The organism is Microbulbifer maximicatervae (SeqCode), from assembly GCF_056232625.1.
In genome coordinates, this window is sequence record NZ_CP174324.1 from 4185344 (window position 1) to 4416029 (window position 230686).

General features: G+C 47.4%; 195 protein-coding genes, 1 other RNA gene and 4 pseudogenes (1 of these 200 only partly in view). 87 read left to right on the forward strand and 113 right to left on the reverse strand.

Translation table 11 applies throughout. The annotated features are described in order from the left end of the window. Window positions 1–313 precede the first annotated feature (313 nt). From ACJJI6_RS18330 to ACJJI6_RS18350, 5 genes are all read left to right on the forward strand, one after another. The gene (locus ACJJI6_RS18330; protein WP_413663646.1) at window positions 314–712 is read left to right on the forward strand and encodes a hypothetical protein; all 399 of its coding nucleotides are present in this window, start codon (window positions 314–316) and stop codon (window positions 710–712) included. 96 nt (window positions 713–808) lie between these two features. Next, window positions 809–1120, forward strand: coding sequence for a putative signal transducing protein (locus ACJJI6_RS18335; RefSeq protein ID WP_475711563.1), 312 nt, complete (start codon window positions 809–811; stop codon window positions 1118–1120). Next, on the forward strand, window positions 1062–1553 hold the full coding sequence (locus ACJJI6_RS18340; RefSeq protein WP_475711565.1) for a VOC family protein: 492 nt from the start codon (window positions 1062–1064) through the stop codon (window positions 1551–1553). The genes ACJJI6_RS18335 and ACJJI6_RS18340 overlap by 59 nt, the downstream gene beginning before the upstream one ends. Window positions 1554–1694: 141 nt before the next feature. Further along, a complete protein-coding gene (locus ACJJI6_RS18345; protein ID WP_413663643.1) occupies window positions 1695–2081 on the forward strand; it encodes a SpoIIAA family protein in 387 nt (128 codons plus the stop codon). Window positions 2082–2170: 89 nt separating this feature from the next. After that, window positions 2171–2929, forward strand: a complete 759-nt coding sequence (locus ACJJI6_RS18350; RefSeq protein WP_475711567.1) for a TerC family protein — start codon at window positions 2171–2173, stop codon at window positions 2927–2929. A 62-nt stretch (window positions 2930–2991) separates the two neighbouring features. Here the strand turns inward: ACJJI6_RS18350 and ACJJI6_RS18355 are convergent, their stop codons facing one another. From ACJJI6_RS18355 to ACJJI6_RS18395, 9 genes are all read right to left on the reverse strand, one after another. Continuing rightward, window positions 2992–3444 carry a phosphate-starvation-inducible PsiE family protein gene (locus tag ACJJI6_RS18355; RefSeq protein WP_475711568.1) on the reverse strand — a complete coding sequence of 151 codons (453 nt, stop codon included), beginning with the start codon at window positions 3442–3444 and terminating at the stop codon, window positions 2992–2994. Window positions 3445–3499: 55 nt separating this feature from the next. Beyond that, on the reverse strand, window positions 3500–4096 hold the full coding sequence (locus tag ACJJI6_RS18360) for a lipase family alpha/beta hydrolase (protein ID WP_444911710.1): 597 nt from the start codon (window positions 4094–4096) through the stop codon (window positions 3500–3502). A 213-nt stretch (window positions 4097–4309) separates the two neighbouring features. Next, a complete protein-coding gene (locus ACJJI6_RS18365; RefSeq protein WP_475711570.1) occupies window positions 4310–5239 on the reverse strand; it encodes an alpha/beta hydrolase in 930 nt (309 codons plus the stop codon). Window positions 5240–5339: 100 nt separating this feature from the next. Next, window positions 5340–6167 carry a DUF5694 domain-containing protein gene (locus tag ACJJI6_RS18370; protein ID WP_475711571.1) on the reverse strand — a complete coding sequence of 276 codons (828 nt, stop codon included), beginning with the start codon at window positions 6165–6167 and terminating at the stop codon, window positions 5340–5342. A gap of 260 nt (window positions 6168–6427) precedes the next feature. After that, complete coding sequence (locus tag ACJJI6_RS18375) at window positions 6428–6889, reverse strand: YccF domain-containing protein (RefSeq protein ID WP_445362705.1); 462 nt, start codon at window positions 6887–6889, stop codon at window positions 6428–6430. A 214-nt stretch (window positions 6890–7103) separates the two neighbouring features. Continuing rightward, window positions 7104–7628, reverse strand: coding sequence for a nuclear transport factor 2 family protein (locus ACJJI6_RS18380; protein WP_475711574.1), 525 nt, complete (start codon window positions 7626–7628; stop codon window positions 7104–7106). 292 nt (window positions 7629–7920) lie between these two features. After that, complete coding sequence (locus ACJJI6_RS18385) at window positions 7921–8151, reverse strand: hexameric tyrosine-coordinated heme protein (protein ID WP_108734816.1); 231 nt, start codon at window positions 8149–8151, stop codon at window positions 7921–7923. 88 nt (window positions 8152–8239) lie between these two features. Continuing rightward, the gene (locus ACJJI6_RS18390) at window positions 8240–8617 is read right to left on the reverse strand and encodes a PH domain-containing protein (RefSeq protein ID WP_475711575.1); all 378 of its coding nucleotides are present in this window, start codon (window positions 8615–8617) and stop codon (window positions 8240–8242) included. 231 nt (window positions 8618–8848) lie between these two features. After that, window positions 8849–9775 carry a LysR family transcriptional regulator gene (locus tag ACJJI6_RS18395; protein ID WP_444926147.1) on the reverse strand — a complete coding sequence of 309 codons (927 nt, stop codon included), beginning with the start codon at window positions 9773–9775 and terminating at the stop codon, window positions 8849–8851. A 160-nt stretch (window positions 9776–9935) separates the two neighbouring features. Between ACJJI6_RS18395 and ACJJI6_RS18400 the strand changes: the two genes are divergently transcribed. From ACJJI6_RS18400 to ACJJI6_RS18410, 3 genes are all read left to right on the forward strand, one after another. Beyond that, the gene (locus ACJJI6_RS18400; protein ID WP_475711577.1) at window positions 9936–11381 is read left to right on the forward strand and encodes an NAD-dependent succinate-semialdehyde dehydrogenase; all 1446 of its coding nucleotides are present in this window, start codon (window positions 9936–9938) and stop codon (window positions 11379–11381) included. 126 nt (window positions 11382–11507) lie between these two features. Continuing rightward, on the forward strand, window positions 11508–12821 hold the full coding sequence (aptA, locus tag ACJJI6_RS18405) for an omega-aminotransferase AptA (RefSeq protein WP_282930904.1): 1314 nt from the start codon (window positions 11508–11510) through the stop codon (window positions 12819–12821). A gap of 395 nt (window positions 12822–13216) precedes the next feature. Continuing rightward, window positions 13217–13801 (forward strand): HdeD family acid-resistance protein, encoded by a 585-nt coding sequence (locus tag ACJJI6_RS18410; protein WP_444926145.1) that lies wholly within the window; start codon window positions 13217–13219, stop codon window positions 13799–13801. A gap of 96 nt (window positions 13802–13897) precedes the next feature. Here the strand turns inward: ACJJI6_RS18410 and ACJJI6_RS18415 are convergent, their stop codons facing one another. Beyond that, window positions 13898–16636: a M1 family metallopeptidase gene (locus tag ACJJI6_RS18415; protein ID WP_475711580.1), complete on the reverse strand. Its 2739-nt coding sequence runs from the start codon at window positions 16634–16636 to the stop codon at window positions 13898–13900. 129 nt (window positions 16637–16765) lie between these two features. After that, window positions 16766–18316: a CocE/NonD family hydrolase gene (locus ACJJI6_RS18420; protein ID WP_475711581.1), complete on the reverse strand. Its 1551-nt coding sequence runs from the start codon at window positions 18314–18316 to the stop codon at window positions 16766–16768. A gap of 326 nt (window positions 18317–18642) precedes the next feature. Between ACJJI6_RS18420 and ACJJI6_RS18425 the strand changes: the two genes are divergently transcribed. Continuing rightward, window positions 18643–20145 (forward strand): hypothetical protein, encoded by a 1503-nt coding sequence (locus tag ACJJI6_RS18425; RefSeq protein WP_444940527.1) that lies wholly within the window; start codon window positions 18643–18645, stop codon window positions 20143–20145. Between the two features lie 227 nt (window positions 20146–20372). After that, on the forward strand, window positions 20373–22580 hold the full coding sequence (locus ACJJI6_RS18430; protein ID WP_475711583.1) for a transporter substrate-binding domain-containing protein: 2208 nt from the start codon (window positions 20373–20375) through the stop codon (window positions 22578–22580). A gap of 77 nt (window positions 22581–22657) precedes the next feature. Here ACJJI6_RS18430 and ACJJI6_RS18435 read toward each other — a convergent pair whose 3' ends face one another. The 4 genes from ACJJI6_RS18435 to ACJJI6_RS18450 form a co-directional block, all read right to left on the reverse strand. Further along, window positions 22658–23719, reverse strand: a complete 1062-nt coding sequence (locus ACJJI6_RS18435) for a Kelch repeat-containing protein (protein ID WP_475711585.1) — start codon at window positions 23717–23719, stop codon at window positions 22658–22660. 26 nt (window positions 23720–23745) lie between these two features. Further along, window positions 23746–24207 (reverse strand): GNAT family N-acetyltransferase, encoded by a 462-nt coding sequence (locus tag ACJJI6_RS18440; RefSeq protein WP_475711586.1) that lies wholly within the window; start codon window positions 24205–24207, stop codon window positions 23746–23748. A gap of 266 nt (window positions 24208–24473) precedes the next feature. Next, complete coding sequence (gene pepN, locus ACJJI6_RS18445) at window positions 24474–27167, reverse strand: aminopeptidase N (protein ID WP_475711588.1); 2694 nt, start codon at window positions 27165–27167, stop codon at window positions 24474–24476. 139 nt (window positions 27168–27306) lie between these two features. Next, complete coding sequence (locus ACJJI6_RS18450) at window positions 27307–27453, reverse strand: hypothetical protein (protein ID WP_475711590.1); 147 nt, start codon at window positions 27451–27453, stop codon at window positions 27307–27309. A 317-nt stretch (window positions 27454–27770) separates the two neighbouring features. On the opposite strand from ACJJI6_RS18450, the gene ACJJI6_RS18455 reads away from it, so the two are divergent. Beyond that, on the forward strand, window positions 27771–28565 hold the full coding sequence (locus ACJJI6_RS18455; RefSeq protein ID WP_475711592.1) for a hypothetical protein: 795 nt from the start codon (window positions 27771–27773) through the stop codon (window positions 28563–28565). Window positions 28566–29061: 496 nt separating this feature from the next. On the opposite strand, the pseudogene ACJJI6_RS18460 reads toward ACJJI6_RS18455, so the two are convergent. Then, window positions 29062–30214 (reverse strand): annotated as a pseudogene (locus ACJJI6_RS18460) (IS30 family transposase). A 397-nt stretch (window positions 30215–30611) separates the two neighbouring features. Beyond that, window positions 30612–30758, reverse strand: coding sequence for a hypothetical protein (locus ACJJI6_RS18465; protein ID WP_475711594.1), 147 nt, complete (start codon window positions 30756–30758; stop codon window positions 30612–30614). Between the two features lie 318 nt (window positions 30759–31076). Between ACJJI6_RS18465 and ACJJI6_RS18470 the strand changes: the two genes are divergently transcribed. Further along, window positions 31077–31634: a hypothetical protein gene (locus ACJJI6_RS18470; protein ID WP_475711596.1), complete on the forward strand. Its 558-nt coding sequence runs from the start codon at window positions 31077–31079 to the stop codon at window positions 31632–31634. Window positions 31635–31755: 121 nt separating this feature from the next. Here ACJJI6_RS18470 and ACJJI6_RS18475 read toward each other — a convergent pair. Both ACJJI6_RS18475 and ACJJI6_RS18480 read right to left on the reverse strand, forming a co-directional pair. Then, window positions 31756–31983, reverse strand: a pseudogene (locus ACJJI6_RS18475) (IS30 family transposase); the annotation flags it as partial. Window positions 31984–32612: 629 nt separating this feature from the next. Then, entirely contained in the window at window positions 32613–32759 is a 147-nt protein-coding gene (locus ACJJI6_RS18480) for a hypothetical protein (RefSeq protein ID WP_475711590.1), read from the reverse strand. A gap of 317 nt (window positions 32760–33076) precedes the next feature. Between ACJJI6_RS18480 and ACJJI6_RS18485 the strand changes: the two genes are divergently transcribed. Beyond that, complete coding sequence (locus tag ACJJI6_RS18485) at window positions 33077–33880, forward strand: hypothetical protein (protein ID WP_475711598.1); 804 nt, start codon at window positions 33077–33079, stop codon at window positions 33878–33880. 295 nt (window positions 33881–34175) lie between these two features. Here ACJJI6_RS18485 and ACJJI6_RS18490 read toward each other — a convergent pair. Together ACJJI6_RS18490 and ACJJI6_RS18495 are read right to left on the reverse strand one after the other, a co-directional pair. After that, window positions 34176–35349 (reverse strand): annotated as a pseudogene (locus ACJJI6_RS18490) (IS30 family transposase). 399 nt (window positions 35350–35748) lie between these two features. Continuing rightward, window positions 35749–35889: a hypothetical protein gene (locus ACJJI6_RS18495; protein ID WP_475711599.1), complete on the reverse strand. Its 141-nt coding sequence runs from the start codon at window positions 35887–35889 to the stop codon at window positions 35749–35751. A gap of 324 nt (window positions 35890–36213) precedes the next feature. On the opposite strand from ACJJI6_RS18495, the gene ACJJI6_RS18500 reads away from it, so the two are divergent. Further along, a complete protein-coding gene (locus tag ACJJI6_RS18500; protein ID WP_475711600.1) occupies window positions 36214–36990 on the forward strand; it encodes a hypothetical protein in 777 nt (258 codons plus the stop codon). A 416-nt stretch (window positions 36991–37406) separates the two neighbouring features. Here ACJJI6_RS18500 and aptA (ACJJI6_RS18505) read toward each other — a convergent pair whose 3' ends face one another. The 5 genes from aptA (ACJJI6_RS18505) to ACJJI6_RS18525 form a co-directional block, all read right to left on the reverse strand. Then, window positions 37407–38747, reverse strand: coding sequence for an omega-aminotransferase AptA (aptA, locus tag ACJJI6_RS18505; RefSeq protein ID WP_475711601.1), 1341 nt, complete (start codon window positions 38745–38747; stop codon window positions 37407–37409). Window positions 38748–38970: 223 nt separating this feature from the next. Then, window positions 38971–39534 (reverse strand): phosphoribosyltransferase, encoded by a 564-nt coding sequence (locus ACJJI6_RS18510; RefSeq protein WP_413663623.1) that lies wholly within the window; start codon window positions 39532–39534, stop codon window positions 38971–38973. A gap of 11 nt (window positions 39535–39545) precedes the next feature. Then, entirely contained in the window at window positions 39546–40907 is a 1362-nt protein-coding gene (locus ACJJI6_RS18515) for an NCS2 family permease (protein WP_444895840.1), read from the reverse strand. Between the two features lies 1 nt (window position 40908). After that, window positions 40909–41694, reverse strand: a complete 786-nt coding sequence (locus ACJJI6_RS18520) for an outer membrane protein OmpK (RefSeq protein ID WP_444907004.1) — start codon at window positions 41692–41694, stop codon at window positions 40909–40911. Window positions 41695–42456: 762 nt separating this feature from the next. Further along, window positions 42457–44064 (reverse strand): ABC-F family ATPase, encoded by a 1608-nt coding sequence (locus ACJJI6_RS18525; protein WP_475711603.1) that lies wholly within the window; start codon window positions 44062–44064, stop codon window positions 42457–42459. Window positions 44065–44566: 502 nt separating this feature from the next. On the opposite strand from ACJJI6_RS18525, the gene ACJJI6_RS18530 reads away from it, so the two are divergent. Continuing rightward, entirely contained in the window at window positions 44567–44983 is a 417-nt protein-coding gene (locus tag ACJJI6_RS18530) for a VOC family protein (RefSeq protein ID WP_282930918.1), read from the forward strand. Between the two features lie 75 nt (window positions 44984–45058). On the opposite strand, the gene ACJJI6_RS18535 is transcribed toward ACJJI6_RS18530, so the two are convergent. The 4 genes from ACJJI6_RS18535 to ACJJI6_RS18550 form a co-directional block, all read right to left on the reverse strand. Further along, on the reverse strand, window positions 45059–45979 hold the full coding sequence (locus ACJJI6_RS18535) for a DMT family transporter (protein WP_475711605.1): 921 nt from the start codon (window positions 45977–45979) through the stop codon (window positions 45059–45061). After that, on the reverse strand, window positions 45976–46566 hold the full coding sequence (locus tag ACJJI6_RS18540) for a cysteine hydrolase family protein (RefSeq protein WP_475711607.1): 591 nt from the start codon (window positions 46564–46566) through the stop codon (window positions 45976–45978). Before ACJJI6_RS18540 ends, ACJJI6_RS18535 begins: the two co-directional genes overlap by 4 nt. Before the next feature lie 87 nt (window positions 46567–46653). After that, complete coding sequence (locus tag ACJJI6_RS18545) at window positions 46654–48180, reverse strand: cryptochrome/photolyase family protein (RefSeq protein WP_475711609.1); 1527 nt, start codon at window positions 48178–48180, stop codon at window positions 46654–46656. 32 nt (window positions 48181–48212) lie between these two features. Continuing rightward, the gene (locus tag ACJJI6_RS18550; RefSeq protein WP_475711610.1) at window positions 48213–49772 is read right to left on the reverse strand and encodes an ABC-F family ATP-binding cassette domain-containing protein; all 1560 of its coding nucleotides are present in this window, start codon (window positions 49770–49772) and stop codon (window positions 48213–48215) included. A gap of 397 nt (window positions 49773–50169) precedes the next feature. On the opposite strand from ACJJI6_RS18550, the gene ACJJI6_RS18555 reads away from it, so the two are divergent. Beyond that, a complete protein-coding gene (locus ACJJI6_RS18555) occupies window positions 50170–50805 on the forward strand; it encodes a glycine-rich domain-containing protein (RefSeq protein ID WP_507021914.1) in 636 nt (211 codons plus the stop codon). Window positions 50806–50844: 39 nt separating this feature from the next. Here the strand turns inward: ACJJI6_RS18555 and ACJJI6_RS18560 are convergent, their stop codons facing one another. The 4 genes from ACJJI6_RS18560 to ACJJI6_RS18575 all read right to left on the reverse strand — a co-directional run bounded on the left by ACJJI6_RS18560 (window position 50845) and on the right by ACJJI6_RS18575 (window position 56724). Further along, entirely contained in the window at window positions 50845–52041 is a 1197-nt protein-coding gene (locus tag ACJJI6_RS18560) for a CaiB/BaiF CoA transferase family protein (RefSeq protein WP_475711614.1), read from the reverse strand. A gap of 53 nt (window positions 52042–52094) precedes the next feature. Next, the gene (locus ACJJI6_RS18565) at window positions 52095–53243 is read right to left on the reverse strand and encodes an acyl-CoA dehydrogenase family protein (RefSeq protein ID WP_413663612.1); all 1149 of its coding nucleotides are present in this window, start codon (window positions 53241–53243) and stop codon (window positions 52095–52097) included. A 105-nt stretch (window positions 53244–53348) separates the two neighbouring features. Then, on the reverse strand, window positions 53349–55505 hold the full coding sequence (locus ACJJI6_RS18570) for a 3-hydroxyacyl-CoA dehydrogenase NAD-binding domain-containing protein (RefSeq protein ID WP_475711616.1): 2157 nt from the start codon (window positions 55503–55505) through the stop codon (window positions 53349–53351). Window positions 55506–55515: 10 nt separating this feature from the next. Beyond that, entirely contained in the window at window positions 55516–56724 is a 1209-nt protein-coding gene (locus ACJJI6_RS18575; protein WP_413663610.1) for an acetyl-CoA C-acetyltransferase, read from the reverse strand. A gap of 385 nt (window positions 56725–57109) precedes the next feature. Between ACJJI6_RS18575 and ACJJI6_RS18580 the strand changes: the two genes are divergently transcribed. Further along, entirely contained in the window at window positions 57110–58354 is a 1245-nt protein-coding gene (locus ACJJI6_RS18580; protein ID WP_475711617.1) for an OmpA family protein, read from the forward strand. A 93-nt stretch (window positions 58355–58447) separates the two neighbouring features. Here the strand turns inward: ACJJI6_RS18580 and ACJJI6_RS18585 are convergent, their stop codons facing one another. After that, window positions 58448–59482, reverse strand: a complete 1035-nt coding sequence (locus ACJJI6_RS18585) for an AraC family transcriptional regulator (RefSeq protein WP_282930930.1) — start codon at window positions 59480–59482, stop codon at window positions 58448–58450. A gap of 364 nt (window positions 59483–59846) precedes the next feature. On the opposite strand from ACJJI6_RS18585, the gene ACJJI6_RS18590 reads away from it, so the two are divergent. Continuing rightward, on the forward strand, window positions 59847–60179 hold the full coding sequence (locus tag ACJJI6_RS18590) for a helix-turn-helix domain-containing protein (protein ID WP_413663608.1): 333 nt from the start codon (window positions 59847–59849) through the stop codon (window positions 60177–60179). 25 nt (window positions 60180–60204) lie between these two features. Here the strand turns inward: ACJJI6_RS18590 and ACJJI6_RS18595 are convergent, their stop codons facing one another. The 3 genes from ACJJI6_RS18595 to rpiA form a co-directional block, all read right to left on the reverse strand. Further along, entirely contained in the window at window positions 60205–60582 is a 378-nt protein-coding gene (locus ACJJI6_RS18595; protein ID WP_282930932.1) for a DUF4168 domain-containing protein, read from the reverse strand. A gap of 313 nt (window positions 60583–60895) precedes the next feature. Beyond that, window positions 60896–61522, reverse strand: a complete 627-nt coding sequence (locus ACJJI6_RS18600; protein ID WP_282930933.1) for a transglycosylase SLT domain-containing protein — start codon at window positions 61520–61522, stop codon at window positions 60896–60898. A gap of 17 nt (window positions 61523–61539) precedes the next feature. Next, the gene (rpiA, locus tag ACJJI6_RS18605) at window positions 61540–62211 is read right to left on the reverse strand and encodes a ribose-5-phosphate isomerase RpiA (protein ID WP_444892233.1); all 672 of its coding nucleotides are present in this window, start codon (window positions 62209–62211) and stop codon (window positions 61540–61542) included. A gap of 207 nt (window positions 62212–62418) precedes the next feature. Here rpiA and ilvA point away from each other — a divergent pair. Then, window positions 62419–63936: pseudogene (ilvA, locus tag ACJJI6_RS18610) on the forward strand (threonine ammonia-lyase, biosynthetic); the annotation flags it as partial. A 244-nt stretch (window positions 63937–64180) separates the two neighbouring features. Then, complete coding sequence (locus ACJJI6_RS18615) at window positions 64181–64318, forward strand: hypothetical protein (RefSeq protein WP_192879435.1); 138 nt, start codon at window positions 64181–64183, stop codon at window positions 64316–64318. Between the two features lie 93 nt (window positions 64319–64411). Here ACJJI6_RS18615 and ACJJI6_RS18620 read toward each other — a convergent pair whose 3' ends face one another. The 4 genes from ACJJI6_RS18620 to ACJJI6_RS18635 all read right to left on the reverse strand — a co-directional run bounded on the left by ACJJI6_RS18620 (window position 64412) and on the right by ACJJI6_RS18635 (window position 65856). Then, a complete protein-coding gene (locus tag ACJJI6_RS18620; protein ID WP_413663606.1) occupies window positions 64412–64990 on the reverse strand; it encodes a 5-formyltetrahydrofolate cyclo-ligase in 579 nt (192 codons plus the stop codon). 28 nt (window positions 64991–65018) lie between these two features. Then, a non-coding RNA gene (gene ssrS / locus ACJJI6_RS18625) (6S RNA) lies at window positions 65019–65199 on the reverse strand. Window positions 65200–65284: 85 nt separating this feature from the next. Then, entirely contained in the window at window positions 65285–65614 is a 330-nt protein-coding gene (locus ACJJI6_RS18630) for a cell division protein ZapA (protein WP_413663605.1), read from the reverse strand. Further along, window positions 65614–65856: a TIGR02449 family protein gene (locus ACJJI6_RS18635; RefSeq protein WP_444918431.1), complete on the reverse strand. Its 243-nt coding sequence runs from the start codon at window positions 65854–65856 to the stop codon at window positions 65614–65616. Before ACJJI6_RS18635 ends, ACJJI6_RS18630 begins: the two co-directional genes overlap by 1 nt. Window positions 65857–66025: 169 nt before the next feature. Here ACJJI6_RS18635 and ACJJI6_RS18640 point away from each other — a divergent pair, with 169 nt between their 5' ends. From ACJJI6_RS18640 to gcvH, 8 genes are all read left to right on the forward strand, one after another. Continuing rightward, window positions 66026–66580, forward strand: coding sequence for a UPF0149 family protein (locus ACJJI6_RS18640; RefSeq protein ID WP_413663604.1), 555 nt, complete (start codon window positions 66026–66028; stop codon window positions 66578–66580). Further along, the gene (gene pepP / locus ACJJI6_RS18645; protein ID WP_475711619.1) at window positions 66580–67932 is read left to right on the forward strand and encodes a Xaa-Pro aminopeptidase; all 1353 of its coding nucleotides are present in this window, start codon (window positions 66580–66582) and stop codon (window positions 67930–67932) included. The genes ACJJI6_RS18640 and pepP overlap by 1 nt, the downstream gene beginning before the upstream one ends. Before the next feature lie 64 nt (window positions 67933–67996). After that, the gene (locus ACJJI6_RS18650) at window positions 67997–69235 is read left to right on the forward strand and encodes an FAD-dependent monooxygenase (protein ID WP_475711620.1); all 1239 of its coding nucleotides are present in this window, start codon (window positions 67997–67999) and stop codon (window positions 69233–69235) included. A 50-nt stretch (window positions 69236–69285) separates the two neighbouring features. After that, entirely contained in the window at window positions 69286–70524 is a 1239-nt protein-coding gene (locus tag ACJJI6_RS18655) for a UbiH/UbiF/VisC/COQ6 family ubiquinone biosynthesis hydroxylase (protein ID WP_282930941.1), read from the forward strand. Between the two features lie 149 nt (window positions 70525–70673). Next, window positions 70674–71615: a rhomboid family intramembrane serine protease gene (locus ACJJI6_RS18660; RefSeq protein ID WP_475711622.1), complete on the forward strand. Its 942-nt coding sequence runs from the start codon at window positions 70674–70676 to the stop codon at window positions 71613–71615. A gap of 5 nt (window positions 71616–71620) precedes the next feature. Further along, window positions 71621–72736: a CNNM domain-containing protein gene (locus tag ACJJI6_RS18665; protein ID WP_444907019.1), complete on the forward strand. Its 1116-nt coding sequence runs from the start codon at window positions 71621–71623 to the stop codon at window positions 72734–72736. Between the two features lie 268 nt (window positions 72737–73004). Further along, window positions 73005–74093, forward strand: coding sequence for a glycine cleavage system aminomethyltransferase GcvT (gene gcvT / locus ACJJI6_RS18670; protein ID WP_475711623.1), 1089 nt, complete (start codon window positions 73005–73007; stop codon window positions 74091–74093). A gap of 66 nt (window positions 74094–74159) precedes the next feature. Then, entirely contained in the window at window positions 74160–74546 is a 387-nt protein-coding gene (gene gcvH / locus ACJJI6_RS18675; RefSeq protein ID WP_444895858.1) for a glycine cleavage system protein GcvH, read from the forward strand. Window positions 74547–74638: 92 nt separating this feature from the next. On the opposite strand, the gene ACJJI6_RS18680 is transcribed toward gcvH, so the two are convergent. The 5 genes from ACJJI6_RS18680 to ACJJI6_RS18700 form a co-directional block, all read right to left on the reverse strand. Beyond that, entirely contained in the window at window positions 74639–74860 is a 222-nt protein-coding gene (locus tag ACJJI6_RS18680; protein ID WP_475711625.1) for a hypothetical protein, read from the reverse strand. A 118-nt stretch (window positions 74861–74978) separates the two neighbouring features. Beyond that, the gene (locus tag ACJJI6_RS18685) at window positions 74979–75434 is read right to left on the reverse strand and encodes a hypothetical protein (RefSeq protein ID WP_475711627.1); all 456 of its coding nucleotides are present in this window, start codon (window positions 75432–75434) and stop codon (window positions 74979–74981) included. Continuing rightward, complete coding sequence (locus ACJJI6_RS18690; protein WP_475711629.1) at window positions 75419–76156, reverse strand: DUF1963 domain-containing protein; 738 nt, start codon at window positions 76154–76156, stop codon at window positions 75419–75421. Before ACJJI6_RS18690 ends, ACJJI6_RS18685 begins: the two co-directional genes overlap by 16 nt. A 60-nt stretch (window positions 76157–76216) precedes the next feature. After that, window positions 76217–77179 (reverse strand): alpha/beta hydrolase, encoded by a 963-nt coding sequence (locus ACJJI6_RS18695; RefSeq protein WP_475711631.1) that lies wholly within the window; start codon window positions 77177–77179, stop codon window positions 76217–76219. A 501-nt stretch (window positions 77180–77680) separates the two neighbouring features. Next, the gene (locus ACJJI6_RS18700; RefSeq protein ID WP_444934375.1) at window positions 77681–77887 is read right to left on the reverse strand and encodes a hypothetical protein; all 207 of its coding nucleotides are present in this window, start codon (window positions 77885–77887) and stop codon (window positions 77681–77683) included. Between the two features lie 1543 nt (window positions 77888–79430). On the opposite strand from ACJJI6_RS18700, the gene csrA reads away from it, so the two are divergent. Then, window positions 79431–79619, forward strand: coding sequence for a carbon storage regulator CsrA (gene csrA / locus ACJJI6_RS18705; protein ID WP_444934374.1), 189 nt, complete (start codon window positions 79431–79433; stop codon window positions 79617–79619). Window positions 79620–79712: 93 nt separating this feature from the next. Here the strand turns inward: csrA and ACJJI6_RS18710 are convergent, their stop codons facing one another. The 28 genes from ACJJI6_RS18710 to ACJJI6_RS18845 all read right to left on the reverse strand — a co-directional run bounded on the left by ACJJI6_RS18710 (window position 79713) and on the right by ACJJI6_RS18845 (window position 100700). Next, window positions 79713–80057 (reverse strand): hypothetical protein, encoded by a 345-nt coding sequence (locus tag ACJJI6_RS18710; protein ID WP_475711634.1) that lies wholly within the window; start codon window positions 80055–80057, stop codon window positions 79713–79715. A 121-nt stretch (window positions 80058–80178) separates the two neighbouring features. After that, window positions 80179–80970 carry an MBL fold metallo-hydrolase gene (locus ACJJI6_RS18715; protein ID WP_475711635.1) on the reverse strand — a complete coding sequence of 264 codons (792 nt, stop codon included), beginning with the start codon at window positions 80968–80970 and terminating at the stop codon, window positions 80179–80181. Between the two features lie 280 nt (window positions 80971–81250). After that, on the reverse strand, window positions 81251–81469 hold the full coding sequence (locus tag ACJJI6_RS18720) for a DUF6500 family protein (RefSeq protein WP_444895864.1): 219 nt from the start codon (window positions 81467–81469) through the stop codon (window positions 81251–81253). A gap of 100 nt (window positions 81470–81569) precedes the next feature. Beyond that, complete coding sequence (locus ACJJI6_RS18725) at window positions 81570–81917, reverse strand: hypothetical protein (protein WP_475711636.1); 348 nt, start codon at window positions 81915–81917, stop codon at window positions 81570–81572. A gap of 73 nt (window positions 81918–81990) precedes the next feature. After that, window positions 81991–82371 (reverse strand): hypothetical protein, encoded by a 381-nt coding sequence (locus ACJJI6_RS18730; RefSeq protein ID WP_444895866.1) that lies wholly within the window; start codon window positions 82369–82371, stop codon window positions 81991–81993. 40 nt (window positions 82372–82411) lie between these two features. Continuing rightward, the gene (locus tag ACJJI6_RS18735) at window positions 82412–83557 is read right to left on the reverse strand and encodes an acyltransferase family protein (RefSeq protein ID WP_475711638.1); all 1146 of its coding nucleotides are present in this window, start codon (window positions 83555–83557) and stop codon (window positions 82412–82414) included. Between the two features lie 588 nt (window positions 83558–84145). Then, window positions 84146–84703 (reverse strand): DUF6707 family protein, encoded by a 558-nt coding sequence (locus tag ACJJI6_RS18740; RefSeq protein ID WP_475711640.1) that lies wholly within the window; start codon window positions 84701–84703, stop codon window positions 84146–84148. 83 nt (window positions 84704–84786) lie between these two features. Beyond that, entirely contained in the window at window positions 84787–85287 is a 501-nt protein-coding gene (locus ACJJI6_RS18745) for a hypothetical protein (protein WP_475711641.1), read from the reverse strand. A gap of 536 nt (window positions 85288–85823) precedes the next feature. After that, complete coding sequence (locus tag ACJJI6_RS18750; protein WP_475711643.1) at window positions 85824–86297, reverse strand: hypothetical protein; 474 nt, start codon at window positions 86295–86297, stop codon at window positions 85824–85826. 128 nt (window positions 86298–86425) lie between these two features. Further along, window positions 86426–86803 (reverse strand): tetratricopeptide repeat protein, encoded by a 378-nt coding sequence (locus ACJJI6_RS18755; RefSeq protein ID WP_475711644.1) that lies wholly within the window; start codon window positions 86801–86803, stop codon window positions 86426–86428. An 87-nt stretch (window positions 86804–86890) separates the two neighbouring features. After that, complete coding sequence (locus ACJJI6_RS18760; protein WP_475711646.1) at window positions 86891–87349, reverse strand: hypothetical protein; 459 nt, start codon at window positions 87347–87349, stop codon at window positions 86891–86893. 74 nt (window positions 87350–87423) lie between these two features. Beyond that, a complete protein-coding gene (locus ACJJI6_RS18765; protein WP_475711648.1) occupies window positions 87424–87723 on the reverse strand; it encodes a hypothetical protein in 300 nt (99 codons plus the stop codon). A 101-nt stretch (window positions 87724–87824) separates the two neighbouring features. Next, entirely contained in the window at window positions 87825–88337 is a 513-nt protein-coding gene (locus ACJJI6_RS18770) for a hypothetical protein (RefSeq protein WP_475711650.1), read from the reverse strand. A 91-nt stretch (window positions 88338–88428) separates the two neighbouring features. Further along, window positions 88429–88647 carry a hypothetical protein gene (locus tag ACJJI6_RS18775; protein ID WP_475711652.1) on the reverse strand — a complete coding sequence of 73 codons (219 nt, stop codon included), beginning with the start codon at window positions 88645–88647 and terminating at the stop codon, window positions 88429–88431. 143 nt (window positions 88648–88790) lie between these two features. Then, entirely contained in the window at window positions 88791–89123 is a 333-nt protein-coding gene (locus ACJJI6_RS18780; protein ID WP_444892119.1) for a hypothetical protein, read from the reverse strand. A gap of 94 nt (window positions 89124–89217) precedes the next feature. Beyond that, window positions 89218–89718, reverse strand: coding sequence for a hypothetical protein (locus ACJJI6_RS18785; RefSeq protein WP_475711654.1), 501 nt, complete (start codon window positions 89716–89718; stop codon window positions 89218–89220). A 101-nt stretch (window positions 89719–89819) separates the two neighbouring features. Then, the gene (locus ACJJI6_RS18790) at window positions 89820–90257 is read right to left on the reverse strand and encodes a hypothetical protein (RefSeq protein ID WP_475711656.1); all 438 of its coding nucleotides are present in this window, start codon (window positions 90255–90257) and stop codon (window positions 89820–89822) included. A 90-nt stretch (window positions 90258–90347) separates the two neighbouring features. Continuing rightward, on the reverse strand, window positions 90348–90710 hold the full coding sequence (locus ACJJI6_RS18795) for a hypothetical protein (RefSeq protein WP_475711657.1): 363 nt from the start codon (window positions 90708–90710) through the stop codon (window positions 90348–90350). Window positions 90711–91155: 445 nt separating this feature from the next. Continuing rightward, the gene (locus ACJJI6_RS18800) at window positions 91156–91527 is read right to left on the reverse strand and encodes a hypothetical protein (RefSeq protein WP_475711659.1); all 372 of its coding nucleotides are present in this window, start codon (window positions 91525–91527) and stop codon (window positions 91156–91158) included. A 509-nt stretch (window positions 91528–92036) separates the two neighbouring features. Beyond that, the gene (locus ACJJI6_RS18805; protein ID WP_475711661.1) at window positions 92037–92363 is read right to left on the reverse strand and encodes a hypothetical protein; all 327 of its coding nucleotides are present in this window, start codon (window positions 92361–92363) and stop codon (window positions 92037–92039) included. Window positions 92364–92427: 64 nt separating this feature from the next. After that, complete coding sequence (locus ACJJI6_RS18810) at window positions 92428–92901, reverse strand: SF0329 family protein (protein WP_445356219.1); 474 nt, start codon at window positions 92899–92901, stop codon at window positions 92428–92430. Between the two features lie 851 nt (window positions 92902–93752). Beyond that, a complete protein-coding gene (locus ACJJI6_RS18815) occupies window positions 93753–94034 on the reverse strand; it encodes a hypothetical protein (protein ID WP_475711662.1) in 282 nt (93 codons plus the stop codon). Between the two features lie 135 nt (window positions 94035–94169). Beyond that, the gene (locus ACJJI6_RS18820) at window positions 94170–94748 is read right to left on the reverse strand and encodes a hypothetical protein (RefSeq protein ID WP_444904429.1); all 579 of its coding nucleotides are present in this window, start codon (window positions 94746–94748) and stop codon (window positions 94170–94172) included. Window positions 94749–94791: 43 nt separating this feature from the next. Further along, window positions 94792–95637, reverse strand: coding sequence for an IS3 family transposase (locus ACJJI6_RS18825; protein ID WP_475713471.1), 846 nt, complete (start codon window positions 95635–95637; stop codon window positions 94792–94794). An 8-nt stretch (window positions 95638–95645) separates the two neighbouring features. Beyond that, on the reverse strand, window positions 95646–95954 hold the full coding sequence (locus tag ACJJI6_RS18830) for a transposase (RefSeq protein ID WP_444926030.1): 309 nt from the start codon (window positions 95952–95954) through the stop codon (window positions 95646–95648). Between the two features lie 118 nt (window positions 95955–96072). Further along, entirely contained in the window at window positions 96073–96468 is a 396-nt protein-coding gene (locus tag ACJJI6_RS18835; RefSeq protein ID WP_475711664.1) for a hypothetical protein, read from the reverse strand. 1364 nt (window positions 96469–97832) lie between these two features. After that, on the reverse strand, window positions 97833–100085 hold the full coding sequence (gene ptsP / locus ACJJI6_RS18840) for a phosphoenolpyruvate--protein phosphotransferase (protein ID WP_444907053.1): 2253 nt from the start codon (window positions 100083–100085) through the stop codon (window positions 97833–97835). Between the two features lie 108 nt (window positions 100086–100193). Beyond that, a complete protein-coding gene (locus ACJJI6_RS18845) occupies window positions 100194–100700 on the reverse strand; it encodes an RNA pyrophosphohydrolase (RefSeq protein ID WP_413665896.1) in 507 nt (168 codons plus the stop codon). 338 nt (window positions 100701–101038) lie between these two features. On the opposite strand from ACJJI6_RS18845, the gene ACJJI6_RS18850 reads away from it, so the two are divergent. Next, a complete protein-coding gene (locus ACJJI6_RS18850; protein ID WP_413665895.1) occupies window positions 101039–101707 on the forward strand; it encodes a histidinol-phosphatase in 669 nt (222 codons plus the stop codon). Between the two features lie 42 nt (window positions 101708–101749). Next, the gene (locus tag ACJJI6_RS18855; RefSeq protein ID WP_413663580.1) at window positions 101750–102934 is read left to right on the forward strand and encodes an imelysin family protein; all 1185 of its coding nucleotides are present in this window, start codon (window positions 101750–101752) and stop codon (window positions 102932–102934) included. A 68-nt stretch (window positions 102935–103002) separates the two neighbouring features. On the opposite strand, the gene mepK is transcribed toward ACJJI6_RS18855, so the two are convergent. The 5 genes from mepK to ACJJI6_RS18880 form a co-directional block, all read right to left on the reverse strand. Continuing rightward, the gene (gene mepK / locus ACJJI6_RS18860) at window positions 103003–103536 is read right to left on the reverse strand and encodes a peptidoglycan L,D-endopeptidase MepK (protein WP_282930973.1); all 534 of its coding nucleotides are present in this window, start codon (window positions 103534–103536) and stop codon (window positions 103003–103005) included. An 863-nt stretch (window positions 103537–104399) separates the two neighbouring features. Further along, window positions 104400–105578 carry a L,D-transpeptidase family protein gene (locus tag ACJJI6_RS18865; protein WP_475711666.1) on the reverse strand — a complete coding sequence of 393 codons (1179 nt, stop codon included), beginning with the start codon at window positions 105576–105578 and terminating at the stop codon, window positions 104400–104402. A gap of 56 nt (window positions 105579–105634) precedes the next feature. Then, window positions 105635–106858: a L,D-transpeptidase family protein gene (locus ACJJI6_RS18870; protein ID WP_475711668.1), complete on the reverse strand. Its 1224-nt coding sequence runs from the start codon at window positions 106856–106858 to the stop codon at window positions 105635–105637. A gap of 187 nt (window positions 106859–107045) precedes the next feature. Continuing rightward, window positions 107046–108998 carry a L,D-transpeptidase family protein gene (locus ACJJI6_RS18875; RefSeq protein WP_444918409.1) on the reverse strand — a complete coding sequence of 651 codons (1953 nt, stop codon included), beginning with the start codon at window positions 108996–108998 and terminating at the stop codon, window positions 107046–107048. A gap of 414 nt (window positions 108999–109412) precedes the next feature. Then, a complete protein-coding gene (locus ACJJI6_RS18880; RefSeq protein ID WP_475711670.1) occupies window positions 109413–110234 on the reverse strand; it encodes an NRDE family protein in 822 nt (273 codons plus the stop codon). 88 nt (window positions 110235–110322) lie between these two features. Here ACJJI6_RS18880 and lgt point away from each other — a divergent pair, with 88 nt between their 5' ends. The 10 genes from lgt to ACJJI6_RS18930 all read left to right on the forward strand — a co-directional run bounded on the left by lgt (window position 110323) and on the right by ACJJI6_RS18930 (window position 118887). Then, window positions 110323–111174, forward strand: a complete 852-nt coding sequence (gene lgt, locus ACJJI6_RS18885) for a prolipoprotein diacylglyceryl transferase (protein ID WP_413665894.1) — start codon at window positions 110323–110325, stop codon at window positions 111172–111174. Window positions 111175–111180: 6 nt separating this feature from the next. After that, window positions 111181–112014 carry a thymidylate synthase gene (locus tag ACJJI6_RS18890; RefSeq protein ID WP_444915340.1) on the forward strand — a complete coding sequence of 278 codons (834 nt, stop codon included), beginning with the start codon at window positions 111181–111183 and terminating at the stop codon, window positions 112012–112014. A 9-nt stretch (window positions 112015–112023) separates the two neighbouring features. Next, a complete protein-coding gene (locus ACJJI6_RS18895) occupies window positions 112024–112533 on the forward strand; it encodes a dihydrofolate reductase (RefSeq protein ID WP_444895886.1) in 510 nt (169 codons plus the stop codon). Window positions 112534–112820: 287 nt separating this feature from the next. After that, window positions 112821–113603, forward strand: coding sequence for a DUF3450 domain-containing protein (locus tag ACJJI6_RS18900; RefSeq protein WP_444895887.1), 783 nt, complete (start codon window positions 112821–112823; stop codon window positions 113601–113603). Beyond that, a complete protein-coding gene (locus ACJJI6_RS18905) occupies window positions 113600–114970 on the forward strand; it encodes a MotA/TolQ/ExbB proton channel family protein (protein WP_475711672.1) in 1371 nt (456 codons plus the stop codon). Before ACJJI6_RS18900 ends, ACJJI6_RS18905 begins: the two co-directional genes overlap by 4 nt. A gap of 14 nt (window positions 114971–114984) precedes the next feature. Continuing rightward, a complete protein-coding gene (locus ACJJI6_RS18910; protein ID WP_108734755.1) occupies window positions 114985–115512 on the forward strand; it encodes a MotA/TolQ/ExbB proton channel family protein in 528 nt (175 codons plus the stop codon). A gap of 112 nt (window positions 115513–115624) precedes the next feature. After that, complete coding sequence (locus ACJJI6_RS18915; protein WP_108734754.1) at window positions 115625–116026, forward strand: ExbD/TolR family protein; 402 nt, start codon at window positions 115625–115627, stop codon at window positions 116024–116026. Between the two features lie 5 nt (window positions 116027–116031). Continuing rightward, window positions 116032–116649: an energy transducer TonB gene (locus tag ACJJI6_RS18920; protein WP_475711674.1), complete on the forward strand. Its 618-nt coding sequence runs from the start codon at window positions 116032–116034 to the stop codon at window positions 116647–116649. A gap of 15 nt (window positions 116650–116664) precedes the next feature. Continuing rightward, window positions 116665–118017: a tetratricopeptide repeat protein gene (locus ACJJI6_RS18925; protein ID WP_475711676.1), complete on the forward strand. Its 1353-nt coding sequence runs from the start codon at window positions 116665–116667 to the stop codon at window positions 118015–118017. A 225-nt stretch (window positions 118018–118242) separates the two neighbouring features. Beyond that, window positions 118243–118887 (forward strand): TonB family protein, encoded by a 645-nt coding sequence (locus ACJJI6_RS18930; RefSeq protein ID WP_475711678.1) that lies wholly within the window; start codon window positions 118243–118245, stop codon window positions 118885–118887. 42 nt (window positions 118888–118929) lie between these two features. Here the strand turns inward: ACJJI6_RS18930 and ilvD are convergent, their stop codons facing one another. The 6 genes from ilvD to ACJJI6_RS18960 form a co-directional block, all read right to left on the reverse strand. Then, complete coding sequence (ilvD, locus tag ACJJI6_RS18935) at window positions 118930–120762, reverse strand: dihydroxy-acid dehydratase (RefSeq protein WP_475711680.1); 1833 nt, start codon at window positions 120760–120762, stop codon at window positions 118930–118932. A gap of 127 nt (window positions 120763–120889) precedes the next feature. Continuing rightward, window positions 120890–122212 (reverse strand): amino-acid N-acetyltransferase, encoded by a 1323-nt coding sequence (gene argA, locus ACJJI6_RS18940; protein WP_475711682.1) that lies wholly within the window; start codon window positions 122210–122212, stop codon window positions 120890–120892. A gap of 59 nt (window positions 122213–122271) precedes the next feature. Continuing rightward, complete coding sequence (argE, locus tag ACJJI6_RS18945) at window positions 122272–123435, reverse strand: acetylornithine deacetylase (protein WP_444918401.1); 1164 nt, start codon at window positions 123433–123435, stop codon at window positions 122272–122274. Then, window positions 123413–124291: a carboxylate/amino acid/amine transporter gene (locus ACJJI6_RS18950; protein ID WP_475711683.1), complete on the reverse strand. Its 879-nt coding sequence runs from the start codon at window positions 124289–124291 to the stop codon at window positions 123413–123415. The genes argE and ACJJI6_RS18950 overlap by 23 nt, the downstream gene beginning before the upstream one ends. 182 nt (window positions 124292–124473) lie before the next feature. After that, window positions 124474–125748: an inorganic phosphate transporter gene (locus tag ACJJI6_RS18955; RefSeq protein ID WP_282930993.1), complete on the reverse strand. Its 1275-nt coding sequence runs from the start codon at window positions 125746–125748 to the stop codon at window positions 124474–124476. A 10-nt stretch (window positions 125749–125758) separates the two neighbouring features. Further along, window positions 125759–126436: a TIGR00153 family protein gene (locus ACJJI6_RS18960; RefSeq protein WP_413663563.1), complete on the reverse strand. Its 678-nt coding sequence runs from the start codon at window positions 126434–126436 to the stop codon at window positions 125759–125761. Between the two features lie 146 nt (window positions 126437–126582). On the opposite strand from ACJJI6_RS18960, the gene tfpB reads away from it, so the two are divergent. The 3 genes from tfpB (at window position 126583) to ACJJI6_RS18975 (ending at window position 132384) form a co-directional block, all read left to right on the forward strand. Further along, window positions 126583–128358 carry a type IV pilus assembly ATPase TfpB gene (gene tfpB, locus ACJJI6_RS18965; protein ID WP_475711685.1) on the forward strand — a complete coding sequence of 592 codons (1776 nt, stop codon included), beginning with the start codon at window positions 126583–126585 and terminating at the stop codon, window positions 128356–128358. 169 nt (window positions 128359–128527) lie between these two features. Then, window positions 128528–131371: a bifunctional [glutamate--ammonia ligase]-adenylyl-L-tyrosine phosphorylase/[glutamate--ammonia-ligase] adenylyltransferase gene (gene glnE, locus ACJJI6_RS18970; protein WP_475711687.1), complete on the forward strand. Its 2844-nt coding sequence runs from the start codon at window positions 128528–128530 to the stop codon at window positions 131369–131371. Window positions 131372–131430: 59 nt separating this feature from the next. After that, a complete protein-coding gene (locus tag ACJJI6_RS18975; RefSeq protein WP_444895899.1) occupies window positions 131431–132384 on the forward strand; it encodes a branched-chain amino acid transaminase in 954 nt (317 codons plus the stop codon). Between the two features lie 211 nt (window positions 132385–132595). Here the strand turns inward: ACJJI6_RS18975 and ACJJI6_RS18980 are convergent, their stop codons facing one another. Both ACJJI6_RS18980 and ACJJI6_RS18985 read right to left on the reverse strand, forming a co-directional pair. Further along, window positions 132596–132928 carry a hypothetical protein gene (locus tag ACJJI6_RS18980; RefSeq protein WP_475711688.1) on the reverse strand — a complete coding sequence of 111 codons (333 nt, stop codon included), beginning with the start codon at window positions 132926–132928 and terminating at the stop codon, window positions 132596–132598. A gap of 46 nt (window positions 132929–132974) precedes the next feature. After that, window positions 132975–134252 (reverse strand): O-antigen ligase family protein, encoded by a 1278-nt coding sequence (locus ACJJI6_RS18985; protein WP_475711690.1) that lies wholly within the window; start codon window positions 134250–134252, stop codon window positions 132975–132977. 224 nt (window positions 134253–134476) lie between these two features. On the opposite strand from ACJJI6_RS18985, the gene ACJJI6_RS18990 reads away from it, so the two are divergent. Next, complete coding sequence (locus tag ACJJI6_RS18990) at window positions 134477–135367, forward strand: ELM1/GtrOC1 family putative glycosyltransferase (RefSeq protein WP_475711691.1); 891 nt, start codon at window positions 134477–134479, stop codon at window positions 135365–135367. Here the strand turns inward: ACJJI6_RS18990 and ACJJI6_RS18995 are convergent. After that, window positions 135364–136029 carry a YrbL family protein gene (locus ACJJI6_RS18995; protein WP_475711693.1) on the reverse strand — a complete coding sequence of 222 codons (666 nt, stop codon included), beginning with the start codon at window positions 136027–136029 and terminating at the stop codon, window positions 135364–135366. The genes ACJJI6_RS18990 and ACJJI6_RS18995 overlap by 4 nt on opposite strands. Next, window positions 136022–137152 (reverse strand): glycosyltransferase family 4 protein, encoded by a 1131-nt coding sequence (locus ACJJI6_RS19000; protein ID WP_475711694.1) that lies wholly within the window; start codon window positions 137150–137152, stop codon window positions 136022–136024. Before ACJJI6_RS19000 ends, ACJJI6_RS18995 begins: the two co-directional genes overlap by 8 nt. A gap of 238 nt (window positions 137153–137390) precedes the next feature. Between ACJJI6_RS19000 and ACJJI6_RS19005 the strand changes: the two genes are divergently transcribed. Next, window positions 137391–138311: a glycosyltransferase family 2 protein gene (locus ACJJI6_RS19005; protein ID WP_475711696.1), complete on the forward strand. Its 921-nt coding sequence runs from the start codon at window positions 137391–137393 to the stop codon at window positions 138309–138311. A 103-nt stretch (window positions 138312–138414) separates the two neighbouring features. Further along, window positions 138415–139740 (forward strand): lipid IV(A) 3-deoxy-D-manno-octulosonic acid transferase, encoded by a 1326-nt coding sequence (waaA, locus tag ACJJI6_RS19010; RefSeq protein ID WP_475711698.1) that lies wholly within the window; start codon window positions 138415–138417, stop codon window positions 139738–139740. Between the two features lie 14 nt (window positions 139741–139754). Here waaA and ACJJI6_RS19015 read toward each other — a convergent pair whose 3' ends face one another. Further along, the gene (locus ACJJI6_RS19015; protein WP_475711700.1) at window positions 139755–141278 is read right to left on the reverse strand and encodes a TolC family outer membrane protein; all 1524 of its coding nucleotides are present in this window, start codon (window positions 141276–141278) and stop codon (window positions 139755–139757) included. A 350-nt stretch (window positions 141279–141628) separates the two neighbouring features. Between ACJJI6_RS19015 and ACJJI6_RS19020 the strand changes: the two genes are divergently transcribed. From ACJJI6_RS19020 to ACJJI6_RS19035, 4 genes are all read left to right on the forward strand, one after another. Next, entirely contained in the window at window positions 141629–142270 is a 642-nt protein-coding gene (locus tag ACJJI6_RS19020) for a paraquat-inducible protein A (protein ID WP_475711702.1), read from the forward strand. Between the two features lie 148 nt (window positions 142271–142418). Next, entirely contained in the window at window positions 142419–142955 is a 537-nt protein-coding gene (locus ACJJI6_RS19025) for a paraquat-inducible protein A (protein ID WP_413663550.1), read from the forward strand. After that, on the forward strand, window positions 142948–145332 hold the full coding sequence (locus tag ACJJI6_RS19030; protein ID WP_444918388.1) for a PqiB family protein: 2385 nt from the start codon (window positions 142948–142950) through the stop codon (window positions 145330–145332). The genes ACJJI6_RS19025 and ACJJI6_RS19030 overlap by 8 nt, the downstream gene beginning before the upstream one ends. 22 nt (window positions 145333–145354) lie before the next feature. Then, entirely contained in the window at window positions 145355–145906 is a 552-nt protein-coding gene (locus ACJJI6_RS19035) for a DUF4136 domain-containing protein (RefSeq protein ID WP_413663548.1), read from the forward strand. Between the two features lie 69 nt (window positions 145907–145975). Here the strand turns inward: ACJJI6_RS19035 and ACJJI6_RS19040 are convergent, their stop codons facing one another. Together ACJJI6_RS19040 and ACJJI6_RS19045 are read right to left on the reverse strand one after the other, a co-directional pair. Next, window positions 145976–147028, reverse strand: a complete 1053-nt coding sequence (locus ACJJI6_RS19040; protein WP_475711704.1) for a glycosyltransferase — start codon at window positions 147026–147028, stop codon at window positions 145976–145978. 37 nt (window positions 147029–147065) lie between these two features. Then, window positions 147066–148106 (reverse strand): glycosyltransferase family protein, encoded by a 1041-nt coding sequence (locus tag ACJJI6_RS19045; RefSeq protein WP_475711705.1) that lies wholly within the window; start codon window positions 148104–148106, stop codon window positions 147066–147068. A gap of 146 nt (window positions 148107–148252) precedes the next feature. Here ACJJI6_RS19045 and ACJJI6_RS19050 point away from each other — a divergent pair, with 146 nt between their 5' ends. From ACJJI6_RS19050 to asnB, 14 genes are all read left to right on the forward strand, one after another. Further along, on the forward strand, window positions 148253–148915 hold the full coding sequence (locus tag ACJJI6_RS19050; RefSeq protein ID WP_475711707.1) for an NUDIX domain-containing protein: 663 nt from the start codon (window positions 148253–148255) through the stop codon (window positions 148913–148915). An 87-nt stretch (window positions 148916–149002) separates the two neighbouring features. Continuing rightward, window positions 149003–149524: a DUF1249 domain-containing protein gene (locus ACJJI6_RS19055; RefSeq protein ID WP_413663544.1), complete on the forward strand. Its 522-nt coding sequence runs from the start codon at window positions 149003–149005 to the stop codon at window positions 149522–149524. A 41-nt stretch (window positions 149525–149565) separates the two neighbouring features. Continuing rightward, the gene (cpdA, locus tag ACJJI6_RS19060) at window positions 149566–150390 is read left to right on the forward strand and encodes a 3',5'-cyclic-AMP phosphodiesterase (RefSeq protein WP_444892187.1); all 825 of its coding nucleotides are present in this window, start codon (window positions 149566–149568) and stop codon (window positions 150388–150390) included. Window positions 150391–150734: 344 nt separating this feature from the next. Then, window positions 150735–151409 (forward strand): hypothetical protein, encoded by a 675-nt coding sequence (locus ACJJI6_RS19065; RefSeq protein ID WP_475711709.1) that lies wholly within the window; start codon window positions 150735–150737, stop codon window positions 151407–151409. 102 nt (window positions 151410–151511) lie between these two features. Beyond that, window positions 151512–152105, forward strand: a complete 594-nt coding sequence (locus ACJJI6_RS19070) for a YqiA/YcfP family alpha/beta fold hydrolase (RefSeq protein ID WP_475711711.1) — start codon at window positions 151512–151514, stop codon at window positions 152103–152105. Window positions 152106–152117: 12 nt separating this feature from the next. Next, window positions 152118–154004, forward strand: a complete 1887-nt coding sequence (gene parE, locus ACJJI6_RS19075; RefSeq protein WP_475711713.1) for a DNA topoisomerase IV subunit B — start codon at window positions 152118–152120, stop codon at window positions 154002–154004. Window positions 154005–154500: 496 nt separating this feature from the next. Further along, window positions 154501–154995, forward strand: a complete 495-nt coding sequence (locus ACJJI6_RS19080; protein WP_475711714.1) for a hypothetical protein — start codon at window positions 154501–154503, stop codon at window positions 154993–154995. A 364-nt stretch (window positions 154996–155359) separates the two neighbouring features. Continuing rightward, window positions 155360–156250 carry a WYL domain-containing protein gene (locus tag ACJJI6_RS19085; protein ID WP_475711716.1) on the forward strand — a complete coding sequence of 297 codons (891 nt, stop codon included), beginning with the start codon at window positions 155360–155362 and terminating at the stop codon, window positions 156248–156250. An 87-nt stretch (window positions 156251–156337) separates the two neighbouring features. Further along, complete coding sequence (locus ACJJI6_RS19090) at window positions 156338–158818, forward strand: type I restriction-modification system subunit M (RefSeq protein ID WP_475711718.1); 2481 nt, start codon at window positions 156338–156340, stop codon at window positions 158816–158818. Between the two features lie 9 nt (window positions 158819–158827). After that, window positions 158828–160201, forward strand: a complete 1374-nt coding sequence (locus ACJJI6_RS19095) for a restriction endonuclease subunit S (RefSeq protein ID WP_475713472.1) — start codon at window positions 158828–158830, stop codon at window positions 160199–160201. A gap of 4 nt (window positions 160202–160205) precedes the next feature. Continuing rightward, a complete protein-coding gene (locus tag ACJJI6_RS19100; protein WP_475711720.1) occupies window positions 160206–161405 on the forward strand; it encodes a DUF4268 domain-containing protein in 1200 nt (399 codons plus the stop codon). Window positions 161406–161583: 178 nt separating this feature from the next. Then, entirely contained in the window at window positions 161584–164652 is a 3069-nt protein-coding gene (locus ACJJI6_RS19105; protein ID WP_475711722.1) for a type I restriction endonuclease subunit R, read from the forward strand. Between the two features lie 1710 nt (window positions 164653–166362). Next, window positions 166363–168018, forward strand: coding sequence for a histidine kinase (locus ACJJI6_RS19110; RefSeq protein ID WP_475711724.1), 1656 nt, complete (start codon window positions 166363–166365; stop codon window positions 168016–168018). Window positions 168019–168454: 436 nt separating this feature from the next. Next, complete coding sequence (gene asnB, locus ACJJI6_RS19115; RefSeq protein ID WP_475711726.1) at window positions 168455–170389, forward strand: asparagine synthase (glutamine-hydrolyzing); 1935 nt, start codon at window positions 168455–168457, stop codon at window positions 170387–170389. Between the two features lie 149 nt (window positions 170390–170538). On the opposite strand, the gene ACJJI6_RS19120 is transcribed toward asnB, so the two are convergent. Further along, a complete protein-coding gene (locus ACJJI6_RS19120; protein ID WP_475711728.1) occupies window positions 170539–171330 on the reverse strand; it encodes an SDR family NAD(P)-dependent oxidoreductase in 792 nt (263 codons plus the stop codon). A gap of 111 nt (window positions 171331–171441) precedes the next feature. On the opposite strand from ACJJI6_RS19120, the gene ACJJI6_RS19125 reads away from it, so the two are divergent. Then, entirely contained in the window at window positions 171442–171798 is a 357-nt protein-coding gene (locus tag ACJJI6_RS19125) for a winged helix-turn-helix transcriptional regulator (RefSeq protein WP_444907094.1), read from the forward strand. A gap of 60 nt (window positions 171799–171858) precedes the next feature. Beyond that, complete coding sequence (locus ACJJI6_RS19130) at window positions 171859–172572, forward strand: NUDIX hydrolase (protein ID WP_445359070.1); 714 nt, start codon at window positions 171859–171861, stop codon at window positions 172570–172572. A gap of 20 nt (window positions 172573–172592) precedes the next feature. Here ACJJI6_RS19130 and ACJJI6_RS19135 read toward each other — a convergent pair whose 3' ends face one another. Together ACJJI6_RS19135 and ACJJI6_RS19140 are read right to left on the reverse strand one after the other, a co-directional pair. Beyond that, on the reverse strand, window positions 172593–173285 hold the full coding sequence (locus ACJJI6_RS19135; RefSeq protein WP_475711730.1) for an ADP-ribosylglycohydrolase family protein: 693 nt from the start codon (window positions 173283–173285) through the stop codon (window positions 172593–172595). Beyond that, window positions 173266–173994, reverse strand: a complete 729-nt coding sequence (locus tag ACJJI6_RS19140; protein WP_475711732.1) for an adenylyltransferase/cytidyltransferase family protein — start codon at window positions 173992–173994, stop codon at window positions 173266–173268. Before ACJJI6_RS19140 ends, ACJJI6_RS19135 begins: the two co-directional genes overlap by 20 nt. Before the next feature lie 193 nt (window positions 173995–174187). On the opposite strand from ACJJI6_RS19140, the gene ACJJI6_RS19145 reads away from it, so the two are divergent. Next, on the forward strand, window positions 174188–174583 hold the full coding sequence (locus ACJJI6_RS19145) for a hypothetical protein (protein ID WP_108734714.1): 396 nt from the start codon (window positions 174188–174190) through the stop codon (window positions 174581–174583). Window positions 174584–174640: 57 nt separating this feature from the next. Here the strand turns inward: ACJJI6_RS19145 and ACJJI6_RS19150 are convergent, their stop codons facing one another. Beyond that, the gene (locus ACJJI6_RS19150; protein WP_444934325.1) at window positions 174641–175555 is read right to left on the reverse strand and encodes a LysR family transcriptional regulator; all 915 of its coding nucleotides are present in this window, start codon (window positions 175553–175555) and stop codon (window positions 174641–174643) included. A gap of 117 nt (window positions 175556–175672) precedes the next feature. Here ACJJI6_RS19150 and ACJJI6_RS19155 point away from each other — a divergent pair, with 117 nt between their 5' ends. Both ACJJI6_RS19155 and ACJJI6_RS19160 read left to right on the forward strand, forming a co-directional pair. Beyond that, on the forward strand, window positions 175673–176395 hold the full coding sequence (locus tag ACJJI6_RS19155; protein WP_444934324.1) for an SDR family oxidoreductase: 723 nt from the start codon (window positions 175673–175675) through the stop codon (window positions 176393–176395). Window positions 176396–176526: 131 nt separating this feature from the next. Next, window positions 176527–177057, forward strand: coding sequence for a hypothetical protein (locus tag ACJJI6_RS19160; protein WP_444895923.1), 531 nt, complete (start codon window positions 176527–176529; stop codon window positions 177055–177057). Window positions 177058–177124: 67 nt separating this feature from the next. Here ACJJI6_RS19160 and mmsB read toward each other — a convergent pair whose 3' ends face one another. After that, window positions 177125–178018 (reverse strand): 3-hydroxyisobutyrate dehydrogenase, encoded by an 894-nt coding sequence (mmsB, locus tag ACJJI6_RS19165; RefSeq protein ID WP_444937112.1) that lies wholly within the window; start codon window positions 178016–178018, stop codon window positions 177125–177127. Window positions 178019–178036: 18 nt separating this feature from the next. After that, the gene (locus ACJJI6_RS19170) at window positions 178037–179548 is read right to left on the reverse strand and encodes a CoA-acylating methylmalonate-semialdehyde dehydrogenase (protein ID WP_444915376.1); all 1512 of its coding nucleotides are present in this window, start codon (window positions 179546–179548) and stop codon (window positions 178037–178039) included. Between the two features lie 326 nt (window positions 179549–179874). On the opposite strand from ACJJI6_RS19170, the gene ACJJI6_RS19175 reads away from it, so the two are divergent. From ACJJI6_RS19175 to ACJJI6_RS19185, 3 genes are all read left to right on the forward strand, one after another. Beyond that, complete coding sequence (locus ACJJI6_RS19175) at window positions 179875–180918, forward strand: hypothetical protein (protein WP_475711734.1); 1044 nt, start codon at window positions 179875–179877, stop codon at window positions 180916–180918. Between the two features lie 127 nt (window positions 180919–181045). Continuing rightward, complete coding sequence (locus tag ACJJI6_RS19180) at window positions 181046–181333, forward strand: DUF7661 family protein (protein WP_475711735.1); 288 nt, start codon at window positions 181046–181048, stop codon at window positions 181331–181333. 704 nt (window positions 181334–182037) lie between these two features. Then, a complete protein-coding gene (locus ACJJI6_RS19185; RefSeq protein ID WP_475711737.1) occupies window positions 182038–182484 on the forward strand; it encodes a hypothetical protein in 447 nt (148 codons plus the stop codon). 1657 nt (window positions 182485–184141) lie between these two features. Here ACJJI6_RS19185 and ACJJI6_RS19190 read toward each other — a convergent pair. After that, window positions 184142–184744: a GNAT family N-acetyltransferase gene (locus ACJJI6_RS19190; RefSeq protein WP_475711739.1), complete on the reverse strand. Its 603-nt coding sequence runs from the start codon at window positions 184742–184744 to the stop codon at window positions 184142–184144. A gap of 461 nt (window positions 184745–185205) precedes the next feature. Between ACJJI6_RS19190 and ACJJI6_RS19195 the strand changes: the two genes are divergently transcribed. Then, window positions 185206–186681, forward strand: coding sequence for a DEAD/DEAH box helicase (locus tag ACJJI6_RS19195; protein WP_475713473.1), 1476 nt, complete (start codon window positions 185206–185208; stop codon window positions 186679–186681). 126 nt (window positions 186682–186807) lie between these two features. Here ACJJI6_RS19195 and ACJJI6_RS19200 read toward each other — a convergent pair whose 3' ends face one another. Further along, window positions 186808–188109 (reverse strand): M20 family metallopeptidase, encoded by a 1302-nt coding sequence (locus ACJJI6_RS19200; RefSeq protein WP_475711740.1) that lies wholly within the window; start codon window positions 188107–188109, stop codon window positions 186808–186810. Between the two features lie 853 nt (window positions 188110–188962). On the opposite strand from ACJJI6_RS19200, the gene ACJJI6_RS19205 reads away from it, so the two are divergent. Genes ACJJI6_RS19205 through ACJJI6_RS19215 form a run of 3 tightly spaced genes read left to right on the forward strand, consistent with a single transcriptional unit; the run spans window position 188963 to window position 193312 of the window. Next, on the forward strand, window positions 188963–191320 hold the full coding sequence (locus ACJJI6_RS19205) for an efflux RND transporter permease subunit (protein ID WP_475711742.1): 2358 nt from the start codon (window positions 188963–188965) through the stop codon (window positions 191318–191320). After that, a complete protein-coding gene (locus ACJJI6_RS19210; RefSeq protein ID WP_413663521.1) occupies window positions 191301–192116 on the forward strand; it encodes an outer membrane lipoprotein-sorting protein in 816 nt (271 codons plus the stop codon). The genes ACJJI6_RS19205 and ACJJI6_RS19210 overlap by 20 nt, the downstream gene beginning before the upstream one ends. A gap of 11 nt (window positions 192117–192127) precedes the next feature. Continuing rightward, window positions 192128–193312, forward strand: coding sequence for a hypothetical protein (locus ACJJI6_RS19215; RefSeq protein WP_413663520.1), 1185 nt, complete (start codon window positions 192128–192130; stop codon window positions 193310–193312). Between the two features lie 69 nt (window positions 193313–193381). Here the strand turns inward: ACJJI6_RS19215 and ACJJI6_RS19220 are convergent, their stop codons facing one another. After that, window positions 193382–193975, reverse strand: coding sequence for a TetR/AcrR family transcriptional regulator (locus ACJJI6_RS19220; protein WP_444903287.1), 594 nt, complete (start codon window positions 193973–193975; stop codon window positions 193382–193384). Window positions 193976–194327: 352 nt separating this feature from the next. On the opposite strand from ACJJI6_RS19220, the gene ACJJI6_RS19225 reads away from it, so the two are divergent. The 6 genes from ACJJI6_RS19225 (at window position 194328) to ACJJI6_RS19250 (ending at window position 201444) form a co-directional block, all read left to right on the forward strand. Next, a complete protein-coding gene (locus ACJJI6_RS19225; protein WP_413663518.1) occupies window positions 194328–194624 on the forward strand; it encodes a hypothetical protein in 297 nt (98 codons plus the stop codon). 60 nt (window positions 194625–194684) lie between these two features. After that, on the forward strand, window positions 194685–194996 hold the full coding sequence (locus ACJJI6_RS19230; protein ID WP_444911629.1) for a cupin domain-containing protein: 312 nt from the start codon (window positions 194685–194687) through the stop codon (window positions 194994–194996). Between the two features lie 329 nt (window positions 194997–195325). Then, on the forward strand, window positions 195326–195634 hold the full coding sequence (locus ACJJI6_RS19235) for a DUF1272 domain-containing protein (protein ID WP_282931050.1): 309 nt from the start codon (window positions 195326–195328) through the stop codon (window positions 195632–195634). 191 nt (window positions 195635–195825) lie between these two features. After that, window positions 195826–196788: a glucokinase gene (gene glk, locus ACJJI6_RS19240; RefSeq protein WP_475711744.1), complete on the forward strand. Its 963-nt coding sequence runs from the start codon at window positions 195826–195828 to the stop codon at window positions 196786–196788. A 170-nt stretch (window positions 196789–196958) separates the two neighbouring features. Next, a complete protein-coding gene (locus ACJJI6_RS19245; RefSeq protein ID WP_475711745.1) occupies window positions 196959–199799 on the forward strand; it encodes a TonB-dependent receptor in 2841 nt (946 codons plus the stop codon). A 133-nt stretch (window positions 199800–199932) separates the two neighbouring features. After that, on the forward strand, window positions 199933–201444 hold the full coding sequence (locus ACJJI6_RS19250; RefSeq protein ID WP_475711747.1) for a tryptophan halogenase family protein: 1512 nt from the start codon (window positions 199933–199935) through the stop codon (window positions 201442–201444). 90 nt (window positions 201445–201534) lie between these two features. Here ACJJI6_RS19250 and ACJJI6_RS19255 read toward each other — a convergent pair whose 3' ends face one another. From ACJJI6_RS19255 to ACJJI6_RS19275, 5 genes are all read right to left on the reverse strand, one after another. Beyond that, window positions 201535–201834 (reverse strand): hypothetical protein, encoded by a 300-nt coding sequence (locus ACJJI6_RS19255; RefSeq protein ID WP_444895935.1) that lies wholly within the window; start codon window positions 201832–201834, stop codon window positions 201535–201537. Window positions 201835–201865: 31 nt separating this feature from the next. Then, the gene (locus tag ACJJI6_RS19260) at window positions 201866–203782 is read right to left on the reverse strand and encodes a VCBS domain-containing protein (RefSeq protein WP_475711749.1); all 1917 of its coding nucleotides are present in this window, start codon (window positions 203780–203782) and stop codon (window positions 201866–201868) included. 425 nt (window positions 203783–204207) lie between these two features. Then, window positions 204208–206379, reverse strand: coding sequence for a tetratricopeptide repeat protein (locus tag ACJJI6_RS19265; RefSeq protein ID WP_475711751.1), 2172 nt, complete (start codon window positions 206377–206379; stop codon window positions 204208–204210). Window positions 206380–206382: 3 nt separating this feature from the next. Then, window positions 206383–208380: a DUF3857 domain-containing transglutaminase family protein gene (locus tag ACJJI6_RS19270; RefSeq protein WP_475711753.1), complete on the reverse strand. Its 1998-nt coding sequence runs from the start codon at window positions 208378–208380 to the stop codon at window positions 206383–206385. A gap of 398 nt (window positions 208381–208778) precedes the next feature. Next, complete coding sequence (locus tag ACJJI6_RS19275) at window positions 208779–209627, reverse strand: DUF3014 domain-containing protein (RefSeq protein ID WP_475711755.1); 849 nt, start codon at window positions 209625–209627, stop codon at window positions 208779–208781. A gap of 271 nt (window positions 209628–209898) precedes the next feature. Here ACJJI6_RS19275 and ACJJI6_RS19280 point away from each other — a divergent pair, with 271 nt between their 5' ends. Then, window positions 209899–211545, forward strand: a complete 1647-nt coding sequence (locus ACJJI6_RS19280; protein ID WP_475711757.1) for an alpha-amylase family glycosyl hydrolase — start codon at window positions 209899–209901, stop codon at window positions 211543–211545. A gap of 67 nt (window positions 211546–211612) precedes the next feature. Here the strand turns inward: ACJJI6_RS19280 and ACJJI6_RS19285 are convergent, their stop codons facing one another. Then, window positions 211613–212464, reverse strand: coding sequence for a universal stress protein (locus ACJJI6_RS19285; RefSeq protein WP_413663505.1), 852 nt, complete (start codon window positions 212462–212464; stop codon window positions 211613–211615). A 593-nt stretch (window positions 212465–213057) separates the two neighbouring features. On the opposite strand from ACJJI6_RS19285, the gene ACJJI6_RS19290 reads away from it, so the two are divergent. The 3 genes from ACJJI6_RS19290 to ACJJI6_RS19300 all read left to right on the forward strand — a co-directional run bounded on the left by ACJJI6_RS19290 (window position 213058) and on the right by ACJJI6_RS19300 (window position 219794). Beyond that, complete coding sequence (locus tag ACJJI6_RS19290) at window positions 213058–213828, forward strand: hypothetical protein (protein ID WP_475711759.1); 771 nt, start codon at window positions 213058–213060, stop codon at window positions 213826–213828. A gap of 35 nt (window positions 213829–213863) precedes the next feature. After that, window positions 213864–214964, forward strand: coding sequence for a hypothetical protein (locus ACJJI6_RS19295; RefSeq protein ID WP_475711761.1), 1101 nt, complete (start codon window positions 213864–213866; stop codon window positions 214962–214964). A gap of 2277 nt (window positions 214965–217241) precedes the next feature. After that, on the forward strand, window positions 217242–219794 hold the full coding sequence (locus ACJJI6_RS19300; protein ID WP_475711763.1) for an alpha amylase C-terminal domain-containing protein: 2553 nt from the start codon (window positions 217242–217244) through the stop codon (window positions 219792–219794). Window positions 219795–219880: 86 nt separating this feature from the next. On the opposite strand, the gene ACJJI6_RS19305 is transcribed toward ACJJI6_RS19300, so the two are convergent. From ACJJI6_RS19305 to ACJJI6_RS19325, 5 genes are all read right to left on the reverse strand, one after another. Next, entirely contained in the window at window positions 219881–222985 is a 3105-nt protein-coding gene (locus tag ACJJI6_RS19305; protein WP_475711765.1) for an FG-GAP repeat domain-containing protein, read from the reverse strand. 744 nt (window positions 222986–223729) lie between these two features. Next, window positions 223730–226843: a PQQ-binding-like beta-propeller repeat protein gene (locus tag ACJJI6_RS19310; protein WP_475711767.1), complete on the reverse strand. Its 3114-nt coding sequence runs from the start codon at window positions 226841–226843 to the stop codon at window positions 223730–223732. A 467-nt stretch (window positions 226844–227310) separates the two neighbouring features. Continuing rightward, window positions 227311–227949 (reverse strand): hypothetical protein, encoded by a 639-nt coding sequence (locus ACJJI6_RS19315; protein WP_475711769.1) that lies wholly within the window; start codon window positions 227947–227949, stop codon window positions 227311–227313. A gap of 215 nt (window positions 227950–228164) precedes the next feature. After that, complete coding sequence (locus tag ACJJI6_RS19320; RefSeq protein WP_444895944.1) at window positions 228165–230078, reverse strand: alpha-amylase family glycosyl hydrolase; 1914 nt, start codon at window positions 230076–230078, stop codon at window positions 228165–228167. Between the two features lie 51 nt (window positions 230079–230129). After that, window positions 230130–230686: the final stretch of a TIM-barrel domain-containing protein gene (locus ACJJI6_RS19325; RefSeq protein WP_475711771.1), read on the reverse strand. It continues 1885 nt past the right edge of the window; the window shows 557 of its 2442 coding nt (coding positions 1886–2442); its start codon lies beyond the right edge, outside the window — the gene reads right to left on this strand; its stop codon occupies window positions 230130–230132.

Consider the following 230686-nt stretch of genomic DNA (forward strand, 5'->3'; position numbering starts at 1 on the left):
GCAGAGTGTTTAGCTCTTTTGCACCATAGCAACTCGCCTAAGTGAGTGGATAAGTAGGGTTGATATACCGCTTGTCCACTAATTCGTAAACTAAACACAAATAGGCCGATAAATTGGGCAGACTGCAAGATTTGCCGCCTCCGCCTCCGCCTCCGCCTCCGCCTTAGCTGACTGATAGGTGCTTCGAGAATTATCTGGCGTGAATTATCTAGTCAGCTATACCTAACTTATTGCCCTGAGAAAAGCTTGGGGCGACATTTTCAGGATATGAGTATTCCAGTTCACGAGTTTTATAGCGTGTAGGGGTGCTGATTTGAACAAAACTACCGTTCTATTTGTGGCTTTAAGTGCCATTGGTGCGACCTATGCCCATGCTGAAAAAGCGCCAATTTTTGGCGAAATAGCAGGGCTTGTTAGCGCAGAAAAAATTTATACGAGTATGTCTCACAATAACAATCTCAAGCAGAGGCAAAGAGAGTGGATCAGGCTATTTGTCAATCGTGGTGATCAAGTCAGAAAAGGGCAGAAAATTGCTGAGCATCGCAATAGAAAAGGAAAAGTTGTCCTTGAATATATTGCCAATCGCTCAGGCAGAATTCTATTGAACAGCCGTTCAGCAGTTGACTCTGTAGAGTCTATTCTGGAGATCATTACGGTTGGAGAAGAGAAATACTGTGAATATGAAAATTGTGGTTTGATCGGTGTGCGCTGAGAATTTTCAGGAATTGCCTGCTTGGCAGAAGCAGGGTTTGTTTGCAGATTAATAGCTGTGTAATCTGGGGATTCCTGATATTTGTGCGGCCCAATTATGAAACTTATTTATACCCATGAAAACCGTTTGTTGGTTGAGTTGGCAAAGAGTCGACTTGAAGTTGCGGGAATAAAAACACAATTAAAAAACGAATATGCCCAGGGGGCTACTGGTGAATTAGCCCCCAACCAGGTTTGGCCAGAATTATGGTTAGAGCGTGACCGCGATTTGGAGCGGGCCCGACAGGTCCTGGCTGAGGCTGAGGTGGGTTCGAATAGCTGGTTCTGCCAGGCATGTGGGGAAGATAACGGTGCAGCTTTTGATTACTGCTGGCAATGTGGAGAACCCAAGCCAGCAGGAGCTGACTAAAGCGGAGTTTTGTGGGTCGCATATCACAATGCAAGTACTTCTCAACATTGATGTCGATGACTTAAACCGGGCGATCAATTTTTATCGAGATGCATTTGGCCTCTACGAAGGTCGCCGCCTGGGAACGGATATGATTGAGATGCTCGGTGGCACTGTGCCTATATTTCTACAGCAAAGGGATTCGGGGATCTGGCCGATAAACAGTAAAAAAAATATAGGTAGCTATGATCGGCACTGGACGCCGGTAAATATGGATATTGTTGTAGAGGATTTGCTTCTGGCAATAGAGCAGGTGGTCGATGCTGGTGGACAGATACAGGGTGAAATCCAGCAAACAAAATGGGGAGTTAAGTCTTCATTAACTGATCCCTTTGGAAATGAGTTCTGTCTGGTACAGTTTGATGGCAGTGGTTCTGATACTATCAGCTTGTAAGAGGGTAGCTATTCAAATACTTAAACCTATCACCTTTCAATTAATATGATCTTTTTACCTTAACTCATGAATTCATGGCTTTTTCGATGATTAAAGTATGGATTATGTAGTGATAATTGGTAAAAGATTTACAGGTGTCTTATGACTGTTACGTCCCATGGTGTGTCTATCGGTTTGGAACAGAAATCCGATTATATTTTCCTTACTGTGAAGGCCCGTGGTAAGTTGACCCATGATGATTACGAAACCATGGTACCAATGTTGACCGCAGCAATAGAAAAAGTTGAGCACCCAAAGATAAACGTATTTATGGATGCTCGAGAATTGGAGGGGTGGGAGCCTCGGGCGGCTTGGGATGATTTTAAGTTGGGTATTGAATACGGCCGGGAGTTTAACCGGGTTGCCGTACTTTCAGATAAACGCTGGCTAAAAGTCGCCGGAAAAGTAGGTAGCTGGTTTATTGGTGGTGAATATCGAACATTTGAATCAGAAACTGAGGCGAAAGCTTGGCTGGAGGAAGATACCTAGATTTTGAAGTGATAAAGCCAGAATAGAAAAATAAAGTATTTGTCCATTAAAGGCTTATTAAATAATAAATTATATAAGGATTAGACCGTATGTTTGAGTGGATAGCCAGCCCTGAGGCCTGGATAGCATTGGCCACGTTGGCGGCGCTGGAGATAGTGCTGGGCATCGATAATATTATCTTTATCTCCATTTTGGTTGGACGGTTGCCTCCAAAACAGAGAGAGCCCGCGCGCTTTATTGGTCTTACCCTGGCAATGGTGACCCGGTTGGCTCTGCTTTTCTCTATTGTATGGATTATGGGCTTGGTCGAGCCACTATTTAGCATCTATGACATGGAAATTTCAGGGCGCGATATTATTTTGGTTGGCGGAGGACTGTTCCTAATCGCTAAAGCTACCCATGAAATTCACAATAGTCTCGAGGGTGAAGAGGAGAGTGCATCCTCGCTCGGCAGTGCGGGATTTTGGATGGTGCTACTACAAATTGCACTATTGGATATTGTCTTTTCCTTGGATTCTGTAATTACCGCTGTCGGATTGGTCGACGAGATCTCAATCATGGCAATAGCGATTATTCTGGCGGTAATCGTTATGTTGGTAGCGGCTAAACCAATCGGGGATTTTGTTGATCGTCATCCTACCGTGAAAATGCTGGCACTATCCTTCTTAATTATGGTGGGCTTAACTCTGGTGGTTGAAGGGTTTGATGTCCATGTACCTAAGGGATATATCTACTTTGCCATGGCGTTTTCAATGGCTGTGGAGTTCCTCAATTTGCGTATGCGCAGCAAGAAAGTCCGTAAGACTCCACCGGTAAGGTTACATCACGCTCTACGTGAAGATAGTTAATATAGTGAGAGGGTGGAGGTGTTCCTCCACCCCGGATTACTGTCTGGTTTGCAATAGTACCCTTAGTTACTATTTTTAAGCTTCAATATTAAGTAAGTAAGGCCCAGCGCGAGAGTGGCAGTAGATAATCCCAAAAGTTCGCCAGCATTGACCTTATCCAGATCTAAAATAATAAATTTTCTGGATAAAGCCAAAATAGCAATAAGTACGACAACTTTGGTTTGAATAATACTCTGTTGACGTGTAACTACATATTGAAGTGTATGGCTAAATTCCAGTGCAATCAGTAAAGTAATAATCTCGCCAAATATTGTTTGAAATACTTTGTGGTCCAGAGGGTCCTGCATGCCCACCAGTAACATATTGTATACAGAATATCCCAATCGACTGATCGCGACTATTACGATTACAACAATAATAAAAGTCAAAATTAAGGCAATCAGGCTTTCAAATTTTCGATAGTAGCTGTGAATTGCCTTATCTGTAATCGAAGTTTTTTCTTCTGGGCTGTCCATGCCTTACTTCTCGTTAAACTCATAAAATTAAAGCTAGTTTCTGTCAGTGAGCTTCTTAATCCAATCCTGATTTAATTTCCTGTTTTAGTAATGAAATTACCTTGCTACTTAGCGGCATCATTCGATGTAGTATCACTGGAACTTCGTAGGATGTTCCCAAGCCCAGGATAGCACTACTATGGGGCATAATGGTTATGTCATAGGGTGTCCAGATTGAAGCCGGCTCGGTAACCTCCAATTTTTGAATGCCCAAGTTCAACGCGCGTAAAAAATCACTGCCGATCCGCAATTGTTTCCCACCTTTGTAAGGAAGAAAGTTTGCCCAGTAACTACCATGGTGGGGAGAGGAAATTGATATAAATTTATGCACCCGCTCCAAACCATTAAGGGCTTGTAAATAATACCGAGCGATTATCCCTCCCATGCTGAATCCCACCAGGGTACAGGTAGTTTCTTTATCTACGATATGCTCCAATTTTGCGAGAAGCTGGGACGAAAGGTGTTCCATACCATGCCAGCCGGAGTTATAGCGTAGGTGGATATAGTGTACGTCATAATTTTCGGCAGCTAATTCGTGCTGCATTCTAAGTAAGGAGGTTCCTCGATCAAAAATTCCAGGTATTAAAAGAACAGTTCGGCTTTTACGTTTCATTCTTGTCGCAGGAGATGTGATGCGTTAGGAAAAGCTTCAATCGCAATAGTTATTTGTCTGCCAAAAACTATTGGGAGATTGATAGAGAAGTGTAGTTGCAGAACTATTGTTGGATGCCACATAGTAGCAAAGTAGTCTTAAGGGATAAGTTGGAATGCCGGCAACTATGTCTTTTATTTATATAGACGCCGGCATCTGAAATAAAAAAGTAATTCAAGCGTCTGTTTGAGGGTTTCCAAATAGAAATATTAATATTTTATCGAGTCTAGAATTCCATGATTTCTCATCATGGGCATGACCCTCAAATACTTGGGTTTGCCAATTTGAAGAGGAATACCCCTTCTGGCGCATAATTTTATCCACAGCCCGTTGCAGAGGCGGGTAATAAGCATCCAGGGTTTCTGTACCATGGTCAAAATAAAACCGGTGACTTCCAGGCTTAGGTAAATTTGCCTCTAGATAGTCGCGAATAGCCTCAGCTATCGGTAGTTTGTCGTTAGGGTTAACCCCTGGCCAATGGGTGGATATAGCTGCAGCCGTAGAGAACACTTCGGGGTACTCTGTAACCGCATAGAGTGATATCAATCCCCCCATACTCGCGCCGGCAATAAAGGTGTCGCTGGGATCACTACTCACAGCGTAATGACTATCAGTATAGGGTTTAACCTTGGTCACCAAAAATTGTAAGTAAAGATCTCCACGCAATTCGGCTTGGTTAAATGGATGTTGGACCTGTGAAGCTTCTTTAGGCAAAAAACTCCGAGCTTTCTGGGGGAAGTAGTCACCGTGGCGAAGTGTCTCAATGTTATCGATAGCGACAACTATGAAGGGACGTACCTTCTTTTCTGCTATTAACCGAGAGGCGACTTCATCCATGCCCCACTCCTGACCATTCCAGGTGGTTTTACTGTCGAACAGCATCTGTCCATCGTGCATATAAAGGACGGCATAGGGTTTCTGTGTAGGATATTGATCAGGCAGCCATACATGAATTGGGCGCTCAGCAAGTCCTTCCAGTGTCAGGGAGGGCAGTGTTTCAAGCTTTCCTGCCGATACTTGTACTTCTTTAGGGGGGGCTTCAGCTGTACACGGTGGTATTAGACTGAAAAGAATACCGAATAATAAGGTCTTATAGATATCCATAGCGCCCTGCCTTTGGGGTGTAGATAAAGTTCTACTCTATCTATAAAACCAGTGGCAGGGCTCCTCCCCCTAAGGGGCTGACTTTGGTGTTGAGCCTTCTTTAGAAATAACTGCGGACATCCCAGGTTTCACGTTTATCATCTAATTCGAGCATCGGTCTCATTATAGAGCTATGCCCCTGTCCACCTAGAACGAAAACTTTGGTACCTGGTTGGGCGACGGCTTGGATATTGGCATACATACGGAAGTTTCGTGACCACCATTTGGAGGATAGATCGGCCCCTATAAAGTTATCACCTTGGCCAACGTCATTGAGCATTATATAGGAACCTACGTTCATTTTATCCTCAGCGGGGTCATTGTGCTTGTCCAGAATTTCCTCCAATGACAGTGAGGCATGCATCTCATTAAATCGAATGCCCCAAGCCTTCAAAAATTCATCAGTTATTTTTTTTCGCTCGGGCGAATTACTTTCTAGATAGGATAAAAGTTCGCCATAGGGGAGATCTTGGCTAGCATCATAGCAGATGACTTTAGGCAGGCCGGCCTTCTTGGCTACTCTGAATCCCAGCTGTTCGCTTTCTCCTCTATTTAGCTTGTGCTCACCCTTGACATATTTGGCAAAGCGCTGATTAATTTTACTTTCGTCATTGGTGTGGCATTCCAGAAGAACATGTGTTGGCGAGTCGGCGGCAATCCGTGAGGATAGGTCCTCCAAATACCTTTGACTTTCTTCGGTATAAACATCAATAACTTGTGTTTTCACCACATCTTTACTGGGTTTGCTGAAGTGGCTAAAGTGAAAGCTACCAAAAAGCATAACTTGTGCGGGTTCTGTACTTTCTACTGACTCTGCATAGGCACTTAGACCAACAAGTCCCAAAGAAAGCATAATTGAGCCAGTGATTTGTCTTGTTAGGTTTTTCATTTAATATCCTTATTTTATTATTTAGCTTCTATAGTTTGGCTAAGTACTACACGAAATGAATAAGTTTGAATTTGACAGCGATAAAACAGCTTAAAATTTAATGCTTTAAATTGGTAATGCCTGCTTATAATAAGATAAATAAAGTGATTTTTCTGATCTGAAAAATTTTTTATTAATTTATTGCGGTGGGACTTAAGAACTCAGGGCTATTTTAGTAATAGCCCCAAGTTGGTACGGTATCATTGTTAATGTATGTTTACTTAAGTACCACTTCTTAATCTGGTCACTTCAACATCTGCATTACGCATTTTAGCTGATTGGGCTACTTCCTTGCTGACAATAGTCTTTCCTATCGGAGAGAGTGAAATTGCCGCAAGCTTAAGGTGCTGCAAACCAAAAGGTATACCAATAATGGTAATAAAACAGGCAATAGCATGCAGAAGGTGGCCAATAGCAAGCCAGATACCAGCCAATAGGAACCAGATAATATTTCCGACTAAACCAAAGCCGCTTGTCCCAATATCACCGCGCAGGGTGAGTTCTTCTCGGGAAATTGCCTCCTTGCCGAAAGGGAAAAAGGAAAATTTGCCGATTACAAAGCAGGCTCTTCCCCAGGGAATACCAATAATACTGATAAAGGCAATCAGCGAGCAAAACCACCAGCAGAGTCCCATAAAGACACCGCCAAGGATAAACCAGAGGAAATTTCCAAGTGTTCGCATAACTACCCCTACCAATTCGGTAAAATTTATTAGTGAAAACGGTAATCTACTGATGTTACCGCAAATCCTAATTGCTATATCATTTATTTAAATTACAGTAGTTAGACGCAAATGCCCACGCTTTGGATTCAGTTATGGCTATTTTCGTCGACCCGCTTGTGACTAGATGGTCAGGTTGGTTCGCGGCTTGGATTTTACCCGTTGGGTATAAAGTTTACGGTATCAGCTCATTTGCCGGAGCATTACTATTTAGCAAACGATGACATTGACTACTTCCTGTTATCGGTAGACCTGACTGCAATATACCCAATTGATCCAAGACAGTCGCTTGGTCCCAGTAAATATGCTCAGAGCTGATTTTTCTATTGGAGAAGCTAATAATTCCCACATGGGGGACTGATAGCTTCTTCCCTGTTGCTTCGATACCAGGTGCGAACCAATCCATACGAATAGAATGGGTAAAGTGAAGAATAAACTCATCCACTAAGCTGTCTTTGCCCACGGTGCGGGAAAGAAGCTGTAAATTTATATCCGCTGGCATTTGAGGAATAAATATATCCCTATAAAATTTTCGTAAGGGTTCTTTTCCCGTTGCGCCGGTATTAACCGGTACATGAATTAATACGGGATTTTCTGTCATGGTAGCAATTGCGGTGTCGGCATCTTTTAGATCGAATTCGGCCTCGGTATGGGTTTCCCAAAGTTGAATTAAGTACTTTTCATCGTCATTGTATTCCATCTCATTCACCTTCCCATTTGAGGCGCAATATTACTGATCGTTGAATTAATCTATCTTGTGCCAAAGACAGTATCGCAATGTTTATAAATATCAATAAGGTCGAGAGCGTCAACAGTGAATATGACGATCTTGCAGCTACCTATAGTGATGGCTAATTTTTAGTACAGAATCAGAGTGTTTGTAGTACTAAAAGACCATAAATTATTGAGGAGGAGATGAAGGGAAGTTGTTTGAATGTTTGCAGATCTAGAATGCGTTACCCGTTCTACAAAGATAACGCATTCTTAACCCTTTAGCCGCGCCAGTAATTATTGGCTGCTGCAACGGTTTGGAAGTTAATGGCAACAACCTGAGAGGAGGCGATCAGGCTGTCTGCATTTTCCTCATAGGCGGACCTCAGCTTACCCCGTACTTCATCTGAAGGCTGGGTGTATTTTACTCCCATCCTGGATAGTTTCATTGCAAGTTCAAAGCCTTGTTGTGCATTTTCAGTAATTAGGCTTTCTAACCAGATTTGCGACATGGACATCCCTCTCTACTATCGGGTTGATTAATAAAGTTGTGGGGGCTGCTGAACCCCAGTTATTTTGTATATTTACTAAGGGTTGATATCAGTCCAATATGTATTGGCTAATATATTTGTTGAACTGAATAAGATCGAAAGAACCTCTTATTTCGAACCTTACCTTACCGATCTCGCTTAAATAAACTTCTATTTCACAGTCCAGATCAAAAGTGCCAGCGGTCTCAACAGAGAATGCCTGGATCTTGCTGAAAGGCAAAGAGGTGTAGTCTACTTTTGAGCCGGTGATACCCTGAACATTGGCGGCAATAATGCGTTTGTTGGTGAAAACTACCTGATCGCGAATAGTTTTAAAACTTGCAAAAATAAACTCCCCCTCGATCAGGAACTTATTAAAGTCATCTCTGGATTCAGAGATATCTATAGGCTTGAGTTTAAATACTGGTGAGTTTTTAAAATCTATCACGGGTTATCCCTGTAATTCTATTGGAGGAGGAGATTACCACTGTGGCGTATTAAGTTACAGATGATTTACTTTTTGGTTGTATTTTTATGTTTAAATTTATTTAATTATTATGACAACTTCCACAATAGAGGATCGATCATAAGTAATTGGTAATTTTTGAAATGCTTATCTCTCTATTCACTGGATTCTTGACTCGATTATTTCAGTATCACTAGGGATAAACAGCAGTGGCTATATCTGTCTATTGATTTGCAAGGCTTCCAAAAAAAGCTGCACAGCGGGATGAGTTGTTGCACTTTTTTTGAAGGTGACAGCATTTTGTATTTGGTAGTGAAACTTCTCCGGTAGCAGGGGGAGCAGGGTTCCTTCCCCGACATATCTGCGGGCCAGGTATTCCGGTAGGAAACCCACAAAGCACCCAGAAAGTATCATCGCCAACCTGGCCGCCATATGGTTGGCTGTGGATCGCTTGGGAAACAATCGATACAGGTGCGCTGCACCAGAGAGAACAGTATGACTGGGTGCAGCTAACTCCTGCTGGGTGAGTAGCTCCTCATCAATAGCTGACACCTGGGCACAGGGGTGGCTGTTACTGCAATAGAGTATCGACTGGTGATAGAACAGGGGTTGGTATTCCAGCCCTGGCCGACGTGAGTGCAAGGGATTGATACCGATATCGGCGCGGCCTGCGAGGATTTCCAACTCGAGTTCCTGAGGGGCGGCCAGTTGTACTTCCAGGTGTAGTTGTGGGGCCTTCTCACGCAGTTGGGCGATGGTTCCGGGCAAGTTCAATTGCGGTATTTCCAATACATCGTCGGGCATTACCAGGCGCAGGGTACCGGTGAGTTGGGATTGGATTGCATTGACCTGGCTTTTGAAGGTATCCAGGTGTCCATCGAGCTCCAAAATAGCCCGATACAAGGCCTCCCCCTCCGGGGTCAGTTTGAAGTCGGCCCTGCCTCGGGAGCGCAAGCACAATTGCATACCCAGCCGTGTCTCCAGGTCGGAGATATGCACACTGATCGTGGAGCGGCTGATATTCAGGGTGACTTCGGCAGGGGTGATGCCTCCGGCGTGCACAACCTCGCGGAAGACGCGCAGCAGGCGCAAATCCATATCGCTGAGACGGCCTCCCAGGGCGTTTTTGGTTTTGCTCATAGCTGCACTTCCAGGTTGTTTCCGGCGCTGCGGGCTGCGGATTTGATTAAAGTTTGATAAATATAAACTTTAGTTGGAAAAATACTACTATTCTCCTCAGTCAGCTGCGGCCAGAATCGCCGCATACTACTAATAACATCTATTTACTAGGAATTTCCCTGTGAAACTTGCAAATTCGGACCTGTTGAAATTTCAGAACTATATAGCGGGCGAATGGCGTGACGCTGCCGCCACTGTAGATGTATGTGACCCGGCAAATGGTGAGTTGCTGGGCCGTGTGGCCGACGGTACCGCAGAGGATGCCGAGGCGGCGGTGGCGGCGGCCAGTGAAGCCTTCCCCGCTTGGAGCCGCCGTACAGCCGGTGAGAGAGCTGCGGTTCTCAAGCGCTGGTACCAGCTGATCGTGGATAACAGCGATGACCTGGCAATGATCCTTAGCCTGGAGCAGGGCAAGCCGGTAGCGGAAGCGAAAGGTGAGATTATCTACGGGGCTTCCTTTATTGAGTGGTTCGCGGAAGAGTGCCGTCGGGCCTATGGCCAGACGATCCCGACTCACAACCCGGCCATGCGCCTGAATACCATCCGCCAGCCGGTGGGTGTGGTGTCCTGTATTACTCCCTGGAACTTCCCCAACGCCATGATTACCCGCAAGGCGGGTCCGGCACTGGCGGCGGGCTGTACTGTGGTGATCAAACCGGCCCTGGAGACGCCACTTTCTGCGTTGGCACTGTGCCAGTTAGCGGAAGAAGCGGGCCTGCCCAAGGGGACTATCAATGTAGTTACCGGCAGTGATTCTCCGGGAATTGGCAAGGTTCTGACCCAAGATCCCCGTGTGGCCAAATTCACCTTCACCGGCTCCACTGCTGTGGGCAAGCTGTTGATGTCCCAGTGCGCCAGCACCGTGAAAAAAATGTCTATGGAGCTCGGCGGCAACGCGCCGTTTATCGTATTTGACGATGCGGATATGGATACCGCAGTCAGCGCCTGTATGGCGACCAAATTCCGCAATGCGGGCCAGGTGTGCGTGGCCACCAACCGTATTTACGTGCACGAATCCGTGCACGATGAGTTTGTGGAAAAGCTGCGCGAGCAGGTTGCCGCCCTGAAGATCGGCCACGCTACCGAGGAAGGGGTCAATATGGGCCCGATGATCTTCCGCAGGGCTGTGGACCGGGTTCAGGGGCTGGTACAGGACGCGGTTGAGGCCGGAGCAAAAATTGAAATTGGCGGTGAGCAGCTGGCCAATGGCGATAACTTTTTTGCGCCGACCATCCTCACTGGAGTTACCGATACCATGCGTATCGCTCAGGAGGAAATTTTTGGCCCTCTGGCGGCGATACAGAAGTTTTCCGATGAGGAAGATGTGGTTCGCCGTGCCAATGAAACGCCCTACGGCTTGGCGGCTTACGTGATGAGTGAAAACATTCGCCGTGCCAATCGTGTGGTAGAGGCGCTCGACTACGGCATGATTGCCTGTAACACCGGGGTTTTCTCCACCACTGTGGCACCTTTCGGTGGTGTTAAAGAGTCCGGTATTGGCCGCGAGGGCGGTGTCGAGGGTATGGCCGAATTTTACGAGACCAAATATTGCTGCTTCGGGGCCTGAGTCCCGGTCTGAACACAACTGGCCTGCGCTTGTCCTAGGTGACAAGCGCCCGAACAGATTTTCGGGAGCCTGTGGCTCCCCTACTTAAGAGTTTGAAACTTCAGGGAACTTGCGGAGATTAATACTATGTCTGAGATGCAAACCGATGCTTTCTGGATGCCGTTTACCCCCAACCGCACCTTTAAGTCTGCACCGAGAATTGTAGAGCACGCCGAGGGGATTTATCTCACGGAGAAAGGCGGTCGCCAGGTTATTGATGCGACTGCGGGTTTGTGGTGCAGCAATGCGGGTCACTGCCGTTCTGAAATTGCAGAGGCAATTTACCAACAGGCAAAAACACTCGACTACAGCTCTATTTTTAATTTTGGTCACGAGTTGGGTTTTGAGTATTCCGAGCGTCTGGTAAAGCACACTCCCGATGGCCTGGACCATGTGTTCTTCGGTAATTCCGGTTCCGAGGCAGTTGAGAGCGCCCTGAAAATTGCCCTGCAATACCAGCGTGTACGCGGCAAGGGCACTCGCACTATGTTTATCGGCCGTGAGAAGGGTTATCACGGAGTAAACTTCGGCGGTATTTCTGTGGGCGGTATTCCTCCCAACTACCAGGGTTTTGGCCAGCCGGTGAAAGCCAACCATATGCGTCACACCCTGGATATCGAACGCAATGCATTCAGTCGTGGCCTGCCGGAGCATGGTATTGAGTTGGCTGAAGACCTGGAGAGACTGGTAGCTTTCCACGGTGCCGACCAGATTGCCGCTGTGATTGTTGAGCCGTTTGCCGGTGCCGGCGGTGTGGTACTGCCTCCCAAAGGCTACCTGCAACGCCTGCGGGAAATTTGTGATAAGCACGACCTGCTGCTGATTTTTGATGAAGTCATCTCCGGCTGGGGCCGTACCGGTTCTGCATTTGCCTCCACGGAGTTCGGCGTAACCCCGGATATGATCACCTCCGCGAAGGGGATTACCAATGCCACAGTGCCCTTGAGTGCGGTATTTGTCAGCGACGAAATTTATAAAACCGTGATGAATGCGGCTCCCGATGGTGCAGTGGAATTCTTCCACGGTTATACCTACTCAGCACATCCGGTTGCCTGTGCTGCGGGTATGGCGACTCTGGATATTTACGAGCGCGAAGGCCTGTTGACCCGCGCTGCCGGTGAAATTGGCCAGCACTGGGAAAATGCTTTGCACAGCCTGGCTGACCTGGACAATGTGATCGATGTGCGCAATTACGGTTTGGTCGGCGCTATTGAGTTGCGCGCGCCGCAGGATCTGAAAGGGAAATACGGAGCCAAAGTCTCTGGTATGGCCTGGGAAGCTGGAGTGATGGCCCGAGGTATTGGCGATGCCCTGTGTATGTCCCCACCGCTAATTATCGAGAAGCACGAGATCGATGCTGTCGTGGATAAACTGCGTGGTGTGATCGGCGCTCTGGCCTGATTATGCTATTGCGGCAGCCCGAACGGGCTGCCGTTCTCTCCAAATTACTCTTGTGTCAGAAGGAAAGAATATACTTCTCTCGAGACGCTCCGTGTATACATCCCTGTAAACTCATAATCGGCATCCATGCCTCATACGGTCCCGAGTGCAGTCTTGCCTTATTAGTTTTCTCCCTTCCTCTCCTTTCATGACCCGCAGGGCAGTTTGCGTAACTTCCCTATTGTCGTTTAGAGCTACACTGAAAATAGTGGTCTGCGGCGCGGTCACAGTCTTTGCAGAGTCGACTGCCTGGCCGCGCTCGTAGGCTGCCTTTAAAAACCGCCGGGGAAAAATTCAATTCCCTGATGGTAAGGGACTCTTCAATATGGAAAGTTACTCAACCTGGGGACTTTTCTATGTCCGCTGACACTCCTCCCCTGGCGACCGGACCTATTTTGCAGGTGTTGTCTGCAAACTGGTGGCTACTCCTGCTGCGCGGTATTGTCGCGGTGATTTTTGGCGTGCTGACTTTTGTCTGGCCGGGATTGTCCCTGTTGACCCTGGTGTTGCTTTTTGGGGTTTACGCTTTCCTGGATGGTATTTTTTCCCTGGTTGCGGCGGTGATGGGGCGGCATAAGTCCACTCCACTGTGGTGGTTGATTGTCTCGGGGCTGATCAGTTTAGCTGCGGGAATTGTGACTTTTATTTTCCCGCAGGTTACCGCATTAGTGTTGGTGATTTTTATCGGTGCCTGGGCCCTGGTGCGGGGTATCTTCGAAATTGTCGGTGCTGTTCGCCTGCGCAAGGAAATTGATAATGAGTGGCTGTTGATCGCTATTGGTGTTCTCTCGGTGATTTTCGGAATTGCGATTTTAGTCAGCCCCGGGGCTGGTGCTCTGGCGTTGCTCTGGGTAATCGGTGCCTATGCGATTATTTTGGGACTGCCATTGATCTGGTTATCTTTCCGACTGCGCAAACACAATAAATCCGCTTCTTCATAACCGTTCAACTCAAATACGCTCAGTAATAAAAAAGGCCGGTATTACTTAGTAATACCGGCCTTTTCGAATTGCTATTTAAATAACAGCTTCTGTTTTTTATTGTTTAGCAGCGAGATTGACTGCCTTCGGCAATGCCCCCATTAACGCTTTGCCTTTTTTCTCCAGTGCCATACACAGCTGGATTCGCTCCTCGGCTTGCGCGAGGCTGCGCTGGTATCCGGGGGCTAAATCACCTTGCTGGGCAAAGAGTTGTTGCAGTTCGCCCAGGTGCTGTTTATCGCAGAAGGCAGCGGCAAGTGATGGGGTGCGGCGGCGGATCTGGGCCGGAATCTTATCTACTACCTTGTCAAAGTTCTGTTGCAGCCACTCCCAGTGCTGTTCCTGAACCCTGGGCTGGGCCAGGGCGTAATGGATCAGGCCAAATGATTCTCTCGGCCCCATTTCGTCGCTGAGTGCTAATGCTTGAATGGTTTCCACTTGCTTGGGATTGTTGCTGGTACCGATGGCATTGGCACTGGCATTTTCAAAGCGGGGATCATCCAGCTCGGCGCGGACTTTGATCAGGTGTGCGAGGAAATCCTCCCCCGCATCCTGTATTGCCACACTCAGGGCTGCCTGGTATAGGTCAGAGCTTAACGCCTTCGCATCCCGTTCCTGTTTAAAGCCGGTAAAGGCGGTTGCCATTTCCTGTAACTGCTTGCGCGAGTCAGGATCTTCTGCAACTTGTGCCATAAAGGTTAGCAGGTCGCTGTGCAGCATCTGCTGGTCGCTATCACTGCTATTGGCGCTGCGATTTAGTATCGGCAGGTACAGGTTCTGGGCAAAATTCAGGAATGCAGAGCGCTGGGATTCACCCAGGTAATTATCTCGGTACTTCTGCAGGTAGCGCAGTGGCATGGTGATCACCTGGCGCTTGTCCGCCACTGCGGATTTGCGCACTACTTCCAGCAGTGGTGCCGCAGTGAGATTGCCGGCCTCGAAAGCTGAGAAGGCGCTGTCGATAATGGACAGCTGCTCAGTGGCAGAGAACTGGGCAAATTGTTTAATCAGTGCCTGCCACTGCGCCTTGGGAAGGTTCCAGCGGTAGTAGCCGCTGCCCTGAGCATTGGGCATTACCCAGTTTGGGCAGGCACCGCCGGTAATCTCCAGGGTTTCCCTTGGCTCAGTCAGGATCTGGCACTGCTGCACGCCGCTATCGGTGCTGAAGCAGAAGGGGATGCTCCATTTATCGCTGGCGTCGGCGATAGGGGAGCCGAGTGGCTTGTAACGGCTCTGCTGAACCACTAGCGAGGCCTTACCATCGCTAGTGCAGTCCATGGAGATATCCAGTTGTGGAACTCCTTTTTGCTCGACAAAACTGCGGAAAGTCTCGGTCAGTTCCGGAGTGTTGGTTTCCTGGCCGATCACTTTGTAGAAGGGCGGTGAGTCGGCCACGCTGTCGGAGAAGGTCTCCAGGTAACGCCCCAATGCCGGGCGGAAGTTTTCCGCTCCGAAATAGGTGTCCACCATGTGGATAACGCCCAGGCTCTTCGAGTAAGTGATCGAATCGTAGGCGTTGCGAATATTGTTGTTGTCCGCGATGGGCTCACGAATGGCGCGGGTACTAGCCAGAGAGTCCAGCTGCATGGCGCCGATCGCATAAGTCGCTGCGTTGAGGTCGTGCCCCTCTTCAGGTTCCATAATGGTGAGGGCCAGCGCCTCCCCCCAGGTAGCGAAACCTTCCTTCAGCCACAGGTCGTCCCACCAGGGGGGGGTGACCTGATTGCCAAACCACATATGGGCAATTTCGTGCGCATGAACTTCTACGAGAGCCAGGCGGGTGCCGGGAGCGGGGTTGTCGCCCACCAGGATACGCTGTTCGCGATAAGTAATTGCCGCAGACAACTCAGTAGCGCCACTGGGCCATTGGGGTGCGGCAATAATGTCCAGCTTCTTGAATGGGTAGGGGCGTTGCAGCTGGGTCTCGAAGGTCTCCACCATTTTGGGGGTGATATCGAGGATGTAGTTCATATCCTCACCGCGACCTTTACGGGCGAAGCCGCGCAGGGGTATGGGGTCTTTGCGGTACTTGCTCGGCGGTATGGCTGGGCGCTCAACTTGGTCAAAGGGGCCCACTGACAGGGACAGTAAATAGGTTGACATCGGTGGTGTGGTGGCGAAAGTGACTTTCTCCATGCCGTCACCTGCCGCTTCGCGCTTCAGCTCGGGCCCATTGCTAATCGCTGCGTAGCCTTCGGGTATTGTCAGGCTGACGGTAAAGGGCGCTTTCAGGCCTGGCTCGTCGAAACCGGGTAAATACTTGCGGGCCTGGATCGATTCGGATTTTGCCAGGGCATAGGCATCGCCCTGTTCCTCGACCTTAAAAAGCCCGGCTAGGTTGCGATCAAATGCAGCACTGTAGTCGATATGCAGTTTGAAAGTGCCCGCATCGATCTTCTCCGCAAACTCTACTGCGGCAACACCACTGTCCAGTACTTCCCGGTATTCGGCCGGAATCTGGCGGCCGTCATCGAGCTGTGCGTAGACTTCGCGCACATCCAGGTTTTTGCCATGCAGCCAAATATGTCGGGCACCTTCCGCTAACTGGATATCGATATCCACCTTGCCCGTGAAGGTGTCTTTGCGCGGGTCCAACACCAGCTCCAGCTGGTAATCCAAGGGGGTAGTGCCCTCGGGCAGGCGCCCTTCGGGAGCCTTATCAAAATCGAGGCCTTTAGCCTCGACTTCCTGGGCAGTATTGGTTTTTGCTGGTTCCGATGCTTTTTCTGCGGGGTTACAACCTGCTACTGAGAGCAGGGCCGCAGTTAGCAGGGCGAGCGGGATGTTCTTTTTCATGGTAGGGGGAGCACTCAGCCAAAAGGCTGATTGTACCGCTTTGGAGAAAAATTACGCGATGCAAATAGTTGGGCTGAGGGGAAGGTGGAAGGAAACCCGGCAGTGAACGCCGGGTTTCTGTGGGGAGACCTACAGGTGCGGTACGGTCAGGCTAGAGACCTTGCTGCTGCTGTAGGGCACTGTGATGGTGTAATTGGTATTTTCCGGCTTCTGGTAGATATAACCCTGAGTATCGATGGCCAATACTACACGGTGGCCAACCGGGACATCGTAGCTGGTGGTGAAAAAGTCCACTTCGAACTTTTGTTTTTGCCCAGACTTGTCTGAATGCAGGGTAATGGGGGCGTGAGTTATCAGACGCCCCAATCCCAACGGACCCACATCGTAGAGGTGCACGTTGAGTTGCACTTCTTTTTTGCTGGGTTCCACCCACATTTCGAGTTTGGGTTCGCCGCGAATCTTCAGGGTTTCCCACTGAATCGGTGATTTGTACTCGATGGCGTAGTAGCCGTTGATAGCGATCATGGGCGCGTAAACGGGGATACCGAAGCCTTCCAGTGCATCGGAAACCAGCGGGATACCGGTGCCTGCAAAGGTATCTGAGCCGCCGTGGAATTCATTACTCCAGCTCCAACCGTCGTACTTGTCGCTCTCCATTTTTGCATTGTTAAACATGGTAAAGCGCGGCTGCAGGTACCAGGTGGTGCTCTCGTCCGTTACCGGGTAGTCCTCGAACTGCTCCAGCTCATTGCTGATGCGCACAGTCATATCCACCTTGGGTTCGGTGTCGATCCCGTTGTTTTCGCCCTTTAGGTAGTGGTCGAACCAGCGGAAACTGGTGGACCAGATATGGCCGTTGTTACCGGTAAGAGTTTCGGTAATCGCGTGGGTGCCGGGGTTTAGCATGAGTTTCTTGGGCCCTTCGAGCAGGGAATAGAAATCGGTCATGCTATTCGGCTTAAACAGGTAGTCGGCGAAATTGTTTGAGAGCAACACCGCTGTGCCGTTTTGATTGATTTCGTCCACGTAACTCATTGCGGAGCGCTCAGCACCGAAATTAATTACCTGTTCCATATTTTCGCCGTCGCGCAGGTTGCTCCATACCTGCTCGAGTTCGGCCTCTTTCTGGAAGGCCGTAGTAACAAGCAGCGTGCCCCATACCAGGTTGACGGTTTCATTGGGGTACAAAGCTTCTACTACATCTGCCCAACCGGATAGCGCAGCTACTGCATCGACGCGAGGGTGCTTAGCGGCACTCAGTAGTGAAATTCCACCGCCGTAGGAAATTCCGGCCATACCCAGCTTGCCCACCGGGTAATTGGTTTCCAGCCAGTCGATCAGGACTCCCACATCGTTAAGGCTGTTATCCCCTGCGACGTCAACAAGTCCTCCCGAGTGCCCAAATCCCCGGGTGGAGTAGCTGAGCACCAGGTAGCCGTTTTCTGCCAGCTCTTTGGCCTGGAAGTGGTACTGGTGCTTCTCCAGCCCCCAGCTGTTGGTAAAGATAACGGTGGGGTAACCGTCTGCTGGTGCGGGCGTCTCCGGGATAAATAAGTTCGCATCCAGGACCGTACCGTCAAAAGAAGTAATATCCACGTCGGCGATATATTCCGGTGCCGACCAGGCATGAGCAGACATTAGGGCGCCGCCAAGCAGCGCCAGTAGTGGCTTGGTATTCATTAGTTTTCTCTCATCTGATGAAATCATTATTATTTTTTTGACCAGGATTCCCTCCTTGGTCGACCCCGTACTATAGGAGTTCATCCTAGTTTTGTACGTAAACAGGGCTAAATTTGAGACGTTTGTCTCGCTTCATGTCGCAATCTGCTGCAGAAAACTGTTTGTGAACAGCTATCTATTTTGTGTCTTTCCGGTCACACAAAAACAGGCGAAAAGCCGTTTTGTGATCAAATTGATCTTTTTTTGATCAGTGAAAACCGGTACTGTGTCGTCTTCGCTAATCAGCTAGGGAGGGCTTCAGCAACAATGACTCGGTGGCCCGAACTATGGTTTCTCGTTCAGTTGTTCTATTAGTACTTTGTTTCGGATTTATCGCTTCAGCCTACGCCGCGCCGCGTGGTTTGGGGGAGGTGACCTGGTACGAAGTCGACAGTGATAATTTTCGCGTGATTACCGATGGTGATCCCAACGCAGTCAAAAGTCTGGTAGCAGACCTGGAGCGCTATCGCGCAGTGGCCTTGGAGTTACTCGATGCAGATCCAAAAAGTGAGCGATTAACTATTTATGCGGCCGCAGACCGGGACACCTATGCAAACCTGGTGGGTGTTGAGCTGGCGGATATGACCAACGGTTTGTTCGATACCTCTGCGGAGGGTAACTATGCCCTGGTAAACCTGGATGGTCGCAGCGTTGAGAGGCAGCTCAAAGCGCGCGAATTCCTGTTCCACGAATACACCCATTTTCTGAGCTATAACGGCAACACTACCCACTACCCCTATTGGTATAGCGAAGGGTTTGCTGAATTTATGGCAACCATGTCATTCCCGGAAAAAGGCACCTACGAAATTGGCTCCATTCCCAGCGAACGGGCCATGACCCTGATGTATACCGGGCTTATGCCGCTGGAAGACCTGTTGCGCGCGACGGTGTACAACACCGATGCGGACGAAAAGGCGGATGTCTATGCCGGAGGTTGGATTCTGTCTCACTGGCTGATGATGAAAAGCGGCAAGCAGGATAATTTCGATAATTTCGTCAAAGCCTATAACGATGGTGCCGACCCAGTACTTGCCCTGGAAGAAGCGCTGGGGATGTCGGTGAAAGAAATCGAAAAGGCCTATGTAGCCACTTATAAGGCGGATAGCTTTGAACATTTTAGTGGCGCTATCCCCGCGGACTTTAAAGAGGCCAGCCCTACGATTAAACGCCTCAGCAAAAGAGAGTCGGTGAGCATCCTGGCTGGATTTATCGCCCAGTCTGGTTACAACCTGCTGGCCTTGGATGAGTTGATTGAGTATGCCTACAGCACGGGTATTTACAGTACTGAGTTGGCTGCGATTAAAGCGAGTGCCGATCTGCGATTGGGTAATTTCCCCCAGGCTAGCCATCTTTTAGCCAGTGTCCCCACTAAGGACCGAGGCCAGCTCTGGTACTTGAGTGCCCATGCCTGGTTAACGGTTAATCAGCAGGCGGTAGCGCCCGGTAGTAAGCGGGATCTTCGCAGCTTGAAAATGGCGCGGGAGGAGTTCGACTTCCTGGTGAAGGAAGAACCGAAAAATGCATCTCACTGGTTTGGCCTGGCGATGGCTATGGAGATGCTGGATTACCCCCGAGAGGAATATCTGGAAAAGCTGGAGCAGGCTTACAAGCGTGCCCCCCGTGAGCTGCATATTGCCCAGTGGCTGGCAGAAGAGCTCTACCAAAAGAAAGATGCGGAGTATTTTGCCCGAGTGGCGAAGCCGCTGATGTTCGAGCTCCCAGACGAGGAGCAGAACAAAGAAATAAAAATGAGGTTGGCAGAGCTGAAGGGCAAACCCAAGTCATCATAGCAACCATAAGAGCGCTCACTGAATAAAAAAGGCTTGTCACTCTGTGTAAGAGACATCCGACATTCGCCAACGTATATTTGCCCGGCAATTGACTTTGCCGGGCTTTTTTTTAGGGGATAATTTCCCAGCAAACTGGTACGATTTCTGTAACAGCGGCAATTCCATATTGTAAAGCAGAGCGTGCGCGTTAAGGGTGATGCTTCTCATAGAATAAGAAAGGGTGCACTGTGAGCAGAAAACGGTTTCTCGTTATATTTCCGCTATTTGTCTTAATATTGCTGCTTGCCGCATGCGAGAGTAATAGAGATCCTGTTGTAGAAAATTCAAAGGTTTTAACGGAATCTCCCCAACAACCGATACCAACGCCGCAGAATAAACAGCCCGCAAAGCCACAATTTGAAAATTATGTAGAGCAGGGAGATTTGCCAGCCCTGTTAGAGCGAGGTGTATTACGCCTGTTGGCCCCAAGGGGCCCCCAGGAGAGCGCCTTACCACGAGAAGGACTACCTGCAACAGAGTGGCGAAAACTTGCGGAAAATTTTGCTCGTAGCCGGGGGTTAAAGCCTCAGTGGGTTTACGTAGATAACTTTTCCGATTTAATTCCGGCGGTTATTGATGGACGTGGGGATGTAATCGCCACCAATTTTTCCCGCACCGAAGAACGCAAATTATCACTGGGTTTTACCCGCCCATTACAATATGTTGATGAGTTGCTAATTACTCATAAAGAGTTCGAGGTGGAAGAGGCTGTGCCCTTGCAAGTCGTGCTGCGGCGAGGCAGTGCATTTGCTGAAACCCTGGAGCAGCGAGCCGATAGGGAAAATTACAGGATCACTTACCTCGATAAGCCGGTTGCAGCCAGCGAGCTTATCGCGGCTGTAGCAGCCGGCGAATACCCCGCGACAATTATTGATAGTAATTTGGCCGATGTATTTCTAACTGATTACCCGCAACTCACAGCCACCACAGAACTCGATTCCCGCAGGCCTATCGCCTGGGCTGTACGTAAAGATGCTATCGCTTTGAGACGTGAGTTGAATGAGTTCTTTACCGCTGAATTGGTATTGGCCAGTCAGAACCGAGAGCAGCCACTGAGAGATTGGCAGGCAATAAAGGAGAGCGGAACTTTAAGGGTGCTTACTCGCAATCACCCCGCTTCCTACTTTATCTGGCGCGGTGAGTTGATGGGGTTTGATTACGATCTGCTAAGGAAGTTTGCCCGTGACCATAAATTACGCCTGAGCATGGTTGTGCCCGATAAAGATCAGGATTTGGTCGAAGCATTGAATGATGGAATGGGGGACATGATTGCTGCATCCCTTACCGTTACCGAGGCCCGCCGCCAGCAGGGATTGGCATTTTCCAAGCCTTATATGACAGTTACGGAACAGGTAGTAGCCGCAAAATCAAATGTGCTTGATAAAGAGCTACTCCTTCCCGAGAACCTGCTTTCTGGGCAAACAGTAGTGGTTAATCCCACCACGAGCTATCACGAGAGTCTGGTCAAAATAATGGAAAAGCAGCACGGGCAAGATATGGTGCCGCTACAGATCCATCGTCTAAAAAGCGCTACCAGTGAGTTTCTTATTGATGCAGTAGCCAGGGGTATTTTTCCCTATACCGTAGTTGACTCACACTTGGCCGCCATTGAAAGCACTTACCGGGATGACTTTACTGTAGTGGGGGAGTTGCCAGGGGAGCGAGATATCGCCTGGGCCGTTCGAACTGGCCAGCCGGTATTACTGGAACAACTGAATAACTTTCTGAACAAGCACAATCGGGACCTGTTCTTTAACGTTACTTACAATAAATATTTCAAGGAGCAAAAGCGTATCCTCCGACATCAAGGGCAGCGCCTGCGCAGCACTGATGAACTATCGCCCTTTGATCCCATAGTAAAGAAATATACTGAGGCTACCGATCGGGATTGGCGTATGGTGGTTGCGCAGATGTACCAGGAGAGTCAATTTAACCCCCAAGCGCGCTCCTTTGCCGGTGCTCAGGGCTTGATGCAGGTATTACCTCGGACTGCACGACAGATGGGAGTTAACAATTTGTATGATCCTGAAAACGGTATCCACGCAGGTGTATCTTATCTGGGGTGGTTGGATAAACGTTTTCCTGAAAATATACCCCTAGAGCAGAAAATCTATTTTACCCTGGCTGCATATAATGCGGGTCACGGCCATGTCAGGGATGCCAGGGCGTTAGCCCGACGACTGAAGTGGGACCCTAACCAGTGGTTTGGCCATGTTGAAGAGGCCATGTTGCTGTTGTCCCAGCCTGAATACTATCGCGATAGTCGTTTTGGTTACGTGCGCGGCAGGGAGCCAGTTAACTATGTGCGTGAGATACGGGATAGATATATTGGATATTTAGGAGTTGAGCGCCATCAGAGTTATACAGATATTGATGGCAGCATTGCTCCCGATTAATTAATGCATCCCATCAGTGGGCCTCTGCAAGCCAGAGGCATTGTGGGTTTGCTCAAGGGCACATTATTGACTGCCCCTTAGCTCCAGTGCAGCTGTATTGCGGAGGCGAGAGTTTCTTGCGGTCCAACTTTAGAGGCTCCACCAATCAAGTAGAGGCTTTCTCCTAGGGCTACTGCTCCGTGACCGTGCCGCGCCTGTGGCAAATGACCCTGATTGTTCCAATCATCTGTGACTGGATCGTAAATCCAAATATTGTTAAATGCTGTACCAGTCTTCCAGTTGCCATTGGGGCCAAATGCCTCACCGCCGGTAACTATTAATTTATTATTTAATGGGGTTACTGTGAGTCCGGCAGCAGCCTGGGGTAGGGGGCGGATCTTTTCCCATTTATCCAGGCTGGGGTCATAAACTTCGGCATAAGTTAGATTCCTGGCCTTGCTACCATTGTCGCTAACCTGGCGGCCACCAACAACATAAACTCTGTTATTTAAAGTTGCCCCACCTGCGGAGGTTCGCTTGATACTGGCTGGCGCTACTTGCTCCCAATGATCCCCTCTTGTAAGCACATAATGAGAATTGGTATCTCTATTTTTAGACTGTTCGTCGGGGGCCCTACCGCCAATGACATGGATGTTCTCCCCAATGTTGGTGTAAATAGATTCAGCCAAGGGCCGGGGGAGAGGGCTGGTTTCTATCCAATGCTTATATTCGCCGGAAAGTTTATAAACGGTATTTCGGGCTTGCCAAGCGCTATCTGAATCGCCAAAAAAACCACCGATGCCATATAGACTGTTGGAGTTACTGGCCATACCGAGGTGATGTCTTACCTCAGGTAAATTGGGCCCATGCCTCCAGTTTTGTTCCCTTGGAGAAAAGATATGTGTTTGTTTAGTTGGAGAGAGACCGAAGAAAACTGCCGCATCCGATGGGATAAATCCCCCTGCTACATAGATCTCACCAGAAAAGACTGCGGGGTAAATCTCCTGTAAAGGTATTTCCAGGCTGGGAAGACTTGATATAGATAGACTGGAATTAGCTTCTTTAGCGGTTAGATTGACTCCACCGAAAGTAAGGGAAGCTAAGCTGGAATATTTAATAAAGGATCTTCTGGATAGCGCCATGGTAACAAACACTCTCATACTGACTGATAAGGGATACCTATTGACTATAATTTTTTACCTAAAAATAGGCTAAAAGGGTCATTTTTATAGTGACTGAAAGGGGCGCAATCGTCAAATCCATAACGGCGATAGAGAGCGATTGCGGGAGCAAAAGCTTCAGCGCGACCTGTCTCCAGCTTTATCTCTTTATATTTACGTTGCTTTGCCTCCTCCAATATTCTTTCTATCAAGGCGCGGGCAACGCCTTTGCGCAGGAATAGAGAATGAGTTTTCATGGATTTTATTTCGCCCAAATCAGGGTTGATCTCTTTTAGGGCACCACAGCCGGCCAAAACTCCATCAATTCTCGCTCCCCAAAAGGTAATCATGGGGTCATTTAACTCATCAGGATTTAGTGCGTGAACGCTCCCAGGTGGGGAATGTCGGTACATTTCCCGTAGATGAGCTTCAAGAAGATTGTTAATGGAACCGTCGGACAGGTCGTCTAATTGTACTGATATATACATCTTTATTTGATTGTCTTTCTTTTTAAAACAATGGTTTAAATAGGAACGCCCGTTAAACTTTTAGGCTTTGAAATGTCACTGTAGCAAGACTTTTAGAGAAGGATAAGTATAAGTTGGCTGGTGCAATAGATATGCTTTATTAGGGGGCATTGAGAAAAAATATGCACCGTTTTATTACGTATAATACCCGGCCAAAAGCCTGGTAAGGGAAACTAAGGGCTGGATATTGCCCTTAGTTCAACATTAATAGCTAGTTTAAAGAGGATTTAAAGTAATCGCTTCCCGATATTGATACAGCGTTCTCCGAAGTAGCGATGATTTTTTAGTGCCTTTACCAATATGGGCTTAAGTTGTGGTTTTTCTTTTAGTGACTTAGTAATCTCATTTACATTTTCTCTAGAACACATTAGCGGTAGGGCGTAAGCATAAGCAGTAAGCAATTCCTGAGATTCATCCTCATTGACCTGAGCCAGTGAATCAAAAATGGGTTGACCGTGAATGTTAAATAGCTCTATTTGCTCTGGTGCGAAAAGGGACTCTGTAATTTTTCGAATTTCGCTTAACTTGAATTTTTCTCGATTAGATATAAGGTTATCTACCCACTTTGATTTGTTTTCGGGTTGGGGGCGAATAACCTCAGCAGATAGTGCGTTGAGTTTAGATCTGTCGGAGTTATCTTTTGCCAATTCTCTTGTGATTGCCTGCTCATAATCTGAGAACAGATAACGATTCTGCAACTTGATAAGCTTCCAGCGCATATCAGGATCGAGTTCCAGTCCTTTAATGGCAAACTCCCCCATTAACAGGTCTCTAGCATGACTTAATGCTGGAGTGGAGTGGGCGATATTGGTAAAAATACCAAACCAGACTTTTTGTTGATCACTACCTTCAGCCGCCTCTAGTAGTTGCCCCCAGACGAAGCTCTCAACAGTCTGAGTAAGTTCGTTACGGCGCTTTGTACTTAGGGGGATTTGAGTCAGAAAATCGTAAGTGAATTCAATATATCTGGCATTCAAACGAATAATATTGATGTCCTTTTCGTCGGCGCCATTATTCACTATAAAACTAATATACTCATCCAGAGGCAGTTTTGCGTCATAGGTGCTATCAAATAGACTTTGCCAGAACATTAGTCGTGCAAACGGTTCTTCAATATCATTGATATGCTGAGCCATATTCTTGATGGTAACTTCATCCAGATTTACCTTCACATAGGCCCAATCTTCTTCATTGGGGTATAGCCCCTCTGGGCAGGGTAGCCCCACGGCTTCTTTTACTTCGGTTCTGGCACCACCATAAAGCACTGGAAGGGTTGCAACCCGTTTCATACTTCCAGCTTTCATTTGGTAAACCCCCAGCTGTGTGCGCTGTTCCCTTAATATCGGATATTCCTCTGGTGCTGTTTGCTGAATTACCAGATGATTGATTTGGTCATCATCGCACTGGAAGCTGGCTTCAATTGTGTTGAGGCCGGCCTGGTAAAGCCACTGTTGCTGCCAGGAATTAAGATCTTTATCCGCAGCTTTGCCCAGGTGGTTGATGAAGTCATTGAGGGTTGAATTGTCATAAGACAAAGCCTTTAAGTAATTACTGACGCCTTTGCGAAATTCTTCTTTGCCCAAATAGTAGGGCAATTGCTTGAGTACTGAGCCGCCTTTGCCATAAGTAATTCCATCAAAATTGGCAAAGGCTTCGTCAGTATTGTTAACTGGAAGTTGGATAGCGTGGGTAGTGGGGCGTTGATCAGTGTGGTAAGCCCATTGCTTGGCGCCTAAATAATAGTTCTCCCAGGCTGTAGTGAATTCGCTATTTTCAGCTAGAGCCAGATTGGCCATGTAAGTGGCAAAGCTCTCATTGAGCCAGAGGTCATCCCACCAATTCATGGTGACCAAATTACCAAACCATTGATGGGCCAGCTCATGGGCAATAACATTGGCGAGGCGCATCCGCTGGGCCTGGGTCTTTTTTCCTCGGGATATGTAAGAATCGTTAAATGTTACAGCCCCAACATTTTCCATAGCGCCGGCGTTAAAATCAGGAACTAGTATTTGATCATATTTTTTAAATGGATAATCAATTTCAAAGTAGGGCTGAAAGAATTCAAAGGATTGTTTGGTGAAGGTAAACCAGTCTTCCGTTTTTACGTAATTTGCCAGGCTCTGTCTTGCCATTAAGCGAAGGGGAATATCTCCTGCCTTGTCTTCCCAGATGTGGTAAGGACCTGCATGTAAAGAGAATATGTAAGATGAAAATTTCTTGGTTTGAGGGAAAAACCAGTGGTTCGATTTTCTTTTCTCTTCTACTCTCTCCTCTCTTTCCGCGCTAACTACTACCCAGTCTTTTGGAGCCTTTACATCCAGGGTGTAACGCGCTTTCAAATTGGGTTGGTCAAAATGTGGGAATAGGCGATTGGCATCATAAGGTTCAAAGTCCGTATATAAATAGACCTTTTCGTCTTTGGGGTCTTTAAAGCGATGTAATCCTGAGCCATTGTTAGAGTACGGGTGTTGATAATTCACCGTAATCGTGTGGGATATTTCTGGTAGATTTTGATAATCAATAGAAATAAAGTAGTTGTTGTACTCAAATGGAACAGATCTTCCATCGACCTGGATTGAATCAACCGCACCACCGGAAAAATCGATAGTGAGCGGCTGTTCAAGTATTTTTCTAAAATTGATATCTGCGTGCACAATTCCGGAGAAGTTCTTAGCTTGACTATCCAGATTGATGCTCAGCCGATAGTCCACTTCAGCAATTTGCTGACGACGAATGTCAGCATAAGATTCTGAAAGTCCTGGGGCTGTGGTTCTAATAGGAGATGAAATTTTCTTTGCTGGTGAGCTTATTTCTTGCTTAGTAGTTCTTTGCTCACAGGAACTTAATAAAATACCACATAGGATCGCTATAACCACTTTGTACTTTAGTAATACATTTGTAAGGCGAATATATTTGTTCATGGCGCTATTTTTAATATAGAGTTATTGAATTACTATTTGCGATTTACTTTGTATCATTAAAGATAGCTAGGCGGCGATATAAATTTTCCGTATCAGTAGGGGGAATCTTTTATACAGAGTGAGAAGGAATAGGTTCTGGCTACTGGCCGTTTGCGACCTCAGTAATTGATTCCGCTAATGCGTTGATAATTCCGTCAATCTCCTCTGCCTGTGCTATAAATGGGACGCCGATTTGCACTGTGTCGCCGCCGTAGCGAATATAAAAGCCTTTTTCCCACATCTTCATAGCAATTAAGTAAGGCCTGAGTAATGGCTCATCCGGAGCTGATTCGATTGTCAGGCCTGCAGGAGTCTACAATTACGAATATCTTCTATTAACGGTAATCCGTTGAGGTGAAGGATGCGATCTACCAGGATATGGGCAAGCTCCGCAGATCTCTTAAATAGTTTTTCTGTAAGCCAAAACCTAAAAAAATAAGTTCAAATTTAAAAGAATGAGCAGGTAGATGGCGGTAAACTATTCCAACCTAATTGGGTGACTTGCCGTAAGAGTGACGCTTTTGTTGGGCCTGGTAGTATATAAATAATATAAGGAATAACATAATGGGATTTTTAATTTGTGGCTCAAGAGCGGCAACGGCTCCTGTAGCAGGGGGGGCACAGGAGAAGGCGCCAAGTACGGGAAAGGTAAGCAGCTTTGCAAAAAAAATAGGTCTTATCAAGGAGTTAGATCCCTTTCTGCGCGCAAGATCTGAACTTAAAGGTGCAGATGCAGAATGTAAAAAGATACAAGGACAGTATAATGATCTTAAAAGCAAGTTGGAAAATTTAGAATGTAGGCATGATTTAAGCTCAAATATACTTAACAATTTAGAAGCTAAACGTGATAATGCAAAAAATCGCTTCCAAACCGAGCGAGCCAATAATGGGTATGTGAAAAATTATAACGCATTCGATAAGGCAGAAAGCCGCTTTCATAAACACCAGGAATTGCACAAGAGCTTAAGTCAGCATAAAGAAAATTTAAAGAAACAATTTGGAAGCGCTGAGGCGAAGCTAGACTCTGCAAAAGAAAAATTTGAAGAAAAGTATGAAGTCGTAAAGCAAGAAGCAATAAATTTACACTATATTGAGTTGGGTCTTGATCGAGAAATAGACAATAGGTTTAACGAAGACCTTATAAAATATTACTCAAAAAGAACAGATGGTAGCATTGATTCTATAAAGAATACTGTGGAAAATTTAACAGAAATACGTCCTGATATTGATGTTACTCCGCTCAATAATGCATATCATGCTTTGCTTCCTCTCAAGGAAAGGTGTGTGACAGTAGAGCAACATGCAGAACTGGCAAAACGTGCGGAAGGGGCGGTTAGAGAAGCTAATCGTCTATATTAGCATTGCTCTAATTTTTTTGAACACTTCGTTAAGATGGTAAAACTACCAAGCGAGGTGAAGAATGACAAAGGTACACGTTGGCATTTCAAGCCGGAGTTCAAGAAAGACACGGTAGCCCTAGTCTCCGGGCAAGGGTATTCGATTCCTAAGACAGCTGAAGCTGTTGGAACCACGACCAATAATCTACGACGTTCAGGCAGTAGAAAAACTAATTTATGTCTTTGCTTTCTTAGATATGATCAAATATTAACCATAAATGGTGATTCTACGTGAATTCTGATCTAGCTTTCACTGATTAGTAGGCTATTTTTCACGTAGAAGCACAGTACGAAAAGAGGGCTGAGTTTTTCTACCCCCTCGTTGGATAAAGAATCTGAAGCAGGAAGAAAGTGATGTGAGGCTGGGTCCTGATGGGTGAGCTGAATTAGACCGCCTGCGACATGAGGTAAACCAGTTGCGTATGGAGAACGAGATCCTAAAAAAGGCCAGTGTAGGTTCAACTTGTCAAGGCAACACCCTGTTTAATAACCTGCTTTGGTGTCGCAAAGTTCAGAGTTTTTCTTAGCCTGCTATTAAGCTGCGTTAGCAACTTAATTGAGTTTCCTCTGAGTATGCTGTGCCAAGCATGTCTTTTTTGGAAAGTACTGACGGATTAAGCTGTTGGTATTTTCATTCGTTCCCCTTTGCCAGGGGCTCTGAGGATCGTAGAAGAAGACAGGAACACCTGTCTTTTCTGTAAATTCAGCGTGCTTCGCCAGCTCCATTCCTCGGTCCCACGTCAGTGACTGGCGAAGCTCTTTTGGCAATTTTTTAAACCTAGCAACAAGCGCCTGGTTCACAGAAGTCGCATCTTTCCCTTTTAATTTAAGAATGATCGTATACCGCGATTTTCGATCCACAAGCGTGGCGATATGAGTGTTGTTTGAACCAGACACTAAGTCACCCTCCCAATGACCTAAAACACATCGTTCTTGTATCTCCTGAGGATGCTCCCTTATCGATGTACCGTTGACGATGTTGATAGTACCGCGCTCGCTTTTACGTGAATGTTGTTTGCTGTGACGAAGACTGTGAGATCGACGCAAATGCTTTACTAGCTTATGATGAAATGCTGAGCGCACACGGAAGTACAGTGTTGTATAGATAGTCTCTGCTGATATCTTCATTGATTCATAAGCCTGTTATCTCTTCCGTAACCAACCCGATATTTTCTCTGGTGACCAGTTCAACGCTAATTTTTCCAAAACAAGCTTCTTTAGCCTCGGGTTTTGCTCTAGCAAATACGGCTTGGGGTGCCTTGCCATCCGTTTTGCACGGTTGTTTGCATCTACTGCTTTATAGTATCGTCGCCCCCGGTTTCTCTGAATCTCACGCGAGATTGTGGATGGATTTTGTTTCAAGGAGCGAGCGATTGCTCGAATACTTTGTTTTGCAGAAAGACCTGCACGTATTTCCTCGCGTTCGGCTAATGTAAGGTGTTGAGGAGATGGTTTTCTGGGTATTGGTTTAATTCCGCCAATATCTCTCAAAACAGTAAAAATGGTTCCAGGCTTAGAATCTATGGCATTGGCAATTTCACCAAAGCCAATGCCATTTTTCCAAGCGTCGAAAATCCACTCTTTTTGTTCTGCTGTAAATATGCGCTTCATTCAATAATCCCCCGATAGGCCATATTCCTACAGGGGTGTTGCACTGATCAATTGAACCCAAGATATATAGTCACTAGAGTTTTTCTATAAATCACTCGCCCCGTCATTTGGTATGGCGACTTATAACATAGGGGGCTTCAAAACCCTGTGTCAACCAAGTGGTTTTATCGGTTGGTGTGTATCTTTGGGCCGTCCGGAAAGTAGATCGCAAGCTGGATAGCTTCAAGTGGATTTTGATATATTGGGGCAAATAAGTTCCAGTTAGCTATTCTTGCTGGAAAAAATTACAAGCTTTGAATGGCCTATGTAGTAGCTATTGCATAGGACGTAGCGCTATAAATTCTTATTACACAGCACGGGGATCTGGTGCTTGTTAATAATAAAAGGCGAGGATTACCTACTGGCCGTTTGCGACCTCAGTAATGGATTCCGCTAATGCGTTGATAATTCCGTCAATCTCCTCTGCCTGTGCTATAAATGGGATGCCGATTTGCAGTGTGTCGCCGCCGTAGCGAATATAAAAGCCTTTTTCCCACATCTTCATAGCAATTAAGTAAGGCCTGGGTAATGGCTCATCCGGAGCTGATTCGATTGTCAGGCCTGCAGCGAGTCTACAATTACGAATATCTTCTATTAAGGGTAATCCGTTGAGGTGAAGGATGCGATCTACCAGGATATGGGCAAGCTCCGCAGATCACTCAAATAGTTTTTCTTTAAGCCAAAACCTAAAAAATTATGTCCAAATTTAAAAGAATGAGCAGGTAGATGGCGGTAAACTATTCCAACCTAATTGAGTGGCTTACCGTAATTGTGGCTCTTTTTTTGAGTTTGGTAGTATATAAATAATATAAGGAATAACATAATGGGATTTTTAATTTGTAGCTCAAGGGCGGCAACGGCTCCTGTAGCAGGGGGGGCACAGGAGAAGGCGCCAAGTACGGGAAAGGTAAGCAGCTTTGCAAAAAAAATAGCTTGCTTCAAGAAGTTATTCCCGTCTTTTCGCAAAAAAGGTAACAGTGAAGTTAACAAAATTAGATCCGATGTGAAAAAAGCAGAGAAGGAGCTCAAGCAGAATTTTCTGAATGCACTTAAGCTCCAAAACCTCAAAGATGAAACTAAACAAGCATTGAGGACTCTTAATGCTAAAGTAACTGAGTTCAATAGTATGCCAGCTACTAGTCAGAATCTCCAAGAGCGTAAAAATGCTGAGAAGGAAATGAATGAAGCAAGAGCAAAGTATGATAAGAAATATAATAATGAGTTGCAGCTAGAACTTAAGCTACAACAAGAAGTTAAGCCAAAAAAACAAGAAGATGAGCTAAAAAAGCAAGAAGCTCAGATAAAAAAAACAGGGGAAGCAGATAATTTAAAAATTTTTGGATTAAATAGAGTCATGGAATTAGCGGGTTCGCTTCCCTAGATTGCCAACATAAGTGACACACGCCTGCCCGCTAGAAACCCTAGTGGGCTCAAATAATTTAGAATCTTTCTTGGGCGAGTGTTTATTCGTAATACTGAATCGTTAATACGGTTTTTGGATATCATGCCAATTTTATACCTTTCGGGAAGAAATACCTTAGTAGACCATTCGTATTTTCGTTCCATACAGGCTCCCAAAAGTGATAAGGCTTTGCAAAATATATTTTGCTCCCCAGTTGCTGTACAATCGATTGATGAGCAGCAAACTCACCTCCGGTATCGAAGGTTATCGTTTTACATATTGCCTGATACGGCTTCAGCATCTGCTTGATCGCCCGATGATCTTCCCCTTGTTGGGCCCCCTGCGAGTGAGCAGCAACTTAGGGACTCGCTCAACTAAAGTCACAAGATAGCTATCCTGCCGTAAACCGTGCCGCCACTCCCAGTGGCCGAGCTTTGCTCCCCGTACGCTCAGTAAACTTTGCCTTTCGTGTAAGCCGCAAGCTGAGTTATCCAGCGATAAATAATAGAACAACTGACCTTTTTTATCACACTTCTCAAGCTTCATCCGGCCAGCAACTTGTTCGGGGCTAGCTTTTTTTAGCTGATGGTCGATTTGCACTTTCATGGCGAAATCAGACCTGGTGTACTTTCGCTTTCGCCAGGTGTGTCGGTTATTGTGGGAGTCTAGGAGGCGACGAACTAAATTAGGGGGCTTCAAAACCCTGTGTCAGCCAAGTGGTTTTATCGGTTGGTGTGTATCTCTGGGCCGTCCGGAAAGTAGATCGCAAGCTGGATAGCTTCAAGTGGATGTTGATATATCGGGGCAAAAAAGTTCCAGTCAGCTATTCTTGCTGGAGATAATTTCCAGGCTTTGAATGGCCTATGTAGTAGCTATTGCATAGGACGTAGCGCTATTAAATCCTTATTACACAGCATGGGGATCTGGTGCTTGTTAATAATAAAAGACGAGGATTGCCTACTGGCCGTTTGCGACCTCAGTAATGGATTCCGCTAATGCGTTGATAATTCCGTCAATCTCCTCTGCCTGTGCTATAAATGGGACGCCGATTTGCACTGTGTCGCCGCCGTAGCGAATATAAAAGCCTTTTTCCCACATCTTCATAGCAATTAAGTAAGGCCTGAGTAATGGCTCATCCGGAGCTGATTCGATTGTCAGGCCTGCAGGAGTCTACAATTACGAATATCTTCTATTAACGGTAATCCGTTGAGGTGAAGGATGCGATCTACCAGGATATGGGCAAGCTCCGCAGATCTCTTAAATAGTTTTTCTGTAAGCCAAAACCTAAAAAAATAAGTTCAAATTTAAAAGAATGAGCAGGTAGATGGCGGTAAACTATTCCAACCTAATTGGGTGACTTGCCGTAAGAGTGACGCTTTTGTTGGGCCTGGTAGTATATAAATAATATAAGGAATAACATAATGGGATTTTTAATTTGTGGCTCAAGAGCGGCAACGGCTCCTGTAGCAGGGGGGGCACAGGAGAAGGCGCCAAGTACGGGAAAGGTAAGCAGCTTTGCAAAAAAAATAGGTCTTATCAAGGAGTTAGATCCCTTTCTGCGCGCAAGATCTGAACTTAAAGGTGCAGATGCAGAATGTAAAAAGATACAAGGACAGTATAATGATCTTAAAAGCAAGTTGGAAAATTTAGAATGTAGGCATGATTTAAGCTCAAATATACTTAACAATTTAGAAGCTAAACGTGATAATGCAAAAAATCGCTTCCAAACCGAGCGAGCCAATAATGGGTATGTGAAAAATTATAACGCATTCGATAAGGCAGAAAGCCGCTTTCATAAACACCAGGAATTGCACAAGAGCTTAAGTCAGCATAAAGAAAATTTAAAGAAACAATTTGGAAGCGCTGAGGCGAAGCTAGACTCTGCAAAAGAAAAATTTGAAGAAAAGTATGAAGTCGTAAAGCAAGAAGCAATAAATTTACACTATATTGAGTTGGGTCTTGATCGAGAAATAGACAATAGGTTTAACGAAGAACTTATAAAATATTACTCGAAAATAACAGATGATAGCATTGATTCTATAAAGAATACTGTGGATAATTTAACAGAAATACGTCCTGATTTTGATGTTACTCTGCTCAATAATGCATGTCTTAGGTTGCTTGCTCTCAAGGGAGGGTGTGTGACAGTAAAGCAACATGCAAAACTGGCAAAACGTGCGGAAGGGGCGGTTAGAGACGCTAATCGTCAATTAGCATTGCTCTAATCTTTTTGAACACTTCGTTAAGATGGTAAAACTACCAAGCGAGGTGAAGAATGACAAAGGTACACGTTGGCATTTCAAGCCGGAGTTCAAGAAAGACACGGTAGCCCTAGTCTCCGGGCAAGGGTATTCGATTCCTAAGACAGCTGAAGCTGTTAGAACCACGACCAATAATCTACGACGCTGGATAAAGAATCTGAAGCAGGAAGAAAGTGATGTGAGGCTGGGTCCTGATGGGTGAGCTGAATTAGACCGCCTGCGACATGAGGTAAACCAGTTGCGTATGGAGAAAGAGATCCTAAAAAAGGCCAGTGTAGGTTCTACTTGTCAAGGCAACACCCTGTTTAATAACCTGCTTTGGTGTCGCAAAGTTCAGAGTTTTTCTTAGCCTGCTATTAAGCTGCGTTAGCAACTTAATTGAGTGTCCTCTGAGTATGCTGTGCCAAGCATGTCTTTTTTGGAAAGTACTGACGGATTAAGCTGTTGGTATTTTCATTCGTTCCCCTTTGCCAGGGGCTCTGAGGGTCGTAGAAGAAGACTGGAACACCTGTCTTTTCTGTAAATTCAGCGTGCTTCGCCAGCTCCATTCCTCGGTCCCACGTCAGTGACTGGCGAAGCTCTTTTGGCAATTTTTTAAACCTAGCAACAAGCGCCTGGTTCACAGAAGTCGCATCTTTCCCTTTTAATTTAAGAATGATCGTATACCGCGATTTTCGATCCACAAGCGTGGCGATATGAGTGTTGTTTGAACCAGACACTAAGTCACCCTCCCAATGACCTAAAACACATCGTTCTTGTATCTCCTGAGGATGCTCCCTTATCGATGTACCGTTGACGATGTTGATAGTACCGCGCTCGCTTTTACGTGAATGTTGTTTGCTGTGACGAAGACTGTGAGATCGACGCAAATGCTTTACTAGCTTATGATGAAATGCTGAGCGCACACGGAAGTACAGTGTTGTATAGATAGTCTCTGCTGATATCTTCATTGATTCATAAGCCTGTTATCTCTTCCGTAACCAACCCGATATTTTCTCTGGTGACCAGTTCAACGCTAATTTTTCCAAAACAAGCTTCCTTAGCCTCGGGTTTTGCTCTAGCAAATACGGCTTGGGGTGCCTTGCCATCCGTTTTGCACGGTTGTTTGCATCTACTGCTTTATAGTATCGTCGCCCCCGGTTTCTCTGAATCTCACGCGAGATTGTGGATGGATTTTGTTTCAAGGAGCGAGCGATTGCTCGAATACTTTGTTTTGCAGAAAGACCTGCACGTATTTCCTCGCGTTCGGCTAATGTAAGGTGTTGAGGAGATGGTTTTCTGGGTATTGGTTTAATTCCGCCAATATCTCTCAAAACAGTAAAAATGGTTCCAGGCTTAGAATCTATGGCATTGGCAATTTCACCAAAGCCAATGCCCTTTTTCCAAGCGTCGAAAATCCACTCTTTTTGTTCTGCTGTAAATATGCGCTTCATTCAATAATCCCCCGATAGGCCATATTCCTACAGGGGTGTTGCACTGATCAATTGAACCCAAGATATATAGTCACTAGAGTTTTTCTATAAATCACTCGCCCCGTCATTTGGTATGGCGACCTATAACATAGGGGGCTTCAAAACCCAGTGTCAGCCAAGTGGTTTTATCGGTTGATGTGTATCTTTGGGCCGTCCGGAAAGTAGATCGCAAGCTGGATAGCTTCAAGTGGATGTTGATATATCGGAGTAAAAAAGTTCCAGTCAGCTATTCTTGCTGGAGAAAATTTCTAGGCTTTGAATGGCCTATGTAGTAGCTATTGCATAGGACGTAGCGCTATTAAATCCTTATTACACAGCACGGGGATCTAGTGCTTGTCAATAATAAAAGGCGGGGATTACCTACTGGCCGTTTGCGACCTCAGTAATTGATTCTGCTAATGCGTTGATAATTCCATCAATCTCCTCTGCCTGTGCTATAAATGGGACGCCGATTTGCAGTGTGTCGCCGCCGTAGCGAATATAAAAGCCTTTTTCCCACATCTTTATAGCAATTAAGTAAGACCTGAGTAATGGCTCATCCGGAGCTGATTCGATTGTCAGGCCTGCAGCGAGTCTACAATTACGAATATCTTCTATTAAGGGTAATCCGTTGAGGTGAAGGATGCGATCTACCAGGATGTGGAAAAGCTCTGCAGATCGATCAAATAGTTTTTCTTTAAGCCAAAACCTAAAAAAACAAGTTCAAATTTAAAAGAATGAGCAGGTAGATGGCGGTAAACTATTCCAACCTAATTGAGTGACTTGCCGTAAGAGCGGCTCTTTTGTTAAGCCTGGTAGTATATATATCATATAAGGAATAATATAATGGGATTTTTAATTTGTGGCTCAAGGGCGGCAACCTCTTCTGTAGCACTGGGGGGGGCACAGGAGAAGGCCCCGAGTACTGGAAAGTTAAGCAGTCTTGCAAAAAAAATAGGTCTGATCAGGAATTCAGATACGCTTTTTCGCGTAGAAGCTAAATGTATAAAGATAGAAAATAAAGTAAGTAATATTGACCGGCATGTAGAAAAATTTACACAGCTTGTTAATTCAGCTTCAAATAAGTATGATTCTTTAATTGGAAATTATTCAAAAGCAGCGCGGGAGTTCAAAGCCACTGCAGCAGGTAGAGGGTATTACAAAAAATCCTATAATAAATTGGAAAAAATAGAAAAAAATATTAATAAGCAAGCTCTTTATAAGGAGAGGCTGGAAAAGAATCTAGCAAATCTAAAAGGTGAACGGGAAACCAATAATAAGGAGTTTGAATCTACAAACAAAATATTAAACGACTTAAGGATTCTGGATGAATCTATATCAAATAAATTGATAAATCTAGAAAAAAATTTTAACCGTTCACATCAAAATTCGAATGCTTCCTTAGGTTCGATTAAGCAGAAAATTGACGACGTGAAAGAAAAATTTAAATCATCTAAAATGCTGGATGTGAAAAAAGGGGCAAAGGAGAAGCTCGAAAAAATAGAGCAACAGGTTAAAGGCATAGAGGATGATTTCGCGGTGGCGGTTAACGCTCATGTTAAGAAGCTGCTAGAAAAAAATCAAGATAAGATTCTCGCCCTAGGAGATAGGAGATTGAGATAGGAGATTGAGATAGGAGATTGAGATAGGAGATTGGGCTAAGCCTAAACCTCTGTCTATGAAATCCTTTTTATAAACCGATCTCACCACCACGGGGTAAGGCGACTAATAAAATAAGGGGTTTAAAAACCCAGTGTCAACTAAGTGGTTTTCTCTATTAGTATACATCTCCAGGCGGTCCGGAAAGTGGATCGCCAGCGGGGTAGCGTCAGGTACCAATTTTGAAGCGGGCGTGTCCAATGTTTAGCGGCTTGCAGTATATTGGTATATAGAGGTTTCAGTCAGATATTTATATTGGCAAACAATCTCCAGGCGCTGAATTGCTTATGCCGATGCGGCTGTATAAAAAGTAGCTGCATAAATCCTTATTACACAGCACGGGGATCTGGTGCTTGTTAATAATAAAAGGCGAGGATTACCTACTGGCCGTTTGCGGCCTCAGTAATTGATTCTGCTAATGCGTTGATAACTCCGTCAATCTCCTCTGCCTGTGCTATAAATGGGACGCCAATTTGCACTGTGTCGCCGCCGTAGCGAATATAAAAGCCTTTTTCCCACATCTTCATAGCAATTAAGTAAGGCCTGAGTAATGGTTCATCCGGAGCTGATTCGATTGTCAGGCCTGCGGCGAGTCCACAATTACGAATATCTTCTATTAACGGTAATCCATTGAGTTGATGGATATGGTCTTCCAGGATATGGGCAAGCTCCGCAGATCTCTCAAATAAATTTTCTTTCTTTAAAATATCCAGTGTAGCCAATGCCGCTGCGCAGGCTAGTGGGTGCCCAGAGTAGGTATAGCCGTGGGGAAGCTCCAGTTGGTATTGAGGTCCTCCATTTTCCATGAATATCTCGTAGATATCTTGACGCACAGCCACAGCGCCCATGGGAACAGCGCCATTTGTAAGCTGTTTGGCTGTATTGAGCATATCCGGGGTCACTCCAAAAAACTCTGCTCCGGTGGCTTTCCCCATGCGTCCGAAAGCGGTAATGACTTCATCAAATATCAACAATATGTCGTATTGAGTACATATTTCCCTAAGGCGATGGAGATAGCCTTTTGGTGGGGGCAATACTCCCGCAGACCCCGCTACGGGCTCGACAATAACAGCGGCAATGTTTTCAGAACCGTGCAGTTTGATAAGTTCCAGCAACTCGTCTGCCAGGAAACTTCCCTGTTCAGGCTGTCCTTTAGCAAAGCGGTTGTGGGGTAAAAGGGTGTGGCGAAGGTGGTCAGAATCTATAGATGAGCCAAAGATTGCTCGATTAGCACTAATACCGCCCACACTAAGACCGCCAAAGTTAACTCCGTGATAGCCTTTCACGCGTCCGATGAATTTTGTTTTCCCTGGAGCACCCATCTTCTGCCAGTAGGCTCTAGCTATTTTAAGAGAGGTTTCTGCGGATTCAGAGCCGGAGTTTGTAAAGAAAATACGATTGAGCCCCACGGGCATCATCTGGCTGACACGCTCCGCTAGTTGGAAGGCTCCCGGGTGGCCATATTGGAAAGCGGGGGCATAATCCAGAAGGGCTGCTTGCCGGGTAATGGAGTCAATTATCTCCGGGCGGTTGTGTCCAGCACCACAGGTCCATAAGCCAGAGAGACTATCGAATATGGGGCGGCCATCAGCACTACGGTAATAGCAGCCGCTGGCTGAGGTAATAATACGGGGATCTCTTTTGAATTGGCGATTCCCGGTAAAAGGCATCCAGTAAGCATCGAGTTGCGATTTACTAAGTCCCGCTGATTTGTCGTTCATTTTTATTTTCCGACATTTGGCCTTATCGCATTAATTTTGGACCAACTTTTCTACTTTATAAATTGATTCTCACTAACTTTAGTTTCATAAGTGGGATTTATTAATAGAGTATTGAAGTATTGCCTGTGGCAGGAGTTGAGCGGCGGGGGGGGTGCCGGAATGGCCTAAGGGAGATGAGAGGAGAAAGAGAATCGGGGGCATTAGCCCCCGGTAATATTGCTGATTAAACAGCAGTGGCGATTCTGTCCACATAGGGGGCGAGTTCTGGTTTGTTCTCCAGAATCTCCTGCCGGGACAGACCGTCGATCTCGTGGGGGAATACCAACCACTCTTCGGTCTTGTGGATAAAGTAATCCGGCTCGCGCTTGGCTTTGTTGTTCTTCGGCTTGTAGTAAGGAGTCGCGATACGAATCTCCGGCGTGTTCTTCTTACAGGCTGCGCGCAGGTCTTCGATAGTTTGCTCAATACTCAGGCCAGAGTCGTGCACATCGTCCACGATCAACAGGGAGTCGTGGGACTCCAGGCGCTTGATCAGGTAGTTCAGGCCATGCACGCGCACTTTCTTGTCGCGCTCACCGATACCGAGATAGGAGGAAGTGCGGATAGCGATATGGTCTGCATCCACTCCCATCACGTGCAGCAGCTCTTGTACAGCGATGCCCACAGGAGCGCCACCGCGCCAAACACCGACAATATAGTTTGGGCGAAAGCCGTCCTTATAGATTTGCTCGGCGAGAGCATAAGAGTCTATCAGGAGCTGCTGTGCGCTAATAAAGTGCTTTTTCATCAATGTACCCCTCAGAAAAAGGCAAACTTGGCAACAAAGAGTGCCGCTAACACGTAGACACTGATGCTGACGTCTTTGCTACGTCCGCTCAGCGTTTTAATAACTGCGTAGGAAATAAAGCCCAGGGCGATTCCGTGCGCGATCGAGAACGACAAAGGCATCATCACTGCGGCGATTACTGCCGGTGCGGCCTCGGTAATGTCATCCCAATCAATAGATGACATACCGGAAGTCATCAGGACGCCAACATACAGCAGAGCACCTGCGGTTGCATAGGCCGGAATCATACCGATTAGGGGCGAGAAGAAGGTCGCCAACAGGAATAGCCCGGCGCAAACCACAGCGGTCAGGCCTGTGCGACCACCGGCGGTAATTCCCGCAGTACTCTCTACATAACAGGTAGTAGTGGAGGAGCCCAACACAGAACCAACGACAGATGCGGAGCTGTCGGCCATCAGGGCCTTGCCCATTCCAGGCAACTTGCCATCTTTATCTAGCAGTTTGGCGCGATCAGAAACGCTTAACAGGGTTCCTGCGGTGTCGAACAGGTCGACAAACAGGAAGGCAAAGATCACGCTGATCATGCCTACTTCGAAAGCGCCAGCGATATCCAGCTCCAGGTAAGTCGGTGCCAGGCTGGGAGGCGCGGATATCAGACCGGTGAACTCTACCTTACCAATTGCCAGGGCGATGACGGTTACCGCAAGGATACCGATCATCACTGAGCCCAGCATACGGCGGTAGGACAGGGCCACAATAATAAAGAAGCCCAGTGCTGCCAGAATCGCCTCAATTGACTTGAGGTCGCCCAGGGTTACCAGCGTTGCGGGGCTGGCCACAACGATACCGGCACTCTTCAGGGCAATGATCGCCAGGAACAGGCCGATGCCCGCTGCCAGGGATTGTCGCAGGGAGAGGGGGATACTATCGATAATCCACTCTCGCAGTTTGAAGATACTGAGCAGCAGGAAGATTACCCCTGATATAAACACCGCCCCCAGGGCTACTTGCCAGCTGTAGCCCATTTCACCGACGACAACGTAGGCGAAGAAGGCATTGAGGCCCATACCTGGCGCCAATGCGATGGGGTAGTTGGCGTAGAGCCCCATAATTAGGCAGCCAATAGCGGCTGCAAGACAGGTCGCCATAAACACAGCGCCTTTATCCATACCCGCTGCAGCCAGGATATTGGGGTTCACAAAGATGATGTAGGCCATCGTCAGGAATGTGGTAACGCCGGCAATCACTTCCCGGCGAACATTCGTCTGGCGCTCTGAGAGCTTGAACAACTTCTCCAGGAATGAGGCATTGCCTCCCACCTGCGGGATGTCGGACCCTGGGGTCGCCGATGTTTGGATATCAGTGGGTTTCATATCAGAAGTGGTACTTTACTAGCAGGTTAACGTTGCGCTCGTTGGAATCGACACCATAAGTGCCATCTTTGATTCCGAACTTGTCGTTCCAGTGTACGTACTCAATACCCGCGTACAGGGTCTTGGGTTCACCCCAGGTGGCGCCGGCATCCCATTTCAGCTGGGAGGTAAAGTTAGTGCTCGGATGTGAATCTTCAGAAGCACTGGTCCAATCGATAAATCCGTCGTAGACAAAGCTGGCATCACCCAGGGTAAAAGGCATGGCCCAAACCAGGGTCAGCTGCTCGTTGCTGGCCTTGTCATCGTTATCGCGGTGGTAAACATTCGCCTGTACAAAGGAGAAACCGGGCACCGCGAGATCAAAGCCCACACCCGTCAGGTAATTGGTGAAGTGGGGGCCGGTTGCTGCCAAGTGGTCCGGATCATCCATATTGCCCAGCTCAACTGCTGTGGCGATCAGTACATCGGTAACCGGTCCGAAAGCCAGTTCACTGCCGCTGAGCTTGCCTAAGCTCAGGCGGGGAGAAATCTCACTATACAGTTCTTTGGAGCCATCTTCCGAGTCCAGGTAGTCGGCAAAAATAAAGAGGTCACCCCAGCTGTGGCCACTGGCGTGCTCAAAAGTTACTACGGATCTCTCAGAGTCATCCGTGTTCTTGCTGTAGTTGACTTTGTAATCGTGGCCGTAAAGAAGGCTCAGGCTGTTGTCACTCCAGGTCATCTCAGCTTGGGCAGCTACGCACAACAGGCTAGAGGCCAGCAGTAGCAGGGGCTTGGTTGGTTTCATTCTATTACCTCTGTTACAGCGACAGGCGAATTTCGCACTGGCGGCCGATGAGAAAATCGGCAGTTGGTTAAAAAATAGTCGCGGAATGTACCAGAACTTAACCCCTGTTTTCCAGTGTTTTTTCTCGGCATTTACGCTTTTTTCCGAGCTTTTTAAGTAACTCTGCACCAAAAAATCACGCTTGGGGAAAACGAGATACTCATTTATTGGTTAGCGATGGGTCGGTGTAGCAAAAAAGTATTGTTTAATTGGTTTGATAGTAGGGAATCGCTACATTGCAGGGGCAAATTAGGTAAATAGTCCGGAAAGTCGGCATCTGCTCCCCAGTGGTGCTTGCACAGGCAACATGAATACTTTTGGTGCTTTTAGGGTTCGCGATAATAGATGTTGTTTAACTTTGATGACACTGGAAGTCATCCGCTTGGTAGCAGAACAAGGATGGTTGAAATGTATCTTCTGAGCGCCTTCCTTATATAGGCAGGCATCGGCCTGAGGTCGATGGTTATAGTTGGGAAAAGTAAATCAACTTTTAACCTGTATAAAAATTATTTGGCAGTTTGGTTTTTTTGCTAGTTCGTAGGAAATTGGCCCAGGAAGGAATCTGGATGGATTGCAGTAGCGGGGGGCGACTTTAGGGGGGCGCAGGTAATGCCTACCGAGCCCCGTATTATCTGGTGGTGATTGGTTACACTTTGCAGCTTTTGAGACCTGGGGCGAGTATTGTTATCGCCCCAATATGCCTTTTCCGATTCGAGTTTGGAGTCAGGCTACCTGCTGTTCTGTACCTGACTGGTGCGCCAGGTATTCCTCGTAAGTGCCTTGAAAATCGATCAGTGCTTGATCTTTGATTTCAATAACTCGGGTTGCCAGGGATGAGACAAACTGACGATCGTGACTCACAAAAATAAGTGTGCCCTCATATGTCTCCAGTGCCTTGTTCAGGGCTTCGATGGCTTCCATGTCCAAGTGGTTGGTTGGCTCATCCATGATGAGCACATTGGTGTCCATCATCATTAGCTTGCCAAACAGCAGGCGATTTTTCTCGCCGCCAGAGCAGACCTTTGCCTTTTTATTGGCATCATCTGCGGTAAATAATAGTCGGCCCAGAATACCCCGCACGGCCAGATCATCGTGCTTGGGGGTGCGCCATTGGGACATCCACTCAAATATTGTCAGGTCACCATCAAAATCTGCACTGCTGTCTTGCGGACAGTAGCCGATAGCGGCATTTTCTGACCACTTGACGACTCCGCTGTTTGCTTGGATCTCATTGACAAGACAGCGCAGGAAGGTTGTTTTACCAACGCCGTTCTCACCGATAATTGCCAGGCGCGCACCGGCTTCCAGCAGCATTTCGCCACCTTGAAATAGCGTTTCACTGTCAAAACCATGGGTAAGCCCCTCAAGAGTCAGCGCCTGACGGTGCAATTTTTTACACTGGTTAAACGTAATATAAGGGCTGACCCGACTGGAGGGTTTGATTTCGTCCAGCTTGATTTTTTCCATCTTCTTCGCGCGGGAGCTGGCTTGCTTGGCTTTGGATGCATTGGCAGAAAAGCGGTTCACAAAGCTCTGTAGCTCGTCCAGTTCGGCACTTTTCTTGGCATTCTCTGCGTGAAGTTGTTCTTGTATTAGCGTGGAGGCCGCAACAAAGTCCTCATAATTGCCGGGGAAAACCCGCAATTCACCATAATCTATGTCGGCCATATGGGTGCAGACAGAGTTCAGGAAGTGGCGATCGTGGGAAATGATGACCATGGTGCTTTTGCGTTGATTCAGTACATCTGCCAACCACTTGATGGTGTGGATGTCCAGGTTATTGGTCGGCTCATCCAACAATAAAATATCCGGGTCGGCAAATAGCGCTTGGGCGAGTAATACACGCAATTTCCAGCCGGGAGCTACCTGTTTCATCAGGCCAAAATGCAGGGATTCGTCGATGCCAGCTTCAAGCAGGATTTCTCCCGCACGGCTCTCTGCACTATAGCCATCCAGCTCAGCAAATTGGACTTCAAGCTCGGCTACGCGCATGCCGTCTTCTTCGCTCATTTCCGGTAGCGAGTATATGCGGTCACGTTCCTGCTTAATTTCCCACAGGCGGACATCTCCCATGATGACCGCATCGACGACGGTGTACTCTTCAAATGCAAACTGGTCTTGGCTCAAAGTACCCATGGTGCATCCAGGCTCAATGGATACGTTGCCGGCCGAGGGCGCCAAGGCACCACTCAGGATCTTCATAAAGGTTGACTTTCCACATCCATTGGCCCCGATAAGGCCATATCGGTTGCCATTGCCGAACTTTACAGAAATGTTTTCAAACAGTGGTTGGGCACCAAACTGCATGGTGATATTCGCGGTGGAGATCAAGAGCGTATTCCTGAGGATTACAAATGGGCTCTGGTAAGCCAGTTTCGCCAAAATAGGAGGCGTGATGTGGGGGCCGCACTATAAGGATTTGGCGCTGAAGTGTCGAGGAGTACGTTCAATAACTAAGCAGTTTCTCCGCGGGTTCGATATTAGAGATTGAAATATATATGTTAAAGTGTACTCCTAGGCTAGGAGGATATTCCATTTCGGGGTGGGGTGCGATGATATGCATCTGTATACTCCCTGAGTTCGGGCTCTTTAGCTAAAGCTATGGGCCCTAATATTAGGAATATTCCCGGTATAAGTTGCCAGCGCGTAAAGCGGCCACTTTTATTTAAATAATTAACGGGATCACTTGATCTTATTTGTATCCTTTGGGTGGCTCCGACGGCAAAGTAAATGTTAATGCTGTTAGGGGGGAGGGTTGAAGGGCTAATGACTAGCAGATGTCAGTCAATCAATTTTTGATCTCTATGAGGAGCTAGCAAAGGCTGGAGGCTATATGAAATCGAATTGTTTGCACCTTGCGATTCCGGCAGGGGACCTGGAAACCGCCAAGAAATTCTATTGCGATGTCTTAGGCTGCAAGACCGGCAACAGTGAAGAAGGTCGCTGGGTAGATATCGACTTTTGGGGTAACGAACTCACCCTGCACCAGAGTGAGGAGAAGCTCCCCAATGTTCGCCACAAGGTGGATATGGGAGAAGTGGCTGTTCCTCATTTTGGCATTCACCTGCCGGAAGATGAGTTTCAGGCACTAAAAGGCCGTATCGAAGCTGCCGGGCTGGAATACCTGGACAAGCCCTACCGTCGCTTTGTCGGCAATGAATATGAACAGGAAACCTTCTTTATCGAAGATCCAAATGGCAATGTTCTGGAAATGAAAACGATGGTTAATCCTGAACTGATGTTCAAGTAATCGTCTGGGCCCTGCAGATAATTGAATCTGTGGGGCTGAGTTTCTCCCGCTATTCCCTGCCCTCGCTTATCCTTGCTAAGAATGAGATGCCTTAATCTGGGGTTGAGTTCTGATTGCCTGAATAATACCTCCGATAACTATCAGTAAGCTGCCGGCATAAGTATTCCAGGTTGGGAGTGTGCTATAAACAAACCAATCCAATATGCCGGAGAAAATCAGGCTTGTATATAAATAGGGAGATAGGCTGGCAGGTCTGTTTACCCGACGATAGGCTTTAGTGCGCAAGGATTGATTGCTGATTGTCGCCAGGCTAAAAGCAATAATCACAATCACAAAACTTACCGAGCCCGATAGAGATACCGCGACTTTCGCAAGCTCACCAAGATTTCCTTCAATCAATAAAATGGCAAGCATATAGAGGCTGGATAGGCCGAACATCTTGGTGGTTGAAGATATTGTATTTTGCTTCTTTGAAGAGTGGTGCATTACAAACTGTGAACAAGCTCCAAAGAAGCCCGATAGCAGGCCCACTATCATATAGCTATCAAAGCCAGCAGTTGGCTTCAATATAAAAGCAACGCCGATAAAGCTGATTAAACAGGCCGCTAATGTCTTCTTTTTTATCGGATCCTTTTTGGCAAACCGGGTAATAAAAGGGAGAAATAAACCTGACGTTGAAAATAGAAGGGCGGCGACAAGTAGAGAGCCTTTGGACAAATAATAAAACAGGCAATACTGAGCGAGACATGTGAATAACGCCCTTGCACCATCAATCCTGTCTATTCGATGAGTCACAGGGTTTTCATCAAAAACAATGAGGCAAATCCAGGTTAGGAGTAAAAATGGGGCAAAGAAACGAATAAAGACCACCAGGGATAAGGAGCTAAAAGTAGTTAGTTCTTTACCAAATAGCCCGGTTAGCGACATACAGCTGGCCGCCAGAATTGCGGTAATGATACTGAGGGCAAATTCTCTATTGGAAATGCGGGTACTCATGGTTTACTAGCACCCTCACTAGCAATAATCTCATCGACAGTTTTTACACTGGCTATCTTAGTGAGGAAGTTCAGACTATTCTGTTTATTGTTTTCCGTGTCAGATTCACAGGCATCTGAGGCAATGAGTACTGAAAAGTCTCTATCGTGAGCTTCCCTGGCTGTCAGTTCGACTGTATTTTGTGTTGATACCCCACAGAGAACAATCCTTTCTATATTGTGGCTAGCAATAAGTACTGGGAGTTCGGTCCCATAGAAGCCACTGACACGCCTCTTATAAATAGATATATCGCTATCAGTAATATTGAGTTCATCAACAAAAGCAGTGCCCCAGCTTTTCTGACGGAGGGCGCCTATATCTTTGATATAGCTGAAGAGAGGAGAGTTAGAGGAAGATTCCCTGTAGTCGGTGGAAAAAGCGACCCTGATATGGCAAATAAGATGACGTCGTGCTCTTCCCCACATAAGGAGTTTATTGGTGTTCTCAATAACTCTATTCTTATGGACTCTTGGGGCTGCTGCTGATATTTTTCCCTTTGGATGACAAATATCGTTGATAAAATCGAGGGTAATGATTGCAGTCTTCATGACCAGAGTCTATTGAGGCGAGTATTGGCTTAGTTTAGTAATGATTAAGGAAGCCTTCGATAAAGGATTTTATGATCTATATAGAGATTACGATTTCTTTGTCATAAATTGCTTTGCCCTTTTTTTTATTGCTGTCACTTCACTCTTCTCAAGCTTATCCAAAAGGCTGAACATCATTGTCATTCTATGATTGCCCTCTAGCATTTTTCTTTTTTCAATTAAGAAATTCCAGTAGAGGCTGTTAAATGGGCAGGCATTCTCTCCAGTTCGTTGTTTGACGTCATAAATACAGTCGCTGCAATAGTTGCTCATTTTGTTGATATAGGAGCCACTACTAATATAGGGCTTTGTTGCAACCAATCCACCATCGGCGAACTGGCTCATTCCCCGGGTGTTAGGCATTTCAACCCACTGAATAGCATCTATGTAAATACCGAGATACCAACTTTCCACCTGGCCAGGGTCAGTTTGTGTTAATAGCGCAAAATTACCGGTAATCATAAGCCTTTGGATATGGTGAGCATAGGCATTTTCCAAACTATTCCTGATGGTGTTGTGAAGGCAGTTCATGGACGTTTTGGCATCCCAGAAAAAATCTGGCAAATTATTTTTATTCTTCAACTTATTCTGATGCTCATAACTGGGCATAGACATCCAGTAGACACCGCGCATATATTCTCGCCAGCCCAATATTTGGCGTACAAAACCTTCAATCTGGTTAAGTCCTATTGAAATTTTTCCATCTTCCCAAGATTTTATCGCTGTATCGATAACCTCTTTTGGAGATATGAGTTTACTATTTAGGGAGAAGCTAATTCGGCTGTGATAAAGAAAGGCTTCATCTGGATCCATTGCGTCCTGAAAATCGCCAAAATGAGCAAGTAGATGTTTACAAAAATGACGAAGTAGTTTTATAGAATCCTCCCTGCTGGTTGGCCATATAAAATTCTCTGGATCAATCTCTCCAATACTCTTAACTCCAGACTTTTTTATACGGGATAAAGTTGAAGTGACATTACTTGTTATTTTTCCCTGCTTGGGTTTGCCCAGCTTTCCATTCCATTTATTTCTATTGCTTTGGTCGAAATTCCACTTTCCTCCTTCAGGTTTTCCATTGTTCATCAGAATGTCATACTTCTTCCGCATATAGTGGTAGAAGCTTTCCATAAGTAGTGATTTTTTCCCCTGGAAGAAGTCTGCCAGCTCTTTCCGGGTGGTCAAAAAGTGCTCAGTGTCGTAGGCTTGAAACTCTATTGATAGTCTCTTCTCTAGTTGTAATAGTTGCTGATCTAGTCGGTACTCATCGGGAAGTTGGTACTCAAATTTTTCAATTTTGTGTTTTCTAATAATATCTTCGATATTTTTTGTAAGGTTTTGTTTGTTGTTTTTATCGTCTATTCGATAGTAGATGACATTGCAGCCCCTATTTTTAAGCCACTCTGAGAAAATCTGCATAGCTTCAAAAAAGGCAACGATTTTTTGGATGTGGTGAACAACGTAATCGGTCTCTTGGCGCATTTCAGCCATAAAGTAAATCTTATCCTCCTGGTTACCTCTAAACCAGGAGTGTTTTTGGTTCAATTGATCTCCTAATAGCAAGCGCAGCGTTTTCACATCTCACTTCCTTTATTTAGGTCTTAATATGCCTATAGATAGACCCTTCTATTCACTCCCACATTTTCTACAAAAGTAGAGTCATGGGAGATCAATAAAAATGTTCCAGGGTATTCTACCAGCGCAGTTTCCAGCGCTATACGCGACTCCAGATCCAAGTGATTGTCCGGTTCGTCCAGTAGTAGCAGGTCTGGTGCCTCAGTGCCACGAGTAGCGGCAAGTAAAGCAACCTTTAGTCGCTCCCCTCCACTTAAAGTATTGGTAGAGCGAAGTGCAGAATCACCTCGAATATTCATTGTGGCTAGGGCTGTGCGCCAGAAGTTGGTATCTTTATCAGGGTGCAGGCGGGATAAAGTTTCCAAGGCAGATAGATTTCCATTTAGTTGACTTAGGTTCTGATCCAGATAAAAACAGCTGCCAAAAATTTTACACAAACCGCTGCGAGGTTTAACTCGACCAGCAATGATCTTTAGTAGCGTTGTCTTTCCGCTACCATTGGCGCCACAAATATGCCAGCGATCGCCACTGTGCATGGTAAGTGATATGGGATCACTCTGAATACCGTAGGGCAGTTTGAGATCCTCAACATGCAGACGAATACCACCCGTTAGCCCTGTTTTGCTAAGTTGCATATTTGGGAGCTTATGACTCTTATAGTCCTTTTGGCAACTTTCTAAATCTAGCTTTAACTTATGGTGCTGACGATCCAGGTTTCTAGTCAGCTTGCCTAAACTTTGCCCTGCACGATCTTTTTTCGCATCTAGTAGCGATTTACATTGGGAACCCTTTAATTTCTTACCCTGGTTTTTTCTAGTTGTAGTTTTTTCAGCAGAACTTTGCTTAAGTTTGTTTAGGCTTTTTATATTCTTTTGGGTACTTTCAATTTTCTTTTCTGCAGACTGTCTCTGTATCTCCTTTTCTTTCTTGTAGCGTGAATAGTTACCACCATATGTGCGTATTTTTCCCGAATCTAGTTCCACTATCGTGTCAGCTTGTTGGAGTAAGCTTCGGTCATGACTGACCATTAGGATTCCGGCAGAATGGTTTCTAATTTTCTGCTGTAACCATTTTCTAGCGTCTGAATCTAGGTGATTACTAGGCTCATCCAGTAGTAGGTAGTGTTTTTTATGAGAGAAGGCATTGATTAAAGCCAGTCGGACTCTTTCACCGCCGCTAAGATTGCCGATAGGAGTGTCTAACGTGAGATTTATTCCGGCGCTGTATAAATGCTGTTGCCAAATTGTAGGTAGCTCCCATGAATCTGAGACACGTATCAGATCTTCCTCACTCTGATTGCCAGATTCAATACGTGAAAAACAGTCATAGAGGCCTGTAGGGTCGAATATATCTACAATTCTCTTGTTGGAATTGCTGCTCACTTGATCCACTTTAAGGTAGTCCGTATACCAAGTAATACTTCCCTGTTCAGGTTTTAGTTTCCCAATCAAAGCCTCTAAAAAAGTCGATTTTCCACTGCCATTATTTCCCACTAAGCCAGTAAATCCAGAAGGGAGGTCAAGATGGATCCCCTTAAATAGAGATTTCTCAGGGACGTTTAAGTAAAGATTTTTTATAGAACAAATACTCTGCATGTCACCCTCCGGTAGTCGGAATGGGTGGCGCAATACCATGATCTTGAGAGAAAGTTGTAGAGAATGGAGTACGCCACTTGCACGGGAATTGATGGCCTCTTAAGAAACCGCTTTATCTCCAGTGTGTGCAAGGCTTAATTCATTGGCGTAGATAGCTCCAAAAAGAAAAGTTGTTAAGTGTTAGCTTAATAAAGATTCAAAAATACTTCAAGTCCCAACCTATAAGCACTCACTTGGTACTCTCAACTCTTAAAATAGAGTGGTATAAGAGTATTATTGATATTACATTGAGATGATGCATTTTTACGACTTGATTTAGAACAATAAGTGTTTAAAAGCGGGGGTTACTATGGTATTTGAAGGTTTTATAGCAATTTGTCTATTGATCGTAAGTACTATGCTTTTTTTCTTTTACCGAAAATCACAGCGGGAACGATTTTTAAGAGACTATCGATTCCATCCGTCTCTCAAACAAAGAGTGAAGAAAAAATACCCTCATCTCAGCAACAAGCAGCTGGGTATGGTACTTGATGGGTTGAGGGAATATTTTATTATCTGTCAAACGGCTGGTAGACAAATGGTCGCTATGCCATCTCAAGTGCTTGATGTCGCTTGGCATGAGTTTATATTAAGCACACAGATGTATCGCAATTTTTGTAATAAAGCTTTTGGACACTTTCTGCACCACACACCCAATGAAGTTATGCCAGATAAGGATACAGCTAGTGAGGGGATTAAGAGGGTGTGGCGAATTGCTTGTGCTCGAAGTGGTATAAGTCCATCCAAGCCAAAGTCGTTACCTCTGGTTTTCTCAATTGATAAAAAGTTGGGGATTAAAGATGGATTTCATTATTCGCTAAACTGTCGATCGAGAAATAGTCCCGCTGCGGATCACTGTGCCAGTCATATTGGTTGTGCCGCGAGTTGTCAAGGCGGAACTTCCGGCAATGTCTTCTCTGGTATTTGGGGTGGCGGCTCCTCTTCAGATTCTGGAAGCAGTTGTGGTGGGGGCTGTGGCGGGGGTGGCAGCTAGAGGCAGCTATCACTGCTCTAGCAATCCTGTTCAACGTGATTAATGAGTGACACCCTGAACTTCGCAAAGCTCTTCAATTTCTTCAGCGTTAAAGCCGAGCTCACCCAGCACAGTGTGATTGTGCTCTCCCAGAGCTGCCCCTCGGCTAAATAAGTGGGGCTTTTGGCCGTTAAATCTAAAGGGTGTGTTGATCTGTTTAATGTCTCCATTCACAGAACAGATCATCTCTCTGGATTGGATAAGATCGCTATCAGCAGCTTCTGTAAAATTAAGTACGGGTTCAATGCACGCATCAATATCCTGAAATATATCAATCCATTCCTTTTGGCTTTTTGTGGCGATAATTGCTGCAATATCTTTCTTAAGTGTTTCTTGTTGCCCGTCTTGGACAATGCGAGTCAGCCACTCCTTTCGACCTATTTTTGTAAAAAATTGCTCGGCAAATTGTGGCTCTAAACTTCCCACAGAAAGATAGCGGTTATCTGCCGTGCGATAGTAATCATAATAACTTCCACCGTTTAGCAGTTCGGATTCCAGCTTGGGATCGGTATTTAAAGCCAGTGCATTGGCCCCACTAATTGCGTTTAACGCGAAACTACAGTCCGTCATACTGATATCGATATAACTGCCTTCACCAGTTCTCTGGCGATGATATACCGCAGCCAGTATCGACATAACCGCATGGTGTGAACCGCCGGCGATGTCTGCTATCTGTGTGCCGCTCAGGCAGGGGCCATGGTCACGGTTGCCGGAATAGCTGGCCAGGCCAGATAGTGCGAGATAATTGATATCGTGCCCAGCACGTTGCTTTAATGGTCCAGTTTGGCCATATCCGGTAATCGAGCAGTAAATAATGTCTGCGCGCTGTTGGCTTAAGCTTTGGTGGCCAAGGCCCAGCCTATCCATCACTCCGGGGCGGAATTGCTCGATCACAATATCGTATTGCTGAAGCAGTCGGTGAATCACCGCTTGCGCCTTTGGATTTTTTAGATCGATCGCCAGGGAGCGTTTGTTGCGGTTAATGGTTGCGTGGGCGGCGGATAGGGAAGCCGTGTCATCGACTAAAGGGGGAAAGCCCCGTAGTAAGTCTGGCCGTGTGGGAGACTCGATTCTTAGTACTTCTGCGCCCAAGTCTGCCAATAACATAGTGGCATAGGGACCGGGAAGTAGGGTAGAAAAGTCGAGTACTTTTAGCCCCTCAAGAGGGGCGCAGTGATTCTTCGTTTGCTGTTTCACTTTTTATTTCATTATTTTAATTGAGAACAGAAATTTCAATCTAGCACTTTAATTTAGTCATCGCGCAGGAGGTCTCGGGAAATAATTAATTTCATAATTTCATTGGTTCCGGCATAAATACGTGCTACACGAGCATCGGCCCAAGACCGGGCGATGGGGTATTCCCACATATAGCCATAGCCGCCATGTAACTGAACACATTCATCCAAAAGTTTGCATTGGAAATCTGTACTCAATAACTTGGCTTTCGCTGCAGTTGCAACGTCGAGTTCCTTTTTATAGTGAAGCTCCAAGCAGCGATCGATAAATACCCGAAGAGCGGTTAACTCACTATCCAGCTCAGCCAGCTTGAATTGTGTATTTTGGAAGGCAGAGATGGGTTTGCCGAAAGCCTTGCGATCCCGTACGTAATCAATCGTCCATTGCAATGCTGCTTCTGCATTAGCTATTGCATAAATTGCCACACTTAAACGCTCTTGAGGCAATTCCTGCATTAAATAAATAAATCCCTGTCCCTCTCCACCGAGAAGGTTTTCCGCAGGGACTTTGACATCATCAAAGAACAGCTCTGAAGTATCCTGGGCCTTCATGCCTATTTTTTCTAGGTTACTGCCTCTCTTGAATCCAGGGCTATCTGCTTCCACAAGCAGCAAACTGACTCCAGAGGCCCCCTCGTGAGGGTCGGTTTTGGCCACGACAATAACCAGGTCTGCCTGCTGTCCATTGGTAATAAAAATCTTGGAACCATTGAGCAGATAGTGATCCCCTTTGCGCACAGCTGTGGTTCTCACGCCTTGGAGATCCGATCCTGCACCAGGTTCGGACATGGCGATAGCGGTGATCATCTCACCACTAATGCATTTGGGTAGGTACTTTTTCTTCTGTTCTTCCGTGCCGTAATTAATAATGTAGGGCACTGCAATATTAGAGTGCAGGCCCCAGCCAATACCGGAAAGTCCCGCTCTGGCTACCTCCTCATCAATAATGGAGTTGTAGCCATAGTCCAGCCCCAAGCCACCATACTTTTCATCAACTTGTGGACACAGAAAGCCCATTTCTCCAGCTTTATTCCACAGTTTACGATCTACCTGACCATCTTTTTCCCACTGATGGTGGTAGGGTACAGCTTCATTTTCTAAAAATTTACGTAAAGTTTCTCGAAACTGTTCGTGATCTTCGTTGTAAACAGTTCTTGGTACCATCCTTACACCACCGCATTTTATTACTGAAAAATTGAACCAGTGTTTTGATTGGCGATGTAAACAGCGAGATTTTAAAAGCCTGTTTACATCGCTCAAACCCCTGGGTTAAGGGTTGTCCGCCAGAGCTTTTCCTGACTCTGCCAGATCCAGCAAAATTGCTGGCGGGGCAAATCGATCCCCATAGGCATCAGCCAGTTGCTGGGCGCGTTGGGTAAACGCTTTCAGGCCAAACTGGCTGATGTATTGCAATGCACCACCGGTCCAGGGTGGGAAGCCGATACCGAAGATAGAGCCAATATTGGCATCTCGTACGCTGCGTAGCACATCCTCTTGATAACAGCGAAGTGTCTCCAGAGCCATAATAAACAGCAGCCGTTCCTTCACATCTTCTATCGGCAGTGCCTCTTTGGCGGGAAACTCCTTCTCAAGGCCACTCCATAAGTGCTTTTTCCCGCCCTCAGGGTAAGTATAGAAGCCGCCACCTGCAGCCTTACCAGCGCGACCCACTTCAAGCATTCGGTCGATCACTCCGTCGGCGGGATGCGTGGGGGCGGGTTTACCCTCTTTTTGCAGGTCGTTGATGGTCTGCTGGCGTATCCGGCTCATCAGCGTTAGGGAGACCTCGTCACTAACAGCTAGAGGGCCGACTGGGAAGCCAGCTAGGGCTGCGGCATTTTCAATGGTGGCGGGATTAACCCCTTCGCTAAGCATGCCGATACCTTCATTGGTAAAGCAGCCGAATACCCTTGAGGTGAAGAAGCCACGGCTGTCGTTAACAACGATAGGAGTCTTGCCAATCTGCAATACAAAGGCGAAGGCTTGGGCGAGAGTCTCATCACTGGTTTGCTCCCCACAGATAATTTCCACCAGTGGCATCTTGTCGGCAGGGGAGAAGAAATGTAGGCCGATAAATTGCTGGGGACGGTCGGAAGCTTGAGCGAGCCCAGTGATCGGCAGTGTCGAAGTATTGGAAGCAAATACTGCATTTTTCGGCAGCTGTGCTTCGGCTTCCTGGGTAACTTTACGCTTGAGTTCCCGGTCTTCGAAAACTGCTTCTATCACCAACTCACAATCAGCCAGGTCGGTATTGTTGTCTGTGGGCGTGATACGGGAGAGGATCTGATTGACCTTGTCCTCACTAATGCGACCCCGCTGTAAGCGTTTTTGCAGGGATTTCTCTGCATATTGTTTGCCGGCTAAGGCACCTTCCATGGATACATCTTTTAATACGACATCAACACCTTTACTGGCACAGGCGTAGGCAATGGCTGAGCCCATCATGCCGGCGCCGAGTATGCCAATTTTTTGCATGGGTGACGTTTTATGATCGCGGGCGGCGGCGGGCAGCGATGCTCCGGCTTTGACTTCGTTGAGTGCAAACCAGAAAGTACCGATCATGTTTTTGGCAACCTGCCCGCAAGCGAGGCCTACAAAATGTCGGGACTCAATTCGCGTAGCAGTTTCGAAGTCGACCCGGGACCCTTCGACGACGGTTGCCATTATCGACTCTGGCGCCGGCAGACATCCCTTGGTTTTTTTCTCCAGCATTGCTGGGGCGATCATCAGTAACTGCGCATTTTTAGGGTTCTTTGCGTCCCCTCCCGGCATCCGGTAATCCGGTTGATCCCAAGGCTGAGCAACAGGTTGCTCACTATTCTCTCGAATATAAGAGACAGCCTTCTCTAGTAATTCACTTTCACTGGTAACGAGCTGATGTACCAGACCGGCTTTGAGAGCCTGTTGCGGCCTCACCTGTTTTCCTTCCAGTAAGTAGGGTAGAGACTCCTGGATGCCTAAAAGGCGGGGCATACGTACACAGCCGCCACCACCAGGTAGTAAGCCTAATGTGACTTCAGGCAATCCCAGTTTTATTGCGGTGCTATCGATAACGATGCGCTGATGGCAGCTGAGGGCGATTTCCCAGCCACCGCCCAAAGCTGTGCCATTAATCGCAGCAACGACGGGTTTACCCTGGGTTTCCAGCCAGCGCAGGTTGGCTTTCATTGATTCGCAGGATTCGAAGAAAGGCTTAGCTTCTTCAATTTTTGCCGCAAATAAAGATTTGAGGTCACCGCCGGCAAAAAAGGTATTTTTTGTGGAGCGAACAATAATTCCAGAAAATTCTTGCTGCTTGAGTTGTTCAACCGCTGCGCTCAGCGACTCGGTAAAATCCCGATCCATCACATTGGCTGAGGCATTGGGGTTGTCCATAATCAGGTGGACAATATTGTGATCGTCTTTTTCCAGGCGAATGGATTTCATAGTCTGCCCCCTAAACTCTTTCGATAATGGTTGCTACACCCATACCGCCGCCCACACATAGTGTGACCAGGCCGTAGCGAAGTTGCCGTTGTTCCAGCTCATCCAATACTGTGCCGATCAGCATTGCACCGGTCGCGCCGAGGGGGTGGCCCATAGCGATTGAGCCGCCGTTAACGTTGAGTTTTTGTGGGTCCACGTCCAACTCGTGTTGGAAACGCATCACCACTGCCGCGAAGGCTTCATTCACCTCAAAGAGGTCAATATCCTGCACCGTCAGGCCTGCGGCCTTCAGGGCTTTGCGAGTGGCGGGCGCGGGGCCTGTGAGCATGATAGTAGGCTCAGTGCCCACTACCGCAGCGGAGACAATACGGGCGCGGGGGCTGAGCCCCAGATCCCGCCCGGCTTGTTCACTGCCGATCAGTAGGGCGGCTGCGCCATCGACGATGCCTGAGGAATTTCCCGCAGTGTGAACATGGTTGATTGATTCGACCTGTGGGTAACGGGATATGGCAATGCTGTCGAAGCACAGGTCACCCATCCCGGCAAAGGACGGCTTGAGTTGTGCCAGGGCCTCTATGGACGCATCTGGGCGCACCAGCTGGTCGTGATCGAGAATGGTCAGGCCATTTTGGTCGCGTACGGGAATCACAGATTTTTCGAAAGCACCGCGCTTCCAGGCGGCTGCCGCCTTGTGCTGAGAGTCCAGCGCAAAGTTATCCACATCCTCGCGGGAAAATCCGCCGAGTGTAGCGATCAAGTCCGCGCCAATGCCCTGGGGTGCAAATCCAGTATCTATTGCTGTGCGTGGGTCCATCGCCCAGGCGCCGCCATCGCTGCCCATGGGCACCCGCGACATGGACTCTACGCCTCCGGCCACTACCAGATGCTCCCACCCGGAGCGAACTTTGGTAGCGGCGAGATTGACCGCTTCGGCACCGGAGGCACAGAAGCGATTCAGAGTTACGCCACCGATATCCCAGTCCCAATTGGCAGCTAAAGCTGCAACTTTTGCGATATCGGCACCCTGATCTCCGATCGGTGTAACACAGCCCATAACGATGTCGTCCACTTTGGCAGTGTCGAATCTATTGCGGGTCTGTAATTCTTTCAGGAGATCTGAAAGCAGGGTGATAGGTTTGACTTCGTGAAGGGCACCGCTGGATTTGCCTCTGCCCCGCGGGGTGCGGATAGCATCGTAGATGTAGGCTTCGGTTGGCACGGTTTTAGCCTCTTTTTATTTTATGGTTTCGCTTATTACCATAGTGCGGTGCAGCTTGGGTTCAATGATAAAAATTGCCACGGAAGATGACTCAGCTTCCAGGTACTACTGAAAAATTCCTAGTCAAATATCTTTTTATTTATTCCAAATTAACCTAACCATGTGGAGGTACTGCCGTACACTCAAGTAAGGCGCCTAAATCTATTGAAATTTTGGCACGGTAAATTGGCACTTAAATTATCTTTGCGGCTGGAGGAATTCCATGTCAGGCAGGGTAATGGGTGATTCAGGGCATCTGAGAAAAATTTGAATGGGTAACACACGGGTGACCCCGGACAAATAAATGTACTTTGACGGTCCCTGAGGTGGTGAGCGAGGTTTGGCTATGGCGGATAATGTTTTGGATATGGCTACCGGCCAGTTGGGCTCCGGGGGTATTGATGCGCTGACAAGGGCTTTGAATTTGCCGGCAGGGCAAGGTGAAGCTGCACTCTGCTCAGGCGTTGCTTACATACTGGCTGGTATGTTGAACAGGGCCAGTAGTAAAACAGGAATGGGTTATTTATTTAATTTAATTTCTGAAAGTGAAGCGCTGGATTTGTCTAAATTCGCCACCGCTATTTCCTCACCAGAAAAGTTGAAGTCAATTACAGACATCGGTGAGAAAATGCTGGAAAAAATTTTCAGCAGTCGTAAAAAAGAGGTCCTGGAAGTTGCAGCGAATAATTTGGGGAACGAGGGCGGAGATCTATTGAGTGTATCCGCACCGATAGTTACTTCGTTGATGCAAAACCAGGCCAAAGCTCAAAAAATGGATGTTTCCGACTTGGCTTCATTCCTGATTGGGCAGCGGGAGCATTTACAGGGGTATATACCGGATAACCTTCTTCAAGCAATCGACGTTCCAGATTTTGGGAAGTTGGGAGATGCTCTGGTTACCCATGGCCACGCCAAACCCCAGGAACCTCGGGCTACAGCAATTCAAGGGCCCGAAGAAAAACGTAAACCGGTTAGTTTCAGTAGCTGGTTTTTTCCTTTGCTGTTGGTACTTGTGGTTCTCTACGCATTGAATATGTGTATGTTGAAAGGAAAAAAGGAAAATTCAGAAAGTAATCCTTCCATGACCTCCCAGGAAGCGAGCTTTATGGAGTCCGCTTCACAGCCGGTAGGGGATTCCCCCCTTGAAAAAGCGGAAGAGGAAGCGCAACTGGGCCCCGATAACTTTTCCAGTAATTTACGTGATTATCTCAAGAGCTTTTCAGACAATCCCGACCGGGAATTCCCCATGCGAGTGAACTTTGAAAAGGGAACTGCAAAAATCACCAACCCTGCAGCTGAGGATATCGATGCTCTGGCAAAAATCATGCAGGACAACCCCAACTTAACCATTGCTATTGAAGGGCATGTAAAAGGTGAGGGTAATGAAATTGCAGAGCAGGAAATGTCCCAAGAACGTGCGGATGTAGTGAAAGAACTTCTACTGAAGAAGGGGATAGCGGCAAATCGTATCACTGCAACAGGAATGGGCTCAGCTAAGCTTGTCCCGGAAGATATGGCGGAGAAGAGGGACCAAAAAGCCCTTAATGTTGAGCGAGTTAGTATCCGGGTAGTGACAAACTCTCAGGAGTAGCCGGGATACGGGAATCCCTTTAAAGGATATTTTCCAAGGTAGATTTCATTTATAAAAAATCCCGGTCTTTTGACCGGGATTTTTAGTGTCGCCTTAACTACGGAATTTATCCCTGTAAGCTCCGGGAGCTAGCCCTGTCCACTTTTTAAATGCGCGATTAAAAGCGCTGGGTTCGGAAAAGCCCAGGCGCTCGGCAATTTCAGCTACAGCGGTTTCCTGCTGCTTCAACTGGTAAACCGCCATATCCCGTCGAACAGAGTCTTTAATATCCTGCCAGCTGTTGCCCTCCTCTTTGAGGCGGCGGCGCAGTGTCTGTGGAGATGTGTACAAGCGTGCGGCGACATCATCCAGTGACAGATTTTCGATACTATTTTGCTGTTGCAGCATACGGCGAATACGACCGGTGAAACTGTGGTCGGATTTGTATTGGGTCAACAGGCACTCGGGGGCGCGGGACAGGAAGTCTGCCAGCTGTTGCTCATCGCGTACCAGGGGCATTTGCAAATAGCGAGTGTTAAATACCAGGCAGGTTTCACCTTGGTTAAAGTAGTGCCTGCAAGGGAACATATCGCTGTAGTCTTCGTTGTAGTCGGGCGGGGGAAACGCCAGAAGAACGCGCTCTAATAAAATGGTACGGTCGATCAGCCAGCTAAAAAAGCGCAACCAGATTACCGCGATAGATTCGACGAAAATTTGGTTGGGCAATTTTTTTTCATTGGTGTGGTGAATGATCAGTCGAGCTTCTTCACCGTCCTCGACCAGCTTGATGTGCAAGTCGTCACTCACCATGCTGATAAAGCGGCTAGAGCGAAGCAGAGCTCGGCGCAGGTTGGGACAGGTGATACAAGCGTGCCCCATCATGGCAAAAGTGCCCGGCAGCCAAGGGCGCGCCAGGAATCCTCCTGACTCATCGTTCAGAAAATCCCACTCAAGGCGTAACAAGTTGGCCATCTGCTCCCGGCCAACGCGGCTATCGGGATCATCTAGCTGGGCGGGGGCGATTCCGCTATCGATGAGTAGTTGTTGGCAGTCCAGTCCGGTCGCTTGTGCGCCAACCAGATGGGCCTTTACCGCAGCGGCGGGAATACCTAGCCCCGCTTCGCGGAGTTTGGGGTTTTCATTGTCCACTCTTTCAGCCTCACAATTATTTTCTGTCTGCTGCTGTATTACGGTATGGATTATGCGCAAACAGAGAGAGAAAGTCAGGCTTCTGCTTAATTTATATGCAACTGCCTGTACTTTTATTAGTGGTGACAGTTTCGAACTTAATGGGCTTATGGAATAAAAGTTGTCTATTTCTGTCTTTTAATGTGTATTTTTTGCGTTAACGACTGAAAATCCCAGTTTTGCTCTCAACAATTTTCTATGCTTGATCCTCTGTGGACTGACAGTTCTTTTAAAGTTTGATAGCGATAGTGAATCACTATTTCCTCGACCTGTAAGTCATATTCGTCAACAATAGGAAAAATTCCGTTAGTGAAGGACTGGTCAAATGTCACCGACGTCTGTTGCAAGTCTGTTAAACCCGACCATCTGCCGGCGAATGTTGATTGCTTACCTGATCGAGCATATTCCGCGTCCCAATAATCCTACTTTGGAGGAGGCAACTGGATGGCCTCGCCGTACGGTGCAGGACATTATTGCGAAAGGATTGCCGGGGCATGGCACAGTTGTGGAGTTCATTCAGGAAGGCGTGCGCCACAATGACGGCTACTACCTGCTGCGTGATTGGGGGTCTTTTGACAAGAATTGGGTGAAAACCAATTTGCCGATTATTTGCCAGGTGTTAGATGTAAAGCTGGATTTGAGTGACGCAATGAGCTGATCAGAGCGCCACTCACAAAGTTGGATTACTGCTGTGGCGCGTGGCTTTGCTGAAGAATTTTGTTCACTTTCTCCAGTAGGGCGGGATTCGATTTAATGCTGTTGGCAATTTCCTGGTATTTGGTTTTGGAAAGGCCGGCTTTTTCAATTGCGGCGATCATTTTTCCCTGTGCTTCTTTGTTGATCGCTTCCGCTTCCTTGATATCGGCAGCCGCTTTCAGTTTGGGAGCGTATTCTCGACTCAACATCACGATAGAGCGATAGGCGTTGGCAAATTGCTTGAGTTGCGGTTCGCTAAACGAAGCTTTGGGGGCGGTTGTTTGGCTGGTAGCTGGTTGTGCGAAGGTCATCGGCACGCTGAGTGATATTGCCAATACAGCCAGGTATTTCAAAAAGAGCTTCATCGGGCACTCCAAAAAGTATAAGGACGCTTTTGCTTCTCAGAGGGAGCACCCAGCGTCACGTTGGGGCTGTAAATTTATGCTTGTGGCGGAGCTTTAGTGACCTGTACCAAGTCTAAAGCGGGTAGCTATTAGTCTTCAGCGTAGTCAGTTTCTGGCGCCTTGTAGCGCCTTTTTCCGCCAGCAAGGAGAATTTTTCCTGGAGTGGTTGTGAGGTCATAAAATTTAGTGAGCGGCTGCCGCCGCTCATAATGCAGGAAAACTGCACCGAATTTAAACCGAGGTGGGCCTTGCGACTAACGGTCGCTGTGATCAGCTAGAAAATCCAGAGAAATTTCTTGCGTTTTTTCAGCGACTGTTCGCAGCTATTGAGTTGTTGCTGATATTTTTGCGCCCTGGCAGATACCTTGTGGGATACATTCTTTAGCCAGGCTTTATTCTGGAAAGTGCGCCGATTAAAACCACCGTGCCCCTCGTGGTAGGCGAGGTAAAGGCTGTAGGTGTCATTGGCGCGTATCTGGCACTGGCGTGCACTGGTGTTGTTATACCAGCCGATAAAATCGATGGCGTCGCCAAAATCATCCCGATCGGCACCGTAGTTAAAGGAAGACCTTTGGTAGTGGCGCCAAGTGGTCCCCAGAGCCTGGGGATAACCGTAGGCATCGGACGGCCTCGGGCCGGGGATAAAGCCCAGGATCTTGGTGCGCGGGGGCTTGGCATCATGCACAAAACGGGATTCCTGGTGCATGATTGCCATCATCACTGCAATTGGAGAGCCCCATTTTTCCTCCGCATCTTTTGCCTCGCCGTACCACTTCTTTTTTTCCTGGAAAATAGAGCAGACGTTGTCGAGATTACTTGGAGGCGCGGTTGCACAGCCGCTGCTCAGTGCAACAGCACTGAGCAAAACCAGCAGTCCGCATTTCTTATTTTTTTTGTGCATAACTATTTACGACATGTTTAAACGGTAATGGTCTTCACTCCGGCACTGGTGCCAAGCAGTAATATATCGGCGGAGCGCTTGGCAAAGATACCGTTGGTCACCACACCGGTAATGTTATTGATGGTTTCTTCAAGGACAGTGGGGTGTTCGATACGCAGATTGTATACATCGAGAATGGCATTGCCATTATCTGTGATCACACCTTGACGATAAACCGGATCACCGCCCAGTTTAACCAGCTCTCGGGCAACCAGCGAGCGTGCCATGGGGATAACTTCAACCGGTAGGGGAAACTCTCCCAGGACTTTTACCCACTTGCTCTCATCGGCAATGCAGATAAATTCTTCAGAGCAAGCCGCCACGATTTTTTCTCTAGTCAATGCAGCACCACCACCTTTGATCATTTCAAGGGCCGGGTTCACTTCATCGGCACCATCCACATAGAACTGGATGCCGTCGACGGCATTAAGTTCATAAACGGGAATGCCGTGGGATTTGAGTCGCTGTGCGGAGGCTTCAGAACTGGCCACAGTACCGTCAAAGGTACCTTTGATCTCCGCCAGGTAATCGATAAAGAAGTTAGCGGTGGAACCGGTACCTACGCCGACAATGGAGTTGTCCTCCAGGCGCGGGGCGATATAGTCGATAGCGGCGCGAGCTGTCGCCTGTTTCAATTCATCCTGGGTCATACTCTGGATAGTTTCCTTTGCAATTATTTCGCCTTAATTTGTATCTGACGATAAAAAAAAGCGCGTCTGGTTGTTTTTTGTGGCAAATATGCTTCTCAAGGCTTAGACTGTCATGCCGGTGCTGCGCTTCACACAGGGCCTTTGTAACCCTGCTATTAGTCTACGCTGAGTCGCGCACAGTAATTAACCGCTACGGCCGTCAAACACGTCATGCCCAAGTCCTATATCAAGCGCATTTTAGACGCACGTATTTACGATGTCGCTACCGAGACGCCATTGGAGCAAATGCGCCAACTCTCCCATCGCTTTAACAACCGGATTCTGTTGAAGCGCGAAGATCTGCAGCCGGTGTTTTCCTTCAAGATTCGAGGGGCATACAACAAGCTCCTGCAGTTGCCCGCCGAGGAGCGGGCCCGGGGAGTGATTGCTGCATCGGCGGGTAACCATGCCCAGGGGCTTGCCCTGAGCGCTGCCCAAATGGGAGTGCGCGCCACTATAGTGATGCCCAAAACCACCCCGCAAATTAAGGTGAGTGCTGTGCGCATGCGCGGTGCCGAAGTCGTGCTACATGGAGATACTTTTGATGAAGCGGCGGCGAGGGCTCGCGAGCTGGTTGAAGAGCGGGGGTTGGTATTTATCCACCCCTACGATGACCCCGATGTAATCGCCGGCCAGGGCACCGTGGCTATGGAGATGCTGCGACAGCACTCGGGCAACCTGGACGCGGTGTTTATTCCGGTCGGAGGGGGTGGTTTAGCTGCGGGTATGGCCGCCTATATCAAATATGTACGTCCGGAAACCAAAGTGTACGGTGTAGAGCCGCAGGATGCTGCCTGTCTGGAGGCCGCGCTGAAAGCCGGCGAGCGCGCTCGGCTAGCGGAGGTGGGCTTGTTTGCCGATGGTGTTGCCGTTGCACAAATCGGTGAGGAGACCTTCCGGGTTCTGCGCGAAACCGTGGATGGGGTTATCACTGTTAGTACCGATGAAATCTGTGCGGCCATTAAGGATATATTCGAGGATACACGCTCTATCGCTGAGCCGGCCGGGGCCGTCGGTTTGGCGGGGCTGAAGAAATATCTGGAGCAAAACGACAATCGCAATGGCACCTTCGCCACAGTGTGCAGTGGAGCCAATATTAATTTTGATCGCCTGCGCTACATTAGTGAGCGCACTGAGATCGGTGAAAAGCGCGAGGCGGTCCTCGCGGTAAAAATTGCTGAGCAACCGGGAAGTTACCTGCAGTTCTGCCGGGATTTAGGGGACCGCTCAATTACTGAGTTTAACTATCGTTTTGCCAGTGATAACGAAGCGCATATCTTTGTGGGTTTGCAGGTGGTATCTGAGGAAGACCGCAGCCAATTGGTCAGTCAGCTTGAGTCCAAAGATTATCAGGTTACCGATCTTACTGATAACGAAATGGCGAAACTGCATATTCGCCATTTAGTGGGAGGTAGAGTGCCGGGCTTGCCCGACGAAGTCATTTACCGCTTTGAATTTCCCGAGCGCCCGGGGGCCTTGCGCAAGTTCCTCGAGCATCTCGCCGGGCGTTGGAATATAACGCTGTTTCACTATCGCAATCACGGGGCAGCTTATGGGCGTGTTCTTGTGGGATTGCAGGTGGAGCCGGCAGCGAGGGACGAACTACAGACACTATTACACCAGCTTCAATTTCGTTTTTGGGATGAAACACAGAATCCGGCTTATCGGTTATTTTTGGGCGCTTAAACCATCGCTTCCCGATACCTGAGAAAGACGTCTCATTTATCGAAACGTGTATAGACTGCAAATCCTGTTTTGTCGAACTTGCTTGTCTAATTTTGAGACAAAAAACTCATAAAATATCCAATAAACGGTTACTATTACGCCGCTTCTTGAGTATTGTCTATTCGCGTGGAACTTTTGCTGTGGCTCTGGTCATAAGCGGGGCGAAACGCATATAAAAACAAAATTATCGTACAGGATGGTCCCAATGAAAGCCGATGCGCTGACAATCGCTGTGGTTGTCTTTGTCGCGGGCGTTCTGTTGAGTACCAGTGGTTTATCTGAGGTATTTTCTTCCGAAGCTGAACCGCCGGCTGCTCTGCAACAGGGAGTGGTTACCCGTTAGGCTGATGCCGGGGGGGCGCTCTGCCCACGAGCAAACACAAAAAAAGCCGGATACTTAGGTGTCCGGCTTTTTTTGTGTTCCACTACCCACTTTTTAGCGGCAGCGGTAAATCCTTTGCTCTGTAACCACCATATCCAGTGGAATATCCCAATTGTCTGTGGGCAGGTTATCCACACATTGTAGATGGTGCGCCGCGCCGATAAGTTGTGGTCCAGTGCCTGGTAATAACTGTTTGCGCTCAAAAGTCCGATCGTAGAAACCGGCCCCCATACCCAAGCGCGCTCCGCTGGGGTCGAAGGCGACCAGAGGAACCAAAACAAGATCCAGGAGCTTGGGAGCGCGGTGAGCTGTGCGCACAGGCTCCGGAATGCGATAGCGATTGCGAAAAGCCAGGGGTTCGCCTTGCCAACGCCTGAACCGGAGGTGGGGGTGTGGTTCTGCCGGCAGCTGTGGCAAATAAAAATGTTTTTGTGGAAAACGTTGCAGCAGGTAGCGGACATCCAGCTCGCCATCAGTCGGCCAATAGATACCGACATGCACTGCTCGATTCATTTGTGGGATACGGCTCAGGAGAGTGATGGCTGCACGGCCATGCAAACGCTGTTGATAGGCGCTGAGTTCCCGTCGCCCCGCGCGCATACGGCGGCGCAGTTGCGTTTTGGTTTCAGTCATTGTGGGAAGAGAAGAGCGTGAAGAAATAGGGTACCCCGAGTGTGCGGCTGTAGACGGAGCCTTGAACCGTAAGGTTCAAGGTGGTGGGATCCGGAGTACATAAGGCTTTCCGCTACAAGGCGGACTTGCTCACCAGCACCCGCTGGAAACCACCGGGGTAAGATTATCGGCTCAAGGACATAGTCTGCTGGCCAACACCCCAGGGTATGAACCAATTATAACTTGTAGAGCGGGGGGCTGTTAACCAGAAATTTAAATGAAGTGACCGGTAGCAGAAAGTGGCTTCTTGTCACCTTACTCCTGAAGTTTTTCTTCCGAGTCTATTTCGCCCAGTGCACTTTGCACCTTATCAGTAAGCCGCTCCAACATTTCCTCTTGCAGGGGAATGGAGCTGAGCTCAGCTTTCGCCTGGATAAGCTCGTGGGCAATATTAAGCGCTGCCATTACGGCGATACGCTCTAAGCCGATGACAGTACCTGTTGCGCGGATGCGGGACATGCGTTCGTGTAGCAGGTGTGCCGAAGCCTGTAGTCCGGCACGCTCGCTTTCCGCGCAGGCGACACGGTACTCTTTATCGAGAATAGAAACAGTTACAGTTTCGGAGGGTGATGCGGTTTCAGACATCAGGTATCTTGCGTTAGCCCCTTAAGACGGTTAATCATAGCTTCTACCCGCGAGCGGGCGGCCTCGTTATTTTTTATCAGGCGCTGGCGTTCACGCAGCCAGTCGGCTTCCTGCCGGCGTAATTCACGATTGTCATCCGCCAATTGTTGACAGCGGGCAATGAGTGAATCCACGGTGCTTTCTAGCGCTTGCAGCTTATCCATATTTCCTGCATTTGAGGTCGACGTCTGAGTTCGCAACACGACAGACTGCGAGGGATTCCGCTACTATATTGCCGGCGTATTGGTGGGTCAATCGCTGCACCTGCGCGGACAATCACAAAATTGTCTCTTAATGCCTCAAATTCCCGGTTTGGCACCAGTGTGACGGCCGGATTGAAAAGCCTAATTTACAAAAAGCTGTACGGTAACCATGACTTCTGAAGCTAGCCGATTTGAACTCCTCGCCAACGCCATTCTCTCAGCTGGGGGGCAGGCTGACCCCAGTGAATTGCACGGTTTTATCTGTGGCATTTTGGCGGCGGGCGAGCGACCGGACAAACAGCGTTGGCAGAATGAGCTGGCCGGATTGCTCGATGTGGAGGCGGTGCCGGCAGATCTCAATCGGGATTTTTTCCAGCTGACTGAGGAAAGCCACAAGCAGCTCGACGGCTCTAACTTCGATTTTCAGTTGGTGTTGTGCGATGACGAAGATGTTGTCTCCCGCGCTCTGGCGCTGGGTCATTGGTGCGATGGGTTCCTGCACGGCTTTGGTGTCGGCGGGGCCCGGGAAAAATTGATGCCCACCAGTGACGAAGCTTTAAAAGATATTAGTGCCATCGCCCAATTGGATGCCGAGCATGTTGAAGAGGGTGAGGAGACGGAGCTGCAACTGGTGGAACTGCAGGAATACGTGCGCGTAGCCGTACTCAATATATTTACTGAGGTAAAGGGTAAGGACTCCAATAGCGAGCCCACCATTCACTGATGTCTAAGACCCCGAAAACCACAGCGGGAATCAGTCGATCTGAGTACGCCCGCCGACGCAACCGCCTGATGGCAGAATTGCCCGCAGGTAGTTTGGCAATCGTGTCATCTGCTGGGGAGCAACTGCGTTCCCGGGATACTTTTTTTCCGTTTCGCCAGGACAGTGATTTTTTGTATCTCACTGGGTTTGATGAACCGGAAGCGCTGCTGGTTTTGGTGCCGGGACGAACACAGGGAGAAACCCTGCTGTTCTGTCGCGAGCGCGATGCGGAAAAAGAAAAGTGGGATGGCCCGCGTCTGGGGCCGGAGCGCGCGATGCAGCAGTGCGGCTTGAGCGATGCATTTCCCATCGGTGATCTCGATGATATTTTGCCGGGGCTGCTAGAAGGGCGCGAGCTGCTCTATTTCCCCATGGGCCGCTACGCCCATTTGGATAAGCGAATCCGCAATTACCTGGAGCGGATTACCGCAGCGCCGAATACCGGGGGTGCACCGGAAATGGTCGACCTCGATTACCAGTTGCGGGAAATGCGGCTGATTAAGTCGGCCCAGGAAATTCGCTTAATGGAGCAGGCGGCGAAAATCAGTGCCGAGGCACACAGCCGGGCTATGACCCGATGCCAGCCGGGCCTTTACGAATACCAGCTGGAGGCTGCCCTCCTGCATACCTTTGTCGACTCCGGAGCCCGGGAAACAGCCTACCCCACTATCGTTGGGGGTGGTGGCAATGCGTTGGTGATGCACTATTGCAGTAATAATGCCCAGTTGCGCGATGGGGACTTGGTGCTGGTGGATGCGGGGTGTGAGTACCGTGGTTATGTGGCCGATATTACTCGCACCTATCCGGTTAATGGTTCATTTAGCGGACCGCAGCGCGCACTTTATGAGATCGTTTTGGCGGCACAGAAAGCGGCGATTGAACAGGTTTCAGTGGGCAATCACTGGGACCATCCCCACGCTGCCAGTGTTGAGATAATCACTCAGGGGTTGGTCGATTTAGGATTGTTGCGAGGCGACACCCAGGGGTTGATAGAGTCTGGCGCTTATCGGCAGTTTTATATGCACCGGGTTGGCCATTGGCTGGGCATGGATGTGCACGATGTGGGTGATTATCGCATTCATGGAGCTTGGCGCCAGCTGGAAGCCGGAATGGTAATGACGGTCGAACCCGGAATTTATGTCCCGGAGGACGATGAGAGTATTCCCGCAGAATTTCGCGGGATCGGGATTCGAATTGAAGATGATGTCGCACTTACCAATAGAGGGCCTCAGATCCTCTCAGCAGCGGCTCCAAAAGCGATTGAAGATATTGAATACACCATGCTTCACGGGCGGGACTTACTGACCCGTTAGAAGTGATTGTTGGATTGTTCGGCCAATAATATTTCAATGCCGAATAATCAAAGGGGGAATTGGGATGGGTGAGTCGGCGCGTAAAGTAGATGTGGCCATTGTCGGTGGTGGTATGGCGGGAGCCAGCCTGGCATTGATGTTGTCACATTTTTGTCCTCAACTCAGTGTGGCGCTCCTGGAGCAGAAAGCACTGCCGGATGCCGCTGCCAGTATTCAGTTGCCGAGTTTCGACACGCGAGCCACGGCCATTGCCGCAGGCAGCTTGCAGTTGTTTGCGGAGCTTGGACTCTGGCCTGCTCTGCAAGCCTATAGCGCTCCGATTGATCGTATTCATGTGAGTGACCGGGGGCATGCATTTGGCGCCGCCCTCTCGACCCGTGAGGGACAGGGAGTCAACTTTGAGGGCATTCTGGGCGCAGTAATAGAAAATGCAGCGCTGGGCCCGATTCTCCACAGTGCACTGACTAGCACTTCCACCCAATTATTAGCGCCGGCGCAGGTTACTGACATTACCATGACCTCTGCGGGCGCAAACCTGTTGTGGCGATCCGAGGATAATTCCCCCGATCAGGCACTGTTCTGCGGATTGGTGGTCGTTGCCGATGGGGTGAACTCCCCCCTTTGCCGCCAGCTGGGAATAGAAATTAGCTCGGTTAAGTACCCTCAGAGAGCGCTCGTCGCTACGGTCGCTCTGCAACAGCCTCACCAAGGTGTGGCTTACGAGCGCTTCACTCGAATGGGGCCCATGGCACTTTTGCCGCTGCCAGATAGAGACGGACAGCACCGTGCGGCACTAGTGTGGGCTTGCGAGGAAGCAGAAGCTGAGCGTGTCGGTGTAATGCCTGAGGCTGAACGCCTGAAAAAACTGCAGCAGGTATTTGGCTGGCGTGCCGGACGTTTTATTAAGGTTGGAGCCGTTCAGGGGTATCCACTGAGTTTATCGATTGCCCAGGAACAGTGGCGCCGGAATGTGGTGTTGATGGGCAATTGCGCCCACTTTCTGCACCCAGTAGCAGGGCAGGGTTTTAACCTGACTCTGCGGGACTGTTATGGATTGGCACAAGCCCTGTCGACAGTGACGTCGGATACATTGCCAGGGCGGCTCGATTTCCTGCAGAAATACGGAGAAATGCGCCAGCTGGACCAGCAATTGACGATTGGATTCAGTGACCGTATTCCCACACTGTTTTCCTCTTCCGGTTGGCTGCAACAGGGAATTCGTCAGTTGGGAATGCTCGGCCTTACAATGGTCCCGCCGCTGCGCCGGGAATTTGTCAGTCAAGCGGCGGGATTTGGGCTTTAAAAGGTGCAGGGTCGGGGACGGCTGCTGCCACTTCAGCGGAATTGGCTTTTATGAACAGACATCGTTTGGATTTTGCCATTGTGGGTGCGGGCATGGTGGGCATGGCCCAGGCAGCGCTGCTGGCAGTTCGGCACCCGGGCATGCGTCTGGCCTTGCTGGAGGCGTCCCCGGAAACAACGCCGCAATTGTCACCGCAGTATGAACCCCGCGTGGTGGCCCTGACACAGGCCTCCCGCGAGCTGCTCGAAGAGGTGGGAGCCTGGGATGATATTGCCAGCCGTCGCGCCTGCCCCTATGTGGAAATGCGGGTTTGGGATGCAGATGGAACCGGCTCAGTAAGCTTTAACAGTCGCGATGTGCAGCTGCCTAATCTCGGTCATATCGTCGAGAATAATGTCATTGTTGCCGCGTTAAGAGCACGGCTGGAAACCCTACCCAACGTGGAGTTGGTCAATGGTTTTCGCCTGGAGAGCTGGTGGCGCGACTGCGGACTCTGGCATTTACAGCCCCGCGGTGAAGATCGCTTAAATGAAGAGGATGGCCTCCGTGAGCAACCTGAGATAGTGCGCACCCGCCTGTTAATCGGTGCCGATGGCGCCCGCTCTAAAGTGCGGGACTTACTGCATATCCGCTCCCAGGATACCGATTACCATCAAACTGCATTGGTGTGTGTCGCGCGCAGTGAGAAATCTCACCGTCACACCGCTTGGCAGCGTTTTTTACAAACGGGTCCACTGGCATTTTTACCTCTCGCGGGGTTGGGGGATGACAATCACTGCGCCGTGGTTTGGTCTGCGGATGAAGAGCTGGCGCAAGAGCTATTGATGCTGGATGACCAGGCCTTTGCCCTGAACTTGGAAAAAGCCTTTGAGAGCCGTTTGGGCAAAGTGGAATCCGTCAGTGAGCGCTTTTCCTTCCCCCTGCGCGCGCGCCATGCGGAACGTTATCGCGGCCCTGGTGCTGTATTGGTGGGAGATGCCGCCCACAGTATCCACCCCCTCGCGGGCCAGGGTGTAAATCTTGGGCTGCAGGATGTGCGGGTGCTGGCAGATGAAATTGACCGCGCTATGGCGCGCGGCCTGGAGCCCTCTCACTCTTCAGTGTTGGCCCGCTACGAACGCCGCCGTCGCGGCGACAACGCCGCCACTATGAAAGCGATGAGCGCCTTTAAGTCTTTGTTCGGTGCTGGCGATGTGCACTGGCGTTGGCTGCGTAACACTGGGTTGAGCATGGTAGATGCCAGCCCCATGTTAAAGAAGCGGATTATTATGCGGGCTATGGCGGTTTAAATTTGCTATTCCCGCAAAAACGGATCGGGAGAAAGTGCTCGGTGGGGGTGTCAGAGAAGTTGCTGGTGTTTACCTATCTACTAAGTGGCTTTTCCCTGAGGCAGAGGAGAATTAAAAGCCTTGCCGTCGATAAAAAAGGTTAATTTCAATTGAGTCACTGGATTACTGTTTACTCATTTCCTATATCAAAGAATCTCAGCGCGCTTTTTCGCTTAATACAGCGTTACCAATTGCCATTGAGAATTGCTGAGGAAGAAAATCAGCAGGCGTTATTGACGACAGATTCAGGTATAGCTGAATTGCTGAAGCCGCTTTTGCAAGATTGGGAGCGGGGATTAGTTGATCTGGACAGAGTTCAGCTAACAAAGGCAGAATCAGCGGCCGGCGACCATTTACCGGGTGAAGAGGGACAAGCACCAAAGGAGAAAGCACCTGTAAGCCCCTCATTTTTACCGACTTTCCCAATGGATAAAACACCGATTAGTTTACTGCTTATCGGCCTGTGTTTTTTTGGTTGGTTTTTACATTCCAATAATCTGTCTGCACCGCTTTTAATATATCCAGATACCAGTGGTGGCCCACTTTTCTCACAGTCGTCTTTAATGTGGCACTTGGAGAGAGGGGAGTTTTGGCGATTGTGGACCCCTGCAATCATCAACTTGTCTTTTCAGCATGCCCTGTTCAATGCTCTGGCTATCTGGATACTTGGGCGTCCACTGGAAGCACGCGGAGGGCCATTTATTTATAGCCTTCTAGTGTTGCTCGGCGGGATTGCAGCTAATTTATCCCAATATGCCTGGAAGCCCGAGGTGATATTCGCTGGAATGTCGGGTGTTGTATACACGCTGGTCGGATTTGCTGTGGTGATGCAGCGTTGGCAACCGGCATGGAGAGATATACCCCCGGGTATTATTACCCTGGCGATTGTGTGGATGATATTGTGCGTTCTTGGAGTGATTACCTATTTTACTGGGATCGGTATCGCCAATGCTGCGCATTTAGGAGGCTTTTTTGCCGGTTTTTTGATTGCGCTGGTTTACTGCGTTGCTGGTGGTGCGCGAAAATTTAACTCTTATCCCGCTTCAACCTGAATTATATGATTTTACTGATAACCTACGTTTTTATTGCCCTTGGCTTTTCTTTTCTGTGCTCGATAGCAGAGTCAGTTATTCTCAGCGTAACTACCCCATACGTGCGCCTGATGGAGCGGGAGGGGCATAAAGCGGGGTCTTTGCTGCGCAAATTAAAATCCGATATTAATGCCCCCCTGGCCGCTATCCTCACCCTGAATACCGTCGCGCACACAGCGGGTGCTGCAGGTGCCGGTGCCCAGGCAGCAGCGGTTTTTGGCAATGAGTACCTGGGTATCGCCTCAGCGATCCTGACCCTGTTGATCCTGGTTTTTTCTGAAATTATTCCCAAGACACTGGGAGCCGTGTACTGGCGCCAATTGGCCCCAAGCACCGCTTATGTATTGCGCGGCCTGGTCTGGTTACTCCACCCGTTTGTAAAAATGTCCGAGTGGTTGACCAAAGGCCTGTCCCACGGCCCAACCCTGACGGGCTTCAGCCGCGATGAGTTCGCCATTATGGCGGAAATTGGCGAGGCGGAAGGGCAGTTGGAGCAGCGGGAGTCCAGCATCCTGCGCAACCTGTTCTTCACCCTGCGGGACCACTCCGTGCGCGAGGTGATGACTCCTCGCACAGTGGTCTTCTCACTGCCGCAGGACATCACTGTGGAAGAGGCCTACGAGGATGCAGAGAAAGGGCGTTTCTCCCGTATCCCGGTCTATGAAAATCGCGACCCGGATTGTGTGGTGGGTTTTGTATTGCGACAGGAGCTATTGCTGGCCTACGCCAAAGGCGAGCACCAGAAAACTCTGGCGGATTATCGCCGTGAAATGTTGATCCTGCCGGAAACAGCCACTATCTACCAAGCGTTCCAGAAAATGCTGTCCCGCCGCGTGCAGATTAGTGCTGTTATGGACGAATATGGCAGTCTCGAGGGCTTGGTGACCCTGGAGGATCTGCTGGAGACCCTGCTCGGGGAAGAAATTGTCGACGAGGCAGATAAAACACCCGACCGCCAGGAGTTGGCTAAGCGTTTGTGGCGCTGGAGATCGAAGAAGTACGGCCTCAAAGTCGACGAATCCGCAAACACAGAAGAGAACGCGGAAGAGGCTGGTCAAGGGCGCGACCGGGGCAGCGACTGATAAGAGCTTCATTGGTTAAAAAGTGATCATTTCTGCGCTAGCCCAACACAGTGGGTATTGGGTATTGCCCGATTCCCTAACGCGGGCGAAAGCAGGATAGAGCGCCAGCGGAATCTTTGACGGCCTCTGTGAACCTGGACAGGTTTTACTACCAATGCCTGCTAGGCTTGCAGAGCATATATATTGCCGCGCCTGCCCCGCTGGCAAGGCCGGTACCCAAGCCGCTAGAATACGCCGCTTCGGAACCTGACGGACTGAGATTTTAAAAATGGGAAATAGAACTCCTCTGTATGACACGCATGTCGCTATGGGCGGCAAAATGGTGGATTTCGGTGGATGGGACATGCCGCTGCACTACGGTTCGCAGCTGGATGAGCACAACAAGGTGCGCACCGATGCGGGGATGTTCGATGTCTCCCATATGACCGTGGTCGACGTAGATGGCGCCCAGGCCCGCGACTACCTGCGCTACCTGCTGGCCAATGATGTGGCCAAGCTGGATGGCAACCCGGGTAAGGCCCTTTACACCGGCATGCTCAATGACAAAGGCGGTGTGATTGACGACCTGATCGTCTACCTGCGCGATCCCGGCTATCGAGTGGTTGTTAACTGTGCAACTCGCGAAAAAGACCTGGCGTGGATGCGCAAGCAGGCAGAGTCCTTCGATGTGACCCTGACTGAGTGCCCGGATGTAGCGATGGTCGCTATCCAGGGCCCCAATGCCATCGAGAAAACCAAAGAGGTTTTGGGCATTGATTGGACTGCCGCGATAGACGCACTGAAAGTTTTCCAAAGCGTTGCCCGAGGTGGCTGGTTTGTAGCGCGCACCGGTTACACCGGTGAAGATGGTCTGGAAATTATGTTGCCGGGTGAAGACGCCAGTGGTTTCTGGCGCGCCCTGGCCGAAGAGGGCGTTTCCCCTTGCGGACTGGGTGCACGCGACACCCTGCGCCTGGAAGCGGGTATGAACCTGTACGGGCATGAGATGGACGATGAGACCTCTCCGCTGGTTGCCAACATGGCCTGGACGGTTGCCTGGGCACCGGAGAGCCGCAACTTTATCGGCCGTGGTGTTCTGGAGCAGGAAAAAGCCGATGGCGTTAAGCACAAGCTTGTAGGCCTGGTGCTTGAAGAGCGCGGTGTATTGCGCGCAGGTCAACCGGTAGTGGTAGACGATAGTGATGACCGGGGTATCATTACCAGCGGCACTTTCTCCCCCACACTGGGTTACTCTATCGCCTTGGCGCGAGTTCCGGTGAGTGTTGGTGATACCGCACAGGTGGAAATCCGCAAGAAACTGCAGCCAGTCAAGGTGGTTAAGCCCTGCTTCGTACGCAACGGCAAGTCAGTTATTTAAGCGTCGCCCAGAGGTGTACGCGTCACTAAGACAATAAACTTAGATGCTTAATCAAGGGATAACAGCATGAGCGAAATCCGCAATGAATTGAAATACCTCTCCAGCCACGAGTGGGCACGCCTGGAAGAGGACGGCACCGTAACCATCGGCATCAGCGATCACGCTCAAGATGCCCTGGGTGATGTGGTTTACGTTGAGACTCCAGAAGTGGGCACCAACCTGGCTGCTGGTGATGAGGCAGGTGTAGTTGAATCCGTTAAAGCTGCCAGCGATATCTACTCCCCGGTTTCCGGTGAAGTAGTTGCTGTCAATGAAGCTCTGGAAGACGCTCCGGAAACTGTAAACTCCTCTCCTTACGACGATGGCTGGTTCTTCCGCATCAAGCCCTCCGACGTGAGCGAGCTGGATAATATGCTGGATGCAGACACATATCGTTCAGAGTCTGAAGACTAATAGAGCGAATGTGCTGAAAAGCATATTAAAAAAAGGCTGTGGGTAATCCCCACAGCCTTTTTTGTTTCATAAGCATCTAAATCAATTTCCGCTTATTGATCAAACGATACTGCGTTGCGAACTTCCTCATCATTCACAATCTGATCTAGCTGGGCTTTATAGGCTCGCAAGATATTGTTTTGTGGAGATTCATTAGCCTGCTCATCAACGACATCCCTTTCAGCAATATTCTTGGCAAGTAACCTCCCTTCTTCCAGGGTGTATACGAGGATGTCGGTATTTGTGTCGAAGTTGAATGCTGAAACCCAGTTCAAGTTAACACTGAAATACCACTCATTAAGCACAAGACTAATTATTTTTCATTACTTACCTCAATTTTTATTGAATTGAGGCAAACTTGCTATATGTGCTATTCACCCGTAGAGAGGAAGCTTAGTTACGTAGCCTTATAAAAAAAGAAGCGCCCAACCAAAGAGTAGCACCTACCACAAATCCCCCCGTAGTAACTACTAAAGAATAAATCAGGCTCCACAGATCCATACCGAAAAATGGAACAGTCAAAATATATAGAAGCAATCCAGCAATGCCACCAGAGATAGCAGCGTTGATTAAAGGGGCCTGAGCACCACGTTTTACCACCACTATGCCTGAGAGAATAGACGATAAAACTAGGAGTACCCCTGTAGCGCTAAGTGGAACGGCTAGAAAATTTATCATCAGAGTCAGCATGACCCAAAGAATACTGAAACTAATCAGACCCCAGGATATAGCTTTCTTGTTCAATTTTGTATAAAGCACTCTGGTCTTTCCAGCAAGGTTATAATATTTTTTGTAAACAGCGTTGTATAAGCGGCATTGTATTAATTCTATTATTAACAGCAAGCCCATGCCATTGCTAATTGTTCCTTATGTTCTGTGCACTGTGAAATATGTGCGCATCCAGAATCTCCAAACATATAAGGAATATTTCCTGAGGAGTCTATTTGAAAGATAAACTGCATTTGTTTATTACATATCTTGCAGGATGGATATTCAATTCCCTGGACCCAATGCGGCCACCCCAGTAACTTTTCACCAGAGAATGGAACTTCGTCTTCGCATAGAAAATCTTCTTCGTCTTCTGAGAGCTCTACACCTAACTCCTCGAGCTCAAATGTATCTGGGTAGTCTTCTAACTCTTCCCAACCAGTTATTTTTAATTCTGGATAATCTGAAGAAGGGGTTAATGTAACTTTTGTTTGAGCCGGAGTATTTAGTGGCAATATCCTTAATAGTGTAGCTTTTGAATTTGCAGCCCACGTATCACAGTCAGCCTCGCAGCTTGAGTTTTCGTTAACACAATAGAAAACTTGTAATATTCCATCTCCAAAAGGGGTATTTGAAGCCTCTGGGAGATCTTTAGAGTTCAATTGTACAAAGAGCTGCATAGGTTCATTGCAATTTCCACACTCAGGCCAGCCTTCTGCTGTAAGTAGTGGCATTCCACAAAATTTAGAATCTGATATTTCAGTCACTTGCTCTTGTGTTTGAGGTTCCCACGCGATTTTTCTATAGGGGCTGAGTTTGCTTTTTAACTCTTCCCAATATTTCTCCCAATCAATTTCAGACAAAATTTAATACCTCATGCAAGTTATAAGAATCTTATTAATAAGTCAGTCAGATTGTAAGCATCACTTGGATTTGTGTGTTAGCTTACCAAACCAGTGAATTAACTCCCGACTTTCATTGTTACCAATTATTGACATACTTGGGTGGTTTCGGTCGTCAACTTTTACAATTGAAACACCATTCGATGCTAGATTGCTATAGCTTCTGTGTGGAGCAATAGGATCTGAAGATGATGCAAAAATAATTATAGGTACACTAGAAGATCCAATAATTGGCTTAATGTCTGTCTGTTCAAGGGTGATATCGGCTCTAACTAAACTATCTAACGCTCCTTGCTTGATGCTTTTCTCTGAGAAAAGCATTGTCATACTCGGAAAGTTAGCTTTAGTATAATTTAAAACTGCCTTATCAAATCGAAGCATTGGAGCTTGTAGTATTATTCCATCAATGTCATTTCTTAAAGTAGAAATGTGCATTGCAGTTGTACCACCCATAGAGTTACCAACAATATACAGGGTTTTAGTTTCATATTTATTGATAATTTCGTTAACTAATTTTCTATCACCAACACCGTATTCTTTATCCTCATCAGACTCACCATGCCCTAATAAGTCAGGGACTATAACTCTAAATCCTAACATTCTGAAGTACAGAGCCGAATTCAGCATAAACTCTTTAGATGCCCTAAAACCATGTATAAGAACAACTGTTCCTGAATGTAAATCAGGTAGTGAGCTTTTTAAAATGTCTAAACTAACAGTGCTTTCCGCACCGCCAAATGATTCCAGGGAAACCGTATAGCGAAGTTTCTTGTTTTCAAGTGGCTCCCCTAGAAGGTAGTTTGTGCATACTTTATGCTCTGTAGAGCAATATCTGTTGTTTTTAAACCCATAAGTTTCAATATTATCGAAAGAAACAATCTCTTTAAAATCAAAGCTATTAGACCGATCAATATATTCTGTAACTACTGTGGAACAGCCAATAGCTATGCTGCTCACAAATGCTAATATCAATTTCTTAATCATAATCTTTAATGATATAGGGAAAGATAATACTCTTACCTGTTACACTTGATGCCAAAGCTCAATAGATTGTGTGGTTGGGCCTTCTCCCCACCTTATTGTGATATTACCCCTACTGAGCACAGATGGAGCATTAATAAAGATAACCACTTTATTGTCAAAGCTACATGTCTCTAGGTACAGCCAGATAGATTTCGACTTCACCCGAATAAGAGTTGGACTAATTATATCTGTAAATACAGCTGGAATCTGATCGCCTGTAAGTATTATATTTTCAGAGCTATCCATAAGCTCTAGTGCTGAATGATAAAGAGATGTTAACTGTTCATTAGTCAAACTCTTTGCTGCGACCACTTTATCAGACTGTGCTGTGCATGCGCTTTCACCACAACTTATAATTAAAGTGGTACATACCACAAGAACTAGAAATTTGAGTTTTACAAATTTACGTGGCAATTGAGATTGGACCCTATTGCTAATAAAAATACATCTATTGACAAGTTCTCAGTGCCGGTTGAACTTAGCATCTAAGACATTATTTACACTTACTTCTGATTTTTCAAAATTAAATACAAGGTCATAAACATTTCCATTAAACTCTCTAAAAGCTATCGATGGGTTAAGCTTGGCTTCTTCAATAGTGGCTTCAATACGCCCAATCAAGCGCTCGGAGAGTTCTACACGAATAAAAGTTTTTAGTAACACACCCATTGTTAGGCCTTTCCGCTAATTAGGTTCCACCTCTGTATTAAACCAAGCGAATAGGTTAAGCCGAGAATTAAACATATGCCAGAGCTGATTAGCCAGAAAGTTAGCGAATTATCTGGGAAGGCTGGCATTATAAAATAAAAACCCAGCGCACGAGCCAAAAATATCGTTGAAATTAGTATCAGGCCAAGCCGAATCAGCGGTAACCTAATAATTAAACCCGCCCCAGAAAAAGCGTAGCTAGCCCAAAGCAGTAGAACGGCTGAAATTACGCTAGTTACAATAGTTGGGTAGGGGTGGCCACTTTCAGCTAGTTGAGCCATATGCTCACCGGCACCAAGAAACCGATACCAATCACCACCAAATACTATACACCCGATATGAACTAAAGCAGCCAACACTGTGAGTATCCCTGCTACCTGCAAATAGTTAATTCTCTGACTGACCATTTACTCTCCTTGGCTGGTCTATTCGTATATTCGAAAGTGGACAAAATCATATCACTTATCAGCATGCACAGAGAATGGAAAATGACTCAAATCAGGGAAAGATACCCACTAGTATACTAACCAGTATCGATTGAAGAATATTCCAGTGGCCATATCTTGCGTACAGTATATTCGCATTGACCCCTCTTTTAGAAAAAATTGTTATAAATCAATAGGTTAGGGTGCTTGCTGCAATATTTTAAATATCAGAATGTATCATAAGTAGCACCCAGTCAAAATATACGGCTTGAGAAGAGTAATTAATGAGTTTTCAGGGACATTGAACTTTTAAATAGGTACGATCATGCAGGATATCTCTCCTAAATTACTGGCTGAAAGTCAGAGTGCGAATGCCAATGGGTAAGTCGCATAAAACCCACGGCAATATATCCAATACTTATAAGATACTTAGCCTTTCTCTTTTGAAATGAGGAGTACGTTTACGTATTTATTTTTGATTGTCTTGTGCCTTGAGGTTCTAACGTAAAGGCCATTAAAGATTGCCAATACGATTGGCCATTTTCTACATAAGCCGATATTTTCCAAGGCGGTAACTTACAAAAAATAGGCACAAAAATGATCTTATTGAAATTTATTAAGTTTGTTTCAGTGTCAAATCTGCGTAAAATCGATGGACAATTATTGATATTTTGGTCGTAAATAGGACGCTTTTTGAAGGTCTATAACCAAAGAAACTCAATAGAATAAGATTTTTATAAAAGATCCACCCTCTCAAAGGACAACGGTAGCGTGACGTAAGAGTAAGTAAAAGGCGCTGACCCAAGGTGCGGGAACACCTGGGGCCAGCTAACCAAATTGATATCATAACTATCAAAGTGGCTATATGGATCATACGCTAGAAACCCGCTCGTCTTCAATAAAGTGGAGTACATCCAGCGGCTTGGAGAGACTCCCCAAGCTCTGGCAGCGTTGCGTCCGCCTTTTCTTCTTCTATGCCTATCGTTCTCGCGCTCCCCCTGCATTCTTCAACAGATTTGTTTCTCAGCCGTCCATCAATAAAAAGTCTACCCATGGCTTGAAAAGCAGAGAATAGAAATATGTTGATCTTAAAGCGCAGAACTGGTGAAAACCTAAGGATCGGAGCCAATGTCTCAATCACAGTATTGGAAGTTAAGGGAAATCAGGTAAAGATAGGAATACAAGCTCCCAGATCACTTCCAGTTCACCGTGAAGAAATTTACAAACGTGTCCAGAAGGGAAGGGTGCAGGGGAATAGAAACTGTTGAGAGCTTGGTCCTAATTGTGGAGCATCCAAAGCATCGGCATCAAAACCTTAGCAGAACCGCGGTCTTGGTGCCAGGTGCCGATGCTAGTTACGTCTATTCACCTGATGGTACCACTTGATAAATACCTGCCTCATCTAGTAAAACGCCATTGGACATCATATAAGCAAAAATTAACATAGATAAGATAACTACAGCTAAATGAACCTTCGTTGCTGAATTGGCGTACTTAGAAAGATAACCCAGGCCATTCTTTTGGCCTGAAGTGGCTGCAATGGCGAATGGTAATAATACAACTATTGCTAGTCCAGCTAAGAAGAAGTATGAAAGATATTCCTCATAATAATAAGGGAACCATGACTCATAGAAAGCTGTAAAAGTAAGATAATATGCAGCAAGTGCAAGTAGGAGTGTAATGGTAAAAATCAATAGTTTCTTCAAATCAAATACCAAGACTTTCAATAGAGCGTAGGCTCCTGTAGTTAAAAACTTTTACAGTGAAGGGTTCTTCCTCAGAAGAATAATAACAAAAGATGGGTGCTAAATCCCCCTATCAATGAGCCTATTGCAAACTCTCTTCATTATCTATCACGGAGATTGTTCTCTCTATGAATCTTTTGTAAGCCTTTTCAGGTATAAATGTGGCTTTATCGCTCGCGTTGAATTTCTGTAAAATACTCTTTAATTGTGTATCCGCCATTATTTTCTCTAGATCTGATTCTTTATGATAAAGTTCTCGAACTCTATTTATCCATGAAAAAGTATTTTCTCTAAATTCAATTAGAGATGATTTATTGGTAGTAACACCATGCCCGGGGATGATTAAGCTTTGATCATCACCCATGTTTAAAATAGTATCAATTGCGTTGCTGAAGCCTTTAGCTCCACCAGTATAAAATGTGGGGTGCCAGCTAGTATCGAAAATATCACCAACAAATATTGAGTTACTCTCCTTATGATAAAATATATTGTCAATCGATGAATGAGATCTAACTCTTATGTGAGTAAACCCTTCTAGGGGAAGGTCACCCTCTAGAAATTTTCCACCTTTATTCTCAAAATACTTATTGCCTCCAATGTGATCAGAGTGTGCATGTGTATTTAAGATGAAAATAACAGGCTTATCGTAGATTGACTGAATTACTTGGTCTAATTCATTCAGGTGATTATCTCCCGGTATAGGGTCAATTAATATCAAGCCATTTTCTACAGCTATTAAACCGATATTAGTACCATATTCCTTTCCACTTAAGATATATAGCTGTTCAGATATTTTCACCTTAACTATGTTTGATGAAGCAGTGGAGCTGATGAGTATGAATATTAATGGAAGTAGAATTTTAAAAATATTCAAAGCTAATCCTTTTGCATTTAGTTAAATTTCATCGACATGTTAAACACCGTAAGACATGAAAATCAGCATATCGTGAGCTTTGATTCCTAAGTTTTGCTTACCTTACGTAATTTAGATACACCTCTGTGTTAGGGCTAAATCTAACTTTACAGGGTGTCTACTAAACGTGATTAAAAGCCTACTGTGAAGACTGGAAGTTCGTCAGCACCGGAGTTAAGCCCATAGGGCGTCGTTGACAGTATTGTTATGGTGTTGGAGACTTTGTACGGAAATCACCATGTTAAACACCAGCCTTGATCATAGACTTGATTTTTTCTGCCTTCTCAAAGTGATCAAGTTGGTGTGTTTCTATCCACCATCTTGCAGCCTCCATTAGAATTTCTGGTTGATCATTCTTGTTTTTAAAAAATGCATAGAAAGATACACCTACGTTGCTGCCTTTCTTTTCTATCTTTTGATTACAAACATCAATGATCTTTTTTCTAAGCTCTGTCCTCATCAAATTTTTTCCTTATTTTCTCTTACTCCACTTAAAATGGTAGGCGTCTACTCAACGGGGGAAGGTTTCCTTTTTGCGCTGGCGATATTGCCTACCCTTGTTAACTGTTTGGCCATAATAACTTCTCTACTTGATCATATTTCTCAGCTACTTTAAGAAATGGCTCGGCCCAGCCGCTACTTAAGCTAACTTCTTGCAATGGTCCAGTTGGTGCAAATAGAACAGAAGCTTCGACTTTTTCTGGTAAAGCATACGATTTTGCCATATTTAGTAGTTTCTGAATTTCTTTAGTTGCCTCTTCAGAGTCATTCCATGAAGACCAACAAAAGTCATTATCTGGAATCTGTACCAGCTCTATCGCAGATTCCAGTACATGAACCAAAGCTTCATAAGGCTCTGTCTCATTGATTGTGCCGTGTATTAATTCTTTTGTGCGATCTAATTTCATAGAGACAGTTGACGCCTCGCATCAGGCGCAGCCTTTTGGAGGTCGCTCTGCATGCACGTGTTATAAGGCATTTTCATCCTATCTGCTTCCAAATTACTGCAGATCCAAGACTGACTAGTCCAATTACGAATGCAAGATATTGAAACCCACTTACCCAGCCTATAGAGATTTTATTTACTAGGGGCCAATCGGCAATGGGGGCCTGTTGAACTGAAGAAGGCATTGATTTTCGACTAAGGACCCATGGCACTGCACCAAGTACAATCCCAGCACATACTATTGAAAGCCCAAATGCAGTAATCGCGACTTTAATAAGAAAGCTACCAAGTTTCAATTGTCCCGAATTAAGAAGCGTAATCAGAAAACCAAAAATTGCAGTTTGAACACCAACCATCCAGGCGCTTGACTCGCGAAGTAGTTTTAATGACTCGAGAGTACGTTCGTCCTCTGTCATTAGATGATTCCTCTGAGGTTAATGCCTTATAACGTCGCGTTCACCGGCCCGTCCGGTGCAACGCTTTGTTTTGCCATTCTTCACTTGACTTTGGATGACGCGCCTTACCCTTTCTCCGCCACTTAACCTCTATATATCTGTGAGTAAGGCTCGATATAAATATCACCAAACCTAAAATCACCAGGACAATCAAACTATTAACAAACCCATTCCCCAATGTTAAATATCTATCTCCATTTAACATTGGGGCTAATTCCATACCTGAGATTTTTTGTAAGATTAATAGTGTAGAAGTAAAGCAAAATAAAATGGCAGCATGAGTCATGTATATAGAGTATGATAGCTTACCTAGTTCTTGGAATGGCTTCCGCTTTAATAGGCTAGAAACAACTCCAGACTCGAAAGAAAAAACTAATATTGCAAAATAGAAAATCATGGTGGCAACAATGTTCTGATACTTGATTTCATACTGAACAATCACAACAATACATGCCACAACAAAAACCTCAGCTATAGTGCCAAGTGGTTTCGTGATTCGAATATTAGCTACTCGCATATAGAAAAGGTATATTAATGCCCCTCCGAAAAAGCACGACAATCCCCTCAGTATTTGGCTAGTTAATAGCTCAGATTCGGATGCTATTAAATAAAGCGCGACAACAGCCGTAGAGCACCAAATTATGCTTTTGAAATTTTTAAAAACAACTATAGATATGAATAGTAATAAATATAGATAGAATTCAATGCTAATACTCCAGGATGGGTAATTAAAGCTTAAAGCTTCAAATGTTGGTGACAAGGACTGAATTAACAGTAGATTTGGTATAATTTCAGAAATAGCTGTCCTCCCGGTGAAGGGGAGAGTATTAAAAGTAAAACCACCATATTTATACGCTGCTAGTTTGCCGACCTCCAGCAATAGGAAGACAAAAAACATAAAGAGGTGGAGCGGGTATAAGCGAAAAAACCTTGATTTCATAAACTCCCCTAAAATCAGATTTTTTCTAGCCCCATAGCCATGAGCTAAAACAAAGCCACTCAATACAAAGAAGAACTCTACAAATATTGAACTTCCTCTAAAAAAATCGAGCTCAGTTATACTTCCTATTAGACGCATGTGGAAAATGACTACACAAAGGGCTGCAATCCCTCGAAAAGCATCTAGAGCTTCAAATCTTTTATTCATATTCTTCCTTAATGAGCACAAAAATAACGACTAAGTAGGTAAATCATCTAAGGTATAACGCTTCGATAATCGGCATGCGAAGCGCAGCGTAGCATGTCCGGTGGAGCCCTGTAAGGACGGTGCGAAATTCATCGACTTGTTATGTGCTAGCAAGCTGCAACTCAAATAGAAACAGCGTGCATATCGCAGAGATTCCGACTCCGCAACCAAGTCCGATAGTAACCATTTGAGTTTGCCAGCGATTGAGAGTATTGGACTTGAATACGAGAGGGACTAATGAGGCTGATGTGATAGTTAAAGCCGAAGTGAGTGCGACAACCCCAATTTGAAGCTTAGTACCGTTGCCATATATCTGAATAAGTACAGTTAAAATTAGTGCGGATACTGAAATGAAAGCGATTTCAGCACAGTGATAAATACGCTTCCAATGCCTTTCCTCTTTCTGACAATACCATGCAATTTTTTCAGATAGTGACTTCAAGACTAGATCCGATTGTTGAATTTATGACTACACATAACGCCGCTGGCACAGGCGGCGAAGTCGTCCAGGCCACGTAGTGGCCGGTGTGCCCAGCCTTGTTAACCTTTTCATTCTAGTGCCTGTGCTAAATTAGCTAAGTATTTTTGAACTAATGGTTCTGTTTTTGATTGTATTAATTGGCACTCTTTAGAATTTTCCATTTTTGCTCTTTCTTGGCAATACATAAACTCTAGTGCCATTTGTCCATACCCTTCACACTTATACTTTTGACTAGAAGATTCGACTAGTTTTTCCGTTTCTAACGCCTCTTCTAATAATTCGTCAGTGTACATCTCCACCGTATATCGGCTAGAAATAATATCTTCTTCTTTAAGGCGAGCTATTTGAATCGATTCGATACCTTTTAATCGATAGATTCTAGTCAATAATACGATTTGAAAGCCTACACTATTCCAGACATTTTCATTTCCATTGTATTCGCATGAGCTAGCAATGAAGTTGGCTATCTCTAAAGCTAAGTCATCCTGGCCTAATGCATACAAGTATATTGAAAGCCGCAAAAACTTATTCTGATCTTTGTCAGTAGTTAGCTTGTATCCTTTGGATAATGACTTTACTAATGATGCGATCGGCTTATTTTTATTTGTAATTTTATCGATGTTCATTTTTAGAGGTTAACGTCTTGCTAACCGGCGCAGCTTTACTGCGTCCGGCGCCGAAGGCGCGTAGTTGATTGACTTGTTATGTTTCATAGCTGCACCGGCTTTAACCAAAGGCTAATAAATGCGGCGCCTACACTGAGGGAATTAGCCACCAGCAGCCAGAGAAATGCTTTACTTTTAAATCTGAACTGTGGATAAAACCACTTTTTATAGACTGCGCCCTCAAGTAGACCATTAACCAAGCAGCCTAGAGCAAAGGTAACACCCCATGTAATTGGATTAAACGTGCCCCAGCCAAAAGCCCTGTTAATGATCGAGCCTGGAAATAGCTCCCATGCTATGCCAGCCAGCGGAACTAAAATTATACCTGCAACAGCTGAAACGGCGTTTGCAGATACGGTAGCGATTGAAGCCTTTTTGGCAGGAAGAGTAAAAAGCCATTTTATAAAGAAAAATTCAACTAGCAGACCAATGCTAATTGCCCACCATGAAAAAAGACGTGTTTCTAAATAAAGTGCTGGCCAAACAACATTTGCGTAAGCAGCAGTTGGCAGAAGAAAAAGTATAAATATTAGTGGCCTACGCACCATCTCTCCTTGAAATATAACGCCGCTAGCAAGGGCAGCCGAAGCAACGCGTAGGCTGTCCAGCCCAGCCCCGAAGGGGTTGGGCGAGCTTGACTAGCCTGGTTATGTGTTGATGTTCAAAATACACGAGTACCCTCGGGTATGCGATTTTTAATGTTACTTTCTTCTTCTGTTAAGCAGTGGCACGTATTGCCACCAATACCATAACGCCCGCTTGGGGTATAACGAAAATCAGGGAACTCTTTTTCGAGGCAGATATTCTCACACTTATTCCGACCTTTGCTTACGTCAGAGAATATAAGAAATAAACCAATGGCAATTACAGGAAGAAATACCCACTTGAAGATCTTTAACTCGAATGATGTTGGCTCCTTGTCTGATAGACGTTCGTACAATTCTAATTTCCTATAGACACATAACGCCGCGTTCAGGGGCGACCAAAGCGGCGCACCGCCTTGTGTATAATGTGAGCGCAGCGAATTACACAAAAAAGGTGCATAGCTTTGGGAGTCCACTGCAACGCCTTGTTAGCAATTTTATTCAGGCATGCAGTAATTGTCATAAGAGTCCAACCACTGTTGCGTGATTTCCTGACGCTCGACATTAGTACAAACGACCATGTTTTGATCAATTTGTGTAATAGCGATAACAAAGCCCATTTTATTTTTTGGGAGATACTCAATAGCTGGAGTTATCATATGCTCACCAATTGAACTAAACAATTCTTCCTTGGAGTTTACTTCGCCAGGAATAACACTATTGGGGTTGCAAGTAAGAAATGTTCTCTCTACTTCAGATTTACGATCAAATACAAAGCCCGAATAACTACAAGAAATACCCTTCTGTTGTGCATTCGCAATGTAACCGGATACAGCAACTTGCCGCTCATCAGGGGAAAACAAAGATGGTATTTTTGAAGCAGCATAACCCAAGCCTACCAGCATCAAGATAATTAAAAGGGCATAATTTTCGAACTTTTGCCACTTGGTTTTTCCCATTGACACATTCATAAAAACTCCAAATTACTTATTATTGCTAACGCCCAGCACACGGGCGGCCGAAACAGAGCGAAGCGGCGTGTAGGCCGTCCAGCCCGGCGCTTTCAAGCCGGGCGACCGTGCTGCTGCTTGTTAAGTTTTTAGTGCCCCATTGGATCAAAGTATGCCTCCCAAGTTAGTGTGCTAGCTTGTTTTGATTTAGCTTTTTTCATATAGAGCATTGCATTTTCGTGCGTTGAACAATTTATAAGCGCTACGCCAAGATTGTAAAATGCATGCTTGTTATTACTACCTTGATCTATTGCCTTTTTAAGGTACTTAGTCGCTTCTTTATGATTGCCCATATCACATAGAACAGTACCATAGTTGATGAGAGTCATTTCATGATCAGAGTTCGTGCGTAAAGCCTGTTCAAGCAAACCCTTTGCCTCATCAAAATTTTGATGCCACTTGGAGCTATCTTTCCAAGTTTTATCTATCAAAGACTTAGCTTTGTTGTTTATATCTTCAATGTTCATTCTGAAACTTAACGTTGCCAGCAGAGGCTGGCCTACGCTGTGTATGCGCGCAGCGCCGGAGCGTACTGCCTGGCTTGGTTAGGTGAATTACCGATAAATAAGTTCGCCATTCTTCTTTACAAATACAGGTTCTGTTACTGTAAGTCTCTGTCCATCTCTATAAGCAACGGTTTTTAGCTCTAACTGAAAGAACCTGCCGTCCGAATAAAACCATTTAGTAACTATTGTCTTTACGTTTTCATACTTAGTTCCTGGTGCACCTAATTTACCGAGGTTTGCATGTTCGATTTTACTCATGTCGGTTACATGCGGGTCACCTGCCCCGAAAATAATTAAGTAACACTGTGAAGACTCTTCTTTGTAGCAAAGCGCATAAGCGCTTTTCCACTTATTCCACTTTCCTTGGTCAATGGCTAGCGAAAGTTTCTCTCGTGAAATATTTTTGAATTCAGAGATCCGGCTCAAAGTATCTACAAGATCATACTCACCACAAGCAGTCGCTTGTGAAGCAAGAGTTAAAAAAATAGTTAAAAGTATTGATCTCATATTCACCTAACGCCTCAATAACCGGCAGCGTTTTGGCTGTCCCAGCGACCAAAGGGAGCGATTGCTGCGGCTTGTTAACTGTATGTACCGAAACCATAACGGTATACCTCTGGAAACAGAAAACCCACAAACAGTAAAACGAATACAACAAGTACTCCAATGGCCATTGCCTTAATTGGATGAACCTCTTTTCCTTCTGGGTTGTCGGCAGCTCCTGGGATATTTTCAGACATATGTACCATTTCGCCAAAAACTCCCAGAGCTGCAACTATAACAACACTCACATAGAAACTAATTCCAAAGAAAAATGAAATAGCAGTTGCAAGTACGACCACTAATGCGAGCCTCAATGCTATCCCTTTTCCCCTAGTCATAATTTCACCAGTACAGTTAACGCCCGCGTAATCAGCTGGACGCGCGAAGCGTGGCCAGTCCGGTGGAAGCCCAGAGGGCTGGAACGAAATTCACGCGCTTGTTAGGCGCTACCAGTCACATTGCCCGATCTGCAATACTTTGAGGGCATTAAGAGCCTTAGATCCAGTCGAACCAGGTCACCTGAAGCTGTATTTTCCAGAACCGGAGCATGATCATAAGACTTACTTTGAGGAAAAACCACAATGGAAACGTATGGAGTTTGTCTAACTTCCCTATAAATCAATATATCCCCCATCTCATTTTTGGTCCATTGATTGGGCCCTTCTAGAATCTTTCCTACTGCATGATAAACGACACGAAGGCTACTACCATCATTTGTTTCATTATATTGGTATAGGTCTGTAGGGTGCTCTAAATCAATTCCTACTCTCTGAAGCTGTCCCAATAACTCGGTCGGGAAAAATTCTTTAAATGAACTCCTCCAATCCATACACGATTGACAGTTACAATCAAAGGCAGGATTTCCGGATTGATTCTGGATCTCTCGTGTAGCCTTAAGGTTTATGGATAACTTCCATTCATGAACTGGAATTGTAGGGCGCAGTTTCTTCATATTCTCATCGCCTAACGTCCGGCGCACAGGCGAAGTACGCAGTACTGAGTCCAGGCCGAAGGCCGATTGTGCCGCCGCTGGTTATATTTCATTACGCGATTGGCTCCAAATCAGGAGGAAAAGAACGAAACTCCTCCCATTGAGATTCACTCATTTCACCTTTGAAATCACGGGAATTCCACGCTCGATTTAAGTGCGCATATATATGGGCTATAGCTATAGAATAGCCCTCGATATCGACGCTCCCCTTAGATCCCATTTCTTTAATGAGATCACCTAGATGCTCATGTGCATCTTCTAGCTCACTCATTAATTGACTCCATTCAACTGGATTTTCCTTGCTATCTATCATGATTTCTATGAAATATAACGCCTAGCGCAACGGCGAAGCACACAGTGCTGAGTCCGGCAGCCAAAGGCTGCGTATTGCCGCCACTTGTTAGGCGGTAAAATTCAGTCAAGGTACACATTTAATTTACTATGATGTTCATTTGCCTTATTTAAAACACAAATAAACCGTTCAATGCTTGGTTTTACTGGTTCAAACAAAGTGTCTTCGTCCATTAAAGCTCTTAGCTCAAGGATAAACCGCTCTGTACTTCCTGGATCTATATCTAGACACTGATCGTCTTCAATAAGAGCTATAGCAACAAGGTGGCTATATTTAGCTTCATTCGAAACACACAAATTTATTAACTGTTCATGAAGAACATCATCAAGATGAATAGCGGCTCCACGTATGTCTGTGCCTTTAAGAGCTGAATCATAGTAAATCTCAATCGCCATTCTTATCGCCTAACGCCCGGCTTTGGGGCGGCCATGGAGCCGCGAAGCGGCGGAATGGCCGTCCCAGCGCCAAAGGCGCGACAACAGCCGCTTGTTAGGGCTTTCGTGTACTGGTGGTTAATAAAAACTCAATGTCAGTTTTTGTGCTCTGTGTTACGTCTGCCCTCTCCAGCATAAATTCTAGCTCTTCTAGTGGCGCAAACTCATTGAAATACTCTGCATAGAGAGGTGTCACTTTCGTACACACGCCAATACTTGAGCGCCCTAGGAAAATGATGTACAAATCTCCAATACGCCACCCATCATGAAACCCTTGATCCGTTGCTTTAAGCTTCAAGGTACCGCCACTCTCTCCCTTAAAGCTATGTAAAACTTCAAAAGTTAGATCATGTGTTGGCACATACATTGGTCCGCTGCTAGTCGCGTGCTCCCAACCTTTTAGGTCATATGATCCTTCCGAAATATACCCAAGAAACACTTCTCCTGAATATTCGAAATGAATTTTTGGATCAAATCCGTTCTCCGTTTCAGGACACTCTGTTGCATAAGCGCCGAAGAAAAAGAAAACAAGAAAAATAGCGAAAACTCTATTCATAGTCCTAACGTCGCCATATCGGACAGCTTTGGAGTTGATTTATTTTGTGCTATTCAAGCACAAAACAAAGCGGCGGAAAAGCTGTCCCTATGATGGCTTTGTTAGGGCGAACCCTCTAATACCCCAAAGACTTTCTTAACTAAGAATTTAGTATCCTCGCTTATATCCGCTCTATCAAAGAAGTCCTCTGAATTCCAATCACTTCGTATAATTCGAGAAGGGCCACATAAATCAACAGAGCCACTAACATCTGCAAACACTATATATTCATACCCTAGCTGAAATTTTTGGAACTCATAATTCTCAGCGTAAACCTGGGCCACACCATCTAAGCTCCCTTTGATTTGTTTCATCACATCAAATCGATAGAGAACCTTCCCCTCGAAATCCTTGCTTATTAATTTCGCCTCCACAGGAACTCCCCAAAAAATGGTAGAGCTTTCACTTGCATAATCATTGATACTGAATTTCGGGCAGTCCATTGAAAAGGAAGCAACCGGAAGTATGAATATCATAAAGGTAATCACAGCTCGATGCATACTTAGCCCTAACGCCTTTGTAACGGGCTGCGTTGCTGCTAAGCAGCGCTTTTAGCAGTCCAGCCCGCAGGGCGAGCGTTGACAAACTTGTTAGCCATTGCTGCACCCCGGAACCCAGTACACAGGGGCTCCTCCACCCCCATCTTCAACTGTATAGCTTACACAATGACTCTCACCTTTTTTAGGCTTTCCGGTCTCTGAGTACTCTTGATCAGAGTAAAAGACTTCGTAGACTTTACCTACGTGCCGCTGACAGTCAGTGTAACTACTGAAATATAACTCACCCTTAGTTTTTGAAAATTTCTTTGCTTCCTCTACTTTTAGCTGAAACTTCAACCCGCGCTCATACTCTTGAACATCTGAGATCACACGGCCGGATAAATGGCAGAATTCCATCCATGATGCCTCGGCCATGTATGGAAGCAGCAAAATGATAGCTACGTATTTCTTCATTTTATGGCTAACGCCCAAAGCAGCGGCGCGCGTTAGCTCGTCCAGCCCGCAGGGCGATGCTGCCTTTGCTTGTTAAATGCATATTACTCCCAGCCTAACTCGGAATATGTTTTTTTATCTTCTTCGGGATAGTCACTTTTGTACTCTCCCCATCCCATGTACGCATAGTACTTTGTCATTGCTTCGAAATATGATGAAGCCTCACATGTCCATGTAAGTTTTGCTCCGGGCTCTAGCAAATTGCGTGCACTGTCACCAAGGGGGCCAGCTAGGCAAAATGTCTGCGAATTTTCATCTTCTATCCAAAGTTCGTGTTTCATAGTTCTTGTGGGCATTTAACGCCGCGCTCAGCTGCGGCTAACTTTGAGCGCTTTATGCGCGATAATAGGAGCGGCAGCGACCGCGCATAAAGTGTGCAAAGTTAGCCGTCGGCTGCAGCGCCTTGTTAATTTCTGCCGGCTACGAGCACCATACCTGATGTGAATCCATACCCCCAACCTCCATTTGCTACCCAGCCAGAAACTCCTGAATTCACCGGTGATATGGAAATCAGCTTGTATCCGTATTTTCCGAGCTCTGCCAAAGTATCATTTATTAGTTGAGACAAGGCCGATCCATCTACTAACGCGCTTGACTCACCCAAGCCTTTGACAAATGGAGCCGGATCTAATATCTCTGATGGAAGAAATAAGGACATAACTTGCTCATTACTCCTTTCTTTAATCTCGCTTTGAATTTTTACTAAGGTCCGCTGCGAATCAGATAATCCTTCGTTCAGCCTGCAATTATCACAAGTTGCTCTCAGGCTTGACTGCATATTTTCTCCACACTCGACGCAGGTATGCATTTCTACTCCTTGAAATTAACGCCCCGCTAAACGGCGAGCGAAACGCAGTGTAGCGAGTCCAGTGGAGGCCGTGTTTTTCGCGGCCGGAACGATGTTTGAGCGGCTTGTTATGAGCATTATTCTTTGACAGTGCACTTTGTGAATTTTTCACACCAATAGAGATTATTCTCTACTCTCCAGCGGACCATTGGGTTTTTCATTGCCTCATCACCTCTAGCCCATCCATTTACCCGATAATCATAGTATCCAATAGTCCAATCAACATAGTACGGTGCTAACCGATACTCTATTGAAGCCATCTTTATTGCTGGGCCCCACATAAATATAAAACCATGCAGACTTAGCATAAGAATGGAGATTCTAATGGCTAGTTTCATGTGAACTCATAACGCCTGCAGCAACGGCCGCAATGTAGCAGCGAAGCTGCGGAATGGAGGTCCAGCCCCGAAGGGGCGAGGTTGCCTGCATTTGTTAAGGGTTTATAGATGCTCTTCATTTAGCTCTTGCTCAGTGTAACAGTGAGGACCTGAATCTGTGTTTGTGATGTTGCCACCGAAGCCGGCTCGTACTATTGCTTCTTTCTCTGGGTATTGCACGCCTTCAGCAGAGAAATCCTTGATGTGCTTGAGCTCATCAACCCCACTATCCCATTGCGCTTCATCGGGATGACCGAATGCTATTCCGCACCCTGTGCAATAGCAAAATACCTTCTTGTTGATGCGGCCTTCTAAGTAGATTACTTGACCACAACCTACAGGACACATCTCGCTAGCATGATATACAGTTTTATAATCCGGACTATCCATGACCCTTAACGCCACAATAACCGAGCGGAGCTAAGCGTGTTATTGTGAGCAAAGCGAACCACGCTTAGCGGAGTCCGGTTGATTGTTTTGTTAGTGCTGTGGACATACGCTCCTCAATTACTTTTAAAGCGGCCTTATTACCAGTTTTTTTCTTTAATTCGGGTAATCGCCTAGTACCAATACGCTTATCAGCAGCTCTGAGTATATTTATAAGCCCCCAACAATCGTTTTCAAAAACCTTTTTTATGATTTCGTCTTTGGGGGTATCAATATATTCCCGAATCAAATTTGATATATCTGGTATATCAGTTCCATAAGGATACCACTCTGTCGGTTTCCTATCCGGGTGTGTCTTACCTACAAAATCTTTTGGATAATCCCAGATTATCTCTTTTCCGAGAGTTATCCAGTAGCGAGGGCAATTCGTACTCCCCATTTGAGAATCCATTCGATAGGAGCGACACTGCAGTTGAAATTTAAGCCCCTCTGCACGAAGTAGGTAAAACTCTCTTTGTAATTTACTCCATGGCTTCGACATTTCTTCCTCTTGGTAGCACTAACGCCCCGCTAAACGCAGTGTAGCGAGTCCAGTGGAGGCCGTGTTTTTCGCGGCCGGAACGATGTTTGAGCGGCTTGTTATGAGCATTATTCTTTGACAGTGCACTTTGTGAATTTTTCACACCAATAGAGATTATTCTCTACTCTCCAGCGGACCATTGGATTTTTCATTGCCTCATCACCTCTAGCCCATCCATTTACCCGATAATCATAGTATCCAATAGTCCAATCAACATAGTACGGTGCTAACCGATACTCTATTGAAGCCATCTTTATTGCTGGGCCCCACATAAATATAAAACCATGCAGACTTAGCATAAGAATGGAGATTCTAATGGCTAGTTTCATGTGAACTCATAACGCTCGGTTTAGGGGCGGCCGGAGCGTAGCGTAGGCCGTCCCAGCCGCGTCTTTCGCGGCGACTACAACCGCTTGTTATGTGCTTACCTGCTTTGATTAATCTCAAACCGATTATCACAAGATGCACAATCATATGTGTGTGTATGCTCTGATACAGTTCCATCTGCTCGGCGGTAACCCGGTGACGCCATTTCAGCTCGCGGCACATTTCTTAGTAACTGCCTGCATACAGGACAGTGTTGAATATCCGGCTGTGGTCCTGGGACATTTGCCATGTAACCTCCCCCATATATTAAAATATTTATACGACTACACATAACGTTGCTAGCAAGGGCAGCCGAAGCGGAGCGTAGGCTGTCCAGCCCGGCCCCGAAGGGGTTGGGCGAGCTTGACTAGCCTGGTTATGGCTGGCGCGCTCGGGACTACCTACTGGCACTTTACCAGCCACGAAGTGGCGACAACATAAACTTGTTATGTGATACACAACAGAATTATAACTACCACCCAAAAAACCAGACCGATAAACGCAACTGCTAATGCTCCGAGATAAACTTCTTCATCTTTTTCTATGAGAGTGAATCTGTTTTGTTTACTGCGCCTACCTCCACCCTCTTTATTGAGGCTAATACTTTCTGGCTTCCATCTTCCTAAAGAGATTATTGGAGTTAATACAGCGCCAGTAGCATAGCTAATCCCCCAAAATATGACATCCAAGAACAAGCCAATTAACACAAACCCCAATAGATCTTCCATGCCTATATCTCAGTAGCCTGATTCACATAACGCCGCAATCAGACGCGGCTTACTTTGTGTGCTTTTTGCACGAAAATGGGAGCGCAGCGACCGTGCAAAAAGTGCACAAAGTAAGACGTCGGCTGCATTGCATTGTTAGCTGCTGACCTCGTCCACGGCCACCGATTTACAAACCACAAAGCAAGAATCAAAGACTAAGGCTTTGTACCCGCCCTCAGGAGTATATGAGGGTACAAAATTGGTTTTAATTTTATCGATTACTGAAGCCTGATAAATTTCCATAAGTTGCTTCGGCCCCTGAGCCAGTTGACCATTAGAGCCCTTACAGAATTCAATGAACTGACCTGCGTGATACGTATTAGCAAAGTCTGTCAATGGTCGCCAGCCACCAAAAGTCTTTTCATGAACCTCCCAGATACGCCCCAATATTTCATATCTACTTTCTGGCTCTGAAGAATAGTAGAGGTACCCATGCGGCTCATTATGATTCCATAGCAACGGGTTTTTATCAGTAAACTCTACTTCACCAACTTCAGACGGCTGTGCATCAGTCTCTTTTACGCCGTAACACGTGATCTTAAAAAACCTACTTTGATCATGACCATTCCAATCATCGCACTGAAAATTGATTATTAATCCATCTGTGTAATCCACAGCGGTAATTCGACCATTAAGATCTTCGTATAGTTTTTCTGATAATTCTTCGATGTTCATTTTTATGTAAAGTGGTCCTGCCCACAAAAAGTAGACACTCTAACTATGCGTATTTTCGCTCATACTCTGCTGGACTTACATAGCCCAATGCAGAGTGCCTACGAACCCTATTGTAGAAAATCTCAATGTATTCAAATACCGCTGATTTTGCTTGCTCTTCGCTTTCGAATGTTCCGGCATAGACCAGCTCGACTTTTAGCCTGCTAAAGAATGATTCCATTGCCGCATTATCCCAACAGTTAGCCTGGCGACTCATACTCGGCTTGCACTTACTTTCAGACAAGAGATCCTGGTATTTCTGCGATCGATATTGCACACCCCTGTCAGAGTGAACTATTAGTCCAGGCTTTATTTGTCGTCGCTCTAGGGCCATTTTCAATGCTCGATGTGTCAACTCATCGGTCATCTGGGAGTCAAATGCCCAACCTACAATACGTCGAGAGTACAGATCCATAACTACCGCGAGGTACAACCACCGCTCCAGAACCCAGATATACGTAATGTCACTGGTCCAGCGGCAATTGGGTCGATCCACATCAAAGCAACGCTTAAGTAAGTTAGCGGAGACATTAATGCCCCCCTCTACGGGCTGACTATATCGAAAGCCTTTGCCGTTTCTCGCTTTAATATGTTCCTGTTGCATAAGCTTAGCGACGTAGTTCCGCGAGCATGGCTCACCTAACTCTTGAAGCTCGCAAGCAATTCTAGGCGCGCCATAACGACCTTTAAACTCAACAAACGTCTCTCGGATTTTCTCGATTGTTCGTATCTCTCTAATCGTGCGAGCAGATGGCAATCGCCCCCGCCATCGATAATAACCCGATCTTGAGACTTCTAAACACCGACACATCAAGCTAACCGGGAATGACCCTACATGCTCTTGTATCAGCGCGTACTTTACTCTTGGTGGTTCGCAAAGTACGCAGCTGCCTTTTTTAGAAACTCAACCTCCTGACGAGCTTCATGCAGCTCCTTCTTGAGCTTGCGAACTTCAGCGCTTTCCTGTTTGGAATAGTCGACACCGTCTAAACTATTGAACTGCTTATCAGACAGTCGATTAAATTGACGACGCCAGTTGTAGATCTGCTGTGCGCTGACGCCTAGCTCTCGCGCCACAGAAGCCGTTGTTACTCCAGGCTTTTCCGCTCTCTTAACTGCTTCTCTACGGAACTCCTCCGTATACGCCTGAGTTCTTTTCTTACCCATGATACACCTCCGTGTTAGGCCTAAACCTAACTATACAGGGTGTCTACTAAACGTGGGTAAGTCTTAAAGCTAACGCCAAAGTTCAACCGGCGCGTTAGCGCTCGGTTGCAATGCCTTGTTAAGCATTTCTCTCTTCTCGTGGCCAATTATGATCAATTGCATATTGATTAGCTTCTTGAATACTATCAAATACTGGATGTGCATTATCCGCTAACCATTTGGCGAATGCATATGCATAAACTGGGTCATCATGAGCGCATGCCATCATTCCATTATATTTATTCCAGAACATAACTAGCTCTTCTTCATTTCCAAGCTTGACGACAAATGGAAAGTCATTTTCTGAGATACCTTCTAGCTCCCACATATTTTCACCATCATATTGAGAAGAAAATTCTTTTATCTCTTCTCTAGACAGGTCTTGGCCAACGTACGATGTATATTCTTCTTTCATGTGCTTAACGCCTGCCGCAGCCGCTGACAAAATGGGCGCTTGTTTTTCGGCCTTTTGCAAAACAAGTGGCCGTTTTGGCAGTCGGTTGCCGGCACTTGTTATGTGTTTTGCTGCTTAAGGTAAGAAATAATTTCATTTAGCACCCTTTGCCCCATTGTTTTAATAACAAGCTCATTTAGTTCGCCGGATAGGAACCCTGACCATGTGGTACTTGAAGCACCTGATGAATGAGCGAACCGACCTGACGTACACCAGACTTTGTGATCGGAGGAAATGTAAACCTCATATAACTCTCCACCTGGAGTGTCATTGGTCCATTCTTTTAACTTTTGAGGAGGCTTATATTTTCCCTTCTTCTTAAAAAACACAAAATTCCCTTATGACGCATAACGTTGCCAGCAAGGGCAGCCGAAGCGAAGCGTAGGCTGTCCAGCCCAGCCTCCGGCTGGGCGATCTTGCCTGGCCTGGTTATAAGCTGGCGCGTACTAAACGACCTACTTGCTCTCTGCCAGCCAACGTTGGCTGGCCACTGCCCAATATTTACGAAGAAAGAATACCGCACTTCCCCCAACCAATTTCTATCTAATTGGCACTCCGCGAAATTGCAGCGGACTGCCGGCTTCTACCGCACCTGAGCAAACACTCTAAGAACGAAACTGCTTGAATGGCAATCAGTAAAATTGCTCAACACCGGATGCTATTTAGTAGCACTAAACCTTCAGTTACCACGGAAAATCAATAAAACCGACCGCCACAATAACATTTATATAGTAATCATTCTGACCACTTTTATCATGATTGCTATTTCGAAATCAATTTTCCCGATATAACGGAAATTTTAAATAAAAATCATAGGGTTAGATGTATTTGGTGCTAAAGTGCAAACTACAAAAATGATCACTTTGACTACTATCCCAGTTTTTAACTCAACTTATAACTTACTGATTTGTAAAGTATTTTTATACATTCTATGTAAAGCTCAAAAATAACGGTCAAAATGATCATAATTACCTGAGCTGGCACTCACTAACTTGTCAGAATTATCGGAAATTTAGAAGTGTGATTAGGCCAAGGCTTCAGGATTGAGTGTTGTGAAGGGTTATATATTTTTTTGGTTTGAGTGTACTAATTGAGTATCACGCGTATTTAGTAGTTATTTGTTTTTTTCTTTGGGTGGGGGACATTCTGCTATTCCATTGACACGCTTAAAAATAAAATGAGCTTGCTATTTCTGAAAAAGCAGCTTAAGGATTAGGAAACATTGAGAAGCTATTTGGTGGGTCAGAATAATGTTGAGCGATATAGCTCTTCATTAGTCGCTTGGGCAAATATCTTGCTGTTGTGAGGGACAAACAGTTTGGTTATTAGATATTGAACTCAGGCTTTATAAAATCGGGTAAATTTAGATTTAAATACCTCATCATTTACGGCTGCAAAGAGACCTTCAACCCTGCCTCATTAAGAAACCCTTTCACCGTACTTTCAATTTGCTCGGGGCTATTCATCTGCAAAACCTGTTGCAGGAGCTGCTCAATATCAGCCCGGCTAACGGCACGCAGCGTAGCTTTTATTCGCGGTAAGTTAGTGGCGTTCATCGATAGCATATCGTAGCCCATGGCTACTAATAACAATGCACCACTAGGTTCTCCTGCTAGTTCTCCACAGATCCCTACTTTGGTACCAACGGCATGGGCTGCCGTTACGATTTCCTGCAAAGCTCGTAGGACTGCCGGGTGCAGGGCGTGGTAAATATTGGCTACGCGGCTGTTATTACGATCCACCGCGAGGAGATATTGGGTGAGGTCATTACTGCCCACTGATATAAAGTCTGCATGTACGGCGAGTTCCCGCACTTGGTAAACCGCGGAGGGTACCTCTACCATTACCCCGAGTGGGGGCATAACGATTTCGTAACCTTCCTCAAGCAGCTCCCGGTAGGCTCTTTCCACCAGTTTGCGCGCGGCTTCGAGCTCGTTTAGGCCGCTGATCATGGGGAGCATAATTCGCAGGTTATTTAGCCCCAGGCTGGCTTTCATCATGGCGCGCACTTGCGCCAGGAATATTTCCGGGTGGTCGAGAGTTACGCGAATACCGCGCCATCCCAGAAAGGGATTGGTTTCCTCGATAGGGAAATAGGCCAGTGCTTTATCGCCGCCGATATCCAAGGTGCGCATCGTGACGGGCAGGGGGGCAAAGGCTTCCAGTTGCTCCCGGTAAATTTCCCGCTGCTCTTCCTCGGAGGGGAAGCGGTCTCGCAATAGGAAAGGTACTTCGGTGCGGAAAAGTCCTACTCCTTCAGCGCCGCGCTCCAGGGAGCGAACAACATCGGCCATCAGCCCAGTATTTACCATCAGGCGAATGCGATGGCCATCGGAGGTGATTGCCGGGAGTTGAGCCAGGTGGTCCAGGTTGCGGGCCAGTTGCTGCTCTTCTGCAACAATGTCGTCGTAGCGGCGCTTGAGTTCTGCGCCGGGGTGAATATGTAAGTCGCCCCGGTAGCCATCCACCACCATATCGACACCGTCGATGGTTTCGTAAGGTAGGTCCTGGACTCCCATGACAGCGGGCAGTCCCATGGCTCGGGCAATAATAGCCACATGGCTGTTGGAGGAGCCTTTAACGGATACGGCTCCGATCAGCTTTTCCCTGGGCACTTCTGCCAATACCGCTGCGGTTAGCTCTTCGCCGATCAGGATGGTGTTATCGGGGAAGTCCCGGTCGCTCTGCTGCTGTTGCCGCAGGTGCATCAGCACTCGGGCGCCCAGGTCGCGAACATCGGCGGCCCTATCGCGAAAGTAGGAGTCGGACATGGCTTCAAAGCGCCGCACATGTTCCAACATGACTTCGGCCCAGGCCCGCTGGGCACTGAGCTGCTGTTGGATGCGATCGCATACCTCGACGGCGAGGGAGCTGTCATCCAACATGCTGATATAGGCATCGAATAGCGCCCGTTCCTCAGGGCTGAGGTCGCTCTTCAGGCGCTCACCGACTTCGCGAATTTCCTCCTGGGCAGCGCTCAGGGCCTGTTGAAACAGGGCCAATTCAGTGTCCACATCCTCGCATTCGGAGTAGGGCACTGTGCCGAGATTCGCATGCGGGGTGACAATATGTACCCGCCCGATAGCCACACCGGGGGATGCGGCAATGCCAGAGAAGTGAGTTTCCCGTTGTTGCTTGCCAATACAGGCGAGAAGACCGGTGGCCTCAGCGTGGGCGATAACGCCGGCGAGCTGCGCTGAGAGTGTGACCAGGAAAGCTTCCTCCCACTCGTCGAATCGGCGCTTCTCTTCTTGCTGCACAACCAGGACACCCAGTACGGCGCGGTGGTGAATAATCGGTGTGCCGAGAAAGGCGCTAAAGCGCTCTTCTCCTGTAGAGGGGAAATATTGGAAGGCGGGGTGGGCTTCAGCTCTTTCCAGGTTAATTGGTTCTTCGCGGGTGACTACATTGCCTACCAGTCCCTCGCCGGGGGCCAGGTGGACTTGGCCAACCGCTTTGGGGTTGAGGCCATCGGTGGCCATAAGGACATAGTTGCCGTGTTGCTTGTCGCGCAGATATACGGAGCAGACGCGGGTGTGCATGATTTCCCGCACGCGATGCACAATGATTTCGAGCACCGCGGTGAGGTTCCGGGCGGCATTTACTTCCTGAACGATACTGCGCAGAGATCCGAGCAATGGCCTGTCCTCGCCAATCAACGGAGAAATTCGATGGCCCCGGAAAATAGAATTTCGATGCTGATCGGGGCCATTTTGTGAAGATTCGCTGCTAACTACCCTATGCGGTCAGCTTTCCTGTCCGCGCAGCCAGCGTCTCTCCAGCTGTATTTGTTGTGGGGCCAGCTCGGTTAGTGCGCGCCGGTATACTTCACGCTTAAAGGTCACCACCTTACTCAGTGGATGCCAGTAGCTTACCCAGCGCCAGTGGTCGAATTCAGGTTTGTAACCATTGTCGAAGCTGATAGAGGCCTCTTCTGCCTCGAGCCTCAGCAGGTACCACTTTTGCTTTTGCCCGATGCACAGTGGTTCGGAGCGACGTCGAATCAGCCTTTGAGGCAGGCGATAACGCAGCCAGCCTCGAGTACAGGCAATCATACTGACTTGATCGCGAGTAAGGCCTACTTCCTCGTATAGTTCCCTATATAGCGCCTGTTCAGGGGTTTCGCCCGGATTAATACCACCCTGGGGAAATTGCCAGGCGTCCTTGCCACCTACCCGCCGCGCCCACAGTGCCTGACCGCGGGCGTTGAGCACGATAATACCGACATTGGGGCGGAACCCCTCGGCATCGATATTGCTGTTGCTCTCGCCACTCGTGCCCCGGTTCTTGTTACCGGCCGGGGCTTTATCATTGCGATTCGAATGCTTGGCGGGCTTACGGCGGTTCTTTCGTCCGGCCTGTGCCGGCTTGCCGTCGCCCAAAATACCATCCTCAATACTGTTGTGTGCGGCCGTGCGCTGCACTTACTTGTTCTGCATTGTTCCACAGCGGGGGGTTTACAGCAATTCAGTGACGCAGTCCGTGTGCTGTCGTGCGGCGCAAGGTAAAATTAGCGGCCGCGCAGGGGACGTTTCCGGCTTCCTGGCGGTCAAATGCTTATGGGGAACCTATAGTTATGGGAGAGTCGACGGTGCACTTGGCAATCTTTGATCTGGATAACACGCTGATAGGTGGTGATAGCGATCATGCCTGGGGCGAATTTCTGGTGGAGCGTGAACATGTCGACGGGACCCGTTACCGCTCGGCTAACGATCGCTTTTATCAAGATTACCAGCGCGGTGAATTGGATATTTTTGCCTACCTGGAATTTGCCTTGGAGCCCCTGGCTCAGCTTTCCCGTGGCCAATTGGATAACTTGCAAAGCGAGTTTATGCAGGAAGTTATCAGTGAATTGTGGCTGCCTCGGGCCCAGGAGTTAATCGGCGAACACCGCCGCAAAGGCCACCACATCATGATTATCACTGCGACCAATCGCTTTGTGGTTGAACCCATTGCCTCGCGCCTCGGTGTCGATACCCTGCTGGCCACTGAGCCAGAGGAGGATGAGGGGCGGTTCACCGGGAAGGTCGTTGGTGAACCCTGTTATCAGGGGGGGAAAGTTGTCCGGTTGCGCCAATGGCTGGCCCACAACCCGGAATACGCCAACAGTGAAAAGTGGTTCTACAGTGACTCCATCAATGATCTGCCCTTGCTGGGCGAAGTTGAGCACCCAATTGCGGTGGACCCGGATGATCGTCTGCGTGCAGAAGCTGAGGCTCGCGGCTGGCCGGTGATCAGTTTGCGGGAAGAGAGTGAGTAGGTGCTTGCCAGTATTTGTGAAATGCACAAGATGGGGAATTGAGTGAACGGATCTATTATCCAGTACCGGGCCCTGGCTGTTTTAATCGGGGCCCTGGCCGGACTTTCTGCCTGTGAGCAAAAAGCGGTAGAAAAACCGCAGCAGGTATCGCAACAAAGTATTGCGCCGCAACCTGTGAATGAAAAGGCTGCGACCGAGTTATCCCTGGCAATTTGGCAGGCGGGTGAGGCCCAGGTTATCCACGCCCATGCCGCTGTTGAAACTTTGCAGCGTGAAGTGGATGGTCTCCTGGCTCAGCCGAATGAAAACAAGTTGGAAAATGCCAGGCTCGCCTGGCTGGATGCCCACAGGGAATTTGCTGCTGCACTGCCTTATATCCAGTTGGCTTTTTCTTCGGGAGAGTTGCGCAGCCAGGGTAGAAAATTACTGTTATCAGTAGATAGTTGGCCGGCCCAGGCGGGCTACCTGGATACAGTGCCGGGTTATTCTGAGAGCGGTATCGTTAACGATACGGCCATTGATCTGACTTTAACGAACCTGCGCAAGCAGCACCGCCTGACGGCACATGAAGAGGCCAGCACCGGTTTTCACGCTTTGGAAATCATGCTCTGGGGGCCCACCAGCGAGCGGGTTGCGGAGCAGTTTTTGGCTAAGTCCGATGGGGAAAAGCCCGAGGCCCTGGCCGTCAATCGGCGTCGTGAACTAACCCGCTTGATCGTTAAAGGTGTGGAAGAGGATATGGCAGGCTTGGCCCGTCGTTGGCCGACGGCGGCCAACAGCCTTTCGCGGCCCTATCTATCCCTCGGACCGGTTGCCCGATTGCAGCAAATCCGTGCATCGCACACCCGGGTGATTGATGAGCAGCTGTTGCGCAGGTTGCCGGAGAGTTCCGAGAGCGATGTGGAAAGTAGCCGCGCTGCCGATTCAAAGCAGGCGATATTGGCAATTATGGCAACTCTCCAGTCAAACTGGATTCCCACTGGTGGGGGCGGCTTGGCGGAGCTGTTGCTGGATCGACATCAGGTGACGGCTTTAGAGCAGGCTTTTGTGGATTTCGAGAGCTTGTTGTTGCAAATGGAAGACCCGATTGAGCTGGCGGAGCTGACCCAATTGGCCCAGGCACGCAAACTTCTGGAACGTATCGCCGGGTTGATGGCAGGTACTACCCAAGTGCCAGTATCCGATCAGGATGTGATGCCGGTTAGCTTACCGGTTGATGGTGAATAAATCTTGCTCTCACAGGCATAACAAAAAACCCGGCGACTGCCGGGTTTTTTGTATCTGTTGGGTGGGGATTACCAGCGACGTACAGGGCCAGTATCCACGTGTACGAAGTTACTCTTCGGGTAGTATCCGACACCGCCCGCTTTCAGGTTGAGTGCTGCCTGGCGCAACTTCGACAGGGACACTCCCGGCATACGGATATCCAAGGCCATACCACGTGTGTGGTAACTGCGTTTCGCTACGCCTCGGCCAGCTGCGCGCAGTTTGGCATTGGTTTTAGGTGAACGGTACCCAGAGATAATCTCAATGGTGCCGTTGTAATTGAACTTCTCCTTCAGCTTGTAGACGATATCTAGAAGCTTGGGGTCCATTCGGGTCACTTCGTTGGCGCGGTGGTCACGAAGCAATTTGTTGAACTGCTTCAGGCCTCCGCTGCTGTAATCTCCGTTAGTCCAGTAGGCGGCCTCCAGCTTCTCCCCGGTGTGCAGGTTGCGCATTTTCAGGGTGCGGGAGCTACCTACTTTTGCGAAAGTCGGTCCGGCGCTGACGGCCGCCGCAGTTGCGCAGGTCACTGCCAGGAATCGACGTCTGGATGGATTCTTCATAATTCCGCCTCGTCGTTAAATCTCTCGTCGGTTTGCCTTAGTTGGCGCAACCGGGTACGGCGGAAAATGTACAAAAAATAACCAGTTGTTACAAACCTGAAGCTGCTAATTCGGAAATAATTAGATGGCCTGGGTGGTATATTTTTTCTTTTCTGCTATCTAAAACCGGAATTTTTACTGCTGATCAGTCGATGGTGCTGAATAGGTTGGAGACAGCGTTGTCATTGCACGCTAATCACTAAAAAATTATTTTTCTGCGACTTATAAGTTTTATCGGGCTGTTTCGTCAGTGTACTTGGGAGCTATCCGATCACCTCTTCGGTCATGAGCTTGATAGCCTTCTTTATTAGTGGGTGGTTTACCCATCTATATACAGAAGACAACCTAGATATAGAGAAGATAAGAGTTTGTATGTACATGTATATACATGTGACTTAGGTGCTGCTAGCGTAGTATTTCTCCGGACATTCAGCTGTTTAGGTTATCTGGCAGACTCTGGACCGCCCTATATTTGGGGGGCGTATTGATCTCGATTTCCTGGAGCCCGCCAGTAGCAGCGGGCGATAAAAAGAAACCTGGAAAAATTAGATCCGGCCAGTATTGCTACCACGGTTGTGAATATGGCAAATCTCTAATTTTTTAATGACAAGGATGTAGTTTCCAAATCAAGGCCAGGGTTTAAATAGGAATGTGAGTAGTGCTTTGAAAAATTAAATCAAACTTGCTTAGGTGGTTATTCTGATCGGTGTCTTTCAAGTTCTATTGTTTGGAGAACTTTAGCGTTATAGAGCGCTGTCAGAGAAAATGAGAACAGGCAAAATCCTTTAGCGATACTTAATATTTTTCACTTGCCGATAAGCTCCCTAATTTGGATAAGGCAGCTCTTTGTCACGATGATAAATATCAGAGCGGAATTGGGGGCGCCCATCCCTATCTATCCATGCTGTCATATAAACAATGTAAATACGGGGTGACCCCTTAACCTTTACATTCAGAGCATCATGCCCATTCGCTGCCTGTGCTACCCGAGTTCTATCCCAACCCTGGTCACGGAGAAGAAAGTACGCTAATTCTTCTGGTGCTTGTAGCCTTACGCATCCGTGACTTAATGCCCGCTGGCGAAGTTTAAACAGGCTTTGAGCTTGGGTGTCATGGAGAAAAATAGCCTGCTTATTGGGGATAACAAATTTCACTTTCCCAAGAGTATTCTCAGGGCCACTCAATTGCCTCAAAGTAGCATGCCCACCGGCTGCCTTGGCAATAGTCTCTTCTGTAATAGGGGACGATTTACCGCTGCGATATTGCACTACTCGATAACCCCGCTTGTGCATGGCTGTTGGGTTGTGTCGTGCCTTGGGCAAAAGCTCGGTGACAAGAATACTTCGGGGGACAGTCCAGGTTGGGCTGAAAACAATATTGGTTATTCGCGTGCGCATATCCGGTGTGCGCGTGCTGCTTTTTCCTACAACGGTTTTCATATCGAGAGCAACTGAACCATCTTCGATAAGCTGTAAGCGATAATCGGGCACATTAACGATTACGTAGCGATCATCCTCAGGGAGTTTTAGCTGTTCCCATCGGGATGCATTCAATTCCATTTGCTGAGCGCGCTCCATTGGAGATACGGCCAAGGCTGCAAGTGTGTCTTCATCGGCGATGCCGGTAACGTTCAACCCGTGACGCTCTTGAAAGCGCTCCACTGCAGCTTGGAGCGCACTGTCAAATCTTCGGGGGTCTTTTTGTGGGGCGGAAAGCGGCCCGGGTTGACCGTGATAATCCTTATAAATTGCCAGCAAGTTACGTAGTTGCAGGACACGAGGGCCTTTGTCTCCGGGCTGTAAAGTTTTTCCCTGGGCAATAGGTCGCCAGTTTTTCGCTAAAACTCGGTAAGCCTGAGCGGTATCGCGCAATTGCTGGGTCGAACTGATTGGCTCAATAATGATATCGGTCTGCCCAGTGAATGAGGCATTCAAAGGGCTGGCCGAGGCAATTACGAGGCTTATCAGTGCGGCGATGCCGAGCTGGAATGGGCCATTTGCCATGCTGATAACTCAGTAGTCCCTGTAGTTCTTAATCCGCTTCACTCTGTTACCTCCTATTACTGATCCCGGTTATAGATATCCGGCCGAAACTGAAGCTGCCCATTTTCATCGATCCAGGCGGTCCAGTAAGCGATATAAACCGGTAGGGGATTTTTAAGGGCAACACCATGGGTGCGACCACTTCCCAGCGCGCGATTGATGCGAGCATCACTCCACTTGTTTTGCTGGGCTAACATCATGCGAGCAAACTGCAATGGTTTTTCCAGACGAATACAACCGTGGCTAAAGGCCCTTTGTGATTTTTTAAATAAATGCTTGCTATTTGTGTCGTGTAGAAAAATGGCCTGCCGATTGGGGATAACAAACTTCACTCTTCCCAAAGCATTTCCCGGCCCGCCTTTTTGTTGCAGTGAAACTTGTCCTCGACGCACTGCGGCTACATTTCCACGAGTAAATGGTACCGATCTACCCCGATGATTCATCAGGCGATAACCTTTTGCCCTGAGGGCGGAACTGCCCTTAGGTAAAAGTTCCCGCAGCGCAATACTGGGCGGGACACGCCATACAGGATTAAATTCCAGTCGCGTCATACGGGTAGCGATTTGCGGTGTTTTGTGTTTTGGTTTTCCCACAACCACACGCATACGGAACTGCTCTTTATCGCCTTCAATTAGGCGCAAATTAAACTCCGGAACATTCACGATGATATAGCGAGGCCCTAAATCCTTGGGGAGTTGTTTCCAGCGTTCAATATTCGCTGCCAGAATTTTGGCAACTTTATCTGGAGGGGTATTGAGTCGACTCCGGGTTCCCTCATCAACCAGTGCCGTTTGTTTTAATCCGTGACGTTTCTGAAATCGTTTAACGGCCTGCTGCAGTTTTTTGTCGTAGACATCTGCTTTAGAAGTATCTGCTCCGTACTCTTCGGGATGGTGATCACCATAGAGCATTAACAGGCTTCTCAATTGCGCAACCCGGGGACTGCGACTGCCCGGTGCGATAGGTTGTCCAGCACTGAGCGGTTTCCAGTAATTACCTTGTGCCAGGGTTTGATAGCGTGCTAACGCTTCGCTGAGTAGGGAAAATTGCCTGCCCTGAGGTAAAAAAGGATCGCGACTGCCGATCAAGTCAGGTTCGACGGTATCTTTAGCTTCGGCGATTATTTGTGGTGAGTGAATGCCTACCGATATTGCTATGGCAATCGCAGCGGCACTCGCCCTGAGGGAGGTTAGTTGGTTGCGTGGCAAAAAAGCGCAAAGTGAATTGTTGGCAGCACCCATAAGTCACCCCTGCAAGCACTGAGAAATCAGTGAGATTTATCACTGTGCTCACATTGATAACTTGTGACTGATAGTCTTTAAATAATTTTCAGGAATGGTGCTGCTTAAGAAAGGCTAATTAATGGAATAACACGCTTAATAATTCCCTGGTTATAACCGGGGCGACATATAGCCGCCCCGGTTTCTTTTAAAATTGATTATCGGTCAGTCCATCTTTGCCATAAATATCCGGGCGGAAGTTCAGGTTGCCCTGACCATCGACCCAGGCAGTCCAGTAGGTGATATAAACCTTCACCAGTTGGGACATATCCACTTCTGTGGTTTCCTCTCCTGTGGTCAATTGATCGATACGCCATTGATCCCAATCCCCTTGGGGACGAAGCAGCGCTTCGGCCAAGTGGCGGGGTTTTTCCAGGCGGATACAGCCATGGCTATAGCCCCGTGTGGTCAGGGAAAAAAGTTTGCGCGCGCGCGTATCGTGCAGGTACACGTCGTGAATATTGGGGATTTCAAATTTGACACGTCCCAATATGTTTTCCTCACCGCCCATTTGGCGCATAAGGTAGGAACCCGCACCTGCAGCAGATAGGTTTTGCGGAGTCAGGGGCAGTTTTTCACCCCTGCCGCTAATCACCCGATATCCCATTTTTTCCATACCCGCTGGGTTTTTACGAGCTTTGGGGAGTATCTCATTTACCAGGATACTGCGCGGTACTGTCCAAGTGGGGTTAAAGACTACCTTGCTGACACGGGTGGTTATTTCAGGCGTTGCGTGCTTTTTCTTGCCGACGACCACATTCATCGCCAGTTTGACCTGGTCGTTTTCCACGTATTTGAGACGATACGCAGGAATATTGACCTGGATAAAGCGGCTGCCCAATTGTTCCGGCAACTCTTCGCGGCGCTTGATATTCATTTCCACAATGCGGGCGCGCGCAGCTGGGGATAAGTTCAGGCGCTTGCGAGTTGAGCGACCGACAATACCATCTGCTCTCAGGCCGTGACGTTTCTGGAAGCGCACCACCGCTTGGTGAAGGCCCCGATCGAAGCGATTGCGATCAGTGCCGCCGTAGCTGTAGTAAGACTGGTAATCACCGTATAGGGAGAGCAGGTTGCGCAGGAGGCCCACATGTGGGTGGCGTGCACCCATGGTCATGGCAGGGCCCGCCGGGATCGGACGCCAGCGACCGCTGGAGGAAATCTTGCGCAGTCGTTGCAGCTCACCGCGCAGCGCCCTTACATCGTTCCCATAGGGCCGGTTTTCCTCGTAGTAAGGCCCCTCACTGTTTTCAGATCTCACCGGTGGGGCGGCAGTATTTGGCCGCCCCTGATTGTAATAAACACGGCTGCCGGAACCTGAGCCACTATTGTTGTCCCGGTAGGAACGGTATCGACTGCGCTCATAGGTGCGAGTGCTACCGGAATAATTGCGTCCTGAGTAATTGCCGGAAGTATCCGCATTGTATTCCCGCGAGTAATAGCGGCTGCGTACATTGCTGCCGAGATTGGCTGCGCGATCATATCCGCGGAAGTACTTGCGCCCGCGGGGTTCACTGGAAGCCTGCGGTTGAGCGGTGCTGGTAGCAACCAGGCGGAAACCTTCGCTATCCCGCAGAACCGGTGTGACACCCCGACGCGGGCGGGTTTTGGGCTTGAGCCTGTCCAGCTGGGTATCTTGCGCGTAGGAGACAAAGGCATCGGTCAGTAAGATATCCAATACTGCAGCCATCTGAAGCCGTTGTGGAGTATCGCGGAGGGTGCGATCGAAGTACCCTAGGTGGTAGCGGTAGTCGACCATGCTGCTCGGATTGCCGGAGCTGGCAGCTGTGAGTTGTTTCAGCAGGTCATTGGCACTATCACTTAGGCTGTAGTTATCGAACCAAAGCAAGCGGTAATCCGTGCGCTGGTAGATCTTGCGCACAGCGGCGGGGTTAAAAATGGGGTCCTGGGCTGGCCAGGCATCAGGGTTTTCCTCTAGCCAGTGCACTAAATGAGGGCGAACAGCGTTCTCCGGTAAAACGGGTACGGTCTTCTGGTTTGCTGCGAAAGCATAATAAAGAATGAAGACACAGAGGCTACCCAGTGTCAGCAATGGAAGTACAGATTTGCGTCTACGATGCTCGGGGTTGAAATACGACATGGTACCTCAGCGATTCTGCGGGGGCCCGGTGCGATATTTTGGAAAATGCCGGGCGCCAGATCGTTCATACCTTCCCAACCTGTGGCGAGCCCATCCAGATACTCAGGGATATTATCGGTGACTCGCACGTGTCATGCGTCCCGCGCGACTTCCTTTTATTAAGACTGCTGTCGGTGTCCTGCTTGCGCGAAACTCAACCAACTTCAGTCTGTGAAAGTAAGTATGGCAATAAATGCAAAATTTGCTTGGCGCTTCATTCTTTTTAGAGTAAGGATTTGCGAATGATGAGTTTTGCGTCAAATATTTCGCTCGTGGGTGAAAAAGGGGCGTGTTTACTGGGGCTTATTTGAATATGGTGCAGAGGCTTGCACAAAAAGTTATGCACAATTTTTCTGCCATTAGTATTGAGCCCGCTTAATTGGGCGACTGGGTAGTGAAGTAGCGCAGGGGTCCATTTTCATTGCCCTGTATAAAAGTCTGCTCCCAAAGTTGGCCACACCCCCTCTGGTCGATGGTGATCACGGTACTCGCGCGGGTACCGTAGCCGCCATTGCGAAGCATTGGTTCTATCGCCGAGCTATCGGCATCAATTTGAATGAATATCGAAGAGAGTGCCCGCTCAATCTTCAGTGGTAGCCCTGTATGAGGGAGTTGTTGGTCCGGCGCGCGGGTGCGATCTTTGAGTAGTGCCAGTGCTGGCTCCACAAAGCTCTCGATTGTTACCAGTTGGTCGGCCGCAGGTATTATTTCTGCCAGCCCCACTTTGCCCCTTTCCACCTTTGGCCAGGGCTCGTCCGGCGCACCGTTGGAGATACCGTGAATGCCCGGTTCAAAAGTAAATGGCTTGTGCCGGTTCCCGGCACAGAAGAGAGTGTTTTGATTCTGAATATCAAACAGCAGGGCGTTAAAGCCTCGATATTGCTGGGATTCCAGGTAGTGGATGAAATGCTCAGGGCTAATTTGTTGGCTGAGGAATTTCTGCGGTATTTCTCCGCGGGAAAGCGCTCCTACAGGTTCCGGTGTTCCAGGCTCCCGGATATTGGTTACAGCTGCGACCCGTCCGGGGGATACGCCGGCCCAGGTTCCCTGAGCTTCAAGGTCTCTACCCGCAATTAGCCCGGTCCCGGGCCAGTGCTCCGCTGCTGCGGTTGGCCTTTGATAGAACTCATCCCGATTGGCGATCAACAGCAGAGGGTATTTCGGGTGGCATTGATAGGCGAATAGCAGTAGACACATGGGGATCTTCCCTAGGGGCAAGCTGCCCTTCCACAGCGGGGGGCTTTACGACCATAATACGCCCTTTATTAGCAATCGCGATTCCCCCATGCTGACCTATCCCGAAATTGACCCGGTAGCCTTTGCAATAGGCCCCTTAAAAGTGCACTGGTATGGGCTGATGTACTTGGCTGGCTTTGTCGCGGCCTGGTGGTTGGCATTGCGCCGAAGTGCCAAACCCTGGTCACCGGTTATTAAATCCGAAGTTGAGGACTTGATTCTCTACTGTGCCATTGGTGTCGTTATCGGTGGCCGCTTGGGGTACATGTTCTTTTATAACTTCCCCCAGTTGCTCGAAGACCCGATATCACTGATCCGGCTGTGGGAAGGAGGGATGAGCTTCCACGGCGGGCTGATAGGGGTAATGTTGGCCACGGCACTCTACGCACGCAAAATTGGTACAACCTTCCCGGCTCTAATTGATTTCGTTGCTCCTCTGGTGCCCATAGGTCTTGGGCTTGGGCGGATCGGTAATTTTATTGGCCAGGAGCTTTGGGGGCGTGAAACTGAAGGCCCTTGGGGCATGGTCTTTCCAAAGGACCCGGACCTTCTGGTCCGGCACCCATCCCAGCTGTATCAAGCCTTCCTTGAGGGGCTGGTTCTCTTTGCGCTGCTCTGGTGGTTCTCCAGTAAGCCGCGCCCTCGACTCGCGGTGGGTGGTATGTTCGTGACGCTCTACGGTGTATTCCGCTTCCTGGTGGAATTTGTCCGGGAGCCCGATGGGCATATTGGTTTTGATTTATTTGGATGGATGACACGTGGGCAGCTTTTGAGCCTGCCGATGATTATTGCCGGCATCGCATTGCTGGTGTGGAGTTATAAAACTCAGCCGCTTCCCGAGGGGAGAACTGAGCAGAAAGGTAAGAAAGCAGGGTCTTCCCGAGTTAAAGGCGGAGCATAGCAGTAGATGAAGCAGTATCTCGATCTAATGCGCCATGTGCGCGATAACGGCACCGTTAAAGGTGACCGCACCGGCACTGGTACTCTCAGTGTGTTTGGCTATCAAATGCGCTTTAATTTGGCGGAGGGTTTTCCGCTGATCACCACTAAAAAGTGCCATTTGCGCTCGATTATTCACGAACTTCTGTGGTTTTTGCAGGGGGATACCAATATCCGCTACCTCCAGGACAATAAGGTGCGGATTTGGGATGAGTGGGCGACAGAGGACGGTGATCTGGGCCCTGTATATGGCCATCAATGGCGCTCCTGGCCCACTTCGGATGGCCGCCAGATCGACCAGATTGAGCAGTTGGTACATCAGTTGAAAACCCGCCCGGACTCCCGGCGCCTGATGGTTAGCGCCTGGAACCCTGCGGATCTGCCAGATGAAGGTGTTTCACCTGCTGATAATGCCCGTGAAGGGCGCATGGCCCTGGCTCCCTGCCACGCCCTGTTCCAGTTTTATGTCGCTGACGGCAAGTTGTCCTGTCAGCTGTACCAGCGAAGCGCAGATATTTTCCTGGGGGTGCCTTTTAATATCGCCTCATACAGCCTGTTGACCCTTATGCTGGCACAGGTATGCGGTTTGAAGCCCGGCGATTTTATCCACACCTTTGGTGATGCTCACCTCTACTCCAACCATATGGAGCAGGTCGAACTGCAATTGCAGCGCGACCCTCTGCCTCTGCCACAAATGCACTTGAATCCAGATGTGAAAGATCTGTTTTCTTTCCGTTTCGAGGACTTTGAACTCAAAGGTTACGAGGCCTATCCACATATTCCGGCACCTGTAGCGGTTTAAGGAGCGGTAATGACGGTTTCAATTGCTTTGATTGCGGCGGTTGCCCGCAATGGTGCTATCGGCAAGGACAATGAGCTCCCCTGGCGTATCTCCGGCGATTTGCAGTTTTTTAAGCGGACGACTATGGGAAAGCCAGTAGTAATGGGACGAAAGACCTTTGAGTCTATTGGTCGCCCACTTCCGGGGCGCGTAAATATTGTCATTACGCGTAATGCTGACTGGGTTGCAGATGGCGTTGAGGTGGTCCAGTCTCTGGATAAAGCCTTGAGTCTGGCTCAAGAAAGCGCTAAAGACAGTGGGGCAAGCGAGGTGATGGTCATTGGTGGAGCACAAATTTACCGCCAGGCACTGCCACTGGCTGCCCGCTTATATGTCACCGAAGTTGACGCAAATATCGACGGGGATGCATACTTTCCCGACATGGATGACTCTTGGGTCGAATCGGCACGAGAGTGTTACCCGGCCTCGGACAGGAATGAGTACAACTACTCATTAGTCCAATATGACAGATTTAAATAAAAACAATTTGATCAAAAGTTGATCGATCTGTTAAATTCTCCAACAGCCTACACAAGGAAAGTCGCCGCTAATGTGTGCAAGTAACCCGGGAATGTTACCCAAGTGTTACTTTGCTACCCAAGCGGGCCGATGCTGGCAATCGGCATTTGAATAATCAAATCGGCTGTTTACAATGTGCGGCTCTTAGCTGTCTTCTAACCAATGTTTTTAAAACAAAAGGACACCGCGTTGTGGCAGCTATCTCATCGCGACCATGTTGTGAAATATTGAACCCACTGGGGGGTCTAATGAAAACCAAGCGATTCATGGCTGTGGCGCTGACCACTGCGCTGTCTGCTGGCGCGCTCTACGGCAGCGTAGCCACTGCGGATACTCTCGATAACGTACTCGCCGTCGGCCAGCAGAAAACCACTGCGGCCCAGGCATCGCAAAAGCGCATCGACAAGATTGCCGACGAAACTAGCAGCCTGCTGCAGGACTTCAAGGTGGTTAATAAAGAAATCGATGGTCTGCGCGTATACAACCGTCAGCTGGAAAAGCAGCTGGCCAACCAGCTCGAAGTTATCAACGATCTGGACGAGTCTATTGCCAACGTTACTGTTATCGAGCGTCAGATTCAGCCGCTGATCCTGCGTATGCTGGATGGCCTGGAACAGTTTATTGAGCTGGACGCACCGTTCAAGCTCGAAGAGCGTATCGCGAACCTCAACGGTGTTAAGAGCACCATGGATCGTTCGGATGTCAGTGTTGCGGAAAAATTCCGTCAGGTACTGGAGCTGTACAACTTTGAAGCGGAATATGCTCGTAAGATCGACTCTTACCGCGATACCCTGACTGTTGCCGGCCAGGAGCGTGAAGTGAGCGTTCTGCAAATCGGCCGTATCGCCCTGTTGGCTCAAACTACAGATGCTGAAATTTCCCTCGCTTACGACAAAGCGCAAAAAGCGTGGGTTGAGATCGATGCTGGTGAATACCGCCGCGCTCTCATGAACGGTCTGAAAATTGCCAAAAAGCAGGCCACTATCGACATCATGACCATGCCGATTCCGGCTCCGGAGGCAGCGCAATGAAAACCTCTTTCGCCAAACGCATTTTAGTGGCGGCAGCAGCTGGCCTGATCAGTTTCTCCGCAGTTGCACAGGAGAAGGCCTCTTCTCTGGATGACCTGCTGAAAATGGTTCAGCAATCCAAAGTTGCCGAGTCCAAAGAACACAAGCAGCGTGAAGCTGAGTTCCGCCGCCAGAAGGCCAACCAGAATGCTCTGCTGAATCAAGCTAAAAACACTCGTACCGCTGAAGAAAAGCGCTCTGCTGAACTGGAAAAGAAATACCAGGAGCAGGAAGTGGCTGTAGATCAGAAGCGTCAGCAGCTGAAAGAGCGTATGGGATCTTTGAATGAACTGTTTGGCCACATGTCCTCTACTGCAGCGGACCTGAGAGCCAATATTGGTTCCTCCCTGGTTTCTGCCCAATATCCTGGTCGTACAGAGTTCATCGACGGTCTTCTGGCCAAGATGAATACTGCTACCAAACTGCCGACTATCGAAGAGATCGAGCGTCTGTGGTTTGAAATTCAGCGTGAAACTGTTGAATCCGGCAAAATTGTTAAGTTTAACGCAACCGTGATCAAGCCAAATGGTGAACAGGTTGATCAGGAAGTGGTTCGCGTAGGTAACTTCAATCTGGTTTCCAATGGTAAATACCTGGAAATGAACAATGCCTACAAAATGGCTGAGCTGATCCGTCAGCCGGACGCCAAGTTCCAAGGCATGGCTGAAGCTCTGCAAAGCTCTACCGGTGGTTTCAGTGCCTTCGGTGTAGACCCGACTGGTCCTACCGGTGGCTCCTACCTGAAAGCTATGATCAATAGCCCGGACATCGTAGAGCGTTGGCACCAAGGTGACATCGTTGGCTACATCATTACTGCTGTTGGTGTTTTCGCGATGCTGCTGGCTATCTTCCGTCTGATTGTTCTGACTGGCGTCGGCGCTAAAGTGAATGCTCAGCTGCGTTCCTCTACTCCGAACACCAATAACCCGCTGGGTCGTGTACTGGCTGTTGCGGAAGAGAACAAAGGTGTAGACGGCGAAACTCTCGAGCTGAAGATGGAAGAAGCAGTACTGAAGGAGCGCCCGGCAATCGAATCCGGCCTCAACCTGCTGAAGATCATCGCGATGGTTGCTCCGCTGCTGGGTCTGCTGGGTACCGTTACCGGTATGATCGTAACCTTCCAGGCGATCACTATCTTTGGTGCGGGCGATCCTAAGGCAATGGCCGGCGGTATTTCCTCAGCCCTGATCACCACTGTTCTCGGTCTGTGTGTTGCTATCCCGACTGTATTGATGCACACCATTGTAAATGCCCGTGCCAAGCGTGTTCTGCATATTCTTGAAGAGCAGAGTGCCGGTATCGTGGCAGAAAACGCCGAGCGCAAATAAGAGGAGGCGGCAACATGCACGCATTAATCGACGCATGGGCCGCCGTCAACGCCTTTATGGCGTCGGGCGGGCCAGTACTGTTCCTGATCGCCGGCCTGACCTTCTTTATGTGGACGCTGATTTTTGAACGTGTTTTCTACTTTAACAAAGGGTTGAAAAGTGACGTTCAGGGTGCGGTAGACCAATGGGAGGGGCGCGGTGAGCGCAAATCCTGGGCTTCGCACCAGATCCGTTATGCAATGATTTCCCGGGTATCCGAGAAAATTCAGGACAATATGGACATGATCCAAGCCTGTGTCGCCCTGGCCCCTCTGTTTGGGTTGTTGGGTACGGTTTGGGGCATGATCAACGTGTTCGATGTTCTCGCGATTACAGGTGGCGGTGACGCTAAGCAGATGGCCAGTGGTGTATCCATGGCAACTATCCCAACAATGGCGGGTATGGTTGCGGCCCTGTCAGGCGTATTTGCCAACACTTATCTAGCCCGTAAAGCTGAGCGTGAAACCCAGCTGCTGGAAGATCATCTGACAATGGATCACTAAGCATACACCAGCGAATAACTCCGTTTATTTGCTGTGAAGGTTTAGCCAAGCCAGATACTTTTGCCGGGGGCTCCCTGAGTCCCCGCTGGAAAAGTTCGCTAAGAGAGTTGCTATGAGCAAAAGACAAAATACGGCAGAAGAAGAAGCCGGCGCAATTGACCTCACGCCCATGCTGGACGTGGTGTTTATCATGCTGATCTTCTTTATCGTCACCGCGACCTTTATTAAGGAGCCAGGTGCTGATGTTGAGAAGCCGGAAGCGACAACCGCTGAACTCAAGGCCGCCTCTATCTTGGTAGCGATCAACGACAGTGACGAGGTTTGGATTGCTAAAGAGAAGGTTGATGAGCGCCAGGTAAGAATTGTCCTGGAGCGTCTCTACTCGGAAAACCCGAAAGGGTGGTTGGTAATTCAGCCCGATAAGGGAGCAAGCATTGAGAAGATTGCCCTGATTGCGGAAGCAGCCAGGAAGATTGGTATCAAGAAAGTTTCCGTCGCTACAGAGAAGAGTTAACAGCTATGAATCCGGTAAGACTTCTTGGGGCAGGTACATTGGCGGTAGCCACGACCTTTGGCCTCATCTTCACCATGCATCAGCTGATTGCAGCAAACATGAAAGCTCCTGAAGAAAAGGACACTTTCAAAGTTGCCGATGTGGTGATGCCTGATACGAAGATTGAAACACAGTACGACACCGCCAAGCCGGTAAAACCAGACGAGCCAGACACTCCGCCGCCGGAGATGCCGGAGCCTGACTTCGAGGAACCGAATATTGATGGCAACATCAGTATTGCTGCTCCCAAAGCGGGTGGTGATGTCAAACTGTCTGGCTTTAGTTTTGGCGAGGGTGATTACCTGCCGATCGTTAAAGTACAGCCGCAATATCCTCGTCGTGCTCAGCAGCGTGGTATAGAAGGCTATGTAATCGTTGAATACACCGTAACGACTAATGGCTCTGTACGTGATCCGATAGTGATTGAGGCGTTTACGCTGAAGGGTAAACCCACAACTGTTTTCAATCGTGCAGCTTTGAAGTCCGCGTTGAAGTACAAGTACAAGCCGCGGGTAGTCGATGGCAAGCCGACCGAAGTTCCTAATGTTAGAACTAAGATCAGCTTTAACATGGCTAAGGACTAAAGAGGGGGAAGCACTATGAAGTTGACGACCATCACTAAAGGTTTGTCCAAGTTCGCTCTGCGCACGTCAGTAGCGCTACCCTTGGTTCTGGCACCGACGGTCAGCGTTACCGTGCTCGACGCGGTAGGAGTGTCTGCTCCTTTCGCTTCTGCACAGGCGCAGGAACAGAAAAAGCCGAGTAAGCAAAAGACTCGTAAAGTTCCGGCAATGCGCGAAGCTGCGTATAAGAAGCTGGAAAAAGCCCAAGAAGCTGCTGATGCAGAGGATTGGCCGGCTGCACTTGTAGCGCTGAAAGAAATGGATGAGGCTAAGAAGCGCTTCAACGGCTATGAAATTGCCCAGATGTATAACTTCTTCGGTGTTGTTTACTACAGCACTGAGCGTTACAAGGAGGCGATTCCCTATTTTAAAAAGGTGCTAGACCAGGGTGAAAAAAACCTGCCGGTGGCTTTGGAAGTAGGAACTTTGTTTACACTGGCTCAGCTCTATTTTGTCACTGAGGATTACAAGCAGGCGATTAACTACCTGAACCAATGGTTTAAGGTCTCTGATCGTATTACTGCTGATTCCTACGCTTTACGTGCCCAGGCTTATAACCAGGTTGGCAACCAGGCTAAGGCTCTCTCGGATATCAATGTAGCGGTATCCATGTATGAAAAAGAGGGCAAGACACCTAAAGAAGCATGGTATGGATTACAGCAATATGTTTATTTCGAGCGAAGCGATCACAAAAATGTAGCCGGAGTCTTGGAAAAACTGGTGCAGTACTATCCAAAGCCTGTGTACTACAAAACACTGGCGGCGATGTATGGCGAGTTGAAGCGCGAGAAGGACCAGCTGCATATGATGGAAGCAGCCTACCTTGCCGGTGCTTTGGAAAAGGATAGAGACCTATTGAATATGGGTTATCTCTTTATGGGGCATGAAATGCCTTATAAAGGGGCTAAGGTGATAGCTAAGGGTATTCAAGAGAAGAAGATCCCACGTACAGCTAAAAACCTGGAAACCCTAGCTCAGGCCTACCAGATGGCACAAGAACTTCAGAAAGCTATTCCGCAGCTGGAAGCAGCAGCTCAGCTTTCTGATAAAGGTGAGATTTACTCGCGCCTTGCTGGTATCTACCTAGATCTGGATCAGAACGAAAAAGCCATTACCATGGGTAAAAAAGCCATGGCTAAAGGTGGCGTTAAGCGTATTGATCAACTGCAAATTGTTATGGGTATGGCCAATGCCAACCTGAAGCGCTATGACTCAGCCTTGAAGAGCTTCAAGCTTGCACTGAAAAGTGAGAGATCTGAGAAAATGGCTAGGCAGTGGATTACCTTTATCGAAGGTGAACAGAAACGTGAGAAGCAGTTGGCAATTTAAAGCTAATTAACTTTTTAAGTTTCAAAAAAGCCGCGCAGTAATGCGCGGCTTTTTTTATGCTTCTTTCTCTTCTCACGGCAATACAAAATTTTGAGACAACCTGTATTAACAGACTATTTGCATTTTTTTGTAAATTGGCTAATGATTAATGGTAGCTGATCAGCTTTTCCATTTTCGGCATATGAATGCCGCTTATCGCACCCTAACAATAATAGGAGAGGTGTTATGGACAGAGCTTGCCAGTCGATTTCCAACCCCTTATTTTTCCCCCCACATTTACTCGCGGGTTACACAAAGAGCCTGGGTTTTGCCGCTGCAATCACAGTTGGATTGATCTTTTTGATGAGTCAACTAGTAGCTACTGATATCGAGGAGCCCAAACTCAGCCTGTTGCCTGCGATAAAACCGGTACATATGCCAAAAAAAGAGATTGTTACCCAAACTTATGAGGAGCCTACACCGCCACAAGCTGTGCTGGAGCAGCCGACGATGCGGGTTGAGGAAACTGAGGTAACACCGGTTACGATGAAAGTAGTGATTGGTACGCCCACTCCTGTCACTTCTACTGGGGTGCAAATATCGCGCGACCCCTTACCAGTTTATAAAGCTAAACCACGATACCCCAATGCGGCACTACGCAGGGGGATAGAGGGGTATGCCGTTGTAGAATTTACGGTAACCAAAACGGGGGCGGTACGTGATGCTCGTGTGGTTGGGGGCTATGACTCTAATGGTAACCCCACGAGCGTATTTGATCGCTCCGCTGTAGCCGCGGCAGAACGGTTTAAGTATCGACCCCAAATGGAGAATGGCCAGCCAGTGGAGCGCTACGGGGTACGCAATCGAATCAGTTACAAAATAGCGGAATAAAAAAACGGCCCTTTGGGGCCGTTTTGTTTAGAATAGTTTTAATCAGTCAATTTCCCTCACCGCCCCGCGGTCTGCACTGGTGGCAAGCATGGCATAGGCTCTCAGTGCTTTGCTGACTTTACGAGGGCGCTTTTCTATGGGCTTCCATCCATTGGGGTTTTCTTCCATTTCTCGGCGCCGCTTATCGAGTTCACTTTCCTCAATAGCGATTTCAATTTTCCTCGCTGGAATATCAATGCGTATTAGATCGCCATTGCGCACCAGAGCGATGTTACCTCCAGACGCCGCCTCCGGTGAAACATGTCCAATAGAGAGGCCTGAAGTACCGCCTGAGAAGCGGCCATCGGTAATCAATGCGCAGTGCTCACCGAGTCCCTTGGACTTTAAATAACTGGTGGGGTAGAGCATCTCCTGCATTCCAGGTCCGCCTTTAGGACCCTCATAGCGGACGATAACAGCCTCGCCTTTACTGACCTTCCCTTCGAGGATATTGGAAACCGCCTCTTCCTGGCTTTCTACTACATGGGCGGGGCCTTCGAATTTCCACAGCGACTCATCGACGCCGGAAGTCTTCACTACACAGCCATTGGGGGCCAGGTTACCAAAGAGAACGGCGAGCCCTCCCTCAGAGGAGTAGGCGTGCTCCGCAGAACGGATACAGCCACGCTGGCGGTCTGCATCTAAAGTGGACCAGCGGCATTCCTGGCTGAAAGCCGTTTGGGTGGGAATGCCTGCGGGTCCCGCGCGATAGAATTCCAGTACAGATTGGTCGTCTGTGCGGCAAATATCCCAGCGCGCCAGGGCATCGGCGAGCGAACCACCGTAGGCGGTTGGCAGTGTGGAGTCGATAAGACCTGCGGCCTCCAGCTCCCCAAGGATAGCCATTACACCACCGGCGCGGTGTACATCTTCTATATGGTATTTCTCGGTATTGGGGGCAACCTTGCACAGTTGTGGAACCTCACGGGAGAGGCTGTCGATATCTTCCAGGGTAAAGTCAATCTCACCCTCCTGAGCAGTTGCCAGCAGGTGCAGGATGGTATTTGTGGAGCCTCCCATGGCGATATCGAGTGCCATGGCATTGCGGAAGGCTGTGCGGTTGGCAATATTGCGTGGCAGGGCAGTCTCGTCATCCTGCTCATAATAGCGCTTGGTCAGGGTTACGATCTCTCGGCCAGCGCGCAGGAATAGCTCCTTGCGGTCGGCGTGAGTCGCCAGCATTGTGCCGTTACCAGGGAGTGAAAGCCCCAGGGCCTCGGTCAGGCAGTTCATGGAGTTCGCTGTAAACATACCTGAGCAGGAGCCACAGGTCGGGCAGGCAGAGCGCTCATACTCAGCAACTTCCTCGTCGGAGGCCGTATCTGTAGCGGCGATCACCATAGCATCTACTAAGTCGAGCTTGTGGTCAGCCAGCTTGGTTTTGCCGGCCTCCATGGGGCCACCGGAGACAAAGATAACTGGAATGTTCAGGCGCATGGCGGCCATCATCATTCCCGGTGTGATCTTGTCACAGTTGGAGATACAAACCAGGGCGTCGGCACAGTGGGCATTGACCATGTACTCCACTGAGTCAGCGATAATTTCGCGGCTGGGCAGGCTATAGAGCATGCCGTCGTGACCCATTGCGATACCGTCATCCACAGCGATCGTATTGAACTCCTTGGCCACGCCGCCGGCGCGTTCAATCTCCCTTGCGACAAGCTGACCCATATCTTTTAGGTGTACGTGTCCAGGGACAAACTGGGTAAAAGAGTTTGCGATGGCAATGATTGGCTTATGGAAGTCCTCGTCCGTCATACCGGTGGCACGCCACAAGGCGCGGGCTCCGGCCATATTGCGACCGGCGGTAGAGGTGCGGGAGCGGTATTGGGGCATAGTCACAGATTCCAGCTGGCAACAATGAATGCGCCAGCTTAACAAAAAATGGACTTTCCTGGGATGTTTTTGCGTCCAAACTACCCATTAAAGGAGTATTAAGGATAGATATTTCAAATTTCTATGACTAAGTGGACTGACTTTTCCCCAGGCGTTTACGCAGGATTCTCGAATTGCGCTGAATGTTGTACAGGGACTTTCGCGCGGTAGGCAGCTCACTGATACCGACTTGTTCAAAGCCCTGTTCGATAAACCAGTGCTCTGTCTGGGTGGTGAGGACGTAGAGCTCATCAACCTGGACTGTTTGCGCCTGCCTCTCAAGGTGGCGCATCAGCTTGGCTCCACGCCCGCCACCGCGAAATTCTGGGTGGCTGGCAAGGCAGGCAACTTCGGCTGCTGTGGTAGTGCCCCTATCATCCTTAATGGGATACAGAGCAGCACAGGCAACTGGAGTACCATCCACTTCCACAAGCGTGAAGTGTTCAATTTCTGCCTCGAGCTTCTCACGGGAGCGCCGTACCAAAACGCCATCTTTCTCTAACGGACGAATCAGTCCAAGAATGCCGCCCACATCGGTAATTCGCGCTCTGCGCACAACTTCGTAGCTGTCCCGGTAAATCATGGTGCCGGCGCCTTCACGGCGGAATAGCTCCTGAATTAAGGCGCCGTTTTTACAAAAGCTAAGTAGATGTGTACGGGCGATCCCTGCATTACAGGCTCGAATGGCGCAGCGCAAGGTTGCGCTTTGCACCTTGGGTGAAACTTGCTCTGCCTGCAAAATACTCAATTCGTGTACCGGATTTCCGTCCACTTGAAGTTGCTCAGGTTCGCGGAATAGCACTAGTTTCTCGGCGCGCAATACTCTGGAAGCCTCAGCGGCCAGGTCCAGGTAATTGATATTGAAAAGCTCCCCGGTTAGGGATGTGCCCAGGGGAGAAAGGAGTACCAGGGAACCCTGATCTAGGTTTTGCTCCAGAGTGTTGGTGTCCATGCGTCGCACGGTGCCGGTCCAGCCCAGGTCCACGCCATCTAGCACGCCACTGGGACGGGCGGTAACAAAATTGCCTGAGACCACCTTGAGGGCCGAACGCGCCATCGGTGAGTCTGGCAGTCCTTGGGAAAAAGCAGCTTCAATATCGAAGCGCAGTTTACCCACGACGGACTTAACAATCTCCAATGTCTCTCGATTGGTAATACGCTGGTTCTCGTGAAACCGATTTTCTATGCCGCGCTCATCCAGGGCTCGATTAATTTGTTCCCGCGCGCCGTGCACAACAACCAGGCGAACCCCAAGGCTGGCAAGCAGCGCCATATCGTGTACTAGATTGCGGAAATTGGCGTGCTCTAAAGCATCGCCGGGGATACCAATTACTAAAGTGCGACCGCGCAGGTCGTTGATGTAAGGTGCCGCGTGGCGAAACCAGTTCAGGGAGGCGTTATCGTCGCTCACTAATTCTTACCGTGTGCAAGTCTTGTGGTGTTAAAGCCCCGGAGGCTGTCGCAGGCAGATTAAAGGCAAAAGCGGCCAATCAAGTCGCGCAGAATGTTGACCATAGGGTTGATTCGATCCAGGGCGAGAAATTCATCCGGCTGATGAGCTTGGTCAATATCGCCGGGGCCGAGCACGATAGTGTCAATATTCAAACTCTTCAAGTAGGGTGCTTCAGTACCAAAGGCAACACTTTCAGCGGGATGGCCACAAAGTTGTTCTGCAACTTTTACTAACTCTGAATGGGCATCCTGTTCAAAGGGCGCAGTGCCGGGGAATAAAGAGGCCACTTCCACCTGAATTTTATTGTCTTGTGGAATGGTAAGGATACGTTTGTTTAGTTCTTCCCGTAGGTCAGTAAGTTGCATTCCTGGCAACGGGCGAATATCAAACTGGAGTTCTGTATGGCCGCAGATCCGATTGGGATTGTCACCCCCATGGATACATCCTAAGTTCATCGTGGGTACTGGAACGGCAAATCCGGGATTATTGTATTTTTGCTGCCACTCTTTTCGCAGTGTTAACAGTTCACCGATAACTTTATGCATGGCCTCAAGAGCGTTGGCTCCCAAGCTTGGATCCGATGAGTGGCCGGATTGCCCGGTAATACGCACTGCTTCCATCATAACCCCCTTGTGCATACGTATCGGGCGAAGCCCGGTGGGCTCACCAATTACCGCGTAGCGCGCTTGGGGTTTGCCAGCCTGCACCAGGGCGCGGGCACCACTCATACTTGTTTCTTCATCGGCTGTTGCCAAAACAATCAATGGTTTTTGTAGAGGCTTGTCGAGAAAAGTCTGCACAGCCTCAATAACCAGAGGGAAAAAGCCCTTCATATCACTGGTGCCAAGACCGTATAAGCGGTTGTCGCGCTCTAAAACCTTAAAGGGGTCCGATTGCCAGCGCCCCGCATCAAAGGGGACTGTATCAGTATGTCCGGATAGAACGAGCCCGCCTTTATCACCACTTTTACCGCCGAGAGTAGCAATCATATTGGCTTTGTTGGGAGAGCCCTTTAAAGGCATTATCTCTACATTGAAACCAAGTCCTTCCAACCATTCACCCAGTAGCTCAACCACCGGGCGGTTACCCATATCCAGGGAAGGATCGGTTGCACTGACACTGGGGCAGGCAATCAGTTGATGTAATTGGGTCTTCAGGTCAGGTACTGCGATACTCGCCATGGTGACTTTCCCTACTCTTGTTGCGCCATTCATTCAAGATAACAGCGGCTCCGATCAGTCCTCCCCCAAGGGCGAGACGGGTTAGATCGGCATCCCGATTCCAGATTAACAGATTTACCAACAAGCCAACGGGAATCAGTGCATTATTCATTGCGGCCAGGGTACCAGTAGAGACCTGCGTAGCACCCTTGTTCCACAAAAAATATCCCAGACCTGATGCCACCAATCCCAACCAGAGTAAAACACTCCACTGCTGTGAGCCCTGTGGGTACTGCGGTTTCCCAAGCAGGAGCCAGGCAATAACAGTGATCAAGCTGGCGCCTACAAAAAACCAAGCGAAGGTTTGTCTTGGGAGGGGGCCTTGCTCTCTGGACATCAGGCGCTTGTATGCCACCTGCCCCACGGCAAAACATAGGTTGGCACCCTGGACGACTGCAAACCCAATCCAAAAGTCGTTACTGGGGGAGCCCCAGCGAATAGTGGCTGCTCCCAATACGGCTGTGGCTGCGATAGTGAGGTTCCAGACAGAAAAGTGCCTGTTAAGGTAGTCCTCAAGGGCGGTGATATACAGGGGAGTGAAAATAGTAAATAGAAGTACTTCGGGGACACTGAGCAATAAGAATGACTGGTAGTAAAACAAGTACATCAGCCCCAGTTGTACAGCACCGATCACAATTAAACGTATCGCGGTACGGGGAGGGCAACCCTTCCATTTCAGCATGGGTAGAAATACCGCTGTGGCAAGGAGCACCCGTGTCATTGCGGAAAAATAGCTATCCACCTGTCCGGCCAGGTAGGCGCCTATCAAACTGAAGGAAAAGGCCCACAGAAGAGTGACAAACAACAGTAATGGCATCAGGGTGAATTCGCAGGCATAGATTGGTCGGCGGGCTCGGCCCAGTTTATTTCCCTAAATATTAATGCCAGAGGAGCGAAATAGATATCGACAGGAAGCCTTACTAAAGTGGTGGATATGAGAGGCATAAAAAAGGGGGCTTTAGCCCCCTTTGCTGATCTGCTCTGTGTGCTGCTTCGGTTTTAGCCGAACAAGCCTTTGAAGAAGTAGAAGAACAGGATCGCAATACCTGCACCCGCTGGCAGGGTGACCACCCAAGATGCGGCGATAGTGGTGATCATACGCAGGTTCAGGGCACCAATACCTCGCGCCAGGCCAACACCTAATACCGCACCCACCAGAGTATGGGTCGTGGAAATGGGTAGACCAGTACCGGAGGCCAGTACTACGGTGGAGGCGGCACCCAGCTCGGCAGCGAAGCCACGGCTCGGGGTCAGCTCGGTGATTTTCTTACCGATAGTGGCCATTACCTTAAAGCCGTATGTCGCCAGGCCCACCACGATACCGATACCGCCGAGCAGCAATATCCAGGAAGGCATAGTGGATTTAACGGTGATAGCGCCGCTCTGGATAGTGTTAACTACGGCAGCCAGGGGGCCAACGGCGTTGGCAACATCGTTGGAGCCGTGAGCGAAGGCCATGGCACAGGCGGTGAAGACCATCAGGATCGCAAATACGCGCTCGACGTTGGCGAAACGGTTTTCAGCTTCAGCTGCCGGGTCGCGCTGGACACGCTTGAGCATGGTGACCCCGATACCGGCGACAGCAAGGCCCACCAGGGCGGCGATACCGGCATCCTGGATAAAGCTGAGCTGGATATTGGCATCTTTAAGAACGTGCTTGAGGCCCTTGGTAAGGGTCACCATGGCAATCATCCAGCCCACTGCAAACATGTAGAAGGGGATGTAGCGCTTGGCATTGTTGAAGGGGTCTTCCGTGTCTAGGATCAGGCGCTGGACACTGCGGAATAACAGGAAAGACAGGGTGCCCGCGAGAACCGGGGAGACCACCCAGCTAGCCACGATGCTGCCCACTTTACCCCAGGCCACTGCATCTGGGGATATACCTACCGCAGAGAAGCCGACAATGGCGCCGACAATAGAGTGGGTGGTGGATACCGGCCAGCCGAGAATACTGGCTACCAGCAGCCAGGTGCCCGCCGCCAGCAGTGCCGAAAGCATACCGTATACCAACAGCTGCGGTTGGGCGGCGAAGACTTCAGAATCGATAATGCCTTTGCGGATGGTTGCGGTAACCTCTCCGCCTGCCAAATAGGCGCCGGCAAACTCAAAGATCATGGCGATAACAATCGCCTGCTTGATAGTCAGTGCACGGGAACCTACGGAGGTACCCATGGCGTTGGCTACGTCGTTGGCACCGACGCCCCAGGCCATAAAGAAGCCTGCTACACAGGCCAAAATCAATAATATATGGCCGTATTGACTAATAATTTCCACGCCAAACCCCCTAACGTGCTAACAACAACTGCAATCGGTTGCCCACGCTGTGGGCGCGATCGGCGAGTTCACCGATCCATTCAATAACCCGGTAGAGGAACATAACGTCCACCGGAGGTAAGTCTTTCTCAATAGCAAACAACGACGCGCGAATTTCGACTTCAAGCTTGTCTGACTTGCGCTCCAGTTCATCCAGCTCTTCGGTCATGCGTTTGGCGATATCCACCTCGCGCCCGGCAAAGCCGCTTTCCAGCAACTCGTCCAGTTCGTTGATCGCGCGCAGTGCCTGTGCAGAGGTGGCGACAGCGCTCTCCACAAAGGTGGTCATCAAGGATTGGAGAGGTGCGGGAATCTGCATCTTCCTGCCTACAGCCAGACCAGCAATATCCTGGGCAGTGTTGGCTACCTCATCCTGGGCATGCAGCAATTCCAGCAAGTCGGTCCTGGACACTGGCATAAACAGGCTGTCCGGCAGATGCAGGCGCAGGTCTCTCTTGATATCGTCAGCGCGATTCTCCGAGGCGGAGATGCGCAGTTGGATCTGTTCTGCCTCTTTGAGGTCACCTTTGATCAGTGCTTCAAAGAAGGGGATCAGGTCAGCCGATGCCTCGTGGGCCGTAGCCATATGCTTCTCGATTGGCTTAATCGGAGAGCGGCCAAATAAGTTGGCAATATTCGACAGGGCCATGGTTAGCTCCATTGCTCAGAATGCGAAAACGGCGGCATGGTACCCCAATCGGGGCAACTTCGTAACAGTGCGTTAACAGCGCACTTTCACAGCTTGATGATAGGGCTACAATGCAACGTCGCCATATGAGAATAAAGGGGTTGCCAATGGCAGAGAGCAGAGTTGCAGACCGCATACTTGAACTGCGCGGATTACTGGAAGATTTGGTGGGGCAGGGCTTTATTAGCCGAGAGGATGCCAACCGCATTGTCGGGACTCCGCGGACAGCAGAACAGGCCCAGATGCACCCGCTCAGCTATATCGCCAGTTGTGACCTGGCCAACCGCAAGCAACCGGGTAGTCTGCTCAATAGCGAATCCCTCAGTGCCTGGTTAGCGGAGAGCTCTTCCCACCCCTTGTATCATATTGATCCTCTGAAGGTTAATGTGAACGCTGTCACCGAGGTGATGAGCTTTCAATTTGCCAAGCGACACCAAATTCTCTGTGTCGAGGCGAGTACGGAAGAGCTTCTGGTGGCAACAGCTCAACCGTTTACCCATGGCTGGGAAGAGCAGCTGGAACATACCACCGGCCGCAGGGTCCGCCGTGTGGTAGCTGATCCGGCCGATATCAAACGACACTGCGTCGAGTTTTACTCCCTTTCCAATTCAATCTCTGGTGCAAGCGGCCTTCAGGGAACCTCAGCGGCAAATAATTTTGAACAGTTGCTGGAGTTGGGCGCCTTAAAGGACCCTGAAGCTAACGATCAACACATCGTCAATATCGTCGATTGGTTGTTGCAGCACGCCTTTGACCAGCGCGCCAGTGATATCCATATTGAACCACGCCGGGAAGTGGGACGTATTCGCTTTCGTATCGATGGCGTATTGCACCCGATTCATGAGCTTCCAGACCAGGTAAATGCTGCGGTTACCAGTCGCCTGAAAATCCTCGGGCGCATGAATGTGGCGGAGAAACGCAAACCTCAGGATGGCCGTATCAAGACAAAAAGGCCAGATGGCAGCGAAGTGGAGTTGCGCCTCTCCACACTTCCCACAGCCTTTGGCGAGAAGTTGGTAATGCGGATCTTCGATCCAGAGGTTCTCGCGCGATCTTATTCCGACCTGGGACTGGGTGGTGATGACTTGGCTCGCTGGCAGGCGATGCTGTCACGGCCCAATGGTATCGTACTGGTCACCGGTCCTACCGGTTCGGGAAAAACCACCACTTTGTATACAGGCCTCAAGCAGCTGGCGACTAGTGCGGTGAATGTCTCTACCGTTGAAGACCCTATCGAAATGGTGGAAGAGAGCTTTAACCAAACCCAGGTTCACCATGCTATTGGCTTTGATTTTGCTGCAGGTATCAGAACCCTGATGCGCCAGGATCCAGACATTATCATGGTGGGCGAGATTCGCGACTTGGAAACTGCTCAGATGGCGGTACAAGCGGCACTGACAGGCCACCTGGTTATCTCAACCCTACATACCAATGACGCTCCAACAGCGGTTACCCGCTTATTGGACCTGGGCTTGCCGCATTATTTATTGAAGTCCACCATTCTCGGGGTGATGGCCCAGCGCTTGGTACGGACACTATGTCCCAGTTGCAAGCAGGAGGACAAAATTGAAGAGGCCGATTGGCAGTCTCTGGTGAAACCCTGGAGGGCGCCGTTGCCGGACAAAGTCTACCGGCCGGAAGGTTGCCTGGAGTGTCGTAATACGGGCTATCGTGGGCGTCAGGGAATTTATGAAATCCTGCCATTTAGCGAGTCGGTACAAGCTATTGTTACCTCCGATTGTGATCTACAGCAACTGCGGCGCCAGGCGATGCGCGAAGGTATGAATAGTCTGAGGCTTTCCGGTGCGAAAAAAGTAGCGGCGGGTTTGACCACTGTGGCAGAGGTATTGAGGGTGGCCCCACCGCCGGATATCGCTTTCTAGCTTGGGTGGCCTCTCTGAGATAACTGTTTGAAGATGTAGAGGCCAGTGAAGTGACCTTATAGGAGGGCTTGCTCGGCCACTCATCATTATCCGATACCACCGCTAGCTATCGGAATGCCGATAGCTAGACAGAATTGCCCGCTGATATTCGCACCAAGGATCGACCCTCATGTTTGACAACATTCAGTGCCCAAAACCCATCCGCGCTCAACTTCAGTCACTTTGGCATGACTGGTGTGAACTGGCGGAGGCCGCGCTTGTTGTTGAGGTGGAGAGCTTGCTGGCAGAGCCATTGCTTGCGCAAGGAGTAGCTCGGAGCTTAATTGGTTCAGAATTTTTTTATCAACAGTGCTGTCGCCGCCCAGAGCTTTTACGGGATTTGTTACTTAAACAAGACCTTGGACTCTTCCTCCCGACCATAGAAAGTGATGAGGAGTTAGATCTTCAATTGCGCTTATTGCGTAACCGGGCAACAGCTGAGGTCATATTTCGCGATTTTGCCGGACAGTGGGATATTCCCCAGGCATGTCTGCGCCTCAGTGAATTGGCAGAGCTATCTATTCGCACGGCGATGCAATGGCACCATGAAAAGCTAGTGGATCGCTATGGGGAGCCTCGTAGTAGAGCCGGCGATAGTCAGTCGATGGTGGTGTTGGGGATGGGCAAATTGGGAGCCCGGGAGCTCAATCTCTCATCGGATATCGATCTGATTTTTGCTTACCCAGAGCCTGGTTATACCGATGGCGAAAAGAGTGTAGAAAATCAGCAGTTTTTCCAAAAACTCGGCCAGCGCTTGATTAAATCGTTGGATGGAATCAATGCGGATGGTTTTGTTTTTCGTGTAGATATGCGTTTGCGTCCCTATGGTGACAGTGGTCCCCTGGTAAGCCATTTCGCTGCTCTGGAGGACTATTACCAAACTCAAGGGCGTGAATGGGAGCGCTACGCCATGGTCAAAGCTCGCCCTGTTGCTGGCAGGGAGGCGATTGCTGAAGAGCTGATGGAGTTGCTGCGCCCATTTACTTATCGCCGCTATATCGATTTCAGTGCTATTGATGCTTTGCGTGAAATGAAAGCCCTGATACAGCGGCAAGTGCGCGCTCGTGGTTTAACGGACAATATCAAACTTGGACGGGGCGGCATACGCGAGTTGGAATTTATTGCCCAGGCATTCCAGTTAATTCGCGGAGGACGCGAACCCGCGCTGCGCGAGCGCAGTTTGCTCAAATTACTACCGCTTTTGGAAAGTGATGGCCATGTTGAACCGGGTGTGGCCAGTGAATTGACCAGTTGTTATTTGCTGCTGCGGAGAGTTGAACACGCTCTTCAGGCATACCGGGATCAACAAACACAGGCGCTCCCAGCGGAGAAGGAAGAAAGGGAAAAATTGGCATTTGCCCTGGGCCGTGACAACTGGGAGCAACTGGAGAGTGAGCTGGTGGATGTTCGTTCCTTAGTTGAACGGGAGTTCGATACAGTGATCGCTCCACCGGAGGAAATGGCTGCCCCCAGTGTGGCTGAGGAGTGGCAGGGGCTCTGGGCAAGTTGCGGCGACGAATCTGCAAATGAAGAGAATTTGCAGATTTTGGAAAGTGCAGGGTTTCTTCCTCCACCGCAGGCACTCGAGCACTTAAAGGAGCTGTGCCAGTCAACAATGGTTGCGGCACTACCTGCTTCTTCCCGTGCGCGCCTGGACCAATTTATGCCTACGCTACTGGCCGCAGCAGGGTTACAGGCTGATCCCTTGTTAGTGCTAACCCGTGTTTTACCTTTAGTGCGCTCAGTACTGCGTCGCAGTGCCTATCTCGTCCTGATTAATGAAAATCCCCCCGTGCTCAACCAGCTGGTGCGCCTCTGTAGTGCCAGTCCGTGGATTGCTGAGCAACTGGCACGCCATCCAATTCTGCTGGATGAACTGCTGGATTCGCGTAGGTTGTTGGCACCCTCTACGGCGGCAGATATTGCCAATGAGTTGCGTCTCGAATTGTTGCGGATTGATCCCGAAGATCTGGAATTGCAAATGGAGGCGCTGCGATATTTTAAACAGAGTCAAAGCCTGCGCATTGCGGCACAAGAAGTGAATGGTGCCCTGCCTTTGATGAAAGTCAGTGATTCCCTTACCTGGTTGGCAGAGGCGATATTGCAGCAGTCATTGCAACTCGCCTGGGCACAGATGGTGGATAAATACGGTGTGCCTGCGGGGGCCTCGGCAGAGGACATGCACTTTGCCATTATCGCCTATGGAAAGCTGGGGGGATTGGAGCTTGGCCACGGTTCTGACTTGGATGTTGTTTTTGTGCACGATGCGGATGCGATGCAGGTTACCGACGGTAAAACCAGTATTGATAACCTGAGTTTTTTTACCCGACTAGCACAGCGACTTATCCACATATTGCAAACCCGTACACTCAGCGGGCCTCTTTATGAGGTAGACACAAGACTGCGCCCCTCGGGTAATTCAGGACTCTTGGTGACTTCATTGGCTGCCTTTGAAAAATACCAGAGAGAGAGTGCCTGGACTTGGGAGCATCAGGCGCTGGTGAGAGCTCGACCTGTCGCCGGTAGTCTCCGCCTGAGTGAGTCGTTTCAACAGTTGCGCACGAAATTGCTTTGCCAGTCGCGAAAGAGCGATAAATTGCGTGATGAGGTGGTGGAAATGCGCAATAAAATGCGTGCGCACCTCGATAAGAGCAACGATAAAAAGTTTGATCTAAAGCACGGTGAGGGCGGTATTGTCGATATTGAATTTATGGTTCAATATGCTGCTCTGGCCTGGGCAAAAACTTCGCCCTCGATCGTGCGGTATACCGATAATATTCGCATTCTCGAAAGTCTAATTGATGCAGGCCTGATGCCGGCCCAACAAGCCGGACATCTGATCGACGCCTACAAAGCCTACCGATCTGAAGGTCATCGCCTGGCACTACAACAACTGCCAGGGATTGTGAGCGATGACCAATTCACAGCGGAAAGAAAGACCGTTCAAACAAACTGGCAGCAATTGCTCGGTTAATACCGGGTTTCTACCTGCTGCCCGATTAAACTGTTTTTCAGGATTTGTAGGAGTTACCCATGTCTTTTGCCGACCGCGACGGCGTTATCTGGTTTGATGGTGAATTGGTTCCCTGGCGCGATGCCCGGGTGCATGTCCTCACTCATACCCTGCACTATGGAATGGGGGTGTTTGAAGGCGTACGGGCTTATGAAACCGGTAACGGCACCAGTATCTTTCGTTTGCAAGAGCACACCCGTCGGTTGTTTCGCTCTGCAAAAATAATGAATATCCCAATGCCCTATAGCACTGATGAGCTGAATGAAGCTCAGCGGCTTGTGGTGCGCGAAAATAACCTGCGCCAAGCGTATCTAAGGCCAATGGTATTTTACGGGTCAGAGGGAATGGGGTTGCGCGCGGAAAATCTTTCAACCCATGTGATCGTCGCTTCCTGGGAGTGGCCCAGCTATATGAGCCCCGAGGCGCTGGAGCAGGGGATTAAGGTGAATACCTCCTCATACACCCGACACCATGTGAATATCAGCATGTGTAAGGCGAAAGCCAATGGTAACTATATAAACTCGATGTTGGCGTTACAGGAGGCGGTGCGCAATGGGTGCGAGGAGGCGTTATTACTGGACCCCGAGGGTTATGTTGCTGAGGGTAGTGGAGAAAATGTCTTCATTGTTCGCGATGGGACTATATATACCCCGGAGCTGACTTCGTGCCTGGATGGAATTACCCGCGATACAGTTATTGAGCTGGCGCGGGAGTGCGGCTATAGGGTACTAGAGAAGCGTATCACTCGGGACGAAGTCTATATCGCTGACGAAGCGTTTTTTACTGGCACAGCGGCGGAAGTATTGCCCATTAGTGAATTGGATGGGCGTTCTATCGGCAGTGGTCGTCGCGGCCCTATTACCGGGCGTTTGCAAAACCTTTATTTTGATGTGGTACATGGGCGTAGTGCCGCACATCGGGGCTGGCTCAGTGATGTGGCGGGCCAGGCGGAAGTAAAGATGCGCATAGCATGACTTAAAACAAAAACCCGGCAGATGCCGGGTTTTTATTTTAAGTAAGGTTTACTTAGTAAGAGCTGGTGGTGTCCGGGTGCCCTACGCAGTAATAATCAAAGCCTGCCTCGCGCATTTTCTCTGGTTTGGGCTAATTCCGCTCGTCAACTATAACCGGCATCTTGGAAGGCCTCTATTTTGGGATCGCACAGCGTTAGGTTATCGTGCTTGCCTAACGTTGACACTTTTTTATGGCCTCAGGGTTATTGCGTGGACTTTCGAACCTTGCTCTGACAGATACTATGGCATTGTTGATAGTGAATTTATTATGCTCAATGTGTTTAGCGAAGGTTCCGCTGGGAAGGGGCATAATGATAAAAATCAGTTCACTGCGTTCTACGCCGTAGGCGGCACCGGCTGAAAAAGGCTGGCTGCCAGTGGTGGTACCGTTTTCTTTATAGCCCTCAGTCTGGGCTATAAAAGGGAATAACACCTTGTTCAGGCGTTTGATTCTGTTCGAAGCAACTCCTTTATTGCCAGCTTCATCAAAGGCTATTGCTTGCACCAGGCGCACTTGGCTGGTGCAAAACACGGATTTCGTTCCTTAGCGTTCACTGTTTTGAAGTGTGGCTCTCTTGGAAAGTTTTACATTGCCTCGAGCCCAAGCTTTCAAGGCTGCTTCGCGCCAGCAGAATTGCCAGGGGAACCCAATAAAAAAACCAAATATAACTGGGCTTGACTAGAGGTTGTTGGGCGTAGGTCAGCATTGCCAATACACCAAACAGGAACCAGGTGAAGTACAAGCCGGGAATCCAACTCAGAAGTCTCTCTTTGGATCTAACTACCCACAGAGTAGCAAGCCCCTGCCAGGCACAGGCTGTCAGTCCCAGTATCCCGCTAAAGCGTGCTACATCTAGAAGAAAGTTGTGTGGATGGGGCACCATCCTGTTTAGCTCAATAAACTTCTTGTGCACTAACCCCTGGCCAAATAGCGGGGATTGCAGGAACTCTTCAAAGGTTTTTTGCCAAAGTGTCAGGCGAATGGAGTAAGCGCTTCCCCTGTGTAGAAGAGGCAGATCACCATACAACGTAAAATAGGCTAGGGGCAGCACGCAAACTATGGCAACAACAATGAGTATCTTCAGCAGTCGTGAAAGGTTGCCGAATATAACCAAAAAGATTGAGAAGCCCGCCATAACAATCGGGACTTTGGTTTGCGACAAGACTATATAGATACAGGAGGTGAGTAAACCTGCTCCTGATAGCCAGCGCCAAATACGGGGTTTTTGGTAGAGACCGTAGCAGCAAAAAAGGGCGTGGAAGCCAAATAGCATTCCGGTTTTATCAATATTGCCCTCTAGAGATATACCCCCAATCCGTCGCAGATCTTGTAAGCCTCCATCAAGATAATAAGTAACTAACGAGGCTATACCAGATAGCAGTCCAATCACAATAAGCGCGAGCAGTAACTGATGCAGTAGAGAGTCGCCATATTGCTCGAGTAGGAAATAAGTAGCGCAATAAAACAGGGCGAGATATAGCACTAATTTCCAATAGTAATCAGACTCTCTGTAAACGTCAGCAGTATCTGGAGACGCCCATAGTGCTGATAGCGCCAGAATGATTGGTAGGCTGCAAAAGGTTATGAATTGCCAAGAGAGCAGAAAACGATAATTTTTTCGCCACGCCAGCAGTAGAATGGCCGCGGGTAATATGCTCAGGTAGAAACTGGTCTGAACCCCGGAAACTTTAGGGAAAACATAGTAGCCACATACCAGTAGAAACACCCCCAAATAAGCCAATCTATGCAGACCTGAAATCCACAAGGAGCTTTGTTGGCGGTAAACAGGCTGGGATAGTGTGTTTAGAGTACTTCCAAGTTCAGACATAGTGGCAAACTGTTGTCCATGGGCGATCAAATTTTGCTTTTCGGTGATCTGGCTGCTTCGATGAATCTCTTAGAAGTGCGGATTTGATGGGGCACCTCCTAGAATATGCAGCAAGAATATGTCTGGCAGTATACTGGATGTTATAGGGCTCCCATAGCTTCGTCGCGGTAGCCCAGCGTACACTATCTGGTCTTTTTTGGCGTTTAGTAGTTCAGGGTTCTACATTGCAACTAATTGTTTGGCGTTTTTTAGATGGTAACCGGGCCCATGAAAAGCAGAGTGCCGCTCTGATTGAAGGGTTGCGCAGGAGCTATGCCGGCAAGGTGCAGGCTTTTGATATACCGTCGGAGTACACGGCTGGCCGGATTGTCTTTAGGTCGGAAGAAATACTAAAAAGGCTTCCAGCTCCCGATTTTTTGATTGGCACAGGCCGCCGTAGTCGCCTTCCTTTATTGTTTGCCCGCCACCGGTTCGGTGGTCGTACGGTGGCTATCAATCGGCCTTTGCTGCCTTACTGTTGGTTTGATTTTGCCATTGTTCCTGAGCACGATCGCCCCCCGCCCCTACCTAATGTCATTGTAAGTCAGGGCGCGCTGACTGAGCCGCTACAGAGTCGTGCGCTGGAGCCCGGAAAGGGACTTATTTTATTGGGGGGGCCCAGTAAACATTACAGTTGGGATTCGAGCTCCATTCGCAATCAGGTAGATAAGTTGTTAGCTCAACCCTTGAGTTGGTGTATTTCCGATAGCCGGAGAACCCCGAAAGGCACTATGGTGGAGCTGGGGAAAAGTGGTGCAGAGCTGGTTGACTGGCGCTCTTGCCCGATGGGTTGGCTCCAGGAACAGTTGTCACAAGCTGAGAGAATCTGGGTCACTGAGGACAGTATCTCTATGTTATTTGAGTCACTACAAAGTTGTGCCCAGGTCGGTGTAATTCGAGTCCCGAGTCGCGGCAAGTCAAACAAAGTGCGTTCAGCAGTTTTACGACTTTTGGATCAAGGGTTGATCAGTGAAGAGCTCGAAGGGTTGAATACAAGAATACAGCGTGAACCCTTGGACCAATATTTGCTGTGCGCTAAAGCATTGCTGCGCCGGTCGGGATTGCCAAGTCGTTAGCGCTTGAGTCCCTCTGCCTCAAATTTTCGCCAGGGGGTTTCTTTATCGGAGATCTCCCACTCGACTCTCAGCCACATACGCTCGATCCGGCGATGGATATAGCGTTTCGCGAAGTAGCTGGAAACTTTTGGCAAAGGCAGAAAAGAGGCACAGCCCAGCCCATCAATCAGGTAGGTTTGCAATTCCCCCTGTTCTTTTCGTAGAACCAGGTTGTGGGCAATTAGGTTTTTGGTGAGTACTTCGTATTCGAGCAGCCACTCGGAAAGGCGCTGTAAAGAGGCACGTACCTCAGCATTGAGGCCATATTTGTTTAGGTATTGGCGCAGAGTGGGTGCTGGATTCCCATCACCGTCAAGAATCATATCAGTGACAGCTGCGGGGCCTAAGTTGGTTTCCTGTATTCCATACCACCTTGGTAAGTGTTGCCAGAGCCCATCGCGACAACTGGCAATAGCTCGCTGGCTATAGCCCTCCTGTTCACGGAGGTTGTCATCGAAATAGGATTCACCTCGCCAAGTTTTATACCAGGGGGCTCGCCCCAATAGCTCCGCTGTTCGACCGGGGCGCATCACTTTGACACAAATTTCAGGCTGCTCCGGATGTCGGTAGCAAAAGCGATTGCCCCCACTGGCAAACGGCTCGCTTTGGCTTAAATCAATCACTCGGGTTCGCTCCGGTACGCTCTGTGAGTAGGCTTTTATAGATTTCAATGGTGTGTTCGGCCTGTCTTCCCAAAGTGAAATCGGTAGATAGGTGAGGCTTCTGTTCAGGGCCGTCGAGCAGCTCTTGAGTACGCACGAATAAAGCTTTTGAATCATTGATATCAACTAGCCCTTGAGGGAAACAGGCATTAAGCGACTCTGCCGGGCCCCCAATGTTATAACCGATAATAGGTGTGCCAATCGCAGCGGACTCTATAACGGTTCTACCAAATGGCTCGGGTCGACGTGATAGGTTATACACCAAACTGGACGCACTATACCAGTGGCGTATATCACTACGATGACCAACCAGGGTAAGGTGGTTCTCAAGCTTCATTGAGTGAATTTTTTGCTCCAATTCGTCGGCGTAGTGCTGCTTATTCTTCTCCGCTCCGCCGAGAATGATGCCGTGGACATCAGAGCGGTTTTGGACTAGCTGATGAATTAGATCGATAAAGTCTTCTTGTCCCTTCCAGCGGGTCAGTCTGCCGGGTAAGAGGAGCCAGCGCTTGCCGGCAAGCTGGGGGAAATCCTGGTGTACTTTTTGGTACCAGGACTCCGATGGCTGGACATCGGGATTGAACTCATCTGTATCTACACCCCGGTATACGATCTGTGGGGGGCGCTTAAGATCGTTTGCATAGTTCTCTAGTAAGTAGCTATTCACACACTCTGATATTGCGATTACCTGTTCGGTTTTCGCCATAATCGCACTATATCGATTTATCGAGTAAAGGCCATGAGCCGTACTGACGAGACGAGGGCGTTCAGCGGGGTCAAGGTTTCGCCAGGCAAGATAGGCTAGCCAAGCCGGAACCCTGGAACGCACATGGATGATGTCGGGCTTCTCACGAGAGATAACTTCTCGAAGTGGTCTGACCTGTAACAGGCTGAAGAGAGACTTTTTGTGGATTGGAAGTTCAATATGGGCTGAGCCTTCAGCTTTCAGCTGCTCGACCATGCTCCCCCCACTGGAAACGACGATTGACTGATGACCGCCTGCTACCAAGTAGCGGGCAAGATCAACGGTCCCCCTCTCAACCCCCCCAGAGTTCAGGGCGGGTAAAAGTTGCATAATTTTCATGGGGAGATATACCAAGACTTATGAGATTGATTTTTTGAATTAATTTGACTAATGGGTTGTGTTTCAGCGGGGAGGGTTAGGCGCGAGTATATGATATAGAGCATGGATGCCCTGATAAAGCGTTTGGCAAAAGTGGTATTATAGACAGGTCATTCTTAAGGGTATAGGCTGATTCTTTTTTAACCCAGCTCACGAAGCTTATATCCGATTTGTCCTTGGTCGTAATCTGGAGTTTACATTGCACCCTTTGTTAGTGATCTGTATTTGTACTTATCAGCGACCAGAGCGGCTTCGTAGTTCTCTGCAAAGCTTGGCCAAGCTTCAGTTACCTTCAGGCTTAAATGTGGCTGCATTGGTTGTCGATAACGATGCGGATACTCAGGCTGGTGGGGAAGTTGTGGAGGAGTTGTCGGGAAGCTTTCCCTTCCCTCTCAATTGCACTGTAGAAGAGCGTCGGGGAATCCCCTGTGCACGCAATCGCTGTATCGATGAACTGGATAATATGGGAGCTGACTACCTGGTTTTCATTGATGATGATGAGTGGGTAGAGCCCGATTGGTTAATCCAGCTATATGATTACTCACAAAAGCTGGGGGGTAGTAGCGTGGTTTGTGGCAGTGTTGTTCGGCGTTGGCCGGATTCTGTGCCTGCCTATTACTCACGTATTTTTTATCGACAGAAACGAAAGACTGGAGAACAGCTCAACTACTGTGCGACCAGCAATGTACTAATACCGATGAGCAATATTCGCTCGCTAGGCCTGAGGTTTAATGAGCAGGACCCTCTAGGTGCCGGTACAGATGTGATTTTTTTCACAGAGTTTAAGGCCAAGGGCGGAAAGATTGTTTACTGCCTGGAGGCGAGGGTTTACGAGGCTGTACCGGAGAGTCGCGCCAATATGCGTTGGTTGTCGCGTAGAAAGTTCTCCGCTGGTATCACTCTGGCAAAGCATAAACTTGCCAAAGGTCGCGGTCATACCAGTATCTTTGTATCGGCTCTGGGGCAACTGTTAATCTCCAGCATAGGCTGTATTTTAGGATTGATTTTCGGTGGAAAGCGCTTGGGTTCTGGGCCTTGGCTCCGCGCCTGCCGCTCAGCCGGCATGGCTTGTGGTGTTTTTGGGGTGCGCTCTGAGTTTTACCGGGTGGTCGATCACTAATGGCCTGAGGCCTTCCTTACGGGGGTGTTTTACCTGGAAGAGATAACCGTCATTATTGCACTTTCTTTGGTGGCAATATTGATCTTTAGGTGATCCCTGCTTCATGCAAATATTTTATTCCTGGCTCTTCCGCCTTTTTTTACCTGTTGTCCTTTTGCGTCTCTGGTGGAGGGGGCGTAGCCAGCCAGCCTATCGGCTTCGTCTGAGGGAACGGCTGGGTCAGGTTCCGAAAAGGCACAGCCGGGCACCGTTAATCTGGGTCCACTCTGTGTCTGTGGGGGAGACCCTAGCCGCCGTGCCAGTTATCTCTAAATTGGCTGCGCGACATACAAACTGGCAGTGGCTGGTAACGACTACAACTCCAACCGGGTCTGAGCGGGTGAGGGAAGCCCTGCAGCCAATTCTTGGTGGCCGTTTACTTCACTATTACCTTCCCTATGATCTCCCTGAATGCCTGGTGCCATTTCTCAATGCGCTTAGCCCGAGTGCATTGGTGATTATAGAGACTGAGCTTTGGCCCAACCTACTCAAGCTCTGCTCGAGCAGGAAGATCCCAATTTTATTGGCCAATGCACGGCTCAGTGAAAAATCTGCACGAGGTTACGGGCGTTTTCCCTCTTTGAGTCGAACAATGTTAAACAACCTGGATCGTGTTGTTGCGCAATACCCCGCGGATATGCAGCGGTTTATCGATCTGGGATTACCAGAGGAAAAAGCAGTAGCCAACGGAAATATCAAGTTTGACCTCAGTATCGATATGGGACTGGCCAGTGAAGCCCAGGCGCTGGCTCACCAGTGGCGGGGTGAGTCATCCAGGCCTATATGGCTGGCGGCTAGTACCCATGTGGGGGAAGATGAGGTGATCTTGGATGCCTTCTCTATTTTGAAGAAAGAAATAAAAGATTTATTACTCGTGTTGGTGCCCAGGCATCCCCAGCGTTTTGATGGTGTTGCCCGCCTGTGTCGGGAGCGTGGCTTTGCCCTGGTTCGAAGGAGTGAAGGCACAGTCATTAAAGCAAGTGATGAGGTTATTCTGGGAGACACAATGGGGGAGTTACTGCGTTTCTATGGAGCCAGTGATATTGCTTTTGTAGGAGGTAGCTTGGTTTCTGTTGGTGGCCACAACATGATTGAACCCGCTGCCTGGGGTGTGCCAGTTATTTCCGGTCCCCACCTGCATAACTTCGCCACTGTATCCAGTTTGTTGCAGGAGGCTGGAGCCATGGTTGTAGTCGAAGACAGTGAATCGATGGCTTCACAAGTTCAGGCTTGGCTGGAAGATGTGGGGCAAAGAAAAGCCGCCGGTCAGAGAGCGAAAAAAGTAGCTTCAGAAAATAGTGGTGCTTTGCAGCGCTTACTGAGCGAAGTGGAGCGGCTGGCTACACAGAGTGAAGACCAGAGAGAGAATAAAAATCCTGCTCTCTGGTAGATGCGTATACGCAGTTACTTCGAAGGTGCTGGAAGGCTGGTACCGCCAGTTTCCTCTACGCGAGAGACATTATTTGCAGGATTCAGCATCATATCCAGATCTTGAAGGTCTTTAGGGGATAAGAGTCCTGCAGCTTGCTTTAAGCTCAGTGAATTTAGAATGTAGTCGTACAGCGAGTTGGCGTAGTCAGTTTGTGAATCGAACAGGGTCCGCTGAGCCAGGAGCACATCTACAATATTTCGGGTGCCTACTTCGTATCCTGCCTGAGTGGCATCCAATGCACTCTTGGCAGAAACGACGGCTTGCTCTCGGGCCGCTACTCTCGATACATCGGTGACAACAGCGCGGTGGAGGGTGCGTGTGGTTTGTATGGTATCTCTCTCTGCAAGAACACTGAGGTCCTGGGCCTGGAAGGCTTGGTTTCTAGCCTGGCGACGGTTGGCACTGAGGAGGCCACCAGTAAAGATGGGTACGTTTACAGTCACCCCCGCACTTGTTCCCCATTGGTCAATATCTTGCGGGTAACGCAAAAATTGGCTGCCCGTTATGTCGCTGAATCGATTTTTCTCGTTACCATCTTGAGTGAGTTTATTATAAGAAAGCGCGCCAGTGACAGTGGGTAGGTGTTCACTGGCTTCTGCCCGAGCGTTATAGCGGGCGGCATCGGCGCCAAGTCGTGCAGCTTTAAGGACAAAGTTGTTGACGAGGGCAAACTCAACCCAATCGGCGCGATCTGAAGGCACCGGCGGAGCTACTTGGAAGTCATCTACCAGAGGAGCTACTTGATCATGGTAGCCTCCCGTCAATACTGATAGAGCATCAAAGTTACTGAGGAGGTTGTCTTGAGCTGTTAAACGCCGGGCAACGGAACTGTCATAGGCAGCCTGGGAGTCGTAGACATCAGTAATTGCTGTTAGGCCGACTTCGAAGCGCTGTTGTGTCTGTTCCAGCTGTTTAGCCAGGGCTTGTTCTTCGGCAGCAGCTGCCTCGAGGACGTCATAAGCACGTAATACGTCAAAGTAGGCGGTGGCGACACGAATCATCATTTCTTGCTGGTTAGCACTGAACTCTGCTGTCGCCTGCTCTGTTAATCTCTTGCCCTGTTGATAATCAAACCAGGCAGGGGCATCAAAAATGGCCTGGGTCAGGCTGGCACTATAGGTTCTTTCTTGTAAGGAATTGCTAGTTTGGCTCCTAAAGTCCACTAGTTGGACATCACTATCGTCGCCATTTTCACTCAAATCAAGTAACTGAGCAGAATTTCGGCTCCTATCAGAGTGAGTTCTAGCAGCTTCGAAAGTAGCATTCACCTGAGGAAGTAATAGTGCCCGGGCCTGGTATTTAGTTTCGATACCTGCATGGTAAGCGGCGCGATCAGCTGCTAATTGGGGGTCATTCTCCAGGGCCTGTGTATAGATATCCCACAGGGTGTCGGCTTGCGCCTGCATGGCGCCCAGGCCCAGCAGCGTAGCGGCGATTAGTTTTTTCAGCGGACGCAACTTGCGGCCTTGCGGCTCTGTGCGGTTACTTCTTTTCATCTGTTTCGACTTCCTGTGGAGGGTACGGTCTTCAAGCTTTTGCAAGTTATTTGGAGCTGGTGTCATGTAGTGGGGATATAGAGGGCTCCAGCTTGCGGTTATTACTAATATTGCCAGTCTCCCCAATAGCAGTCGCGAGAGTTTACCCGGGGTCAAACCGACCGTCGAGACGGCAATCGGCTTTTTGCTATATCTTCGTTAAACCGACACCTATGTGCGTTTATCGGTAATTTCTTGGCAATAACTAGGGCCCATTGAATAAGGTTGAGGGCCTATATTTCAATAGACGCGCCTCATAAGCATTTGGATGCGGCAAAAATTGTGCAGAATAAGGCAAGGACTGACTGTCCATGAATGAGGAGCGCAACGCAGTGCTGACCGATTGGCAGAGGGTCTGTCACGAATGCGATCTACTTTTAACCGGCGGCTTGGCGCCTCCGGGACAAAAACTAATTTGCCCACGATGTCGCTGTACTTTGCATCGCAATGGCAATCATAGTATTTACTACACTCTGGCTCTCAGTCTAACCGGCCTATTACTGTTTATTCCCTCTGTTAGCTTGCCGTTGCTCGACTTTTCCCTGTTCTCATTTGGTGCAGAAAGTACCTTGCTTAATGGCGTTTACTCTCTTTTCAAGGCAGGGTTCATTTGGCTCTCGGCGCTGGTGCTTTTCTGTAGCGTTTTGGCTCCGGTAGGTAAATTTGCCCTGTTGTTGTTTATTTGTTGGGGCAGTGCTTGGGCCTGGCTTGACCGGCCGGTGTCCAATGCTGTTCGTTTTTACCAGCACTTGAAAGAGTGGGGCATGCTCGATGTCTATATGCTCGGAATTTTGGTAGCCCTGATTAAATTACGGGATTTGGGCAAGATGGAGGTAGAACCGGGGCTGTACTGTTTTGGTGCCATGATGCTACTGGCAAATCTCTCTTCCCTGAGTTTTGACCAAACAGCAATTTGGCACCGCTTAGCACAGCGTCGTGCGCTTAAGGAATAAGCTTGTGAATAGCGTACCAAATAAAGGTTTAAAAAAAGGCTTAACCAGCTGCCTGTGCTGTCATCAATTAATTATTCTTCCCCAAAATGGTCGTTGCCGATGTCCGCGCTGTGGAGCGAGAGTACATAGCAGAATCGAAGGAAGCTTGATGTTAACTTGGGCTCTAACGATTACTGGCACTTTATTGCTTTTACCTGCCAATGTGTTACCGATAATGACAGTAGTTTATTTAGGTGCCGGTGATCCCAGCACCATCATTAGCGGGGTCATGCAACTCTATAACTCGGGAATGTGGGGAATAGCTTTAATTGTCTTTGTTGCCAGTATTGCAGTTCCTGTGATGAAGCTACTGGGATTGGGATTGCTCCTGATCCAAATTCAGTTGCGCCTGTCCTTCGACCCCATTCAGTCCATGAAAATATATCGAGTAGTTTCCGGCATCGGGCGCTGGTCACTCTTAGACTTATTTATGATTTCAATTCTGGTGTCGCTAGTGGATATGGGATTTATTTCCCAGGTAACTGCTGGAGCTGGTGCGACAGCTTTTGCCTCTGTGGTAGTGGTAACCATGTTGGCGGCACGAACTTTCGATTCCCGTTTAATTTGGGATGCCTATGACGGAGATTTATATGAGTCTGCAGTAGAGCCAGAAACGGCTCATAGGAGCGCTGCAGAAAATGGCTGATGAGCTGCCCCCGCAGGATACGAGTGATGCGTCTCGCTTGGATGGAGGCGCTCAGCGGGGAGTAGTGCGCGCAAGCAGGGGGTTACCCCTAGTGTGGATTTTACCTTTGATCGCGGGGCTGATTGCTCTCTGGTTGCTCTATCAGGATTTGTCAGAGGGAGACGTTAAAGCCACTATTTTATTTCATTCTGGCGACGGCCTGGTAAAAGGAAAAACGGTGGTCAAATATTCCGGGGTCGATATTGGTATGGTCCAGGATGTACGCCTTGTACCTAATGCGAAAGAGCTGAATGGAGCCGATGGCGTTCTGGCCGAAGTTAGTTTAAATCGCAGTGCAGAATATTTATTGGTAGAGGGCACTGAGTTTTGGGTAGTAAAACCCGAGTTATCTATTACCGGTATTAGCGGTTTGGAAACTCTACTTTCAGGCAATTACATTGCCGTTGAATCAGGTAGTGGAAAGCGTAAGCGCAACTTTGTTGCCCTGGATCAGCCTCCTGCATTTATCCGTGGGGATGGTTTGCGTGTTGTTTTGCAGTCCCGTCGTTTGGGCTCTTTAAGTCGAGGATCGCCAGTATATTATCGTCAGCTGCGAGTCGGTCAGGTAGCGGATTACCGTTTGGATCGAAACGGAACTGAAGTCAGTATCGAATTATTCATTCGACGGGAATATGCCTATCTGGTTCATCGGGGCAGCCGCTTTTGGAATAGTTCAGGGATCTCTATCGAAGGCGGTATTAGCGGTATCAGTGTCAATTTAGAATCCCTGGCAGCACTTTTTGCCGGAGGCGTAAGTTTTTATACCCCGGAAAATCAACGTCAGTCTCCGCTCGCTGTAAATGGTAGTGAGTTTGAGTTATATAAAAATTTTGCCGCAGCAGATGCGGGAATTCCAGTGACATTAAATTTCGATCAGGGGGTGAATGTTACTCCGGATTCTACAAAGGTTTACTACCAGGGCATCCAGGTAGGGGAAGTCAGTGGGACCAAGGCAAACCGCCGTTTGAATGGTATGGAAGTCAAAGTTCTGATGGATCCGACAACGGATGAATTGCTCACCGAAAATACCCGTTTTTGGCTAGCCCCTCCGAGCTTCGATTTTACTGGCGGACTAAACGATTTAATCCAAGGTAATCGCATAGAAGTAGATTTGCGCAAAGGACAGCGCTCCCAGCGCAATTTCACTGCGCGAACCTCTGCGCCACCGATGGACCCCCGTGTGCCGGGGCTGCATTTACGCCTCACTTCACGCAATCCCGGGTCTTTGCAGCGGGGCGCACCGGTTTATTTTCGCCGTATAGAGGTAGGAAAAGTGCAGGGAATGGAATTGCGTAGGGATGGCGAGGGAGTAGAAGTATATGTGGTGATAGAGCCCCGTTATGCCCACTTTGTGCAGGAAGGAGTTCGGTTCTGGAATGTGAGCGGGTTGCGGGCTACAGCAAGCTTGACCGAGGGGGTGGAAGTGGAGGCGGATTCGCTGATGTCACTTCTGCGCGGCGGTATCGCCTTTGGTATACGCCGGGAAGACCTTGGAAAAGGCGGGCAGGCAAAAAATGGAGACCAGTTCCCTCTTTTCAGCAGTCGGGAAGCGGCTATGGAGGGGGGAATACAAATTCAAGTCAGCCTTGTCAGTGCCGAGGGGCTGAGAGTTGGAGCACCGTTGCGCTACCGCGGGGTACAAGTTGGAGAGATTACTCGCCTGAGACTCGATCGCTCTTTGGGCGAGGTGTGGGCCAGGGCCAAGCTTTATCACCGTGGAGAGCAGTTTGCTCGGGAGGGTACTCGTATATGGGTGGTTTCCCCGCAAATTAGCATCGATAAGATCGCCCATTTGGATACCCTGATTACAGGGCGGTACCTGGCGCTTGAGCCCGGCTTAGGTGATCCTCAGACAAAGTTTTACGCTTTGGAACAGGCACCGGAAGAGGATCTTGCAGAAACTTTTACCCGCCCTGGACTGGGAATTATCCTGGATGCTGCGAGGCGAGGATCTCTGGTAGCAGGGAGTCCGGTTTATTATCGCCAGGTAAAAGTGGGAGAGGTTACAGGTTTTTCCTTGGGGGAGTATGCTGATCGAGTGTATATCTATGTTCATATCGAACCCCAATACCAGCCCCTGGTGCGAGAGCACACGGTGTTTTGGAATGCCAGTGGCGTCGATGTGAATTTCGGTCTGAAAAGTGGGCTTAATATCAACACGGAATCGGCTCAGGCCCTGTTGCAGGGGGGGATCGCATTTGCCACGCCAGAAGCCCCTTTTATGGGATTTGAAGTGGAGTCGGGCAGCCATTTCCCTCTTTACCCGAAAGCTGAACCCAAGTGGTATACCTGGAGTCCTAAGATAGAACTTTACGGCACGGTCGAACCAGTAAAATAAGTACGGAAATGTAGGAGTTTTTATGCGCTATTTATTAACAGGCTTGCTGAGTATCTTGGTATTGGCGGGTTGCCAGGAGATACAGGTTGAAAAAGCCGCTACCGGGGAGCCACCGGTTGCCTTTGCCACGTATAAATGGGGGGTAGCGCCGTTGAGTGGCTCAGAAGATGCCTCTGCCCAGCTGGTGGAGTTGGATGAAGAAATGCGCGATACCGTTGCCGCAGAGTTACAGCAACGAGGGTATCGCCAAGTCTCCCAGGACCAGGATGCGGATATGGTGGTGGATTACCAGGTTGCGGTAGTCGATGAGTTTTTCTCCGGTGACACCCGGGATCCCAGCTGGGACAAGCAGTTTGATAGCAATGCGCCACAGGATGTGGTGGAACTACCGCCCCTGACAGATGCCCCCTTGGTGATTATGAGTGTGGGTATTGGGCGCCCGGGCGGGGCGGTGATTTGGGGGGGGAGAGCCAGTGAATTGTTAACACGCCCCGATAGTATTGAGCAGCGTCAACGACTGATCGCCAATGGGGTTAGCGCTCTTTTACGGGATTTGCCTCCGGCTTATCAATAAGCACGATTTGGCACGAAACGAAAAAATAAGTTTTGCAGCCACCGGGTATTCGGTGGCTGCCATTCACAATTAGCGCCCTTTCTTCATCAGGTTTTCGTATAGATCGATATAGGAGTCGACGATAACCTGTTTCGCATATGTCGTTGTGTACTCCTCAGCCGCATTTTCGATCAGGCTTTGGCGCAATTCCGGCGATTCGATAACGGACTTCATGGCTTTGGCTAATTCATCGGCATTATCTATAGGGGTAATCAGTCCGGTTTTGCCATTGGTAATTACTTCTCCAGGGCCCTGAGAGTCTGTCGCTACTATAGGGCAGCGATGGGCCCAGGATTCCATAACAATAGAGCCCAGGCCTTCGTGGCGTGATGGGCACACGAACATATCCGCAGTGCGCATCAGGGTGGTGACATCATTGCGCCAACCGAGGAAGCGAACCCGCTCTTCCAAGCCGAGTTGATGGCACAGGGATTTCAACTTGCTCTCCTCAGGGCCACTACCAGCGAGCCACAGAGTGGCGTTGGGTACCTGGGTGAATGAATGCAGGAGGGTGTCGAACCCTTTATTGATATGTAGGCGGCCTGCAGCCAGGATCAGGGGCCGGTCTTCCGGAGTATTGAAGCTGTTTCTAGGCAGCGGATTAACTGGTGTCTCATCGGCAAAATTGGGGATATGGAAAATCTTATCCTTGGGGATGCCTCCGTCCCTTAAATGCTGGCAGATACCTTTGCTGATGCCGATCCAATAATCTGCGTGACGGTAATACTTCAGGTTGTAATAGTGCCCTAGGCGGCTTACCAACCGGTATTTTTCAGAGTTGGGGGTGATTGAAGTTGCACGTCCCATCCAAGTCATCACGATATCCGGTTGCCATTGGTTCAGGGCATCCCGGTATTTTTTTCGGCCGAGAAAATCCAGCTTACCACCAAATTTAAAACCTTCGGTTTCAACATTGTTGCTACGCAGTGCCTGTACCCGGTGATCGTGGTTGCGAATAAACGCTTTTTCTGTAATTTCGCTGCGGGGATTTAATCCACTGACGAGACGCACAAAGAAATTCTCAGCACCACCGTGCTCAGCACCGGCGAGTATCTGTGCGACTCGAATTGGGTTATTACTCATAATCTATTGCATCTGATCGAATAGGGTGGGTGCAACACTACCTGAGTGTGCCATCCAGATTGATATCTTGAGCCCAAGCATAGTCGTGGCTAAAGGGCTGTAGGCTTGTGGCTTCGACAATATACTGAGCGTAGAGCTTCGAGTTCATTTCATTGTGGAAAAATTCCCTGGCCCGTGCGGCCCAGGCGCGTCGCTTGGCATCGTCACCGTTAAATTCGCGGATTTTTTCCAGTAGGTCCTGCTCATCGGAGAAATAAACGACGCTCTCCGCAGGCAGCAAGTCATCAAAATGTAATTTATCACTGGTGAACTGCAAAATACCGTTGCCCGCCAACTGCGCCATACGTGCTGAGGAGTACCAGTAATGGGTATCCTGGCGATTGAAATTCAACCCCATTTTGGTTTGAGATAGAGCGTGGTCGTAGTCGCGGCCCCAAACGGGTGCCTCGCCGAAGCTGCCATAGGTTTTAAAGTTCAGCGAATTCCCCAAGGCATCTTTCAGGTTTTTAACCATTTGCAAACGCTTGGTGAAATTATTGCTGTTACTGCAGAAAAGCAGGTCGATGGCTAAATCTGTGCGTTCAGCGTTATTGAGGTTTTCAATCGAGGGTTCAACCGGGTTCGGCATGTGATAAACACGAGCACCAAAGCCCTCAAATATTTTCAGTTCTCTTCGCCCGGTGGATACAAAAACTGCATCGACGACTTCCGCGCGGTATTTGATTCGCTCGACATTGCTGGGAACAAAGAGGGGATCATTATTGCAGTGAGCGATAAAGCAATTGGGCAGGCGTTGCTTAATGGTCTTCAGGGTGTCGTTCGTGATCATATCGCAGTGGCCTGCGATGATCAGGTCTGGCTCAAAGGCCTCGACAGTTTCCATCAAGCGTCGGTTCGCCTTTTTTACACCCAGGTCGCGAATACCAAAGGGTGCCTCAAATGCGGCGATATCGCGGTCGCTGAACACTTGGGTGTAGTGGTCATTTTTAATCAGGCCGAAGGTGAGCTTTTGTGCCCAGCTAACCCTTGTCTTGCCATAGCGCCGTAGCTGCTGATAGGCGATATTCAGCACTCTCATGTTGTGTACTCTCGAAATTCAACACGGAAACCCGGATAGCCTCTGCAGTCAGCGGCTGGTACGGTGGGCGCAGAGTATAACAGCTGGTACCCCGGTCTTGTCGCGGAAGCAGCGCGGCAAAACCGAAACCTAGGGAAAGACGAACCATGCCACAAGATAACAGTCGAACTGATTTAAACCCGGAGTTCACCGCTGATTCGGTAGACATAATTTCCAGGGAAACCGTGTTTAAGGGATTTTTCACTATGGTGCGCCTGCGATTGCGCCACCGCTTGTTTCGCGGGGGTTGGAGCAATGAAATAGAGCGGGAACTGTTTCAGCGCGGAGAGGCCGTTGGAGTCCTACTTTACGATCCTGTCAGGGACCTGTTGGCACTTACCGAGCAATTCCGCACTGGTGCCCTGGGGCGCCCAGCAGGGCCTTGGTGTCTTGAAGTGGTAGCCGGTATGGTGGAGAAAGGGGAGTGTCTGGAGGATGTAGCGCGCAGAGAGGTGTTGGAAGAGTCTGGATGTACTGTGGACGACCTGCACTTTATCCACAGTTATATCCCCAGCCCAGGGGGCAGCTCGGAGCGGATACATCTGTATTGTGCCCTGGTAGATTTGGAGCAGGCCGAGGGCATATTCGGCTTGGCTGAGGAAAATGAGGATATCCGTTTGCGGGTATTCCCGAGGCAGAACGTCGTAGATGCGATGCGGGGGAATTACGGCCCGGGAGAAAACCCGATAGACAATGCCACCACACTGATTTCGGTGCAGTGGCTAGAGTTAAATCGGAAGCGGTTTACTCATATGACGCCACCAGCCTGAGCGGTCACAGCTCTTTGCGCTACTTTACCTGCACAAAAGGTAAACTGAGATGTAAGTCACGGCGGTAAATGAATTGGAGTGTTGATAATGGCTCTAGTACGTGAGGTAGGTGCGCGCCAGCGCAGGCAGATGAAAATGTCGCCAAATGGCAACGGTAAAGCAGTATATCGCGTCGATTTACCGTCTTATCATGCCGACTGCGACGCTAACTACCTACGTCTACTGAGGCTGCTACCTGAGCTTTCAGAGAGAGAGCAATGGTGCTATCAAATCCCTGGTGGCAGCTTAAAGCTGAGAGTGGTAGCGAGATCCAGGTACACCACAGAAGTGTCACTGGACGCAGAGGTAAATCTCAGTGAAAGCCACTGGCTGGCATCTCCCAACCTGACCGCTCGTCTCTATCACGATGCGCGGATGGCAGAGGTGATAGCAGTTAATGGCTGTGGACCGGTAGGTGGTAAAGGAGTGGATATCGCTTACCCAAATTCCCGTATGCAGCGCGCAGATGAGAGGCCTCAGGCCAACCGTTTTCTCGGTGAGTGGCTTGAGTACTGTCTTGCAAATGGTCGCGCAGAATTTCAATTAGTGCTGGATGGCCGAAAAATTTAATTCTGCGGTAGAACACATGGATGTGATTACAAGGTGAGCAAGTGATTCGCGAGCACAATGAGCCTAGCAGGTCCGATAAGACCAATTCATATCGTCTGATCCAAATAACAGACCCACACATTGGCAGCCGGCCGGATTATCAATTACTGGGTTTGGATACCGGTCATACTTTGGATGAGGTACTGTCCGCAATCGTTTCCAGGCAGCAGGCAGCACAACTGCTGGTGGCGACAGGAGATATTAGCGCGAATGGGGCCGAGGCCTCTTACCGCCGGTTTCTTCAGAAAATGCGCAGGGTGCAGAAACCTTGGTACTGGCTACCGGGGAATCACGACTTAAGCTCTCGTATGAAACAGCTGGCTCCACAACGCTGTACAGAAGTGGTTGCCTTAGGAAATTGGCGCCTCTTGCTTCTCGATACCAGTGTTGAAAACCAGATATGTGGCGGTCTCAGCGAAGCTCAGCTTGAGCGTTTGCAGCTGCTGCTTTGGGAAACCCGGGAACACCCGGTAATGATCATGATGCACCACCAGCCGGTGCAGGTGGGTAGTAAGTGGATTGATGGCCATATGCTGCGCGATGGACGCGAGCAACTCTTGCAAATGGTATCCAAAGCGCCCCAAGTCAAAGCGCTCGTGTGGGGCCACGTACATCAGCAGTTTGATAACCATGAGGGCCGGGTCGGCTTACATGCGACACCCTCCACTTCTGTACAATTTACTCCGGGTAGTGGGCCTTTTGCTGTAGATGACGAGATGCCGGGATATCGTTGGTTCGATTTATATGATGACGGTAGCTATAAAACCGGAGTCGAACGGGTTGAGGTTTCAAAATATTCTGTCGATTTTGCATCTTCCGGCTACTGAGTCACTTCTCCTTGAGATGTGCCTGCTTTTTTGAAGTCCCACTTTGTGGGATTTCTATCGTGTTATTTAAGAGTTTCTAGCTCGCCTTTATTTGTAAAGCCTCCCTTTACGAACTTACCATTATCTTTTTTGTCTTCTGACCGTACAATGAAATTTCCCCAGACTTATGATCATTGATGATATTTGTTTAATGGGGCATACCAGAATCAATAGTAGTATTTGACAGTTGATAAAATACGCTAATAGGTACTGGGGTTTTATTTGCGCTACTGCCCCTCATTTCATGCGTATTTTGCAGCTACTCCGTCCGCTAAGTGGATAACATCGGGAAGTGAGGAATAATAATGAACAGAATATTTGTTTTACCGCTCATTGGCTTGGCGTTATTAGTCGGTGCCTGTGCTCATGATCCCAGTAAGGTGGGGGACTCAAAGTTGGCTGAACAGGAGGATAGCCAAGGTTTGGTTCCCAGATCCAGCTCGCTGGATGAAGTTGCCGCGGCCTTTGCTTTTGATATGAGCGGCTCCAAAGTGTTTATTGCCCCTGTGCAAATTGACTACACCAAGCGTTTTTCTTCGTTGCCGCGCACCCGCTACAGAGAGAAAGATTACGAGCTGGATGATAGGGACCTACAGCGGATGAATGCACTGTTGGTCAAAACGTTTGCCGAGAAGTTTCTCGAACCGCGTAACAGCGTGGTAGCAGAGGAGCAGGAAGAGGCAGATTACACATTGTCCTTATCCCTGGAGAAATTTTCGGTAGCTGCGCCACTGGACCCCTCTCCCTGGACTTGGCGCGTCTACACCGAGCAGAGTGCCTATGGGGTACTGGTTGGAACGCTTTATGATCGAGAGGGCAATGCAGTGATGCGCTTCCGGGATCGCCGCGATATCGGTGAGAACTTTGGTGCCTATGGCCCGGGTGGGCGCATGGAGCGTTTTACCAGTGTTACTTTCTGGTCTGATATGCGTGTAGATATGAGGCGGGCCTTTGCCAGTTTGAATCGCACATTGCTGTGATTCCCACACGGTTTGAGGCTTCTGGTTACATAGCGCCCCCGATTGGCGATATGGGCGCTATAATCACCGCCTATGCAAACTAATGATCTTCAGGGAAGGCCGGTGCTGATATATCTGCATGGCTTCCTTTCATCACCACAGTCCTTCAAATGCCAGTTGATGCGGGAATGGCTCCAGGCCCAATGCCCGCATGTTACCTTCTGTGCACCGCAGATTCCTCCCTATACAGAGGAGGCGCAGAAATCGTTGGTGGCTCTTGTGGAGGATCTCCTTCGGCAGCCCGATCAGGGACCCATTGGACTGGTGGGGAGTTCTATGGGGGGCTTTTGGTGCACTTACCTTGGTGAGCGCTTCCGATTGCCCGCTGTACTGATAAATCCCGCAGTGCGCCCCGCGCGCTTTATTCCAGCCTATGTGGGGAGAGTTTTAAAACCCTATAGCGGTGAAGAAGAGGAATTCCGTCTTACCCAGGTTGATGTAGATGCCATGCAGCGGGTACAGGCTGAATTGGAGAAGCCGTTGCAGAGTTGCTACTGGTTACTCGCCCAGCGCGGGGATGAAGTTCTGGATTATCGCGATGCGCAGGATTTCTACCAAGGACAACGCCAGACCATTGAAGACGGTGGCGATCATAGTTTTCAGGAGTTCGCACGCTACTGCGACCCTATCACCGAATTTCTATTTAACGAGCAGTAATCAATAAGAATTATGGCTAATTATTCCGCCGAAGATATTGAGGTACTCACGGGACTAGATCCGGTGCGTAAGCGCCCCGGGATGTATACCGATACCGCACGCCCAAATCACCTGGCTCAGGAGGTAATCGACAACAGTGTCGACGAAGCCCTGGCCGGATATGCCAAGAAAATTGAAGTAGTGTTACACAAGGACCACTCGCTCTCTGTCAGCGACAACGGCCGCGGTATGCCTGTCGATATCCACCCCGAGCAGGGACGGCCTGGTGTAGAGGTTATCCTCTCCACTCTGCACGCCGGCGGTAAGTTTTCCAATGATAACTACCAGTTTTCCGGCGGCCTGCACGGCGTCGGTGTTTCGGTGGTTAACGCCCTCTCTAAAGTGCTGGAGGTTACTATCCAGCGAGATGGCAAGGTTCATCGCATTGGCTTTAAGGATGGTGAAAAGGCCTCCGACCTGGAAGTAGTAGGTGAGTGCGGTAAGCGCACAACAGGCACCAGTGTTCGCTTCTTACCAGATCCCCAATATTTTGATTCCGCCAAATTTTCAGTGGTGCGCCTGCGACATCTTCTACGTGCCAAGGCGGTGCTCTGCCCGGGTCTCACGGTTACGTTTATCAATGAGCAGGATGGCGAGTCCGATGAGTGGTATTACGAAGATGGCCTCAAGGACTATTTGGCCGCTGCAAATCAGGGTTGGGAAGTACTGCCAGCAGAGCCATTTGTAGGCAGTTTTGCAGCTACTACTGAGGCGGCAGACTGGGCGGTTCAATGGTTGCCAGAGGGCGGAGAGGTCACCGCTGAGTCCTACGTAAACTTGATTCCCACCGCCCAGGGCGGTACCCATGTCAACGGTTTGCGGGCTGGCCTGCTGGAAGCAATGCGCGAATACTGTGAAATCCGCAATCTGCTACCGCGCGGAATTAAATTGGGACCAGAAGATATTTGGAGCCAGTGTTCTTACGTTCTCTCTGCCAAACTGGCTGATCCCCAATTCTCGGGCCAGACAAAAGAAAGACTTTCCTCCCGTGAAGCGACCGCATTTATTTCCGGTGTCGCCAAAGATGCATTCAGCTTGTGGCTGAACCAGCATACGGAAGAGGGCGATAAACTGGCGGAACTGTGTATTGGCAATGCACAGAAGCGCATGCGCTCCGCGAAAAAAGTTGCACGTAAAAAAGTTACTCAGGGACCGGCCTTACCTGGCAAACTGGCAGACTGCTCCAGTGGCGATACCACGCGCTCCGAACTCTTTCTGGTGGAGGGAGATTCAGCTGGTGGTTCCGCCAAGCAGGCGCGAGACCGGGAGTTCCAGGCTATCATGCCTCTGCGCGGTAAAATCCTGAATACCTGGGAAGTTGACTCAGGGGAAATTCTTGCTAGCCAGGAGGTACATGATATTGCTGTAGCCCTCGGTGTGGACCCGGGCAGCGATAACCTGGAAGGCTTGCGTTACAACAAAATCTGTATCCTCGCCGATGCCGACTCGGACGGCCTGCACATTGCCACGCTGTTATGCGCGCTTTTCTTGCGTCATTTCCGGCCGTTGGTCACTAACGGTCATGTCTATGTGGCCATGCCACCACTGTTCCGAATTGATATCGGTAAAGACGTTTACTATGCACTGGATGAATCTGAGAAACAGGGCATTCTCGATCGTATCAGTGCGGAAAAGAAAAAGGGCAAGATTCAGGTAACCCGATTTAAAGGGTTGGGAGAAATGAATCCTATGCAATTGCGTGAAACTACGATGGACCCCAATACCCGTCGTCTCGTACAGCTTTACATAGATTCAGGAGATGACAGTAATCAACTACTAGATATGCTCCTGGCTAAAAAGCGTGCTGGAGACCGCAAGCAGTGGCTGGAAAGTAAAGGGAATCTGGCTGAAGTGGGTTAAACTCTTAGCTTTCTAACATAGATATTGGTGTTGCCTTAGTGTACTAAGGCAACAGATCAATGCATATGATTAATATGGAGCGCTCTTCCTTTTGAGGGGCTCTATCTCTCTTTCAGAAGTTGTATCAGTTATTCAGCTTAATGGATGCCATTTCAGCTGGATATTATTTAATTCCTTTAGTTTAAATTTCTTGTTTTAGAATTATACTTATTTAAAATAGGCAACTTCATTGATGCGAAAATATATAGCCTTAGCATCTATGTGATATTTTCGATAAAAAAGAAGTGCACAAATCAATCCATTCTATTGGTTTTACTATTTTGTCATTTTCTAATTACCTATAGTCTAAATTATTTTAAAAGATGAAATAAGCACCATGTGACAAGTGCCTATATAATATCTTGACAGTGAGACTAGTAGTTTCGGGTATTTTCAAAGTCTAAAGTGATAGTGTCAAAAATTATATAATTTACGCCTTGCTTGACGAGATTGAATTTTGAGTATGCTATGGGATACATTAAGTGCCGTTGGTGAGCTTGTCGGTGCCTTTGCGGTTGTCGCATCTTTAGTCTATCTTGCCGCTTTAATAAGAGTTCAGAATAAAGAATCAAAGATTGCTTCTATGCATGAGATATCCATTGCTCATCGAGAAGCTGTGGCAGCAATTTGTGACGGACCAATGGCAGATATCTTTGCCAAAGCAATGAAGGATTTTGATTCTTTGTCGAGTGCCGATACTTTAAGGATCATTGGTTTTGTATATCGTTTTTTTAAAATCTGGGAAGAGGCCTATTTTCAATATAAGGCAAACAGACTGGATTTCACTATCTGGGACTCAATGACTCGCCAATACACTGCATATTTATCGATGACTCCCTTTAAGAGGATATGGGAATTGCGATCTGAATATGTAGCTCCCGAATTCCGTGATTATGTAAACTCTAGAAAGCCGGTAGATTTAGTTTTACCTAATTCAGCCAGTAAAAAGTGAACTCCTGCCAAGCCATCCGTCTGCTGAGTAATCCAGATCCCCGTAAGACGCCGCTCGATGTGGATACCAAACCGATCCGGCTCCCTATAGTCGATTTCTTAGAGTCCAGCGCCCCCTGGCTGAGGTCACCGATAAAGCCCTGCGCCAAGCGGTTTACTCCTGTGGGTTAACCACTGAATTGTTGGTGGTGATCCCCTCAGGCTGTAAAAACACCCAATTCAAAGAAGCCCCACAGCCTTTGGTGACTTGCCAGCAGCCAGCCTAGCCAAAGGGCAATTTTTTGTATCCCGAGCAAGAAACGCTGTGGTAGGATGCTACCTAATAAAAAATATTAGGTAGCATATTTAATATATGGTCATGCAGCATGAATAGCACGCTCCGGGATTTAAACCAGGCACAGCGTGATCGCATCGCCCACATAGACTTCACTCTGCTATTCAAGGGGGAAGCCAACCGTGCCGATCTGGTAGATCGCTTCAGCATCACACCTGCCCAGGCCACCAAGGATTTCACCCAGTATCGGGAACTGGCACCCGCTAATATCCGTTATGACGAAAAACTGAGAACCCACCTGCGTGGTGACCTGTTCAAGCCCCTGTTCGATTACGACGTGGTGCGCACCCTGGCCACCATCAGTCAGGGCTATGGCGACGGCTTTACCGGCAAGCTCAAACCGCCAATGGCTTGTGAAGCACCTTACCATCTGAATGAGCCCAGGCTGACCACTGTTGCCAGGGTGACCGAAGCCATTCACAAGGCCAAACCACTGGCCATTACCTATGTATCCCTGTCTAGCGGCGAATCCCAGCGTGAGATCGTGCCCCACACCCTGGTGGATAATGGCCTGCGTTGGCACATGCGGGGGTTCGACCGCAAGAGCGGCGAATTCCGTGATTTTGTGCTCACCCGTATCAAAGAAGCCACGCTGGTTGAAGGCTCCATCGACGAAGAGCAGGAAACCGCAAGCCAGGATCGACAGTGGAATCGTTTTGTGGAGTTGGAATTGGTACCGCACCCGCGTATCCAGCATCAGGAAGCCATCGAGCTGGATTACGGTATGGACAGTGGCGTAATGAAGGTCGAGATACGAGCCGCTACAGCAGGGTACCTATTGCGGCAATGGCATGTGGACTGCTCACCGACCCATACGCTCACCGGCCCCGAATACCAATTGTGGCTCCAAAACAGCCAAGCGCTATACGGTGTGCAAAACCTGATTTTGGCTCCTGGAAGAACAGAACAAGCGCCGGAATAAACCGAATTTCTGACTGAACAGAACTCTGATTTTAAAACAAGAATTTGAGCTGTCTTTAAAGACCCGCTTTAATCACTAGGAAACACAATGGACCACAGCGTACACAACAAACTTGTCTCATTTATCTGGAACATCGCCGATGACTGCCTGCGCGATGTGTATGTGCGGGGCAAATACCGTGACGTTATCCTGCCAATGGTGGTATTGCGCCGATTGGATACCCTGTTGGAGCCCACTAAAGACGATGTACTGGAAGAGGTTCGCTACCAAGAGGAAGAAATGCGGGCTACCGAGCTGGACGAAGAGCCGCTCAAAGAAGCTTCCGGCTACGTGTTTTATAACGTGTCCAAATGGACGCTCACCAGCCTGCATAATACGGCCACCAATAATCGCCAAATCCTGCTGGCCAACTTTGAGGAATACCTCAAAGGCTTCAGTGCCAACGTGCAGGAAATCATCGAGCGCTTTGAACTGAAAAGTAAAATCCAGCACATGATCAATAAAGACGTGTTGCTGGACGTGGTAGAGAAATTCGTCTCTCCAAAAATCAACCTTACCCCAGTAGAGGTACTTGATCCGGATGGTTACAAACTGCCTGCGCTTTCCAATTTGGGCATGGGCTATGTGTTTGAAGAGCTGATCCGAAAATTCAACGAAGAAAACAATGAAGAGGCTGGGGAGCACTTTACCCCAAGGGAAGTGATCGAGCTGATGACCCACCTGGTGTTCGATCCCATCAAAGACAATCTGCCCCTTACACTCACCGTGTATGACCCGGCCTGTGGTAGTGGGGGCATGCTCACCGAATCGCAAAATTTTATTGAGGAAAAATACCCGCTCGATGCTTCTTACAAAAGTGAGCGCGATATTTACCTCTACGGCAAGGAAATCAACGACGAAACCTATGCCATCTGCAAGTCCGACATGATGATCAAGGGCAACAACCCCGAGAACATCAAGGTCGGATCAACGCTGTCCACCGATGAATTCGCCTCCCTGCGTTTCGACTTTATGCTCTCCAACCCGCCTTACGGTAAAAGCTGGGCCTCGGAGCAAAAATACATCAAAGACAGCGGTGATGTGATTGACTCGCGCTTTAAGGTCAAGCTCAAAGACTATTGGGGCAATATCGAGGATTGCGATGCCACACCGCGCTCCAGCGATGGCCAGCTGCTGTTCCTGATGGAAATGGTCAGCAAAATGAAAGATCCAGCTGTGAGTACTGGTGCTGCTGCGGGTTCGTACACAAAGGGCAGTCGCATTGCGTCAGTCCATAACGGTTCCAGCCTGTTTACCGGTGATGCCGGTAGTGGTGAGAGCAATATCCGTCGATACATTATCGAAAACGATATGCTCGAAGCTATAGTACAGTTGCCCAACAACCTGTTCTACAACACCGGCATTACCACCTATATCTGGCTGCTCAATAACAACAAGCCTAAATCTCGTAAGGGTAAGGTGCAGTTAACTGATGCCAGCCTGTTGTACCGCAAACTGCGCAAAAACTTGGGTAAGAAAAACTGCGAGTTTGCGCCGGAGCATATCGCACAGATCACCCGTACCTATCTGGATTGTGCCGCGATAGAGCGTGAGCTGGACGTAAACGGAGACTCCACCGGTATTGCCAGTCAGGTATTCCGCAACGAAGATTTTGGTTACTACAAAGTGACCATCGAGCGGCCCGACCGGCGCAAAGCCCAGTTCACCGCCGAACGTATAGCGCCTTTGCGTTTTGACAAACAGTTAAGCGAAGTGATGGAGCACCTCTTTAGCGAATATGGCGATAAAGTGTATAAAACGTCGGGTTTCGGTAAAGGGCGAAAACAGAGCTTTTTAAAATCCATTGAGAAAGATATCCTCAATTGGTGCGAAGACAACGATATTAGCCTGAATGTCAAGGCCAAAGGCAAACTGTTGGATGTTCAATACTGGCAGACCTTGTACGAAGTATTTGAAACTGCGGAGTGGCTGGCAGAGGAATTGGGTCAAGGTGAGTTTGACGATTTTAATATTGTTAAAGAAAAAGTGGATGCCCTGCTAAAGGAGTACAAGGTCGCGCTTAAGGCGAGCGAAAAAAATAATATCTTCAATGCAGTAAGCTGGTACCACGAAACAGCCGCGAAAGTGATCAAAAAAGTGGTAAAACTCAGCGGCGATAAGCTGGATGAAGTGCTGCAACGTAACAGCTGTACCCAAGCGCAGCTGGCGGATTTTGGCTATTACCCAACCGATAAGAAAAACGAATACATTACCTATGAAACGAGTTCCGACCTGCGTGACAGTGAGTCCATCCCCCTCACTTATAAAGAGTCACTACTGAAAGAGGATGAGCCGCAAAGTATTCATCAGTACTTTCTCGATGAAGTAAAGCCCCATGTGAGTGAGGCCTGGATCAATCTTGACTCTGTCAAAATCGGCTATGAGATCAGCTTTAATAAATACTTCTATCGCCATAAACCACTGCGTTCATTGGAGACCGTTGCAGAGGAAATTATCAGCCTGGAACAAAAAGCCGAAGGGTTAATTGCCCAGATTCTGGGTGTGGATATTGAGCAGGTGCAGGGGTGATCAGTGGCCATGATTCGTAAAAAATTGTTGAGCCCCAAAAAAAGCTTAACCGGCGCAAGGGTAGGGGCCTTAGAAATACCAATTGGCTGGCATGTTGTTAGGTTTCGCGACCTATTTGATTTTGGTAAAGGTTTAAATATCACGAAAGAAAACTTGCAGCCTTCTGGGGTGCCATGTGTTAACTATGGTGAGGTGCATTCCAAGTATGGTTTTGAGTTGACGCCAAAAGAGCATGAACTTCGATGTGTGAGTGAAGACTATTTAAGAAAGTTTCCACGTTCGTTATTGAAGAAAGGTGATTTTGTTTTTGCGGATACTTCTGAGGATATTGAAGGCTCTGGTAATTTCACTCAGCTAGTTTCAGATGATGTAGTTTTTGCTGGTTATCATACTGTGATTTGTAGGCCTACAGGTGATAATGATTTGCGTTACTTGGCGTATTTGTTGAATTCTGAATCGTATAGGAATCAGATACGAACAGCTGTTAAAGGGGTGAAGGTATACAGCATTACGAAATCCATCTTAAAGAATACAAAGTTATGGTTTCCAAATGTAAAAGACCAGAAATGTTTATCGAATTTCCTAGACAAAAAAACCACCCAAGTCGACGAAGCCATTGCTATCAAAGAACGGCAAATCGCCCTGCTTAAAGAGCGCAAGCAAATCATTATTCAAAAAGCCGTGACCCAGGGGCTTGATCCTAACGCGCCCATGAAAGATTCCGGTGTGGATTGGATTGGGCAGATACCCGCGCATTGGGAGATGAAACGGGTCAAAAATATTTTCAGATTGGTGATGGAGCCTTCTGAGAAAAATAACGATCACGAACTTCTTTCTGTTTACACCGATATAGGTGTTAAGCCGCGCAGTGAATTAGAGGAACGAGGTAACAAAGCGTCAACTACTGACGGTTATTGGTTTGTTAAAAAGGGCGATGTTGTGGTCAATAAATTGCTCGCATGGATGGGCGCTATTGGTCTTTCAGAATATGACGGCGTTACAAGCCCGGCATATGATATTTTACGCCCTCAATTGCCAGTAAATGGCTATTTTTATCACTACTTGTTCAGATCAAATTTTTGCTCCGCAGAACTTAAGCGCCATTCTCGTGGAATTATGGATATGCGGTTGCGCTTGTATTTTGATAGGTTTGGAGTGGTCGAAGTGCCTTATCCACCGGTGGATGAACAGAATGAAATTATTCATTCATTGGAAATTCAGATGTATGAGATGGAAAAGGGTATTGATCACTTAAATATTCAAATTGAAAAACTCAAAGAATATAAAACCACCCTAATCAACAGTGCGGTGACTGGAAAAATCAAAGTTACCCCTGAAATGGCTGGTGTGGATAAAAAAGTGCAGGACGCAGTAGAGGCTTAGGGCAATGTTTACCGTCGACCATCAAACCAACCGCATCAGCCCGGTAAAAATCAAAACCTTCAGTGAGCTGGTTTTTACCGAGCGTAAGCACTTGCAGGAGTGGCTGGCCCACCAGCCCGATGCGCTGGGTGAGGAACTGCTGATTATCCAGAAAGAGTTTGATGGCTTTGACGATACCCGCGAACGCCTCGACCTGTTGGCGCTGGATAAAGAAGGCAACCTGGTGATTATCGAAAACAAGCTGGATGACAGTGGCCGCGATGTGGTGTGGCAGGCATTGAAGTATGCCTCTTATTGCGCCAGCTTAACCAAGGGCCAGATTGTCGAGATTTATCAGCAATATTTGCACCGCTTCTTTTCCCCTATCAGCCCGACAATTGAAGCCGGTGAATCGATCGCTCGGGTAGGTCAACCCCCTGAAGAAAACAGACAGGATGCCGCCACCCGCATCTGTGAATTTCTCGATGCGCCGGATCTGGATGAGGTCAAGCTCAACCTCGGCAATAGCCAGCGTATTATGTTGGTGGCTGCCAACTTCCGCAAAGAAGTCACCAGTACGGCGCTGTGGCTGTTAGGCCAGGGCATTAGTATTCAGTGCTTTAAAGTCACGCCCTATGCCCTGGGTGAACAACTGCTTATCAATATTGACCAGATCATACCCACGCCCGAAGCCAAGGAGTTGATGATCGGCATCAATGCCAAAGAAGCGGAAGAAAAAACCACCGAAGTAGTGGTGAAGAAACGTCATATCGTGCGAAGGGAATACTGGGAAAAGGCCTTGGAAGCCTTTCAAAAAAGCCAGTGCAACCTCTACGATAATATCAGCCCCAGCAAAGATCACTGGCTCTCGGCGGGCTCAGGCTTAAGCAGCTGCCCCTACAATTTGATTTTTAATAAGAGCGAGTTGCGCGTAGAGCTATGGATTAGCCGTAGTGCAACAGAGGAAAACAAATTCCTCTTTGATTTTCTGCTGGATCTTAAAGACGAAATTGAATCGAACTTCTCTGATAAATTGGAGTGGCTGCGTCTGGACGAAAAGAAATCCTGCCGCATTCAGTATTCCTGTGCATCAGATAGTTTCAATAAAGACACCTGGAAAGAATCCGTTGCCTGGCACTTGGAGCACATGTGCAGGCTAGAGCAGGCCTTAAAGAAGCCGCTGCAAAAAGCCGCCGAGGGACTTAAGCAACAAAGTTTTGCGTAGGGCAATGTAATGACCGTAGACCGCGGTCTGGAATATTTACAATCCTTGTAAGACTGTTGTTTGATTGAAAGACGGCAAGATGTCGGAAAATATCAATAAAAAGATGGGTTAGGGTAGATCGGTTGTTTGACTGATGCTTTACCGGCTAAGTCAATTGGTAGAATAAAAAGGACGTAAGATGGTTAGCAACACCAACGAACAGGCACTGGAGGCCGCAATTGAGCAGGCTTTAACTGGCACAACCATAGAAGCCGTCAAGGCAGCGGGGGGGATTGCCGATGGTGGAAAAGCTCAAGTCGAAGAGACGCCTGCTGACTACTTAGTCGGCAACGGGCGTTACAAACTAGGCCTGCCGACTGATTTCAACGCCCAGTATGCCCTTGATGAAAAGCTATTTTGGCGCTTCCTGGAAGATACCCAGAAGCCCGAGCTGACCAAGCTGAAAAAACACAATCCTTCCGACTGGCAGCGCAAGTTGCTGGAGCGCTACGACCGGCTGATGAAGAAGCACGGTATTCTCTATCTGCTCAAGAAGGGGCTTCCGGTAGATGACGCTCATTTCCACCTTATGTATCCCGCGCCGCTGGCCAGCAGTAGCGAGAAGGTTAAACAGAACTTTGGTGCCAATATTTTCAGCTGCACTCGCCAGGTGCGTTATTCCCTGAACAACCCACTTCAGGAAATCGACATGGTGCTGTTCGTGAATGGTATCCCGCTGGTGACGATGGAGTTGAAAAATGCCTGGACCGGCCAAACCGCCCGTTCCCACGGCCAGAAACAGTACCGGGAAGACCGCGACGTAAACCAGCCGTTACTGAACTTCGGTCGTTGCCTGGTACATATGGCTGTGGATACGGATGAAGTCTACATGACCACCAAGCTGGCCGGGCAAGCGACTTACTTCCTGCCCTTTAACAAAGGTCACAACCACGGTAAGGGGAACCCGCCAAATCGCTCTCTTTCAGGCAAGGGGGGCCATAAGACTGCATATTTGTGGGAGGAGGTGTTTAGCAAAGAAAGCATGGCCAACATCATCCAGCACTTTGTCCGGCTGGATGGCAGCAGTAAAGATCCTCTGCGCAAGCGCACCCTGTTCTTTCCTCGTTACCACCAGCTGGATGTGGTGCGTAAGCTGGTTGACCACGCTTCCAGGTGCGGTGTGGGCCATACCTATTTGATTCAGCACTCTGCTGGGTCGGGTAAGTCAAACTCCATTACCTGGGCAGCTTATCAGCTTATAGAGACTTACCCGGCATCAATGCAAGTTGCGAATGGGAAAAGCGTAGAACAGCCTCTGTTTGATTCGGTGATTGTAGTGACGGATCGCCGCCTGCTGGACAGGCAGCTGCGCGATAACATCAAGGAATTCTCCGAGGTTAAAAATATCGTTGCTCCGGCCCTTAAGTCTTCTGAGCTGAAGAGCGCGCTGGAGAATGGCAAAAAGATCATTATCACCACCATTCAGAAATTCCCGTTTATTGTGGACGGTATCGAGGATCTCAGCGATAAGCGCTTTGCGGTGATCATCGACGAAGCTCACAGCTCACAGTCTGGTATTGCCCACGACAATATGAATCGTGTGATGGGGCAGGACGAGGAAGAGGATGATCAGGACAAGATCCTTAAAACGATAAAATCTCGCAAGATGCGTGGCAATGCGTCTTACATGGCTTTCACTGCTACGCCCAAGAACACTACCCTGGAAAAGTTTGGTGAAAAACAGGAAGATGGGTCATTCAAGCCTTTCCATTTGTACTCCATGAAGCAAGCCATCGAAGAGGGCTTCATTCTGGATGTACTGGCTAATTACACGACCTACAAAAGTTATTACGAGATCGAAAAGTCCATCGCGGAAAACCCAGAATTTGATACCAAAAAGGCGCAAAAAAAACTGCGAGCCTATGTAGAGCGCAGCCAGCAGACCATCGAAACCAAAGCTGAAATCATGCTGGATCACTTTATTCCCCAGGTCGTCAATGCCAAGAAACTCAAAGGCAAAGCCAAAGGCATGGTGGTAACGCAGAACATTGAAACGGCCATCCGTTATCACAAGGCTATTACTCGCTTGCTGGAAGCGAGAGGTAATCCCTTCAAAGTCTTGATAGCCTTTTCTGGGGCGAAAGAAGTGGATGGTATTGAATACACGGAAGCGGAGATTAACGGATTTCCGGAATCTAAGACCAAAACCAAATTCGATACCGATGAATACCGCTTGTTAGTCGTGGCCAATAAGTACCTCACCGGGTTTGACCAGCCAAAGCTTTGTGCCATGTATGTGGACAAAAAGCTAGCGTCGGTACTTTGTGTTCAGACCCTTTCCCGTCTCAACCGCTCTGCCCCCAAGCTGGGTAAGAAAACCGAGGATTTGTTTATTCTGGACTTCTTCAACTTGGTCGATGAAGTAAAGGTTGCATTCGATCCCTTCTATACTGCGACATCATTGTCTCGGGCCACAGATATTAATGTGCTCCATGAGCTCAAGGACGCAATGGACGATGTGGGTGTGTATGAATGGTACGAGGTTGAGGACTTCGTAAAGCGTTACTTTAATAATGAAGATGCACAAACATTAAGCCCCATCATTGATATAGCCGCCGCCCGTTTCGAGCATGAGTTGGAGCTAGAGGATGATGAAAAAGTAGATTTTAAGATCAAGGCTAAGCAGTACGTAAAAATCTACGGACAAATGGCGTCTATCATGCCCTTTGAAATCGTGGCATGGGAAAAACTGTTTTGGTTCCTGAAGTTCTTAATACCGAAGCTAAAAGTGAACGACCCTGATGCGGACACTATCGACGAGCTATTGGAGTCCATTGATTTGAGTTCCTATGGCCTGCAAAGGGTAAAGCTGAATCACGCTATCAAGTTGGATGAGGCAGATACTGAGCTCGATCCCCAGAATCCAAACCCTCGTGGAGCTCATGGTGGGGATCAGCAAACAGATCCATTGGACGACATCATTTTGACCTTCAATGAGCGCTGGTTCCAGGGTTGGAGTGCAACACCTGAAGAGCAGAAAGTTAAGTTCATCAATATTGCTGAGAGTATCAAAAAGCACCCAGATTTTAAGGCCAAATACCAAGATAATCCTGATCCACACAACAGAGAACTAGCTTTCGAGAAAATGCTAAAAGAAGTGATGTTACGCAGGCGAAAAGATGAGCTGGAACTATACAAATTGTTTGCTGGGGACGCTGCCTTTAAAACTGCTTGGATGCAGAGTATGCAGCATGTACTTTCGGAGTGAATATCTGAAAGATCTAGTTGCTTTTGGTAGAATAAATATGTAGGTGGAAGGTGTGCTTTGTATGTAGGCTGCCTGATAAGGTCGAGGAGATATTACATGAAGCTCTTTTTACTTATTGATATATTTCTTTGCACTAATAGTTGGTAGTTAGCTACTCATCCATACCTTCTGCGATCACTTAGGGATGTACCCCCCTATCGAATTTGAGAAGTGTGCTTAAAGAGGTGTCTGGTTGGACTTGAGAACAACAAATCTGTTTGGTTTTATTGACTGGATAATGTCTATCTCGGTGGTGAGCGTCCTGAATACAAGCCCTGGCACGGAGTCAAGAGTATAACTCCCTTAATAGCTGTTGTTGAAACAACTAAAGGGGGATATCCAACCCGTATTAAGCTCTCAATTATCAAGAGCTTTAAAAATAGTAAAATTTTAACCTGGAGCAAAAAATCCCTTTGCAGATGGCAGCACAGCCATCTCAGGTGGCCTTCCATACTTCAACCCCATTAAGGTGGCCAGCTGTATGCACAATAAAATTGTGTGTGGTGGTGGCCGAGCTTCTGTTTAAGAGCCTGAGTTCTATTGGGTAAATACGGTACTTGGTAATTTAAAGAACGCGCTGCGAAACACTTACCATGCAGTTAGGCCGAAATATGTAAAGCGCCATTTTCCGGATTTCAATATCGATTTAATCGGAGATATGATTTATCGGCAGTCATTGAAAGTATGGTTTTCATCTATCTTCGAACGCTACCAACGCCGGGAAATTCGCTAAAAATTAGCTTGGCATAAGTGATAATTAGGCAATCTTAAAACTTATGTATTGCTTTAATAGAATTCGATTGCCATAACTATCATGAGTGTATGACACATTAAATTTGACCGCTGGTAGCATCAGGCTCAACAAGATCAAGTTGAATGGTGATCAAATAGGGAACGAAATATTTTCTATCCCGTGTACCGTTAGGGGGCGGTATAGTCGATGGTCAACAAAACCATGTAGTAGTTGAAACTGTGAATTTATAGGGATTAGTAAATTTATGATGGAGCCGGGGATTTGAAAAATGCGTACAGAGCGAGCCAAGGTGAGGTTGGCTTCAGATTTAACCCCTACAGTCTAACTCTGTGACGTGGGATTGAAGCTGCTGTTCGGAATCTTTTTTATTCATTGTTCTGTGCATAAGTTACTCTGATGCAGAGTGCGGTGGGGATCAGTTACACAATTAGGTTTACAGTCCCTAATTTCCTTGGCCCGTTAGGGTTGTACTGATTTTTTATGCAGTTATACAGAAGTTTCTTACCCTAAATTGTTAAATGGCTACCTGTGCTATCTATGTTGTTAGTTGTTCAAGAAATATTGAGTCATATTTTTTTGTGAAAATATACCCTCAAATTCAGACAGATTCCTATAAATTTTAAGACGTTAAGTTCGATTTTTTTGAAACTACTGTTCTAATTTATGGGGAAAAACTCTTTTTATCTAAAAAAGTTCACTTTATCACGTGAACCTTGTAGGCTTCTTGAAAATATTAGTGCATCAAGGTGCGTATTTTATTTTCCGCAGTGCTTTTTACTAGATACATTTTAGCGCTAAGAATAAGGATTCTAGAGAGACTTCGCATTGTCTGTGATAAGCATGAAAATTTTATTTGCTCCGGCACCAAGAATTATACATTTTTAAAAAAATACGATGACCTATAAGGAAAATATAGGATGAAATTTAATATCAACGTAGCAATATTGATATTTAGTGCATATCTTTCAGGGTGCAATGGATCTTCGAGCGGGGGAGATGATTCAGACACAGGTGGCGAGCTTACAGCTGCTACGATGGCGGTCCATTATGAGAAACCTAAAACGCTAACCTTTCGCTGGAGCGATGTTTCTGGGGCAACTTATTATCAGTTATTTGAAAATGCTGATGGGCACTCTGGGTTTGAACCTATTGGAAATCCCATTGCGCCAAAAGAAGAGCGCATTGAATTAGTGGTGCCTTTATTCAAAAAGCTTAATGCCCAATACTTATTGCAAACCTGCGATGATCAGAGATGTATCGATTCTGATGCAGTAGCGATTGATCAGGATGTGATAGGTAGTATCGGTTATTTTAAACCCAGTAATACGGATGCTGACGATCAGTTTGGTTGGAATCTAGCAATTAGCGATGATGGCAACCTGCTTGCAGTAGGTGCTCCTCGCGAAGATAGTGGTGGTGACCAAGAGGATAACCTGACACCTGATTCAGGTGCAGTTTATATTTTTATTCGGGAAGATGGCGAATGGACACAGCAAGCCTATCTTAAGTCTCCAGATCCTCAAGAAGCTGCAGAGTTTGGAACTGCATTGAGTCTTAGCGATGATGGTTATACGCTTGCAGTAGGGGCATTCAAGGAGAACGGGGAAAATGATAATTTTTCTGCGGGCGCTGTTCATATTTTTTCCCGAAGTAATGAAGGTTGGGTCCATAGCGCCCGACTTCAAGCAGACAATCAAGGAAATAATGACCTATTTGGCTATGCCCTTAGCCTTAGTGGGAATGGTTCTACTTTAGCAGTAACCGCACCCAGTGAAGATGGTGGTCTTGATGGCGATTCTATTGAAGATTCTGGAGCGGTATATGTGTTCCGTAATGAGGAGGGAAGTTGGTCACAGTATGCCTATATTAAGGCTGCTGATAGTTCTGAGGGGTTAGGTTTTGGTTCTTCGATAAGCCTTGATGATGCCGGGGCTTCATTCGCAGTTGGGGCTTATGCTGACAATGCAGAGGCAGGTTCCGTTTATCTATACCAGTTGGATGGTGAATCCTGGGTGGAAGATAGCAAGATATCGGCTAGTAATCCTGTCGCTGGTGGTTGGTTTGGATTTGCGCTCAATTTAAGTGGTAATGGGCAAACTCTAGCAGTTGGCGCCCCATTAAAAAGTGGATCTAACAGTGGCGCTGTCTACATTTTTTCTCGAAAAGAAAACACTTGGCAGCAAACTGCCTACTTGGAAGCTTCCAATCCTCATGTATCGGCTTACTTTGGAGAGGCGGTAAACCTGAGTGATGATGGCAGTTTTATCGCCGTGGGAGCATGGGGAGAGAAAAGCTATAGCCAAGGATTGTTCGGAGATAGTACAGACGAATCTTCAATTAGAGCAGGAGCAGTTTATACCTATATATTTAATGGCGTAGACTGGTCTAGTGAAGCTTATATTAAGGCGAGCAACACAGACTCGGGAGACCATTTTGGTGGCTCTGTTGCGCTAAGTGGAGATGGAGCTAGTTTAGCAGTAGGGGCGAACACTGAAGATGGAGCGGATAGCGGTTTGTTCGCAAACCCTGAGAGCAATGAAGCTGAAAATGCAGGAGCGGTTTATATTTATTGATTGGGCTGTATAATTTATATTTACGTATAAAGTTAGTTGTTTGAGTTTAAATGGTATTGTTATCATTAATCTAGACCGAACGGAATACGTACAATGTAAATTTTATAAATCTTTATTCTAAGTATAGATTTTATGCTGCTCAGGTAAATCAAAAGATTTTCCTAGAGCAGCAATATATCTAGAGTTTTAGCTAAAGCTTAGCTGGATAGTGAAAGAAAAGGATATCTTTAATATTTATAACTCTCTTTAAGTCTGAGCTTGTAATCAAGCTCAGCTAGTGAAATGTGAGTTTGGTTCTAAATTTTAATCTCATACTTATATCTAGTTCAATTCTTTAATGCATAAGTATTTGTTCGCTTTTTTTTGAGTAGATGGCGCGAAGTACTTTTTTGCTAATCTGAGGCAGTCCTTCTATCGATATTGGGGAGACAGCAAAATGTGTGGGCTGCTAGCTGTATTTTCAAATACCGTTGTATACAACCGGGAACAGATTTATCGAGCATTACAACCCCTTTCCCATCGAGGGCCTGATGGTGAAGGGTTCTGGTCATCAGGAGATGGACGGGCCTGGCTGGCTCATAAGCGCCTCAGTATTATTGACTTGGAAGGTGGTCAGCAGCCACTATTGAGTGATGATGGAGAGATAGCCTGCATTGTTAATGGTGAATTTTATAATTATTTAGAGATAAAAGATGATTTGATAAGGCGGAACTATCGTTTTCTTACACAATCGGATAGTGAAATACTTATCGGCCTATACCAAGAGTTTGGTGTTTATAGCCTGGAATATCTACGAGGGGAATTTTCTTTCGTACTTTACGATAAAAGAAAAAACTTAATATTTTCTGCTCGAGATAGGTTTGGAATAAAACCTCTATTTTATTATTGGGCAGATGGATGCTTGTGTTTTGCATCAGAAGTTAAGGCCTTCAAAGCGCTTGGCTTGCCGATAGATTGGAATCCACATACTTTTTGGCAAGAAATTAGCTTCTTGCATGCTCCAGCTTCTAGTTTGTTTAACAATGTTCATGAGCTTCCTCCTGGTCATTATGGTTTGGCCTATTTGGATGATCTACAATTTTCGACTCATCTTTATTGGAATTTACACTTCCCCACTATTGCGGAACAAGTAAGTAATGTTTTCGATGAGAAAGAGGTTATTAGTGAGGTGCGCGAGCGCTTCTCTGAATCGATTAAGTTAAGGCTCAAAGCTGATGTACCTGTTGCCTGCTATTTGAGTGGTGGCATAGATGCCTCTTCCGTGCTTGGTATAGCGCAAGGTATGGTGGATAAGCCGATCGATGCATTCACCTTATCTTTTGATCATCAGGCCTATGATGAGTCCTCTAACGCAAAATCCATGACTGATTACTTGGGCAGTAATTATCACCCTGTTGAAATTGATAGTGACACACTGATCTCTTGCTTTGAGGATACTGCTTATACCGGCGAAAAAATGTTCTTTAACGGTAACGCTATCACTAAATATGTTCTAAGCCGAGTTGTTCGAGAGCACGGTTATAAAGTGGTTCTTACTGGGGATGGAGCAGATGAAGTATTTGCTGGTTACGGTTGGTTCAGGCAAGATTTTATCGAAAATTATTTAGATACAATTCCAAAAAAAGAAAAGCAAGCTATCTTGCAGAAATTGCAGTCTGGTGATCCTATTTCCGAAGGCGTTTTTATGGCCTCTACAAGAATGCATCAGTCACAGGTGGTGAAGTCAGCCCTTGGCTTCTTTCCAAACTGGATGCAGAGCTTTATGGATATGGGCACAAAGATATTCCCATTGTTTTGTGAGGATTATGCCAAGTATATACAGCACTTACAGCCTGCAGAAACCCTGTTGGAACACTTGGGAGGTGCCTTTTCGGTTAAGAACAGGTCTATTTTATCAAAAAGTCTATATACCTTTACCAAGTCTATGCTGCCCCACTATGTTCTTACAATGATGGGGGATAGAACAGAAATGGCTCACTCTGTCGAAGGGCGCCTACCTTTTCTGGATCATCACCTGGTTGAGTATGTCTCAGTATTACCGGATAAATACAAGATTCGCGGGTTAACGGAGAAATATATACTCAGAGAAGCCATGAAACCTGTGTTAACAGAGCAAGTATACAAGAAGCAAAAACAGCCTCTTTGGACTCCGCCACTTACGGATAAGAAAAACAGGAAACTTCATGAATATATGAAGGATATTGTTCATAGCCGTGCAACTTTGGATATGCCGTTTTTGGATCACAAGAAGGCAATTAGATTTTTTGATAATAGTGATAGCTTATTGCAAGCCGATCAGAATGTTGTTGATGCTGTAAAATACCTTATCGTGAGTGGTATTTTGTTGCACAAGCGATTGGTTATGTCTTAGGATTTAATTTTATACTTCAGTGGTTTTGATGGTTTACTCTGGATATTTAAATAAAAGGTAAAATAACAATTCTTTAGCAGGAGCTGCAGTGCAGGAATTTCTCTAAATTGAGCCCGAATAAAATACTTCTATCCGGGCGTTTTGGTATTCTAGTTTCTACCAGCAATTACCCCGCCATCAATGTCCCAAATGGCTCCTGTTATCCAACTTGCTTTGTCGCTTAAAAGAAAGTCTACGACATCAGCGATGTCCTTGGGGGTACCAACTCTGCCAATAGGGTGAAAGCTATCGAAGGAGGCAAGTACTTGGTCTATTTCCCCTGGATCGATAAAGGATTCATAAATAGGCGTCTTAACCACCGCAGGGGATACTGCATTAACCCGAATATTGTGATCGGCCAGCTCCATCGCCATATGTTGGGTGAGCGAATGTAAACCGGCTTTGGCCATTGAATAGGCAGAGGAGGGTGTCGCCTTTACCGATTGTTTGGCCCACATGGAGCCAATATTCACTACACACCCTCCGCCGTTGTCTACCATGTTTCTTGTTACGGCCTGGCTAATAAAGAAGGTGGCACGGTTGAGGTCGAGATAAGTGTCGTAGTCTTCCCGGGTATGTTCAAGAAATGCAGTAGGATTAAAATATCCAGCGGCGTTTACCAGGTATTTAAAATGATGATTGCTGGATTTTATATATTCGATAATATTGCTGATATCAGCCTGTTGATAGAGGTCTGCCTGAAGTGCTTCTGCAGAGCCCATCTGAGTTAATTCGTTGTGGGCTCTTTCAAGTTTGTTGAGATTATTGCCAATAATAACTGTGTGAATTCCCTGTTTCACCAGCAGGTTTGCAATGGCGAGTCCCATACCACTGGAACCACCAACGATTAAGGCAACTTCTTTTTGTTCAGTAGAATCTGGTCTTTTAGTGGAGTCACTCATATTATTTCCTCACTGAGATATGCTCATTACGTGAGTGGAGTTTAGAAAAGAACCGGATAGGTTGAAAAGTAAGCACAAAATGGTGCACTAGTTACTTTTTGGTAAGTATTGATGAAATCAGAGAAAAATATGCTCACGCGAAAGCGCCCGCCCAAGAGAAGTGCCAGAATGGTTGAGACTATCTATGGCTGTAAATGGTCCCTTACTGTCTATCAGCTTTTGGCTAGAGGGGTAAATCGACCGGGGGAAATGGTTCGCAGCGTTGAGGGTTTGACTACCAAAGTCCTGAATGAATGTTTACGTAGAAATATGGAGTTTGGGATACTGGAGCGGATCAGCTATGCAGAGATTCCTCCCCGTGTGGAATATAACGTTACAGAATTTGGACAGAAATTCCTGAGAATTCTGGACGACTTGGAAAAGCTACAAGAAGAAATTGACGGCTCAGATTTATCTGAAAGTAAATAACTTTATCCCACCAATACCTTCGAGTTACACTAAGTGTCTAAATGATACTTGTCGCTCCCTATGAATGAAAAAGACTATATAGCTCGTTATGAGAAGCGTAACTTTGACGCTCCTTTAGTTACTGTGGATGCAGTTCTATTTACCTATCACGAAGGCTTTCTCAAGGTGTTATTGGTTAAGCGCTCTGCTCATCCAGAGAAAGGGAAGTGGGCTTTGCCTGGAGGATTTGTCTCTGAAACCGAAGATAATAGTCTGGAGGCGACAGCTAACCGAAAGCTAAAAGAAAAGACATCAGTTATACCGCCTTATTTAGAGCAGCTTTATACTTTTGGAGGGCCCAGCAGGGATAAACGGGGGTGGTCGGTAACGGTTGCCTATACTGCCTTGATTGCCCACCAATGCTGTGCAAGTGCAATCGATACTGTGTCGAGTGTGGGCTGGTTGCCTTACTCTCAGATATCTCAACTATCTCTGGCTTTTGATCATCAGGAAATTATTAGTCGTGCTCATGAGCGTTTGGTTCAAAAAGCGCTCTATACCATTGTGCCTGCATTTGCATTACCGGAAACTTTTACCTTGCCAGAGTTGCAGCAAGTACATGAGGCAATAATTGGGAAACCAATACAGAAAAAATCATTTCGCAGGCGAATTGAGCAAGCAAATCTGTTAGTAGATACTGGTGAAAAACGTTCTGAAAAAGGTCGGCCCGCAGCGCTCTATCGTTTGAGTGAAAGCTCCGCTGATCATAAATTTATAAGAAATTTAGAGCTTTAACTAAAAAATAGTTTAGCTTCTTAAGATGAAAAATTATTAACTAATTTTTTATCTAGCTCAATCAAGTATTGGTATCCATAAGTACTATTTTCCAGGCCAGAGAGTAAACTGAAAGGAAGTTCCAAATCGTACTCTCTGGTAAGTGCTGCAAGCCCGCAGGCAATTGCGGCGACACTATCAGTATCACCACCAAAATCTATACAGGTCTTCAATAGTCCAAGGAAGTCTCGATTACTTTGTAGTGCTGTATTTACCGCTGCCAAGGTTTCTAAGGCATCACAGTTGACCTTGCCAGACCAGCTTCCTATTAATTTTAGGTTGAGCTTTTTCTCAATAAGCTTGGGTAACTCAATTAGAGCTGATTTTTGGTAGATTAATAGATGTGCCATTAGGGCAACTGCTTGAGCAGATAAGATTCCCTCTTCGGTATTGTGCGTAACGCTAGCTTGGCATTTAGCCACTGTTAGTAGTTGATCAATATCGGGAATGAGCCCAAGGGGTACTGAGCGCATTGCAGCACCGTTACGTTTGCTGTGAGGCCTTATCTTGCGAGTTAAATCCTTTCCAGTTTCACAGCTATCGAGAAGGCTTTGAAAGCCTGATGCATATCCAAGGCGAGGATCACGCTTATAAGTGTGGATAAAAGCTTGTGCAAAGTCCGACTCTTGGGGATTCGAATTCTCAAGAAGGAGCTCAGCAATAGCCAAGCTCATCTGAGTATCGTCGCTCTATCAGCAGGATATGGCCAGATTGGACCACTACAGCATCGACAGTCACGTGAGTTGGCGGATAGGGAGCGGTGGCCCAGGAGGATCTGTAGCGCTGGATGAATGCCATTTCTTCGCGCATTTCGCCGTAGGCTGGATTGGTCTCCACAAACTCTCTTAAAGCGCCAATAGTGCCCTCTGGCAATTGCTTTTCTTGGTTGAGTGAATTCAACAAGCTATCGGCGCTGTCGGTAAATAGTGCCTCCCTAAAGGGGGTTGCACTGATTTCGTTGTGATTCTCCACCCCAAGGGATCCCCACTGGGGGAAGAGGTTGAGGTAAAAACCGCTCTGGTCTTTCTGGTGCCCGATTAATGCAATTTGAGGTGGCTTGTGGGGAATGGTGTGATGAGCGGTCACTATGCCGTTAACGGAGTTTTGTACATTGCGTACCCACAGCTCATCGTTATAGGGCACATCCATTAAAGGTAGGCAGGTCAGGCGCTTGTTGTCACTCTGGCTTAAGCTTTTCCTGATAAATTGTTCCCGCTCGCGATGAGTCCAGGGGTTGCGAGGATTGCGGGGCTGGTTGGCGGAGCCAATCAGGATAATCAGGTGCTGGGCCTGAGCTAATCCGCACTGGGCTACTTTTAGATGTCCGGAATGGAATGGCTGGAATCGACCGATGAAAACGGCAAAATCGTAGTGCTGGGCCATAGCAGCAAGCTCCTTGCTGTGAATAAACCCCGGTCTCTCCAGGGCTTGAATAATAGGTCTTGAAATATTATGTGTCCAATAGACACTAATGGCAAGTGGGCTTAAATTCAATTTTTAGTGGTTTATCGAAGAGGTGGGGTTATATTCCAGTGTTCGAGCCGATTTACTTTTTTCGAGTGTGTGAGTAGAACTGATGTGCCGCTGGTTGTTGTTCATTTCCTTATTGAGTTTGGAAGCCTTTGCGCAGGAAATAGAACCATTTACTACTGATGGTTGTAGCGCATTTCCCGATGGAACTTTTGATCAACAGGAGTTGTGGCTCGACTGCTGTATTGCCCATGATTATGCCTACTGGAAAGGGGGCACATACGATGAACGCGAGCAGGCGGATAAAGATCTTGAAGTCTGTGTAGCTGGAACCGGGGAAGAAGAAGTTGCACTAATGATGTTACTTGGAGTTCGGGTTGGCGGTACGCCTTTTTTACCCACCCCATTTCGCTGGGGGTATGGCTGGCCCTATTTGCGTGGCTACAAGGCTTTGTCACCGGTGGAATTACAGGCAATAAAAAAATCAGAAGGTGAACTTTGACGATAATCAGGAAAAGCTAGTCACAGAGACAAATTGTTCGCGTTTATTTGAGGTACTTTATTCAATAGGACTAACAGTTAAAGCCTGTAAATAAATATCTGCAAAACCCTCCTTGAGCCACTGCATCAAATTGCGCACCCGTAATAATTGGTGGCGTAGGGGCGGGCATACCATCGAGAGCTCGGTAGACTCAGACCAGCCGGGCAGAATTTCAACCAGGCGTCCACTGGCAATATCTGCCTGGACATAGATATCTGCTAGCCGGGTAATTCCAAGTCCCTCAATTGCAGCGCGATGCATTACCCTTCCGCTAATCAATTTAGTGCTGTTTTCAACTTGCACAACCTGTTGATTCTTACCTCGTGTTAGCAGCCATTGATCCACACTGCCGGAAATTAGCGGTACAGATGCTAGGTCAGCAGGTTTTTCTATAGGTCCATATTCCTGAAGGAACTTTGGGCTGGCTACGTATCGGGTTTTGATAGTGTGAAGTTTACGCACGATTAGAGAGGAGTCCGGCAAACTGCCCATACGAATAACCAAATCGTACTGGTCTTGAATCAAATCTACTCGGGTGCTGGAAAAGTCCAGATGAACTCTAACTCCTGGATTGGCCTGCTGAAACTTGATCACCAGCGGAGCAATTAAGCTCTCCCCGATAACGCCACCAACAGCGTTTATGCGGATGTTTCCCTCCAGTCCCCCCTTTGATTCACTGGCCCAATCGGCGGCTGAATCCAACTGCTGCATCGCTTGCTTGCAACGCAAATAGTAACCCTCACCAATCTCGGTAAGACGCAGTTGTCTTGTCGTGCGGTAGAGAAGCTGTATATCCAGGGTTGTTTCCAGCTCAGTGACCAGTTGGCTCAAATTGGCCTTGGAAAAGCCGCTGTCCCGCGCTGCAGCGGTGAAGCTTCCGGCATCGGCCACCTGAATAAATGCACGAATAGCGCGCCATGAGATATTGTTCATAAAAACCAAACAATGTTTTCTAATTGGTTGGGCTAATCATATTAGTCGGAATTCCTATACTGGGTCTACTTAAACAAAACTATCCGCCGGGATAACTCATTGAAGGAGAGAGAGCCCATGTCCAAACCACTCGTTGTTATTACTGGAGCCAGTTCAGGTATTGGTGCTGCCATTGCCCAACATATGTCTGCTGCCGGGCACCCACTATTATTGTTGGCAAGGCGTGTGGACAAACTGGAAGCTTTAAATCTGCCAAATACTCTTTGCAGGAAAGTGGATGTGACTGATATGGCAGCCTTGCGCGAGGCAATTCGTGAGGCTGAGACTCAGTTCGGCCCGGTTGACTGTCTGATTAACAATGCTGGCAAAATGTTACTGGGCAATATTGAAACCCAGAACCCCGATGAGTGGCGGCAAATGTTTGATGTGAATGTATTGGCCTTGCTTAACGGTATGCAGGCGGTTTTGGATGATATGAAAACTCGTCATTCCGGGACCATTATCAATATCAGTTCTATTGCTGGAGTAAAAACATTTATCAATCATGCTGCGTACTGTGGTACCAAGTATGCTGTCTCTGCTATTGGTGAAACCGTGCGTGAGGAAGTGGCACCTACCGGAGTACGTGTAATGACCATATGCCCTGGCGCGGTGGAAACAGAGCTGCTAAGCCACACTACCTCAGCAGAAATTATTGAGGCCTATCAACAATGGAAAGAATCCATTGGTGGTGCAATTAATGCAGAGGATATTGCTCGTACAGCAATGTTCATGTACTCCCAGCCCCAGCATGTAAATATTCGCGAGGTTCAAATTGCAGCAACAGGGCAGGGACAGTAATCCTGATTTTGTACCGCGCAAACACTAATCGTTTTTCCAAGCAATATTTCTTTTGCTAATATTCCCAACTTAAGCCAGCTAACCGGAGCTGGCTTAGGCTGGAATGGATAGTAAAGGATATGGAGATATCAGTGCGAAGAACGATTTTAATTGCCGGCCTGATTTTATGTTCCTCTGCGTTTGCACAGCAAAATACAGATGAGCAAGAGAGTGGCGTAGCGGAAACGGCAAAATCAGTGATGTCTAACATCGTCAGCTTTGGTAAAAACCTGATGGATGGTGCCAGTGAAGGTGTGGTTGATGGACGTAAAACAGGGCAGAGTACTGATGGTGCTGTACTTATCAATACGCTGGAAGATCTCAATAAGTATCTGGAAACCGACGTTATCGCAGTGACCGCCCATGCGGAGAGTGGTTGCTATGTTGAAGTTGGTTTTAAAAATCAAAATGACTTCCCCGTGCGGTTAATCGACCTGGATAGCTCCGAGGCAGTGATCCTTATTGACCAGGATGGCTATGCAACCAACTTGTTTAGGGGCAAAGGAAACCCTGAAGAACTCACGATTCCCAGTAATGCTGGACGCAAACAAAAGTTCTACTTTGCTATAGAGTGGGATCAAGTGCGTGAAATCCGAATTCTCGGTAAAGTCATGCAACCATAGCCAGTAACTGGTGCTGGAGAGAAGTGGAGCTGCGGCTGGGGTTGTGGATACCCAGCCTGCTACGCGGCTAATCCACTTCTTGAAATAGCTTTTGAATAGATGAGAAGTCCAAATCACTACCTCCGCGCAAATTGAGAATTCCATAGAGATTGCGCGCCATTGAGCCGAGAGGCGTATAGCTCTTACTCTGAGTGGCGGCTTCCTGAGCCAATCCCAGGTCCTTACACATAAGTCTTACCATAAAACCACCGCTATAGTTTTTACTCGCTGGAACTTCGGGCATTACTCCGGGATAGGGATTGTAATTTTGTAGGGACCAGTTGGCTCCTGAACTCTTTAACATAATGTCGGAGAGCACATTGGGGTCGAGTCCATTATCTACCCCCATTTGTAGGGCTTCAGCGGTACCAATCATATGAATAGCCAGCAGCATATTGTTACAAATCTTTGCTGTTTGGCCAGATCCCGCTGCTCCGGCATAGAAAATATTGCTACCCATTGGCTCTAGAACTATCCGGGCCCTATCGACATCACCAGCCTCTCCCCCACACATAAAACTCAAAGTTCCTTTGCTAGCACCCGCCACTCCCCCGGATACCGGGGCTTCAATGGCTTGCAGGCCTTTGATTCTGGCTTCACGAATAAGGCGCTTAGAACTGTTGGAAGAAATAGTGGAGCAGTCGATAATCAAACAGTCGCGAGAAATACTGTCGAGCAGTTTGTCGGTATCAATATACAGGCACTCAACCGCCGCGCTATTAGGCAGCATGCTTACCACAAAACCTGCTTCCTCGACGGACTCTTGGGGAGAGGAACACTTTTTGATACCGCTTTCTACAGCGGCATCCAGTATTTCAGTGACCGGGTCAAACCCTTTAACTTCAAAGCCCGCCTTGACCAGGTTGGTGGCCATAGGCAGTCCCATATGGCCCAATCCTAAAAATGCGACTGTTTTAGTCATGCTGCTCTCCGGTTAACATTATTTGAGCTGTATGGTTAAATTGGTGTGCTCTGCATGCTCTATATCGCTGTCAAACCAGCGTGCTGTAACAGTTTTGGTTTCGGTGTAAAACCGTACAGCTTGTTTTCCATAAGCGTGTTGATCACCATAAAAAGACGCTCGCCAGCCGGTAAAGCTAAAGAAAGGTAACGGCACTGGAATAGGCACGTTAATACCGACTTGCCCCACTAATATTTCGTGTTGGAACTTACGTGCGGCAGCGCCACTAGCCGTAAATATTGAGGTGCCATTGCCATAGGGGCAGTTATTGATTAATTGGATTGCTTCTTCCAGGGAGTCGGCATTTACCAGGCAAAGTACGGGACCAAAAATCTCGTCGGTATAGATCGACATGTCCGAGGTAACATCGGCAAATAGGGTGGGACCAACCCAGTTCCCATTGGGAAACCCTTCGACAGTAATTTCAGAGCCATCTAACACACAGCGGGCGCCTTCCTTTTTGCCCTGGGCGATATACCCAAGCACCCTCTCACGAGCAGCGGGTGATATTAGTGGGCCGAAGCCCGCTTGCGTATCCTTCCAATGACCGGGCTTGATAGCTGACATAGCGTCTTTAATGTCGTCTACCCACTGTTGTGTCTCCCCAACAAGTACAGCGACGGAAATCGCCATGCAGCGTTGCCCGGCAGCTCCGATGGATGATCCAACAATATTATTTATAGCCGCAGCCTTATTGGCATCGGGCATCACGACCATATGGTTTTTTGCACCGGCAAAAGCTTGAACTCGTTTTAGGTGCTGGGTACCCGTCTGATAAATATGCCGCCCTACGGGGACTGAACCAACGAATGAAATGGCCTGAATGCCGGGATGCGTTAGAAGAAAATCCACCTGTTCCCTGCCGCCATGTACTACCTGTAAAACACCTGCAGGAGCCCCAGCTTCAGCAAATAATTCGGCCAGTTTGCAAGGCGTGACAGGGTCCTGTTCAGAAGGTTTCAGAATAAAAGTATTCCCACAGGCAATCGCCATTGGAAACATCCATAGTGGAATCATTGCGGGGAAATTAAATGGTGTGATCCCCGCACAAACTCCAATAGGTTGTAGATAGGAGTAACAGTCGATGGTGTTGGCAACATTCTCTACGGTTTCACCCATCATTAGTGAAGCGATATTGGCTGCATGCTCAACAACCTCAATACCGCGCCAGACGTCCCCTTTGGCATCCTCAAAAGTTTTACCTGTTTCCTCGCTGAGGATTTCAGCCAGCAGCTCCTGATTTTCTTTCAGAAGCGCCTGATACCTCAACATAATCCGTGCTCTTGCAGTAACCGGCGTATTTCGCCATTGGTCAAATGCTTCTTTGGCGGAAATTACTGCATTCTCCAGTTCAGTCTGGGTAGACAATGGCGCCTGTGTAAGAACATCGCCGGTAGCGGGGTTGGTTACATCCAGCCACTCAGTACTTTTGGACTGAATCCACTCACCACCAATCATTATTGGTAACTTGGAAGGAATATTCTTATTCATGTTAATTAAAGCGCCGAGAGGAGGGGATTTTATCCAACAGTTTAGGTGTTTTTTCGCGATTAAAGAGGAATATCACGCTGCTTTTATGACTATTCACTTTTGCTGAGCAGAAGGTTGATTGACCAAAAAATTAAAATAAATGTATTTGATTATCTTTGTAGAATAGATCGCAAATAATTAACACCCATAAGAAATGAAAAAATAATCTTGCACTGTACGGCTAGTATCTTGTGGCTGGCAATTCGGCTTTGGATTAATGCCTAGCTTAAATGTTATTGTCGTAATGTAACTAGTGAAGAGTAAAAGAGGATTATTCAATGTGTTTTATGATAAAAAGAATACTGATTGTAATCGGATTAATGATATCTCCCATATTTGTTGGTGCTACCACTCTAAGTGACTTAAGTGCACATGAGCCTAGCTCTGACGAAACCTGGGCCGAGCAATGGTTCTATAACATTGCAATTCCCGATGTGGGATATTTCAAAGTTAGCTTACAAACCTATATTGCACCTGACTTTGCAGCTGCCAAGCCTAAAGCCTATATCCATTTAGCTTTTTCTTCAGAGACCGGAGCTACCACGAAGTATGATCTCTTTTTTGATGAAGTGATTTTGAAGCACCCTGAAGGTATTGATGAGTTCTACTATGAAGTCCCGGGAGTAGTTGTGGCCGATGAGCAGGGTGTACAGGTCTTACACCCAGATTTCCTGTTTAATATGGAGTGGGCTGGTGAACACCACCATTACTGGCATGGGTTAAACCCCGGTCAAACCCCTTTTGGGTTTATTCCTGAGATACCTGGGGTAGGAGGAAAGTGGTTCCTATATACGGTAGGTACCCCAGTCAATTACAGTTATTTTGATGGTTCTATGTCTCTAGCCGGTGCTGGCTATGCGCAATTGGATAAGGGCTGGTATGACAAAGAATCCAGTGCCGGTATGATCTATTCAATGGGGCTAACAGATGACCTCTACTATATGATTACCGGAGCTAAACTGGGTGACTCAGAGATTGAAATGTGGGCGGGGCGATATGTTTCTAAAGAGTATGACCTGATTTTTTTACCGGCTTTTAATGGTTTCTCTGTTAAACGGGAAGCAGATGCTTGTTCTGGTTATCTACAAGTTGAACTTAACAAAATTTCATACAAGTTAGTTGTCGAAGCAAAGGCAGACATTGCCAGCTTTTATCCACTGGAGTTTCCCTCTGTAATTATTTTTGGTGGTGAGCAGAGTTATATGAAATCCATGCAGGCAGATGTCAACTTCTATCTGTATCAATTTGGACAGTTGAAGGAGCAAGTTCAAATGCCTCAGGCCTTACTAGAATTTAGTGGGCCATTGGCGTGTGATGATTTTTTTGACTAAAGAAGAGTGGTATAAAAGAAGAACTTATTGGATTTGCAGGAGTTAAATTAACTCCTGCAAATACTTTGATGTATCTGATGGAGAGCGTATTGTATCCATACAAAGAAAATAGGTTTGTGAAATTTGTGTGAGCAATAGCAAAGCTTTGAGGCATTTTAGTTGCACATGGTTCTTTATGAAAAAGCTTAAATTTAATGTTTTTGGTAGAGAGATTTTGATCGAAAGGCAGTCGAATAGCTGGGCCACATTCTATCAGGGCAATGAAGGTAAGCGTCTTAGTGCCGGGATATCAATACCTTCGGAAATTAGTGAGAAAGATTTAGCTCAATACTTGGCAGATATTTGTCATGAATGGGCGAGTGAGCGGTGTATTGGAATGTATAGATGTAGAGTGAATGTGCTAGAAAATGAATAATGTTGAGGCAAGAAAAAGCTTTAAATACATTTCTATGGTTTTCTTCTGCCGGTAAATTTAAGGTTAATTTGTCTTTGTATCGAATAGTATTCTTTTTTTGGTGGTATAGGTTGTTGATTGTTTCAGCTTTAGTGAGCTCAATTTATTTAAGGTGTTTACTATTCTTCCCTGTCTTTTGTTTGTGAAACGGTTTAATTGGACTTTGAAACTAAAGCAATTTCCGCAGAAAATTTATTATGCAGTAGATTGAGATAATGTTTCAGGATATGACTATGTGATAATTATAAATAGATGGATTATTCCTTTAGGTTTTTTTGTGGTACACGGGTCTCACTGCAAGGCTATAAAAAATGGATATTTTTTCGTGTGTAAGATAGAAGTTTGGAGTGGGGAATATTTAATGGTGAATGCTGGAAATGGTATGGTAAACTCATGTAACCATTCAGGGGGTCTGGATGTGCAGATTTTATTGCTATTTATCTCAGGAGGGCGATTTTATCTGTTTTTTAAAGGTGAAACTGGGGCGTTTACTTATAGATTGGGATTTTAAAATTCATGAAAATAGAATGTAGAAGCTTCTGGATTGTAATCCTGGTAAGTCTTTTCTTGATATCTTGTGGAGATTCCAGTTCTTCAGGAGGTGATAAGGGATTAACTTGGGGTGAAGGTGATTGGGATAGCAATAATTGGGAATAGATTACGTTATGAACTATAGAGCTTTTTTTATTGGTGTGATGGTGCTTTTTGCGAATGTTAGTGTTGCTGAGCAAATCTCTGTACCTAATGAATTTTTTTCAGGTTCTAGGGCCTTGGCATCAGAGGTAAATGAAAATTTTACTGCCTTAGTTGATGAGAGTAATGCGCAGGATACTAGAATAGTAAATTCAGAGGCTTTAATTTTAGATATTGTGTCTGAGAGCAATAGCCAAGATGAGCGAATTGCAGCTCTGGAAGGAGCTGCTTCAAAAGAGCAGCTAATTTGTAAATCATGGCACACATATTGGTACTCTGGTAATGGTTCAATAGAATGTATTTCATCCTCAAGTAGCTCAACTATATCTTTTTCTTCGGTTCAAGATATTTATGCAGCTGGCTGGCAGGCAAAATCAGTAGGTGGGAGTGATAATGTAATTATAATATTCGAGAAGTAATAAGTACTTTCAACTGCTTGGGCCTCGCCATAGCCTGTTTATTTAAGGCGAGGTTCAAATTAGTTTATCAGTCAGAAAGTTATTATTTGGAATAAGCTTATAGTTTAATTTGTGCATTAATGGTTGACACTTGAAGCTATATCGGTATTTTTTTTCTCATTGAGCTCTTAGTTCTCTAGTATTTCTTTTTTTGCCATATTTGATGGAAATCAAACCTTTTCTGGCATGGCCGTATTTCGCTGTAGTAACTAATGATATAACTATTAATCTCTGGTTTAGTTGAGGGGGGAGATTTATAGCTATTATCCGCCCCACTTTCTGTTTTCAAAATTTGGAAATGCGTTTAGTTGGTGCGTTATCCTGGCAGTAACTGCGGCGTAACAGGCTTGGTGTCATGCGATAGCGTTACAATAATTGCCAGAAGAATCACGTGCTAACATCCTGGTGTGAGTGAAACAAAGATCCTTTCGGTTCATCTTGTGATTCTTAAGATATTGTAATTGCCTACATAATCTATGCCGTGTCTGGGGAAAATGAGATTATCGAATCAGCAAGCCTACACGCAAGCATGTTGGTAGCTATTGCAAGATTCGCCTACTAGGTCCCCGCCCAGATATATGTGATGTCGTCTGTCTACGCATTATTGAGTTCAGTAATATCAAACTCCCGATCTAGATGATTAGACGTATTGATGTGTGGTTACTAGATTTTTCACTACCGATTGTTCTGTAGCTATGTTCTTAAAGGTTAAGCAGTCTCATTCTTTCTGCTGCAAGGCATTTGTCAAAGTGTGTGCCTCCCAGTGTTGCATTTTCTGATATTGTTCTTGCTCCGGAGTCATTGCTAACTTTGTGGGATGTATTAATTAGAGCCTGTAATTGTACAGCTTCTGGCTTTTGTTTATACAGTCCGTCCAGCCAGTTCCGGTGGCGACTACAGTTTATGCTAAATACGCCACATAATTGCTGAACAGATTGGTACTCTTGCAATCGCTTGACTCTCAATTGTTAAGTCTAGCGAGTATCAAGAGAAGTGTAGCTTTTTTAGAGTTTCTTTTTCCTCTTTAACCCATCTAAACTTCATATTTGAAATTTTAGATAAGTAGCTGATCAGGTACAATTGCGATATCTTAAGGTGCCTTTCAACTTCGTTCTGCTTGCAATTTGCAAGCTCGTGAATCCATCGTAGACTTCCTGATACCTGTGGCTTCACAATTTTTTCTCGCAGTATAGTTCTGGTCGATTACTAACCGCGTATCTTCCAAACGGAGCTAGTGGAAATGTTTATTTATCGACTTGGTTATTATTTCACTTGATAAAATTATTCAAAGTTAGGTAGATAAACTCAGTGTGATATTACAACCCGAATTTTTCTGACTCTTAAATAGTATTACTTTCTCGAGAAGGTAACGTTCTTTCCTACTTGCAATTTAAAGGAAGAGCCAATTAGATAATAGATTGCTCTTGGGATTGATATAGATGTCTTGTGAGTAGGTATCTGCTTGTGCCAAGTAAAACAGGCGTTCAGATACTAAGCACCCATTAAGGTCGCATGTAATGTATAGGAGAGATGGAATTAGAATAGTAGAAACAGGCCCTAAAAGGTGCCTGTTTCATAAATAATTATACTTGCGAATTGAGACTCAGACTTTTCAAGCCTACTCCAAATTTATTCGGGAAACTTCCTCTTTATGACTAAAGCCATTAGTCTCAATATTAGTTTTCAATTCTAGTGTATAGGTGAGCAGGGTATAGTCTTTGGCATCGGCTTTACAGGTAAAGCCCATGGATTTTGCGAAACTGTCCACTCGTCTATTTTGTGCTGACTCAATCGAATAGATTCGTTCAAGCCCCTGATCCTGAGCGCAGTTGATGAGTCGCTTTAACATTAAGCGTCCCAAACCTAACCCCTGCCAGTCATCGCTCACCACAACGGCACACTCACAAGCGCGTCCGTCAACGTCAAGTGCGTAGTGTGCTATAGCAACGGCTCTCTGTGCTCTGTCACTACTGCAGAGTGCAATAAAAGCTTCATGTACATGGTGGTCGTTATCTGTGAGTAACTCCAATAGCTTTTGGCTGGCTTTACAGCTTCCGCCAATAAAGCGATCGCGGCGAGTTTCTGGAGATAACTGTTCAATTAATTCTTTCTCAAGCTGGCCATCACTGCGACAGATGGGGCGTATCGAGACTTTGCGTCCATTGCCGAGGGTGATCAGCTCAACTTGGTGTTCAGTATTCACACTGTTGTTGGGTGACATAACGGTTCCTATCCTGGCTGCTTTGAGCAGCTTTGTTTTACAAGTTCGCAACGGGATGGGGTACCTCAAAGATAGACGCTCGCGCTGCGAACGTGAAACTATGTTACGGTCCTGAAGACGCCCCCCCCAACAACTGCTCTGTATAAACCTATAAAGGAAAGGAGTTTGGCTGGGTGAAACTATACAGTCAGCCTTTGTGTGGTATAGTACCGCCGCTGATTTTTCTCAGCTGCGTCATTTGTAGGCCGGTGATCCGCCGGTAGCCCCTCCGGAACTTTTCAAAAATTCTTCCAGGAAATTTCTACTGAATGCCGCGCGCCGGTTACGAGGACTGGCGATTAGACGGCTGTACACGCTGGGAGCAATACAGGCTCCCGATGTCGACTCCGATTTCTCTCTTCATTCCCTCAGGGGGAGTGAGTGTGTTTGATTGCGCCTGCGGCGCAGTTCGAGGTTTATTTATGTTGTTTGAAGATCTGGGCCTTGCCCAGGAGATTGCCCGTGCCGTTGCAGAGCAGGGATACACTGCGCCTACGCCAATCCAGGCACAAGCTATTCCTGCGGTAATGAAGGGCAGCGATATTATGGCTGCAGCCCAAACTGGTACCGGTAAGACGGCGGGCTTCACATTGCCGTTGCTGCATCGTCTTAGCCAGGGGGAGCGCGCTAGAAAAGGGCAAGTACGCGCACTGGTACTCACTCCAACCCGTGAATTGGCGGCTCAGGTTTTCGATAATGTGCAGGGGTACAGCCAGTACCTGCCTATGCGCCATGCGGTGGTGTTTGGTGGTGTGAAGATCAACCCCCAGATTTCTCGTCTGCGAGGCGGAGCGGATATTTTGGTAGCTACCCCTGGGCGCTTGCTGGATCTGCACAATCAGGGGGCAATTCGCTTCGATCGCTTAGAAGCCCTGGTACTTGATGAAGCAGACCGCATGCTGGATATGGGCTTCATCCACGATATCAAACGAGTATTGAGGATTTTACCGGCCAAGCGCCAGAACCTTCTATTCTCCGCAACTTTTTCACCAGATATCCGTCAGCTGGCGAAAGGCTTGGTAAAAGATCCGCTGGAAATTGATGTCAGTCCACGCAACTCCACTACTAAAACGGTGCGACAGAAACTCCATCCTGTGGATAAGGCTCGAAAAACGAAACTGCTTAGTCATTTGATTAGGGAGAATAACTGGCACCAAGCCTTGGTCTTTAGTCGAACTAAACATGGTGCCAACAGGCTGGTGAAGCAGCTCGAAGGTGACGGCATCCTGGCAGCAGCCATTCATGGTAATAAAAGTCAAAATGCACGAACTCGTGCCCTGGCGGATTTTAAGGCTGGCAAGGTCCAGATTCTTGTGGCGACTGATATCGCAGCCCGAGGCATCGACATTGACCAGCTGCCCCAGGTAGTAAATTTTGATTTGCCCAATGTACCTGAGGACTATGTCCACCGTATTGGCCGCACAGGGCGTGCGGGCGCTCAGGGGCAAGCGGTATCCCTTGTTAGCGCTGATGAGATTAAGCAGCTTCGGGATATTGAGCGCTTGATCGGCAAGCCAATTCCGCGCGAGGAAATTGAAGAGTTTGAGCCGGACCACCAGGTGCCCGCATCCGGTAATCCAAAGCGGGGTGGGTTGCAAAAGCCCGGCTCCAGCAAGCGCCCTGCGAGTAACTCTCAGAAGAGTGAAGGGCGGCGTGAAGCGCGTGGCAATAGCGAGGAACGCCGGGGCAACCGCGGTAATGGACGCGGTAAGCCTGAGGGGCGTGGAAATTCTAGCGGCCGCAGTGGTAACGCAACTGCGGGTAAAGGTGCCCCAGCCAAGCGCGCGGGCGGTAACGGTAAAGGGCGCGGTGCTGAGGCTGGTCGCAGTGATGGACAGAAACCACAACGAGCTCCGAGACGGCGTCCTACTACTAGAGGGCGCTCTGAAAGTGCCTAGTATTTTGCTGGACTCTTAATGCCGATAATAAGGTATTCACCTGCGAAGGTGTTGTAATCTTTAATATCGAGTTATAAGAGTGACAAGCATCTAAAAAAGAGCCTCAAAATGAGGCTCTTTTTACAATTACTGTTTTTTATAGTTCGCCATATAATCCAAAGTTAACAGAGTCAGCGCTTCAGTGCCCTTGCGCAAAGCATCCTCATCCACATAGAAAAGCGGTGAGTGATTGCTTGGAGCTTGGCTGGCATCCTGATCTCTAGGAGTTACCCCTAGGAAGTAGAAAAAGCCAGGGACCTCATTGGCGTAGTAGGAGAAATCTTCTGCCCCCGTGATTTTGGGTACTTCTACAACATTCTTGTCGCCGACAGCAGATCTCAGAATAGGCAGTGCCATTTCTGTCAGCTCTGCATTATTTATCGTTACCGGATAGCCTTCCAGAATCTCCACATCTGCGCTTGCACCGGAGCTTTCAGCAATTAACTCCGCAGTGGTTTTTAAGCGTTTGAAAATTTCTGCACGGTTATCCATATCAAAATTACGGATGGTGCCATTCAGATAGACACTATCGGGAATGATATTGTTGCGGACACCACCGTCAATACGTCCGAAAGAAACGACTGCGGGCTCTTTGGTGATGTCGATCTGGCGGCTGACAATGGCTTGGGTGCCCATTACGACTTGTGCCGCGGCGACAATAGGGTCCACTCCACCCCAGGGGCGTGAGCCATGGGTTTGGCGGCCATTGATGGTAATACGGAATTCATCGGCAGCGGCCATAAGCGGGCCCGAGCGATAGCCGATGACGCCGGTGGGTAGTGATGAAGTGACATGCTGGCCAAAGGCCACATCCGGCTTGTACTTCTTGAAGATCCCTTCTTTGAGCATCAACTCTGCGCCACCTTCTTCATTGTCCGGTGCGCCTTCTTCTGCGGGCTGGAATATAAACAAGACGTTTCCAGCCAGCTCATCGCGAAGGCCTGCCAGGACCTCGGCAGCGCCCATCAGCATGGCCACATGGGTATCGTGGCCACAGGCATGCATAACGCCAACATCTTTACCTTGGTAAGTGGTTCTCGCTTTGGAAGCGAAGGGCACATCGGTTCTCTCGGTGACTGGCAGAGCGTCCATGTCCGCGCGCAAGGCAACAGTTGGCCCCGGTTTGCCGCCCCTCAAAAAGCCCACAAGGCCGGTGTGGGCGATACCTGTTTCAACTTCAAGGCCCAGTGCACGTAAGTGTTTTTCAATATATTTGGCTGTTTCAAATTCGCGATTGCCCAGTTCTGGGTTCTGGTGCAGGTGGCGACGCCACTCGATCACTTTGGATTCAGTATTTTCCAGCAATTGCTGAGGCTTAGGATCGCTTGCAAAGGCATGAGTAGCCAGCAACGATGCACCGATTGCGATGGGCAGGAGCAGTTTTTTCACAGCACAATTCCTTCATTCTCATTATCGTCGACCGATTCTACCCCAGATTTTGCGTAACCGACTCCCTCGAGCTGGCTTGCCTTTATATATTTTGAGTTTCCGTTGTTGACATGATGAACCGAACGGTTCAAGATGTTCTGTATAGATTGTGGAAAGAGCTATAACCACAGAACAATGAGGGCTGCAGGAAGCTCTCAAGGTTTTCACGAGACTGGGTGACATAGAAAGTGATACTAATTGGTCATAGGTTGGGCAAGCTGTTTTACTGCTGTTTTAGTGGGCACAATAGAATGCCCAGAAGTAGCTACGGGGTCCAAGGCTATTGGTATTGCTGACCAATCACTTTGGGCCTTAATACGTGATTAAAGTAATGATTGGAAACAATTAGAGATGTTTAACTTGTCGAGCCCTCTAATTATTTCTTAGAGGATAATTAACGGGTTAATTTATAGTGACAATAATAGGCAGGTTACTAATATATCTGTATGTCTCAGGCATATATAAATAATTATTATATTTATTGCTAGATTTACAACACTGTAAATTAGGTATTCTCTTTACTCGGTGGCTCTCTCGTGGTCGCCCCTGTGTTGGGGAAAGGTAAGCTTTGCCTGATAGTTCGCTACCATTAATTACAAAGAAGTGGTTCTTATAGCGCCAAAAGCGATAACTTTTTATTGATGTCTCGGCCATATTTACGGTTTGGCTGATGGCATTAGTGTGCCTTTTTATCAAATTTTGTAGCTGATCTTATATTGGCTATTACGAGATGCTGTGACCGTAAGTAAATACCCATTTGCTTAGGTTGTTGATTAATTATTTTTCTATCAAGTTGTTTGAAGGAGCTGATTTCATGTCATCCCCCCAATTACCTTCGAATTGGGTCAGCCGTTATGCGGATTGGCTTATTCGATATCGATGGCTGGTAGCCATTGGCGCACTACTGTTAGCCTTCTTTGCGGTAAGCGGAGCAAGATTCCTGGGTTTCAACAATGATTACCGGGCATTCTTTAGTGAAGCTAATCCTCAACTACAAGCTTATGAGCAAATTCAGCGCACTTACACCAAGAATGACAATATTCTGTTTGCGGTAGTGCCAAAAGATGGCAATGCCTTTTCCAATGATGCCCTGGCAGCCGTAGAGGAGATGACGGAGAAATCCTGGTTGTTACCCTATGCGCTGCGGGTGGATTCAATTACTAACTTCCAGCACACCATTGCCGAGGAAGATGACCTCCTGGTACAGGACTTGGTGGAAAATGCCAGCAGTTTAGATGCAGAAACCTTGGCTTCTATCAAGGCTGTAGCGCTGGCAGATCCCACTTTGAAGGAGCGCCTGGTAAATAGTGATGGCTCCGTTACAGGGATAAATATCACCTTCCAGCTTCCACAAAAATCCATGCATGAAACCCCTGAAGCGGCTGAAGCTGCACAGGCATTGATGGAAGAGATTGAGGCAAAATACGATGTAGAGATCTATGCGACCGGTATTATTTTACTGAGTAATGCATTTTTTGAAGCCTCTCAGTCAGATATGAGCACCTTAGTTCCGCTCATGTACCTTGTGATTATTGCAGTTGTATTTTTGTTGGTGCGGAGCTTTAGTGCGACTTTTGCAGCGCTGTTGGTTATCGTCTTCTCCATGGCCGCAGGCATGGGTTTGGCCGGTTTTATAGGTGTTAAATTGACACCGCCATCCGCTTCTGCGCCCACCATTATTATGACTCTCGCAGTGGCGGATTCGATACATATATTGGTGAGCCTGTTTGCTGCAATGCGCCGTGGACTCAGCAAGCACGATGCAATTAAAGAGAGCTTGCAGCTCAACATGGGGCCTGTGTTCTTAACTTCGATCACTACCGCCATTGGCTTTTTGTCGATGAACTTTTCCGATGCGCCTCCCTTCCACGATCTGGGTAATATTACCGCTATGGGTGTGATGGTGGCCTTCTTCTTATCGGTTACCTTACTGCCTGCATTGATGGCGATACTGCCAGCCAGGAGCCGCGCCAGTGAATCCAAAATTGGACGCTCCATGGATACTCTGGGAGATTTTGTGATTCGCCGCCAGCGCCCGATATTACTCGCGGGAGTCATTGTCTCTTTGGGATTATTGGCAATGATTCCAAACAATGAGATTAATGATGACTTTGTTGGTTACTTTGATGAATCTGTGGAGTTTCGAACCGATTCAGATTATATCAATGATAACCTCTCTGGTATTTACCAGCTGATTTACTCGATCGAATCCGGTGACAACAATGGTGTCAGCAATCCGGAATTTCTTGCCAATCTGGAGCGTTTCACTGAATGGATGCAGAACCAGCCCGGGGTGCGCCATGTCAATACCATTGGCGATACTTTCAAGCGCTTGAACAAAAATCTGCATGCTGACGATCCGGCGTTCTACAGGTTGCCTGAAGAGCAGGAATTGGCAGCCCAGTATTTGTTACTGTACGAGCTGTCTCTCCCCTATGGCTTGGATTTAAATAATCAGCTGAATGTGGCTAAGTCGTCGACGCAGATTATTGTAACTCTCGATAACCTCAAGTCGAAAGAACTCAAAGCGGTGGCGGATGCCGGCAGTAATTGGCTGGAGAATAACATTGGTGTAACTGCCTATGGTGTAGGTCCGGCGATCATGTTTGCCAATATTGCCGAGCGCAATATGGAGGGCATGTTGGTGGGCACTCTGGTTGCGCTGGTGTTAATTTCTGCACTGATTGGTATTGCCCTGCGCAGTGTCAAACTCGGTTTCTTAAGCTTAATTCCCAACTTGTTGCCGGCCGGCCTGGCATTTGGCCTCTGGGGTGCACTGGTAGCTGAAGTCAATGTGGCTGTCACTATGGTGACCGGTATGGCACTGGGTATTGTGGTAGATGACACAGTGCACTTCCTCAGTAAATACCTGCGCCAGCGCCGTGCAGGCTACAACGTGGAGGACGGACTGCGTTACGCCTTCTCTTCAGTGGGTGTAGCGATAGTTGTGACCTCAGTCATTCTGATTGCCGGATTTATGGTGTTGGCCCAGTCCTCCTTCGGTATGAATTCTTCCATGGCACTTCTGACCGCAATTTGCATTTTGATGGCCTTGCTGGCGGATTTCCTACTTCTTCCGATTCTCTTGATGAAGCTCGATGCCAAGGCGTACGACCCCGCTATCACCCCTATTGAAAATAAGGAGCAAAACTATGCAACCCAGCCGGTCTAATAAACCGTTTTTGACACGGGCCCTAGCAGGTGCCCTGGCTCTGGCAGCTTTATCTGTTTCTGCCAGTGAACTGGATCTGGCCGCAGAAAAAGGTCTGGAAATTGCCAAGGAGGCGGACCGCCGCGACTTGGGATTCGGCGATCTCAGCAACAGCCTAACAATGACCCTGCGCAATAAATATGGTGAGGAGAGTGTGCGGGCTATGCGCACCAAAACTCTGGAGCAGGAAAATGACGGAGATAAATCCCTGGTGATTTTTGACAACCCTCGGGATGTAAAGGGCACAGCATTTTTGTCCTTTACTCATAAAGTGGGCTCCGATGACCAGTGGCTCTATTTGCCTGCTTTAAAGCGAGTAAAGCGTATTTCCTCCAGTAACAAGTCTGGACCATTTATGGGTAGTGAATTCTCCTATGAAGATATCGCCTCACAGGAGGTGGAGAAATACACCTATAAATATTTGCGCAACGAGTCTTTCGATGGCCGCGATCACTTTGTTCTGGAGTTGGACCCGGTTGATCCTAAATCCGGTTATTCCATTCAACACCTTTGGGTTGATACAGAGGAGTACCGCGCATGGAGAACCGACTATTATGACCGAAAAGGGGACCTGATGAAGACCCTCACGATTTCCGACTACAACCAGTACGGCGATCAATACTGGCGAGCCAATAAAATGGAAATGGTTAATCACCAGACTGGTAAATCCACAGAGTTGTTGTACGGCGACTGGGTATTTGGCAATGGTTTTACCGATCGCGACTTCACCAAAAATAGTCTCTCCAGGGCGAAATAGGGATTACGCCCATGGTTAACCGAAAAATACTCACTTTGTTGCCACTATTGGCGGCGCTGAGTCATATGGCTGGAGCAAATGAGTTGAGCGGTTATGCGGGCTTGGAGGCCCGCGCATTCACCGCAGACCCTTTGGATTCAGCACAAAGTGATGCCGGTCTTTCTGCGTCTTTAAATCTCGAGTACTACCGAGATTTTGACGATGGAAACCAGCGTGTTGTGGCCAGTGTCTTTGGACGCTGGGACAGTGAGGATAGCGATCGCAATCACGCGGATCTAGGCGAGCTTTACTGGTGGAAAGCTTACGATAGTTTCGAGCTTTACGCCGGGGTGCGCAAAGTATTTTGGGGAGTTACTGAAACCGTGCATTTGGTGGATGTGATTAACCAGGATGATGCGCTGGAAAATATCGATGGTGAAGACAAGCTTGGCCAACCCATGATTAACCTCCTGATGGAGCGTGATTGGGGAACACTGGAGGTGTACGGTTTACTGGGCTTTCGCGAGCGTCAGTTTGCTGGCCGGGAAGGGCGATTGCGTGCTCCGCTGCCGGTGGATGAGGATGCTGCGGTCTATCAATCTGACCGGGAGGAGAAGCATATAGATTGGGCCTTGCGTTACAGCCATGTACTTGGGGATTGGGACCTGGGCCTCAGCCATTTTTCCGGCACTAATCGGGATCCATTATTATTGCTTACGGAAGATGGCTTGCTTGCGCCTTACTATGCACAGATCGATCAGACGGGTGTGGACATCCAAACTACCCGTGGAGATTGGTTGTGGAAGTTTGAAGCTATTTCATTTAAACCTCGCGGTGAAGATCGCCAGACAGCGGCTGTCGGCGGTTTCGAATATACATTTTATGGTATTGGCGAAACGATCTCAGATCTTGGAGTATTAATGGAGTATCAATTTGATGATCGTACCGGACCTTGGTCTACGGCCAGTCAAAATGACATTGCAATAGGTGCGCGATACGCCCTAAATAATACACAGGATACGGAGCTTTTATTTGCCGTAAGTACCGATTTGGATAACGGTAGTCGTTTTTCCAATCTGGAACTGACCCACCGACTAAATGACCGCTGGTTAATGGAAGCTGAGGCGCGTTTTTTCGGTAATGCCGATGAAGAAGACCCTACCTACAATTTGCGCAACGACGACTATTTTCAGCTGGAATTACGTCGCTATTTTTAAAAGTTAATTCTCACAGGAATACCCCCATTCCCACCCCAAAGAGGCAAGAAGTTTTGGGGTGGGCTTTTTTTAGGGAAGTGTATACTGGTCCAGAATTGTGGATAGCTGTTGGTAACTGTTTTTGCCTGCTGTGGTACTGCCCGTGCCTTTATTCAGGGCCACTACGCCTCGGCTTACCGCCATAACCATCGCGGCGAGGGCGGCACAATCGACACCGGCTTGCAATTGGCCATCGTCAATAGCCTTCTGCATACGGGTTTCGATCCGGTTCAGCATATCATTGGTACCCTTTGCTACCAGATCAGCGAGAAATCCTTCACTGGCACCCACCTCCATTGCTGCCATAGTAGCGATACAGCCTTCAGGAGTTTCAGAGCTCTCCATACCAGACTGAAGCATTTCCAGGAAGCCGCCCATGGCTGTGCGGAAGTCCGGGTGATTCAAGGTATCCATAGCATCGCAGGCGTATTGGGTGTGGAAATGTTCCAGACAGCGGCCATACAACCCTTCCTTGCTTTGGAAGGTGTTGTAGATACTGGATTTATTCAGTCCCATGGCCGATTCAAGATCCGACAAGGAAGTTGCTTTGTAGCCTTTTTCCCAGAAAACGCGCATGGCCTTGTCTAGTACTTGTGACTCATCGAACTGCTTGCGCCCACTCATTTATCGTTACCAAACCTCAAAAAAATGATAGTGACACATCAATCTGGGGTGGGCAAGACGAGAGGGGGAGAGTCTCGAAATTATAGGGGTAAATAGGTTTTGGCATGAATAATCCAGCGGATTTGCCGCTTCATGAATAGGTGGTCAGCTTATTTTGTACAAAGGCCTGGTGCTGACTAATGGGCCCCTTTTAACTGGTTACTCAAAGCCTCTGCTGTAAGTGACCAGCTCGTCTTAACCTTTGATTGTTGTTGCCCCGAGGTGGAGTCAGGGCTACCTGCTTGCGGTTCCTAAAAATAGATATTTAACCTATGATTTCGGCCGCGAATGAATAGAGAAGGAATAGGAAATTATGGGTATTTTTGATAAAGCCAAGGAACTCGGTGAAAGGGTCAATGAGTCCGTAACCGCTTTTAGTAGTGATGAAGTAATAGCCAATACCGTTATCAAAGCGGTTGAGAAGCAGGAGAAGGTGAATGCCATTCTCAAAGCCAGGGGATGCAATTATCGTGTTGCGGACATCGATCTGGGGATGGGAATTCCACCAACGGTGACTTTTGGGGTGAGGCGAGTTGATGAGCTGGCAGAAAAAAAGGCTGATGAAAATGGTGTCATGACTTCACCTGCGCCTGAAGAATCCGCCTTATAGTTACCGACTCTCTAAATGATGGTTCCGGAAATTTTATAAAGCGATATTGGAATAAACATTATGAAAATAGTGCGTAGCAGAGATTTTACCGGTAGTAAGCCCTGGGAATCGCAACTTATCGCAAATATGAACGGGATTACCACTAAACTGCATTGGACTAATAAACCTTATATTTGGCATATCAATGATGGCCAGGAAGTCTTCGCTGTTCTCGATGGTCATGTAGAAATGTTTTACAAAGTGGCAGGTAGAACCGAATCGGAACTTCTTGGACCTGGTGATATATTCCACGCTTCTGAGGGCACGGAACATGTAGCTCATCCTGTTGGTGAGGCTCGCATTCTGGTTGTGGAATCTGAGGGAAGTGTCTAAGTTGATTTTCCTTTCTTAGAAATTAATTAATGTGGTTATCTTATCAAGAGATAGTCATCAATTTGATGGCTTGGATAAGCATTTTGCAATGTTGATTTTGTAACAGTTGAGCATGTCGGAATTTGTCGATTTACTGTCATTTTAATACCACTATTGGATAGAGTAAGTCGTTAATATAAAAAGCTATTTAATCTTCCATATATAAAGCTTATACAGATTTTATGTAGTCATTTTCTGTTGAGATAACTTCCTTTGTGTAGGGAGGTTGAGCGAGAAATTAAGACTAATAAACTTCAAAAAATTATTTAGCGAACAAGGAGGGAACTGGGATGCTGGAGTTAAGGCCGAACTGTGAGAATTGCGATAAAGATCTACCGCCAAACTCGGAAGAGGCGATGATATGTACTTACGAATGTACTTTCTGCCAGCCCTGCGTCGAGACATTACTCAGTAACGTCTGCCCTAACTGTGGCGGTAATTTTTGCCCCCGCCCCATTCGGCCCCAGGTTGCACGGCGTAGCGGTGTGGGTATTAGCTATCAACCGGCCTCACAGAAGCGAGTCAATACTCGATTTAGTAAAGATGAAATCTGCTCGTTTACCGATAGCGTGAAAAATATCCCCCCCGCTGATCGCTAAAATAAAGTGACTGAAAGTTGCAGTTTGGTTTTCTATTGCGAGGTTTACCGAGCTTATCTGGGTCATGCATGGGGTTATGCGGTTTCTTTATAGGGTGAGTTGTCCCCTGTAGTAAGCTTTGGGGCTGGCATTATTTTGTCTGACGCCTTAAGTTATATCGCCTTTTTTAGGGGGAAGTTAGAAGGATAACTATGACGAGTATCGTAGCGGATATTGGTGGGACCAACGCCCGATTTGCCATCGCCAAGCCTGTAGCAGAGGGTTACCAGCTGGAAGAACTCAAAGTCGTTGATTGCCAACGCTTCGAGGGATTTGATGCAGCACTACAGCACTGGCTCGATGGGTTAAACCAGCCGCGCCCGGAAAAGGCGTGTATTGCAGCAGCCGGTCCGCTGGAGATGACTCCAACAGGTGGAAAGGTTTATATGACCAATCTGGGCTGGACTATTGACGCCGGGGAGCTGGCGCAAGAGTTTAGCTTTCCCCACCTAGAGCTGATTAATGATTTTGCCGCCTTGGCTCAGTCTCTGCCCCGTCTGGCCGAATCAGATTACCAGGTACTGCGCGATGCTCCCCGGCAGGCAGGTGCCCCTATGGCGGTGCTCGGTCCCGGAACTGGGCTCGGTGTTGCCGGACTGGCTGAAGCCGATGGCCGATACCATGTGCTGGCGGGAGAGGGCGGGCATGCCAACCTGACAGTCTCCACTGAGCGTGAATTGCAGTTGCTGCAAATCCTGATGAAAACCCAGTTACCTGTTTTCAACGAATGGGTTTTGTCGGGCAATGGGCTGGTTAATCTCTATCGCGCAGTTTGCGAGCTGAACGGAGAGACCGCTGAGGACCTGACGCCCCCCGATATCAGCGCCCGAGGCCTTGAGGGGTCAGATTCGCTGTGCCGTGAAGCTCTGATAGATTTCCTCAATTTCCTCGGCAGTGCGGCCGGGGATGCGGCTTTGTATATGGGCGCCCGTGGCGGAGTATTTTTGGGCGGTGGTATACTGCCCAGGATCGCTGAACTGCTACCTGAGAGCGAGTTTGAGCAGCGTTTCCTGACGAAAGGGCGTGTCGCTCAATGGATGGAGGCCGTTCCGGTATACGCGTTGAATGCGGGTTATCAGGCCCTGATTGGCGCTGCCGTACAGCTGGAGGGGTAATCGCCCGGCACTTTTGTTGGGTTGTGGCCTGACAAACGTGTATTAAATTATACCTGTGATTGATCTCACACTTTTTCCCGTCTCCTCCCCCCTCGGGGGAGGATGTTATGGATTAGGGGCCGCCCTAGGATGCAGGGTCTCAACATAACGATAAGTCCAGGGAGAAGATGATGAGTCTATCCAATAAAGGTAAAGGGGCGCTCAGACCCACTTTGCTATCTGCTGCCATCGCGGCCTCCGTGTCCACCTCGGTTGGGGCCTATGCTCAGGAGCAGGAAACACTGGAAGAAGTAACAGTTACCGGTATTCGCACCAGCGTTTTGGACTCCGTTGAAGCCAAGCGCGCCGCCGATGTTGTGGCCGATGTGATAGATGCGGGCGCGCTGTCATCTCTTCCCGACCAATCAATCGCCGATGCCCTGGGCCGTCTGCCCGGCGTAACCACCGTGCGATCCAACGGTCAGTCCTCACAGCTAAATATCCGCGGTATGAACGGCGACTTCCTGCAGACCACTCTGAATGGTCGTGAGCAGGCCTCTACCAGTGGTTATACCGAAAGTACTCGCTGGATATCTTTTGACCAGTACCCAGCTGAGCTGATTAATCAGGCGGCGGTCTACAAGACTCCGAAAGCCTCTCATATTGAAGGTGGTGTAGCGGGTTCTGTAGAGCTGAAAACAGCCAATCCTCTCGACGCCGAGAAAGAACACAACTTTAATGCCAATGTACGCATGTCGTTTAACGACGCAGCAGACGACGTCGGTGCCGACGAGTTCGGTGAGCGTGTCACACTGTCGTACATGGGTAAATTTATGGATGACAAGGTGGGCGTCGCCCTGGGTTATTCCCACCTTGAGCAGCCGAACAACTTTACCAAAGCTCGTGCAGGTGCTGACGATCAGCTCGGATATTTCACTGGAACTACGGAAGATGAAGAGGAAGTAAATGTTCCTCGAGCCTACCAATGGCAGGCTGGAACAGGTACAGATACTCGCGATGGCTATCTGGCCAGTGTTGTATTCCAGCCTACAGATAACTTCAAGGCTCAGCTTGACTATTTCAAGTCTGAATTTGAGCGGATTGATACTCGCCACGGTATTACTGTTGGCAACTTAGAAAAGACCGATGGCTACACCCTTAATGGAATGGTAGATGGGGGAGTTGCAACCTCAGGCACGGCAACTGTCACCGATACAACTGTTGGTCCTTGGTTTGAAGCGCGCTCTGAAGATCAATCCACCCAGGCAGACAGTGACAGTATTGGCTTAAATTTGGAGTGGAGTTTTGCTGATCAGCATACTTTAACTTTCGATTATTCATACAGCGAAGGCACCAAGACTCGCAAGGACCAGATTGTGTCCATGCATGCGTATGACTTGGGGTATGACGGTAGCGGTGAACTGGAGACTTGGCAGGAAGCGGCAAATCAAAGCTTTGCTTACTCAATGAAAGGTGATGGTATACCTTCAGCTGCTTTTGCCGGGGTAGATTTTACTGACCTGGATACTATGCGTCTTTCTCGATATGAGGAGTATCCTCACGAGTACACTGACGAGGTTGAAGCCTTCAAACTGGACTACCAATTTGACTTGGAATGGGGAGCGATCGCCTCTATTGAAGCTGGTCTTCGTTACTCTGAGAGAACTTTTGATTCTGACCGTGGAACCTTCCTGTATGGTAGTCGCGATGGGCAGTATAACGGTTACTGTGAAGACAACCTTTCAGAAATTGAATGTATGCCACAGGAGCTGGATGGTTTCGTAAAAGTTCAATCCGTTGAAGGTGCTCCCGATCATTTCGTTATCACTGACATGGATGGTCTTGCGTCAAGCATTTTTGGTGCTGGTAACTACCACGGTGTAAAAACTTTCAGTAATGGTAAGGATTGGACTTACATTGAGTCCGGTGCAGTAACTGAAGAAGTGTTCGCCTACTATGCGATGGTGAATATTGATACCCAATTGGGAAGTATACCCGTAACCGGTAACTTTGGAGTGCGTGTTGTCGAAACAGACGTTAAATCAAAGGGTATCCAAAAAATTGGTGATGGCCTTGGTACCGCGATCACTGATGATCTGGGTGTGACTAGCACCGACTATGGCCATGTCGAGTATGGCCCTGAATATACTGATACCTTGCCTTCATTAAATTTAAACTTTGAGTTATCAGAACAAGATTACATTCGCTTCGCTGCTGCAAAAGTTATGGGGCGCCCACCGGTTGGTCAGCTAAAGGGCGGTGCAGGTTCTTGGAACTCAGCGGGAGAGAATGATTATAATGTTTGGACCAAAGGGTCTCCCTACCTCGATCCCTTCCGTGCGAATCAATTTGACTTAGCTTATGAACACTACTTTGAAGATGGTGGCGCGGTTACTGCAGCAATCTTCTGGAAAGATATCGAGAGCCTGATCGAGAAGCAGTATATTTACCTCGACAGCCAATCTGAGCGTACAGCCTTGTTTGAATCTTTAGGTATCGATGTTCCGGAAGGCTTTGAAGCTGGTGCATTTGAAACCTACGTGAATAATGATAAGGGGGGCTATATTCGCGGCATTGAGCTGGCTGGTACCAAAACCTTTGATCAGCTCCCAGGAATTCTATCTGGGCTAGGTATAACCGCTAGTTATTCTTACACAGAAAGTGAGACTGAGGTTACCGGTGGTAATCTCGCTGGCGAGACAATGCCTTTGCCTGGCCTGTCTGAGAACGTCTGGAGTACTACAGTATTTTGGGATGTTGGGAACTTCAGCAGTCATGTAAATGTGCGCTATAGAGACGAATTTACAGAAGTAATGCCAATCCCTGGTAGCTCTACAGTAGTTCCGGCTCGTGAATATACAACTGTGGATGCACAAATATCCTATGCCTTTGATAATGGTATTGATGTTGTTTTATCCGGTAATAACTTGACGAATGAAGCTGATGTGAAATCTTATGGCGTAGATGGCGTCCTCGGTGAATACACTGAGTTTGGGCGTCAGTTTTACCTCGGCTTGAACTATAGCTACTAAGTATCACTGGTTCTTTCGGTGTAAACCGAAGATGTGATAAAAGACCGCCCGCTGAGCTACGCTTGCCGGGCGGTTTTTTTTAAATATTAAAGGGCCCGACAATAAGTGCGGTGCCGAATTTTTGAGGGTCGCCATGAGCAATCAACGCAAAAAAATAATTATTCTTGGCGGGGGTACCGCTGGCTGGATAACCGCCAATCTGATGGCGACCCATTGGCAGAATAAAGGGTTTGAAATCACCCTAGTGGAATCACCGGATATTGGGATTATCGGTGTGGGGGAGGGATCAACTCCGCCACTAAAGGGTTTTATGGAGACTATAGGAGTTAGCGAATCGGAGTGGATGCCTGCTTGTAACGCTACTTACAAGGTCGGTATTACCTTTAGGGATTGGTCGGTCAAACCGGGCTTTACCGAGTATGTTCATCCCTTTGTCGGCCAGCCGGACCAATTTACTATTCCGGCATTTTTTCATAATAGTTACCTGCGCAGGAAAGGCGTTGACTTGGAGGGGCACCCGGACCACTTCTTTCTGGCCACTGAGATGATTCGGCAAAAATTATCTCCAGTCGCGCCGGAAAACTTCCCTTTTGAAATTGCCTATGGCTACCATTTTGATTCTGGTTTATTGGGCCAGTTCCTGCGTCGTGTTGCAGAACAGAAAGGCGTTCGCTATAAGGTGGCGACAGTGGCTGGCGCCATGCTCGATGCACAGGGGAATATTGATCACCTGAAAACTACTGATGGTGAGGTTCTTAAAGCGGATCTGTATGTGGATAGTTCCGGCTTTCGTGGAAGTCTTATACAACAATCCCTGAAGGTTCCTTTTATTAGTAGCGCTGAGAGTCTGTTTAACGATTCTGCGGTTGTATTTGCTACAGATCAGGAGAAAGAGTATGCACCGCATACTATTTCTACTGCGATGAAATATGGCTGGGCCTGGAAAATCCCACTGACTAATCGCAATGGCAACGGCTATGTTTATAGCTCTCGCTTTGTCGACGATGACAAAGCAGAAACGGAATTTCGTGCTTACTTGGGGTTGTTGGACAGTGATGTCGAGGCGCGTAGATTAAAGTTCAAGGTGGGACGGGTTGCCCAACACTGGGCCAAGAACTGCCTGGCGGTGGGGCTCTCCCAAGGCTTTATTGAGCCTTTGGAGGCAACGGCGCTTGATATGGTTCAGGAGACTGTTGTGCGCTTTATAGAGGCCTATAACAAAGGTGATCATACAGATAAGTATAGGGATGATTTTAATAATCGTATCAGCGCTCGTTTTGATGCAGTGCGGGACTATATCGTCTGTCACTACCGTATTAGTTCGAGAACAGATACGGATTATTGGGCTGCCAATGGCACTAATGAAAAGATATCTCCCTCCCTGCGTTCAATCTTGATGTCCTGGATGGCAGGCAAGAATATTACTGATGAACTACTGGATCAAAAGCTGGATGTCTATTTCCCGAATGTATCCTGGAATTGCCTGTTGACTGGCAAGGGGATTTACCCGGGGCAGGAACAGTTGCGTCCAGGTAATGAGTTTGCACATAAATATAAACTGGAAGAAATCAAGGATTTTAACCGCCGCTGTGCTCTGAACTTTATGCCGCACATGGATCAGTTAAATCAATTAAGGGTGGGGTAGAAGAAAATCTGGAATAGTGCTCGGGTTATCTCTGAGCACTATTCCACTTCAATCAGATAGGGAGGTGAATCGTTTTTAATTAATAAATGACTATTCGCTATCCTTTACTTCTATTTTCTCTGACTCTTTTATACGTAGTATGTGCTTTTCTCCACGCTCACCACGAATTTTAACTCGATCTCCAGATTTCATACCTTTGAGCTTGGCCTCATCGGCATCCAGGAAAAAGTAGCGGCCAGTCTGCTCATCTTTCAGGGAAAACTTACGCTCGGATTTTCCCGTTTCAAAATCTTCAGAGATAATTTCTTCCAAGGTGCCAGTTACAATCTCCTCTGCTTGTACAAACAGGGAGAAGCTCAATGCAAACGCTATTAGAATGAATTTTTTCATAGTATTTATCCTACGGTAACGGATTTATAGTCTAATCACTGTAACTGACTAAGATAGTGGCCGACTGTTTGTCTGAGGCCATAGATTGAAACTCAATGGTTAAGCCAATATTTGAGTCGGTAAAGCTATCTCCTGGCTCCTTGAGTTCTGCTACATGGTTAAAGAGTCTATTATCGAGATAATGAACGGATACTGAATTTTCCATATGAGACGATGGGTTCAGTATGTCATGGCCTACATGGTAGTTCACGTAGTAGTAGTCTTCCCCATTCTGACTACCTACACTCTCAACTTTCAGCTGCTGGGGCAGATTTCCTGAGAGCTCTCCCGCAGTCAGCTCAATAGCCTCAATCTCTACCTCTTCTGTGCTGCCGGCGGTCTGGGTTACCGTTTGGGTATATTCGGGGAATAAATCATACCAGCCCATGTACTCTCGGTGACCACTGCCAAATAAACGCGAAGTCCAGGCATTCCCCATAAAGCTCCCATCTGTTCCATACTCGCTTTCGCCACTATCGAAGGTATCGCCATCATTGTTGTCATCATTGCCGGCATGGCTGAGTCCAATATTGTGGCCAAGTTCATGGCCCATTATTATCTGGTCTGTATAAGCGGTAACGATGCTCCATTTACCACCAACAGAGGCGACACCAGCCCCAACCAGCCCAGCACTCTTGGCCTTTGGCGGGTAGATGTAAACACGGTGGCGCCAGTCGCTTAGGTTGATAGGGTTGTTATTGTCATCAACTAAATTGGCTTCTGCCCATTTTGTTGCATTGTCACGCCAAGTGTATCCTCCGTCTGTATATTCTCCTCCCTGGCTGGAGCGGGCTGCCGCATCGTCAACACTTAAAGTGCCACCGTCTTGGTTATCTGGGATGTTGTAAATGATACAGTCAATGGAGCTGTCTTCATTGCTACCTTCTCCATAGCAGTAATGCTCCAGGGAGCTGTCGCTGATGCGATGGCGCAGGAATTTTAGTTGTCCCAATGAATTCTTTAGGTAGGTATTATCGAGAGAGTCTTCATCGTTAAAGACCATATCTGCAATATCAGAGATATCAGTGGTATCTGTAGGTACAGCATCAGAGAAGTTCATGAAAATGAATACGATACTGCTTTCATCAGGCTCTAAAGTGACGACAGAGAAGGTAATCGATTGAGTAGTGCCATCGCTAAGTTGGAATGAAATGGTATCTTCTGTCGTTTCACCATTTTTTAAACTGTCTGCAGAATCATTCAGGCTGTATTCCCAATCTCCGTTGCCGTATAACTTGAAATCGCCGTAGGATCCGTTAAGAGTTTCCTCGACAAACTCCGGAGTATTGCCATCGACATCCTCCAAAAGGAATGTTCCTGAAGAAAATTCCTTACCTTCAACAATCAAAGTGGCCAGTGGGCTGGCGGGGTTGAACGTGTAGGCATCGTCGTACCCGGTTATGGAAATGGATATAGTGGCTTCTGAATCACTGGAGCCGATACCAATATTAAATGCGTCGGTCACTAATTCTGAGCCAGCAATTGGATCGGATAGTTCACTGTCCAAGGTATAGGTCCAGCTGCCATCGCTGGATATTTCAAGCTCTCCGTAAGTCCCTTGAAAATTTCCGGATTCAAAGGTTTGATTGCTGTTTGAGTTATCGACTAGTTGCCCTGAAACCGTTGTCTCGACATCTTCACTGACGCTGCCGCTGTCACCGCTTATGCTAGGGGAGTCATCGCCGTCGTCGTCATCCGAATCTGAACTGTCATCATCATCAGAGCTGGAGCTGTCATCATCAGAGCTAGTATTGCCATCATCATCGCCGTCAGAGTTTGCCCCTGAATCGCTATCGCTGCTTACTGGAGTGCCGTCAGGTTCGTTGTCATCGGAGCTTCCGCCCCCACCGCAAGCAGTAAGAAATACAGATAAACTGATAGCTGAGAGTAACTTCAGTGAATAGGTCATATCGCCTCGATAGATCGGTTAAACCAAATATAATTGGCGCGGAGTATAAAGAGCTGTCAGTCATATTCTGTGATGGCTGACTTGCTTTTGAAGTAGGACTTTTCTTTAAACAAGAAATGACGCTATGGATCGTCCCTAGAGGAAGCCTGTATTTTTAAAATAAATAGTAGAGTTAAATTTTTTGAGGAATTTGAGATTTCTCAGATTGCGAAATTGAAATCCAGGAACTTGTTGGCAAAAAACACAAAAAATGGGAAGAAAAAATATAATATACTTAGGGTCAAATGGGATATGGATGTCGATATTCGAGCTAATAACGAGGGCTCACGATATGTCTCTCATGAGACGAATTATCTTCTTTTAAATACGTGGCAAGTTGAAGGTGGTCAACTATTCGGTGTAGATAGTTGACCACTTAACTGTTTTTATTCTGTAGATAGCTCACTTAGAAATTGTTTTAGGTGTGAGATATTGCAATCTTTTGTGTCGCTACAGCGCTTCAGCATCTGCTTTAATTGCCGATCATCACTTTGTTCGGTAGCTAATTTCAAATAGTGAAGTACTTGGTCAAGGTTTTTATCGACGGACTCTCCTAGGCTGTAAGCTTCAGCTATTTTAAGTGAGGCCAAACCATGACCTCTTTGGGATGCCTTCTCGTAGAGGGCTAGCGCTTCATCAAGATTGGCCTCCACACCGAGTCCCTGTTCATACATACGGGCTTGGTTATAGTATCCATACTTTGAATTTTTGCTCGATGCCTGTTCGAACCAATACAGAGCTTTAGAATAATCTTTGATAGCGCCATTATCAGAACTCAGATATATAAGTCCCAGCTTATTCATGGCGGTAGCCAGTCCACCCTCCGCTGCTTGAGTGTAATAGTAGATTGCTTGCCCTAAGTTTTCTTCTACCCCGTTACCAGTTAAGTAGAGTTCACCCAGTCTGGCTGTGGCATTGACTGACCCTTCCGCTGAAGCAAGCTTGTAGAGCTCTGCTGCATGAGCCGAACTTTTTTCTACTCCATAGCCATATTCCGCGGAGTAACCCATATTGGTAATACACTCCAGGTGGCCGGCCCGTCCACACAATAAATACCAGGCATAGGCAATATCGGCGTTGGCATCTGCAATAATATTCTTGGAATGCAGGATCCCCATTTTTAATTGTGCAGGAAGATGATTGCGATATGCCGCAGCTTGATAGTCCCTGATAGATTGATTGATATTAACCGGTTGGCCATGGGCGCCTAGTTGTGTGATACGCCCTCTCTCAAAGAGTGCGGCGGGGTTTCCTGCAATTGCAGCCTCATTGAGAAGCGCCATGCCCTTACTGGTTTCTTTTTTCTTCTCCAGCAGGTAGCTGGCATAAAAAAACTGGGCTGGGGAAAAGCCGTTACCGGAAGCTTTTTGAATAAGCTGTTCAAATTGATAGTAATCATTCTGTTCAAGGTAACCAATAGCCTGGGTAAAGTGGGCTACGGGGTAACCTTTATTTGCGCTGGCTTGCAAGAATTGTGCAGCACCGGATTCATTAGCTGAGTTAAATTCCTCTGACGCAAAAAGGGAGTAGAGTTCATACTCCGCCTGGCCTTTCTTCAAGTGTTGTTCGGCACTGGAGAGTAGTGAAGTTGCTAATTCTTTGTCCGGATCAATTCCCAGGCCCATAAAGGCTATATAGGCTAGGTAAACCTTTGCCTCTTCGAGCCCCAAGTCCGCAGCAGCAACAAATAATTGTGCGCACTCGTTAACTGCGAATTTTTCAGTTTTGCCACTGAGACACAGCCGCCCTAAACTGATATTGGCGGAAATGGATCCCATAATAATAGCGTCTAGATAAGCCTGTTCAGCCTGTGGATACTGCCCCTCCGCATGAAATACAATGCCTTCGGCGTGTCGAGCGGCATAATCTGTAGAGGCTAGTACCTGGATCACATCTGTATAGAGCTGATCTGATGTGCCGGCAAATGGATACCTGATCGCGAGCAGTCGGTGTAGAAAGCGGGCATTATCGAAGTAGATTTTCGATACCTGATAGCCGCCTACTTCCTTTACGTTATATACGCGGTATATAGCATTGCGACTATTTGCAAATTCAAAATAGCTATCAATAATTTCATAGCCGGATATGGTGAGCAGGTCTTCTGCATCTGCCCAGCTTCCGACCTCAAAGGCACTGTGGCTATACTCACCACTGCGTCCGGAGAGGATGCCAGTAGCAATAAATTCAAACAGGTTTTTATGGTAGTTGGCTGCTTCTAACTGTCCCACAGACTCATAGCATTCTGCAGCGCTGAGGTGGGGAGTCAGTGACAGGATGTTGTTGTTTGTTACGGCCTTCCAGTCCACGGCTTCACAAGGCTTATCCCCAGATTCGATCGCAGATAGCTCCGCCTGGTAGAGCTCTCTGGCCACGATATTATTCAGGGGTTGCTGAGACTCAAGATAGGCAACCCAGAAATCCTCATAAGCAACTGTATCTGGAGCGCTAGCAATTTGTTCGGTTAGCAGCCTTATTTCGTTATCGCCGGGCTCGATGGAAGTGTGGGCCGCACAAGAGGCCAGTAAGTAAATAACGGGAGCAAAAAGGAATTTTTTCATTATTTACTTCCTGATCAGTGACTTAACCAGGTTTTTCATTGCCTTACTGGTTTCCTGGGTATTCGAATTATCGCCCTTGGCCCAGAACTGATATTGAAGTGCTTCATCCAGTTTATCGAGCTGCTCCATATACTCGGCAATATCCGTATTGCGGACATGGTCCGCTTTGGATTTAAAGGCGTAGTTCACCGAGATATTATTGCCAATATGATCGGAGGTTCTGGAGAAGGTGAACCAGGGATTGTCTATCTGTAGATCCTGGGATTCCTCTCTCCACAAAACCTCTCCAGTAATTTTGGCTACTGCTTTGTGGTTGATATCCACAGGATGTGCCAGCGCTAATGGGCTTTGGCGAATACGCTTCTGGGGGCTGGTAATATAAGAGGCGATACTGGTGCCATACAGTGAGAAAATCTTCCGAGCAGAGTTCAACTCGGCAAAATCACTGATCTCATATAGCTCCGATACCTGAAGTACATTTTCACCCCGATTGTCCTGGTGCTTGATATTGGATGTGATTTCAATACCGGGGTAGTAAGTTGCCATAAAGTTTGCGTAATTACTCTTTATGTATTCAGAGTCCGCTGACTGGAAAAATTGACGCATCTGCTCCGCTTTGAGAGCGCTGTAGGTGGACTCAACAGTTAGCCCTGCGGTATTGGCCCCGGCATTGATTTCAAAATTTTCGGTGACATCCAGTTGCAGAGTGCCGTTGGCGGGATAAACCGTGGTTACTTGTTTTAATGCTCGGGTTCCCTTTCGAATGGGGAGTGCCAATTCATAATCAAAGAAGCCTTTGCTCTTGATATTGGAGCCCTGTCCGGAAGCGGTGCCGTCAACCCAATAATCTTGTCCATTGAGCTCAATGACGCTGATTACATGATCAAAAGAACTGGGAGAGGGGATATCATTGGCAAGGTCACGCCCGCGTCCTGAAGACACCAAGGCGGGGTAAGAGTTAACCCCCAGGTGAGACAACATGGCGGTTATTAATATGGCCTTGTCTTTACAGTCGCCATAGCGCTTATCCAAAGTCTCTCTCGGTGTTCGCGGTTGGTGTGAGTTGATTCCAAACTCGATCCCAAAGTAGCGAATATCCTCCTGAACGTAGGCAATAGCCTTGCTGACAGCTCCCTCAAGGCCTTCCTCTGCGCGCCATTGATCCAATTGCCGGGTGAGTTCCTGTGGCAGGGAGAGGTCAATATCGTAGAGTGTCATTGCCCAATCGTTTACTTCAGCCCAACTGTTATAGCCTGAGTATTGGATGTAGTTGAATGGGTCATGCCAGTGAGGGTATTCCCCCTCCTGAAGTATCGGAGACACCTGCTTCAGGTCCAGTGTGTACTGGTAAGTGCCGTTATTGCGGGTAACGTTCACCGGTACTTTTTCATTGTTAAAACGGTAATTGAGCTTGTTGTCACTGGTAATTTTTACATAGCGCCTGTCGATGGCATCCGGCCATGACAAGTAGAAAGTACCAAAATCCCCACGTTCAAAAATAGGGTTGCTTCCCTCGAGTGTATAAGCGTAGGAGATTTTGTCACCAGGTCGGATATCCTCAAGGATATAAAGCGCATTCCACATTTCAGAGTAAAGTTTGCTGGATAACTCCTGCTCAGACTGGAATAACTTGAAGTCCTGTTTTTTCAGGCGATCAATTACTTGATCATTGCGGGTGACGGTAATTTCGTGAACGACCAGCTGCTGGAACGCGGGGTAAAAACTAATGTTCAGTTCCGATACCTGTTTAACCCCCTGCTGATTAAGGGGCTCCATCACCAATTGAAAATAGTATTGGTGTTGTTCGTTCGTATGGGATATCTGGGAGTTGCTTAGGTGATACCTAACACTGCCTTCGGGTGCAGTGACACTACTCGAGAGATCGACGGCATTCACCCAAGTGGGTGTTGGGGCTATGTTAATTTCAGGGGTAGCCTGGGCCAGCGACACAGCAAATAAAAGAGTCACAGCCAGAATTTGGCCGAAGGAACGATATTTCAAAATGAGCCTCGATTGTTATCTACAGCCTATACCGGCGGAGACAGAATAGATCTTGGGTGGGGAGTAAGCAGAAGAGGCACGCAGGGCACCCTACGATTGATTCGCTTCTGTTGAACCCTGGATCTTTCCCTATAGGGCAGTGCCTGTTGCCGTTTGGCAGCGGCGCTCCGTTACCGCTTGGTGTTGGGATCGTTAAGTGAACAGCCGGTAATATACCCCAATGGCTATGGGCTGAGTATCGAATGGCTATGACCGCTGGCGTTTTGAATAAGTTTTTCGGCGGTTCAAATTGATCAAGGCAGGGTTTATTGCGTCCAGGCGAAAAAACGGTTAAAAAATAACCGAATCTTGAAGGTGGGAGGCCACCCAGCTTGTGGGCTGAGTGACCTGGGGCATGCTTATTGGGCCTGCTCCTGAACAGGCATTTCTTCGAGCTTAGCCTTTATCTCTTTCAGCTTTTCCTTAACTCGGGCTGCATTGTCGGGGCCCATGCGGATCATCAGCTTTTGTATTCCAGGGAGTTTTTCCAGTTTTGGATCGGCAAATTTGTAATACACCGATGGGCGTATCAATTGAATAGGGCCTTCAACATCTGGCGCTGCCAGTGCATTGTCGATTGCTCCAATCACCACCTGATGGAATGACTTGTTGCGAATCCCCAGCTCGCCATAGGCCTGAGCTAAACGAGGGTACCAGTACTGATATAAAGTAATGATGGCATCAGTGTTAGCCAGTGCGAACAATCGTACCGGTTGGTCGTAACGGCGATAGTTCTCCGGGGACAGCTGGTAGCCTTCAGCGGATGACCCGGTAACGGTGATGGGGCCGCGAATGGTTTTCAGCGGACGATGCTTGTGAATCAGCTCACCACGGGATGCTGCGTTGGCAGCGGCCACCCATTTACGTATTACTTCGTCGGGTACCAGCCAGCGGGACAGGGCGCCGTTGGGTGCCAATGACATTAACTCGTCATATGCGGCCTTGTCGCTCTCGTTCAGGGGGGGAGGCGGCTCTCTGCCGGGCTCCTCTTCAATGACCGGTTCCTCGGGCGGCTGGGCTGGTTCCTGGCTCTCAGGTTGTGCCAGGGCCTCTGGCTCGGGAGCAGTTTGGGGTTCTTCGACAACACCGATGGTGGGAATTTCTTCTTTCTTTTCCTCGCCGGTCCAGAGCCAATAGGCTGCTGCAGCGACAACGACCACCACAATAATGCCGATGATCCACCCTTGCCTAGATTGTTGTTCCGACATTCCCTGCCTCCTTTGACTGCTAACAGAATGTGACGCTTGGACCACGACAAAGCGCTGCGGTTTCTCGCGGTCTGCTGGTTTTACATTACTCTGCAAAAGCGCCGCTCGCAAAATAGTTTTACTATGGGGTAATTGCACGACCTTTTTGCCGGTCTTATACCCTGCGCAGCACCTACGCCCCCGCGCGGGAGGATGGTTTGATTTACTGGGCCTATTAGAGTGGCCTGGGGAGTTTCTGAATAATTCTGAGCGGCGAATAAAAGAGAGAACAATGGGAAAATTCACCAGCTTATTGATTGGCCTGATGCTGGGTGGTGTACAAGCTGCCGTGGCTGCAGAGCCGGTAGATCCTTTTTGGCGCAATGCGACGGTCTATTTTATGTTGCCGGACCGTTTTAATAACGGCGATAGCAGCAATGACTTCCCCTACGGCCGCAAAGACGATGCGGCATACCTGCGTGGCTTTGAGGGAGGGGATCTGCGCGGCGTTATCGAGAAAATCGAAGCGGGGTATTTTAATGATCTCGGAGTCGATGCTATCTGGATGGCCCCGGTGATTGAGAACATCCATGGCTACAATGAGTCCGATAAACGCACCTACGCTTTCCATGGCTACTGGCCTAAGGACTGGACTGCCGTAGATGCCAACTTTGGCACTGAAGCAGACCTGGCGGAATTGATTGAGGTAGCTCACAGCCAGGGGATTCGCGTATTGCTGGATGTAATTCTCAATCACACCGGGCCAGTCACTGAACAGGATTCCAGGTGGCCCTCGAGTTGGCTGCGCAATAGTCAGCAATGCGATTGGTCTGACTATGCCGGCAATGTTGAGTGTGCAATTCACGCGAACCTGACGGATATCCTCACGGAGAGCGAGAAAGATGTCGAGTTGCCGCCGCAACTGGTGGCAAAGTGGAAAAAAGAAGGCCGCCTGCAGCAAGAGCAGCGCGAGCTGGATGCCTTTTTCGAGCGCACTGGCTATCCCCGTGCCCCCAAATATTACCTGATCAAGTGGTTAACTGACTGGGTGCGTGAATACGGTGTCGATGGTTTTCGTGTGGACACGGTCAAACACGTAGAGCCACAAGCCTGGGCAATACTGAAAAAGGAAGCGGGCTTAGCCCTGGCGGAGTGGAAGGCTGAGAACCCGAAGAAGAAATTGGATGATCGCAATTTCTTTATGGTGGGCGAGGTTTACCATTTCGGCGTTAACAGCTTTGGTCCCAGTGTCGGTCGTTCCTACGATTATAGCGATCGGAAAGTAGACTTTTATCAGTACGGTTTTGACAGCCTGATTAACTTTGATTTTGCCCAGGTTGCGGGCAAGCCAGCGGAGGATATTTTCTCCAGCTATTCTTCTGCCTTGAACAGCGGTGAACTAAAAGGGTTCGGTGTCCTAAATTATCTAGGCTCCCACGATGACCATCACTCATTTGACCGCGAGCGTCAGCACACACTGAGTGCCGCAAGTAAACTGATGTTGGCGCCCGGTGCAGTGCAGATATATTACGGTGATGAACTGGCGCGCCCCATGATTGATGATCGCGCATTCGGCGACGCCTCTATGCGCACCAATATGAACTGGGGTGACTTGGAAAAGACGGAAACCCGTGCATTGCTGGCTCATTGGCAGAAGCTGGGGCAGTTTCGTCGATCGCACCCGGCAGTTGGCGCTGGTGTACACCAGAAGCTGGGGGATAAGCCTTATACATTCTCCCGCACCTTATCTGGTGAGCAGCCGGTAGTTGTGGCGATGGAACTGTCCGCGGGTGAGAAGAGCGTATCAGTTAAAGGTGTGTTTGCCGATGGTATCGAACTGACCGATTACTATTCGGGCAAGCGAGCCAAAGTTGAGGGTGGCCGGGTGACTTTTGATACAGAGGGAACTCTGCTCCTGCTATCGGCTAAATCGCAGTAAATCCAAAAAAGAAAGCCCCTGCAGATAGCACTGCTGGGGCTTTCAGCATTTTTGAAAATGGGATGACTTAATCGTTGTTCATTGTTGTTGTGGTGAACTGGTTACATACCATCACATCAACGTCCAACTGGCCAATTACACGCTCGGCAGTATTGCCACGCAGGAATGAGCCTGTTTCGCCGTACTGATTCATGGTTCCCATCACGACCAAATCTGCATCGATCTCACGGGCCACCTCCTCAACAACATCACTGGTATAGCCGCGCTTTACGTGAATGCGATGGGTGGGGACACCGGTTTTATCGGCAAGCTTGGCCAAAGCACCGCGATCTGGGTAGAGCATGGAATCCAGGAATGCATTTACTAGGTGTAGCTCTGCTCCGTAATGACCTGCGATATAGGTCGCGCGTTCGCTGATCTGGCGATTGAGCTCGCGCTGCTCGAGGGTTTTTGCCTGGTAGTTAACGGTAGCCAATACAACTTTGCGCTCGTCCTTGGCGCCGGGGCGAATCAATACTACTGGGCAGCGCGCTGTTTTCAGGACTCGCCATTTGGATTCGGCGAAGGTAAAGCGACGGCTGCTCTTCGCGTGTACTGGTAGGTAGATCATTTCTGCGTTGCAGCGCTTTGATTCCTGCACGATGGCCGCCTGCCAATCACTGGACCAGCAAACAGTGATCTCACAGGAAAGACCAGCTTCTGAGATGGGTTCACGAATTTGTTCACGGAACCACGACTCATCGCGAAATAGGTGGTCGTTAACTGCACGGGTATCCACCGCTTCACCATCAACTGCGACGAATACAGCCAGTCGCGGCTGAGGATTGCGTCCACGTGAAGTGATCAGGGCTCGCTCCAGAGCTACATGCTTCTCATCGTTAGGGTCCACTACAACGAATACGGTGCTTTGCTGCTCCATTTTTTCTCCTCAACTAAGCGTGTTACTGGCCAGTGCGACCTGCAGTTGACCAAGAGGTCTAATCTACCATGATGGGGTTGTCAGCCCGAGTACCTGACTGTCCCATTTGTCGAATTTGGCGCCTATCTCATCGAATAATTTTGTTGCGCATAATGGCGTAGTTGGGGAAGATCTTATTGAGGTAGATCAACTTCACCAGCCCCAAAAGCCTCACTCAGTAAGCTAAAGTGGAGATCTCCCGTATGGGGGCTTATCCTCAGATCCCCATGGAGACAGGCTCAACGGTAACGGTTAGTTGTGGAATTCTTGAAAACCTGAGTAGGTCCGGGGAAATAATTTACTCACGATGAGGGGGAGGGTTATCACCGGCAGATTAGTTCAACTAGCATCCAAAAACTTGCGGTATTAAAAGGTAATTGCGCAAGGTGCAGCGCAGTCATGTGTGGCCATAGCGCGGTAAGTTTATGGCGTAATTTAAGGCCCGTACAGATAAGCCCGTGGGTTGAATTTAATTGCCCGGCTTCAGGAATAATCTAAAGCTGCGTCCGGATTACTCTGATGCTGATAGACTGGTCTATAGAGAGATTTATTGCTTGTCTCTGAAATATAGCATCGCTAAAACCGGTGAACCTGCGAGTGTTTACCTGCCGGACTACTCCTTTAATATCTCAGCTAGAACGGGTGACACATGGATACCTTTAGATGCTAGCTTTAAACAGTATGAATTTACTGAAGGGCAAGACCTGGAAACTAATGTGCCTTTTGATGCGCAAAGACTAGCAGATGAAATCACTCAAACTGCAATTATCGATGAAGAGCAAGGCTTCGAACAAAGTGTTGATCAGTTGGTGATTGAGGAGGCATTAGTCAACTATCAGCAACAAGTAGAAGATTACATTAACGGTCAAAACCCTGATGCAACGATGGAGGAAGTCCTGGGTATTCAGCGTGTTATCGTACAAGAATATCATCAATTAGCGGCTGGGCTACCCTATGAGTTAATTGTTCGTACCAATAAGTATTCAATTTTACCAGATAATTTGCGGCACCGTTATCGGTATACTTTGGGGACTGAAGTCTTAGGTCAAGAAAATAGCCGTTTGATCACCTTTGAGCAGTCTTTACCTGAACTAGCCGGAAAAAAGCATGCTTCGTCATTTCGTCCAGCTACTCAAGCGGATGAGGATTTAATTCTTAGTTATATTCCCGAGCTCGGATCTGATACAGGTGAAATTGAGCTTGGTCAATTACCAACTAGTTTGCCAGGTTACTTGATATATTTAGTTGCTGAATTTACTCAAGACGGTAATGTTGTACATAGTGCTACGGCAGGCACGATGGGGGGGAGCTTTACGAAACCTTAGCGTTGTGGTCACCTGCTTTTGGTTGGGAAGAGGCCGTGAACCATCCCACTATAGGTGAGTATCGGGCGCTCGGGCTTGATCTTCAAGGTGCTAATATAAAAGAAATAAAACAGCTGCGAGTTGATATCCAAGGGATCCAGGATGTATTGGCCAGCGGTGACCAAGTTCAAATTGAGAGACTGACAAAAAGTGAAATTGTTGGGAGCCTACTATACTCTACGGTCCACCTCTATTTGGCCTTAACTTATTTACAAGACCAATTGGAGGCGAAAGCTTCAAATATCGTTAACTATAGAATGCTCAGTTTTGGTATTTTTAGTACCAGCTTACAGGCAAACTACTTTTTTGGAGTTCCGAGGAGTGTGCACTCCAGTGGCTTATTGATTGATATTGATCGGCTATCTATTCAGGCTATTGCAAAGGATAACGATAGAAAACGCCTTGTTAACCATATGAAAGCAATTGGATACAGAGCTTCTGCTATGGAACATGACGTACCTGAACAAATTTTTTCCACTGAAGATATTCGTGTACAAGGTATTAGTGCAGTGAAGGCACTTAAGATAGCTGTTTCTGAAGGACAGCGCATTTGGACAATTGATATAAATAACATTAGTGAAGCGTTATCTGTACTTGATTTTAGTTCAGATGTGAAAGGCGAGATTAGAAGTGCAGTGCTGGCGGGTAAAGTTGTAACTACACATGAGAAGGAAATTGATTTTGCAGGCGGCAAAAACTTGGGTTACTTACTTATTGACCCAGATACTGGTGCTGGAGCATATTTAATTGCAAATGGTGCCAGCGGAGATTTTTTGAGTGATGATGACGCAGGGATACTGGATGCAATAGGTCTATTTACTGGTATTGTTGGAGCAGCATTTACATTCACACCTTTAATAGTTGTAGCAGTGCTATTGGCTGCTTTTCTGGCAGTCGAGCTTTACCTTGATTTTATAGCATTGAATACTCGCTGTGATGCTCTAGTGTCACTTATTGCAGTTGCAATTATAGTCACAATTTTAGGAGCTTTGGTTGCTCCTCTTTTGGCTATTGTATTAGCATATACAGCTCTTCTCGCTGGTAACGGAGCGATAGTTGCGGCAGGCTCATCATCCTGCAGGGCGGGGGATGGATGATATGAACCCTATTGAATTAGCGCTGGACATATGTGTTTTTTTGTATTTTGTTGGCCTAATCTATGGAGCCTTAGCGAAACGCTTGTACTTTGCAGGGTGGCATTATTATGTTGATAATAAAAAGAAATACTGGGAGGTTTTTTTCTCTTATGTCCTGATGATAGCTGGACTTATCTTTATAAGGTATTTGTTATTGTCTAAAATAAGTAACTTGCCATCTTAGGTTTATAGTCGTTTTATTAATGCCGGTATCTTTCGTTATAGCTCTTGTCTTTTTTAGTCAGGCAGAATATTTTACTCTGCTATGGGGGGGAAGCATGAAAAAAAGATAACAGTGGGTCGAGGGTTAAAAACTCCGTGTCATAGTTTGGCAAGTATTGGTAATAGGTGTCTCAATTCGATGTAATTAAAAATTCGACAAAGATATTTTTTAGAAGTCGATTAACAGAGAAATAGGTGTGTAGGTTGCAGGTGTCACAGCTGTTTCTGTGTTTGAGCGGTGGTTCTTTTTATTTGACAAGGTGCGAGGCTAAGAAATTTTTACCAGTCCATGTGCTCAGTTTTTATCGAACTGAATTTGAGCTTATTGTATAGCCTTTTATGATCCCATTAAATCTATGAAATGTCTTCAAAGCTCCGACTTAAGTAGGATCAGTATTTTACTTAAATACCCTGCCACTTTAAAAAAGAAGCTGTTATGAGAGATTGTACCGATATTTTGAAGGCTAAATGCCGACTACTCCAGTCAACTAATATCAAATAATGACCCCACCGAAAGAAATGGAAGTCCTTTCTCTTAGATTTTACAACAAGAGATAGCCCCTGATTTACGTATCTGAGCCTGTAGCGTGAGTATGCTGCTGAATATAGGTGTAATCAGCTCTTTAGGATTTTTATATCATCGTGATCAAGTGGGGCGCCCGGAATGAATCGATTAACAAAGTTTGAACCTATAAATAGTTTACGTTTGCGGAGAGTGGTTTCAATATCAGACCAGGCTTTGGCGGTTTTGGAAATGATGTTGAACGGAATATGATAATGATAGATGTTTACAAAATATTAAGTGATATTCGGGGCAAAAGAACCAGTCATCTATTGCGTTTTGGTTTCCATCCACTGACGTGGGCGTTCGGAATCCCTTCCTAGTTGAGTATCTTTCTCACAGAAGATTTCCCTGGGACTCAAGGAGAGGGGCAATGATAGTAAAGGGTTGCAACCAGAGAAGTTTAAGAGCGGCGAGACTGAGCGCCAAGTAGGGAATAGACTGTTTAAGTGTTATAGTCTTCGTGTTGTATTAATGGCTGTGGTATCTAAAAAAATTCTTTTTAGGTGTCAAGTTTGAGGAGCTAGAATCTGTATAAAGTCTTTTGTATACATCATAGAAATTTAAATTTGAGAGCTAATTTGATTCGTTCTGATTCTAAAGTCAGTACTATACTGTTCGACTATAAAATGATTCCGTGCACTTGAGGCTGTAGCTACTGCCGTAAGCTTTCGCTCTCCGTTGAGGTTATTACAAAAGTGTCTCTTCACTAACAATAAAATTACCCCATTTTTTAAGTTGTCCAAATTTTATAGATTAGCTTATTGAGCTTAGTGCATAGATACAACGGTCACTAAACACCTTGTCTTATTTAAGCAGTTCTAGTTTGCTTAATTTTTAGCCAAGTTATACCCAAGATCAATATCTGAAGCACAAATATCTACTACGCCCCCTAGAGGGATGATGTACTCTCAACAATTGTTTATTAGCCTTCCAAAAGCTCGAATAGTTGTAACTTCGGGTTTGCAGTAGTACAGGAGGTGCATATTACCGCTGCTGTTCGGTATCTGTTCACATACTACCAGTTTATTGATGCCTATGGTGGTCTGTGGATATCTCAGGATGAGTGATCAATTGGTCGGGTATAGCAATCCAGCGGTTTAGATACTGCGTAGTTTGGATTCCCAAATGTCTGGCTTGAATTGCAAAAAATAATAAATGGTCACCTGTGATGATAAACCTGAACTTTTCTTCGCCGCTTGCGGTGCTTCCCAAAAATTCTTTTCTTGAGCGAATGCCTATTGGTTGTGTCGTCTTAGGAGAATATTTCTAGCTCCTACTGTTGGGCGAATGTAATCCAAGTATTTGCAAGTGCCTGGGAAAAGGCGTGCTTATAGGTTGACCCCACTTATGTAGAAATGGAGAGCCATTAATCATTGGTGGGCAACTGCCCCTGGGGTTCTCCTTATACAAAAAAGATAACGACTACAGATGAGAGAAAAAGGAAAGCTAAAATGAAAAAACAATTTCCGTTAAAAGGGCTTCTGGGAGGCGCGAGTATCGTACTCGGAGCCATGTCCAGTACCCATGCCAGCGCAGGCACTGCCTTTGTACACCTGTTCGAATGGAGCTGGAATGATATCGCCAGTGAATGTGAGGAGTTTCTGGGGCCGAAAGGTTTTGATGCGGTGCAGATCTCCCCGCCCCATGAACATATCAGCCACTCCACCTGGTGGGCGCGCTACCAGCCGGTTTCTTACACTAATCTGACCAGCCGCAGCGGTACCGAGGCTGAGTTACAGAGCATGATCAGCCGCTGTAATGCGGCGGGTGTGAAAGTCTACGCAGATGTAGTCATCAACCATACGGCGGCCTGGAATGGTGGAGGCACGGGTTGGGGTGGCACGGAGTGGACACTGTTGAATCACCCCGGTGAGTTTTCCTCTTGGGATTATCACTCCGATTGCACTATTGACAACTATAGCGATGCAAATAATGTCTGGAATTGCCGCTTGAGTGGACTTCCAGATCTGGATACTGGTTCCAGTTATGTTCAGCAGACCTTGGCCGATTACCTAAATAAATTGCAGGGTATGGGCGTTGATGGTTTCCGTGTAGATGCGGTTAAGCATATGTCTCCCAGCGATATGTACAGCATCATGAGTAAAGCTGGTAATCCCTGGATCTTTTCTGAAGTTATCGGCGCAGCTGGCGAAGCTTCTGAAATCCAGCCATCAAATTATACATTCCTGGGCCGTGTGACTGAATTTAAGTACGGCACCGATGTAGCGAGTAATTTTAATGGACAAATTAAAAACCTCGCCAGTATTGGCGAGAGTTGGGGACTTTTATCTTCCAGCGATGCAGTTCACTTTATCGATAACCACGATCGTGAACGTGGCCACGGTGGTGGCGGTAACCTGACCTATCACGATGGCTACAAGTATAACCTGGCCAACGTTTTTATGTTGGCACACCCCTATGGCTATCCGAAGGTAATGTCAGGTTATGACTTTACCGATACCGATATTGGCCCCCCCAATACTGGTCCGGAGAGTTGTGAAAACAACGAATGGGTATGTCAGCACCGATGGGGCAATATTGCCAATATGGTGGGTTTCCGTAACTACACCGACGGCACCAGTATGGAAAATTGGTGGGATAACGGAGATAACCAGATTGCCTTTGGACGCGGTGATAAAGGCTATGTCGTTATCAATAACGAGGGTAATTCTTTCAGCCAGACACTGTATACAGGCCTTCCTGCTGGGGACTACTGCAATGTCCTGGCGGGAGATGATGAGTGCAGTGGAGATGTTATTTCCGTAGGCAGCAATGGCTATGCAACTTTCAATGTTGCAGCTTATTCCGCTGCTGCCATTCACGGTGGGCAGCTATCTGGTTCCTGTGGTGATGAATGTTCTGGGACGGGTTTCCCCAGCCTTTATTTCCGTGGCACAGCTAATAATTGGGAAGCAACAGCTTTTGAATTGGTAGCAGATAATACCTGGCAATTGGTGGTTAATTTTGATGGCCAGGCAGACCAACGCTTTAAGTTGGATATCTATGGTGACTGGGCCGAAAATTACGGTGACGATGGTGCTGATGGCACGCTGGATCAAACCGGAGAAGATATCTATACCTCTGTAACCGGTAACTACTTAATTGAAGTAAATGATGAGACCCTGGCCTATTCGATCACCGAGGTCTCTTCCCAGCAGGCACCGACTGCATCTGTGACTCCAGTATCCAGCACGCTAGACGTCAATCAGAGTATCACCCTGGATGCCAGCAGCTCTGCTGATAGTGACGGTAGTGTGGTTTCTTACAGCTGGAGCAGTGGTGGTAGTTCTTCTACCAAAACTTTGAGCTTCGCCAGTGCGGGCACTTATACCGAGACAGTCACTGTTACTGACAACGATGGCCTGACCGATAGTGCTACGGCAACCATTACCGTGACTGATCCCAATGCTGGTTATGCTCAAAACTTTACGGCATTAAATTTCCGCGGTACGCCCAATAGCTGGGGCACTCAGGCGATGACCCTGGTTGCAGATAATACCTGGCGTGCCACTGTGGTGTTTGATGGCAGCAGTAACCAGCGCTTTAAGTTTGATGTCAGCAGTGACTGGGCTGAAAACTACGGGGATAACAATGCGGACGGTTCTCTGGAGCAGGGTGGGGATGATATCTACACCGATGTATCAGGTACCTATATTGTTGAGGTCAATGATGAAACCCTGAGCTACAGCCTGACCTGTGCAGACTGTGGTAGTTATACATCTAACTTTTCTTCCCTTTATTTCCGTGGCACACCAAATAGTTGGGGTGCTGAGGCTATGGAATTAGTTTCCGACAATACCTGGGAAATCCAGGTAAATTTTGATGGTCAATCCCAGCAGCGTTTCAAGTTCGATGTTAATGCTGACTGGACTGAAAACTACGGCGATAGCGACTCCGATGGCGACTTGGAGCAGGGTGGGTCTGATATCTACACTTCTGTAAGCGGAAGCTATAAGGTGCAGGTTAATGATCAAACTATGACGTACACACTGATCACTTTATAGCTTTTGGAGCCAAGCAGGTCAAAATTACGATCTGCTTGGCTTGTGGTCTTTAAAGTATGAAGACCAATTAATTCAGAAGCAGAATTCTATCTTGTGACATTTATTGAGCCCTCTTCAGTAAGCCAGCCTAACTCATAAATACCATCATTGTTGCTATCGATAAATCTTAAGCTATTTTCGACCATCATAGGACCTAGTTCCGGTGATATGGAAATTATTTTTCCGGTCCATGGGTCCATTTCTACAACATAGTGCAGCTCATTATTTTCGACATTTAACAGTAAATTGCGATGTGAAGTTCCGTAATTTTGTACGACAATAGAGCGAACGTTATATCCTTCTAGGGAAGTTAAATTCTTGAATTCCAAACTGCTGTTGACCACCATAATCCATGCTTTGGAATAATATTCCATTAAAATAATAACTTCATCGATAGAATCTCCGTCTAAATCTCCTGTGCTTATTTGGGATATCTTTGAGTTTGTAGATGGAGGATTCTCTTGGCCTTCAGGAATGTCGGTATGAATATTGAATTGGGCTGAAATTGACTGATAGTCATCATCGCCGGTAAAGAGGCTGATAGTTTCCGTATCGGTAGAAACTACGTCTAATAGCCCATTATTATCAATATCTACAAGCTTTATATCTATGCCACCACCAACGTCATGGCTCCAGAGTAATTCGTAGCTATCCATATCGTAAGCATAGATACTAGCGTCCTTAGTTGTTGCTATCATGCTGGTTTTGTCATCGCTACCAAGCTGGCCTGCGGTGAGAGCAACTACTTCTTCATTCATGGGGCTACCAGACCAAATAATAGATTCCGAGAAAATGTCATAAAGCCCCGGGGTTTTCTCATTTACAAAAGCAAATTTTTCGGTACTATCATTTTGAAGGTCTAGCATAATACCTGCTGTTATTTTATTTTCAATCTCCGGTATTGCAGAGCTAAAAGAGATAATATTTGTATCGGTGTTTAAAGACATTATGTGAGGATCTTCCCAGACGCCTTCTCCTAGACTCAAAGCAGATATCTTGGGGCTGTCTGCAGATTTTGATTTTATATCAACAAGTTTCTCTTCGAGGTGCCTCATATTAATACCAATTTCCCATTCTAATTCTAAATCTTCGTCACCTGAAATATCTGAATAAATTTTTATTTCGTCACGGTTTCCGAAAAAATATTCTAGTTCTGGATCTGAATCCAGATTGGCTACTCTCATATTGTCTCCCCAGGCTGAGGGACGTGAATTCCATTCAGGGATAAATTCTTGAGCATCTATGTCAAATGAGTAGAGCTGTGATCTGCCGACACTATTCTCTGTTGCAAGAATTCTTAAAGTTGTGTCCTCTGGTGATAAGAAAGTGGTAAATTGATTAGTTTTGACTTCATTTTCTATTTTAATTGCCTGAGTATTGGCGTCGAATAGTGTTAAAAATCCTGAGGCTGGGTGGATGCTGATTATTTCACCGATCCCATCCATGTCGATATCTATAATATCAAGATCTGGGTTGTCCTTATCAGCATCTGTAAATCCATCTTCATAGTACCAGCTTAAAGCATAATTGCCATCGATATAGTCAAATACATAACCGCCGCCAAGTACAATTTCCAGTTCGCTATCACCGTCGAGATTGCCGACAGCAAATATCTCACCCAATTGAAGAGCTTCAGATTGCCATTTTACTGAATAGTCATCACTATTTAAAATAACCAGTTGCATTTGATCTTCAATATCACCAGGCTCTGAGTCGTACGAAGTATATATATCGACAAGGACAATAATTTCTAAACTCTGATCGTTATTTAAATCTGTAACGGAAACTTGCTCAATTTCATTACCTGTGAGAGTGGCTACTCTTTTAGGTCTTAAACTATTATCGAATAGAAATAATCCCGTCGTATCGTGAGACCGAACAAAATCTCCCTCAAGTCCTGCTAAAAGTTCTTCCTTACCATCGTTATTTAAGTCTGCGAAGGTAAGGCTAGATATGTAATAATTATTATTTCTGTTAGTGGAGATTTCTTCACCATTAGTTAATAAGTAGGGATACTCCCACTTAATAGCATATTCTTCACCATCAGAGCCGAGCGCATACAACCTACGCTTACCATTGGTGGCTACGATTTCCTTGATTCCATCGCCATCAATATCCCCAATTGCCACATCATTTGGCCAGTGTGAGATTTCAATATAGCCATTTGATAATGGTATTTCCCGTTCTGCATCTACGACTTTTAATACCCTGCTTTCGCTATGGGAGTAGTCTTCTTGAAACAGTGAAACTTCCCATTGGACGTCCATTTCTTTATCAAACATCGGCCCAGTAGGCGTCCAATCAATATTACCCTCTTCATCAATTTCCATACCATTTGGACGAGCTAGAAACTCTAGGTTATAGGGGTCGTTATCGAGGTCCTCTACTATCACCTGAAAGGTTGTTGGAATTCCATACTGGACAATGTCCGGCATATTGACAATAGACATTACAGGTAGTGTATCTTGAATCTCTGTACTAGTCGTTGCTTCACTTGTAAGCTCTCCATCCGAAACAATCACTTTTACTGCTACTTCATCATTCTTCAAGAAATGAGTAGATGGTAAAAGATTAGTTGTGATATCAGAAACTTCCTCATTGTTTACAGTCCAATAATATTCAATATTTAAGGGATCGTTATCTATATCTGAAATACTGATTATGGCTTCAATATCAGTGTTCGTGAAAGCAGGTAAATCTGAGAAGCTTAAACTTTCAATTATGGGGGCTCTATTTTGAATAATGACGGAAGTAGTTTGCGAAACAGAATCTTCACCGTCAGTGATATAAGCTTCTATAGTAATTGTATCCCCGTGATTAAAATGGGATGCATCTAGTTTAGATTCTGTTGCTTCACTGATAGTTTGATTATTATTTTTCCAGGTATATGTAACTTCTAGTTGATCTCCGTCTTCGTCTGAGGCGTCAAGTTGAACAGATAGAACACTATCGTTATAGGCTGGGTTTGGGGTGATAGATAAACTATTTATAACCGGAGGTGTATTACTAGCTCCACCGCCTTGTCCTGATCCTCCACTATTTGAATTACTACTGGATGATCCTCCACCTCCACCTCCACATGCGGTAAGTATCGAAGAAATTAGTATGATGCCTACGGTGTTAGTAAGAAGTTTATCATGAAAAATACACACATCACTCTCCATATGTAAGTGTCAAGTTTAGTTCTTTGAGCTCATAAAGAATTGGTATTTTAGTTCCGGTTCTGATGGGCTTGGAAGTACACATTATGAACAGATAACAATTTAATTTATATGCGTGTTGATTGGATAATTGTGGGACTTATCACACTTTATTAATGAGTTTAATTTTGGGTGATGTTTATTGGTACGTTTGCCTTATTTATTTGCGTAGTGAATTAAACTAATCTGAGCGTAATCTGGATAAGTTAAGTGACTGATTTTTACCTAAGTGTTGCTTTTTAATAATTGTTCTGTGCTTTTCTAAATCGTTAAATTCATCAGTCTTATTTATTATTAGCTGCCTCATTTAGATGTGTAATTCTATAAATATTGAAGCTGCCCGGAAGTATAGTTGGCGGAATGATATTCTTGAGTTTGTGACGGCAGCACTAAGGATTGATGGATTGATGGATTGATGGATTGATGGATTGATGGATTGAGGTTAGCGGTTAATATCAGCATAAGTTTAAATCTGAAGTGGGTTATGACTGAGATTAAACTATTGTGATAAGGACACCGACGCTGACTTAAACTAGGGCTTGATATCTGCGCTTCTATAAGCATGAATTGCAAAGTGTGGGTAAATGATTCAACCATCTATTAATTATGTAGCTCGTTCTGAAGTCAAGCAGACCTGAATTATGATCTGCTTGGTTTTTTAAATGTATAGAATTTTATTAGTTTAGCAATTGCATTCTACCGCGTTATAGTTACCGATCCTTCTTCCGTCAACCAGCCTAATTCATATTGTCCATCATTGTTGCTGTCGATAAAGCGTAAACTATCATGAACCATTCTGGGGCCTAGCTCAGGTGAGGTCGAAATTACTTTTCCGGTCCATGGATCAATTTCTATAATATAGCGCCGACCATCATTTTCAGAACTGAATAGTATATTTCGATGTTGGGTGCCGTAATTTTGCACTACAAAAGAGCGAACATCATGTTCTTCTAGATAAATTAGATTCTCAAATTTTAGGCTTCCGTCTAGCACCATAAGCCAAGACTTGTTAACTTTTTTTATTAAAACAATAATTTCATCTACAGAATCTCCATCTAAATCAGATATATTTATTTGAGAATTCTTAGAGAATTCATAAATTGGTGTTTCTTGACCTTCAGGGATATCACTGAAAATGTTAAACTTTGTTGAAAATGATTGGTAATTATCATCGCTGGTTAGTAGCCTGATGTTTTCATAGTCAGCCGCGACTACATTGAATTGTTCCGTGTTTTCTGTGTCAATTAGTTTTATATCGACACCGCCACCAGTATCATGGCTCCAGAGTAATTCGTAGTTATCAATATCATAAGCATATATGCCATTATCTTTAGTAGTTGCAACCATACTGGTTTTTCTATCATCGCCGAGTTGGCCAGCGGTGAGGGAAACTATTTCTTCATTTATAGGGTTGCCAGACCAAATAATAGACTCTGAGAAAATATCGTAAAGGCCTGGGGTTTTTCCGGTTACAAAAGCAATTTCATTAGTATTATCTTTTTGAAGGTCCAATAAAACAGCAGCTGTTGTCTCATTTTTAATCTCCGGTATTGTGGGGCTAAAAGAAAAGCTATTCGTAACAGGATTAAAGGTCATTAAATACGAGTTACCCCAGGAAGCTGTCGCTAGACCCAGGGCATACAAGCTGGAAGTGTTTGTAAGTGTAGATTTCACATCAACAAGTGTGTCTTTCAAATCCGTTGTATGTTGTTTAGGTTGCCACTCTATTTCTAGCTCCCCATCATCTGAAGAATTTGAGTAAATTACAACGTCGTTTCTATTGGTAAAGTAAAATTCCAGTTCTGGATCATCATCCAGATTGCCTACTCTCATATTCTCACTATAGACCGAAGGTGATAGAATCCACTTAGGGGTCAATTTTTGTGAGTCTATGTCAAATGAGTAGAGTTGTAGCTTTATAGGAGAGGTCTCTCTTACGAGGATTCTTGGTGTTGCGTCCTCAGGAGAAAGAAAAGTTACAAAATTACTATGTTTAATTTCATTCTCAAGTTTAATTTCTTGAGTGTTTGCATTGTAAAAAGTCAAAACTTTGGAAGTTGGATGAGTGCCGATGATTTCACCGATTCCATCCATGTCGATATCTGCGATATCAAGACTTGCACTATCATTATTTGATGTAAATCCTTCTTCATAATGCCAGCTTAAAGTATAACTACCATTGATATAGTCAAATACGTAACCTCCGCCAAGTACAATCTCTAGTTCACTATCGCTATCGAGATTTCCGACAGTAAATATTGCACCTAATTGAAGAATTTCGGATTGCCATTCCACTGAGTAGTCATCAGTACTTAAGATAACCAGTTGCATTTGATCTTTAAAGTCATCCGGCTCTTCCCCTAGAAAAGAATTGTATAAATCGACAAGGGCAATAATTTCTAGAGTCTGGTCGTTATCTAAATCTGTCACATAAATTTGTTGAACTTCGTTGCCTGTGAGAGTAGCTACTCTTTTGGGTCTTAAGTTATCATCGAATAAAAATATACCTGTCGTATCATGCGACCGTATAGTGTGTCCTTGCAATCCTACGAAGATCTCTTCCCTTCCATCATCGTTGAGATCTATGAGGGTTAGGCAGGAGTAATATAAATCGTTGTAATCATGAGAGGTGGGGCCTTCGCCCTCAACTAATGCATAGGGGTGCTCCCACTTAATAGCATATTCATCACCGTCAGAGCCTAGTGCAAATAATCTACGTCGACCATTGGTAGCCACAATCTCCTTGATTCCGTCTCCATCAATGTCTCCAACAGCTAAATCTGGAGAGTCAAACGTAGTTTCAATATATCCATTTGATAAAGGCACTTTTCGCTCTTCATCCAAAACTTTTATCATCCTACCTTCGCTATGTGAGTAGTCCTCTTGTAACAGTGAAAGCTCCCATTGGATATCCATCTCTTTTTCGAACATTGGTCCAGTCGGTGTCCAACTGATATTATCATCTTCATCAATCTTCATACCATTTGGGCGGGCTAGAAACTCTAGGTGATAGGGATCGTTATCTGGATCTTCTACTACTACCTGGAATCCTACAGGTTCGCCATACTGAACAGTGTCTGGCATGTTAATGATAGACATTACTGGTAGTGTATCCTGGATATGAGTGCTAGTTGTTACTTCAACGGTTAAATCTCCATCTGAAACGACTGCTTTTACAGCCACTTCATCTCCTTTCAAAAAATGATTGGAGGGCAAAATATTAGTTATGACATCGGAAACTAACTCTTGATTTACAGTCCAATGATACTCAATTGTTAGGGGGTCATTATCTACGTTTGAAATATCGATAGTGGCTTCGATATCGGTAGTGGTAAATATAGGTAAATTTAGAAAGCTTAGGCTCTCAATAATGGGGGCTCTATTTTGAATTGTAATAGATGTGCTTTGTGATACAGAGTCTTCACCGTCTGTGATGGCTACTTCTACACTGATTGAATCGCCATGATTAAAATAGGATGGGGCTAGATTAGGTTCTGTTACTTCATTGATCACTTGATCATTGTTTTTCCAGGTATATGTAACTTCTAGCAGATCTCCGTCTTCGTCTGAGACATCCAGTAGAACAGATAAAGTGCTGTCATTATAGGCTTGGTCTGGTGTGATGGATAAATTATTAATAACTGGGAGAGTATTATTGTTAGTGCCCCCTTGACCTGGATCGCCACTAGAAGGAGTTTCGGTGCTTGAGTCATCGCTGGAGGAGCCCCCGCCTCCGCAGGCAACTAGTATCAATGAAATTAGTATAATGCAAAGGTTATTCACTATACTCTTATAGTAAGAAATAGACACATCACTCTCCATATGTAGGTGCCAATTTTAGATTTTTTCACCTATTAATAGGTGGTAAATGGGTACCAATTCTTTTGGTGTTAATTCTCTCTATTATGGATAGGTAAAAATATAAATCATATGGAAGGCAACTAGGTATTTGCGGGGTTTATCACATTTTTTAATAATTTTTACTTATTTGTAAATGTTGGTACGATCGCTTTGTGAGTATTCTGATAAGGTTGTGTCGTTTAAATCTACGGAGGGATATTGGCTGATTGGATTAATAGTATGGTCTTTAAGTGTATAATTTTTAAAAAGCTACTAACCAGTTGGTTGGGTAGCTTTGTTGGTAAGAGCTCTTTCTAATTCACGTTAATGGTTTGAATTATTTTTCAATAATATTGAATAAGCAAGTTGTAACCTTAGGTTACTTACTCTTCTCTTGTTTAAATTTTAAGTTTTACTAAATGAATTTTATGGATAAATTACTTGCTCACTTTATCCTTAGCTATCAGTGCTTGTTGTAGCGCCTGCAATTTTGCAATCTCTTCTTGATTTAACTCTGGGTTCGATTCACAACGAGGATCGGTTTTTTGCAGCAAGGCGAGTATTTCTTTTGTCAGTGGTATGGGTTCACAGCCGTGTCCGGTCTCGCAAATTAAATCCCACTGCGGTCTGGCTTGGACATGACAGGCAAAGCAGTTACCTCCAAAACGGTTAACTACATCAACAAAACCTCGCTTACGGATTTTGCTGCCTTCCTCAGAAACATCCAGTTCAAAAAACTCCCAATCTTTAGTGGCGGGGTTAAAGCCTTTTTGGTGTTTGACCATCACTTCCCCGGGGACTAACTGGACCACTGATCCAGGAGGATAAACACCTCCAGTGTTGGAGTTTGCGACCTCTAGAGTCCCATCCAGATCTCCCAGTAAATTATCCACATAAAACCCCCGCACCTTGGTCATATCTCGGATGCAGTTAAAAGTCTCGTCTGTCACCTGGATAGGTGCTTCGCTCTGTTCAGCCTTGTTAGTTTTAGCCATTGTAGGAAGTGTTACTGATGCTAAAAGTGCAGCCAAAATTAGGTTTAGTAGTGAAAAATAGTGGCTAGGTTGTCGGTTCATAATCTCCCCTTGCATATCAATTTCGGCTTTTATTTAAATTGTGCACAATATAATTGCAGGCAATATACATGAGGTAGTGTTTATGTCAAGCGAGTTACCTGATGAGTATGGTTAGGGATTGTCGGGATTATGTTGTGAGAAAGGGGGTAGGGTGGGTATAAATTGCTGTGCTTAAGCGTTCTTGGAGGGGAGTAGTCCCCTCCAGGGCTGAGTGGCTATTTCTGGGGAACAGTGGATATTGCAAAGATATGGCTTTCGTAGGGTGCCAACTGGATCTTTGTGGAGGCTTGGTCTTTTTCCAAGATAAGGTTTGCCACCTTATTGGATATCTGGCTTTCAGCCAGGTAGCTGCCCGGTTGTAGTTTCCAGGCCTCTAGAAGTGCTGTAGGCAACTGAAAATTAAACTCCACTGCCCTGTTATCGAAGTTGGCGATTACCAACAATTTTTCATGTTCGCTCCAGCGGGCAAAGGAAAATTGTTTTTCCCCATAGCCAGAGTTTTGCTTGCGGTTGTAGCTGTGCAAGTCCAGGTAATCGCCAAGTAAGGCCGGGCTCTGTTTGGAGAAATTAAGCAGGCGCTGGTAGAAGCTGCGCAGCTCTTTTTCTTCTTTTGTCAGCAGTGCAGTGTCAAAAGCGCCCTCATTGTTCCAGCGGCGCACACTGGGTACTGACCAGTAGTCGAAAATGGTGGTGCGGCTGGCTTTGCCGAAGCCGGTATCTTTGTTGGCGGGTTCTCCTAACTCCTGGCCAAAGTAAACCAAGGTAGGGGCTGGAGAGAGCGTGGCAGACACCAGCATTGCAGGTTTGCCTGCCTCTGGGTTGCCAGAAAATTGTGCGCTGGCAATACGCTGCTCGTCGTGGTTCTCCATAAAGCGCAACATATGAGAGGAAATATCTACCAGGCTTGCCTGTACCTCTGCGATTTTATCTGCGCTGCCCTTGTTCTCCATGACCGCACGAATAGCGTCGTAAGTACCGACTTTATCGTAGAGATAATCCATTTTGCCCAGATGCAGATAATCCCGATAGCGCTCTGGAGTATAGATTTCGGCAAGTAACAGTGTGTTGGGGTTGCGCATTTTGATGGAGGAATTCAGGTAGCTCCAGAATTCTACCGGCACCATACCGGCCATATCATAGCGGAATCCGTCCACGCCAAAGTCCAGCCAGTAGTGGGCGATATCGCGGAATTTTTCCCAGGTGTCTGGGACTTTCTTGTCTGCCCAAAACTGGGCGTGGGCCCGGTAGTCACGCTCGGCATATTCCTGGGGTAGCTCAGAAAAGTTCTTGCTGTTATCGGGGCGAACGCCAAAATTAATTTTGACGGTTTCATACCAGTCGTGCATGGCAGGTTGTGCACTGCGCGCGCCATTACCGGTCCATTTAGCTGGACTCTCTACAAACTGCCCATCGACAAGATCATTGGCTTCGCCATTGAGTGGCTGATAACTGTCTTCTGCAACGGGCACGCGGAAGTCTTCGCCCACCACATAGTAGAAATTGTTGTTGCGGGCGTAGGTGACCTGGGTGTTGTCGCCAGCTCCAAAATCCTGCACGCCTTGGGGTTTATCGAGAGAATGATAGGCGCGGGCTACATGGTTAGGCACTATATCGATAATTACTTTCAGGCCGGCCGCGTGGCTGCGTTCCACCAGTGCGCGGAATTCCTGTAATCGCTCTGCTGGGTTATTGGCCAGGTCTGGGTTTACGCTGTAGTAATCCTTGATGGCATAGGGAGAGCCGGCGCGGCCTTTGACCACATCTGGATCATCGTTACTGATACCGTATTCCGTATAGTCGCCAACGAGCGCGTGGTGCAGGGCGCCGGTGTACCAGATATGGGTGGCACCCAGCGCGTGGATTTCATTCAGTGCTTTTGGGGTAAAGTCGGAGAACTTGCCCACACCATTCTCTTCGAGTGTGCCCCAGGGTTTGTTGGTACTGTTAGTGTTGCCAAATAAGCGCGGTAGCACTTGGTAGATAACGGCTTTTTTCTCCGCAACTTTTTCAGCGGGCTGTATTTCTTCCGGGCTGCTCTCCTGGCTGCAGCCGGCAGTGCCAAATAGAGCAGCGCCCAGTAGGGAAGCCGAAAGGAGTTTGGCAATAAACAGGGAATGTAACTTCTTCATTGTTTCCTGATGACTTTAAATTTTTTTGTCAGTGAACAGCGGTTTGCTGAATTATTGATTTTTGAGCACTAAATCCAGCGGTTCTTTGTGCCAGTCAAATTTAACCAGCAGTTGCTGCTTGCGCTTGTTGTACCAGGTCCCACGGGATGCCTGAGAAAAGTCTTTTTCACTGTCGAAAATAGGCAGGGATTCGCCGCTAATATCGAGCTGCGCAGGCACTTGTTGCCAGTTGTGGATCTTTAAATTGACCTTGCGGGATTCCGGCATACCGGTATAACCGTCTCCTTCTCGATTAAAGGCGAAGGTTAAACCCTGCTGTTTGTTTTCAGCTGAGAAATGCAGCTTCTCGTATTTGCCTTTTTCAAAAGCCTGCGCAGTAGCGCCATCATCTTCATAAACATAGCGCTCGGACTCTGCTGCTGATGGGTGCGCGTAGTAGTCCAGGGTCAGGTTTTTACTGGAGTAATCACGACTGCTGTGGACATCGTCAATGGTGGGAATAATGGCGCCGGCCCGCACCAGCACAGGAATAGTTTTTAGGTCTACTTCTACCTGGGCCTGATCGCCAGAATATTGTTCATCAGTCCAGTAATCGAACCAGGTGCCGC

Bases quoted from the DNA above. Each gene is read 5' to 3' on its own strand.
- ACJJI6_RS18335 (WP_475711563.1), top strand. From the start codon at position 809: ATGAAACTTATTTATACCCATGAAAACCGTTTGTTGGTTGAGTTGGCA.
- ACJJI6_RS18345 (WP_413663643.1), top strand. From the start codon at position 1,695: ATGACTGTTACGTCCCATGGTGTGTCTATCGGTTTGGAACAGAAATCC.
- ACJJI6_RS18350 (WP_475711567.1), top strand. From the start codon at position 2,171: ATGTTTGAGTGGATAGCCAGCCCTGAGGCCTGGATAGCATTGGCCACG.
- ACJJI6_RS18355 (WP_475711568.1), bottom strand. From the start codon at position 3,444: ATGGACAGCCCAGAAGAAAAAACTTCGATTACAGATAAGGCAATTCAC.
- ACJJI6_RS18360 (WP_444911710.1), bottom strand. From the start codon at position 4,096: ATGAAACGTAAAAGCCGAACTGTTCTTTTAATACCTGGAATTTTTGAT.
- ACJJI6_RS18365 (WP_475711570.1), bottom strand. From the start codon at position 5,239: ATGGATATCTATAAGACCTTATTATTCGGTATTCTTTTCAGTCTAATA.
- ACJJI6_RS18370 (WP_475711571.1), bottom strand. From the start codon at position 6,167: ATGAAAAACCTAACAAGACAAATCACTGGCTCAATTATGCTTTCTTTG.
- ACJJI6_RS18375 (WP_445362705.1), bottom strand. From the start codon at position 6,889: ATGCGAACACTTGGAAATTTCCTCTGGTTTATCCTTGGCGGTGTCTTT.
- ACJJI6_RS18380 (WP_475711574.1), bottom strand. From the start codon at position 7,628: ATGGAATACAATGACGATGAAAAGTACTTAATTCAACTTTGGGAAACC.
- ACJJI6_RS18385 (WP_108734816.1), bottom strand. From the start codon at position 8,151: ATGTCGCAAATCTGGTTAGAAAGCCTAATTACTGAAAATGCACAACAA.
- ACJJI6_RS18395 (WP_444926147.1), bottom strand. From the start codon at position 9,775: ATGAGCAAAACCAAAAACGCCCTGGGAGGCCGTCTCAGCGATATGGAT.
- aptA (WP_282930904.1), top strand. From the start codon at position 11,508: ATGTCTGAGATGCAAACCGATGCTTTCTGGATGCCGTTTACCCCCAAC.
- ACJJI6_RS18410 (WP_444926145.1), top strand. From the start codon at position 13,217: ATGTCCGCTGACACTCCTCCCCTGGCGACCGGACCTATTTTGCAGGTG.
- ACJJI6_RS18415 (WP_475711580.1), bottom strand. From the start codon at position 16,636: ATGAAAAAGAACATCCCGCTCGCCCTGCTAACTGCGGCCCTGCTCTCA.
- ACJJI6_RS18420 (WP_475711581.1), bottom strand. From the start codon at position 18,316: ATGAATACCAAGCCACTACTGGCGCTGCTTGGCGGCGCCCTAATGTCT.
- ACJJI6_RS18425 (WP_444940527.1), top strand. From the start codon at position 18,643: ATGGTTTCTCGTTCAGTTGTTCTATTAGTACTTTGTTTCGGATTTATC.
- ACJJI6_RS18435 (WP_475711585.1), bottom strand. From the start codon at position 23,719: ATGAGAGTGTTTGTTACCATGGCGCTATCCAGAAGATCCTTTATTAAA.
- ACJJI6_RS18440 (WP_475711586.1), bottom strand. From the start codon at position 24,207: ATGTATATATCAGTACAATTAGACGACCTGTCCGACGGTTCCATTAAC.
- pepN (WP_475711588.1), bottom strand. From the start codon at position 27,167: ATGAACAAATATATTCGCCTTACAAATGTATTACTAAAGTACAAAGTG.
- ACJJI6_RS18450 (WP_475711590.1), bottom strand. From the start codon at position 27,453: ATGAAGATGTGGGAAAAAGGCTTTTATATTCGCTACGGCGGCGACACA.
- ACJJI6_RS18455 (WP_475711592.1), top strand. From the start codon at position 27,771: ATGGGATTTTTAATTTGTGGCTCAAGAGCGGCAACGGCTCCTGTAGCA.
- ACJJI6_RS18465 (WP_475711594.1), bottom strand. From the start codon at position 30,758: ATGAAGATGTGGGAAAAAGGCTTTTATATTCGCTACGGCGGCGACACA.
- ACJJI6_RS18470 (WP_475711596.1), top strand. From the start codon at position 31,077: ATGGGATTTTTAATTTGTAGCTCAAGGGCGGCAACGGCTCCTGTAGCA.
- ACJJI6_RS18480 (WP_475711590.1), bottom strand. From the start codon at position 32,759: ATGAAGATGTGGGAAAAAGGCTTTTATATTCGCTACGGCGGCGACACA.
- ACJJI6_RS18485 (WP_475711598.1), top strand. From the start codon at position 33,077: ATGGGATTTTTAATTTGTGGCTCAAGAGCGGCAACGGCTCCTGTAGCA.
- ACJJI6_RS18495 (WP_475711599.1), bottom strand. From the start codon at position 35,889: ATGTGGGAAAAAGGCTTTTATATTCGCTACGGCGGCGACACACTGCAA.
- ACJJI6_RS18500 (WP_475711600.1), top strand. From the start codon at position 36,214: ATGGGATTTTTAATTTGTGGCTCAAGGGCGGCAACCTCTTCTGTAGCA.
- aptA (WP_475711601.1), bottom strand. From the start codon at position 38,747: ATGAACGACAAATCAGCGGGACTTAGTAAATCGCAACTCGATGCTTAC.
- ACJJI6_RS18510 (WP_413663623.1), bottom strand. From the start codon at position 39,534: ATGAAAAAGCACTTTATTAGCGCACAGCAGCTCCTGATAGACTCTTAT.
- ACJJI6_RS18515 (WP_444895840.1), bottom strand. From the start codon at position 40,907: ATGAAACCCACTGATATCCAAACATCGGCGACCCCAGGGTCCGACATC.
- ACJJI6_RS18520 (WP_444907004.1), bottom strand. From the start codon at position 41,694: ATGAAACCAACCAAGCCCCTGCTACTGCTGGCCTCTAGCCTGTTGTGC.
- ACJJI6_RS18530 (WP_282930918.1), top strand. From the start codon at position 44,567: ATGAAATCGAATTGTTTGCACCTTGCGATTCCGGCAGGGGACCTGGAA.
- ACJJI6_RS18535 (WP_475711605.1), bottom strand. From the start codon at position 45,979: ATGAGTACCCGCATTTCCAATAGAGAATTTGCCCTCAGTATCATTACC.
- ACJJI6_RS18540 (WP_475711607.1), bottom strand. From the start codon at position 46,566: ATGAAGACTGCAATCATTACCCTCGATTTTATCAACGATATTTGTCAT.
- ACJJI6_RS18550 (WP_475711610.1), bottom strand. From the start codon at position 49,772: ATGCAGAGTATTTGTTCTATAAAAAATCTTTACTTAAACGTCCCTGAG.
- ACJJI6_RS18555 (WP_507021914.1), top strand. From the start codon at position 50,170: ATGCTTTTTTTCTTTTACCGAAAATCACAGCGGGAACGATTTTTAAGA.
- ACJJI6_RS18565 (WP_413663612.1), bottom strand. From the start codon at position 53,243: ATGGTACCAAGAACTGTTTACAACGAAGATCACGAACAGTTTCGAGAA.
- ACJJI6_RS18570 (WP_475711616.1), bottom strand. From the start codon at position 55,505: ATGAAATCCATTCGCCTGGAAAAAGACGATCACAATATTGTCCACCTG.
- ACJJI6_RS18580 (WP_475711617.1), top strand. From the start codon at position 57,110: ATGGCGGATAATGTTTTGGATATGGCTACCGGCCAGTTGGGCTCCGGG.
- ACJJI6_RS18590 (WP_413663608.1), top strand. From the start codon at position 59,847: ATGTCACCGACGTCTGTTGCAAGTCTGTTAAACCCGACCATCTGCCGG.
- ACJJI6_RS18595 (WP_282930932.1), bottom strand. From the start codon at position 60,582: ATGAAGCTCTTTTTGAAATACCTGGCTGTATTGGCAATATCACTCAGC.
- ACJJI6_RS18600 (WP_282930933.1), bottom strand. From the start codon at position 61,522: ATGCACAAAAAAAATAAGAAATGCGGACTGCTGGTTTTGCTCAGTGCT.
- rpiA (WP_444892233.1), bottom strand. From the start codon at position 62,211: ATGACCCAGGATGAATTGAAACAGGCGACAGCTCGCGCCGCTATCGAC.
- ACJJI6_RS18615 (WP_192879435.1), top strand. From the start codon at position 64,181: ATGAAAGCCGATGCGCTGACAATCGCTGTGGTTGTCTTTGTCGCGGGC.
- ACJJI6_RS18620 (WP_413663606.1), bottom strand. From the start codon at position 64,990: ATGACTGAAACCAAAACGCAACTGCGCCGCCGTATGCGCGCGGGGCGA.
- ACJJI6_RS18630 (WP_413663605.1), bottom strand. From the start codon at position 65,614: ATGTCTGAAACCGCATCACCCTCCGAAACTGTAACTGTTTCTATTCTC.
- ACJJI6_RS18640 (WP_413663604.1), top strand. From the start codon at position 66,026: ATGACTTCTGAAGCTAGCCGATTTGAACTCCTCGCCAACGCCATTCTC.
- pepP (WP_475711619.1), top strand. From the start codon at position 66,580: ATGTCTAAGACCCCGAAAACCACAGCGGGAATCAGTCGATCTGAGTAC.
- ACJJI6_RS18650 (WP_475711620.1), top strand. From the start codon at position 67,997: ATGGGTGAGTCGGCGCGTAAAGTAGATGTGGCCATTGTCGGTGGTGGT.
- ACJJI6_RS18655 (WP_282930941.1), top strand. From the start codon at position 69,286: ATGAACAGACATCGTTTGGATTTTGCCATTGTGGGTGCGGGCATGGTG.
- ACJJI6_RS18665 (WP_444907019.1), top strand. From the start codon at position 71,621: ATGATTTTACTGATAACCTACGTTTTTATTGCCCTTGGCTTTTCTTTT.
- gcvT (WP_475711623.1), top strand. From the start codon at position 73,005: ATGGGAAATAGAACTCCTCTGTATGACACGCATGTCGCTATGGGCGGC.
- gcvH (WP_444895858.1), top strand. From the start codon at position 74,160: ATGAGCGAAATCCGCAATGAATTGAAATACCTCTCCAGCCACGAGTGG.
- ACJJI6_RS18685 (WP_475711627.1), bottom strand. From the start codon at position 75,434: ATGGGCTTGCTGTTAATAATAGAATTAATACAATGCCGCTTATACAAC.
- ACJJI6_RS18695 (WP_475711631.1), bottom strand. From the start codon at position 77,179: ATGATTAAGAAATTGATATTAGCATTTGTGAGCAGCATAGCTATTGGC.
- ACJJI6_RS18700 (WP_444934375.1), bottom strand. From the start codon at position 77,887: ATGGGTGTGTTACTAAAAACTTTTATTCGTGTAGAACTCTCCGAGCGC.
- csrA (WP_444934374.1), top strand. From the start codon at position 79,431: ATGTTGATCTTAAAGCGCAGAACTGGTGAAAACCTAAGGATCGGAGCC.
- ACJJI6_RS18720 (WP_444895864.1), bottom strand. From the start codon at position 81,469: ATGAGGACAGAGCTTAGAAAAAAGATCATTGATGTTTGTAATCAAAAG.
- ACJJI6_RS18725 (WP_475711636.1), bottom strand. From the start codon at position 81,917: ATGAAATTAGATCGCACAAAAGAATTAATACACGGCACAATCAATGAG.
- ACJJI6_RS18730 (WP_444895866.1), bottom strand. From the start codon at position 82,371: ATGACAGAGGACGAACGTACTCTCGAGTCATTAAAACTACTTCGCGAG.
- ACJJI6_RS18735 (WP_475711638.1), bottom strand. From the start codon at position 83,557: ATGAATAAAAGATTTGAAGCTCTAGATGCTTTTCGAGGGATTGCAGCC.
- ACJJI6_RS18740 (WP_475711640.1), bottom strand. From the start codon at position 84,703: ATGAACATCGATAAAATTACAAATAAAAATAAGCCGATCGCATCATTA.
- ACJJI6_RS18750 (WP_475711643.1), bottom strand. From the start codon at position 86,297: ATGAATGTGTCAATGGGAAAAACCAAGTGGCAAAAGTTCGAAAATTAT.
- ACJJI6_RS18755 (WP_475711644.1), bottom strand. From the start codon at position 86,803: ATGAACATTGAAGATATAAACAACAAAGCTAAGTCTTTGATAGATAAA.
- ACJJI6_RS18760 (WP_475711646.1), bottom strand. From the start codon at position 87,349: ATGAGATCAATACTTTTAACTATTTTTTTAACTCTTGCTTCACAAGCG.
- ACJJI6_RS18765 (WP_475711648.1), bottom strand. From the start codon at position 87,723: ATGACTAGGGGAAAAGGGATAGCATTGAGGCTCGCATTAGTGGTCGTA.
- ACJJI6_RS18770 (WP_475711650.1), bottom strand. From the start codon at position 88,337: ATGAAGAAACTGCGCCCTACAATTCCAGTTCATGAATGGAAGTTATCC.
- ACJJI6_RS18775 (WP_475711652.1), bottom strand. From the start codon at position 88,647: ATGAGTGAGCTAGAAGATGCACATGAGCATCTAGGTGATCTCATTAAA.
- ACJJI6_RS18780 (WP_444892119.1), bottom strand. From the start codon at position 89,123: ATGGCGATTGAGATTTACTATGATTCAGCTCTTAAAGGCACAGACATA.
- ACJJI6_RS18785 (WP_475711654.1), bottom strand. From the start codon at position 89,718: ATGAATAGAGTTTTCGCTATTTTTCTTGTTTTCTTTTTCTTCGGCGCT.
- ACJJI6_RS18790 (WP_475711656.1), bottom strand. From the start codon at position 90,257: ATGCATCGAGCTGTGATTACCTTTATGATATTCATACTTCCGGTTGCT.
- ACJJI6_RS18795 (WP_475711657.1), bottom strand. From the start codon at position 90,710: ATGAAGAAATACGTAGCTATCATTTTGCTGCTTCCATACATGGCCGAG.
- ACJJI6_RS18800 (WP_475711659.1), bottom strand. From the start codon at position 91,527: ATGCAGTCAAGCCTGAGAGCAACTTGTGATAATTGCAGGCTGAACGAA.
- ACJJI6_RS18805 (WP_475711661.1), bottom strand. From the start codon at position 92,363: ATGGATAGTCCGGATTATAAAACTGTATATCATGCTAGCGAGATGTGT.
- ACJJI6_RS18810 (WP_445356219.1), bottom strand. From the start codon at position 92,901: ATGTCGAAGCCATGGAGTAAATTACAAAGAGAGTTTTACCTACTTCGT.
- ACJJI6_RS18815 (WP_475711662.1), bottom strand. From the start codon at position 94,034: ATGGAAGATCTATTGGGGTTTGTGTTAATTGGCTTGTTCTTGGATGTC.
- ACJJI6_RS18820 (WP_444904429.1), bottom strand. From the start codon at position 94,748: ATGAACATCGAAGAATTATCAGAAAAACTATACGAAGATCTTAATGGT.
- ACJJI6_RS18830 (WP_444926030.1), bottom strand. From the start codon at position 95,954: ATGGGTAAGAAAAGAACTCAGGCGTATACGGAGGAGTTCCGTAGAGAA.
- mepK (WP_282930973.1), bottom strand. From the start codon at position 103,536: ATGAAGAATCCATCCAGACGTCGATTCCTGGCAGTGACCTGCGCAACT.
- ACJJI6_RS18865 (WP_475711666.1), bottom strand. From the start codon at position 105,578: ATGGCAAATGGCCCATTCCAGCTCGGCATCGCCGCACTGATAAGCCTC.
- ACJJI6_RS18870 (WP_475711668.1), bottom strand. From the start codon at position 106,858: ATGGGTGCTGCCAACAATTCACTTTGCGCTTTTTTGCCACGCAACCAA.
- ACJJI6_RS18875 (WP_444918409.1), bottom strand. From the start codon at position 108,998: ATGTCGTATTTCAACCCCGAGCATCGTAGACGCAAATCTGTACTTCCA.
- ACJJI6_RS18880 (WP_475711670.1), bottom strand. From the start codon at position 110,234: ATGTGTCTACTGCTATTCGCCTATCAATGCCACCCGAAATACCCTCTG.
- lgt (WP_413665894.1), top strand. From the start codon at position 110,323: ATGCTGACCTATCCCGAAATTGACCCGGTAGCCTTTGCAATAGGCCCC.
- ACJJI6_RS18890 (WP_444915340.1), top strand. From the start codon at position 111,181: ATGAAGCAGTATCTCGATCTAATGCGCCATGTGCGCGATAACGGCACC.
- ACJJI6_RS18895 (WP_444895886.1), top strand. From the start codon at position 112,024: ATGACGGTTTCAATTGCTTTGATTGCGGCGGTTGCCCGCAATGGTGCT.
- ACJJI6_RS18900 (WP_444895887.1), top strand. From the start codon at position 112,821: ATGAAAACCAAGCGATTCATGGCTGTGGCGCTGACCACTGCGCTGTCT.
- ACJJI6_RS18905 (WP_475711672.1), top strand. From the start codon at position 113,600: ATGAAAACCTCTTTCGCCAAACGCATTTTAGTGGCGGCAGCAGCTGGC.
- ACJJI6_RS18910 (WP_108734755.1), top strand. From the start codon at position 114,985: ATGCACGCATTAATCGACGCATGGGCCGCCGTCAACGCCTTTATGGCG.
- ACJJI6_RS18915 (WP_108734754.1), top strand. From the start codon at position 115,625: ATGAGCAAAAGACAAAATACGGCAGAAGAAGAAGCCGGCGCAATTGAC.
- ACJJI6_RS18920 (WP_475711674.1), top strand. From the start codon at position 116,032: ATGAATCCGGTAAGACTTCTTGGGGCAGGTACATTGGCGGTAGCCACG.
- ACJJI6_RS18925 (WP_475711676.1), top strand. From the start codon at position 116,665: ATGAAGTTGACGACCATCACTAAAGGTTTGTCCAAGTTCGCTCTGCGC.
- ACJJI6_RS18930 (WP_475711678.1), top strand. From the start codon at position 118,243: ATGGACAGAGCTTGCCAGTCGATTTCCAACCCCTTATTTTTCCCCCCA.
- ilvD (WP_475711680.1), bottom strand. From the start codon at position 120,762: ATGCCCCAATACCGCTCCCGCACCTCTACCGCCGGTCGCAATATGGCC.
- argE (WP_444918401.1), bottom strand. From the start codon at position 123,435: ATGGCGAGTATCGCAGTACCTGACCTGAAGACCCAATTACATCAACTG.
- ACJJI6_RS18950 (WP_475711683.1), bottom strand. From the start codon at position 124,291: ATGCCATTACTGTTGTTTGTCACTCTTCTGTGGGCCTTTTCCTTCAGT.
- ACJJI6_RS18960 (WP_413663563.1), bottom strand. From the start codon at position 126,436: ATGGCCCTGTCGAATATTGCCAACTTATTTGGCCGCTCTCCGATTAAG.
- tfpB (WP_475711685.1), top strand. From the start codon at position 126,583: ATGGCAGAGAGCAGAGTTGCAGACCGCATACTTGAACTGCGCGGATTA.
- glnE (WP_475711687.1), top strand. From the start codon at position 128,528: ATGTTTGACAACATTCAGTGCCCAAAACCCATCCGCGCTCAACTTCAG.
- ACJJI6_RS18975 (WP_444895899.1), top strand. From the start codon at position 131,431: ATGTCTTTTGCCGACCGCGACGGCGTTATCTGGTTTGATGGTGAATTG.
- ACJJI6_RS18985 (WP_475711690.1), bottom strand. From the start codon at position 134,252: ATGTCTGAACTTGGAAGTACTCTAAACACACTATCCCAGCCTGTTTAC.
- ACJJI6_RS19000 (WP_475711694.1), bottom strand. From the start codon at position 137,152: ATGAAAATTATGCAACTTTTACCCGCCCTGAACTCTGGGGGGGTTGAG.
- waaA (WP_475711698.1), top strand. From the start codon at position 138,415: ATGCAAATATTTTATTCCTGGCTCTTCCGCCTTTTTTTACCTGTTGTC.
- ACJJI6_RS19015 (WP_475711700.1), bottom strand. From the start codon at position 141,278: ATGAAAAGAAGTAACCGCACAGAGCCGCAAGGCCGCAAGTTGCGTCCG.
- ACJJI6_RS19020 (WP_475711702.1), top strand. From the start codon at position 141,629: ATGAATGAGGAGCGCAACGCAGTGCTGACCGATTGGCAGAGGGTCTGT.
- ACJJI6_RS19025 (WP_413663550.1), top strand. From the start codon at position 142,419: ATGTTAACTTGGGCTCTAACGATTACTGGCACTTTATTGCTTTTACCT.
- ACJJI6_RS19030 (WP_444918388.1), top strand. From the start codon at position 142,948: ATGGCTGATGAGCTGCCCCCGCAGGATACGAGTGATGCGTCTCGCTTG.
- ACJJI6_RS19035 (WP_413663548.1), top strand. From the start codon at position 145,355: ATGCGCTATTTATTAACAGGCTTGCTGAGTATCTTGGTATTGGCGGGT.
- ACJJI6_RS19040 (WP_475711704.1), bottom strand. From the start codon at position 147,028: ATGAGTAATAACCCAATTCGAGTCGCACAGATACTCGCCGGTGCTGAG.
- ACJJI6_RS19045 (WP_475711705.1), bottom strand. From the start codon at position 148,106: ATGAGAGTGCTGAATATCGCCTATCAGCAGCTACGGCGCTATGGCAAG.
- ACJJI6_RS19050 (WP_475711707.1), top strand. From the start codon at position 148,253: ATGCCACAAGATAACAGTCGAACTGATTTAAACCCGGAGTTCACCGCT.
- ACJJI6_RS19055 (WP_413663544.1), top strand. From the start codon at position 149,003: ATGGCTCTAGTACGTGAGGTAGGTGCGCGCCAGCGCAGGCAGATGAAA.
- ACJJI6_RS19065 (WP_475711709.1), top strand. From the start codon at position 150,735: ATGAACAGAATATTTGTTTTACCGCTCATTGGCTTGGCGTTATTAGTC.
- parE (WP_475711713.1), top strand. From the start codon at position 152,118: ATGGCTAATTATTCCGCCGAAGATATTGAGGTACTCACGGGACTAGAT.
- ACJJI6_RS19085 (WP_475711716.1), top strand. From the start codon at position 155,360: ATGAATAGCACGCTCCGGGATTTAAACCAGGCACAGCGTGATCGCATC.
- ACJJI6_RS19090 (WP_475711718.1), top strand. From the start codon at position 156,338: ATGGACCACAGCGTACACAACAAACTTGTCTCATTTATCTGGAACATC.
- ACJJI6_RS19095 (WP_475713472.1), top strand. From the start codon at position 158,828: ATGATTCGTAAAAAATTGTTGAGCCCCAAAAAAAGCTTAACCGGCGCA.
- ACJJI6_RS19100 (WP_475711720.1), top strand. From the start codon at position 160,206: ATGTTTACCGTCGACCATCAAACCAACCGCATCAGCCCGGTAAAAATC.
- ACJJI6_RS19105 (WP_475711722.1), top strand. From the start codon at position 161,584: ATGGTTAGCAACACCAACGAACAGGCACTGGAGGCCGCAATTGAGCAG.
- ACJJI6_RS19110 (WP_475711724.1), top strand. From the start codon at position 166,363: ATGAAATTTAATATCAACGTAGCAATATTGATATTTAGTGCATATCTT.
- asnB (WP_475711726.1), top strand. From the start codon at position 168,455: ATGTGTGGGCTGCTAGCTGTATTTTCAAATACCGTTGTATACAACCGG.
- ACJJI6_RS19120 (WP_475711728.1), bottom strand. From the start codon at position 171,330: ATGAGTGACTCCACTAAAAGACCAGATTCTACTGAACAAAAAGAAGTT.
- ACJJI6_RS19125 (WP_444907094.1), top strand. From the start codon at position 171,442: ATGAAATCAGAGAAAAATATGCTCACGCGAAAGCGCCCGCCCAAGAGA.
- ACJJI6_RS19130 (WP_445359070.1), top strand. From the start codon at position 171,859: ATGAATGAAAAAGACTATATAGCTCGTTATGAGAAGCGTAACTTTGAC.
- ACJJI6_RS19135 (WP_475711730.1), bottom strand. From the start codon at position 173,285: ATGAGCTTGGCTATTGCTGAGCTCCTTCTTGAGAATTCGAATCCCCAA.
- ACJJI6_RS19140 (WP_475711732.1), bottom strand. From the start codon at position 173,994: ATGGCCCAGCACTACGATTTTGCCGTTTTCATCGGTCGATTCCAGCCA.
- ACJJI6_RS19145 (WP_108734714.1), top strand. From the start codon at position 174,188: ATGTGCCGCTGGTTGTTGTTCATTTCCTTATTGAGTTTGGAAGCCTTT.
- ACJJI6_RS19150 (WP_444934325.1), bottom strand. From the start codon at position 175,555: ATGAACAATATCTCATGGCGCGCTATTCGTGCATTTATTCAGGTGGCC.
- ACJJI6_RS19155 (WP_444934324.1), top strand. From the start codon at position 175,673: ATGTCCAAACCACTCGTTGTTATTACTGGAGCCAGTTCAGGTATTGGT.
- mmsB (WP_444937112.1), bottom strand. From the start codon at position 178,018: ATGACTAAAACAGTCGCATTTTTAGGATTGGGCCATATGGGACTGCCT.
- ACJJI6_RS19170 (WP_444915376.1), bottom strand. From the start codon at position 179,548: ATGAATAAGAATATTCCTTCCAAGTTACCAATAATGATTGGTGGTGAG.
- ACJJI6_RS19175 (WP_475711734.1), top strand. From the start codon at position 179,875: ATGATAAAAAGAATACTGATTGTAATCGGATTAATGATATCTCCCATA.
- ACJJI6_RS19185 (WP_475711737.1), top strand. From the start codon at position 182,038: ATGAACTATAGAGCTTTTTTTATTGGTGTGATGGTGCTTTTTGCGAAT.
- ACJJI6_RS19190 (WP_475711739.1), bottom strand. From the start codon at position 184,744: ATGTCACCCAACAACAGTGTGAATACTGAACACCAAGTTGAGCTGATC.
- ACJJI6_RS19195 (WP_475713473.1), top strand. From the start codon at position 185,206: ATGTTGTTTGAAGATCTGGGCCTTGCCCAGGAGATTGCCCGTGCCGTT.
- ACJJI6_RS19205 (WP_475711742.1), top strand. From the start codon at position 188,963: ATGTCATCCCCCCAATTACCTTCGAATTGGGTCAGCCGTTATGCGGAT.
- ACJJI6_RS19210 (WP_413663521.1), top strand. From the start codon at position 191,301: ATGCAACCCAGCCGGTCTAATAAACCGTTTTTGACACGGGCCCTAGCA.
- ACJJI6_RS19215 (WP_413663520.1), top strand. From the start codon at position 192,128: ATGGTTAACCGAAAAATACTCACTTTGTTGCCACTATTGGCGGCGCTG.
- ACJJI6_RS19220 (WP_444903287.1), bottom strand. From the start codon at position 193,975: ATGAGTGGGCGCAAGCAGTTCGATGAGTCACAAGTACTAGACAAGGCC.
- ACJJI6_RS19225 (WP_413663518.1), top strand. From the start codon at position 194,328: ATGGGTATTTTTGATAAAGCCAAGGAACTCGGTGAAAGGGTCAATGAG.
- ACJJI6_RS19230 (WP_444911629.1), top strand. From the start codon at position 194,685: ATGAAAATAGTGCGTAGCAGAGATTTTACCGGTAGTAAGCCCTGGGAA.
- ACJJI6_RS19235 (WP_282931050.1), top strand. From the start codon at position 195,326: ATGCTGGAGTTAAGGCCGAACTGTGAGAATTGCGATAAAGATCTACCG.
- glk (WP_475711744.1), top strand. From the start codon at position 195,826: ATGACGAGTATCGTAGCGGATATTGGTGGGACCAACGCCCGATTTGCC.
- ACJJI6_RS19245 (WP_475711745.1), top strand. From the start codon at position 196,959: ATGAGTCTATCCAATAAAGGTAAAGGGGCGCTCAGACCCACTTTGCTA.
- ACJJI6_RS19250 (WP_475711747.1), top strand. From the start codon at position 199,933: ATGAGCAATCAACGCAAAAAAATAATTATTCTTGGCGGGGGTACCGCT.
- ACJJI6_RS19255 (WP_444895935.1), bottom strand. From the start codon at position 201,834: ATGAAAAAATTCATTCTAATAGCGTTTGCATTGAGCTTCTCCCTGTTT.
- ACJJI6_RS19260 (WP_475711749.1), bottom strand. From the start codon at position 203,782: ATGACCTATTCACTGAAGTTACTCTCAGCTATCAGTTTATCTGTATTT.
- ACJJI6_RS19265 (WP_475711751.1), bottom strand. From the start codon at position 206,379: ATGAAAAAATTCCTTTTTGCTCCCGTTATTTACTTACTGGCCTCTTGT.
- ACJJI6_RS19275 (WP_475711755.1), bottom strand. From the start codon at position 209,627: ATGTCGGAACAACAATCTAGGCAAGGGTGGATCATCGGCATTATTGTG.
- ACJJI6_RS19280 (WP_475711757.1), top strand. From the start codon at position 209,899: ATGGGAAAATTCACCAGCTTATTGATTGGCCTGATGCTGGGTGGTGTA.
- ACJJI6_RS19285 (WP_413663505.1), bottom strand. From the start codon at position 212,464: ATGGAGCAGCAAAGCACCGTATTCGTTGTAGTGGACCCTAACGATGAG.
- ACJJI6_RS19300 (WP_475711763.1), top strand. From the start codon at position 217,242: ATGAAAAAACAATTTCCGTTAAAAGGGCTTCTGGGAGGCGCGAGTATC.
- ACJJI6_RS19315 (WP_475711769.1), bottom strand. From the start codon at position 227,949: ATGAACCGACAACCTAGCCACTATTTTTCACTACTAAACCTAATTTTG.
- ACJJI6_RS19320 (WP_444895944.1), bottom strand. From the start codon at position 230,078: ATGAAGAAGTTACATTCCCTGTTTATTGCCAAACTCCTTTCGGCTTCC.